Source organism: Flavobacterium branchiicola (assembly GCF_018383905.1).
Classification (GTDB): Bacteria; Bacteroidota; Bacteroidia; order Flavobacteriales; family Flavobacteriaceae; genus Flavobacterium; species Flavobacterium branchiicola.
Map to the genome: position 1 here is coordinate 288,358 of NZ_JAGYWA010000005.1, position 178,019 is coordinate 466,376.

The following is a 178,019-nucleotide window of genomic DNA, read 5'->3' on the forward strand; positions in this document are numbered from 1 at the left end:
ACCGTATTGTACATTAGATAGCCCGTAAATACGAGCAATACCATCTCCAACTTGAAGTACCGTTCCTACTTCCTCTAGCGTAGCACCAGATTCAAAACCTTCTACTTGCTTTCTTAATATTGCTGAAATTTCAGCAGGTTTGATTTCCGCCATCTTAATTTATAATTTAGACACTTTTATGTGTAATAAAACTAATTACTTAACTCTCTTTTTAATACTTGTAATCTGTTTGCAACAGAAGCGTTGTATTGATTATCTCCTATTCTCAAAATAAATCCTCCAATAATTGCAGGATCTACTATATTTTCAATTGTAATTTTTTTATCTGATAAAGTTGCAACTTTAGCCAAAACTTTAGCTTCTAATGCTGCGTCCATTGGAATTGCTGTTGTAACTTTTGCTACTTCAACACCATTGCTTTCATCAAATAATCTTTTGTATTCTATTGCAATAGCTTCTAGAATTTCAAATCTTTTGTTTTCAAATAATAAATGAAATAAACCTTTAGTTACTCCATTTACACTTGCAAAAACTTCTAAAAGAGCACTTTCTTTAACTTCAACTTTTGTAGTTGGGTTTTGAATAAATGTACTCAGTTCTATATTCGATTCAATTGCTTCAGCAATTGACTTCATATCGTTATTTACAGCTTCGGCAACACCTTTAGAGTTTGCTAAGTCCAGAATTGCTTTTGCATAACGAATTGCTGCTCTTGTACTTGCCATAATCTTAGTTTAACTTTACGTCACCTAACATTTTCTCTACTAATTTAGTTTGAGATTCTTTGTTAGATAATTCTTCTTTCAATAATTTTTCAGCGATGCTTAATGATAAAGTTGAAACCTGAGATTTCAATTCTGCCATTGCAGCATTTTTTTCACTTTCGATAGCAGCTTTAGCTTGCTCAATCATTTTTTGACCAGCTTCTTGTGCTTCGTTTTTAGAATCAGCAATCATTTTCTCTTTCATTTCGCGAGCTTCTTTTAACATCGCGTCACGTTCTGCACGAGCTTCATTCAAAATTCTTTGATTGTCTGCTTGTAAATTTTCCATTTCTCTCTTTGCATTTTCAGCAGAAAGTAATGCATTTTTAATACCTTCTTCTCTTGCAGTAATAGACTCCATAATTGGTTTCCATGCAAATTTTACTAAAAGCAAAATTAATACTAACAAGATCAAAGCTTGCCAAAAGAATAAACCGAATGAAAAATCGTTAATTAACTTATCCATTTTATAACTATATTAAATATTTAATTTCTTTTTAAAGTAACAACACCTTTAACCAACCGTCAAAGATGTTGTTATTTTTTTCTTTATTATTTTCCTAAGATCAAAGCAGCAAATGCTAAACCTTCTAATAAAGCCGCGATAATAATCATCGCAGTTTGGATTTTACCAGCAGCTTCTGGCTGACGAGCAATAGCGTCCATAGCAGATCCACCGATTTTACCTAAACCTAAACCTGCACCGATTACTACTAAACCAGCACCTACTAAAGTTGGAATTGTTCCCATAAGTATTTATATATATAAAATTAAACTTCTAAATTAAATAATTGCATTTTCTTCATCATGTCCGTGATCATCATGGTGGTGATCCTGAACTGCCATACCAATAAACAATGATGATAACATTGTAAAGATAAACGCTTGCAAGAATGCAACTAAAACTTCAATAACAGAGATAAACAATGTTAATCCAAAAGAGATTGGTAAATCTGCTGCTAAATTTTTTCCAACGAAAATCATTCCGATCAAACTCATAACTACTACGTGACCTGCAGTAATATTTGCGTACAAACGAATTAATAATGCGAATGGTTTTGTTAATGTTCCTAAAATTTCAATTGGAGCTAAAATAATTTTCATTGGAACCGGTACTCCTGGCATCCAGAAAATGTGTCCCCAATAATCTTTGTTTGCACTAAATTGTGTAATGATGAAAGTAAATGCTGCTAAACAAACAGTAATAGCAATATTTCCTGTTACGTTAATTCCAAGTGGAGTCATTCCTAATAAGTTCAAAATCCACACAAAGAAAAATACTGTCAAAAGGTACCCCATATATTTACGGTATTTTTTCTCTCCAATATTTGGAACAGCAATTTCGTCTCTGATGAAAATAATAAGTGGTTCTAAAACTCTTCCAAATCCAGTTGGGATTGGTCCTTTTTTATATGATCTTGCTAAACCAGTAAACATAAAGAATAATAGTACTGAAACAAGAAGCATTGCAAAAACATTTTTTGTAATAGAAAAGTCTAAAGGCTTTTCATTTTCAGGATGACCGTGCTCATTAAAAGTAATTGTTCCGGCTGCATCTGTTTTGTAGATTTTACCGTGAACCAATTTGTAGAAGTTTCCATCAACTTCTGCAACTGCTTCACCGTGGTGTAATTTTGAAGAAGAGAAAATTTTCAAACCTCCGTCAATTAAAATAACTGGTAATGGAAAACCATAGTTTTTATTTTCCTTTTCATCTGAAAAGAAAATGAAGTCATGAGAATCTTGTAAGTGGTGATCAATAAAAGCATCCACTTTTGCTTTTGGATCAAGAGCTGCATGCTCTCCTTCCGCTGGAGCGTTATGTGAAATTACTTTCTCTTCATGAACTGTTTCAGTTTGAACATGCGTTGAATCATTCTCTGAGTTTGCAAAACCCATAATTGGCAGAGAAGCTACAAAAGCTGCAAGAATAAAGCTGAGTGGTTTGTTTGAAATCACCATATCGTGGAAAATCTTATTTTTTTACGTTTCTAAAATTTGGTGCAAAGGTACATTTTTTATTAATATTCAAAAGGATATGAAAAATTATTTTTGAACCTTGTTTTAAAGAATCCTTATTTTAACGCTTTTCATTTAATAATCGGACAGTTAAAAGCGTCTCAAATAACAAAAACAAAATAAATGTTATAAAAAAACTGACTTTTTCAACAGCCACTGTTTCGGACTTGTTTTCTAAAATTGGTCTCAAAATTAAATATCCTAATAACATTTGAGTAAATGTTCCGAATAAGAAAGCCATTCCGACGATTTCAAAATTCTTCTTTTTTACTATTAATAATATTAGGTATAATAAGGCAGATAATCCGAAAAAAATTAAATATAGAAATTCGATACTATAATAAAAATTCCGGGCATTGATATCTAAAGCAAAAAAAGCACCTTTATGCAAGATACAGGCAGATAAGGCAAAAATGAATAACGATAAAACAGGTTTGTAATTTTTTGAAAGCATATGAGATAATTTTATGCAAAGATGCAACTTTTATCTAAAGCTCCCAGAAATGAAAAAATTACTTATTAATATCGTTAACCTGGCGTATAACATTATATAATGCAAGGCCAACACCGGCCATTACAAAAATTGTATTATAATAAACTTTTGGGCTTGGATGATTCTCATCAAGCCAGGTGCCGAAATAAGAGAATAAAAAGATAATAACTCCCATTTGAAAGGGAATATTAATGAGCGCAAGCCATTTATTCCTTTTATTATTTTTCGGTTCCTTTTCCATCTTCTAACATTATTACCTGATTAGAATTGGTTAACATAGTACAGGTTGCTGTAAAATCTGCCCCCGGCTCTATCGAAAGTTTTCCAACCGCTACATCTCCATGAATACGTGCTGTAGCCTTTATATTAAGGACTTCTAAAACTTTTAATTTCCCTTGAAATTCTCCCTCAATATCAGCATTATGACAAATTATCTCCCCTTTTATAATGCCCGAAGCTCCAATTACCAGTTTTCCCTGTGAAGTGAAATTACCTATTAATTCTCCATCCAATCTAAAATCGGCTTTTGAAACAATATCTCCAACAATTGAAGTTCCTTCAACAATTCTGTTGGTTTTTCCTAAAAGTTCTGTACCGTTTTTTTTAACTTTATCAAACATTATTTATGGGGTTTTGGGGGCTAAATATGCATCAAGATTTTTCTTAATTTGTATTACCTTATAATTATCACTTGATATAATAACCGAAGGATTCGAGATTTTATATTTTTTATCATCTCTAAAAACACCTGAAAGATCTCTGGCATAAGCTTCAGATTTTAAACCATGAATAACTACAAAACTCTCTGTTTTATTGTATTTGTCAATAGAAGTTGTTAATCTTTCAAAATTTTCAACCAATAAAAAGACTCTGATCGCCTCTTGAATTTTTTTAATTGATTTAGTATCATTATTGGCAACCGGATATAGAATTTTCCAATTTTTTCCATCAACTGCCGTAAAATCAAGCTTTTCTAATTCAGGAATTTGTTTTTCTAAAATTTCACGAGCATTTTTACCTTCTTCACTATTCGGGTAATTATCAGCTACATTTTCCAATCCTTTTTTATAAGCCGCCAAACCATATACTTTTCCTAATGTACTCGCTTTCAATAACTCATATTTAGAAATAATATCTTCACCAGAATACTGATTAATCAAGTTATCTATATTATTTAAGACTTCATCAAACTGTTCATTCTCAAATAATTTATACCATTTTTGATATTCTTTATCTGCAGAGGCCAAATCTTCTGTATTCGTATTGTTTAAAATAAGAGCATATCTTGAGTTTGGATAATTTGTTGTTATATCCGATTTTATACTTTCTGCCTTTGCCGGATTTGTAATCTGATAAATTTTATACAAATTATACATTGAAGGTAAAATCAATTTCTCTTCAGGATTATTGCGTAATAATTGCTCCAATTTATCACTTGCTAAGTTATACTCTTTAAACTTTTCTTTATAAATAAGTCCTAATTGATAATAGGCAAAATTGCGTTCTTTACCAATACTATCCATTGCAATCTGGCTTGTTGGGAGTTGTTTTTCGTAAAAAGCGGTTGTATATTTTTCAACTACAACAGAATCTTTCAATGCATTTATAGAATCCTGACGTAAATTTAAAGAATCTTTTAAAGTTGGGTTGATCGTTGATTTTGAAGAAACAATTCTCCAATTACCAGCCAAAGATCTATTACCCCACATTTTTCTAAATTGCAGTTTCCCGTACGCAACTGTACTTGGATTGTAGAAATAAAATGTGCTCGCAGCATCATTTCCTGACGGCGGATTAAGCGCACCTGGCGGCATTATATCACTTTTTCCAAGCGATTGTGGGTTTACAGCTACTGGTGCATTACCTGAAGTTGTATTGCGCTCAATGTTTTCAAGTTTCTCTTTTTCTTTTTCTTCAGAAATTCGTTTTGCTTCGTCTTTCTGTTTAAGGTCAGCTATGTAATTTTCAAAATAAATTCTTCTTTCTTCGTCAGACAAACCTTTTACCCTAATTATGCTATCGTTGCGTTTGGCAATTCCTTCATATTTAATTACGTTGTCTAAGTTTTTTCTGTTTTTTTCAATAAATGCAAACTCTCTGGTTTTCGGGTCCAGTTTTACCAATGTACTGTCATAATATTTAGCAGCCATTGTATAATCTGTATTTTTAAAATACATATTCCCAATATTTCGATAAGTAGACGCTACTAAATAAGGATCTTTAGATTTTTGGTGTAATGATCTGTTATAAAACTCAAATGCATTATCCTGCTCTTTATTTTTATCGAAAAAAACAGCTATTTCATAAAAAAGGATATCATAATAAGGTCGGTTTTCACGATCGTTAACCAGTTTGTTGTACGTTTCAACAAACATATCGTGGTTTCCATTTTCATAATCAAACATCTGTGCTTTTTTGGCATACGCCTGCATCATATATTTTCGATCCATTTTTCGATTCATATCGATTACGGCATTATAAAAATATATGGCGCTGTCTCTTGCTCCAACTTCCTGGTACAATTGTCCTAAAATAAAACGGTATCTGGCGCGCTGGTCATTTATTTTTGTGAATTTTTCTGCAATTCTAAGTTTTGCAACTGCGCTGTCTCTTTGTTCTAAATTTAAAAAAGCTTCTGCTAATAAAGCATTTGCATCCGAAAAAGTCTGCTTATCCAGATCGGTCTTTTTTAATAATAGGTTAATATTTTTTACAACAATGGCATCATTTCCTAAACGCATATTGGTTTTTTCGCGCCATATTTTTGCTGTATAAATATTACTGCTGTTAGGATATTTGTATAAGATGTAATTGAATGCTTCAAGGGCAGGAATAAAACGCTGATCATAATATCTGGCTTTTCCAAGCATTAGGTACGCCTCATCTATTTGATAGTTTTTTTCTCGTCCTCCAATATTCATGGAGTGTTTCTGAATTGCTTTTGTTGCTTTGGTCTCCGCTAATTCAAAATCAGGATTTTTTGTTTTTTCTCCTTGTGAAAAATTTTCATCAAATTGCATTTTTTCAATTGGAAGCAGTTTCCAGAAATTATCCTGGTTATTGGCCTGAATAGATTTTAAACCTTTATCTAATCCTATTCCTCCATTGTACAAAATATTATATTTTGTACTTAAAGCATGGGAATTTCTGGACAAAAAGGTGTTTTTCTTGGTAGAACATGCTATCAAAAAGATCGAAAAAACAAGAAAAAAACTATATATACGAGTATTCTTTTTCAATAGAACAGATTTTAAAGCATAAACTTCTAAAAAACAATTTTAGTATAATGACTTGTAAAAATACGCTTCTTTTTGAAATATAGAAATTTAAACTGCAAAAAACGATTCCAGTTCTTGTAAGGTTTCTTTTGAGGTTTGAATATCTTTTACAATTTCGCCTTTATTAAGCGCCACAATTCGATCGCAAACCTCTACAGTGTGTTGTAAATCATGACTTGAAACCAAAATTGTAACGTTTGGATCATCAGCCAGTTCTTTAATAATTTTCTTTAATCGACTTACAGTCGTTGGGTCTAAATTGGCAAAAGGTTCATCTAATATTACAACTTGCGGATTTCCTATTAATGTTGCAATAATCCCAACTTTCTTCTGATTTCCTTTAGATAAATCGCGCAAATACTTTTTGTTGTTTAAAATTTCACCATTAAAAAACTCTTCATATTTTGCTAATAATACATCAATATCAGCTTTATTCTGATGACGTAAATCTCCAATAAAATAGAAATATTCTTCTGGAGTTAAATATCCTATAAGAAAGCTTTCGTCTAAGAACGAACCTGTAAAAGATTTCCAGTTTTCGCTAGTATTTACCTCAATATCATGACTTTTAATATTCCCGGTTGTGGGCTGAATCAGATCTAAAAGCAAACTGAAAAAAGTTGTTTTTCCCGCTCCGTTATTTCCCACTAATCCAAAACTTTGCCCTTTTGGAATTTCAAGATCATTAATATTTAAAACCGTTGTTTCGTTATATTTTTTTGAAAGTTGATTTACTACTATCATAATAATTTTAGATTTTTATTTTTTGATTAATTTTCTAATTGACACATTGGCTAATTATCTAATTAATTCTTTTGTTTATAAGCACTTATCGTACGATATTTTTCTCTTTTGTATATTTTTTCGATTAATGAAAAAACTTTGTCTTTAAAAACAAAACCTAAAACACCCGCTACTGCAACCAATGCAAGCCCAAGGTTTTTATTGTCAAAATAAAGACCAATTCCATAAAGTGCCAATGGAAGGAAAATTTTTGGAAGCGATAACAACATTGCATTGACATTGAATGCTTTTTTATCGCCAAAAGCTCCTCCGGCGTTACTTAAATCGATAGGAGTTTTTGTAAACGCTCCGCCCAAAAGAACTAAATGAGAATTAACGCCAATATTGTAAATTGCTCCAACAACGATCGTTAGATAAACTTCCCATCCATAAAAAAGATAAAACGAAGCCAAAATTGTTGAAATAAGTGTACCTATCACAATCAGCCACCATTTTGAAGTAATATATCCACGATACGGAATATTCTGCGTCATCATAAGCTGGTAATAAGAACTGTCCCAGCTTGGTACAAACTGACCAAAGACAAACAAAAATCCACCAGAAACGAATATTCCGGCAAAAATTTGCATCGCGACCGGCTGGTGTGTATTTCCAAAAAAGATAAGTCCGTAAAACAAGAAAACAATACTCATTACAACTGTCGTTTTTGATCGTTTATTTCTCTTAATTAATTTGATATCGTTTTTAAGAAAAGTTCCCAAAGTCCCGAATTGATTCAGCCACGACAAGTTTTCTGTTGCTGCAATATCCTGTTTTACAGAAAGTCCGGCATCTAAAAACAAATTGTTTTTTAAGTATTTAAAGCTAAAAACATACAATCCAATTAACACAAAAACCGGAATTAAAAATAACCCTTTACTTTCATAAAGTCCATGAAAAAATGGAGTCGAAAAAGCTGTAATATCAAATAACTTATAATATTGCGCAGCTCCAAAAGCAATAGCAAATGCAACAAAAACAACAAACAATTTATCGATATTGCTTAAAATAATATTCAAAAAGTTGTTGATATATATCAAAGCAAAAATGGCCAAAAACCAAAAGATAATTCCAACAACATCATATCCTTCTAAAAGAAGCACAATTGAAAAAGGAATAAAGAAAAGTCCATGAATCCAATTAAAAAAAGACAACATTGTTTTTCCCAAAGAAAAATGTACAATGGTTGGCTTTTTAAAAGGTAAAATCAATAATGATTTAATATTTAAAACCGGTATTGATTGCAATAACAATCTAATTACTAAATCAAGGACAAAATAATAGATTAAAAATTTGTTGACTGTTAAAAGTGGTTCAAGTTTCATATCTTTTAAGATATAAAATGCGCCAACACCCATTCCGATAAAAATTAATGAAAAATATAGTGCAATGAAACCAATTAAAATCTTCATTGCCAAATTTTTACCAAACGATGCAGATCTTGAAAAGGCCTTCCATTCGAGATAAATAAACTTCTTAATCATGGTTGTTTTGGTTGTTATTTTCTAGTAAGAGACCAAATGTAGGAAAACGTTACAAAAAAAGTTAAAAAAAATATTTAAGTAAGTGTGAATTACTAAGTGTTTGCTATTTTTGCAAAAAAAATAAACTATGCCTTCATTCTTAAAACTTATAATTAAAGAGGTAAAACGCGAAACTGCTGCTGCTGTTTCGGTACTTTTTAATGTTCCGGAAGAACTTAAATCTGACTATAAATTTATAGCTGGTCAATATATAAATTTAAAATTAACTCTTGATAATCAGGAAATTCGTCGTGCTTATTCTATTTGTTCTTCACCAGAAAGCGGTGAATTAAGAATTGCTGTAAAAGCCGTAAAAAACGGTTTGTTCTCTCAATTTGCAAATACAAAATTAAAAGCCGGAGATGTTCTTGAAGTAGGTCATCCGGAAGGTAAATTTACTTTTGAACCAGATCCTGAAAGACAGAGAAACTATGCCGCTTTTGTTGCGGGAAGCGGAATTACGCCTGTTCTCTCTATCTTGAAATCGGTTTTAAAAAATGAACCAAAAAGCTCATTTGTATTAGTTTACGGAAATAAAACTCCGGAAGAAACTATTTTTCACCAGGAATTGCACGATTTACAATTGCAATATGTTGGTCGCTTTTTTGTACATTATGTCTACAGCCAGACTAAAGCCGAAAATGCTTTATTTGGAAGAATTGACAAATCGGCTGTGAATTTTGTTTTAAATAACAAACACAAAGAACTTCAATTTGATAAGTTTTACTTGTGTGGTCCGGAAGAAATGATCAACACTGTTTCTAATATTCTGAAAGAGAAAAATGTAAAAGAATCTGCAATTAAATTTGAACTTTTTACTTCTTCTACTCAGGAAAATGAAATTCACGGATCTCAGGAAGGACATACAAAAATTACAATTTTGGTTGATGACGAAGAGACTACTTTTGAAATGTCTAAAAAACAAACTATTCTTGATGCAGCACTAAAACAAGGTGTTGACGCTCCGTATTCTTGTCAGGGCGGAATCTGCAGCAGCTGTTTAGGACGTGTTACAAAAGGAAGTGCAGAAATGACAAAAAATTCTATTCTAACCGATGGTGAAATTGCTGAAGGCTTAATTTTAACTTGCCAGGCACACCCAACATCAGAAACTATTTATGTTGATTACGACGACGTGTAATCCTTAAATTCCAAATATTTAAAATTCCAAATTCCAACTTTAAAACTGGAGTTTGGAATTTTTTTTATTTTTGAGATCTTTTGCCAAAGTTTAAAATTTTAAATTAAGATGAAATCAATTCGAGAAATATTTAGAAATAAACAATCGCTTTTGGAAGAAACAGAAGTGATGCAGCTTGTTGATTATTGTTCAGAATTACAAGATGAAATTGTGGAACTCAAATTTCAAAAAACAGATAATAAAGAACTTGCGATGCTTGATATGCTCAAAGAAGTTATAAAAGGTTGTGAAGCTCTGGAAAAAGAGCAAATGGAACATGAGCGATTTGGTTATGATGCTCCAGATTATCAGCACACAATCTCCAATCTTAAAAACTATATTTATAGCCGATGTAAGGATGAAAAAATATGGTTATAACACTAAAATATCTCAATAAAAAAAATCCAAATTCCAACTTTAAAGCAGGGATTTGGATTTTTTTTGTTTGATAATTAAAGATAAGTCATTATTATGGTGAAAAGATTCTATTATATTTGAAATTACAATAAAATAGATTTTTAGCTAAAATTTTGCTGAATTTTTATTATATTAGTGGTGAAATGAAAGTAATCGCAATTTCATAGTTTTGTTCTGGATCTATAGAACTAAATCAAATTTGTCACACATTTAAACCCTAAATATTATGACAATGCATCACATCCTTCGTTTATCATTTATAGCACTTTTTGTAATAACTTCTTTTGTTTGTGTGTATTTTATAATTAAAAAACACAGAAATAAAAAAGGTCCAAAATTACTTAACAAAGAAAAATATACTGCAACAGCAAGCGGGAAAATGACTGAAATAGCACTTTCCGACAAAAATATTTTTAATATCTGGCCGTATATCAGTAAATTAAAAAGTGCTAAAATATTGTCACATAAAATCAAAGAATCACAATTGGTGCATAAGGTCTATAGAAATTCAACCGCCGATTTTGAACACATTTTACTGTCTACAGAAAAAGAAAATCATTTTGTTGTAATTGTAGCTGACAGAAACAAAAAGAAAACAGTTGGGTATTTTCTATATGATTTAAATGGCTTATATGCTTAACAGTATCTTCTGAACAATTTTCTTTGGAGATATAGTTCTCATTGCATCTTCATAACCTTCAACAATCTTGTTTCCGTAAACAGATGTTGGTAGTTTAGGATATTCATTTCTATCTGATGTTAATGCATTATCTAAACTCTGATTAAATGGCAAGAATCCGGCATAAGGATGCGTAGCGCCCCAAAGTGTAATTACTTTTACTCCCAGCATTGCTGCAATGTGTGCATTTCCGGAATCCATAGAAAGCATGACATCCAGATTGCTTATTAGTTTTAATTCCTGCTGAAATTTGATTTTTCCAGCTACATTGATTACATTTTTATATGGTGCTGAAAGAGAATCTAAAATTTCAATTTCTTTTTTTCCGCCACCAAAAAGTAAAACGGTATGATCTTTATTTTCAGCCAGTTTTGTAATTACTTCCTGCATTAAATCTATAGGATATACTTTAGAATCGTACTGTGCAAAAGGTGCTATACCAATTAATTTTTGATAATTCTCTCCAATTAAATCTGTAATTTCTGCACTTAAAACGGCCTTTTTAGGAAATTCTGGATTAGATAAATCTAAAGAAAAACCAAGTTCTTGAAACACTTTTACATGTCGTTCAAACATAGTTGGCAATTGTTGGAAAATCTTATTTTCGGCACGGGTTAATTCTTTTTTTCCTTCACGACCTTTATCAACCGTTGCTCTTTTTTTTCCGCTTAAAGCGAAAAGTAAACTCACAACTTTAGATCGCAAAACATTATGAAGATCTGCAAAAGCATCAATTTCAAGTGTTTTTAAATCTTTGTATAATCGTAAAAGTCCGGGAAAACCTTTATGTCTTTCTTTTTCATCAAAAGCAAAAAATTCCAGATTCGGAATTCCATCAAAAAAAGGTTTAAAAAAAGGACGCGAAACAACTGTAAGTTTCACGCTTGGATACTGTTTTACAAAAGCTCGTAAAACAGGAACCGTCATGGCGACATCTCCCATTGCGGATAGTCTCATGACGGCTATGTGTTTTATTTTGGTGGACAAGTCTGCCAAATTATTTTTTATTTTGATATAATACCGGGTTCAATTCATCATCATTGTACATTTTCATTTGTTTGTACACTTTCATGAATTTGTCACCATTTTCGATATCAGTAAGTAAATCATCAATTGCTGTAGATAAGTCACTTCTTTGTTCTAAAAGTACATTTAATTTTTCCTGACATTTATCTCTGTGCTCTTGTGAAGCCTCAGCACGTGTAGCTTCTTCGTGCATGTGATAAATTTTTAACGCCAAAATAGACAATCTGTCAAATGCCCATGCAGGACTTTCAGAATTGATTTTTGCACCATCTTTTACTTTTACATTACTGTATTTTTGTAAAAAATAACTATCGATATATTCTACCATATCAGTACGTTCCTGATTTGAGGCATCGATTCTTCTTTTTAAAGTTAAAGCTGCAACCGGATCAATTTGCGGGTCACGAATAATATCCTCAAAATGCCATTGAACAGTATCGATCCAGTTTTTTAGATATAATAAATGCTCAAATTTATCCTTCGGATAAGGATTGTTTATTGGCTGATCAACATTATCAAACTGGTGATAATCTTTGATGCTTTGTTCGAAAACAGAATATGCTAATTTTGAAAACATGTCTTTAATTATTAGAGAGACAAAGATACTTTTTATACTTTTATACTGCGAAAAAAAGAAAGTATTTTTCGTTTTTAAACTTTTATTCGTTAATAAATTAAATCTTTAATATGAAAATTCATTATTTATCAGAAAAAAACAGCGTTTTAAATCATTTTCTGGGACAAATCAGGAATGTTAATGTTCAGAACGACAGCATGCGTTTTAGAAGAAATATTGAACGTATTGGAGAAATTATGGCTTATGAATTAAGTAAAATTTTACCTTATAAAGATGTTGAAATTCAGACTCCGCTAGGCATAAAAAGAACAACAGAAATTGAGAGTGATTTAGTATTATGCCCAATCTTAAGAGCCGGATTACCATTACATAATGGTTTTTTAAATTATTTCGATCATGCCGAAAACAGTTTTGTTTCGGCCTGCAGATTTCATCCAAACAATGATGATGAGTTTGAAATTTTAGTTGAATATCAGGCAATTTCGGATTTAAATAATAAAACTGTTTTATTACTTGACCCTATGTTGGCAACTGGCCAATCGATTGTAGCTGTTCATAAAAAGTTAATTGAAAATGCTACTCCAAACGAGATTCATATTGTAGTTATTATCGCTGCTCCAGAAGGAGTTGCTTATCTTGAAAAACACCTTCCGGATAATTGTCATTTATGGGTTGCCGCTTTAGACGAAAAACTAAATGAGAAAAATTACATCGTTCCGGGTTTGGGCGATGCCGGAGATCTTGCTTACGGCAGTAAATTATAATTGAGAAAAATAGGTAAATAAACTGCAGCAAATAAGTACATAGAATACAATCTCGTTGTTTAGTTTTTGCTGCACATATTCTACATGACTTGCCGCCATAATGGTTAAAGGCGTTATACTAAACAATAGTAAATCGTTGCTTTTATTTGGTGAAAGAATAAAAACAAAAGCTGCTATAAAAAAACAGGCTACCACTTTTTTGTATGAAGTATGTACAATTTGTGGCCTGTTTGATAGTGTTGTTAACATTGACACTACAAAAAATAAAGCAACTGCTACATAAATTGAAAGCGCACCATTTTCGTAATTATTTTTAAAATAATCTATATTTAAATCGATTACTGCTCTTTTTTCGAAGAATTCTATAGCATTAAAATGAAAGATAAGTGATACCAATAAAAAGATTATTGCTACAGCTAAAAGGGCTATAAATGGTAAAACCCAGTTTCTATAATCACGCGAAACGTGAAAAACAATCGAGATAAATACCAAAATTAGGAATAGAATACACCAAAATTGAAATAAAGAAGCTACTAAAATCCAAAAAGAAGCATCAAATATTTTTTCTTTTGAAGCTTTTAAGGACTGCAGAGAAATCAATCTTCGAAGTGCCAATAATAGAAAAAAGTTGGCATACAAAACGTTTGGATCATTAAATATTGTGGGGAAAAACAATATAAACAACAAGTAGAAAAATATCGAATATCCGTTGTCTTTACTGAGCCCGTTCTTTTTTACAATGAAATTAACCAGAAAAAAAGAAGCTAGTAAAAAGCAAAGTAAACTCACTTTTTGGAATGCCAAAAAAGGAACCGTTATCCAGGATGGTTCCTGAATTTGATAGAGAAAAAAGAAAACCAGTATTAAAATTACAACCAAAGAATAATTTAATGGCGTAGATTTTTTAAAAACACTTGTTATCATAAGGATATTTTATACTTTTGTGATTGTAAATATAATACTTGTTTAAAAGGAAAAACCAACAAGTTGAAAAAGATTCTTTATTTGAATTTTACTTCAATGCGTTAAAACAATAATAACATATAATTTTATAAATTATGACAGCTTTTTTTGAAGGAATACAATACTTATTCGTTAACATTTTGTTTGCTCCTCTTGACTTTTTACGTCATTTGGAATTAATTACATGGTTTGGTGCAAACACTATCAACTGGATTTTCATGACCATCTGTGCATGTGCAATCGTTTATTGGATTAAACAATTACGCATTTTTGATGACGCCGGAACAGAAAACCAAGATACTACAGCTCATTCATTTTTAAAATAAAAAACCAAACCCTTTAATTAAAAAGGGCTTGTGCATTTATTTTTTAGATTAAATCGAAGCCGATATCTTTTCTAAAATACATCTTATCAAAGCTTAGTTTATCTATGTTTTGGTAAGATTTTTTTATGGCCTCCTGGAAATTATCTCCGTATGATGTTACTGCAATTACACGTCCTCCATTAGTAACGACATTTTCGCCATCTAATTTTGTTCCTGCGTGAAAAACAATAGAATCTGTAATATTTTCTAAACCTGTAATTACTTTTCCTTTTTCGAAATCTTCAGGATATCCGCCAGAAACCACCATAACAGTTGTTGCACTTCTTGGATCAACCTCTAAATTAAAGTCTCCTAATTTCTGATCTGCAACAGACAAAAACAATTCAACTAAATCTGATTTTAATCTCGGAACCACAACTTCAGTTTCCGGATCTCCCATTCTTACGTTGTACTCAATAACGATTGGCTCATTTTTTACGTTGATCAAACCAATAAATACAAAACCTTTATATTCGATTCCGTCTTTTTGAAAACCTTCGATTGTTGGTTTTACGATTCGTGTTTCAATTTTTTCCATTAAAACAGCATCAACATAAGGAACTGGAGAAACTGCTCCCATTCCGCCTGTATTTAATCCTGTATCACCTTCACCAATACGTTTGTAATCTTTTGCTGTTGGAAGAATTTTATAATTTTTTCCATCCGTTAAAACAAAACAGCTTAATTCTATTCCGTCCAAAAATTCTTCGATAACCACTTTTGAACTCGCTGCTCCAAATTTTGAGTGAACCAACATGTTTCTTAATTCCGTTTTAGCTTCTTCAAGATCCTGAATAATCAAAACTCCTTTTCCTGCTGCTAATCCGTCTGCTTTTAAAACGTATGGAGGTTGTAAGGTTTCTAAGAACTCACATCCTTTTTCAACTGTTTCAGCAGTAAAACTGTCATAAGCTGCAGTTGGAATGTTGTGTTTCATCAAGAATTCTTTTGCAAATTCTTTACTTCCTTCTAATTGCGCTCCAAGTTTTGATGGCCCAATAACTGGGATATTTTTTAAGCTTTCGTCATTTTTAAAATAATCGTAAATACCTTTCACCAACGGATCTTCAGGCCCTACGACTACTAAACTTATATTTTCTTTAAGTACTAAAGCTTTTACGGCTTCAAAATCTGTCGCAGATATTGCTACATTTTCAGCAATTGCAGCAGTTCCTGCATTTCCAGGTACTACAAAAAGTTTTTCGCAAAGCGGACTCTGAGTCATTTTCCATGCAAAAGCATGTTCTCTTCCTCCTGATCCCAATAATAAAATTGTCATGGTGTTGTTGTATTTAGTTGTGGTGCAAAAATACTTGCTTTTGCACGTAAAAAATAATTAAATCTTTAAAAAGTTGTTGGTTCTATACTGTTAGTAATTCCTAAACATTATTTTTGATGAAAATTATTCTTAAAAATGATTCGCCTTTTTGATCTTACACTTCAACTAAACGGTTTTCCAATAAAGAAAGCTAAAGCAGAATTTGATAAAATTACTGCTATTCCAGAGGAAAATTTTGACGCCTATATTGAGCAGAAGAAAATCGAAATCGTCAATTATCATTTAAACAATAATAATTTTTACAAAGAATTAGCAAACATCAATTCTTATAAAAACTGGTCTGATCTACCAGTATTAAACAAAAGAAATCTACAAAAACCTCTTATTGAGAGACTCTCAAAGGGATTTTCTCAAAAAAATGTCTATATAAATAAAACTTCGGGTTCAAGCGGAGATCCAATGGTTTTTGCGAAAGATAAATTTGCACATGCTATAACGTGGGCAGATAATATACATCGATTTTCATGGCATAATATTGATTTCAACTTTTCTTTCCAAGCCAGATTCTATGGTATGCCCTTGAGTTTTTTAGAAAACAAAAAGCTCCGTCTTAAAGATTTTTTAAGCCATCGTTATCGTTTCAATATATTTGATTTATCGGATAAAAAATTAGAAATAATTTTAGAAAAATTTCAAAAAAGTAAATTTGATTATATAAACGGCTACACAACAAACATTGTTTTAATGGCTAAATATTTGAAGAAGAAAAATAAAGTACTAACCGAAATTTGTCCTACTTTAAAATCTTGTGTTGTTACCTCTGAGATGCTTTTTGAAGACGACAGGGTTTTACTCGAAAAACATTTAGGAGTTCCGGTTATCAATGAATATGGATCATCTGAAATAGGATTAATTGCTTTTGAAAATTCTAAAGGAGAATGGCAAGTTAACTCTGATACTCTTTTTGTTGAAATTGTAGACGAAAATGATCAACCCGTTCCTCTTGGGCAAGAAGGCCGAATTCTTATCACCAATTTATATAATAAAGCACATCCGTTCATTAGATATGAAGTTGGTGATTATGGTATTTTAGATGAAAAGAGTACCCCTAAAAAGCCGATTCTTAAAAAATTAATTGGAAGAAACAATGATGTAGCCATATTACCAAGTGGTAAAAAATCACCAGGTATGACTTTTTATTCGATTACCAAAAAACTCTTTGGAGACGATGGAAATGTCAAAGAATTTATAATAAAACAGACCAAAACAGACACTTTTGAAATTGAATATACCAGTGAAAATGAACTTAGTAATTTTGAAATTGATAAAATAGAAAAAGTGTTTTCAACTTATTTAGAACCTAATTTAAAGTATATTTTTATTCGAAAAGACAAATTAGAAAGAAGCAAAAGCGGGAAATTAAAGCAATTTACATCTTACTTTTAATATAAATAAAATCTTACATTTGTTTTTTTTAATTAAAAACTTATGGACGATCATTCTTTACTTTCTGAAGAAACAATTTCTAATAAAATATATTTTATTCGTGGACAAAAAGTAATGCTTGATCGTGATTTGGCCACACTTTATGGTGTTGAAACAAGAATTCTAAAACAAGCTGTTAAAAGGAATATATCACGATTTCCCGAAGACTTTATGTTTGAACTTAATAGATCCGAATTCGAAAATTGGAAATCACAAATTGTGATTTCCAATTCTGAAAAAATGGGTTTGAGGCATCTACCTACTGCATTCACTGAACATGGCGTTTTAATGCTTTCAAGTGTCTTAAAAAGTGATAAAGCCACTCAAACTAATATTCAAATTATGAGAATTTTCACGAAAGTGAGACAAATGCTTTTGGACACAACTGAAATTAAAATTGATATTCTTCAGATTCAGAAGAAGTTAGAGAATCATGATAAAAATATAGAATTGGTATTTTCTTATTTGGATGAATTAACTGAGAAGAAAGAAAATGAAACCGAAAGAATAAAAATTGGGTATAAAAAGTAATTTTTTAAGGTCGCAAATTGCGGCCTTAAAAAACTTGAAGTCACAATTTGTGACCTCAAGTTTCTATAAATATTCAAAAGTTGGAGGTCGCAAATTGTGAACTCCAACTTTTAAGCCTTCATTGTATATCAAGTTCAAAAAAATAAAATTTAAAACATTAAGAAAATATTCTAAACTATCTAAAATCCAATTTAAACTTTACATTTGCCGAAAGAAATCTGAAAGAAGTTTTTCCTTAAATTATTGAAACCAATCTATGAAAATTACGATAATTGCAGGTGCAAGACCAAATTTTATAAAAATAGCACCCATTATTAATGCAATAAAAGACAAACAAAATGAAGGTTTTGATATCTCATTTCGTTTAGTTCATACAGGTCAACATTATGACAAGAATTTAAGCGATACTTTTTTTGAAGAATTAAATATCCCTAAACCAAATATTAATCTCGAGGTAAAAAGTGGTTCTCAAGCAGAACAGACTGCAGCCATTATGATTGCTTTTGAAAAAGAATTAATTGAAAATCCAACTGATTTGGTTTTGGTTGTAGGAGATGTAAATTCGACGATGGCATGTTCTATAGTAGCAAAAAAATGCCATACAAAAGTGGCACATGTTGAAGCAGGAATTCGATCCGGAGATTTATCAATGCCTGAAGAAATTAATAGAATGCTAACGGATAGTATAACTGATTACTTTTTTACAACCTCCCCGTCGGCTTCAGAAAATTTACTAAAATTGGGCTCAGATCCTGAAAATGTTCACTTTGTGGGCAATGTCATGATCGACACTTTATATCAAAATATCAATAGAATTTCTGCTCCAGATTTTTGGAACGAACATCAATTAAAGGAGAAAAATTATATCATTTTAACTTTACATCGTCCTGCTAATGTTGATGAAGTATCTTCGCTAATAAAATTACTTCAAGGAATTGATTTATTAGTCAATGATAAAAAGATAATCTTCCCTATCCATCCAAGAACTCAAGCAATTTTGAGTGAAAGTCAAATTGAATTCAAAAATATCTCTTTTGTTTCTCCCCAGGGTTATTTAAACTTCATGTTTTTAATTAAAAATAGTTTTGCGGTCATTACAGACAGCGGGGGAATTTCTGAAGAGACTACCGTTTTGGGGATTCCATGTTTTACAATGCGTGATAATACAGAAAGACCTGAAACAGAAACTATTGGATCTAACACCATTGTAGGAACTTTATTAGAAAATTTAGAAAAAGTATTTGGTCAGTTTTTACAAAATGGACCTAGAAAAAGTGGTATCCCTGAATTATGGGACGGAAAAGCATCGGAAAGAATTATTTCAATTTTACTGGATAAAAAATAATGAGAAATGACATTTTAATTATATCTAATTATTATCCACCCGAAAAAGGTGCGGCAGCCAACCGAATTGAACAACTTGCACTGAAATTAAATCAAAATGGATATGAGGTTTCGGTAATTTCTCCTTTGCCCAACTATCCAAAAGGGGAATTATTTCCAGAGTATAAAGGGCGATTTTCTGTTACTGAAAAGATTAAAAATATTACTTTAAAACGACTATGGATTTATCCCAGCAATAGTCCTAACATTTTTAAAAGAATTATTTCAATCTTATCATTCTCGACCACTTTATTTTTTTATTTGCTGTTTGCCAAAACCCCTAAAAAAGTTATTGTACAATCACCTCCATTATTACTCTCATTTATTTCTGTTTCTGTACTTTGGCTCAAAAGAAAAACTATCATTTTAAATGTTTCCGATCTATGGCCAACAGCTGCCATTGAACTTGAAGTATTAAAGAAAAATAGTATTTCACATAAATTTTTACTCTTTATTGAGCGTTTTATTTATAAAAAATCAACTCATATTTTTGGTCAGTCAAACGAAATAATTACTCATATACATTCTATATTTCCTCAAAAAAAGTGCTTTTTATATCGTAATTATCCCGATCATTTTATTGAAGATTCTTTACAAGAAAAAGAGAATTCTAATGAACCCGTAAAATTATTCTACGCAGGATTACTGGGGGTTGCACAAGGTGTTTTTGAACTTATTCAACAATTAAATTTAGAAAATCTCAATGTAGAACTGCATGTTTTTGGAGATGGTGCTGAAAAAAATCAGATTGAAAAATATCTCCAACAAAACCCAAACAAAAAAATAATTTTCTATGGAATGTTAGAACGAAACATTCTACATGAAAAATTAAAAAATTTAGACATTGCACTTGTTCCGCTTAAAACCCGAATTTACGGTTCTGTACCTTCAAAAATATTTGAATACAGTGCTTTAGGCTTCCCTGTTCTTTATTTTGGAGGTGGCGAAGGAGAAAATATTGTTGAAGAAAACAAGTTAGGATGGGTCGTTCCTGTTGAAGATTTCAAAGCTTTGAATACGACTTTGTTACAAATTTCTGAACTGGGAAAAAATGATATTCAAAAGATGAAAAATACTATTTTAACTCACGCAAAAAATCATTTTAATCTCAACACACAAATAAAAGAACTAATTGAAAATAATGCTTTTTAATTGACGTAGAACAAATATCATTAGTCTTTCAGTCATTAAATATTGTTCTTAAAACTGAAATTAATATGCTTTTTGATCTCCTTTAAAAATATTTATTACTGTTTGAAAAATTATTTTCAGATCCAGAATCAGTGACCAGTTTTCGATATAAAAAACGTCAAATTTTATTCGGTTTATCATATCTCTTTCCATCTTAATTTCGCCTCTGAAACCACTTACCTGTGCCAATCCTGTAATCCCTGGCTTAACACAGTGACGCATCATGTATTTTTTTACTTTATTTCCGTACTCCTTGTTTTGTACCCACAGATGTGGCCTTGGCCCCACAACAGACATATCTCCTAGTAAAACATTAATAAATTGCGGCAATTCGTCGATGCTGGTTTTTCTCATAAATCTCCCAACAATTGTAACTCTCGGATCATCTTTTGAGGCTTCTTTTTCTGTTGTTTTATTAATCTTCATTGAACGGAATTTATAACATACAAATTCATTTTCATCCATTCCAGGTCTTCCTTGTTTAAAAAGCACAGGGCCTTTAGACTCTAATTTTATTAAAATTGCTAAAATTGGATATAGCCATGACAGCAAAAAAACTAGTATAAAAAAGGAAAAAACAATGTCAAAAAAACGTTTAAAAAACTTTATAGCTGGCTCATTCAGTAACGTTTGTTTTAATGAAAGTACCGGAAAAAAATCATAATAATCTATTCTTAGATTTTTGGAAAAAATCTCTTTTGTGTCGGGAATAAATTTAATTGTTTTGTTATTCTCATCGGCAAAATCAATCAGATCTTTCAAATAATTGTTGGATACCTCATTTAAAGAACAGTAGATTTCATCTACCTCATTTTCAACTATAAATGGTTTTAAATCTGATAATTTCCCAGTAATATTTTGATTCGTTTTTTTATCCGAAAAATATCCCAGGAAACGATATCCGTAATCTTTTCTTGTTTCAAAAAGATCTTTTAAACGAATTGCTTCGGGAGTAAAACCAATGATAACAGCATTTCTATAATTACTGCCTGTTAGTATTCGGTATTCTTTTAAATAAAAAAAGAGCGAAAACTTAAAAATAGTAATAAACAGAAGGATCAAAGAAATAAAAACAGCAATAGTTGTTTCACTAAAAATTGCTTCTCTCGAAAACGGAAAAAATGCAACTACGGTTAATAAAAACAAAATTCCTTGTTTCAGAATTTTAGATGCAATTTCGATTGGTGTTGTAAATCGATAAATAGCATAAAATTTTATGCTGTAAGCGATTAAACCCCAACTAACAATTTGATAAAAAAGCAATAAAAGAATATCTGAAACCAGCTCACTAAACAGCAAAAAACTTATTACAACAATAATTATCAGATCAATTAAAATACTAATTGGCCTGATATATTTGGAGTATCTTCCTATTTGAGATCTGGTCATAATTGCTTTTAATGCTAAAAAATAACCTTATTTTATGTAACTTGAGAAATCTTTATGCTCCTCTTTAGAAAGTTCTTCTTTAGAAAGTGATCTAAAATAATCGTACGTAATTTTCATTCCTTCAGAACGGTTTACTTTTGCTTCCCAACCTAACAATTCTTTAGCCTTTGTTGTATCCGGCTGACGCTGTAATGGATCATTTATTGGTAAAGGATGATAAACTACTTTTTGATTCGTTCCTGTAAGTTTTATAATTTCTTCGGCAAAATCTTTAATTGTTATTTCATCAGGATTTCCAATATTTACCGGATAAACATAATCTGAATGTAATAATCTATAAATTCCTTCCACCTGATCATCAACATAACAGAAAGAACGCGTTTGCATTCCGTCTCCAAAAATCGTTAAATCTTCCCCACGCAATGCCTGACCAATAAAAGCTGGAATAACACGACCATCATTTAGTCGCATTCTTGGTCCGTAAGTATTAAAAATACGCACAATTCTGGTTTCTACACCATGAAAAGTATGATACGCCATGGTTATAGATTCCTGAAAACGTTTTGCTTCATCATAAACGCCTCTTGGCCCAATTGTATTTACGTTTCCGTAGTATTCTTCGGTTTGAGGATGTACTAATGGATCTCCATATACTTCAGAAGTCGATGCAATTAAAATTCTGGCTTTTTTCACGCGTGCCAAACCTAATAAATTATGAGTTCCAAGTGATCCAACTTTTAAAGTCTGAATTGGAATTTTTAAATAATCTATAGGACTTGCAGGAGATGCAAAATGCAAAATATAATCTAAATCACCTGGAACATGAACAAATTTGGTAATATCATGATGATAAAACTCAAAATGTTCCAGTTTGAATAAATGCTCAATATTTTTAAGATCTCCTGTTATCAAATTATCCATTCCAATAACATAATAGCCTTCTTTGATAAAACGATCGCACAAATGTGATCCTAAAAAACCCGCTGCTCCGGTAATAAGTATTCTTTTCATAATGATTTTTTGACCTTTTGTTTTTGATAATCTCTGCAAATATGCACAAATGTAATAAAATATACGGCCTTTGAAATGACTAAAACTTGAAGTAAAAGAGAGATTTGTTTTTTATTTAATATTAATTGGTTTATTTTACTTTTACTGAACTAAATTTATCTGTTTTGAAAGTTGTACATGTTGTTGAAGCACTAGAAGGTGGCGTTTATACTTATTTTAAAGATCTTTCATGGTTCTTTGGAAGTGAAGAAATACGTAAAACTGTCGACACGACAATCATTTACAGTGGTCATCGAAACGGGGTAAATCCCGCAAAAGTACAGAAAGAATTTTCTACCGGAGTTCAATTACTGCATATAAGTATGGTTCGCGAAATTTCGCTGTTTAAGGATTTAAAATCACTTTATAAATTAAACCGTGAACTCAAAAAAATCAATCCGGATATTATTCATCTGCATTCTTCAAAAGCAGGAGTTTTGGGGAGAATAGCTGCTTTTGCCTTATTAAAAAAAAAGAAAGTTTTTTATACCCCTCACGGTTATGCCTTTTTAAGAACCGATATTTCAAAAGCATCACAAAACCTTTATTTCACAATTGAGAAGAGTTTTCAGCAAGTTTTTGGCGGAACAACCATTGCTTGTGGTGATACAGAATTTGAAATTGGTAAAAAAATCGGGGCTTCAAAACTCATTAGAAATGGGGTTGACATAACAGAAATACGTCAGTATTTTTTACCTCATCAAAACTCAAAACTTACAATTGGTATTTTGGGCAGAATTACTGCTGCAAGAAATCCCGAACTATTTAATGAAATTGCGCTTCGTTTTCCCAATTTCAATTTTATATGGATTGGAGATGGGGAGTTAAAACATCTTATTACAGCTCCAAATATTCAAATCACTGGTTGGATTTTAGATAAAAATGTCGTTTTAAATGCTTTAAATGAAATTGACATTTATCTTCAGACTTCTCTTTGGGAAGGATTACCAATTGCCGTTCTTGAAGCTATGGTTTTGGAAAAACCAGTAATTGCGACGAATATTGTGGGGAATAAAGACATTGTAATCCTAAATGAAACCGGATTTCTTTTTGATGATATAAGCGAGTTAGAAAATTATTTTGAAACTCTAAAAGATCCAAATACCAGAGTAACTTTTGGAGAAAAAGCATTCAAAAGATGCCAGGAATTATTCGATATCAATCAAAATTTTAAACAACTTCAGGAGCTGTATTTGGAATAGATTTCTTTTGCATCCAATAACTGGCAAAAATTGAAAACCATAATCCGCTGAAAGCAATGCCATCAAAACGAAGGAGAAAATCGTCTGTTAAGTTTGAGGCAAAAAAGATGAAAAAGAATGAAAATATAATCGCATTTTTAAGATCATAACCCAAATATCCAATCGTGAAGATATAAAACAAAGCCACTATAGGACCCAGAATTCCAAATTTTAGTAAAAAATCAAGAAACTGATTGTGCGTAGGAAGTTTGTATTTGGCTAAAAAATACTGATTAGTTTCGGCAAAATATTTATTTAATTCCGGTTTACTATCTGCTGCTCCAACACCAAAAGGAAGATTTTTTACCGACAATTCCCAAGCCGATTTCCAAATAGAAACTCTTGTTACCAGTGAATTATAAACCTTTATTTCTGGATGATCAATTTCATCTAATTTGCCCACTTTATCCATATAAGCAAATGTAGTCGAAGTATACTTCTCTTTCATATACGGATTTTTCTGAACGAAGAAAAACAACGTTACGCCCAGCAAAATCAAGGCAATTGTACTCGTTAAAATCATTTTTCTAATATTGATTCTAGCGCTGATTTCAAAAAATATCACAATTAAAAAACCTGCCAATACATTTAACAATGCCATTCTGGTATTCACAAAAAGAACAAAAAAGAAAGACAAAACAAAAACGGTAAGCCTAACTACCTTTAAGCCCAATTTTTCATTGTTCCTAAAGCTGTAAAAAACAAAATAAAGTGCACAAACGGATACAAATGCCAAATGCATATTTAAGGCCGGGGCATGAATACCAAGCGTTTCTGAGAATTTATATCCCATTTCAAACAAATCAATTCCGCTTAAATATTTCTGCATCAATTCGGGATAAACAACATTAAACCTGATGAAAAAAAATAATATTATTGCTGCGGTTACGGCAGAATAAGTCTGCAATAATTTAAAAAAATAGATACGCTGATAATTTCCAATAATAAAAACCGGAAACAATAACAAAGAAATATTCTTTTCAAGCGATTTAAATCCTTTGGAAAAAGAATCATTAGCCCAAAAAAGTAAAATTTCAAGTAAAAGTGGAGACGCAATACAAACCACTAAAATAAATGCTGTCTTGTCAAATTTTAATTTCCGAACAAAAATCAAATTAAAAACGCCAAATAAAATGATAAGCAATGTACATGGTTTTCTGAAAATCATGGTAACCGCTATCAGGCACAAGAAAATATGAAAAATTCTATTGAAGTTCTTTTCGGAAAGATTCATAATATAAAGCAAAATAAATTAAAGGAAAAACACCTATTTTGTGTCTTACAGCGGTTCCTAAATCCGGCTCAAAAACTCCTTGTACGATAAAAAAAGCAAAAATAATAAGCAGCACCAAAAGCTCTTTGGAGTATCTTTTTCTATTTGTCAGACATTTAGCAAAACGTACCAGTAAAATATAAAATAACAGCAGCTGCCAGATTATAAAAATAATAATTTGGGGAGATAGAATATGTTTTAAACCGTTTATTGGAATATTTACAGTAAAAAAGCCATAAAAGATACCTATCGTTTCTCCATACCATGTATTAGTTTCTATTGGTGAAATTATTATAGAATTGGCATCTGAAGAGCCAACCCGATCGCTGTTTACTACTTCCCTGCTAATCTCAGAAAGGTATTTCCCTTTTAAAACTCCATGGCTAAAGGATAAAAAAACAGCAATCAATAAACCATAAAATATGGTGGTTATGGTTTTGTTTTTAAAAGTCATTAAACTTAACAAATACATACCAACGCCAATAACAGGAATTAAAAGATAATAGGGTCTAAAAAACACTCCAAAAATTAATAATAAAAGTATAGAGTACCAGATCGTTTTCTTTAAAGAAATCTCTTGATTTATACACATAAAAACAATTGGTGAGACATATAAAAAAGTGATAAATTCCTTTGAAGGCATTGACATAAAAATGGCAATCATTAAGATTCCCATATAAACCAATACATTCTTAACGTTTATTTTTTCAAACTGATCCGGAATGCCGATTTTATATAAAATATACATTAAAACAGGAAACTGAATCAAGGCAATAATAGGAAATGGTAAATAACGCAGTCCTGAAATTTTGTATAGTAAAATTGAAAGTGGATAGCTACCAAAATAACCAATTTCATTTCCCTTATCGTAAGCTATAATAGCCGCATCATAAAAAAACTTAGGCGGTAAAATAAAAAAAGTAAGCACTGCAACAAGCAAATTTGCCGCTGCAATCAGTAAAAATGCTGCTTTACTTTTTTTTATTTTGGTGTTCATATTAAAACTCGCTTTTTAATGTAAAAAAATAAAGATTTTATCTTTTCTATATATAACAATAGCTGAAATGCAATTCCAAAAAAAAGCACTCAAAACGTACGCAATTGCACCGCCGGTCATTCCGTAAATTGGAATTAAAAATCGGTTTAAAAGAAAATTAATTACAACCGCAGCAACTAATATAATTTGAAAAATATGTTGTCTTCCGGTCATATTTAAATAAACGGGAGCAGAACCAAATAACGAACAAATTCCTTGTCCGATAATTAAAATTAAAAAGGCCTGCTGCGCCACAATATACTGATGTCCGAAAAAAGACAAAACCTGTTCTGAAAAAATACTGATTAAGAAAATTACCGGAAAGGTAATGTAGAAAATTAACCGGGAGCTGTTTCTCATAACTTTCTTTAATTCTGCCATATTTTGGCTCGAAAATAACTCCGCAATTTTTGCCGAAACAGTAATATTTACTGTCAAAATAATAACTGAAACAATGGTCATAATTTTTACTCCAACAGAATAAAATGCAACTGCTTCGTCGTTTCGGTATTTTTTTAAAAACATAATGTCAAAACACATTAATAAAAACATTGCCATTCCGCTTATTGCAATTGGATATGATTTTATAAAAATTTCCTTTTTAGAAAAAATTTCCGGTGTGCCTGCTTCCACTATTTTATTAAAATAAATGAAAACAAAAATTGAACTTAAAATTGCTAAAACAACAAATCCCAATAAAAAAACATCTACTAAATAAGTTTCTTTATGCCAATAAAATAAGACTATAGAACCTACAATAAGCGGAATATATTTTAAGATATTTCTAAATAACTCTGCGATATATAATTTATCTAAAGCTCTAAAAACTTCAGTATTAAAGAGTGATAATCCGTAGAAAAATAATGTTGCTGCACCTTTTAAAAGCAGGGTATAAACCTCATCATCTAAAAAATAGTTATTTATTGTTTTTTTATCAATACACAAAATGATAAGGAAAGCCAATATCGAAGCTATCAAAAGCATCATTACCATTTTACCATAAATTTTTTTGAGCTGTTCAAGTGCATTTTGGCTCGCCAAAAAACCTTTAAAATATAAAATAGACTGATCAAAACCAAGCATACAAATACATCCTGCAGCCAGTAAAAATGATCGTATAAAATCATATTGTCCAACCAATTTTGGAGTATAGTTTTTAGTTAAAAAAACGGTGAAACCAAACAATAAAAGAACGCCAAATATTCGCAGCAGCAAAGTGCTTAAACTTTGCTTTATAAATGGATTTTTTGAAACTCTTTCAAAGATTTTGTTCGTTTTCAAATGAATGTTATTTAACCTGCGATTTCAAAAGCTGTTTACGATAAAACTTTTTGAATAAATGAACTAAAACAAAAATTAAAAGAAAGAAAACCGGAAATAAAATTTTAAAATTCCCGTTTGTAATTTTCGTGTTATTAATGTTTAAAGTTGTATTAATTTCTTTAATCGCTTTATCATAATTCACCAGTTTTAATCTGTTTTTTCCCTGATCTGTTATTAAATACTGTTTTGTTTTAATAATGTCATTCAGCTGTGTATTTTCATTATAATAAACTAGCTTGTCATTTCTAGATCCGTTTTTTACCGTGTTCGAAAAGCCGTTTAAAACCTGGTCAATTTGATATATAATAGTATCATTTTGTACAATTTGCTGCTCCAGATTTTTGTAACCAATTTTTTGAAGCGCTTTAAAATATTCAGAGCTATTCAAATATTTCATCAAGGGTTCAACAATTTCTTTATCGTCTGTAATTTTGTTTGATACAAACGAAATAGTGTGAAAAGTATAGTTTTTACTCGTTACATTATCTTCCAAAACTTTGTTGACTTCACCAACTTCAGCCATTAATTTTATAAGCTCAAAATTTTGCTCTTTGTCTTCAATAAATTTGTAGACATCGGCAATTGGTTTTATTTCAATTTTTTTGATTGTTTTTGGGTGCTTTATTCCAACAACAGTCTTTAAGAAAACAGTATCACCTGAAATAATTTTAGAATCTATTAAATTAATTTTAGAATAAAGATAATCGACACTTCCAAAATTTGGAGTTACAATTACTTCATTTTGAAATGTTTTTTTACTAGAATCCAAATACCATCCTAATCCAGATCCAAGGATTATTAAAATTAAAACAATAATCCAGTTTCTAACAAAAAACTGGATTGAATTAAAAATAATTGAATTTATCCTGTCAAAAAAATTGCCGATACTTTTCGAAAGCTGGAAAATATCAATTTCCTGATCAGAATTATTCTGGGGTACTTTTGTACTCATTTATGAATTTATTTTACGTTGAAAATTTGTTCCAAAATTTTAATAGTAATCAAATAAGTTGGTTTAACACCAGTTGTTCCAAGTCCGCCGGAAGCCAGTGTACTTCCTGTTTCCAATGGATTATCTGATGCATAATACGCGTAACGAACTTTAATATCGTGCGGAACGCTTTTTCTAATTTTTGAAGCAGACTGAATCGCTTTTTGGTAATAAGAACCCTCCATTTCCAGACCAATTACACCCCAGGTTGATTCGTGAAAAAATTTCAGCAAATCTCTGTTTTGTAAAGACGTTCCTAGAACGGTAACCATTGCACCTTCAAAAACAGCAATGTCATTTCCTTCAAACATTGCCCCTGTTAATTCATTTTCGAAGAAGTAATTATCTGCCGTTCCTTCGTTGATATGTGCCGTTGGGATCATGATATCTCCCTTTCCACCTTCCAGAATTCCGGCTTTACCCATAATCGAAACTGATTTTACATTCAGTAACGTTTCTTTTTTAAATGGTTTTAAAAGTTCGTCGATTGTCTCATAAGCCTGCTCGCCAAAAGCATAATCCATTACAATAATGACCGGTTTTTCTTCGCCTACATTTGCGTTTGAAAATGCCGTTTTAGACCAGTCAATTTTAGCAGTATCAAAAATCTGAACGTCAATATTGGTTCCTGAACAATCCGGAAGCGAAATCATTCCGTTTTTCAGAGCTAAATCTTCAACCTGACTTCTGATTTCTTTTGATCCAGAACTACTTAATTCTTCATAAATAAAGAAATCTGTTTTGTTTTTATATTTTGATGTTAATAATGGCGTTGCAAAAAGCGAGTTCATTACACTGTGCATGTTGGCACTAATAACGTGAATTGGACGCTTTAAAAGATTATTCGCTTTTAAAACTTCCTTGATATTAGTTGCCCAGATTTCTCCGTGAATATGATGTCCCAGACGTTCACGCAAAACCGGACTAAATGTAATTGTACGTTTATTGTTTTCAACAATTTCTTCAATTGCCAATTTTCCTAACCAATAAATAACGTGCAGGAAACGATCTGGCGCATTTTCTGAACCAAAAGCGTCGTAAATATCCAAAACCTCTTCGAACGTTCTTCCTAAAATATTAGCTACATGCGAAATTGCTTTTTCTTTTTCGATTAAAGTCAATTTTTTAGTTTGCATTACAGCTTGCTCCAATTTCAGCCAGTCTCGAGAAACTTCACCTCCATCATCAACTAAAACTCTATTTTTAATTTTATGGGATTCTATGAAAATAAAAGTCAAATGCGTCAGAATATCATAAATGTCCGAACGTCCGCGTGTGATTTCTACATTCATTTGTTCCTCATCTATTCGGTAACAATTTCTTCTTCTTTTTGGAGGAACTATAGCTTGAAAATGCGATTTAGAATACCCTTCATCTGAAGTTAAATTGATAAATCTACATTGTTCAATTCCTATCGGAAGACGTTCTATTACGTATAAAAGTCCGTTTAGTTCTACTTTTTCTTCTGCAATATTCCCGTAAATTTCCGGACGTAATGCCAATAATGATTCTCTTAAACTGTCACCAGAAACTCCCATTGGTTTATAAAAACCACGGTTAAATAAATGGCGCATTGTTATGTACATTTTTTCGATAGCTGCAGATGATTCCTGCGCTCTTGATCTTGATATATGTTTGGTTTCTTTCATTCTGTTTTATTTTGTAAACTCAAATGTAAGCAAATACAAGGCATCCCATGTATCTACTACATTATTTTTATTTTGATTTATCTTCTCTTTTAAATTTATCCTTTGTCCAATTTTCTGGATTTGAAACAATGTAATCAGAAATTCTTTGATATTGATTATTGTCTCTAATGATATTATCGTAAAATAATTTTTGCCATTGATGCGGATATCCTAATCTATTGGCATGTTTAGTTACAGCAGATTTGTAGGATCCAACAATAGACGAAATGGTATTTTTTCCAATATTTTGAAAACGTTGCGAACCTGGGTTCGATGATAGAGACAGGACATGCCCTGTCTCTACACCATCAACGTCATTCATATTATTTACGTTTTCCAAATCAATATTATTCAATTGTTTATCAATAATCAAAATTCCGTGAATATGATTCGGCATAACCACAAAATCACCCAATTCAACATTATCATGGTGCATGGGAATTTGATGCCACAATAAATCGGCAATAATACCAACCTGTGATAAAACCATTTTATTATTTCGAATTTCTCCAAAATAATGTACTCTGTCTTGTGTACAAATTGTTATAAAATACGCTCCATTCCAACCATAATCCCACCATTGTGCTCTTATTGAAGAAATACGGTATTTATTTTGAAATTTTCCTTGACTCATTAATTTTCATTTACTTATCCGTCTAAATTCATTGGATAAATAACTGTTTAATCTTGGAAATATTATCTTTATTTTGTAAGATTATCCGCAATATCCCTATTATTCGACAATCTAGGAATTTTATTTTGTCCGCCTAATTTTCCTTGAGATTTCATGTATTCTTGAAAACCGTTTTTTGAAACTTTGGTTACAACTACTTTCTGTAACACATTTCCGGTAATTAAATCATCGTAATATATGTTTTGCTTTCGCATTGAATCGTCTATGGCTTCGGCGAAAGCCTGAAGATTTTCGGGCTCTTTTTCAAATTCTATCAGCCATTCATGATAGGGTAATCCGCTGGCTGGTGTGATTTGCGGCGCGACGGTAAATTCGTTTATTACTATATTGGTTTCGGAAGTTGCTTCTTTCATCGCGTTTTCGACTTCGTTGGCAATAACATGTTCTCCAAAAGCGGAAATATAATGTTTGATACGTCCTGAAACAATAACTCTGTGCGGAAATAAAGTAGTAAACTTAACCGTATCACCAATATTATAACGCCAAAGTCCGGCATTTGTAGAAACAATCAAGGCGTAATTAACTCCGATTTCTACTTCACCAATTGTATAACTTTTTGGATTTTCTTCAAAGAATTCATCGGCTTTAATGAATTCGTAGAAAATACCAGAATTCAGCAATAAAAGCATTCCTTTTTCTTTCTGTGAATCCTGATAAGCAAAAAATCCTTCAGAAGCTGGAAATAATTCGATACTATCTACCTTTTTGCCAATCATTTGTTCAAATTTGGCGCGATACGGTTCATAATTCACTCCACCATAAATAAACAGATTAAAGTTTTTGAATATTTCGCCAATCTTCTTCCCTCCGCTTTTTTCCTGTAAACGTTCAAAATACATCTGAACCCAGGAAGGAATTCCAGAAATCACCGACATATCTTCTGTGATCGTTTCGGCTACGATGGCATTTACTTTAGTATCCCAGTCTTCAATACAATTAGTTTCCCAGGATGGCATTCTGTTTTTCTGCAAATATTTGGGAACAAAATGTGCTACAATTCCAGAAAGTCTCCCAAAATTAATTCCGTGTTTTTCAGTCAAAATAGGACTTCCTTGCAAGAAAATCATTTTGCCATCGACAAAATCAGCCTTTCCCGTTTCATGAACATAATGTAAGATTGCATTTCTTGCAGCCTCAATATGATAAGGCATTGACTCTTTGGTAAGCGGAATATATTTTGCCCCCGAAGTTGTTCCGGATGTTTTGGCAAAATAAAGTGGTTTGCCTTTCCAGAGAATATTTTCTTCACCAATTTTAACCTTATCAACATACGGTTTTAAATCTTCATAATCGCGTACTGGAACATTATTTTGAAAATCGGCAATCGTTTTAATGGTACCAAAATGATGATCTTTTCCAAATTCTGTTTTGTTAGCATTTTTGATCAGGCTTTTAAAAACTTCCTGTTGGGTTTCAACCGGTTTACTCGACCAACCAAGTGTCTGAATGTATATTTTACGGGCAAACAATTTTGCCGCTATAGCTTTAATTGACATTTTTTGCGATATTATTTTTTGTCACTTTTCTTTTTCTTTGCCGTGCTTTCGCCCTGCTCCTTCTCTATTTTGGCAACTTCTTCTCTTAATTTCATTTCTTCTTCTGAGGCTTTCATATTAACTTCTGATGGCTCATCGACATCGGCTAAAATGGAATCTTTATTGAATTTTGCGTATTCTAGTTCCCCTTTCAAAACTTTCTGAACTCCTTTTATATAGGCTTCATTTTTCTTTAAAGCATTCTCGAGCGAATCTGATTTTATAGCCAGTTCTGTTGCGTTTCTTTTTAATTCTGATGACGAATAACCCGGAATAAATTCCCGTAGTGGTGTAAAAGCAATAATAAAAGTAGTAACTAAAATTAAAAATATTCCGCCTAAAGTAAATATTACAAAGACATTCATTAAAGTAAGTCTAAATGAAAAAATTTCCTCAAAAGTGTTTTCATTCAAAATTACCAATCTGTTTTTGATGAATAATTTCTTTCTAAAATCGAATTTTTTCTTCGCCATTTTGGTTGTTTGTACGAGCAAATATAGTGATTAATCGTATTGCTATTATTGGAGAAAAAACGACAAATAAGGTAATTTTATTATTTTATAAAATATTTAACGCTGTAATAAACAAATATTTTAATCCAAAAGCTCTAGTTGTTCGTATATTCTATATACCTTTGCGGTGAAAATGAAAATCAATTTGCTTCGGCATTAAATATACAATCATGGGAAGATTAGGTCTTACAGAAATCCTTGTAATAGTAGGTATTGTGATATTACTTTTTGGAGGTAAAAAAATTCCAGAATTAATGAAAGGTTTAGGAAGCGGAATTAAAGAATTCAAAAACGCTGCTAAAGACGATCAACCTGCGGCTAAAAAAGAAGAGGAAGAAACAAAATAATAGCCTTCAAAACTTATTAAAAAATCCCAAACTGCAAATTGTAGTTTGGGATTTTTTTATTTCTTTCTTTTTAAAATTTGGTATTTCAAAAATTGATTTTTCTAAAGTACCATTGTCAATTGAATTCTCTTTCTATCTTCATCAACCTCCGTAACCTTAACATCAACATGTTGGTGCAATTTCACTACTTCATTTACGTCACTTACAAAACCAGCTTTTAACTGTGAAATGTGAACCAATCCACTTTCTTTGATTCCGATGTCAACAAAACAACCAAAATTGGTAATGTTATTCACAATTCCCGGTAAAATCATTCCGGTTTTCAAATCTTTGATGGATTTTACATTCGCATCAAATTCAAAAACCTTAGCCGATTTTCTTGGGTCCAATCCAGGTTTTTCAAGCTCTTTAATGATATCCTTTAGCGTAAGTAAACCAATTTCAGGTGTAATATAGTTTTCGGCCTTAATAAGGGCTGTTTTCTCTTTATTTGCAATTAAGTCGTTTACTGAAAGTTTCAAATCTTTCGCCATCTTTTCTACAACCGGATAAGCCTCCGGATGTACTGCCGAATTATCCAACGGATTTTTAGCATTTGAAATTCTAATAAACGCCGCTCCTTGCTGATACGCTTTATCTCCTAAACGTGGCACTTTTTTCAGTTGTTTTCGGTCTTCAAAAGGACCATTTTCTGAACGGTATTGTACAATGTTTTCTGCCAGCTTCTCCCCGATTCCACTCACATAACTTAGTAAATGTTTACTTGCGGTATTGATATTGATTCCAACCGAGTTTACACAACGAATTACCGTATTATCCAATTCCTCTTTTAGTTTAGTCTGATCCACATCATGTTGATATTGTCCAACTCCAATTGCTTTTGGATCAATTTTTACCAATTCTGCCAACGGATCTGAAAGTCGTCTTCCGATAGAAACCGAACCACGAACCGTTACATCATAATTAGGAAATTCTTCTCTGGCAATTTTTGAAGCAGAATATACTGAAGCTCCAGCTTCAGAAACTATAAAAACTTGTATTGGTTTATCGAATGCGATTTTTTTGATGAAAAATTCAGTTTCGCGAGAAGCTGTCCCGTTTCCGATAGAAATCGCATCAATTTGATAAGCATTTACCATCGAACGGATTTTTTTTATCGCCATAGTTTCCTCGTTTTGAGGTGCGTGCGGATAAATAGTTTCGTTGTATAATAAATCGCCTTTTTCGTCCAGACAAACTACTTTACAACCACTTCTAAATCCTGGATCTATTGCAAGAATTCGTTTTTCACCCAACGGCGGAGCTAATAACAACTGCCCTAAATTATTGGCAAAAACCTGAATAGAATTGGCATCAGCTTTTGCTTTTGCTTCCTGTAAGGTTTCATTTCCAATTGCTGGATTCAATAAACGTTTGTAACTGTCTTCAATCGCTAGCTGTAAATGTGCTGTTGAATTATTTTGTTTTTTAATGATAATTTCGTCGATAACATCGTAAGCATCATCAATATCAACATCGATTTTCAGTTTAACAAAACCTTCATTTTCAGCACGAAGCATTGCTAATAATCGGTGCGAAGGCGCTTTTGTTAAATTTTCATCCCAATCAAAATACTGACTGAATTTTTGTGCTCCTTCTTCTTCCGCTTTCTTTTTTACAACTTTAGTTCCAATAGTTGCTTTTCGCTGATACAATCTACGAAGTTGTTTACGAACATAAATATTCTCATTGATCCATTCGGCAACAATATCTCTAGCTCCTTGAATAGCAGCTTCTTCATTAACTACATTTTCATTAATATACTGCGTCGAAATAAAATCAATATCCGAATCACTTTCAGCTATAATCAATTTTGCTAAAGGTTCTAATCCAAATTCGCGAGCTACATCAGCTCTTGTTTTTTTCTTCTTTTTATATGGAAGGTAAAAATCTTCAATTTCTTGTAAATCAAAACTATCTTCAATTTTTTTCTTCAATTCTGGCGTAAGTGCCTTTTGCTCTTCGATTGATTTTAAAACTGCTTCTTTACGTTTTATAAGTGTATCATATTCTTTTTGAAGCTTTGCAATCTGCTCGATTACAACTTCATCAAGATTTCCGGTTGTATCTTTTCGGTAACGCGAAATAAACGGAATCGTACAATCTTCTTCTAGTAATTTTACTGTATTCTGAATGTTGATTGCAGCTGTTTGAACAGTCTTTGAAATGAATTGAATGTTAGTCATTTTATTTTACTATTTAAAAAGATGTAAAAAATGCGAGATTTTACGAGAATCTCGTATTATTTACAATTTATAAGATTTTAGAATTTTATTAAACTGTTTAGATTTAATAAAATTGTGTTTTATTTTATTAACTTGTATTTTCTCTAAAAAACCTAAATTTTCAAGATTATTCAAATCTGTTCTAGCCGTAAAATTTGAAATTCCAAATCTATTTTCGATTTCTTTACTACTTAAAACTCTATCTGAATCTTCATTTAAGATTTTTAAAATTTGAGCTTGACGTTCATTAACATTTGGTATTTTAATAAATTTTGCAGCTTGAATTACTTCATTTTGTTTTCTACCTATATATTCCTTTAATGCAGTAAATGCTTTCTCCATTGTCTTTATATGATAGGTTATAAAATAAGTCAGATCATTTTGATCAATTTCTGAATATAAAAAAGCTTTTTCATATTGTACTTTTGTATCTTTTATAATCGTTGAAATTGTTAGATATTCCGTAAGCCAGTAACCATTCTTAAGCATATACCAATAAAATAATGCACGTGCTGTTCGTCCATTACCATCAGAAAAAGGATGTATCCAACCTATCATAAAATGAATTATAATTCCCTTAATAATTGGGTGAATAAAAGTTTTTTGTTCTTCATTAAAAAATAAACATAAATCACTAATCAGCTTTTGTAATTCTTCATTTTTTGGTGGTGTATGTACTACTTCGCTATTTGAATAATTTACTACATAAATATCATTATTCTCTCTATACTTACCTTCATCTTCAACATCTTCTAATGTATTATTAGATATAAGTTTATGAATGTATAAAAGATTCTCTGGTGTCAAATTATCATTTTTGTGTTGAACAATATATCTCATTGTGAGATAATTATTCATTATCATCTGTTCTGACTTATTTTTTGGTTTTCGTTCTTTTTGAATCATTTCTTTTGCAGCCTTTCTGGTAGTATTTGCACCTTCCATTTGACTACTAGAAATAGCTTCTTCCATTATTGAACTTATCAGAAATTTATTTTTATCAGTATCTGTTATACCAATATTACTTCCCAAATTTCCTCCAATATGTAAATCAAAGTGATGTAAAAGTCTAAGAATATAATCTGTTACATTAAAATTAAAAAAATACGTTCCAAATAAGATGTTTTGTTTGTTTAACGAACGTGATAATTTAACAACATTCCAATATTGTTCAGGCTCAATAGATTTTGCTTTATATTTAATTTTATCCCAATATAAATATTCATCATTGATTTCCTTTAATTCACCTGACAATGTAAGCTCAGTAAGCAAGTTTATAGTATTATTGTCATATTTCGATATAGGAGGACTTTCTAACATATAACTTTTTTATGCTAAATTAGTAAATAATGCGAGATTCTCGTAAAATCTCGCATTATTTACTAATTTAAATTTTTTTCGTCAAATTTTATTAATATTGATGACACTAAAATAATATATTTGTGAGATTTTTTTTAATAATTATGAGAATTTTATTACTTTATTTTTTAATTGTAAATTTCTTCGTTTTTATTCTTGCCGGATATGATAAATATCAAGCAAGAAAAAGTAAAAGAAGAATTCCCGAAAATACCCTGTTTTCTCTTGCCTTAATAGGAAGTACTCCAGGTTTATTAACAGCGATGTTATTATTTAAACATAAAACGAGTAAAACTTCTTTTATTGTGAAATTTGTAGTTATTCTAGTAATTCAGATTACACTTATAATTGCTTTTCTAAAGTATAAAAACTAGATATTAACATTGTTAATAACTCAAAAATAGCAGATTGTATAATAATAAAAAACATTGATATATAATAATTTAAATAAAAAACCGAACAAATTAAAAAATCTGCCCGGTGTGTTTATTAATAAGTGCGAAGCACTGAATTTTTTTGCTATTTATGCACAAGCAATTTTATTCACTCTGTTTTGGTGTCTTCCACCTTCAAAAGCGGTATCTAAGAAAGTTTCAACGATTTCAACAGCTTGATGAATTGATGTAAATCTCGCCGGAATACTCACAATATTTGCATCATTGTGTAAACGTGTTAAATACGCGATTTCTTTAGTCCAGCATAAACCAGCTCTAACTTTTGGGTGTTTATTAACAGTCATTGCAATACCGTTACCGCTTCCGCAGATTACGATTCCAAAATCAGCTTTTCCTTCCGATACATCATTCGCAACCGGATGTCCAAAATCAGGATAATCTACAGAAGCATCTGTATCTGTACCATAATTAGTTACTTCATATCCTCTTGCTTGCAACATTTCAACAATTGCTTTTTTATATTCTGGACCAGCGTGATCGTTTCCTATTGAAATTTTCATTTTTAATACTATTTAGTTGTGTTCTGCAAATTTACTTAATAAATAGATGTTTGCCACGAATTGCACTAATTTTCACAAATTTTTTTCTTTTTGAACGCTATATCAACAACTCAATTATAATTAGAATACATTCGTAAAATTTGTGGTATAAAATTATCATTCTATAACTATCTTTATTTCAAATATTTAACAGTTATCAACAATATTAATAACTCTATAACTCTCTCACAATCAATAAATAATAAACAGAATATTTGTTAAAATTTTGCAGTGTTAATAGCAGTTCGTAATTCGTTGATATTCAATTAACTTTAAGTTAACAGAAAATGTTAATAAGTTCGAAAAGAAAATAAGAAGTTTTTTTTGGTTGTTTCAAAAAATTACCTAATCCAAAACTGTAATTTAATATGCAAGAAAAGTTTCGTGAATTTTTGGAAAAGTTATCAATATCAAAAATGCAATTTTCAACAGAAATCAACATATCAACTTATCTACAAAATGAATTCATTTTTGGTTGTTAACCGTTGTTAATTAAAATCCAAAAAGTCTTAAGAATTAAACTTTTAACCCAAAATAACTATGTTGATAACTCCCAATAACTAAGAGAAACTTCATTTCAATACTTTTAAAAATAAATTTATTCGACATATTAACACACTATAATAACCAACAAATTTTTTTAAATTTTTAAAAATCTTTTTTGTTGTATTTAATATATGTTGAAAACTAAAAAAGTTGAAAAGGAAAAAAAATTTAATTTGAATTGACTTTTGAATTGAATTGAGTTTGTTTTGAATTTTTGTTTCAGACGATTTTGAGAGGATTGTTGAGATTGTCCAGAATTTCCTGAACTTGTTCGAAATCGTCCGGATGAATTTTAAGACGGATGCCACCCAGTGCTGCAGAATACATTGGGGCGACTGAAAGTGTCATTTCGTTTTCAAAAAAATAAGGGATTCCTTCCTGTTCCAATAAGTGTTTCAGGACAACAGTTTCGTGCTGATAATTGAATATTGCAATGGTTTTAAAGCTTTCCATAAAGGTCTTTTTGTAAATGTACGAAAAGTTATAATTTTAATAATTCTAATTGTTAAAATCTATATTCTGATATCTTATTTGTAATTTTAAACCTTATAAGAAAAGATATATGAGTAAGAAAATTAGAAAGCCGATAAAAAAAGAGAAAGATTTCTCTAGTAAGATAGTAAAAATTTTATCGCAAAGTGCTAATAAAGCATTCAATTATAAACAAATAGCAGCAAAGTTAGAACTTGATGATACAAAAAGCAGAAACCAGATTATAAAAGATTTAAAAATTCTGGCTGCTTCAAAAAAAATAATAGAAACAGAACCTGGTAAGTATTTAGTTAAAGCAGAAAGTCAGGATTACTACGAAGGAACGATAGATATGACGAGCAGAAAAACGGCCTATTTTATTTGTCCTGATTTTGCAGAAGATGTTTTTATCCCGACCAATAATTTAAATCGTGCATTAGATAAAGACAAAGTAAAAGTTTATGTTTATAACCGAAGAAAAGGTAAAAGACCTGAAGGTGAGGTTATTGAAGTTATAGAAAGAGATAAAACAGAATTTGTTGGAGTTATTGACATTCAGGCCAATTTTGCTTTTGTTTCCACTGCAAATCCTAAAATGTATACTGATATTTTTATTCCAAAGGATAAAATAGGAGAGGCAGAAAATGGTGATGTTGTTTTAGTTAAGATTGAAGACTGGCCAAAGAGAGCTGATAGTCCGTTTGGATCAGTAATTCGAGTTTTAGGAAAACCTGGAGAACATAATACGGAGATTCATGCTATTTTAGCTGAATACGGTTTACCAGCTGATTTTCCGGTTGAAGTTGAAGTGTATGCACAAAAAATAGATACTTCGATTCAGGAATCTGAGATTGCAAAACGTCGTGATATGCGTGATACACTTACGTTTACGATAGATCCAAAAGACGCAAAAGATTTTGATGATGCCTTGTCTTTCAAAAAATTAGAGAACGGAAATTATGAAATAGGAATTCATATTGCCGATGTTTCGTACTATCTTGAAGAAGGAACAATTCTGGATGATGAAGCCTATCAAAGAGCAACTTCGGTTTATTTGGTAGATAGAGTAGTGCCAATGCTTCCGGAAGTTTTATCTAATTTTGCATGTTCGTTACGTCCAAATGAGGAAAAATATACTTTCTCTGCTGTTTTTGAAATTTCGAAAGATGCAAAAGTTATTAACCAATGGTTTGGAAGAACAGTAATTTATTCTGATCAGCGTTTTGCTTACGAAGAAGCTCAGTATATCATTGAAACAAAAGATAATATTATTCCGGTTGATGTTTCAATTACCGGAGTATCTTATGTTGTTTCAGATGAAATTACTCAGGCGACTTTAAAATTAGATGAATTAGCAAAGATTTTAAGAAAGAAAAGAATGCAAAATGGTGCTATTTCTTTTGATAAAGTTGAAGTTAAATTTAATTTGGATGAAGAAGGAGAACCAGAAGGAGTATATTTTAAAGTTTCTAAAGATGCCAATCATCTTATTGAAGAATTCATGCTTTTAGCCAATAGAAAAGTGGCGGAATACATTGGAAAACAAAAGAAAACATTTGTTTACAGGATTCACGATGAACCAAATGAAGATAAATTAATTGCGATGCAAACTGTAATTGCTAAATTTGGTTACAAGATAGATTTTAGAAATAAAGGTGATATTTCGAAATCATTAAACGCTTTAATGGAAGAAGTTAATGGTAAGAAAGAACAAAATCTTATTGATACTCTTGCGATTAGAAGTATGAGTAAAGCCAAATATTCGACTGATAATATTGGTCATTATGGTTTAGCTTTTGATTATTACAGTCACTTTACATCGCCAATTCGTCGTTATCCTGACGTAATGGTACATCGTTTGTTGCAATATTATTTAGATAATGGCGCTTCTGTAGATGAAGAAACTTATGAAACGAAGTGTTTACATTGTTCAAACATGGAAAGTTTAGCTACAAATGCTGAACGTGACAGTATTAAATACATGCAGGTTAAATACATGCAGGATCACCAGGATGAAGAATTCCTTGGTGTTATTTCAGGAGTTACTGAATGGGGAATTTATGTTGAAATCGTTTCAAATAAATGTGAAGGAATGGTGAGAATCAGAGAGATAAAAGATGATTACTATACTTTCGATGAAAAACAATATGCATTGGTTGGAGCAACTTCTAACAGTTTATTGCAATTAGGAGATGAGATTTATGTTAAAGTAAAAAATGCTGATCTAGTTAAAAAACAACTTGATTTTCATTTTTTACGAAGAGCTGAATAAGTGTTAATTAAAAAAATAGAAGTATGAAAAAGTTAATTATAGGAGCGGCAATTTTATTTGTACAAATGTCTTTTGGTCAGGTAGTCAAAGAATTAGGAGATTTCGATACCGTTAAAGTATTTGATAAACTAAGTGTAAAAGTAGTTCAGGCAAATGAAAATAAAATTGTGATAAAAGGAGCAAGGGAGGCAGAAGTTGAAGCTGTTAATAAAAATGGTATTTTGAAATTAAGAATGCCTTTTCCTAAACTTTTATCAGGAAACGATCTAAGTATTACTTTGTATTATAAACATATAGAGCTTATAGATGTTAACGAAGGCGCAACTGTAACAAGTAATGAAGCTATCAAAGCAACTTCGTTTAAAGTAAGTGCACAGGAAGGCGGAGTTATTAATGTTGATTTAGATGTTGATAAGTTAAAAGTGAGCTCAGTTTCAGGAGGTTCTATTACTTTGACAGGTAAAGCTGAAAATCAGGTTGCAAGTTTAGGTGCAGGTGGTTATTTGTTAGCAAGTAAATTAAACACGTCTCAGACTACTGTTAGCGTTTCTGCGGGCGGAAAAGCAGATGTGAATGCATCAACCCTTGTCGATGCAAAAGTGAGCGCAGGAGGCTCTATTTACATTTATGGGAAACCGAAGCAAATAAATCAGAAAACAGTTTTTGGAGGTAAAATAGAAGAAGTAAAATAACAAATCGTATTTAATGATAAATGATATTCTGGCTGGACTGCCATGGGGACTCGTTCTTAGCTTTATGGTAGGTCCGGTATTTTTTGTTTTATTAGAAACCAGTATTACAAAAGGTTTCAGATCTGCAATTGTTTTTGATTTAGGAGTAGTGCTAGGAGACATTTTTTTTATAGCTATTGCTTATTTAGGAAGTTACAGATTGATTTCAAGTTTAAAAGATGATCCGGCTCTTTTTATTTTTGGCGGAATAATTATGCTTTCTTACGGTATTATTTCCTTTATAAAACTTAAGAAAGAAGAAAAAATAAACGATGAAGAAATTGATCGTGATATCTTAAAAAGAAACTATGGAAGTTTATTCGTAAAAGGATTTTTACTGAATGTTATTAATATTGGTGTTCTTGGTTTCTGGCTTGCTGTAATTATTTCTGTAGGACCAAAATTAGAAATGCAGACACCAAGAATGATGACATTTTTTACTGCCGTAATTATTACTTATTTGTTAGTTGATTGCATTAAAATTGTTTTAGCCAAACAATTAAAAACCAAAATGACACCAACCAATATTCTTAAAATTAAAAAAGGAATTAGCGTTGTTTTAATGGTTTTCGGATTTGCTTTAGTAATTCAAGGCTGGTTTCCAAAAGAAAAACAAATGGTTAAAAATGCTTTTGAAAAGATTGAAAAGTAGTTGTTAATAACTCAAAATTATAAAATTAAACCTCTGAATTTCAGAGGTTTTTTTGTGTTTATAAGTGTGGTGAAATAACAAACCCGACAGGTTTTTAAAACCTGTCGGGTTTACTTTTGTAATAAAAAATTAAGCATAAAAACCTCTAAAGTAATTTAGAGGTTTTGAGGTATCGTTCGGATTCGAACCAATATTTTTAATTAATTTTTTCTAAAAATTAGACATAAAAAAAAGAGATACATTTCTGTATCTCTTCTTGAGGCATCGTCCGGATTCGAACCGGAGTAGGAGCTTTTGCAGAGCCCAGCCTAGCCGCTCGGCCACGACGCCATTACTTGAACGGATGGCAAAAGTAACTAAAATCTTTAAATTTCAAAAGTTTCGAATGAAGTATTTTAAAAAAATACAATTTTAATTGTGGTAATTACTTTCTAATTTCCGTCATTTTTATTGTAACTGATTCTACATCACCACCAATAGGAGGATTTATTTTAGAAACCCAAACTGTTGTTTTTTCTACACTTTCTATCTCTGCAAGCACACGATTATTGATTCTTTTAGCAACATGCTCTAATAAATGGGAACGAATTGCCATTTCTTCAGCAATAATTTTGTTCAAATGAACATAATCAACAGTATCCAAAAGGTGATCTGTTTGTGCTGATTTCTGTAAATTGGTTTTGATTTTAAGATCTACTGTATAATCAGATCCTATTTTTCCTTCTTCAATTAAACATCCGTGGTAAGAAAAAGTACGGACATTTTTTAGTTTTATAACTCCCATTTTTTGTATTATAATTTAATTCTTGTAGTGTTTGGATCTTGATAATTGGATGTTACAGCTTGTATAGAAACAATTTTTTCGTCTTCATTGACTGTAAAATGAATTGTGTAAGGGAATTTTTTTAAAGGTAACGTACGAACAATGTTGTATTTTTCCTCAAAAAAAGGCAATTTTTTTAATGTAAGAGCATAGTTTTTAAACTCTTTATAAAATAATTTGCCCAAGCCTTTTCTTATAGATTCATAATAAAAAGCTGTTTCATCTACTTCTAATTTTGCTCTTGGAAGAATTACGGTTTTATAATTTTCTTCTAAAGCCATTTTTTATCTAACTCTTTTAAAGCATCCTCTAGAGGAATATAATCTTCTGGTTTAGCATTTTTTATGCGATCTAAAACCATTTCTTGTTGCCATAAAGGAATTTCATTCGCTGTATTTTCATTTATAGAAACGTCAGGAATATGTTTGAAAAAACTAACAAAAGTTTCGTAAAAATCGTCTGGAATTGTAACAGTTAATTGTCTCATAATTCTGAATATTTGTACAAAAGTACTAAATATATTAATTTCAGGTACAACGTTTAACGTTTCAGATTTACTGATAAGTTTCCAAAGAAAACCATAAACTATAAACCGTAAACTATAAACTTTTTTATCTTTGCTAAAATTACTATAAAATAATGGCATCAGAAGAGAAATCACTCAATTTTATCGAACAAATCATAGAGGAAGACGTAAAATCAGGTCTTTCAAATACTAAACTTCGCTTTCGTTTTCCACCAGAACCTAATGGTTATTTACACATTGGGCACGCAAGTTCTATTGCGTTAAATTTTGGTTTAGGAATTGATTATCAATCTCCTGTAAATTTACGTTTTGATGATACAAACCCTGAAAAAGAAGAACAAGAATTTGTTGATGCTATTAAAAAAGATGTAGAATGGTTAGGATATACCTGGGCAGAAGAACGTTATGCTTCAGATTATTTCCAACAATTATATGATTGGGCAGTTTTATTAATTAAAAAAGATAAAGCGTATGTTGATAGCCAATCATCAGAAGATATGGCGATTCAAAAAGGAACTCCGTCAACAACTGGAACAGATAGTCCGTACAGAAATCGTTCCGTTGAAGAAAATCTTGATTTATTCGAAAGAATGAAAAACGGTGAATTTGAAGCTGGTACACATATTCTTCGTGCAAAAATTGACATGAAATCAACCAACATGTTAATGCGTGATCCTATCATGTACAGGATTTTACATAAACATCACCATAGAACTGGAGATGCCTGGAAAATCTATCCAATGTACGATTGGGCACATGGGCAAAGTGATTATTTAGAACAAATTTCACACTCATTTTGTACTCTAGAATTTTTACCTCACCGCGAATTATACGATTGGTTTTTAGACCAAATTTTTGATGATAATAAACTACGTCCAAAGCAAAGAGAATTTGCAAGACGTAACTTATCACATACTGTTGTTAGTAAAAGAAAATTACAACAACTGGTTAAAGAAAAGCATGTTAACGGTTGGGATGATCCAAGAATGTCAACAATTTCTGGATTAAGAAGACGTGGTTACACCGCTGCTTCATTACGTAATTTTGCAAATACAATTGGTATTGCAAAACGTGATAATTTGATTAATGTATCAGTTTTAGAATTTTGTATTCGTGAAGATTTGAACAAAATTGCACCTCGTGTAATGGCGGTTTTAGATCCTGTGAAAGTGGTAATTACAAATTATCCAGAAGGAAAAGAAGAATGGTTAGAAGCTGAAAATAATCAGGAAGATGAAAACGCAGGATTCAGAAAAGTACCTTTTTCACGTGAATTATACATTGAAAGAGAAGACTTTTTAGAAGAAGCTCCAGCTAAATATTTCCGTTTGACTTTAGGAAAAGAAGTACGTCTTAAAAATGCTTATATCATTAAAGGAGAATCTGTTATAAAAGATGCTGAAGGCAATATAACTGAAATTCATGTTACGTATGATACTGATTCTTTAAGCGGAAGCGGAACAGAAGCAAGCCAAAGAAAAGTATCTGGAACTTTGCATTGGGTTTCTATTCAACATGCAGTTGAAGCAGAAGTTCGTTTGTACGATCGTTTGTTTACAGATGAAGCTCCAGACAGTTATAAGGACAAAAATTTCTTGGATTTTGTAAATCCAAATTCGTTAGAAATTGTGACTGGATATGTTGAACCAAGTTTATCAACAGCTCAAAACGAAGATAAATTTCAGTTTCAACGTTTAGGATATTTTACTGTTGATAAAGACTCAACTGCTTCAAAATTAGTATTTAACAAAACTGTTGGATTGAAAGATGCTTGGGAAGAAAAGGGAAAAAAAGAAGAAAATAGCCTTAATAATTCTTTGAAAGATATTAACAAATATTTTAAAGTTGAAACTAAAGCGGAACGTATTGCAATTGAAAGTGCAATAGGAGAGAACATCGCAACTATTTCTAGTTTCTCTTTGATTCAGAATTCATTAAAGAAGAATATCAACAATAATAAGGCTTCATTATTGTTTTCTCAGTTTATTTTGAAGTATTCAAACTGGAAGTCTACAGATTTTGAACAAGAAGATATTAAGAAATTATATTCAATGTCTTTAAAAAGTGAATCGACTTATGTAAGATCAAAAGCACTTTTAAATTTGAGAGATTTAGAAAATGAAAGTTTCAGAAATCAATTTGATGATGAAATTTTAAAATTATATTCAAATCCGCCAAAAAATGCTTCAGAGAGAGAAATTGAAATTCTTTCGGAAATGGTAAAGAAGTAATATCAGATAAATTTATTAAAAGCGCTTTTATAAGCGCTTTTTTTTATTATATAATATGTCTATTATTTTTAAATATTTTATAGATTTTTTAAATAAAAAACAGCTTTCATAAATTGATTTTAAAAGAGAAAAAAAATATGTTGGATAACTTATTCCTATTTTAAAAGTTGATTTATTAAAAGTCTTTATTTCAATTTTACTCTTTTTTTCCTTGATTTTAGGCTAATTTTTAGAAAATGAAAATTTTGTACCTAAAATAGTCTTTTTGCCAGGTTTTTTGATTATAGATTTTAGTGATGATAAAAAAATATTTTTATAATAATTGGTTATTATTTACTTTATTGATGGTTTTAAAATTTTAAATTGTTTTTATTTATTAAAAATAACCTCTATATATTGATTTTAAGCTATTTTTTTTACTAGGTCGATAGATTATTCATTTTTTGAATTATTGTTTAAATAGCGTCTTTATTTAACTTTTTACTGTCGTTTTTGTTAGTTTAACGGGTTATTAACATACAATTGTTTATAAATCAGTACTTTTATGACTATACCAAAAGTCAGAGATGATTTTATAAAAATTAATTTTTCCGAAGAGATTCTAAATTGAATTAGGCCAAAGTTTAAAAATGTAGATTTTTGTTTTGGTGTTTACTTCAAAATTGAATTCTTGAGAAGACAATTTTATGTTCTAATTTTTATTGTGATTTAGTTTTGATAATATTTCGCGTAAAAGGTATTTTTCAGAATTAGTTCAGAATTACAAAATTCCATAATGAGATTCTTAGGTTGCTAATTTTTATATTTCAATCTGATCAGTTTTAATTTTTAATTTAAATCTAATTATCATGAAAGTATTATATTTTACGCTAGCCTTATTATTTGCAAATATTGCAATTTCTCAAACACATCAAATTACAAAACACAATGGTGAACAACTTGATGTTAATTTTATAAAAAGTGAAAATGATTTAATTTATTATTCATTTGACGGAAGTTCGGAAGAACAAAAAATTAGCAAATATGCTGTTTCACAAATAACAAATAAGCAAACGAATCAAACTCAAAAAATTTCTGATAAAATAATAGTTGATTCAAATGACGATTACAAAATGGTAACTGTTTTACCACAAGAAAAGACAATAGGTTTAAAACAAGTTGCTAATTTTTCTGGTGTTTCTACAAAGACAAAAGGGGAGCCGCCAATTGCAAATCAAAAGCAAACTGCAATGAGAATAAAAAGTAAATCGGCTTCAAATGGTTATCCGTTTGTTAGCATAATCGAAAAATCAGATGGTAAATATGAAGCTGTAGCTTATGTGTATTAATTGTATTGTTAATTTTTTGTAAATATCATTTAACCAATATTTTATAATTTAAAAAAAGAGTACCTTTATTAATCATTTAAATTTAATTATTATGTCAAAGAACTTAAATACTGCTGCTGCTATATTAGCTGCTGCTGCTGCAGGTGCAGCGATAGGAATTTTGTTTGCTCCAGATAAAGGATCAAAAACTCGTGCAAAATTGAAAGAAGGTATTGACGATGCAAAACATAATTTGCAGGATTCACTTTCAGCAGGTTCTGAAGTTCTTCGTGAAAAATTCAAGAGCGCAAAACATAATATGGATGGAACTTATGAAGAATTACTTTCTAATATGAGTTACAAGACAGAGGAAGTAATTACTTTTTTAGAATCTAAGTTGGCAGATTTAAAAGCTCAAAACGCTAAACTTCAGAAATAAGAATACCGAAGCACAAAGCTTGTTTTGATTTTGAGGTTGTATTTGGTTTATTTTATTTAATTTTAAAATGAACAAAATACAGTTTTTTAATCAACTTGTTTTGTGCTTCTTTTTTAAAATAAATTTTGGAATTATGGCTTTTGAAGAATTAAAAGAAAATACTGAAAACATTCAGGATCAGGCTAAAGAGTATATAGACAGTCATTTAGCGTATTATAAACTTTGGGGTTTTAAAGTTGCGATGAAATCAACAACTTTAATATTTAAGTTTACTTTGATTTTATTATGCTTTAGTATGGTTTTACTTTTCGGATCTTTTGCTGCAGCTTATGCTTTTGGTACCTTGTTTGAAAGTACAGCTTTGGGATTTTTGGCAGTAGGAGGGATCTATTTATTTTTTACAATTATACTTTTCTTTGTAAAAGATAAGTTTGTTGAAGGTCCAATTTTGGAGAAATTTTCGGAAATCTTTTTTAACGATTAAGGAATTATGGAAAAGAAAAAATACTCATCGTACGCAGAATTAGATAGAGATCTGGAAATTTTGAAGTTAGAAAAAGAGATCAATTATCAAAAATTAGTTTTAAGTTTTCAGAGAACTAAAGAAAGTATTACACCACAAAAAATTGTAAATGGCTTTATTTCATCTTATACAGATTACTTTTCAAACTCATATGTAAAAATTATCCAGTCAGTTTTACCGTATATTATTGGTTGGTTTATGAATAAAAAAAGAGGCAATTAAGCCTCTTTTTTCTTTTATATATTATTGTATTTCCGGTTGAATATCATCTTCATAACCAGATTGAGGATGGTTCGGTTTATGTTTTTCTACTTTTTTATTGGTCTTTTTCATCATCTCACCAACTTGGTTTGAAGCAGTAAATGAAGCAACCATATTATTCAGCATGTCGCTTCCGGCTTGTGGAGAATTTGGAAGAAGAATTAAGTTTGAATTTGCATCAGCTCCAATTGCTTGTAGTGTATCATAATGTTGTGTAACAACAATCAAGGCAGAAGCTTCCTGAGAATTAATCCCAACATTGTTTAAAACTTCAACACTTTCTACTAAACCTCTTGCAATTTCACGACGTTGATCTGCAATACCTTGTCCTTGTAAACGTTTACTTTCAGCCTCAGCTTTTGCTTTTGCAACGATTCTGATTCTTGAACTTTCAGCTTCAAATTCAGCAGCCGTTTTCTCTCTGTCTGCAGCATTAATTCTGTTCATTGCATTTTTTACCTGGATATCAGGATCAATATCAGTAACCAAAGTATTGATAATATCATATCCATAAGTAGACATTGCTTCGTTTAATTCACGTTTTACTGCAACAGCAATATCATCTTTTCTTTCAAAAACATCATCTAGTTTTAGTTTTGGTACTTCGGCGCGAACAACATCAAATACATAAGAAGTGATTTGATCATGTGGATATTCTAGTTTATAAAAAGCTTCATATACTTTTTCCTGAATTACTTTAAACTGAACTGAAACTTTCATTTTAATAAAAACGTTGTCTCTAGTTTTAGTTTCAATGATGACATCCAACTGCTGAATTTTAAGATTTACACGTCCGGCCAATCTGTCAACCAACGGAATTTTAAGTTGTAATCCCGAATTTCTAACACTTTGAAATTTCCCAAATCTCTCGATTATTACAGATGATTGTTGTTTTACTGTAAAGAAAGACGACAGTAAAATAAATAATCCGAAGACTATTATAATAATAAATGCTGTACCCATGGTAATATTAATTTAGTTTTTATGATCTGGTAAATTACGAAAATTCTTCTAAAATAAAATTATTAGATATTAAAAAAACGCTAAGAACATTTTTTAGATGTTGCTTAGCGTTTGTTTTTTTGAACCATTAAGGTCATTTAGAAAATTAAGGTAAAAGTTTTGTCAAGACAATTAAGCTTTATGAACCTTTTTTTTTCTATTAAGTTGAGCTTGATAAACTTAATATCTTAATGGTAAAGTATTTTATAAAGTTGAAATTGCTTTCTGAATTCTCGAAATAGTTTCTTCTTTTCCGATGATTTCAACAATATCAAATAGGTGAGGACCTTTTAGAGCTCCAACCAAACTTAAGCGGAAAGGTTGCATTACTTTACCCATACCAATTTCATTTTTAGTCAACCAGTCTTTTACGATTGCTTCAATATTTGCTGAATCAAAACCTTCAATATATTCAAGAGTAGAAATCAGTTCCTGCATTAAAGCTGGAGTTTCTTCTTTCCAGTTTTTGCTTGCTTTTTCATCATACGACGTTGGCGCCTGAAAAAAGAAATCAGTTAAATCCCAAAAGTCAGAAACAAAATTAGCACGTTCTTTAATCAAAGAAACGATTCTTGTAACATCATATTTAGAAATATCAACACCTTTTTCTTCTAAAATAGGAGAGAAGTCTTTCGCTAAATCTGCATCATTTTGTTTGATAAGATATTGGTGATTGAACCATTTATTTTTCTCAGGATCAAATTTTGCTCCTGCTTTATGAACTCGGTTTAAGTCAAAAGCTTCTACCAATTCTTCAAGAGAATATAATTCTTTTTCAGTTCCATCATTCCAGCCTAACAAAGCAAGGAAATTTACAACCGCTTCCGGGAAAAATCCTTTCTCTCTGTAACCAGATGAGATTCCTTCTTCCGTTTTCCATTCTAAAGGAAACACAGGAAATCCTAATTTATCACCATCTCTTTTAGATAATTTTCCATTTCCAATTGGTTTCAATATCAAAGGCAAATGTGCAAATTCGGGAGCATCCCAACCAAAAGCTCTGTACAATAAAACGTGAAGAGGCATAGAAGGCAACCATTCTTCACCACGAATTACATGTGAAGTTTCCATCAAATGATCATCAACAATATTAGCTAAATGATACGTTGGCATTCCATCACTTTTAAAAAGAACTTTATCATCAAGTAAGCTTGTTTCAAATTTTACATCACCACGAATGATATCTTTTAAATGTAAAGTTTCATCAACCGGAGTTTTAAAACGTATCACATAATGTTCTCCATTGGCAATTCTTTTAGCAACTTCTTCAGCAGAAATTACCAAAGAGGTATCTAGCTTTTCACGAATTGTATGGTTGTAAATAAAAGTTTTTCCATCCGCTTCTTGTTCTTTTCTCAAAGCATCAAGAGCTTCAGGAGTATCAAAAGCATAATAAGCCCAACCGGAATTGATCAATTCGTCAGCATATTTTTGGTATAAGTCTTTACGATCGCTTTGTCTGTATGGACCAAATTTCTCATTTTTTCCAACAGTTTCTTCTGGTGAAATTCCTAACCATTCTAAAGCTTCCATAATGTAAGCTTCTGCACCAGGAACAAAACGAGTCTGATCTGTATCTTCAATTCTTAGATAGAAAACACCGTTATGTTTTTTTGCAAATAAATAATTAAATAGGGCAGTACGAACTCCGCCAATATGTAATGGTCCTGTTGGACTTGGTGCAAAACGCACCCGAACTTGCTTTGACATTTTGTATATATTTTGTTGCAAAGATACAACTCTGAATTAGAAAATTAGAAAATGAGTTTAATGAGATAATGTCTTAACCATAGCTTCATTGACTAATTTTCTAATTGATCATTTTCTAATTATAATTAGTACTTTTATGGGTTACAATCAAAAGAGATTTTATTTTGAAAACATCATCGGCAATATATCAAAAGTTAGAAGGGTTTATTAAAAAGTATTATACAAATGAATTGATAAAAGGAGCACTTCTTTTTATTGGTTTTGGGTTATTGTATTTTCTATTCACGCTTTTTGTTGAGTATTTTCTATGGTTAAAACCTGCAGGAAGAACCCTTTTATTTTGGTTATTTATTGGAGTAGAAGTATTCCTGTTGTTTCGATTTATCTTGTTTCCGATTTTTAAATTGTTAAAACTTCAAAAAGGAATTGATTATAATCAGGCTTCGGCAATTATTGGAAATCATTTTACAGAAGTAAGTGATAAACTAACGAACTTTTTGCAGCTTTCTTCAAATGAAAATTCAAGTGAAAGTTCAGAATTAATGTTAGCTTCAATAGAGCAAAAAGCTAATTCTTTGCAACCAATCCCTTTTGGAAACGCAATTAATTTTAATACTAATAAGAAGTATTTGCCATTAGCAATTATTCCGATTTTACTTTTTGCTGTGTTTTATATTTCGGGAAACAGTACAGTAATATCTCAAAGTTTTAATAGAGTAGTACATTTTAATGCTTCATTTTTACCGCCGGCTCCATTCAAATTTGTAGTTTTAAATGGTAATCTTCAAACAGAACAAAACAAAGATTTTGTTGTAAAAGTAGAAACCGATGGAAAGGTAGTTCCAGAAAATGTCATGATTCATATTGGTAGCGAAAGTTATTTTATGGAATCTTCTCAGCCAGGAAAGTTTGAATTTAAAATTGAGAAGCCAGTTAGTAATGTTGCTTTTTCTTTTGAAGGCAATGCAGTTTCATCTGATGAATATGAATTAAAAGTTATTACAGTTCCATCAATTGCCAACTTTGAAATGGTTCTGAATTTCCCGGCATACTTAAAAAAGAAATCGGAAACAATTCAGGGAACAGGAAATGGTATCGTTCCAGAGGGAACTACAGTGACCTGGAAAATGAATACACAATCAACACAAGAGATTGTCTGGAAGGATGAGAATGCAGTTTTAAGATTTACAAAAGCTGAAAATGAGTTTAAACTGGTAAAAAATATCAGTCAAAATACAGAATATCAAATTCTTACTTCAAATAATAAGGTCAAAAACTATGAAAAATTAGATTATCAGCTGTCTGTTATCAAAGATCAGCATCCAACAATCACAGTTTCTCCAGCACCGGATAGTTTAAAGCTGGATAAAAATTATGTTTTAGGAAGAATGGGTGATGACTATGGTTTATCAAAATTGCAGATTGTTTATTACGAAAGAGGTAAACCTCAAACAGCAAAGCGCGGAACTATTCCGGTAAAGCAAGCTGTGTTTGATCAGTTCGTTTTTAATTTCCCAAGTAATCTTGCTGTAGAAGAAGGAGTATCTTATGAATACTATTTTGAAGTTTTTGATAACGATGCGCCTCATCATTTTAAGAGTACAAAGTCTTCTGTGTTTTCAGACAGAGTTTCTACTGCCGATGAGATTCAGGATGCAGAATTGCAACAACAAAATCAGAATATAAATAGTCTGGAAAAATCATTAAAGAATCAGACCAAGCAGATTTCTGAAATGGATAAGATTCAGAATACCGGAAAAGAAAAAGATAATTTAGAATTTAAAGATCAGCAGAAGATCAATGATTTTATCAAACGTCAAAAACAACAAGACGAAATAATGAAACAGTTTGCTGAAAAGATGAATAAGAATTTAGATAAATTCAAAGACGAGAAGAACGATAAAACTGCTGAAGATTTACAAAAACGTTTAGATAATGCAGAAAAGGATTTAGAGAAAAATCAAAAATTATTAGATGAATTAAAGAACTTAAACGATAAATTAAATAACGAAGATTTGTTTGATAAGATGGAAAAGTTCAAACAAATCAGTAAAAACCAATCTCGTAATTTAGAACAATTAGTTGAATTGACCAAGCGTTTTTATGTTTCTAAGAAGGCAGAACAGGTTGCTGAAAAGTTGAATAAACTTTCAGATCAGCAAGAACAGTTATCAAATAAAGAGAAAGAAAACACGAAAGAAAAGCAAGATGATATTAATAAGTCTTTTGATAAAATACAGGAAGACTTAAAAGATTTGAAAGAAGAAAATAAAACATTGAAAGCTCCTTTGGAGATTACGCAGGATGCTTCAAAAGAAAAAGACCTTGATAATGATTTGCAAAAAGCTTCAGAAGAGTTAGAGAAAAAGAATACTTCTTCGGCTAAACAAAAACAGAAAAGTGCTGCTCAGAAAATGAAGAGTATGGCAAAGCAAATGGAGTCGAGTATGGATGGTGGAGAACAGGAACAATTAGAAGAAGATGTTGCAATGCTTCGTCAGGTTTTGGATAATCTTCTTGCATATTCTTTATCTCAGGAAGATGTAATGAAACAATTTAAATCAATGAAATTAGGTTCATCTGCTTATACTAAGAATATAAAAATCCAGCAGAATTTAAAACAACAGTTCAAACATGTTGATGATAGTTTGTTTGCATTGTCATTAAGAAATCCAAAAGTAGCAGAAGATGTAACGAAGGAAATTGGAAACGTGCAATACAATATAGATAAAGCAATTGAAACTTTGACCGATGTTCAGATTCCAAAAGGAGTTTCGCACCAGCAGTACGCCACTTCATCTGCAAATAAGCTGGCCGACTTTTTAAGTGATTTATTAAACAACATGCAAATGTCTATGTCTAAACCGGGATCTGGAAAACCAAAACCGGGTGATGGACAAGGAATGCAATTACCTGATATTATACAAAAGCAAAAAGGTTTAGCTGATAAAATGAAGGAAGGAATGAAAGAAGGTAATAAACCCGGAGATAGTCAACAAGGTCAAGGAAGCGAAAGTAAGCAAGGTCAGGGTAAAGATGGACAAGGTAAAAACGGTCAGGGCAAAGAAGGACAAGGAAACAAAAACGGAGGAAAAGGAAATGATGGAAAAGACGGAAATGATGGAGAAGGAGATGCTGAAAAGATTATGGAGATTTATAAAGAACAAGTAAAACTTCGTGAAGCATTACAAAATGAATTAGCTAAAAAAGGTTTAGACGGACAAGGTAAATCTGTTATTGATCAAATGAAACAATCCGAAAAGCAACTTTTAAATAAAGGATTTAAGAACGAGAACCTTCAGAGAATTTTAAATATTCAACAAGAATTACTAAAATTAAACAACGCAGTTCAGCAACAAGGTCAGGATACGAAACGTCAATCTGAAACAAATAAGACTGAATTTTCTAATAGAACAAATGCTTTACCAAGCTCATTATTAGAATATTTAAATAGTGTAGAAATTTTAAACAGACAATCGTTACCTTTGCGCTCAAATTTTAACCAAAAGGTTCAAGAATATTTTAATACAAAATGATCAATTTTAATTACGAAACAGATTTTAATTTAGATAACGAAGAAGCCTTTTCTGATTGGTTGAGTGCTGTAATTGTTTCTGAAAACAAAAACGAAGGAGAGATAAATTATATTTTTTGTGATGATGAATATCTTCATAAGATTAATGTAGAGTATCTGGATCACGACACACTAACAGATATTATCAGTTTTGATTATACAGTTGGGAATGAATTAAACGGAGATATATTTGTTTCTGTAGAAAGAGTTGAAGATAACGCAAAGGATTTTAATGTTTCTTTTGAAGAAGAATTAAAACGTGTATTAGCTCACGGTATATTACATTACTGTGGATACAAAGATAAATCAGATGCAGATGCGGATTTAATGCGTTCTAAAGAAGATGAAAAAATAGCAATGTTTCACGTGGAACGCTAATTAAACATCTATTAAAAGTTTAAAATATATGTTCCACGTGAAACGTTTAAGATTTTAAATCTAATAAAATGTTTCACGTGGAACATGTGAGTTTAGTTGATATTAGAAATTACTAAATTTTGTTCCACGTGAAACAAAATTTTAAAAGTTAAGATTTATAAAGTGTTTCACGTGGAACGTTTGTTTTAGATCGTGATTATAAATGTAGTTTTTATTTTGAATGGTTTTGAGTAGACTGTCGATGTGTTCCACGTGGAACTTTAATCGGTTTGATTAATTTGAAATTTGAAACCTGAAATAGAATTGAAGTTCCACGTGGAACAAAAGAAGAAAAAGTTAATTCTGAGAATCGCCTTAAACGGTTTGCAGAGAATAATAAAACAAAATGTTTTTAGAAGAATACGATGTTATAGTGGTTGGAGCCGGCCATGCTGGTTCAGAGGCCGCGGCAGCGGCCGCAAATTTAGGTTCTAAAACTTTGCTGGTTACAATGAGTTTGCAGAACATTGCACAAATGTCTTGTAACCCTGCAATGGGAGGAATTGCAAAAGGACAGATTGTTCGTGAGATTGATGCACTCGGAGGATACTCCGGAATTGTTTCAGATAAAACGGCGATTCAATTTAAGATGTTGAATAAATCGAAAGGTCCTGCAATGTGGTCGCCAAGAGTTCAAAGTGATCGAATGCGTTTTGCTGAAGAATGGAGAATGATGTTGGAGGGAACTCCAAATTTGGATTTCTATCAAGAAATGGTGAAAGGTTTAATTATTGAGAACGGAAAGATAAAAGGAATCAGAACTTCGCTTGGAATTGAAATTCGATCGAAATCTGTTGTTTTGACAAACGGAACTTTTTTGAATGGTTTGATTCATATTGGAGACAAACAGTTCGGTGGAGGAAGAGCTGGTGAAAGTGCTGCAACAGGAATTACCGAAGATTTAGTTTTGGCAGGTTTTGAAGCAGGAAGAATGAAAACGGGAACACCACCAAGAGTTGATGGACGTTCTTTGGATTATTCTAAAATGAACGAAGAAAAGGGAGATGCAAAACCGGATAAGTTTTCTTATTCTGATTTGACAACTCCTTTAACGCATCAGAGATCTTGCCACATGACATACACGTCTTTGGATGTTCATGATATTTTGAGATCTGGTTTTGATCGTTCGCCAATGTTCAACGGTCGTATAAAAAGTATCGGTCCAAGATATTGTCCTTCGATAGAAGATAAGATTAATCGTTTTGCTGATAAAGAGCGTCACCAGTTATTTGTTGAACCGGAAGGTTGGAATACTTGTGAAGTTTATGTAAACGGATTTTCGACTTCTCTTCCGGAGGATATTCAGTTTAAAGCATTACGTACTGTTGCCGGTTTTGAGAATGTGAAATTCTTCCGTCCGGGTTATGCAATAGAATATGATTATTTCCCACCGACACAATTAAAACATACTTTGGAAACAAAGCTTGTTGAAGGTTTATATTTTGCCGGACAGATTAACGGAACAACAGGATATGAGGAAGCAGCATCTCAAGGTTTGATGGCCGGAATAAACGCGCATTTAAAAGTGCATGAAAAAGCGCCTTTGATTTTAAAACGAGATGAAGCATACATTGGAGTGTTGATCGATGACTTGATTACGAAAGGAACAGAAGAACCTTATCGTATGTTTACATCAAGAGCAGAGTATAGAACATTGTTGCGTCAGGATAATGCCGATTTCAGATTAACGCCAATGTCGCACGAAATTGGTTTAGCTTCAGAAAAGCGCTTACGCAGAATGGAGCAAAAATTAAACGAGTCTGAAAAGATGGTTGCGTTCTTTAGAGAAACGAGTGTTTCAGTTGCAGAGACCAATCCAATTTTGGAAGCGAAAGAAACTGCTCCGATTACACAAGGCGATAAAATGTTTAAAGTGTTTTCGCGTCCGCAGATTGATTTGGATGATATGCTGAAATTTGAAAAAGTAAAAGAGTATATCGAATCAAATGATGTGGATCAGGAAATTTTAGAGCAAGCAGAGATTCAAGTGAAATATTCAGGATATATTGAGAAGGAAAGAAATAATGCGGATAAACTAACTCGTTTAGAAGAAGTGAAAATTCCGGAGAATTTCGATTATAACAAAATCAAATCAATGTCGATTGAAGCAAAACAAAAACTAGGTAAAATTCGCCCGGTTACAATTTCGCAAGCTTCAAGAATAAGCGGAGTATCACCAAGTGATATTTCCGTGCTTTTGATTTATATGGGAAGATAACTTATACTTGTTTATTTTGTTTCAAGTTTCAAGTTTCAAGTTTCAAGTTTTGATTGAGATGTGAAACCTGAAACTTTAAACTTGAAACAAAAAGCAAATTGTTCCACGTGAAACTATTTTGAAATTTGTATTATGAAGATTATTCAAAAAGATAAATTATCTGTAGAAGAAAAAGAAGTTTTACGAGAACTTTGGAATAAGGAATATTCAGTAAAATTGATATATAAAACTACTGAAGATTTTGATTTTTATTTAAAGGGACTTTTAAATATAAATCATTATTTGTTGGTTGATGATTCAAATCAGGTCAATGGCTGGATTTATACTTTTTTGAGAGAAGAAGAAATTTGGTTCGGATTAATTCTGGATCATAAAATTCAAGGCAAAGGGAATGGTTCTGTTTTGCTCAATGAAATAAAAAGTAAAAATACAAGTTTGAATGGTTGGGTGACCGATCATGAAAATGAGATAAAACAAGACGGAACATTTTATAAATCTCCGATGCAGTTTTATCTTAAAAATGGTTTTGCAATTATTCCGGAAATTAGAATTGAAAACGAAAAATTGTCGGCCGTAAAAATAAATTGGAAACAATAAAAGAAAAATATAAATATTAAAAACAGAAACCCTAAAAGCAATTATTTTGCTTTTAGGGTTTGCTATGAAATTAAACCAAAATACCTGTAATTAAAAAATGGACGTTTTAAACAAAAAACATTTTCTGACTGTAAAAGATCATTCAGTTTCTAAAGAAATTTTTGAATTGTATTATGATGAAAATCTGGATATGCTAATTACATCTCCACAACCGGATTTAGAAAATCTTGGAAGATATTATGAAAGCGAAGATTATATTTCGCACACAGACAACAAACGTTCATTGTTTGAAAAAGCATATCACTTTGTAAAAAATATTGCTTTAAAAAATAAACTGAATTTGATTAATTCAGAACAAACCAAAAAGGGTAAAATTTTAGACATTGGTGCCGGAACAGGAGATTTTTTATTAACAGCAAAAAATAACGGTTGGGAAACTGTTGGAGTAGAACCAAGCGAACGAGCAAAAAATATCGCCAAGGAAAAAGGAATTTCATTTGTTGAAGAAATCAGTGAACTTGAAAATAATTCTTTCGACGTAATTACGATGTGGCACGTTTTGGAACACGTTCCAAATTTAGAATTTCAAATTCAGGAATTGAAGCGTTTATTAAAGCCAACTGGAACATTAATTGTTGCGGTTCCAAATTTTAAATCTTTTGATGCAAAACATTACGGAGAATTTTGGGCAGCTTTTGATGTGCCAATTCATTTTTGGCATTTTTCAAAAAAAGCAATTAAATCACTTTTTGAAAAAGTTGATATGAAACTGGAAAAAGTATTGCCAATGAAATTTGATTCATTTTACGTTAGTTTATTATCTGAAAAATACAAAAGCGGAAAAATGAATTTCATCAGCGCATTTTTTATCGGTTTAAGATCAAATTTAAAAGCGGCAAGTACAAAAGAGTATTCGTCGCACATTTATGTCCTAAAAAACAAGTAAAACGCAAAGTAAGCGCATTTAAAGCACTTTTTTGTAGTAATTGAGGGTTTGTGTTGTCTTTTTAGAGAAGATTGCTTTAAAAAAGGCTGTGAAAGTCACTTTTAATAGTGATATTTTATAGTAAAAACACCCTCCATAAATAAAAACAATATTGAAAAAACAGTGTGAAATTTCGAAATTTTACGCTGTTTTTTTGTTTTTAAATTTTAGCTGAAAAAAATTGAAGATAAATTGAAATGCAAATTTTTTAGCATTTTTTAAAACGACGAAATTTTAAATTTTTATCAAATTTTGAAAATTGCAAAATTAAAAGGGTAAATTATGTTCATTCTTTTTTTTGATCACTTCAAAATTTAAAGTTTCGACCACAAAAAGATTTCGTTGGAGATTTTAATGCTAGAAAACGGTTAAAACTTAAAATAAGCGTATTTAAAGCAAGTTTTGAGTAGTAACGAGGGTTTGTGTTGTCTTTTTTTAGAAAACCGCTTAAAAAAAAGCTATGAAAGCCACTTTTAATAGTGAGATTTTATGGTTTAATTTTAGTCGATAAATAAAACTAATATCATAAAATTTGGGCATTTTTTAAACTTTATGTTGGTGCTATTTATTTTTTTATATTTTTGTCTTCAATACTTAAAAAAATTAGAAATTTAGAAAATGAAAAAAGCATTAGTAATTATCGCACTTTCAATTTCGGTTGTTTCGTGTAATAAAGCAACAGAAGTTAAGGAAGTAAAAACAGCTTACGTAGATACTTCGGTTTTAATGAAAGAGTACACCGAAGCGAAAGACCTTGAGGCTAAATACAAAGCTCAGGCTGAGGAAAAAGGAAGACAACTGCAAGCTGAAATTACTCGTTTTAAACAAGACGCTGCTAATTTTCAAAGCCAGGCGCAGGCAAATGGTCAGCAATGGGCACAACAAAGAGGTGCTGAGTTACAAAAAAGAGAGCAACAATTAGGATATGCTCAACAAGCTTTATCTCAGCAATTACAACAAGAAAGTGGTACAGAAATGGATTCTCTTGTAAGTGGAGTTAAAAAATTCATTAAAGAATACGGTAAGAAAAACGGTTACGCTTACATCTACGGAACTGGTGATGCTGCAACGATTTTGTACGCAGAAGACAAATTTGATATTACAAAAGATATCATTAAAGCTTTGAATGAAAAATATCAGGCTGCTCCAAAAACAGAAGCTAAACCAGCTGTAAAAGAGGAAGCTAAAAAATAAACTGCCCAAAAAACTAACTATTTTAAAAACCTAAATCTCATAAGGATTTAGGTTTTTTCTTTTATAAAAATGCGCTAATTTTAGCATTTAATAAACGCCTAATGCAAAACGTTTCAGAAGCTGCAGCTTACACTTTACAATTCATAAATCAAACGCAAAAATCAATATTTCTTACCGGTAAAGCGGGTACAGGAAAGACTACTTTATTGCGCGAAATAATCGCTACAACCCATAAAAGTACTGTTGTAGTAGCTCCAACGGGTATTGCGGCGTTAAATGCAGGAGGAGTTACGATTCATTCTATGTTTCAGTTGCCATTTTCGGCTTTTATTCCAACCTATCAGGAAAGTTCTCAGTTTACCGAAACCGTAAAATTTGAGAATAAAGAATCACTTCGCAGGCATTTTAAAATGAATAATGTAAAGCGAAATGTGATTCGAAGTATGGAATTACTGATTATTGATGAAGTCAGTATGCTTCGCGCTGATTTACTGGATGCTATAGATTTTATGATGCAGACTGTTCGTAGAAGCACCCAGCCTTTCGGTGGCGTTCAGGTACTTTTTATTGGAGATTTACTGCAATTACCACCGGTAATTCGGGATGAAGAATGGCGAACTTTGCGTAATTATTACAAAGGGAAATTCTTTTTTCATTCGCATGTAATGCAGCAGAATCCGCCTTTGTATATTGAATTATCTAAAATTTATCGTCAGAGCGATGATGTTTTTATATCTGTTTTAAACAATCTTCGTAACAACCAGATTACCAAAGAAGATGTTCAGGTTTTAAATCAATATGTAAAACCGGATTTTGATTTAAAACTGAATCCCGGATTTATAACGTTGACAACACATAATGCAAAAGCAGATGCAATCAACGAACAAGCAATCAATGATTTATCAGGAAATGAATATGCTTTTCAGCCTTTTGTTGTTGGTGATTTTCCAGAGAAAATTTTTCCTGTTGAAGAAAATCTAAAACTTAAAGTTGGTGCGCAGGTCATGTTTGTAAAGAACGATCTCTCTTTTGAAAAGCGTTATTTTAACGGAAAAATGGGGGTTATAAAATCACTTTCGCCCGAAGAAATTTTTGTTCATTTTCCGGAAGAGAACAAAACAATCGAAGTAGAAAAGTACGAATGGAAAAACATTCGCTACAAGGTAAATGAACAGACAAAAGAGATAGAAGAAGAAGTTTTAGGAACATTTGCACATTATCCGCTCAAGCTCGCGTGGGCAATAACGGTTCATAAAAGTCAGGGTTTAACTTTTGAGAAAGCTGCGCTCGATGTATCGCAAGTTTTTCTGCCCGGACAGGCATATGTTGCACTTTCACGTTTAACGTCCTTAAACGGGCTTATTTTGCTTTCTCCGATACAAATGAACGGACTTTCGAACGATCAGGATGTAATGGATTATGCTTTGAATAAAGCCACCGAAGAAGTTTTGAAAAATTCGCTGCATTTTGAAACCAAGAATTTTATTCATAACTATTTGGTTAACAGTTTTAACTGGACAGATCTTGCGCAAGAATGGCGCAATCATCGTTTTAGTTATAATGAAAATGCAACTGGTTCAGAAAAAGGTAAACATGCGGTCTGGGCTCACAAGCGACTGGAGATTATTGACGGACTTGTAGATCCGTCGCAAAAATTCATTCAACAGCTTAATAAAATCTTTAGTAAAGAGGCTGTTGATTTATATTTTGTTCAGGAAAGAGTAGAGGCAGCCTATGATTATTTCTTCAAGCCAATGGATAAACTGGTTTCGGATCTTTTGAGTAAAATGGCTGAAATTCAGAAATTTAAAAAAGTTAAAGAGTTTTACGAAGAACTGACATTTTTGGATGATATACAAACTAAAGCAGTTTTGCGTCTGATGAAAGCAAAACTGCTGATTGAAATTGTGGTTTCACATGAAACAATCTGCAAAGAAAAATTAACGTCTCCGGCCATCAAGAATTATAAAACTGATAAAGTTTCAAAAATTCGCGAAGAGCATAAAATGACCAATACAGACATTTTTCAGGTTGATGAACCCGTAACACGGTATACAGCTAAAAAAGTTGATAAAACAGCTCAAAAAGGCCCAAAAAAGACGACTGTAGAAGAGACGCACGATCTCTGGTTAGAAAAAAATTCTGTTGAGGATATTGCACGCATCAGAAAACTGACGGTACAAACTGTAGAAATGCATTTGATAAAACTTATTCAGGCTAGAAAAGTAGATATTGCAGAGGTGCTTCCAGATGACAAAATTCTGGCGCTTCGTGATGCTTTCGAGTTTTATCAGGAGGAATCTCTAAACGGATTAAAAGAAAAACATGGAGATGAATTTACCTGGGATGAACTTAAAATGTTCAAGGCCAGTATAAATTAGTTTTTCAGATTTTGTAACTTAGTGTTTTCATTTTCAATATACTATAAAAACATTATGTAAAATAGAAATTTTATGAGAAAGCTAATTTATTCCCTGTTTGTTGTTTTTTGTTTCAGCAATAGTTTTTGTCAGGACTTGAAACCGGAGTACAAAACGATCATCGAAACTTTTATTAATACTATTAAAACGGATAACAAAGAAGCACTCGGTGAGATGGTTTCTTATCCGCTCAAAAGAGAATATCCAATTCCCGATATTAATGATAAGGCAGATTTTATAAAACGATATTCTGAGGTATTTGACACTACATTAAAAAATGAAATTGTAAAATCTGATCCTTTAAAAAACTGGTCAGATATGGGGTGGCGCGGCTTAATGCTTAATCAGGGTGATATTTGGCTGGATATTGATGGAAAACTGATCGCAGTAAATTATCAGTCAAAATTTGAAAATGATCTTAAGAGCAAACTCAATGCCGATCAGAAGAAAAAGTTGGACCCAAGTATTGCCTTTTTTCAAAGTCCAATTTGTGTGTTAGAAACGTCCAAATTTAAAATCAGAATTGATAATTTGGGGAACAATAATTACCGTTATGCATCCTGGTCGATTAAAAAGGAAATGACTGAAAAGCCTGATTTAGTGATAAATGGTGGTGAACTTGTGGTCGAAGGGTCTGGCGGAAATCATCAGTATGAATTTAAAAAAGATAATTACTTGTACGAATGCGCGATCATCGTTTTAGGCGAAAAGAATTCTCCATCTGCAAGGTTAGTTATTTATCAATCCAAGAAAGTAATTCTTTCACAAGATGCGAAAATTGTTTCACGATAAACAAAAAAACCTATTCAGATGAATAGGTTTTTTGTTATTATGATTGTCTACTTATCTTTTCGAGTTTCTTCTGCTGGTCAATTTTTTTAAGTTTAAGTTTCTGAATTTCAAGTTCGTTTTCTTTTAACTTTATTTGTTGTTTCTGGGCATCTTCGACAGAAAGTGTACTGGTGGTAATTCTGTTTGAAACCTTTTGATTCTGAGCTTCTAATTTTTCAATTTTTTTGCTCGTTTTTTCAATATCTTTTTGAGCGCTTTTTAAATCCTTTTGATATTTTTCTGTTTTGTTTTGCTCTTTTTTAAGCCTTTTTTGTTCATCTTCGAGTTTTTTAAGATAATCCTGTGATGATTTCATGCTTTCAGTATCAGATTTTGATAAAGCGATTTGCTGAGCCCGCTCTGGAGTCATTGCTTGTTGAGAGAATGTAAAATTTGAGACTAAAATTAGTACTAAAGTGAAAAGTAATTTTGCTATGCATTTCATTGTTTTGTTCTTTAAAGATTTAGAACAAAAATAGATATGGGTTTATAAAACAAGGGTTGGATTAGGTTTTTTTAAGGACAGAATAAGTCACAAAAAAACCTATTCTTTACGAATAGGTTTTTTGTTTTTTATAAATTTTCTACAAGAATCCAGGCTTCTGGATTTTCGCCTCTCTGTATTTCTTTTTGTGCTTTTTCAGCTTCAGACATTGTTGCATAACTTCCGTATAACACCGGAAATAATCCATGTTTGTTTTCAGGCAGCATTCGGGCTTCATAACCATCTTTTATCAATTGGTTATAAGCTTTTCTTGCATTTTGTTCGCTTCTGTATGCACCAGCCATAATGTGATAGGACATTACTTTAGTTTCTGCAACGGCTACTTTCGCTGAATCAACTGATAAAGTTACAGCCGGCAAAGGATTCTGAATAAAGAAAGTGGCTTCCTGAATTTTGTTTTGTACTTTTTTCTGAACAGCACTTTCAACAATTAAAGTTTTAGTGTTAATTTGATTTTGGTATAATGGATAACCAATGCTTCCTGTAATTCCAAGACCAAGAATAAAAATTGCAGCGTATTTTAAGAAAGAATTTGACGATTTTCCTTCTTCATCGCCATACAAATCGATTGGTTCTCTTTCTGAAATTGCTTCGATTGTTTTCTCGAAAATTTCCTTTTTAAGCATCGGAGAAACAAACGGACTTAACCCGAACGAAGTTGCTAAATAATTGATTTGATCGTTAGGAGTGAATATGATATTTTTCTCCGAATTAAAACGAATTTCACCAATTCCCTTTAGAAAAATAGTACCGTTTTCTTCCAGAGTTTTCTTCCAGTTAGCCACTTCAAAAGCAATAGCACTTACAGCAAAACCATAAGAAGTTTTTTCTGCATTTGCGATATGGTTAGCCAACAAGCCATCATTATTTTTTAAATGACTGTTGAAAGAAATCATTTTTTTCGGTGGAAAAAAAGAATTGGTGCTTTCATTCAGCTGTGCCGACTGAATTTCTGTTAAGAATGCTCCAAATCCTGGAACCGTTACACACTGATAACGATACAATAACTGTCCGATGTAGGTTTCAATTTTCATAGTAACAAAGTTAGCTAATGAATATAGTTATCAAAATTTTATTCACAATTTTTATTAACAATTGATCTTTTTTTATATACAATTAGTTTCCAGAAGTTTAGTATTTATGTTATTAGTTTTTCAAGATTAATGGCTACTAAATATTATCTATTTATTAAGAAATTACTTTATTTTTAGCATATTTGCAGTTCTGAAATAAAACTTTTTTCTATTCTATTTTACATAATATTTTAAGCCAATGTCAGATCAGGAATTATACTATTTATTAGCACTACTAAAAGTGGATGGAGTCGGGGATATTATGGCCAAAAAGTTATTAACTCAATGCGGAACTGCTGAGGCGGTTTTTAAAGCAAAATCAAATCAAATTGCTGCTATAGATGGAGTTGGTACTGTTTTATTAAAGAATTTAAAAGATAAAACGATTTTTGAGAAGGCAAGTCTTGAATTAGAATTTATTAAAGCTGATGGATTAAAAGTCTCTTTTTTTCAGGATCAGAATTATCCGGATCGTCTTAAACATTGCATAGATTCGCCTGTTTTGCTTTTTTCATCGGGAAATATCGATTTGAAAAATAGAAAGATTATTAGTATAGTAGGCACACGACAAATAACATCTTATGGAACTGAGTTTTGTCGAAAATTTATTGAAGATCTCGCGCCCCTTGATCCGGTTATTGTTAGTGGATTTGCTTATGGAGTTGATATTGTGGCACATCAGTTGGCAATAGAAAATAATTTGCAAACTATTGGTGTTCTGGCACATGGACTAAATCAGATTTATCCCAAAACGCACAAAAAATATGTAGCAAAAATGGAAGAAAACGGCGGTTTTATTACCGAGTTTTGGAGTTCTTCAAATCCGGATAAGGAAAATTTTGTTCGAAGAAACCGCATTGTAGCGGGAATGAGTGAGGCAACTATTGTAATCGAATCTGCAGATAAAGGAGGATCACTTATTACCGCAAATTTGGCCAATGATTATAATCGGGATGTATTTGCCGTTCCTGGCCGCGTTACAGATCGCTACAGTCAGGGTTGTAATGACTTGATTAAAACACAAAAAGCAAGTGCCTTAACAAGCGCCGCAGATCTTATTTATGTTTTAAACTGGGATATTAATAATAAGCCGAAACCTATTCAGAGACAACTCTTTATCGAGCTTGAAGCTGATGAACAAAAGATTTATGATTTTCTGCTAAAAAACGGAAAAGAGATGATGGATATCATTGCACTTGAATGTGATTTGCCCATTTTTAGAATTTCGGGAACCCTTGTAAATATGGAGCTTAAAGGAGTTATACGTCCATTGCCCGGTAAAATATTTGAAGCTGTTTAATTAAAATAAATGACCAGTAATTTTACTTATGAGATTTTAAAATTGCTACAAAAAACAAAAGTAAAGAGAGTACTGAAGTAACTAAACTAGCGATAAAATTTTCGAAAGACATTAAAGCTAAAGTAATGATAATGAGTTCAAAATGTGCTAAAGAAATGTAGAAACTGGTTTTTCGTTTCAGAAGAAAAATTATTAAATAGCCAAGGATAAAAATAATTTGAGAGAAAGAAAAAATGAGAGAAATTAGTACCTGATTATTAATTGAATAAGCCCAACCAACTGTTTTATTTATTCCGTAAGATTCCATATTTCCAAATAAATAGGCTAATGTAAACCCAAGCGCAAAAAGCACTGTGAGCAGAAGAAACATATATTCGGTGAATATTTTTTTCATGTAGCAATCTGAATGAAAGGTAGTTACATAGTTATTAATTCTTTCGGTTTTTAGAAATTTGATGTTTTTTTAAATAAAAAACCCGGCAGATTTTTGATTTTCTGCCGGGTTTAGTATCGTTTTTACTTTTCAAATCCAAGAACATTTCTAACTTTTGCTAAAGTTGCGTCGGCAACAACAGATGCCTTTGCTGCGCCTTTTTTTAGTAAAGTATCCACTTCTTCAAGATTGTTGATATAGTAATTATATTTCTCTCTTTCTGTTTTAAATTTTTCAGTAATTAATTCAAAAAGAGCTTGTTTTGCATGTCCATAACCATAATTTCCGCCTAAGTAAAGAGCTCTCATTTCGGCAATCTGAACTTCAGTTGCCAATAAAGAATAAATTGCAAAAGCGTTACAAGTGTCTGGATTTTTAGGATCTTCAAGAGGAGTACTATCAGTTTCAATGCTCATAACCTGCTTACGTAAAGTTTTATCATCCAGGAAAATATTGATGATATTATTGGCAGATTTACTCATTTTCCCTCCGTTTGTTCCCGGAATTAGCATGATATCTTCACGAACTTTTACTTCGGGTATTACAAATGTTTCCCCCATCTGGTGATTGAAACGAGATGCAACATCACGAGTAATTTCTAAATGCTGCATTTGATCTTTTCCAACAGGAACAAATTCTGCATTATAAAGTAAAATATCAGCCGCCATTAACATCGGATAAGTAAAAAGTCCGGCATTTACATCATCAAGACGATCGGCTTTATCTTTGAAAGAGTGAGCCAACGTTAAACGCTGAAATGGAAAAAAACAACTTAAATACCAGGTTAATTCTGCCGTTTGAGCCACATCAGATTGTCTGTAAAAGGTAACTTTATCAGGATTTAAACCACACGCAAGCCATGCAGCTGCAGTACTATACGTGTTTTCTCTTAATGTTTTACCATCTTTAATTTGTGTGATCGAATGTAAATCTGCAATAAACAAAAATGATTCGTTTGCGGGATTATTCGATAATTCAATTGCAGGGATAATTGCTCCCAGTAAATTGCCTAAGTGTGGCGTTCCTGTACTCTGAACACCAGTAAGTATTTTTGCCATTCTAGTTTTTTTCTTAGCTGCAAAGGTCGTGAAGTTTTTTATAACCGCAAAGGGCACTAAGTTTTAAGCGCAAAGTAAAGTGAAGTTTTTTTATTGTGCTGGTATTACGCAGAGTTCGAAGAGTTTTTCTCGCAAAGTACGCTAAGTTTTAAGTTTTTTGAGGTCTCAAAGAGTTTGTCTATAAGTTGTTTGCGACTCTTCTAATGCCGTTTTTGAGAAGTGCTTCGTTAAAATTTATTAATAGTCCAAGTTTATAATTTCCCAATCGTAAGTAGGTTAATGTTTGAGCTAAATGATTTACGGTTAAAGATTCAACTGCTTTAATTTCGATTATAAATTTGTTTTCAACCAATAAATCAATACGATAACTGGAGTCTAATTTGATTTCCTCAAAAATTAAGGGTATTGATTTTTCTTTTTCAACTTGAAGACCACGTTGCTTAATTTTGTAAAACAAACATTCTTTGTAGACATTCTCCAATAATCCGGGGCCAATTGTTTTATGTATTTGGATAGCGAGACCAATTATTATGGTTGATATTTCATTTTCGTTCATAATAGAAATTTATAAATTAACGAGTTTTTACTTATAAATATAATTAATATTACCCGAAGATTGTGTATGTTTTGTCGTAAAGTTTTGGATATAAAAAAATTAGGGAAAAAACAGTAGTCAAAGCTCTGTGAACTTATGCTTTTGCATTTTCTCAAAAAACTTAGCGTGCTTTGCGAGAAAAACTCTGTGAACTCTGCGAAATAAAAAAGAACAGAATTACTTTTTGACATTAAAATAGTAACAAAATATTCATTTCTCTTTATTACTTTTGAAACTATGAAAATATTAAAGATTGCTTTTTGGGTTTTATGGCGGGTTTGGTTTTATGTTTTAATGGCCATTCCGATATTGATTATGCTGCCGTTTTTGCTAATTTCTATTGCGTCGGAAAGGGGATATCCCTATTTTTTCAAAATGGCCCGCATTTGGGCTAAATTTATCCTTTTCGGCATGGGGTTTTACTACACAGTGAAGCGCGAACAAAAGCTTATTAAAAATAAAAGCTATATGATTGTCGCAAACCATACTTCGATGACAGATATTATGCTGATGCTGGCTGTTGTTCGAAATCCTTTTGTTTTTGTTGGAAAAAAAGAACTGGTAAAGATTCCGTTATTTGGATTTTTCTACAAAAGAACCTGCATTTTGGTTGACAGAAACTCTTCAAAAAGTAAAAATGAAGTTTTCAAAAGAGCACAAAGCCGTTTGAATCAAGGTTTAAGTATTTGTATTTTTCCTGAAGGAGGAGTGCCGGATGATGAATCGGTTTTGCTGGATGAGTTTAAAGATGGCGCTTTCAGATTGGCAATTGAACATCAAATTCCAATTGTTCCGATTGTTTTTGCCGATAACAAAGAGCGTTTCTCGTATACTTTTTTAAGCGGAAGTCCCGGTAAAATGCGTGTTAGAATCCTGCCTTTTGTAGAAACTGCTCATCTCACAAACGATAACAGAAAAGAACTTAAAGATCAGGTTAGACAGAAAATTTATAACGGATTGTTAGCGTTTGGAAAAGAAGATCTCAAGGAAGAATCCTTAATAATAAAACCCGGCAAAATTTAATCTGTCGGGTTTTTTTTGAATTAAAATAACCCCTTATTTATATTCAAAATTTTTATCTGTGTATTATTTTTTCTGAAATAAAACGTAATACTTTTTTAAACTTTAGTCTTGTTTTTTTTCGGTTTTTATTCACCAGCAATTCTATTTTCTCTTTCATGGTTAAAATATTATTTGGTTGATAATAAAGAGTTTAATTATTTAAACTCAAGTTAACGTCACATAATATACAGAGAGTAAAAAATGAAAATGGTTGCGTTGAAAACCTGATTTTGTTTGAAAAAAAATTAAAAAAATCCGTTAGCCCTTGAAAACTAACGGATTTTAATTAAATAACAAACCAAATTTATTCTAAAAAAAACCGCGAATGCTACTCCAAACAAATCGCATTTCTTTAATAGATGAATGCTTTTTAAAATGGTTGCGTGTTTTTTTTACTTTTTTTCAATAAAAAACCCGATTAGATTTTAAAGTCCAATCGGGTTGTGATAAAAATACTGTAAAATACAGATTTATATAGTTTTAAGCATTTGCTAGTTCTTTGATGTGTGCTTTAATTTTAACTTCTAATTCATCAGCTAATTCCGGATTATCTTTAATTAAAGATTTAACCGCATCACGTCCTTGTCCTAATTTTGTATCTCCGTAGCTAAACCAAGATCCTGCTTTTTTAACGATTTCAAATTCAACTGCTAAGTCAAGAATTTCACCTGTTTTAGAAACTCCTTCTCCGTACATAATATCAAATTCTGCCGTTTTAAAAGGTGGTGCTACTTTGTTTTTTACGATCTTAACTTTAGTTCTGTTTCCGATAACATTTTCTCCGTCTTTAATTTGAGAAGAACGACGAATATCTAAACGAACAGATGCATAAAATTTCAATGCGTTACCTCCGGTTGTAGTTTCAGGATTTCCGAACATTACACCAATTTTCTCTCTCAACTGGTTGATGAAGAAAACAGTACAGTTTGTTTTACTAATTGTTCCTGTTAATTTTCTTAATGCCTGAGACATCAAACGAGCGTGAAGACCCATTTTAGAATCTCCCATTTCTCCTTCAATTTCACTTTTTGGAGTTAAAGCTGCAACAGAGTCAATTACCACAATGTCGATAGCTCCAGAACGAATTAAATTCTCGGCAATTTCTAAAGCCTGCTCACCATTGTCTGGTTGAGAAATAATCAGGTTTTCGATATCTACGCCTAATTTTTCAGCATAATTTCTGTCGAAAGCGTGTTCAGCATCAATAAAGGCAGCAATTCCGCCTGCTTTTTGAGCTTCGGCAATAGCATGCAGGGTTAATGTAGTCTTACCAGACGATTCTGGCCCGTATATTTCAATAATTCTTCCTTTTGGATATCCGTTTACCCCTAGAGCTAAATCAACACCAAGAGAGCCAGAAGAAATCGTTTCTACCTCCACAATGGCTCTGTCGCCCATTTTCATTACGGTTCCTTTTCCGTAGGTTTTGTCAAGTTTATCAAGCGTTAATTGTAACGCTTTTAATTTGGCTTCTTTGTCTGAACTCATCTTTTCTTAATTATCTAGATTGTTTTTTTATCTTCACTTGAATTGGTAAAAATACTTCTTTTTTTGAAGTTTCATCATTTGTAATTGTTCCAAATTGTCACAATTTTCATTATAAAAACAAAGCCTTTAATTCTGTTGCATCAGAAGGTTTCATTTTTCCTGCAAGTACTAAACTTAGCTGTTTACGACGCAAGGCTGCTTCAAAACGCTGAATTTCTAATTCCGTTTGCGGTATAATTGCGGGCACTTCTACAGGTGTTCCGCTATCATCTACTGCTACAAATGTATATATAGCTTCGTTGGCTTTGGTTCTGCTTCCTGATTCGCGGTCTTCTACCCAAACATCAATGAAAACTTCCATAGAACTTTTAAAAGATCTGGAAACCTTTGCTTCTATTGTTACTACGGCTCCAAGAGGAATTGCTCTGTTGAAAGCAACGTGGTTTACAGAAGCTGTCACTACAATTCGGCGCGAATGTCTGCGGGCTGCAATACTTGCTGCACGATCCATACGGGCTAATAATTCACCACCGAAAAGATTGTTTAATGGATTTGTTTCACTTGGTAAAACTAAATCTGTAAGTATAGTTACTGATTCTGAAGGATGTTTTGGATTCATTTTTTTGATACTAAATTTTGTTTTTGCAACAGATTTAAAAGTATTAATATCTGTGGCTTATTTTTTAAATTGAAGTTGATTAATTCAACCAGTAAACTGCCATAACAGCAGGAATAAAATAGATAACGATGGTTCTTGCGCCATCATAATCTTTTACTAATCGTTGTCCAAAAAGCATCATTAATAAACTGATGCATGAAAAAATAGCACCGTAAAAACCAAATTCACGACCGCTGTTTGTTAATAGTTGAATAGCTCCGACAACAGATAAAATTCCGGAAATTAACTCCAGAATGAGCAAGTGCAAAAGAGCTAGCGGAACCTGATTTTTTAATGGTGTTTTGGCAAAATGTTCTTTTAGCCAGGTTACATTATCTTTCCAGTAAAAAATCTTTTCATAGCCTGATTGTAAAAATGTTAAGGCTAAAAAGACTAATAAAAAAATGGAGGCAACATTATTCATTTTAGGTTATTTTTTATGAATTAAACGTGTTAGTTTTATAGATAAATCGGTAAGAATTATTTTTGCATTTCCGTTTCTTTCAATGTGGTACATAGCATCCGAAAGTTCCTTAAAAATTTCGTGAATGTTATTTCCATTTACAAAAGGCGCAAAATTTTCAAGTTTAAATTTGTCCACCTTTGGTTCAATATAAACCAGACCTGGAGCCTGATAATTGAGTAGAAGTGCCTGTCTGAACATTTCGATACAAAACTGAATGAATTTTTTCTGGCTTTCACGTCCAAGCGCAGCGATTTCTTCGCTCCACGAAATTAAATCCTGAATGGCTGCGGCATTTCCTTTTGCTCTAAAAGCGGCTCTTACCCAATTGACAAACCATTGCTCAAAAGGATATTCTGAATCATCTTCTTTTAACAAATGCAAAGCTTTGCTGAAATTTCCCTGTGCCTGATGCGCAATTTTTTTGGCTAGATTCGCATCGATATTTTCTCTTGAAACCAGTGCTTCAGCAATTACTTTCTCGGGAAGTCCGTTAAAGTGAATTACCTGACAACGAGAACGTATGGTTTGAATAATATCTTCTTCGTTTTCAGAAATTAATATAAAAATGGTTTTGTCTGAAGGTTCTTCAAGTAGTTTAAGCAACTTGTTTGAAGCGGCGATATTCATTTTATCTGCCATCCAGATAATCATGATTTTGTAACCACCTTCGTAAGATTTTAAGGCAAGAGATTTTAAAACTTCCTGGGCATCTTCAACCCTGATTTCGCCTTGTTTATTCTGAACGCCTAAAACTTTATACCAGTCAAATAATCCGCCGTAAGGCATTTCTTGTATAAAGGCTCGCCAATCCTGAATAAAATCTAAACTTTTGGGTTTAGTTTTTACATCTTCGGTGGTAACGGTAGGGTAAATAAAATGCAAATCGGGATGCGAAATGTTTTGAAATTTCAAATTACAGGAATGATTTCCGTTTTCATTTTCATCTCCGGTATTTCCGCATAAAATGTACTGGGCGTAAGCAATTGCGGTTAATAAAGTTCCGCTTCCTTCTGGCCCAATGAATAATTGCGCATGTGGAATTCTGCCTGAAGCTGCACTTTTTGTCAAGTGGCTTTTGATGTAATCCTGACCTAAAATTTCTGAAAATTGCATGAAGCAAAGATAGAAGAAAATGGTCGAGTCAAAAATTTTAGAGGGAAAGTTTGTAAGAGGCTTTTTATTTCTGAGAAATTGAAATTTTTTGCTGCAAATCTTTCACTTTGTCAACGGATTTTTGTTAATAAATGCTTCAACCTGAGGAGATATTAAGACTTTTTTGTTAATATTTTTTTTCAAAAAGCGACCAACGTACGTTTTTTTTGGTTATTAATGTAAAAACAAATATATTTTTAATAGCTTTTGTCTTACAGTAGTTCTTGGACTAATTTTAACAAAAACGTCGTTAAAACGCACATTTTCTCGACATAAGACCATTTTTTAAGTTTTTCTTAAGCTTTTTTTTTGAAAAAAGAAATCATTAAAGTTGCAATTTAAGTTAATTTATATATTTTTGTTTTCATCAACAACCAATTATAATTACAGAATCTATGAAAGGGAAAATTATTCTATTAAGTACACTTTTTTTCTTGACAACTGGTGCTGTTTCGGCCCAGGCAAAAAATGCTCCAAGAAGCATTATTAGTACGACGGCTCTTATTCGCAAATACCATGATCAAAAAGAATTGAGTGGTATGCAAAAAGGTGAACTTTTGGAATTATACATTGAGCGTATTAAAGTTTTGGTGAAAACCCTTCCTTACATTGCTTTGGTTACTAAACCGGGTGTTACTATGGCCGACTTAGGTATTCCGGACGATAGTGAACACAAAAAAGTATTGGATGCACAGGCTGTTGGAACAACAACTTTCTTAGATACTACAGTTGATTTTCAGAGAAAAATGATGCCTTATTCTGATAAGGGTAATTTGATCGCTGCAATTTTATTTTACGAGAGTACATTGAAATCATTACACGAGTTCAACGATTTGAACGAAATGTAATTAATAACTATAATTTTTAAAACTTTTTTGAAGGTGTTTACGTAGATGATTTAGATTTTACAAAAACAATGTTTTAGAAAAGCTAATAAAATCAACTCGTTCCCGATGTATCTGATGATTCAGAAAAACCGGGATGAGTTTTTATCATTTACGCATACCCAAATTTATTATTAACCTAATAACACCCCTTTATCATGAAAAAAATTACTCAAATGATCTGCGTCCTTTTGACCGTTACAAGTATGAGTGCTCAGCAAGAAAAAGGAATTATGGGCTACACCAATTGGTTAAACAACTGGACCGAATTTAAGCCTAACAAAGTAGAGTATGGAGAAGCAAACCAAATTTTAGCAGGAAATATTTCTGTTAATACCAAATTGCTGAAAAGGAATATTTATGTTTTGCAAGGAAACGTATATGTTACAAATAATGCCGTTTTAACAATTGAACCAGGTACATTAATCATTGGTGATTTTGAATCAAAAGGAACATTGGTAGTTACAAAAGGTGCACAAATTGTTGCAGATGGTTTAGAGACAGATCCAATCGTATTTACTTCAAACCGCAGCCAGAAAAAAGCTGGAGACTGGGGTGGAATTGTTCTTCTTGGAGATGCTCCAATCAATAAATTCGGAAACGTTGGTTCTTATAACTTAGATCTTGATCCTACACTTACTACTTACGGTGGTGACAATGCTGCAGGAAATTCAGGAATTTTAAGATTTGTAAGAATAGAGTTTGCTGGAAAAAAAGTAAAAGGTGTTGATACTTTCAACGGACTTACAGTAGCTGGTGTTGGTAGTAAAACAATCCTTGACAATGTAATGGTAAGCTACTCTGGTGGTGACTCATTTGCTTTCTTTGGTGGTGATGTAAATGCTTCTAAATTAGTTTCTTACAAGTCAATCAATGATGATTATAAATTTACTCAGGGAGTTCAGTGTCGTTTATTTAACTCTTTAGCAGTAAGATCATCTTACTTATCTAGTAACAAAGACGGTTCTCGTTGTATGGAGGTAAAATCTTACGAAAAGAAAAACGAAACAGACTTTACTAAAAAACAAACTCTTGTTGTTGCAACAAATATTACAATGCTAAATGACAGTGATAACATTAAAGCTGATATTCAGGCAGGTTTAGTTAAAGAAGCAATTTATGTTGCTGAAACAGCTTCTCTTGAAATGAAGCGTACTGTAATCTCTGGGTTTAATCCTGCTGTATTATTAGACAGTAAAACTGAGATTAATGATGCCAACCTTAAAAAAATCAAATTTGAAGAAATGTATTTCAACCTATGTAACGGAAATATCTTTACAGAATACAATTCAAACAATGAAGATTTAGAGAGCTGGTACGGTAATAGCGTGTTTTTTAACGTGATGTCTCAAAGTGATAACAAAGAAACATTCATTGATATTTACAATGCTAAAAAGCCTGATTTCAGATTACAATTAGGAAAAATTACAGCGTCTAGCGGAAACAAATAGATTATTTCGATTTTTATTTCAGCGTAAATTTTATTAATAAAGTCCCCAGACACAATTTATGTCAGTCTCGTACAGGACCAAATAAAGATCAGAACATAATGGCCCCAACTATAAAAAAATATTTTATTTATATTATATTTTTGGTTTCGCCTATAGCAATAAATGCACAGAATTCAACAGGAAAAACAGTAGTTTCTCCAGATTCTTTATGCAAAGCAATGGCGTTTAGCAACAACCAAAATAACAATTCAGCTGGTGTTTCTATCAGCAAATTAGATCATTCTAATCAGCCTATAGTAGGGCTATCCACCCCCGAGGATAGCCTTATTATCGCGCCTGGTGATAAGAATCTATCTACAGAGTGTAACGAAAACAAATTACTTTCTGCAACGTATTCTGTTCTTGCAAAAGACATTATCGAGAATTACAAGTATGATTTTTCGGAAACATTTATTGATATTTTGTTTTTTGAGAATATAGATTTAGCAAGAACACGCACTATATGATTCAGAAAACTACTTTGTCTTTTTCTAAAATTTTATTTCTATTTGGTATAATTCTGTTTACTAAATCGAGCCTGCACGCGCAAACAAAATCAATTAGCCCTCAACAATTAGGCTTTGACAGAATTTGTGCAGGCCCGGATGGAAACGATTATAGCGCTACTTTTACCTATGCAGGATTTCCGGCAGGAACAGTATTTGTTGTCGAACTTTCGACCAATAATTTTACAACTATTGTTACCACAAATACAATTAGTGTTTCTGATCCGGCTGCGAATCAAAAAACGATTAACTTTTCTGTTCCTACAGATTTAGCCGGATCAGATAGTTATAGTCTTAGAGTTTCAACTACTGGTTTTTCAAGTCCTAAGTTTGTTTCTTTTGGATTAAAAACGTCTTTCCCTATCTATTACAGAGCACATAACAATCAATACACTATTAATAATTTTAATGGTACAGCTACTTTTTGTGCTGGTGGTAGTTATTTGTTAAGTATCGATGCTGATTCAACAACCCCGTTAAATGATTCTCCTTTAAAGTTTAAGTTTTTAACTTATAACTGGTTTAAAGATAATGGACCTGTAACGCCTCCAACCCTTGTGGCTGGAGCGACAGGATCAACCTATGCTGTAACTGCAGAAGGAGTTTATTACGCAGAAACAAATTATGGTACTTGTACATCAGAGTCATATTCAAACCGTGTTACGGTTAGCTCTTCGGCTTCTGGTTCTGCAGTTACCATCAACTCAAATTTAGGAAACCCATTTTGTTCTACAGGTTCAGGAACTATTTTAACAGCTACAGACGGTAATAAGTTCTTGTGGAAAAAAGATGGTGTAAATTTCCCTGGTGGAACAACACGCAGTATTACAACAAATGAGGCTGGAATTTATACAGTAGAAGTAGATTTTGGTGGTTGTGTATCTTCTGGTTCAATTGATTTAAAAAGTAATAGTTTTTCAGCTAGTATAGATGTCCCGGATACTAGTTCGATAGACGAAGGAGAAACGATTAATGTTTCTATAACTACAGATGCTGTTAGCCCGACTTTTGAATGGTTTTTAAACGGAAATGCCATTGCTGGCGCCAACGGCAATTCATATGTGGTAGCCGTACCAGGTAATTATAAGGCAAAAGTTTCTCAGTCAACAGGTTGTTCAAGTTCTAAAGAATTTGATTTTAAAGTTACCGGACCGGCGCAGCCAACATCAGTAATTCAAAACATTGTCAAGTTAAGCGGCCAGCATCCATATTGGAACATTCCGGACGTTTACAAGAACGAAAACACCAAAGTAATAATATTAAGCTCCAATGGCGATAAAGTTCTAGATGTTGTCAATTATCAAGGTGATTGGCCACAAAATGCAATTGATTTTAAAAATGTAAATCCAGTATATTACTATGTCATTCAAGCAGACACAGGTGAAAAAAAAGGATCAATAACTGTGATAAAATAATATGAAGAAAATCCTACTATTCATAACTTTATTTTACGGTTTTTCAAATGTACTCTATTCCCAGGATAAAACTGAGAATGGAGTTGTTTCGTTTTCATTACCTATAAGAAATTCATTAAAGTTTAATCGATATTTAATTAACCCTGCATTTAGTTTTGTGAGAGAAACTAACGCTTATGCAAGTTTCTATAACAAAAGACAATGGGTACAATTTGAAAATGCGCCACAAACGTATTTGGTAAATTACTCCGGTCGTTTTAGAGAAAATGAAGCATTCGCATTTGGTTTATTTCAGCAGAATTATGGTTTAATGACTGTTTTTGGCGGAATCGGGAATTTTGCTCACAACATTGTTTTGCAGGAAGACAGTAATTTAACTTTTGGTATGAACGTCGGAATCTACCAAAGTGGTCTTAACAAAGGAAAAATTGTATCTGATGATGTTGAAATTTTGAATGGAGATTATCCTTCAAATACTTTACTTACTGTTAATCCAGGTATCAATTACGGAACTACGTTTCTTGATTTTGGATTATCGGTTAACAATTTAATTCTTTACAATTTTGGTTCAGGTGTAGTAAAAGAAGATCCGGAAAGAGCGATCGAATTACACGCAATGTATACAGGATATATTGATACTTATGGTTTCTTTGACAGAAGTAAATTTTCCGGTATTATAAAAACGGAAATCAAAAAAGATAAAACAGTTATTTCCGGACTAGGTATGCTAACGTTACAACAAGGAGTTTGGGCGCAGGCAGGTTACAATACTTTATACGGAGTTTCAGCAGGTTTAGGGGTTAATATTTCACCTAGCATTGCAATTGAATATAATTATGAAAGAGGAATGGGCAATTTTGCAAACATGGGACCTTCTCATGAATTTGCAATTGCTTACCGATTTAAAAATAGAAATTACTATTACGGAGATGAAGAAGAAGGTTCTATAATAGATCCATCGAGACCAAAACCGGTACCAGCAAAACCAAAATCGGCTGCTACGCAAGTTGACAGAACTGAGATCGCAGAAAAGAACAGACTTGCTGCAGAAGCAAAAGCGGTAGCCGATGCAGAAGCAAAACAAGCACGATTAGCAGCTGCTGAAAAAGTTAAGGCAGATGCCGAAGCTGCGAGATTAAAATTATTGGCAGACAATAAAGCAAAAGCGGATGCTGCCGAAGCTCAAAAATTAAAATTAGCTGCAGATTCAAAAGCAACAGTTGATGCTGCTGAAGCACAAAAATTAAAACTAGCTGCAGATGCAAAAGCAAAAGCAGATGCTGCTGCTGCTGCAAGAACACAAACAGCGACAACAAACAGAGCAGTTGGTGCAGAACAAAAAACGCAAGCACAATTAGCTGCAGATAAAGTAAGAGCAGATGCTGAGGCACGCAGAATAAAATTAGCTGCCGATAATAAAGCAAGGGTTGATGCTGCGGCGGCTGCAAGAGCACAAGCAATTGCAAACAAACCGACAGCAACAGCAGAACAAAAAGCACAAGCACAATTAGCGGCTGATAAAGTTAAAGCCGATGCTGAGGCGCAAAAATTAAAACTAGCTGCAGATGCAAAAGCAAAAGCCGATGCTGAAGCAACAAAAGCACAAGTAGCTGCAAATAAACCAGCAGCAGCACCACAAAAAACACAAGCACAATTAGCAGCAGAAAAAGCGAAAGCCGATGCTGAAGCATTAAGAGTTAAGTTAGCTGCAGATGCAAAAGCAAAAGCAGATGCTGCCGAAGCGAAGAGAAAAGCAGATGTAAAAGCAAAAGCTGAAGCTGCCGATTTACAGTCAATTTTAGCTGCTGATGCAAAAGCAAAAGCAGACTCAGATGCTTATCAGGCTAAACTTGCTGCTGAAGCTAAATTAAAAGCCGCTGAGACCGCAAAAACGAAAGCGAATATAGATGCGGCCAACAAAGCAAAATTAGCTGCTGACGCGAAAGCTAAAGCGGCAGAAGAAGCTGCATTAAAAGAAAAATTAGCTGCTGATGCAAAAACAAAAGCAGATGCAGAAGCAAGACAAGCTCTTATCGCTGCAGAAGCATTAAAATCAAAACAAGCCGCTGAAGCAAAAGTTAAAGCAGAAGAAGATGCACGTCAGGCTAAACTTGCTGCCGATGCAAAAGCCAAAGTAGATGCAGAAGCATTACAAGCAAAACTAGTTGCCGATGCTAAAGCTAAAGCTGATGCGGAAGCACTTAAGATAAAACAAGCTGCAGAGGCAAAAGCAAAAGCTGATGAAGATGCAATTCAGGCAAAATTAGCTGCCGATGCAAAAGCCAAAGCCGATGCAGAAGCATTACAAGCAAAACTGGTTGCTGATGCAAAAGCAAAAGCTGATGCTCAAGCATTACAGGCTAAGCAAGTTGCAGACGCAAAAGTAAAAGCAGAAGAAGATGCACGTCAGGCTAAACTTGTTGCTGATGCGAAAGCAAAAGCCGATGCAGAAGCATTGCAAGCAAAATTAGCTGCTGATGCCAAAGCCAAAGCAGATGCAGAAGCGCTTAAAGTAAAAGAAGTACAGGAAGCAAAAGCAAAAGTGGAAGAAGAAGCTCGTCAGGCTAAATTAGCAGCCGATGCAAAAGCTAAAGCAGATGCTGAAGCATTACAAGCAAAATTAGCTGCAGATGCGAAAGCAAAAGCGGATATGGAAGCATTACAAGCAAAACTAATTGCAGATGCAAGAGTTAAAGCTGATGCAGAAGCAACTGCAAAAGCAAAAGCCGATGCCGAAGCGAAACAATTACAGTTAGCTGAAGAAGCACGTCAGGCGAAATTAGAAGCTGATACAAAAGCTAAAGCGGATGCAGCAGCATTACAAGCAAAATTAGCAGCCGATGCAAAAGCAAAAGCAGATGCGGAAGCACTTAAAATAAAAGAAGCTCAGGAAGCAAAAGCAAAAGCAGATGAAGAAGTTCGTCAGGCGAAATTAGCTGCAGATGCAAAAGCAAAAGCTGACGCAGAAGCATTACAAGCGAAATTAGCTGCCGATGCAAAAGCTAAAGCCGATGCGGAAGCACTTAAAATAAAAGAAGCTCAGGAAGTAAAAGCAAAAGCAGATGAAGAAGTTCGTCAGGCGAAATTAGCTGCGGATGCTAAAGCCAAAGCTGACGCAGAAGCATTACAAGCAAAATTAGCTGCCGATACAAAAGCAAAAGCTGATGCAGAAGCACTTAAAATAAAAGAAGCTCAGGAAGCAAAAGCTAAAGTTGAAGAAGAAGCTCGTCAGGCGAAATTAGCTTCAGACGCAAAAGCAAAAGCGGACGCAGAAGCATTACAAGCAAAACTTGCAGCTGATGCAAAAGCAAAAGCAGATATGCAGGCATTACAAGCACAATTACTTGCAGATGCAAAAGTGAAAGCCGATGCTGAAGCTACTGCAAAAGCAAAAGCCGATGCTGAAGCAAGAGAATTACAATTAGCTGAAGAAGCTCGTCAGGCAAAATTAGCCGCCGATGCAAAAGCCAAAGCAGACGCAGAAGCATTACAGGCTAAACAAGTAGCGGATGCAAAAGCCAAAGCAGATGCTGTAGCATTGCAAGCAAAACTAGCAGCCGATGCAAAAGCCAAAGCAGATGCAGAAGCATTACAAGCAAAACTTGCAGCTGATGCAAAAGCTAAGGCAGATGCTGTAGCATTGCAGGCAAAATTAGCAGCAGACGCAAAAGCGAAAGCCGACGCAGAAGCATTACAAGCGAAACAAGCAGCTGAAGAAAAAGCAAAAGCGGATGCAGAAGCAGTACAAGCAAAATTAGCAGCTGATGCAAAAGCCAAAGCAGATGCTGTAGCATTGCAAGCTAAACTAGCAGCCGATGCAAAAGCAAAAGCGGATGCAGAAGCATTACAAGCTAAACAAGCTGCAGATGCTAAAGTAAAAGCAGATGAAGAAGCTCGTCAGGCTAAATTGAATGCCGATGCAAAAGCAAAAGCAGATGCAGAAGCATTACAGGCGAGACTTGCAGAAGAAGCAGAATTAAAAGCAAAATTAGCAGCTGATGCTGCTGCGGTTGCCGCAGCAAAAGTAGCTTCAACGCCAAAAGACGATACAGCAAAAGCAATAGATAATTTAACACTATCTATAGAAAGTGCAAGTAAAACGCAAAAAGATTTATTGGCACAGTTTAATACAACTGTAGCTAGTAAACAAAGAGATTTGAATGACTTGAAGGAAGAGAATGATTTAAGTGAAAAAGGAATCTACAAAGAACCAAAACCATTTAAAAGTGTTGCTGCAGAAAACAGTCAGTTAGAAGCTTTAAAAGCACAACTTGCAGAGGCGAACAAAAATCAAAAAGATGAAATTGCCCGATTGACAAACCTGTATAATGACAGACTTAAAAAAGTTCCTAATAAAAATGATGCATTAAACAGAGCGTATCTTGAAAAGATAAACGAATTGAAAGCTGCTCAGTTGAAAATGGAAGAAGACAGTGCAACGTTACTTTCGAATTTAGAGCGTATTAAAACGGAAACTGAAATCGAGAAAAAACGTAGAATTAAACGTGCTGCTTACGAAAACGATCAGGGAAGATACAATCAGGATATTGCAGCCCTTAAACGTATTAAGGAAACTACAAAATTGAGTAGTACACCACTTACAGCAAGAGATTTTGATTTTGGAGAAGACCAGTCAAATATGCAGATTATCAAGAACATTAAAAATTCTGAAAATGGATATTACATGATTGTTGCAGTTCATAATAGTATTGAGAAAAGAGATCAATTCCTGACAAAAGCCGTTGCGGCAGGACGTTCAGATATTAATTTCTTTTACAATGTAACAACAAGTAAATATTATATCTACTACGAAAAATTCGATGGTTTGCAGGAAGCAACAAAAGCATTGGAGGCAAAAGGGAATAAGCCATACAATAGTAAAATGGCCATCGTAAAAGTGGAGAATTAATAGAATATATATTTAGAAAGCTCGTCCTTCTTAATTTTTGAGAAGGACATTTATAATAAAAGTTTTAGAACGCTCTAGTTTGTTTTTTAATGCCCCTTAGAAAACAAGCGAAAAGCCCAAAACAAAAAGAAGACTATGAAAAAACCTACTATTTTTAAAGCATTAATTGCAGTCGTATTTTTATTGTTAAGTTTATCTTCCTATTCTCAGGTAAGAGAAGGTTTCAAAACAGAATATAGCGCCAGTTTAAATGGAGATATTTTGGTGATTGGAAACAACATCTTAAACAGAGATGAAAATAAAAGAAACCAGCGTGCAAATGATGCCTTCGACGATGTAAGTAAGGTGAACGACAATTTCGAAATGAAATATATCGATATTGACGGCGATGGCAACACCTTTAATTCAAGTTCTGCGACACTAGTAATTCCCCAGGCTAGTCGAACTTGTTACGAGATTGTATACGCTGCTTTGTATTGGGCAGGAACCTATCAGGGTGCCGACCGTAGCAAAATTGCTAATGTGAAATTAAAAACACCTAAAGCTGGTGCAGCCTACAAGCCCTTAACAGGTACAATCATTTATGATGAAGGAAAACCCGGAGTGACCAATGTATATGCTTCAAAACCATACGCGTGTTTTAAAGAAATTACAGATGAAGTTAAAGATGCTAAAGACGGTGTTTATACCGTAGCAGATATAATGACTTCTGAAGGAAAAGTGACACCAGGAGGTAATTCAGGTGGATGGTCTATTTTTGTAGTTTATAAAGATCCGTTATTACCAAACAAGTTTATCACAAGTTTTAATGGTTTTGGTATTATCAGAGCGAGTGATCCACCGTTGGTGATTCCTGTTTCTGGTTTTAGAACGAATCCGTTTGGAGATGTAAATGCAAAACTGGCTTTTGCTGCGTTAGAAGGTGATGCTTCTTTAAAAGGAGACGGACTTAGTATACAAGGTGCTAAATCTGCAACAGCAGGTAATATTTCTTCACTGGTAAGACCAATTGCACCAGGTACTCCAGGTACACCAAACTTTTTTAATAGTACAATTACCGATGGTGATGTTATTTTGGCGGGTCGTACCCCTGGGAGTATAAACACTTTGGGTTATGATACCGGTGTAGTAAAAATTGACAATACAGGTAATACGATTATACAGAATAATGAAACAGATGCTAATCTTACGATTAACACTTCTCAGGATTCTTATTATATGTTTTTTACTGCCTTATCAGTAGAAATTATTGCGCCAAAAATTGTATTGCGCAAAAATGTACTGGATACAAATGATAAAAATATCGGCGCTCAATCAGTAAATCTGGATCAGGAACTTCGATATGAACTTAAGTTTAAGAATGAAGGAAATGATAGTGCTAAAGGTTTTACAATTACCGATGTTCTCCCACAAAATGTAATTTTTAATGGGCTTTCAGACATCATGGTGATGGATAAAAATATTACCGCAAGCTATGATGCTGCTACCAGAACACTTTTGTTTACAGTACCAGACTATATGGTAGTTTCTAAACAAGCTGGTGGTAGTGAGTATACCATTAAATTTAAAGTTCGTGTTGTAAAAGATTGTAATGAACTAGTTGATGCTTGTTCTAACGAGATTAAAAATACGGCAGTTTCTAAATATTTTGGGGTTTTAAATACAACCAAAGAAGGATTTGGAGAGGGTAGTTATTCAACAATATCTGAGTGTAATGTTGGAGAACCTACATCAACCAATTTCTTAGTAGGTATAGACAAATGTTTATTTAGCAGAGATGTTTCTTTATGTGGTACTGCTGTTTTAACAGCTGCGTTGGGTTATACTACTTATGTATGGAAAGACCAAAACGGTGTTATTTTCGGTGGTAATAACAGACAGGTTACTGTAAATAAAGAAGGAGTCTATACCGTTGAGAATAGCGGTGCTGTAAATTGTAAACCAATTAAGCAGACTTTTAATGTAACGGACTACCTTAAAGGAACAATCAAAAATCCGATAAAAGGAGATAATATTGATCCTGCAACAGGAGAAGCTTATGGTTGCGTTAGGGATAAGAAACCTTTCCCAAAAATTTTCTTATGTGGTTTAAACGATAAGAGATTTATTGACACTAAAATTGTTGGTGCAACAAGTATTACATGGCAGGAAACAAAAGATGTACCGCCGGCAAGTGATCCTAATCCGGATAGCTGTCCTTACGAGGGAGCTACAAACTGGACTACTTTAGCAACCGGACCTACATATACTGTTGACAAAGCAGGTGTATTTAGACTTTTGGTTAATTACGGTAACACTTGTGTGGTAATGCATTATTTTAATGTTTACCAAAACTTGCTTGATCCAAAAGCTGAAAAACAAGATATAATTTGTGATACAAAAGGACAAATTAGAGTTACAAACCCGCCAGAAAATTCAGGATATGTTTATAGTCTTGACGGTATTAATTACCAACCTGAAAGTACTTTTAATAATGTTGCTGAGGGAAGTTACAAAGTTCAGATTAGACAATCTGAATTAATAAACGGTGTAATTTCTACATGTCCGTTTTTTGTAGATGTAGATGTTGAAAAGCTTGATTTAGTTACAAAACTAGAAGTTACAAATCCTATTTGTACAGGTGATTTAGGTACTATCAAAGCTAATATTGAAAATGTTCCTGGTGATTATAAATTTATCCTTAGAAAAAAAGGAAGTACAGTTGAGATTGAAAACACTGGATTCATAAAAAATAATTATAAAGTATTCACGGGTGTTGAACCAGGTTTTAAGTATGAAGTTTTGATGTCTACGACTCACAATGGTTGTGCCGAGACTAAAGAAATAGAAGTATTTGATTACCGTTTAACAGCTAGTGCTAAACTTACTAAAAACCTTTCTGCATGTGGTGACGGACAAATTACCGTAACTGTGACTGGAGGAACTCCAAGACCAGGACCACCACCATATTATATGTACTATGTAAATGGTAATCCGGATTATTTTACAACTCCTGATATTCCTGTAACACTTGCAACTCTTCCTGCAGATGGAAAATACAATATTGTTGTAGTAGACGATAAAGGTTGTAAGGTTACTATACCTACAATCACTGTAGTTCCTATAGCAAAACCAACTATTACAGTTACTCCAAGTGAGGTTTTCTGTTATGGTGCAAATAGCGGAAACATCAAAGTAGATGTTACTCCGGCAGATTCTGGTTATACCGTTTCTTATAGCATCGATGGTGTTAATTTTAACTCAATTTCACCAATTACCAATTTAACTCCTGGAGATTATTCTTTAATAGTTAAATATTCTTATGACAATGTAGAGTGCGTTGATCCGGCAAGACCTGTTACGATCAAAGGCCCAGCTTTCCCGTTAACAGCTTCTGCAGGGGTTTCTGAACTGGCAGGTTGTGGATTGCCAGGATTTGAATATCAGGGTAAAGTTAGAATTACTAATCCACAAGGTGGAACACCTTTTTATAAATATAGTTTCGACGGTCAAAAAACTTGGATTGATGAAAATGAAGCTTATGTTAATCCGGGAACACATACTTTATATATAAAAGATAGTAAAGATTGTATTTATGCAATGTCGGGTGTTGTTTTAGATCCTAAACCAGCCGACCCTACAATAGCACTTGATCCAACCGTTTATAATTGTAACGGAACAGGAAAAACTACTGCAACTGTTACTAATAGCGGTGGTAAAAATTATACTTACGAGTACTATATTGATGGTAAACCAAATACACCAATTACAAATAATGTATTTGATAATGTAATTACAGGTTCTCACACAATATCTGTAAAATATAAGTTAGTCTCTGTTCCAACGTATAGTAATTTATTACGTGAAGATTTCGGAACAGATTTATTTACTTACACAGCCACTTCATCTCCAGATGGATCTTCGCCTGGTATTAATCCTGCTTTTTGTTGGGAGCGACAAATAGAGGCTACGAAATGTAATGCTGATAGATTATTTGCTAATGGTGAATATACAGTTACGAGTAGTTTACGAAATAATCCTTATCACGGGTGGCAGAATCCAATTGATCATACTAGTAATAGTAGAACTGGTGGTAGGTATTTAGCAGTTGATGCGGGTACTGCAATTCCAAATAACGCAGTTCTTTATAGAAAAACAATTAAAGATATTATTCCGGGGCAGCCTATTCAGGTTAAATTCTTTGCTACGAATTTATTGAAAGTAGGGAATCCACAACCAGATGCTTCTTTGACAGTTGAATTACAAAATGCTGCAGGAGTACCATTATCATCACAATCTACCGGAAAAATACCTAAAACTAATGGTTGGGTAGAATACAACAGAACAATTGATCCGGGCAGCAACTCAACTTTAGATTTTGTATTGCGATTGGAAATTTCTCAAGTAGACGGAATCGATTTTGCTGTTGATGATATAGAAGTATATCAATTACCTAAATCATGTGTTACGGAGAAAAAATTCGATATTATTATTGATAGTAATAAAGCGTTTAAACCTTCAGAGCCTTTAGTTGATGATGCAACTTGTAGCGATAAAAACGACGGAAAAATTACCTTAACAGTAGAAAATTTTGATACTGTAAATGGTTATAAATATTCGATTGATAATGGTGTAACATGGAATACAGCTACTGTTTCTCCATTTACTATTTCTGGATTAGGAAAAGGAATCTACAATGTTATTATTAAAAATGACGATGCAGGTTTATGTTCAAGCAGTTTCAGTAAAGAAATAAAAGCGCCGTTGACTCTTACAACAACAGCTAGTATTACGACGCCTCCAACTTGTAAAAAAGGAGCGTCAATTACAGCAATCCCAGGTGGAGGAACACCTAAATACCAATACGAACTACGTTTGGCAGATGGTATTACACCATACCGAGCTTTCCAGGATTTAGCTACATTTGACGATGTACCTGACGGAACTTATACGGTAGTAGTACGTGATAAATCAACTTGTTCTTCTACGGCTTCAGATGTTGTAACGGTTACTTCACCTGTTAAGCCAACAATCGAATTGGATGTAACATCAGACTTATGTTATGATGTAGCAAACAAAGCGACTTTAATTGTTAAAGTAAATGGAGGAAAAGCTCCATTTAATTACAGTCTGGATGGTCAACCATCTCAAAAAACTAATACATTTATAAATGTTGCACCTGGTACGCATTCAATTACAGTAATTGATGCTAATCTATGTGAGGCAGATGCTATTACAGGAATTCAAATTGGAAAACCAATAGTAGTAAATACAAAAGTTACTAAACCTATTGATTGTACAGGAACGCCTGACGCTGAAATTACAGTTACTGCAACAGAGGGAATTGCTCCATATACTTATGAAGTTTCTACTGATGGCGGAACTACTTTTAACCCAATGTTAACTAATGTTTACAAAACACAAACAGTAGGAAGCTATATCTTTAAAGTTACAGATTCAAAAGGATGTTCTGCTACAGGTACAGCAGTTAATGTTGTTACTAAATTAGAGCCAACAGGTTCAATAGTAAGCCAAACAAATCCAAAATGTAATAATGATGCAAACGGACAATTTACAGTTTCAGGATCAGGTGGTTCAGGAGCTCCATATGAGTTTAGTTTTGACGGAGGTGGTTTTAGTACAACTTCAACATATTCTAATTTAGATGCTTTCGTAGGTGCTGTAAACAGTAAAAAGTATACATATCAGGTAAAAGACAGTAAAGGTTGTTTGTCACCGGTTTATGATGTTATTTTAAACAACCCTACAAAAGTAGAAGCTTCGGCTACATTCCCAGCCAATACAAATTGTAGCAGTACAGTTATCATTACATCAAAAGGTGATGGTGGTTCTGGTACTTATACTTACAGTTTTGGCGGAAGCACAACTTATACTGGCGTAAATACATTAACAGTAACCCTTAAAGCTACTACACAGGATATTACTTATTCTGTAAAAGATGCACAAGGTTGTATTGATACAGATAAAATTACAGTTCCGGCATTTAATGCGCCAACAAAAATTAATTTCTCTGTACCGGCAGCAATTACTTGTAACTTAACATCAACAAGTATTACATTGACTACTACTGGAGGTATTGCTCCATACAAATATGAAATTACAGCAGGACCGGTTACCGGAAACAATACTACTGGTATATTTACTGGTTTAACTCCTGGAAGCTATTCATTTAAAGTAACAGACGCAAATGGTTGTTCTATTACAGATACTAAAACCATAAATGGTGCCACTACAATTTCTGCTTCAGGCTCAAAAACTGATGAATTATGTGTGGGTGACAAAAATGGTACAGCAACGTTTACAGTTAATGGTGTAAGTAGTACAGGTAATTTCACATACACTTTAACACCAAATGCTGGAACACCAAGTCTTACAGGAAACGTAGTAACTTATACTGGTTTACCTTCAGGAACTTATAATTTTGAAGCTATAGACAAAACAACAGGTTGTAAAACAGATTCTGAAAAAGTAGTTATTGATGCTGCAACAGCTATCGATTTTACTGTTACAGCTTCAAAAATTAACTGTTCAACTACAGTTTCAACATTAGATATTACTGGAATAACTGGTGGAAGACCTGGATATGAATATGCATACGCAGCGAGTCCGTCTACAGTTCCAACAACAGCTTACGGTACAACTTTAAAAGTAGACACGGCAATTTTAACAACTTCAATTGATGTTTATGTTAAGGATTTAAACAATTGTTTTAAAAAGAAAACAGTTACTGTTTTAGCAGAAGACGCTCCTAAAATTGATCCTGTTGCAACACAATGTTATACTGGTACCCCAATTTCAGTAACTATTACTGGTACATATGTGGGAACAGCTACATTTAGTAAAGACGGAGTTAACTATGGTACATCTAATACTTTTAATTTAACACCTGGTACTTATACATTATCTTTAAAAGACGGTTTTGGTTGTCCTGCCTCAATTTCTTATACAGTTGCAGAAAAATTAACAATCACTCCTGAAGTTGTAGAAGATATTGCATGTACACCAAACACAACAATTAAATTAACTTCTGCTGGAGGTACAGGAACACACACTTATGCGGTGTCGTTCAATAATGGTACTTATACAACAACTACAAGTCCATATACTGCGACAGTAGCAGGAAATTATAAATTTAAAGTAACAGATTCTGCTAATCCTGCTTGTAGTGCAGAAACTGCTGTAATACCAGTTACTTTAAAACCAACTGTTTTAACTATTAAAGTAGATAAAACACACGTAAAATGTAATGGAGGTTCTACAGGTACTATTTTAGTAACGCCAACTTCTGGTAAAGCTCCATATACATATACTATTACAAGACAAGGTACACCAGCAACTGTATATACAGTGAATAACCCTTCAGGAGTAACTGAGGGAGTTTATGACATTGTAGTTAAAGACGCTATTGGTTGTGAGGTTACAGATCAGGTAACTATTACTGAGCCAACGAAATTAGTTGTTACGGCAAATGCTAATCCGTTTACTTGTGATGTTACTAATACAAAACAAGGAACATCAGTTATCATTGATTTACCAAATACAGGAACTGCTCCATATACCTACAGTTTTAATGGAGGATCGTTTACAGGTGTAAATACTTTACCAGTTACTGATAATGGTGCAGACCAAATTATTAAGTATGCTGTAATGGATGCTAACGGTTGTACTGCGTCAGGTCAATTAACAATAAACAAACTTGATCCGCCAAAAATTACAAAAGTAGATGTAACTCCAATTTATTGTAATCCAGCAACTAGTCAGACTAGTACTGCGACAATTTCATTATCTAGAGCAATTTTACCAACAGATTCATTTGTAATTGTTGCTGGACCAGTAGTTAATACAACTGGTGCAACAACAGGTGTTTTCACCGGACTTACAGCAGGTAACTATACTTTTAGAGTTATTGCAGGTAATAAATGTTATGATGACTTCTTTAAAAATATACCTCCGGTAGATCCGTTTACTGCGATAGCGACAAAACTAAACGATGTGTATTGTTTTGCTACTCCAAAAGAAACTACAGGAAATATCAGATATAATGTAGGTGGATTTAAAACAACATACAGCTATACCGTAAATGGTGGAACAGCTGTAACAGGTCAGACAGCAGCTATTTTTACATTGCCAAATCTTGGAGAAGGTAAATATGATGTTGTATTTACAGATGAAACAACATTATGTATTATTTCAACTTCAATTACAATTACGCAGCCAACAGATGCTTTAACATTAACGGTTGATTCTAATAAAAATGCAAACTGTAAAGTTTCTACAGCGACTGTTACAGTTAGCGCGACAGGAGGTACACCAGATTACAAGTACGCTTTTGTACAAAATAACGTAACTCCTTTAGATACAGATTATAAAGGATTAACAACGGTTAGTCTAAATCCGGCGATCACTACAGATTGGGATGTATGGGTTAAAGACAGCAAAGATTGTACTTACAAAGTAGATCTTAAAATTGCTATGGATACTAAACCAACAGTTACGGTTAAAGTACCAAATCAATGTACTGCATCAGGAAATACATTCCAGATCGTAGCTACAGGAGCAGATGGAGTAGCACCATACACGTATTCAATTAGTACAGGTGCTGCACCAAGTCCGGCAGATACATTTACAGTATCAGCGGGTACTTATACTATCACGGTTACAGATGCTAATGGTTGTACAGGAACTATTCCGGTTACGGTTTACGATGCTCTTGCAGTGCGTGCAGATCTTGATAAAGATTTAACTTGTACGGCTCTTGCACCGACAGATGCTACAATTACTGTAAAAGTTGTTTCTGGAGGAAAAGCCGGATTCAGCTATAAAGTAAAATTTAACGGAGGTGCTTATTCTGCAACAGGAACAGCTTTCGCCGGAACATCATTCCCTTATACAACTTCTGCAGCTGGTACTTATCAATTTGAAATTACAGATGCAAATGGTTGTACAAAAGAAACTGCTGTAATTACAGTTTCTACGCCAGATACAGTAACTGCTTCTGCAACACCAAAAAATCCTACTTGTAATGGTGATACAGATGGTTCTGTAACGCTTAAAGGACTTACAGGAGTTGGACCGTTTAAATATATTTTTAACGGAAGCGCTTTGTCAGACCAAACTGTTTATGGTGGTTTAGCAGCTGGAACTTATTCTTACACTGTAAGAGATGCTAAAGGCTGTGAAATTATCGGTACTGTAACATTATTACAACCAGCTAAAATTGATCCGATTATAAAGCCATGGGGAATTACATGTAGTAGTACACAACCAGGTAGTATTGACGTATCGTTAAGCACTTCTTCAGGTGGTACTGCTCCGTTTATTTATCATTTGTATGATAATAACATGAAAGAAATTGGGAGTTATACTGCCAATACAACAGCAGATGCAAATGCAGTTCATAATTTCCCAGCTTTACCTTTTGGAGATTACTACCTTAACATTGTAGATGCAAATGGTTGTAAGTTTGAGAGTAATGCAATAAGAATTGAGCCTCTTCCGTATTTGAAATTTAATGCACAAACTATTGGAGCAAATTGTACCGATGGTGTTTCTGTTAAATTAGAAGTTACAGGTGGTACTGCGCCATTCATATATTCAATTTATGGTATTGGTACTACATCAGGTTCTACAACTGCTACTGATTATACATTTATTAAATTAGATCAAAATACAAAATACACTTTCTTAGTAGTAGATAGTGGTGGATGTCCATCTTATTTAGATTATACCACAGGTAAAATTTCAGATGTTACCGTTACTGCTACAACAAAAAATGTAACTTGTTTTAATGCTGCAAATGGGGAAGTAACATTCTCTGTAAAACAGCCGGGTGCAGGTGTTACTAACGTTTATTATGAGCTTAGAGATAATCTGACAAATAAACCATTTATTCCGGGTATTGATGGTACAACTTTACCGGCATCTCCGTTTGATGGTACAATTACCAATTTAAAACCAGGTAACTATACACTTTATATTAAAGAGATAGGTGGAACAATGTGTTCAACAACGACGATCTTCAGAATCACAGAGCCAGCTTCTGAGCTTACTGCTGATTTTGATGGTATAGTAAACGCTAATTGCCGTAGTAATGCTTTTGTAACTATCAAGGCAAAAGGTGGTACAGGTCCTTATACTTATGCTGCAGCACTTGCACCTACAGTGCCAAATCCTGGTGCTTTAGACACAAGTAATGTATTGGAGCTTCCTTATGATGCTGCAACAAGCAATAACTTTAACATCATCGTTAAAGATGCAAACGGATGTACGTATCCTTTAACTTTAGTGATTACAAAAGACGAAAGCCCAATTATCGGTTTATCAGTGGCAAACAAATGTGCTGCTGAGGATAATTATGGAATTGTGGTAGCGCTAAACAATGTAGGAGTAACTCCATATGCTATAAAAGTGGATAGTGGTGATTTTGTAACTTATACAGGAACATTCCCTTATACTATTACAGGATTACATTCAGGAGATCATACAGTTACAATTAAAGATAAAAACGATTGTACAGATACTAAAACAATCAAAATTGATGCTCCGCTATTAGTAGTTCCAGAGATCATAACGCATCCTGATTGTGGTACAAGCAACGGAGAAATTTTACTAAAACCATCTGGAGGTTCAGGAAGTTATGCTTATAATATATTTCCACCAGATCCAAGTATAGTAATTACAGGAAATAGCATTACAGGTTTAAAATATGGTAAATATACCGTAACAATGAGCGATGTTAACAATGTAGGTTGTTCAACTACAGCAGACTTTGAATTGAAAGAAGCAACACCAGTAACTTTTGATGCTGTTGTAACTCATCCTCTTTGTAAAACTGATGCCAACGGAACTATAACAGTAAACCTATTACCAGGTAATGACGAACCAACATATACGTATGTTATTACATCAGCGACTGCGACACCGCTTCCTATTGGAATTACACAAGCAGACAATGTGTTCTCTAATATTCCGGATGGAAAATATACTATTACAGTAACTTCTGGTAAAAAATGTTTTACATCTCACACTTATGATGTTATTGAACCAGCAGTTGCTTTAGGAGCAAGTGTAGTGTTTAAAGATTTTGGATGTACTACAGGTTCTACACCAGATCAGGCAGTAGTAACAGTAACTGGTACAGGTGGAACAGGTCCTTATGCATATAATTTTGACGGAAGTGATATATACACTAATGTTAATAGTATATCGGTTAGTGCCAGCGCTTCAGCGCAAACAGTTAACTATTATGTAATAGATAAAAATGGCTGTAAATTCTCAGGTACTCAGAATATTGCTGGATTCATACCATTAGATGATATTAAATTTGATGTAACAACAGCACCAACGTGTCCGTTAAAAGAAACTACTATTACATTAACAGTAGTTGGAGGATATGCAATTTCGAAATACGAAATGATTTCTCCGGTTTACAAGGATAACGGAACTTCTGCAGTATTTGCAAACTTAACAGCAGGTAACTACATGTTTAAAGTTACAGATGCACGTAATTGTTCTATTGAGAGACCTTATAAAATTGAACCTCTTAATCCAATTGACATTGTTAAAACTTCTTCACTTAATGTGAGTTGTAACACAGCAAACGGAACAGATAACAATGGAGAAGCTACATTTACAGTGTCAAGTTTCAGCGCAAGCGGAAATTATGATGTTGTTGTAACAAGTACACCGGCAGCATTGCCATACAATACGCCAACAATTGCAACAGGTGTTACAGCAGATGTTATCACTGTAACAGGATTGGTACAAGGAACGTATACAGTAACAGTAACAGACAAAACTACATTATGCTCAAAAGGCGATAATGTCACTATTACTATGCCGGCAGCAATTGATTTTACACCAAATGCTACGACAGTATATTGTTCTCAACAAGATTCTCAAATTACCGTTACAGGTATAACAGGAGGTACACCAAATTATAAATATGCAGTAGTTAAAGCAGGAGATCCAAAACCAACAACTTTTGGAGATATTAGTGTACCAGTTACAGTAGCGACAGCTTTAACTGATTTAGATTGGGATGTTTATGTACAAGATGCAAATGGTTGCGTTTCGTTAGCGAAAACAGTATCGGCACAATACGATGCAGCACCAGTTCTTAATGTACCGGCTCAACAATGTTTTAAAGGTACAGATATCACAATTGATTTTGCTGATGCTTTAATCTCTACAACGTACAATGGTAATAAAACATTTACAGTAAATGGTTTAGCAACAGGAAGCAGCATCACATTTAAAGATGCTGGAAAATATACAATCGTTCTTACAGACGATCATGGTTGTTCAGCTACAATCGATTATATTATTGAAAAAGAATTAACGGTAAGCGCAACAATCAAAAAAGAATTGTTCTGTACAGGTGCAGTAGATGCAATAATTGATGTTGAAATAAAAGGTGGTAAAGGATCCTACCAATATCAAATGTACTATAATGGTGCTGTGTCAGGTGGTGTAACAAATACCGCTGGTGATTTTAGTGTATCAGTTAGTTTAGCTGGAGATTATCATTTCGAAATTACTGATAGTAATTCACCAGTATGTCCGGCAGTGAGTTTGCCGGTTACAGTTGAAGCTCCGGTAATACCAAAATTAACGCCATCACAAATCAACGTGAAATGTTTTACTGATAGTAATGGAGAATTAACAGTGGTACCTAGCGATGGTGTTGCACCATACACATTTACAATTACAGGTCCAGTTAACCATACAGGTGACACAAGCGGAACTTATACAGGTTTAAAAGCTGGTTTTTATGATGTAACAGCAACAGATGCTAAAGGATGTTCTAATACAGTTAATATAGAAATTACGGAGCCTAAAGAACTTACTGCTGATGCTGCATTCCCGCCAAATACTACTTGTAGTATTGCAACGGTAATTACCGTAACAGGTCACGATGGTACACCAACAGGTATAGGAACCGGATATTATTATAACTTTAATAATACAGGTTATGATACCGTAAATACATTTACTGTAAATGACGATGATAACGGTACAGTTCAAACAGTTTGGTATACTGTTAAAGATAAAAATGGTTGTGAAACAGCTCCACAATCAATAGTTGTTCAACCATTAAACAAACCATCTGCTCTATCATTCGCAGCAACAGCAGTTACATGTGCAGCGGCTACAAGCGATGTTACAGTGACGGCTACAAATGGTGTAGGAGCGTTAGAGTTTAAGATTATCGAAATTAATGGAGTTACAGGTACATATACTGCGATTTCAACAACAGGAAATGCAGTTCCGGCTGTATTTACAGGATTATTACCTGGTGACTATAAATTTATGGTAACAGATAGTAATGGTTGTTCTTATACTGATTCATTTACAGTAAAAGATGTAGTTAAAATCCAGACAACTGGTCAGGCTACAGATAAAACTTGTGTTTACACAGATGATGGAACAGCAACATTTACTGTTTCTGATTTCGAAGGAACGTACACATATACAATTACTAAAAACACTGGTACGCCTTCGGCTCCAGTTACAACATCTCTTACTGAAATTGTTTTAACAAACTTAACAATAGGAGATTATAAAATTAGTGTTGTAGATGATGCTACACAATGTCCATCAGAATTTACGGTGACTGTAAAAGACCCAATTGCGGTAACAGTTACAGAAGAAGGAAATGTTAATGCAAATTGTACGACTTTCGCAACTGTTACAGTTGCTGGTCATGGAGGAATAGCAGATTATACCTATTCATTTGTTCCTGCAGGGGCTCCTTATGGTACATTTACAGATGAGGCAACAAGAAAATTAAATCCGGCAACAGCAGCATGGTATGTTTATGCTATGGATCAAAAAGGATGTATTTCTGCTCCTATAACAGTAAACATTACAACAGATCCGTTACCAGCAGGATTTACTGCAACGGTAACAACACAATGTGCTGATGCTTTAGGTAATTACGAAATTGTAGTTACTCCTGGTACAGGAATGGGACCATTTACTTATAGTATTGGTGGTGGATTCCAGTCAGAATTAGAATTCATTGTAAAAGCACCTGGAACTTACGATTTAGTAGTTAAAGATAAATTTGGTTGTCCATTTACATTTACTGCAGCGGTAACAATTTTACAACCAGTAGATTTAGTTATTGATAGTAAAGTATTGCCAACTTGTAAAGATGGTGACGGAGAAGTAACAGTAACTGCAACAGGAGGAACTGGAAACTTTAGCTACACTATTGATGGAGGTATAACAGTTACAACAACACCGGCAGTATTTGATAAGCTAACAGCTGGTTCACATACAATTATAGTGACCGATTTAGGAGCTAATAACTGTACGGACAAAGTGACGTTTGAATTAAAAGCTGCAACTGAAATTACAGGATTTAAAGTAGTTGCTACTAATGTTTCATGTTTTAATGGTAACGACGGAACTATTACGGCAAGTTTAGATCCAACAAGTGATGGAGTAAACGATAACCCGATTTACATGTACAGTATTGATGGCGGAACACCTCAGGATGATCCTGTATTTAAAGGATTAATAGCTGGAGATTACATTGTAAGTGTAATTTCAGGAAGAGGTTGTACTGATGATTTCCCGGTTAAAATTACACAACCAGATCTTATTGTAGTTCCAACTCCAGATGTGGTTCAATATCTATGTACTACTGATAATGTAAGCAACTTTGCAACTATTACAGTAAATGGTGTAACCGGTGGTACAAAAGATTATACTTACACATTTATCAAAGCCGGAACACCAACTCCTGTGTACGTAGGACCTAGAAATTTCTATACAGAAACAGATTATGCTGGTGGAACTTATACTATAACCGTTACTGATCGTAATAACTGTTCAGGTGCTGCTGTTGGAACATTCACGATTGATCCATTTATTGCGATGGATAAAGTAGTAATCGATGTAAACCAACACATAACTTGTGCAGTTAAAGAAAACATTACAGTAACTGTAAAATCAAAAGCAGGTGTTAATGTACCGGGTACATTCAAGTACACACTTACAGGAATTAACGGAACTGTATATGGACCGATTGATACCACCGATGGAATCTTTACAGGTTTAGAAATTGGTAATTATTTAGTTACAGTTTTAAATACAGTAACAGGATGTACAATTCAGAATGTTCATTTCATCTCTGATCCAAATACATTTGAGATCCAAGCCGTTCCTGTTGCAAGTAAAATTTGTTATGGAACTAGTGATGGTAAAGTAGTATTAACTTTTGTTGATAATCAACTTAATCCGAGCAATGACGCAGGAGCATTCGATTATACAATTACAGGGGTTACGGCTACTGGTCCGGTTACGCTTACAGGATCAACAACAGATGCAGGTCCATTTGAAATTGGAAGCCTTAAAGCGGGGACATACAATGTTATTGCTAAATTAAAAGGAACACCAACATGTGAAGTAACAACTGTATTTACAATTGACCAACCAACAGCAGAGCTTATAGTGACAAAAACACAATCAGAAATTACTTGTCTTGCAGGTAATAACGATGGAGTAATTGTAGCTTCAGCAACTGGAGGATGGCCAGGTCAATACTTATACCAATTAGTAGATGCTACTACTAATGCTGAAGTTAGACCATACAGCGCTTCACCAGTATTTGACAAATTAATGGCTGGAAACTATAAAGTGAATGTTATAGATGGTTTCGGTTGTATAGCCTCTGTTAATGCAAGTTTAGTTAATCCAACACCAATTAGTATTACAATTAGTGCTACACCAATGCTTACTTGTTTCGACAACGAAGACGGAGTACTAACAATCAATACAATCAATGGTGGTTCAGGAAACTATATCTATACACTACACGGTGTATTGGTAGACGGAACTGTAATTACAGCTAAATCACAAGGAGCAAAACAGTTTACAGATCTTAAAGCAGGAACATATTATATTACTGTAAATGATAGCTGGACTTGTACAAACGATTCTAACAAAGTAACTATTGCAGAGCCAGCATTGGTAAAAGCAACGGTGGAAATTTTCTCAACAGAAACTTGTAAAAATCCACCGGTTATTATATTGAGAGCTTCAGGCGGAACACCACCTTATACGTATAGTGCTGATGGAATTAACAACTTAGGAACATTTGCTTCATTTACTACTATTACATTGCCGGTGACAAATGCTAAAACAGAATACAAGTATTTTGTACAAGACTCAAAAGGATGTAAGAGCTATGTGTCTAACACTACAGAATTCTTACCAGTTCCTGAGTTAGGATTCGAGCGTGAAAGCAAAATTGATATTAGATGTAAAGGAGGTTCTACAGGATCTATTACTGTACTTGCAAAAGGAGGTTTAGGAAACTATATCTATACGTTACAAAATGGTGCAGGAGTAAATATCACTCCGGCTCCGGTACAAACGACGCCAGGTTCATTTACAAATTTACCTATCGGTGACTACATTGTAAAAGTAACAAGCTTAGATTGTTCTGTGCCATCAATGTTATTCAAGTTAACAGAACCAAATGCTCCATTAGAAGCAACAGCAGTTCCAACTGATTTAACTTGTAACGGATTCAATAATGGTAAAATAACAGTAAACGCTAAAGGCGGAACAGGAATTTATAAATACGCTATTGAGCCGGAATTTAGACAGTTCTTTGATAAAAACGTATTCGAAAACCTTAAACCAGGATTCTATGATATCTTAGTTCAGGATGAAAACGAATGTTATATCTTCCTTAAAGATGTTGAAGTAAAAGAACCAGGATTGCTTATTGCAACCGAAATTCCAAACTCAATGATCCCAGAGGTATGTGTTGGAGACAAAAACGGTGCATTCAGTATTGAAATCACTGGAGGAACAGCTCCTTATACAGAAAGTCTGGATAACGATAAAGGACCTTACCTTCCGGTAACAGGAAACACAAGAGACTATACAGGTCTTACAGGAGGTATGCATACCGTTTACATTATCGACAGTAAAGGATGTACTAGCGAAGTAGTAATCGATATGCCATTACCGGTAGTACTTGATCCAACTGCTGAAGTAAATTATGACTGTGTTGACAATAAAGCGGCAAACAGAGTTACAATTACGGTAGACGAAAGCATTACAGACCTTTCAGAGGTAGATTACCAATTGGATGGTACAGGTGCTTTCCAGACAAGTAACATCTTCATCAATGTTGCTCCGGGTAATCACTTCGTAGTGGCGAGACATACAAACGGTTGTGAAGTGCCAACGGCAAGTTTCAACATCATTGGATATGAGAAATTAGTATTATCATTATCTGAAGAAAAAGGAGTTTGGAATGTTATTACAGCTACAGCAGTAGGTGGAGGTGGTGACTATATGTACAGTATTGATGGCGGAAGCTTCACTACAGAAAATAAATTTAAAATTTACAAAACAGGTACATATACAATCACAGTAAGAGACAAAAACGGATGTACAGATACTAAAGAATATTTCATTAAGTATGTAGACGTTTGTCTTGACAATTACTTTACTCCAAACGGAGATGGTGTTTACGATACTTGGGGACCTGGTTGTACAAATATTTACAACAACCTTGAATTCTCAATCTTCGACAGATACGGTCGTGTAATTGCTAAATATCACTATGGTCAAAAATGGGACGGAAGATACAATGGAGAGGAATTACCTTCTGGTGATTACTGGTATGTTCTTAAACTAAATGATGAGAATGATGGAAGAGAGTTTGTTGGACATTTCACTTTATACAGATAACAGATTAGAGCCCCAAATTATGTTATCTAAAAAATTTATTACAATGAAAAAGTTTATTTTATCCTTAGTACTCATGGCTGTAACAACAAGTTACAGCCAAGAGCTAAACCTACCGGTATTTACGCAGTATTTAGCTGATAACCCTTTTGTACTTTCACCTGCTTATGCAGGTATTGGAGACAATCTTAGAATTCGTGCAAATGGACTTACACAATGGGTTGGGATTAAAGACGCACCCGAAAACCAGTCGTTATATGCTGATTTCAGGATTTTAGATCGTTCGGGAGTTGGACTTTCTGTTTATAATGATAAAAACGGATACACAAGACAAACAGGTGCCAAGATATCTTTTGCGCACCACCTTATTTTGAATTATTATTCAAAGCAATACCTGTCTTTTGGTATTTCGTATAACTTCAATAGTTTTAGAATCGATGTTGATGAATTCAATAATACAATAGAACATCCTATTCTGGATCCGTCGGTTACAGATAATCGTTATACAGCAAATAACAACTTTGACATTAGTGCTTTGTACCGAAACAAGAACTTCTATTTAAGTTTCAATGCCAATAACGTATTAAAGAAAAACACTGATAAATACCGTGGAGTTGAGCCTAACTTGCTTTCCAATTATCAGGTTTACACCGGAATTGTTTTAACTGATGGTGAAAACAGACGTATCGAGTACGAACCATCTGTTTACTACCAGTACTTTGCCAGTGATAAACGTTCTACAACCGATTTCAACTTCAAATACAGACGTTACAATCGTTACGAAGATTATTATTGGATTGGAGTTTCGTACCGTTTCTTAAACGATCAATTTCCAAAACCATTATCAGTTGGGCCAATGGCTGGTTTCATGAAATCCAGATTTTACTTCGGATATTCTTATCAGGTTATGTTCAACGATCTTGGAAACTACAATACAGGTACTCATTCAGTAACTATAGGTTTTGATTTCTTGCAGTCAATAAGTAATTGTCCTTGTACGCAGAGTCCGGTTCACGACTAATCAAGATGCAAAACCATTTTTAAAGGCAAATAAGCCCTTATCATAAAGCGAGTCGCAACATTATGTGTTTTTACCGCAATAATTTGAAATAAACTGGCAATAACATTAAATTTGAATACTATCAATTGTACCTTCAAAACGATAGCGATCAAATTCGATTTATGAAAGCAAAATTTTCACTTTATGCGAAACATATAGTACTGTGCCTCGCTTTTTTATTTTTGCCGTATGCCTTCACATCGACAAATACTATTTTTTCGTTGCCGCATTTGTACACCAATGCACACGATCGTATTTACTTCTTTATCTATTTTACGCTCCTTTGCTTTTTCTATTTTAACTATTACTACTTAATTCCTAAGTTATATTTCACAGATAAAAAGCTCGTTTACTATGGCATCATCGCCATTTTTCTATTATTTTTTCTTTGGATTTCTACCGTTCTGGATCATCCAAGCCGAAACTTTTTAGACTTTAGAGACCAGCCCGTTCATTTTACAAATATGCATCGAATATCTCCCGATGGTTTTCGCCCGCCGCCACAAATGGAAAGAGAAATGCCATTTGAATTTAAAGGAGGCCCGCCAACACAATACAGTCATACAACTTTGGTTTATTTAATCGGAGTTATTTCAAGTTTGCTTTTTGCCATTTCCGGCAGACTTCAAAGTGTAGAAGAAGAAAAAGTAAAATCGGAACTCGCATTTTTAAAAGCCCAGATAAATCCCCATTTCTTGTTTAATACCTTAAACAGTATTTATGCTTTGGCTTTAAAAAAAGACAATAAAACACCCGATGCTGTAATTCAGCTTTCAGAATTAATGCGGTACATCATGACCAATTCAAATGATGAAGTTATTGATTTACCCAAGGAAATAAATTACATCAATAATTTTATTTCACTCCAAAAAACACGTTTAGGGAATACCGTAATTGTAGATTATAAAGTAACCGGAAATAGTTTTGGAAAACAAATCACACCGCTTATTTTGATATCGTTCATAGAAAATGCCTTTAAGTATGGTGTAAATCCCGATCAGACTTCAGAAATTTGTATTAGTATTGATATCAAAGAAGATCAGCTCATTTTATGGGTTTCCAATAAAAAAATCGACTCAGTTTATTCAGAATCCGGAATTGGACTCCAAAATACGATCAAGCGACTAAAATTAGTATATCCCAATAGACATCAGCTTAAAATTATTGACACTCCGGATAAATACACCGTAAACTTATCTATAAAACTGGCATGATAAAAGCAATTGCATTAGATGACGAGCCATTGGCATTAGAAATTCTTCAGAATTTATGTGATACGATCGATTACATAGAACTGACCAGAACCTTCACGAAATCTGATGAAGCCTTTAAGTACCTCAAAAAATATCCCGTCGATTTATTGTTTTTAGACATCAATATGCCATCGATTTCCGGTTTAGATTTTTATAAAAAGCTGCCAGTTAAAACCATGGTTATCTTTACAACCGCACATTCAGAATTTGCTGTTGAAGGTTTTACACTCAGCGCAACCGATTATCTTTTAAAACCCATTTCGCTAGCCCGTTTTCAGCAGGCAGTAGAAAAAGCATCTTTACAATTAAAATTACTGAGCCAGAACATTGAGCAGCAATACCTTTTTATTCGTGCCGATTACAGTTTGATTAAAATCCTGTTTTCTGACATTTTATATATTGAAGGCTTAGACGATTATCTTAAAATTCATATTCAGAATCAAAAGACTGTTGTGGCAAGAATGACCTTAAAAGCCATACTTCAGAAATTACCAGAAACAGAATTTATTCGCGTGCATCGCTCGTTTATTATTCCCGTTTCTAAGATTGAGAAAATCAGGAACAAAGTGATCTTCATTGACAATGCCGAAATCCCGATTAGTGCAAGTTATGAAGAAGCCTTTTTTTCAATTTTAGATCAAAAACAAAATCAACAAAAATAAAATTTTTACTACAAAACAAACTTTTTCTTTCGTTCACCGCATAAATTTTAGCCTTTACCTCAAACTTTTCTGAACGCTGTAATTTCTAATAATTTTACTTGAAAATAACTGTTAATCATTCAATTGAAATAACATTTAAATCAAAAAGAAATGAAAAGAAAAGAGTTTTTAAGAGGTTTGGGTTTAGTAGGAATTGGCTCTTTGGCCATCCCGATTATTAATTCCTGCAGCAAGGACAATGATTCTTCAGACACTTCTACAGATACAGGTTCGGGTTCAGGATCTGGTTCCGGTTCTTCATCTGGTGATTGTTCCGTAACGCCGTCAGAAACCGCCGGACCTTTCCCGACAATTACACCATCTTCACTGGTAAAATCAAATATTGTAATGGACAGAACAGGTGTTGGTTTTACGATCAACATTACAATCAAAAATACAAAAGCAAATTGCGAAGTTTTAAAAGACGCTATTGTAGATATTTGGCATTGCGATAAAGACGGCTATTATTCAGAATACGGAGGAACCGGAATGCAATCTGTAAATTATACTTCTGTACACTTTTTAAGAGGCAGACAAACCACAGATACAAATGGTTTAGTAACCTTTACCTCCATTTTTCCTGGTTGGTATTCCGGCAGAGCAACGCATATTCATGTACACATTTATAATGCAAGCGGAACCTCATTATTAGTAACCCAAATTGCTTTTCCCGAAGGTTCAAATAGCGCAGTAGCTTTAGTAAACGCATCTTCAGCAAACGGATATACTAAAGGATTAAGTGGTTATACTTATAATACATCCGATAATGTATTCTCAGATTCGACAACAAATGAAATGGCAACCGTTACCGGAAACATAACCGAAGGCTTCGTTTTGGCACACACCATAAACGTGGCAAGTTAGATTTAAACAACACAAAATGATAGCGCAAATTCCAGCTCAGATCTATAAGTCAGATACACGAGGTATTTTCCATTCAGAAAAGCACAATTGTTTCGCGACTTTTAATTTTGAACATTACCATGATTTATTCAGAACAGCTTTCGGAAGTTTAAAAGTTTTAAACGAAGTAATATTGGCGCCCCAACAAGCAATCACAAGAGAAATTAGTGCAAATACAAATGTGATTATTTTACCGCTGTTTGGCGGTGTTGAGTATAAAGATAATAATGGTAATGAGGAATTTTTGCGCTTAGAGCAAATTAGGGTTATGGCTGCCGATGATGATTTGTCTATTGAAGTTTTTAATCCGTATGAAAGTGAAAATATCAGTTATCTCGAAATTAATTTCCAGATGGGAAAGCAATATTTTAAAAATTACTTTCAACAATATGAATTTGATTTCCATTCGCGAAATAAACTAAACAACTTATTCGAAATCGAAAAAGCAATTGGTTTTATTGGCGTTTACGACGGAAGAAAAGAAGATTCTTATACATTGAAAAATCCGGAGAATGGCGTCTTCGTTTTCATAATTCATGGTGCTTTTGAAGTCGAAAATCGATTATTGGAAGCCAAAGACGGTTTAGCGCTCAAAAAAACAGAAGCCATAGAATGGGAAGCACTATCTGAAAACGCCGTTTTGTTAGTAATAGAAGTTCCATTAAAAGATGAAAATTAAAAACATTAAACTGGCTTATCGAATTGTCCTTGACAACACATCAACATTTTTATGGGATAAATATGTGTTTGAAGATACTTTCAAAGAATATCAAATGCAAAGTCAGCAATTTAATTCAGTTGCCAATCCAAAAAATACGTTCAGAGAATTATTAGCCGAAAATGAAAAAGCCCAACAATTGCATTTCTTAACCGGAATTGCCGCAAACAGTTATGTAGAAGAGCTTAAAGGTAATTTTCACAGAGTTACCGATGTTTTGGGCAATAATTATTTTCCGTTTATCAATTATCAGCTCGATATTATCAATACAGACAGTACAGATATTTCGAAACATCGAATCGGTATCACATTTTATTCTCCTTTGCTAACGTATTTCGGAATCGTTGAAGGAAATTACCTTGTTTCGAAAAATAGCGATGATACCAATGAATATGAAACGCTTATGTTTCCTGTACAAAAGAATTTGTCTATCTGCTATATCCAAAAAGAGTAGCGAGACATAAAAACCAAAAACAAAAATAATTCGTTTCATTTTTGCCTTTTCTGTCAGTCTGTAGGCAGGAAAGGTTTTTTTGTAATAAGAAGCCTGACCAAATTGAGAGCAGAAATTGTGTTTAATATTTAATAAACCAATTTATTTGTGAAATTATAACGTTTTCGTTGTTTTAGTTAACGATTTTTTGTTTTTTTCGAATTTATTACATCAGTAAAAGGTCTATATTTGTTGTTCTTTCTAAAAAATTAAAAAAAACTATCAAATGAAAACTTTAAACGATTTCGATTTCAAAAATAAAAAAGCAATAATCCGTGTTGATTTTAATGTGCCTTTAGATGAAAATTTCAATGTAACGGATGCAACACGTATTGAAGCAGCTAAACCAACTATTGACGCTATTTTAGCGCAAGGCGGAAGCGTAATTTTAATGTCGCATTTAGGAAGACCAAAAGGCGCTGAAGAAAAATACTCTTTAAAACATATTTTAAAAACAGCTTCAGAAATTTTGGGTGTTCAGGTTAAATTTGCTGAAAACTGTGTAGGTGAAGCTGCTCAGACTGCTGCAAAAGATTTAAAACCAGGTGAAGTTTTATTATTGGAAAATTTACGTTTTCACGCAGAAGAAGAAGCTGGAGATGTTGCTTTTGCAAAAGAATTAGCTTCATTAGGAGATATTTATGTAAATGATGCTTTTGGAACTGCACACAGAGCGCACGCTTCTACAACTATTATCGCACAATTTTTTCCAAATGATAAATGTTTCGGAACATTATTGGCTAAAGAAATTGACAGTTTAAACAAAGTACTTAAAAACAGCGAAAAACCGGTTACTGCTGTTCTTGGAGGATCTAAAGTTTCTTCTAAAATCACCGTTATCGAAAATATATTAGATAAAGTAGACCATATGATTATTGGTGGAGGAATGACTTTTACTTTCGTTAAAGCACTAGGTGGTAAAGTTGGAGATTCAATCTGTGAAGACGATAAACAAGAGTTAGCACTTGAAATTTTAAGATTAGCAAAAGAAAAAGGAGTTCAGATTCATATTCCGGTAGACGTAGTTGCTGCTGATGATTTCTCAAATACAGCAAACACACAAATTGTAGACGTAACAGCTATTCCTGACGGATGGCAAGGTCTTGATGCAGGTCCTAAATCTTTAGAAAACTTCAAAAAGGTAATTTTAGAATCTAAAACTATTTTATGGAACGGTCCTTTAGGCGTTTTTGAAATGGAAACTTTCTCTAAAGGAACAATTGCATTAGGTGATTATATCGCTGAATCTACTAAAAACGGTGCTTTTTCTCTAGTTGGAGGAGGAGATTCTGTTGCAGCTGTAAAACAGTTCGGATTTGAAGACAAAATGAGCTATGTTTCTACTGGTGGCGGGGCAATGCTGGAAATGTTAGAAGGCAAAACACTACCGGGAATAAAGGCAATTTTATAACAGAATAGGACAATTAACATTTTTTTACCTATATTTAAGCCCTAAACTTTTTAAGTTTGCAGAAATATAGAGACTATAATTGTCTGAATTATAGAATTTTAAATTAATGTTATATGATTATAAAGAAAATATCCATCTTAGCTACTGCACTTTTTTCGGCAACTATGTTTGCACAGGAAAGTGCAGTTGCAAAGCTGGAAATTAACCCCGAAGTAAAATTATCGTATTTAGATTCTGTTAAAAGTACTTTCAAAAAAAACGAGATGGCTGCAAAAGCAGACAGTCTTTGGATGAAAGAATTAACCAGCCTTGATATTTACGACGATTTATCAAAAGACATCCAAACCATAAATAAGGATGTTACGGTTGATGAAGAATTGCCAACAGAGTTGTTAAAGCAACGTTTACAGGCAATGAACGAAAAGTCACCTTTTAATATTGAATACAATCAAGGATTAGAAAATATCATAAAGTCATTCCTTAAAAATCGGAAAAAATCGTTTTCCAGATTAATGGCTTTATCAGAATACTACTTCCCGATCTTCGAAGAGTCTTTCGCAAGACACAATATTCCTTTAGAAATAAAATATTTAGCCGTTGTTGAATCCGCTTTAAACCCTAAAGCAGTTTCTAAAATGGGCGCAACCGGTCTTTGGCAATTCATGTACGGAACCGGAAAACAATACGCACTTAAAATTGACTCGTATATTGACGAACGTAGTGATCCTATGAAAGCTACAGCAGCTGCGAGTGAATACATGACCAAAATGTTTGATGTTTTTGGTGATTGGGAACTTGTTTTAGCTTCTTACAATTCAGGCCCAGGAAACGTAACAAAAGCAATTCGTCGTTCTGGCGGACAAACAAAATACTGGGATATTCGTAATTTCCTTCCAAAAGAAACACAAGGATATGTACCAGCTTTCTTAGCAACAATGTATCTTTTTGAGTACCATAAAGAACACGGAATAAATCCGGAAAGAGCTGTGGTTAAAAACTTTGAAACCGACACACTGAACATTAAAAGAGAAATGACATTCAAGCAAATCGCAGATTTGTTAGACATGCCGCAATCTCAAATTCAGCTTTTAAATCCATCTTATAAGTTAAATGTAGTTCCTTATTATCAGGGAGAGCAACATGCTTTACGTTTGCCAAAAGATAAAATAGCAACATTTGTTTCTAATGAAGATAAGATTTATGACTATGTTGCGTATCAATCTACAATAAAGTCTATACCAGCAAGACTGGCAATGAAAATTGCTCCAAAGGTTAGACCTCAGGTTCAGTCGGAAAAGGCGATAAACACCGATTTGCAACTGTATAAAGTGAAAAAAGGAGATAACTTAGGCGCAATTGCAGATAAATACAATGTTAATGTTTCGGATATTAAAAAATGGAACAATCTTAAATCTAATGCCGTTGCATTAGGAAGAACATTAAAAATTAAATCTGATGTAGACCCGGTTAAAGCTTCAAAAGAGATAAAATCAATTCCTGCTGTAGAGAAAAAATCTGAAGAAGCAATTGCAAGTACAGATGATAAAGACAAAAACGCAGGTCAGCCTCAGGAGTATGTTGTAGCTGCTGGAGATAATTTAGGCAGCATTGCTAAAAAATTCGGTACGACTATTGCGGAGTTAAAAGAATTAAATAATTTAACGTCTAATAATATCGGTTTAGGAAAAACAATAGTGATTTCTAAAGATGTTCCGGAAATTCAAGAAACTTCAACAGCTAATACAGCTATTGCATCAAATGCTTCAATTGATTCTTTCAAGAAAAGTGCAACATCTGCAAAAAGCATCAGCGAAGATTATTACGTTAAAAAAGGAGATTCTTTATACAGCATTTCAAAAAAATATCCTGGAGTTACGATTTCGGATATTAAAAAATGGAATGGTATAAAAGATGGAGATATTAAACCCGGAATGAAACTTAAAATAAACGGATAGTAAAAAAAACATCTAAATTTGGGTTTTATTTCATAAATTAAAAAAATGAATAAAACCCATTTTTTGTTTCTAATAATACCGTTTTTGCTTTTATCATGTCTAAAAACCGATAAGCAACCACAGCCTGTATCAGGAAAAACCAATACGATTTCGATAATTATCGATGATCAGTTGTGGTACGGAGAAGTTGGCGACAGTATTCGTAATAAATTTGCCTCGCCCGTTTTGGGACTTACTCAGGAGGAACCACTTTTTACAATAAATCAATATCCTGCCAAATTACTCGAAGGCTTCGTGACCGATAGCCGAAGCATTATTATTGTAAAAAAAGCAGCAACAGAAAAGTTCGAATACATTCGAAGTAAAAACCTTCCGCACAATACCTTTCGCATTTACGCAAAATCAGTAGAAGATATAATTTGCAGTCTCGAATTAAATTCGGCTCAGATTATCAAGATGATTAGAGACTCGGAGATTCAAAAAATTCAGGAGGACAATAGTAAATCATTACTGCATCCTGCAATTATCAAGAATAAATTTCACATTAATATTCAGATTCCGGTTGGTTATGAATATATGCTGCATAAAAAGAATTTTATCTGGCTTAAAAAAGACATCATCAGCGGAAACACCAGTTTACTTATTTACCAGATTCCGCTTCATAACTTTAAAAAAAATAACGTAGTCTCAGACATTATCAAAATGCGTGATTCTGTTGGTTATTATATCAAAGGCAGAGAACCCAATACCCGTATGATTACAGGCGAAGCTTATGCCCCTTATTTCTCTACGATACTTTTAGACGGAAAGAAAACCTATGAAACAAAAGGAACTTGGGAACTCAAGAACGATTTTATGGCAGGCCCTTTTATTAATTATGCTATTGTAGATGAAAAATACAATAGAATACTGGTGATTGAAGGTTTCTGTTATTCGCCTTCCAATCAGGAACGCGATTTAATGCTGGATCTTGAAGCGATTATTAAATCGGTTAAGATAGATAAAAGATAGTTTTATTTGTTTCAAGTTTCAGGTTTCAGGTTTTTTGCGTTGTTTGATTATTGATGTCTTTCTTAGCGGCAGTTGTTCTAACTTGAAACGTGAAACCTGAAACTTGGAATCTAAAACAAATGCCTTTATAATTTTTCTTACTTTTGTTTATAACAAACATAAAAACAAATAGTTATGAAAAAGTTAACCGCAACATTAGTAATTTTAGTATTGTGTTTTATTTCTTGTAAAAAAGAAGAAAAGACCGAAGTTGTTACAACAAAAGATTCAGATAGTATAAAAACAGAAGAGCCGGTTGCAGAAATACCTGTAGATTCTGCCACACAAGCCAAAGCATGGCAAGCTTATGCCACTCCCGGAGAACCGCACAAATTATTAGCAGATGAAGTAGGAACATGGAATTGCGACATGACTTTTTGGTACGAACCAAATGCAAAACCAGAAAAAGCATCTTCGGTTGCTACGGTAAAAATGCTTCTTGGCGGACGTTATCAGGAAACAGATTATAAAGGAACTATTATGGGCGCCCCTTTTGAAGGAAAAGGAACAGTCGCTTACAACAACGCAAGTAAGGAATATACCAACACATTTATCGATAACATGGGAACCGGAATGATGGTGGGCATGGGAACTTATAATGAGGCCAACAAAACAATGGAACTGAAAGGCGATGTTGTAAACCCAATAACAGGAAAAAAATCACCATATCGTGAAGTATATACGATTGTTGATCCAACCACACGAAAATTGGAAATGTACGATACAAAAAATGGTGCCGAATATAAAAGCATGGAAATTATCATGAAAAAGAAATAATTTTTAAAGGCTCAAAGTAGCAGAGGTTCAAAGGGACAAAGTTTCTCTTCGCTTTTGTCTTCCTGAAGAAGGCAAGATCACAAAATCACCCGATTGCAATTTGTAGTCGGGTTTTTTATTTGGATTCAGCATTTTTTATACCCAGAAAATAAAAAGTTAACTTTGCGACTTAGTGCCTTTGTGGCGAAACTTTAGTTAGAATGGAATTAAAATGGAAAATAAAGCCTTTTGAGGCATTAACTGTTCATGAGTTATACGATTTGCTTAAAGTAAGAAGTGAGATCTTTGTAGTGGAGCAAAACTGCGTTTATTTAGATCTTGATGGTAAAGACAAGAAAGCATTGCACTTACTTGGCGAATATGATGGTAAAATTGTAGCTTATTCCCGCTTATTTGATGCCGGAATCAGTTTTGATAATGCCTCAATTGGAAGAGTAACAGTTCATGCAGATTATCGCGATAGAAAATGGGGACATGATTTAATGCGTGAAGCCATTGCTGGAATAAAAGCAAATTTTGGAAAAGATAAAATTACAATTGGCGCACAGTTGTATTTAAAAAAGTTCTACGAAAGCCACGGTTTTGTTCAGTCAAGCGAGATGTACCTTGAAGACGATATCGAGCATATTGAGATGATAAGAGGATAATAATACTAATCGTAAAACCCGACAGGTTTTTAAAACCTGTCGGGTTTGCTCATCAAGTTTTGTCATTTCGACGTAAGGAGAAATCACACTAGAAACTCGACAAAGATTGGCGATCCTCTTTACGGAATCCCGCGTGCGATTCCTCGTTCCTCGGAATGACAAGTTTGCGTGAAAAATGGTAGTATGAAATTATACGCAATCTTGTCATCCTGACGAAGGAAGGATCTCCGCAAGTAGCTCCACAAAGTAAATCAAAAGCAGTTTCCGCTTAGTTTTGTCATTTCGACGAAGGAGAAATCTCACTAGAAACTCGACAAAGATTGGCGATTCACTTTACGGAAATTCTTATGTGATTTCTCCTTACGTCGAAATGACAAAACTGAGTGTGTAATTCGCTGCGGAAAAACTTTTCAGGATTGCTTGTGGTGAAGCTTTAAGTGTTTGCTATCTCTCAAGTTTCTCTACAATATTGTCATTTCGAAGTAAGGAGAAATCCTCGCAAGTAACTCCTCACAACTAAATTAATTCTTAACAGCAACTTTGTTGCAATAAATATTTTTAAAGCTGTAATAAGTTAAATTACAAGAGAATACCAGTATTTCTTAAAGTAATACTTTATGTCACTTTGCTATGTTTTAGGATTTAAAGCTTTAAATTTTGGTAATCAAAAACTCTACACGGCGATCAAAATTATCTCCCCTTCCCAGCGGATATTTATTGCCACAACCCTGATATGACATTCGGTTTTTAGAAACTTTTTTCGAGCTCAAATAATTGAAAACAGTTTTGGCGCGATTCCAGGAAAGTCTTCTTTCGTTGGTGTCTTTGTCGATTCCGTCGCTGTAAATTTCGGGAGTGCAACATACGTGACCGCGAATCTCAAATTTTAGATTCTTTTGCGTTTGCAGTTTAGTGGCAATTTTATCAAGTTCTTTTTTTGAAGACGGAGTTAGCTTTGCGCTTCCAATATCAAATAAGATGCTTTCGAGATAGATTTTATCGCCAACTTTCAGATTATCTTTAAACGAAGTGTAAATGCCTTTTCCAAAACTGTTACGTTTTACCACGATCAAATCAACCCGACGATTTTTGGTTCTCGTTTCGTGAAGATTTTCTACAGTGTCGGGTTTTACGACTATGCGGCCTTTACCTTCCAGAATGACTATTTTGGTTTCATTGAATCCGGCAGAAACCAATAGATTCTGAATCGTATTGGCGCGATTATTAGATAACGCATAGTTATACTCATCGTTACCACGATCATCGCAGTAGCCATAAATTTGTATCGACTCTACTTTTGTAGTGTCAATAGATTTAATAAAATTAGTTACAATTTCGGTTTGTTTGGGAGTCAGATCATATTTGTCAAACTCAAAATAAATGGTTTCAATGGGTTTTTGTTGTGCCGATAAATTGTAAATAATAAACAGAAATAAGGGTAAACAAATTTTCATTTCTTTTTTTACATTTTTAAAATCGTTTTGTACTCAGTTTGATTATTTAAAACGTTGACTGCTTTTTTAATTTCTGAATTGTTTTTGATATAAAATTGATATAAACCTTCCTGATACTGATATCTTTTGATTAACTCTTCCTGAATCAGATTTCGGATTTCTTTTTGATTTTTGTCTAATAAAGTGTTTTCGCTCTTTTCTAAAGCCGCAAGTAACTGCTGATATTCCGGAGCGATTGTTTCGTCTATTTTTTCGTTTTTAGCTGCGTTAAGCGTGTTTTTTAATGCAATCTCGGTCTCTGTATCAAAACTGATTTTATTTGTTTTTAAATACTGCTTAAAACTCGTGTAATCGGCATCACTTACCACAGGGATTTTATCTCCAAGATTTGGGTTTTTGTAATAATACGTCGTGGCATAATCAAAAATACCATCGTTTTTTAGCAATGCTGTCGTAATTGGACTCATTTTGGTTTCGTCTAGTTCAATATCCGGCAAAACGCCACCACCGTCATAAACGGTTCTTCCTTTTCTGGTTTTAAACGCATTAAAGTTTTTAGCATCTGTTTTTTGAGCCACTCCATTTTTATCTTTATGAGCATAATCCAAAGCCTGAATACAACGACCAGAAGGAGTATAGTAGCGGGAAATTGTAACTTTCAGTTGAGTTCCGTAAGTTAAATCAACAGAACGTTGCACCAGACCTTTACCAAAACTACGGCTTCCTAAAATTACGGCACGATCAAGATCCTGCAAAGCTCCCGATACAATTTCGGAGGCAGAGGCACTTCTTCCATTTACTAAAATGGCCAGCGGAATTTGAGTGTCAACTGGTTCTTTGTTTGTTTTGTAAGTGTTATTATGTTTTTCGATTCTTGATTTTGTAGTTACAATAACCTCATTCTTCGGAACAAATAAATTACAGATATCAATAGCCTCATTCAACAATCCACCCGGATTTCCTCTTAAATCAAGAACGATTTGTGTTGCTCCATCTGCTTTTAGTTTTTCTAAAGCTTCTTTAACTTCACTAGATGCTTTACGACTAAAATGTGCTAAAACAATATAACCAGTTTTATCATCGATTTTTCCGTAAAACGGAACAGATTTAATATCAACTTCATCCAAAATCAATTCAGTTGTCATTGTTTTTCCCTGACGAAGGTATTTTATCGCAATTTTGGTATTTTTAGTTCCCTTTAGTAATTGCGAAGCATCATCTTTAAAATCGGCAATTAAAACATCACCAATCTGTATGATTTCGTCTCCGGCTTTTAATCCGGCTTTGTCGGCAGGATAGTTTTTGTACGGTTCGCGAACAATTAATCTGTCTTTCTTCCTGGCGATCATAGCACCAATTCCGGTATATTCGCCCGTATTGTTGATTTTGAAATTAACAACATCCTGCTCATTAAAATAAACCGTATAAGGATCCAGACTTCCTAACATGCTCTTAATGGCTTTGTCCATTAAATCGCCCGGATTAGTTTCGTCTACATAATTTGTATTGACCGCTTTAAACAGCGTTGTGAAAATTTCTATTTGCTTGGCAATTTCAAAAAAATCGTCTTTGAAACTAGTTCCAATAAATAAAAACCCTGCCGCAACAGTGGGTACAATGAATCTCTTTTTTAAATATGGATACATGATTATTCTTTTTTTCTTCTTTTTAATCTTTTTCTAATAAAATACGCAAATACGACAAATAAAACTATAAACGGCCAGGAACTTAACAATGAAAGCAATAAATCGGATAAAGTGTAGAATCCAGATTTAGTAGCATTCCAAAGTTTAGAACCGTATGAAATTTTAATGCCTTCTTTTTCGGGTATTGTTTTATAAAACTCAATAGTAATTGTACTCTCAGAAACACGGCTTTCCAAATATTTTAATTGCCCTTCTTTGGATTCAATTTCTTCACGAATAGCAGAAATTTGTTCTTCGATTTCTAAAATTTCACTTACTTTATTGGCTTTCTTTAAAATTTCGAGATAGCGTTCTTCGAGTTTTTTCTTTGTTTTTAATCGGGAAGTTAAATCGATAAATTCTTCTGTAACATCATGTGCTGATATATTTTTAACTTCAAAATAAGAAATACCTTTAGAAACATCATTTATAAAACGATCAAAATTCTGGCTTGGTACTTTTATCGTAAGATTTCTAAAAAGAGTTCCAAAATCTTTTCCTTCAGAATCATTTATAATTCGAGCTTTATTATTTGTAACCGCTTTTTGAATTTGATTAAAAGAGTTTTCTAAATTATCGGTTTCAAATTTTAAAGTCGCTTCTTTAATTATTTTTTGCTCGATTTGCTCTTTGAATTTCGGAGGTGACGGTGGTTCTGGAGAAGAAGGATCAGGTTTTTTGTCATAAGCAACGTTTTCTACTTTTGCAGGCATTTGAATAGAAGAAACAACAATATTATCTTCGTTTGAAGCTCCAGTTTTATTACAGCCAGAAAGAACTAAGACAAAAACAACTAAAAAGAGAAGATGTCGCATAAAGTTTCAATTTAGAGCTAAAACTACAATTTTTTTATAATTTTCTATCTAATTTGAGAAACAAAGTTGTGTTTGAGAAAACTAAGACTCTTTTTTAGTTTCAGAATCTGGAGTTTTGTTTACTTGCAGTAAAAATTTTTCAAATAACTGAATCGTTTTGGTATTGATTTCTTCGTAAGATAAACGGTCTTTACTTTGGTAAAAAAACATTATAGAATAAGAACCTTCTGCGTTATTCCAAAGTATATGTTTGTTAAGTCTGTAGGTTTCTCTCAAGACTCTTTTGAAGTAATTTCGGTCTACGGCTTTCTTGAAATATTTCTTAGAAACCGAAACACCAAGTTTGATTTTTTCTCCCGAATTATCTTCCTCCTGACGATAAACCAGACGAAGTGGATATTTTGATACCGATTTTCCTTCAGAAAACAGTAATCCAATCGTTGTTTTGCTTTTTAAGCGTTCGTTTTTTGGGTAAGTAAAGTTCATTTAATTCAGAAAAAATTTGCAAATTCTGTGGCAAAGGTACAATTAAACGATAAAAACCGTTATTGTTTTCAATTTTTATACGGCTAAAAATTAATTTATTACTTTTGGCAATTAATTTTTTAAGCATGCAAAAGATAATTTCGTATCCCATATCCGTTATTTATTATTTATGTTTTGGATTGTGTTTGGTGGTTTTTCATCCAATACAATGGATTTGCTTAAATGTTTTTGGTTATCAGGCACACAAAAAAAGTGTTGATTATCTGAATTTTTGGCTTTTAAGATGTACTAATCTTGTTGGAACTACTTATAAAGTCACTGGAGTAGATGATATTCCGAAAGGAGTTCCAATTATTTTTGTCGCAAATCATCAAAGTATGTACGATATCGTGACAATGATTTGGTACTTTAGACGTTTTCATTGTAAATTTGTGAGTAAGAAAGAGTTAGGAAGCGGAATTCCGAGTGTTTCTTTTAATCTGAAACATGGCGGATCTGTGCTTATTGACCGTAAAGACCCTAAACAAGCTATCCCGGTAATTAAAGGCTTGTCTGAATATATCGAAAAAAATACCAGATCTGCGGTTATTTTTCCTGAAGGAACACGTAGCAAAACTGGAAAACCGAAAGAATTTGCACAAAGCGGTTTAAAAATCCTTTGCAAATATGCGCCCTCAGCTTATGTTGTTCCGGTTAGTATAAACAATTCCTGGAAAATGGTGCGCTATGGTATGTTTCCGGTTGGTTTAGGAAATCACCTGACTTTTACAGCACACAAAGCTATGGCTGTAAAAGATTATGATTTTGCCGATTTGATGGCTTTAACAGAAAAGGCTGTGGTAGAAGGAGTAAACGAGTATAAATAGATTTAATTTTTAGTTGATCTAAAATTTAAATCCCAAATCTAAAATAAGTAATGTCTATAAAAAACATTAGATTAGAAGTGATGCAGTTTTTGGAAAAAAACGTTGACAGCTTCGTTGAACAGTATTTAATTCCAGTGGAAAAAATTTGGCAGCCGTCAGACTTTTTGCCTAATTCTGAAGGAGATAACTTCTTTGAAGAGGTAAAAGAATTACGCGAAATTGCTAAAGAATTACCATACGATTTCTGGGTTACGCTTGTTGGTGATACTATCACTGAGGAAGCTTTGCCTACATACGAATCATGGTTAATGGATGTGGAAGGTATAAACCAAGTGGAAAACGGTGGCAATGGATGGTCTAAATGGATCAGACAATGGACCGGAGAAGAAAACCGCCACGGAGATCTTTTAAATAAATACTTGTATTTGTCTGGTCGTGTGAACATGCGTGAAATCGAAATGACAACACAGCATTTAATCAACGACGGTTTTGATATTGGAACTGGATCTGATCCGTACAAAAACTTTGTATATACCAGTTTTCAGGAATTAGCAACTTATGTGTCGCACAACAGAGTAGCTCAAATGGCTAAGAAGTTTGGTGACAATAAATTGTCTAAAATGTGTAAAATGATTGCAGGTGACGAAATGCGTCATCATCATGCTTATAGCGAATTTGTTACCAGAATTTTTCAGGTAGATCCAAGCGAAATGATGTTGGCTTTTCAATACATGATGAAGCAAAAAATCGTTATGCCAGCTCACTTTTTAAGAGAATCTGGACAAAAAATAAGTACTGCATTTGAGCAATTCTCTGATTCTGCACAACGTATCGGTGTTTATACAGCAAATGATTATGTTGATATCATGCAGAAATTAATCACCAAATGGGAAATTGATAAAATCTCTAATTTGACTGATGAAGCAGAAAAAGCACGTGATTATTTAATGAAATTGCCGGCTCGTATGGCAAAAGTATCTGAAAGATTAGTAATTCCGCAGGAATCACACATCTTTAAATGGGTTGAACCAGCGAGACTATAAATTTTAGATTGCAGATTTTAGATTTAAAATTGATTTTTGTAATTAATATTGATATTGAAATTTTTGTTGATTGTTGAGGTTTCAAAACTTTGACAATCAACATTTTTATTTAAAAGAATACTATTTCTTAACAGTAAATACCACGGAACAATTATGAGTAATCCTGCTTTAATACATAAAACAATCTCTTTTGTAAAAGAAAAACTAAATGATGCCGAAGGCGGACACGATTGGTTTCATATTGAGAGAGTTTATAAAAATGCACTTTTAATTGCAAACGATACCAATTGTGATTTGGTTGTGGTACAGTTAGGCGCATTGCTTCATGATATTGCCGACAGTAAATTCCATAATGGCGATGAAGCTATAGGGCCAAAGACAGCCCGTGCGTTTTTAGAAGCCGAAAATGTTTCTGAGGATACAATCCAGCATGTAGTCAATATCATTGAAAATATCTCTTTTAAAGGCGGAAATTTTGAAAAGAAGTTCTCTTCTGTCGAATTAGATATTGTGCAGGATGCCGATCGCCTAGATGCGATAGGAGCAATTGGAGTGGCAAGAGCCTTCAATTATGGCGGATTTAAAAACAGAGCATTATACGATCCGGAAATTGCTCCCATGACAAATATGACAAAAGAGGAGTACAAAAAGAATAATGCCCCGACAATAAATCATTTTTACGAAAAGCTTTTACTCTTAAAAGATAAAATGAATACAGAAAAGGGTAAAGAAATCGCTGCAGAAAGACATCGTTTTATGGAATTATTTCTTGCTCAGTTTTATGCCGAGTGGGAAGGGGTGAAGTAAATTTTTATTAAAAATTTAGCTGATATATTTATACATCATATAGAAATAAGTAATTGTCGCAGCGCATAAAAAACCTAATGTAAACCACAGTAATCGGGCAACTCTGTTGTCTCTTATTATTTCCATTCTATCTTCTTGTGTCATTTTAGATAAGTTTTAGAAATCAAAAGTAACGACAGAAAATATACAAACAGGTCATTTTAGGCTTTTAAAATAGCAGAATAAGACATTTTTATACCTTCAAACAAAAAAGCTTCAGATAGATTTTAATTTCTATCTGAAGCTTTTTTACTTTGCAGCTATGAACCTTTGCTTCTTTGTTTCTATCTTTTTAAGAACATCCACAATCAGTTCCGTTACCGCAGTCTTTTTTCTTTTTGGATTTCCAGAAGAATTTTTTGATCAAAAAAGCAACTGCAAATCCTAATATAGCAAAGGCAATAATTTCCTGTATCATAACTTTTTATTTTAAGAATTGATAGGCTAATAATGCTGTAAAGTAAGCCAGACCACTCATAAACACAAGTTGCATTGCCGGCCATTTCCAGGAATTAGTCTCTTTTTTAGTGATTGCCAGTGTACTGGCACATTGCATGGCAAAAGCATAAAACAGCAATAAGGATATTCCCGTTGCAAAATTGAATACTTTTTGCCCATTTTCAGGATGAATTTCCTGCTGCATTTTACTTTTTATGGTTGCTTCGTTGTCACTGTCACCAACACTATAAATTGTGGCAAGCGTTCCAACAAAAACTTCGCGGGCAGCAAACGAACTAATTAACGCAATCCCGATTTTCCAATCGTAACCCAAAGGCGCAATTGCAGGTTCGATTGCTCTTCCCATTAAACCGATATATGAATTCTCTAATTTTTGAGAAGCCACTTCGTTTTCAAACTGAGCTTCATCAATTTTGGTGTCTGCGAATCTTTCTTTTACAATAGTTTCCGCCTCATTAAAATCTTTTCCCGGACCATAAGAAGCTAAGAACCATAAGATAACAGAAATCGCTAAAATGATTTTACCCGCACCAACCACGAATGCTTTGGTTTTCTCGACAACATTGATTCCCACATTTTTAAAAAGGGGTAATTTATAACTTGGCATTTCGACCACGAAATACGTTTTTGAGTCCAATTTTAAAACCTTATTTAAAATATAAGCCGATATAATTGCTGTAGCAAATCCTAAAACATAAAGAAACATCAATGTTAATCCCTGAAGATTTAAAATTCCAAAAACACGTGTACTCGGAATTACCAACGAAATGATAATGGCGTAAACAGGTAATCTTGCTGAACAAGTTGTGAATGGCGTTACCAAGATCGTAATAAGGCGTTCTTTCCAGTTTTCAATATTTCGGGTTGCCATAATTGCCGGAATTGCACAGGCAGTCCCCGAAATTAAAGGCACAACACTTTTACCCGAAAGCCCAAATTTGCGCATAATTTTATCCATCAGGAAAACAACACGGCTCATATAACCGCTTTCCTCCAGAATGGAAATAAACAAAAACAAAAAGGCAATTTGCGGAATAAAGATTATGACACCACCAATTCCCGGAATAATTCCCTGCGAAAGCAAATCGGTCAAAATACCACTTGGTAATTCTGCTGCTGCCCAAGCGCTTAAGGATGCGAAAGTGCTGTCAATAAAATCCATTGGAATTGTTGACCAGCTAAATATCGACTGGAATATTAAGAATAAAATAGCAAAGAAAATAACGTAACCCCAAACTTTGTGCGTTAAAACACGATCCAGTTTAGCGCGAATGTCTTTTGCCATCGAAGCATCGACTTTTAAACCTTCTTTAAGAACCTCATTGATAAACTGATAACGTTTAATAGTTTCCTTTTGCTGTAATCGTTTTAATTCTGAATGCGATTTGGTAAAAGTACTTCTGATTTCATTTCGGTCTAAATTCGAGAAATTAACGTCTTGTGTAATAACAAGCCATAATTTATATAAAAGCTGATTCGGAAAAGCATGTTGCAACTTTTCAAAATACGGTTCATCAATTACTGAAGCATTTAAGCAAGGTTCATGCGGAATCGTTTTATAAGAAACAATAAGGTTTTTTAATTCTTCAATTCCCAAACCTTTACGTGAACTTACAAGAGCTATTTTAGTTTTTAGTTTTTCTTCTAAATACGGAATGTCCAATGTAATTCCTTTACGCTCCATACGATCAGACATATTGATTACCAGAATTGTCGGAATTTCAAGGTCTTTTATTTGAGTGTAAATCAGCAGGTTTCTTTTCAGATTTTCAACATCTGTTACTACAACTGCTACGTCTGGATATAATTTGTCGTTTTTGTTTAGTAAAAGTTCAATTACCACACTTTCGTCCATTGAACTGGCGTTCAAACTATACGTTCCGGGTAAATCCAGAATGTTGGCTTTAATGTTATGAGGTAATTTACAAAAGCCCATTTTTTTCTCCACCGTAATGCCGGGATAATTCCCAACCTGTTGATTTAAACCGGTAAGCTGATTAAATACAGAAGTTTTTCCGGTGTTCGGATTCCCAATCAGGGCAACGTTAATATTCTGAATGCTCATTACAAATTGGTTTTGATAAGTTCAACTTCAATTTCACGAGCAGTTTCTATACGAATAGCGACATGCGAACCGTTTATGTCTAAATATAAAGGATCTCCAAAAGGAGCAATTTGAAGTAATTCGACCAAGCTGCCCGGCAAACAACCCATTTCTAATAACTTTAGAGGAATAAGATCGATATCAAAATCTTTGATAATGGCTTTTTCGCCTTTTTTCAGAGTGTGAATTGTATTTTGCAAGCTTATTTAGATTGAATTTAGATTGCAAAAATAGACAATTATTCTTTATTTCAAGGCATTTAACACCTTTGAAAATGCTAAATCTTTCTAAAAATAAGGGATTTTACTCTTTACACAAGAAATCGATGTCTTCCAAAAGACGTTTGATTTCTTCTTTGTTTGTTCCGTCATAAAAACCACGAACACGTCTTTTTTGATCTACCAGAACAAAATTCTCAGTATGAACCATATCATATAATTGATCCGGACGACCTAACTTAACCGCCAGATAAGATTTTCTGGCCATGGTATAAATGTCTTTTTTATCGCCGGTAACCAAATTCCACTTACTGTCAACAACGCCATATTTTACGGCATAAGCTTTAAGTACAGAAACGCTGTCAACTTCCGGGAAAACAGTGTGTGAAAGCAACATCACTTTTGGATTGTTTAAGACTGCTTTTTGAACATCAACCAGATTGGTAGACATTTTTGGACAGATAGATCCGCAGGTTGTAAAAAAGAAATCGGCAACATAGATTTTTCCTTCGTAATTTTTTTGAGTAATGGTATCGCCATTTTGATTAACAAACGAAAAATCGGCAATAGTGTGATATTTACTTTTGTATTGAACCGTACTGTCAACCAATTCCGGATTTACATCGGCAGGATTATAAATTGGTAATGTTTTTTGTGGCTTTAATGCAGAATAAAATAAAGATATAGTAACAACCGAAAAGACAATTAAAACAATAAAGAATTTGCGGTATTTATAAAGAAGCGATTTCATAAAAATAATTTGGCGCAAAAATACGAAAAGAGCATTTTAAAAGTCGCAATTTTAATGCTTTTTAACAAGTTAGATTTTTTATTAATCTCGCAAAGTTGCAGAGTCGCAAAGTTTTTTATTTAAGTTAAAGATCGCTGATCTTTAAATCATTCTATTGATAAACTTAAAACGCAAAGCTTAGAAAATTTAAGTTTTGCGACTCTGCGACTTTGCGAGATTAAAAAATCAACGAAATGAAAATTCCTTTAAACTTTTGGTTTTCGGATGGATTTATTAACCAGATATATTCCGGACAAGGTTACAATACTGCCTATAATAATAGCCTGCGTGAGCATTTCTCCAAAAATAAGCGAACCTAAAATCATAGCTACAATTGGATTGATGTATACATAAATGCTGCTGATTTCTGTTGGAAGATGTTGCAACGTATAAATGAAGGCAATAAAAGTAAGTACAGAACCGATAATTACCAGATAAGCAATTGCCCACCAGGAAACGCTTGGTATTTTATCTAAAGAAATGTTCATACCCAAAGGTTCTGTAATGCCGTAAAGTATAAAACTCGAGATAAGCATTTGAAGTCCTAAACTAAAATACGGATTAAAACTTGCTGCTTTTTTCTTTGTATGTAATATTCCGAAAGCCCATGTAATGGTTGAAACAATAGTTAACAGAATTCCGAATTGAAAATCGGGTTTAAAAAACTCTGTTAAATGATCCATGAAAATAATACAGATTCCGCCAAAACTGATTAAAATTCCGGTTAGTGCCAGTTTTGCTACTCTTTCGCCTTTAAAGAAATTAATCATAATAATCCATACAGGAAATATAGCGCTGATAATAGCGCCCAATCCCGAGCTGATGTATTTAACTCCCCAGGTACTTAAACCATTGCTGCACACAAAATTTAAAAAGGTAAGAATCAGGATTGTTCCCCATTGTTTTCCTTTTGGCCAAGGTTCTTTTTTTAAAACGAAATAGGCAACATACAATATTCCTCCAAAAAACTGACGAATCGTGGCTAATTGAAGTGCCGGCATATGTTTTACACCTTCTTTTGAGGCAAGCCAGGTCGTTCCCCAGGCAAAACTTACCCAACATAATGCGAGAATTGGAAATCCAATAGCTTCAATTTTTCCTGAAAAGGCATTCTGAATTTTTGCTTTCATCCTGATTTAAATTCGATTAGCAAATATTCCAAAAACAATTTTATTTATTGTAAGAAAAGTAAAAGTTAATTCATGAAAAGATTTAATGATTTCTATTAATCGGGTGTAATAAAAATACTTCTTTTTGTCTATTAGAAAAATTTTAACATATAATATCAAAATTTAACAATAAGTTTGTATTCGCACTAAAAACTTAAATAATAATGAAAAGACAACTAAGCAAACCATTGTTTTGTGCTTTTTCGGTAATGTTTTCATTAACTGCCGTTAATGCTCAGGATACAACTTCAAAAGAACCGGGTATAAATGTTTCTTACATGGATACTAAAATTAGTCCGACTCAGGATTTTTTTAAATATGTAAACGGAGCCTGGCTAAATAAAACGGAAATCCCGAGTGACAGAACAACCTGGGGAAGTTTTAATGAGTTAATTAAAAGAACAGACAAAGATGTAATGGCTGTTTTGAAGGAAGCTTCGAAAAACCCAAGTTACAAATCGAATACAGATCAGGGAAAAGCGATTAATTTATTCAATACTTATCTGGATTCTGTTGGAAGAAATAAAAGAGGGATTGAGCCTTTAAAACCTTATTTGAAAAAAATCGACGCAATTAAAAATGTTACTGATGTTCAGAAATATTTAGTCGAAATGGAGAAAGAAGGCGGTTCTGGATTTTTTGGAATTTACATCGGAGCTGACGACAAAAACAGTTCTAAAAATTCTGTAAACCTTGCTCCAAGTCAACTTGGACTTTCAGATAAAGATTATTACGTTTCTGATGAAAAAGATTCTAAAGAAAAGCGTGCTAAATATGAATTGCATGTAGCAAGAATGCTTCAGTTTATTGGAGAATCGCCAGAAAAAGCAAAACAAAGTGCTGCTGAAATTTTAGCTTTAGAAACAGAATTGTCTAAACCAAGATTAAACAGAGTTGAAAGAAGAGACAGCCGTTTACAATACAACCCAATGACAGTTGCTGATATTCAAAAGTTGACTCCAGCGATAAAATGGAACGATTATTTTACAGGTTTAGGAATTACGAAATTAGATACTGTAATCGTTTCTGAACCTAAATACATGACTGCTTTGGAAACTGTTTTTAAAGAAAACAAAGTTGCACAATGGAAAGAATATTTAAAATGGGATTTGTTAAACAGCGTTGCCAGCAAATTGACAACAGAAATTGATAATGCAAATTTTGATTTTTACAGCAAAACATTAAGAGGTGCAATTAAACAGCTTCCTGCTGAAGAAAGAGCGCTAAATGTGGTTAATGGATCAGTTGGTGAGGCTCTTGGGAAACTTTATGTAGAAAAAGTTTTTCCTGCTGAAGCTAAAAACAAGGCAGTTGATATGATTCATAATGTTATTACGGCGTACCAAAACCGTATTAATAATTTAAGCTGGATGTCTAAAGAAACGAAGGTAAAAGCAATTGAAAAACTTAATAAAATTACAATTAAGGTTGGATACCCAGATAAATGGAAAGATTATTCTGCTCTTGAAATTAAAAGTGTTGCAGAGGGAGGAAGTTACATTGAAAATGTTAAAAACATATCGAGATGGAATTTTAAGAAAAGCATAGATAAATTGTCCAAACCAGTTGATAAAACAGAGTGGCACATGTCTCCACAAACTGTAAATGCTTATTACAATCCATCTTACAACGAGATTGTTTTCCCGGCAGCAATCTTACAGCCTCCTTTTTACAATTATCAGGCAGATGAAGCTGTAAATTACGGTGGAATTGGTGCAGTAATTGGACATGAGATTTCACATGGTTTTGATGATTCTGGTGCACGTTATAATGCCGAGGGAAATCTTGTTGACTGGTGGACAGAAGATGATTTAAAACAATTTACAGAACTTGGAACTAAATTAGCAGATCAGTATAGTGCTTTAGAGCCATTACCTGGAATTCATGTAGATGGTAAATTTACTTTGGGTGAAAATATTGGTGATTTAGGCGGAATCAACGCTGCTTTTGATGGTTTACAATTGTACCTGAAAGCACACGGACGTCCGGCATTAATTGACGGATTTACTCCGGAACAAAGATTCTTTATTTCCTGGGCTACCGTATGGAGAACTAAAACAAGAGATGAGGCACTTAAAAATCAAGTAAAAACAGATCCGCATTCTCCGGGAATGTACAGAGCATATGTTCCAATTCAGAACGTTGATGCTTTTTACGACGCTTTCGCAATCAAGAAAGGGGATAAAATGTATATTGAGCCAGAAAAACGAGTTAAAATCTGGTAGACTTATATTAAAAACGGCGCTTATTAAGCGCCGTTTTCATTTTTATTCAATAGCGATATAAATATCAACTTCAGCATTTTCAGGGTTGTTGGCTTTTTCTCCATAAACTTCAAAATCAGTTGTAAAAGATCTTTTTAAATCTGAATTCCAAATTTTTATCCATTCATCAAAAACGATTCCGTCAGAAAGTCTCCCATTTACAATATATCTTTCGTAAGAGGTTTGTTCAATTACTTTTCCTGTCATTCCTTCCGGAATATCATTTAAACTTTTTACGGCACATCCAATAATCGTTGTGTAAGGTTTGGTATGATCTTTTTCATAATCAGTATAAAGGCAAATGATATCTTGAGAAGTTTTATTGGGAATTTTTTCTGCAATTGCTTCCGTTATAAAAGTATTCCAAAGTACTGGAATGTCTTGTCCTGATTGTCCGTTTTCATTTGTTGTTCTAACCGAAATACCAATTACATTGAATTTTTGAGTATACATTTCTTTAAATTTATGATTAATGAATCAAAGTTAAAATGAACTGGTGACAATGGTATGTCAGTAGTTCGTAAAGATTTTAAAATTTAAGGCATAAAAAATGGCGCAAATCTGCACCATTTTTATTTGAGTAATATAAATTAGTCAATTATTTCAAATTACTGTAAATATATGCTTCAATTGCTTTTAATTCATCATCAGACATTGCCTGAGTTATTGGCAGATTGGTTTTCATTACCGAAAACTGACTTGGGTCTACAATTGGTTCAGCATTTCCTTTTAAGAAAGTAACAATATCACCCTTTTTGTCTTTGTATGTTTTCCCGATTTCTTTAATGCTTGGTCCAATAACTTTTTGATCCGGCTGATGACAGGAAACACAGTTTCCGCTTCCTTCAAAAATTTCCTTTCCTAAATCTTCCGGTGTTTTGGCTTTCGCTGATTCACCTTCAGAAGAATCAGTTGTAATTTCAGTTGCTTTTCCAAAAGGTTCCTGACTTTCTTTTTTACAAGATGCAAAAGCTAAAACTGCTGCTAAGAATACTATTTTTTTCATTTTATCTATTTAAAATTACAGCAGCTTCTTTTGCAAAATAAGTAGAGATAATACTCGCTCCCGCACGCTTAATGCAATAAAGTTGCTCTATCATAATTTTGTCATGATCTAACCATCCTCTTTCTGCTGCGGCCTTTACCATAGCGTACTCACCAGATACCTGATAAACTGCAACTGGCACATGAACGGCATTTTTTACCTCACGAACAATGTCTAAATAAGCCATTCCCGGTTTTACCATAACGATATCTGCACCCTCTTCAACATCTAATAATGCTTCGCGAATTCCTTCAATTCTGTTGGCATAATCCATTTGATAGGTCTTCTTATCTTTTGGGATATTTTGAGAATCTACCGGAGCAGAATCTAAAGCATCACGAAATGGTCCGTAAAACGCAGAAGCATATTTTGCGCTGTAACTCATAATACCAACATTATGGTGTCCGTTTTCTTCCAATGCTTTTCTAATAGCCAAAACCCTTCCGTCCATCATATCACTTGGTGCCACAAAATCAGCTCCAGCTTCAGCATGACTTAAACTCATTCTTGTTAAAGCATCAACAGTTGCGTCGTTTATTAATTGACCATTTTCAATGATTCCATCGTGACCATAAATCGAATACGGATCTAAAGCTACATCTGGCATTACAATCATTTCCGGAACAGCATCTTTAATTGCGCGGATAGTTTGTTGCATTAAACCATCTTTATTCCAGGCTTCAACACCTTTATTATCTTTTAGACTGTCGCTTACTTTTACGTAGATATTAACGGCCTTAATTCCTAAATCCCAAGCTTCTTTTACTTCTTTAATCGTATTGTCTAATGAATGACGATAAATTCCCGGCATTGACGGTATAGCAACTTTTACGTCTTTTCCTTCGGCAACAAACATAGGAAGCATAAAATCCTGCGGACTTAAGCTGGTTTCGCGAACTAAAGATCGAATAGATTCGTTGGTTCTTAAACGACGGTTTCTCTGTAATGGGAACATAATATTTTAAATTTTAATTTTTTATACGGAAGATTATAGCGTTTTAGCGGGCTCTATAATCCTATTTTATCATTTACTTTATCATAAACTTGTTTCACTTTTTTTGGCGGATCAAATCGATATCCTACAGAAAGTTTTAAAGTAGCAATATTGTCATTTAATCTCGGGTCAACTTTATCATCCTGAAGAAAACTTACTGAATTAAGAGTCGCAAAACCAAAGAAACGATCATTATTATAAGCTAACTTTAAATTGAAATCTGCCTGATACAAAGCTGAGGTATCTCCGTCAACATCATTAATTCCGGCACCAAATGCAAGTCCGGCACCAATTAGAACCCTGTCGCTAATGACAAAGTTGTAAAAATAAGAAGGAGCCAATGTAAAAACATAAATATCACCGGGTGATGAATTTGGAGTGTTTAAGTCCAGATTGGTATAATAGAAAGAAAAAGTCGGAATAAAACTTCCGGAACTTTTTGTTTGCCACTCATTTTGACTTACCAGTGTTTTAAAAGAGAATTTATCATTGAAAACATAAGCCGTAGATCCCCCAATTTTTGTGGTGCGCATATGCGGCAGTTGAACAGTAAAATTATCATCACTTACATAAAATCCTTTTTGATTGATAAAAGTGAACGACTGAATCCATTTCTTGTAATAAAAACGGGTATTGAAATTGAAATGCTTTGAATTGGAATCGCCTTTGTTTTTTCCTAGAAATTTAGGAGCAAAACCAACAGTAACATCAATGATTTTATAGTTTAGATTAAAACCAATCTGTTCTCTTCTGTTCGGAATTAGGTTAAGATATATTTTAGGCTCCTGATTGTCTGAAGCAATCTGAAAACTATTTGAAGTGTCCAGATAATAAACACTGGCGGTAATTTTATCGCTATAAGATTTAAAATACGGATTCTGCAAAGTATCGTTTTGAGCAAAACACCCAAAAATACTGGCAAAAAATAATATGTAAATCAACTTTAGATCCATTCGCGCGGATTTTCTAATACGTTTATCAGTTTTTCTTCTTCGCTTCCAGCTTCCGCGTGATGATCGTAAACCCATTGTACGTGCGGAGGAAGACTCATTAAAATACTTTCAATTCTTCCGTTGGTTTTTAAACCGAATAAAGTTCCCTTGTCATGGACCAGATTGAACTCAACATAACGGCCACGGCGAATTTCCTGCCAGGTTCTTTGTTCCGGTGCATAAGGGAGATTTTTTCTTCTTTCCACAATCGGTACATAAGCTTCAAGGAAACTATTTCCAACTTCGGTTACAAAATCGTACCAGTTTTCCATAGACATTTGCTCATTTGCTTTGCAATAATCAAAGAACAAACCACCAAGTCCGCGGGCTTCATTTCGGTGTGCATTCCAAAAATAAGAATCACATTGTTTTTTATATTTTGGATAAAATTCCGGATTGTGTTTATCGCAAGCCGTTTTACAAGTTTGATGAAAGTGGATTCCATCTTCTTCAAACAAATAATAAGGTGTTAAATCTTGTCCGCCGCCAAACCATTGTTGGATTATATTTCCTGATTCGTCGTACATTTCGAAATATCGCCAATTGGCGTGCACAGTAGGAACCATTGGGTTTTTCGGATGAAGAACCAAACTTAATCCACAGGCAAAGAAATCGGCTTCACCAACATTGAACATCTTTTGCATTGTTTCCGGAAGTTTTCCGTGAACAGCTGAAATGTTTACACCGCCTTTTTCGAAAACTGCACCATTTTCAATAACACGTGTTCTTCCACCACCGCCTTCAGGGCGTTTCCACAAATCCTGACGGAATTTTGCAGTTCCGTCAACCGCTTCTAGTCCCGCACAGATTTGATCTTGTAATTGTTGTATGTAGGCGTAAAATTTATCTTTCATAATTTTGTTTTTCATTTTCAGGCAGACTATCATAATATTTGAATGCAATATTCATATCAAATACTATTGTAGTATCTTTCTTAAAGATCTTTATAAATCTTGAATTTGCTTTTTTTGATATTGAATCACCTATTTCAGCTTTTTCCCAAATAATCGAACCAAATATTTTGCTTGAATCCTTTAATGTAAATTTAGGGGACATATGGTTATCTTTATCTAAATATTTTTTTACAATTAATCCAGAAAATTTTTCACCAAACATCCTTCTATATGCGTCTTTACTCATTTTTGCTTCGTTTGAAAAATAGGAACAGGTGCTAACAAATATTGAAAAAAAGAGCATAATAAAAAAACCTTGATATATTGGGCTTAATTTTTCAAATTTAAAATCAAGAACGGCTGTTAAAATATTTTCAAATGACGACATTGATTTTTATTTCATGATTAAATATTCTGATTTAAGCAAACCGAAATAAACAGTATTTTCCAAAGTACCGTCACCATTTCTAAATTCGTCTCTTAAAATTCCTTCTTGTTTAAAATTGTGTTTTAATGCAACACGCTGACTGGCGAAGTTTATTTCAGATGTACAGATAAAAACCTTGTTCATCATTAATTCATTAAAGCAAAAATCAAGCGCATGAGCAACTAGTTTTGATGTAATTCCTTTGCCTTGGTAATCTTCATCAGTAAAATAACCGAGCTCACATTTAGAAATGCGATAATGGATTGATTTTATGCATAAATAACCAATCAAATTATTGGTTTGGACATCTCGTGCATAAAAATGAAAACCTTCTTTCTTTTCCTCTTTTTCAAGGCTGACTGAAATGAAGTTTTCTGCTTTTTCTAAAGAATCAGAATTAACTAATGTTACGGGAAAAGTTTTCTCGATATGATTTATATTCTTATCAATTAGTTTGTAGAACTCTTCTGGAAGAATATTTTCAATGCGTTCTGTTTTCCAATCCGTAAAACTCATTTCTATTTGTTTTTTAGTGAAGTAATCTTAGTATTTATCCCAAAAGAGAAAACTTTGCTTTCTTGCTGGATATATTGATAAATGGCTAAAACTTTATTTTTCAAATTATAATCGGATTTTGAAAATTCTAATAAAATATCTCCGAATTGTTCCAATTGTTCCCAATCAAAGTTAAGAGGAATTAGTCTTGTGATAAAATCTTCATTAGAATTATCAACTAAATCCCCAATATTTAAACCAAATTCTTTTAATTGATTTTCAATTTCTGCCTTTTGCAAAGCATTTAAGGGATAAGGGACAAAAACAAGTGTTCGTAACGTTTTGAGAACGTTATCGATTCTAATTTTTTCTTCGTCTCTTAAACCTTTGTTGAGCATAATTGTTTTTTTTCGTTTTCCTGCAAGGTTTTCAAAACCTTTTAGGTATCAATTGGTTGCTGTATTTAGAGAATTTTCTTATTTAGATCTACAAGGTTTTGAAAACCTTGCAGGACGAAACGAGATCATTCAAAAGTATAAGTTTCATTTAAAAAATCATTCTTTTGATTATGACAAAAGATAAAGTTTTCAATGTCGCCAAATAAATTTATAATTTCTTCTCTTTCTATTTTTGTTTCTTTATCCGACAAATACGCGTGATAAGATGAAAACCTGAAACTTCTGAAATCTAAATCAAAATGATATTTAGGATTCAAATGAACATAAATGATCAGTCGTTTTAAATAAGTTTCGTCATTTAGTTTTATTCTTTTGAAATGCTTTTCGAATAAACTTCCTGTTCTATTGATCTGTTTGTTGAATGCTTTTGCATACGAATTAAATAAATTTGAAAATGCCTGAGTAACTTCTTTTTCTTCAACATTCAAACGAATAACCAAATGAAAGTGATTGTTCATTAAACAATTAGGCAAAAATTGAAATTTTATTTTCTGCATATTTGGCTAATTGTTTTAAGAAATAGAGCTTATTTGAATCATTTTCAAAAATAGTTGTTCCGTTAATTCCTCGATTATAAATATGATAATAACAATCCTTTTCTAAAACTTCTAACTTCATATTGCAATTCTGTTACGCAGGTCCTGCAAGGCTTTTAAAACCTTGTAGGTCTTCATCATCATAATTAAACTTCGCAAATTTATACCTACAAGGTTTTAAAAACCTTGCAGGAACGCAAAATATGTTTTAATTCCCGTATTCCTTCACAGCGTCAATAAACGCTTTTGCGTGATCTACAGGGATATGTGGTAAAATTCCGTGACCTAAATTTACAATATATTTGTCTTTTCCGAAATCGTCGATCATTTCGTGAACCATTTTCTTAATAGTCGGAATTGGAGAAAGTAATCTTGACGGATCAAAATTTCCTTGTAACGTAATGTTTCCACCAGACAAGTAACGCGCATTTCTTGCCGAACAAGTCCAGTCAACTCCTAATGCAGACGCGCGGCTTTTACCCATGTCGCCAAGAGCAAACCAACATCCTTTTCCGAAAACAATAACCGGAGTAATATCCGCTAAAGCGTCAACAATCTGGTTGATGTATTTCCATGAAAATTCCTGATAATCAACAGGAGAAAGCATTCCTCCCCAAGAATCAAAAATCTGAACAGCATTTACTCCAGATTTTACTTTTTCTTTTAAATATAGAATAGTTGTATCAGTGATTTTTTGTAATAAAGTATGGGCTGCAGCCGGGTTTGAAAAACAGAATCCTTTTGCAATATCAAAACTTTTAGAACCTTTTCCTTCAACCGCATAACAGAAAATTGTCCAAGGTGAACCTGCAAAACCAATTAACGGAACTTCGTCGTTCAACATTTCCTTTGTCAATTTTACTGCGTCAAAAACGTAACCTAAAGTTTCATTCACATCTGGAACAAATACTTTGTGAACATCTGCCAAAGAACGAATAGGATTTGGAATGATCGGACCTAAATTGTCTTTCAATTCTACGTGAATTCCCATTGCGCGTGGCACAACCAGAATATCTGAGAATAAAATTGCAGCATCTGGAGCAATTCTGCGAATTGGCTGAACGGTGATTTCAGCAGCTAATTCCGGAGTTTCGCAACGTGTGAAAAAATCATATTTGTCGCGCAGTTCTCTAAATTCAGGTAAATATCTTCCTGCCTGACGCATCATCCATACCGGCGGACGTTGAACTGTTTCTCCTTTTAATGCTCTTAAAAATAGGTCGTTTTTTAACATCTCTTATTTTCTTTATCCTGCAAGGTTTTCAAAACCTTGTAGGTGTTGTTGTTGATTAATATAGATACCTACAAGGTTTTGAAAACCTTGCAGGAAATCTCGTTTGTTATTTATATTCGTGTATTACATCTTCGATCACGTCTTCAATTGTTGGCTGATCTGCTACGATGATGTTTTTGGTAATTTTTGATAAAGCTTCTGCGGTTGTGTCGCCAATACAGAAACAGATTTCTTTTTTGATTGTATTATCTTTTAGATAACTCTTAACACCAGACGGGCTGAAGAATAACAACGCTTCCGGGTTTGCTTTTATTTTCTGAGGCTGTAAAGAGGTATTATAAACTTCAATTTCGTTGAATTTTATTCCCGCTTCTTTCAAAGCATCCGGCAAAGTATCTCTTCTTAAATTTCCACTGAAAAAAGTAAAGCTTTCATTCGCATAAATTAAAGTGATAATTTCAGCCAAATCAGAAGCGTAACCTGTGTAAGCCACAACATTAAAACCATTATCGCTTAATAGCGTTTTGGTTTTAAGTCCAACGCAATACACGTTTTTTTTCTTTAATTCTTCTGACTTTGGATCGGATAAAACACTATGAACAGCATTTTGACTTGTAAATATCAGACTTTCGTTGAGGTCTTTTAATTCAAAAGGTTTGTTTTCGGTTTTGATAAAATCAGCTTCGATTAATTCAACTCCGTATTTCATCAACTCTTGTTTATGAAGAGGAGATAATATTTTAGTAGATAATATTTGAATCGATTTTGCCATTATTTTTTCAGGGATTCTTTAATTTTCTGCATTAATTCAGTTCCGCCATTATTCAAAATCTCCTGAGCTGAGTTGAAGCCTAGTTTTTTCCATTCTGAAATGTCAACTGTTTTGTTGACTTCCAGTTTTTGTTTTCCGTCAATAGATAGTAAAACACCTTGAAAATGTAAAGTATCTTCATCTTCATTATACGTTACCAAAGCTCCGATTGGCGCTGTACATCCGCCTTCGAGCGTTCTTAAAAATTGACGTTCGATATGTGTACAAATTTCAGTTTCAATATCATTAAGCTGAGAAAGTGCATCTAATGTGTAATTATCATTTTCCATTGCCACAACCAACATGGCTCCTTGTGCCGGCGCCGGAATCATCCAATCTAAATTGATAAAATTCTCGGGTTTCAAGTTGATTCTTTCCAAACCAGCCGCTGCAAAAACAGCTCCGTCCCAGTCGTTATCTTTTAACTTTTGCATACGCGTATTTACGTTTCCGCGTAAGTCAACTACTGTATGATTTGGATATTTGTTAAACCATTGTGCCTGGCGACGCAAACTTCCGGTTGCGATGGTACTTGGATTGGTAAAATCAGGATTTCCTTTATGGACTAAAATATCTAAAACATTGGCTCTTTCTAAAACCGCAGCCTGAACAATACCTTTTGGTAAAGCTGTTGGAACATCTTTCATAGAATGCACGGCAATATCAATATCGCCATTGATCATTGCAATGTCTAAAGTTTTAGTGAAAATTCCCGTAATGCCGAGTTCGTAAAGAGGTTTGTCCAGAATAATATCACCTTGAGATTTTACGGCAACAATTGAGGTTTTATAGCCTAAATCGTTTAGTTTTTTTTCTACCGTGTGTGCTTGCCAAAGTGCTAATTCGCTATCGCGAGTTCCTATTCTGATTGTTTTTTCAGCCATGTTTAGTTTTTTGAACCATATAAGTTATATAAGTAAATTTAAGCAGTTTGGGTAAAACAGAATTTTAAATAAACTGAGATAACTTGGTTTTATTTTTGAGCCATATAAGTTATACAAGTAATTTAAGAGGTTTGGGTAAAACACAGTTTTTAAATGAACTTATATAACTTATATAGTTTAAATTTTGATTTAAGATGCTTTTATTTTGAAGACTTTTTCGATCCATTCGATGCTTTCATCGACCATGGTGCTGTCGTCTTTTAAATGATTTGCGAAATGTGTAGTGATTTTTTGAATGATTCTATTACTGATGATTTCAGCTTGTTCTTCATTAAAATCGGCGATTTTTTTACTTTGGAAATCCAATTCCGAAGCTTTGATCGCGTTTAGTTTTTCTTTTAAGGCGTTGATTGTCGGAGCAAATTTTCTGCCTTTCATCCAGATAACAAATTCTTCTTTGATTTCTTCAATGATTCCTTCTGCTGCCGGAATGTGTAATTTTCTGTTTTCCAAAGTTTCATCTGTCAATTGAGACAAATAATCCATATGAATTAAAGTTACACCTTCTAATTCCTCGACATTCTCATGAACGTTTTTCGGAATAGATAAATCCAGAATCAATAAAGGTTTTTTAAGATTTAAAATTGCTTTGTCAACCGTTGGGTTTTGCGCGCCCGTTGCAACAACTACAACATCGGCCTTTTGAAGTTCCAAATGTAATTCAGAGTAATCTTTAACAATCAAATTTAATTTTCCTGCTAATTTCTCTGCTTTATCTTTAGTACGGTTTATTAAAGTAATGTGTTCGTTTTTAGTATGTTTTACTAAATTTTCGCACGTATTTCTTCCGATTTTTCCAGTTCCGAAAAGCAAAATGTTTTTATTGCTGATATCTTCTACATTTTTAAGAATGTATTGTACCGATGCAAAAGAAACCGAAGTAGCACCAGAGCTAATTTCAGTTTCGTTTTTAATTCTTTTACTTGCCTGAATTACCGCATTTACCAATCTTTCCATAAAAGTATTGGCCAATCCTAAAGATTTTGAATGTGCAAAGCTGGTTTTGATTTGAGATATAATTTCGAAATCACCTAAGATCTGACTATCTAATCCTGTTCCAACACGAAACAAATGATTAATAGCTTCCTGATTTTTGTAAACGAAACCAACTCTTTGAAATGCGTCAACAGATCCGTTACTGTTATCGCAAATCAATTTTATTAATTGAAATGGGTGTTCTGCAAAACCGTAAATTTCGGTTCTGTTGCAGGTTGAAGTTACAATTAAACTTTCTATTCCATCGTTTTTAGCTTGTTCAAGCAAACGCGTTTTTGCAGTTGCATCCAAACTAAATTGACCTCTGACCTCAGCATCAGCTTTTTTATAACTCAGACCAACTGAGTAAAAATAAAGGTGTTTCGGTACATTATTGTTTTCCATAAAATTCACTTCATATAAAGTGCTACAAAATTATTACTATAGTGTTTATAAAAGTAACGCTAAAAGTACTTTTTATATCGCTGTATGTTTTTTTGAACCTAAATAGGTGTTTTTGAGCAAAAAGAACTACTTTTGTAGCAAAATCAACTCATTTCGAGTGATTTGTTTAGAGTGATTCTAAATAAGATTGGAGGTTTGTTTTGATTTTCTTTTCAAAAAAATATCGCTATGAGTTCTCAGGAAATTATAAAAATTGAAGACGACTTTACGCTAATCCGTTTTCAAAATGACAGTTTAGAGTCTTTTTCTGCCCAGCATGAAATAGGTACTGGTCTGATACAGTTTCACTTCGGGATAAAAGGAAATGCAAAATTCTTGTTCAATCAGGGTAGTTATGCTTTAGATTTGAAAGAAGAAAAATCATTGCTTTTATACAATCCGCAGAAAGAATTACCGCTTAATTTAGAACTTGCCCCAAACTCATGGGTCATTTCTGTAATTGTTTCCATCAAGAAATTTCACGCGTTGTTTTCTGCCGAAGCCGATTATATTACCTTTTTAAGTCCTGATAATAAAGATAAAAAGTATTATAACGAAGGAAATATCAGTCCGTCGATGGCAATTGTGCTCAGTCAGTTGTTTCATTATAACCTTCATCCGTCTATAAAAAATCTTTATTATAAAGGAAAAGGATACGAATTGTTGAGTTTGTATTTCAACAGAACCGAAGATCCAAATGCAGAACAATGTCCGTTTTTAATAGATGAAGACAACGTTTTAAAAATCAGAAAAGCCAAAGAAATTATCATCGCCAATATGGCTGAACCGCCAGGGTTACAAGAGCTGGCAGATGAAATTGGTTTGAATTTGAAAAAACTAAAAATGGGTTTCAAACAAATTTATGGCGATACGGTTTATGGATTTCTTTTTGATTATAAAATGGATTTTGCCCGAAAACTATTAGACAGCGGTTCGTATAATGTAAACGAAGTAGGACTGAAAATTGGTTACAGTACCGGAAGTCACTTTATTGCAGCATTCAAGAAAAAGTTTGCAACAACTCCAAAAAAATATTTGATGTCGATTAATGCGAATGTTTAAAATTTTTTTGCCACTAATTTCACGAATTTACACTAATTAATATCTGCTAAATCTGCGGGAGAAATTGATTTTAGATATTCAACAATAATAAAAAAGTAACAATTATCATATTTCAAAAAAGAAGCAAGTTCTACTTTTGACGAAATTTTTAAAAACAAATAAAAGCTTAAAGCCTAGCGCTTAAAGTCTAAAGCAAAAAAAACAATAATGAAAGGCGTATTATTAGTAAACTTAGGATCTCCGGAAAGTCCAACTCCAAAAGACGTAAAACCATATTTAGACGAATTTTTAATGGATAAATATGTAATTGACGTTCCATATTTATTAAGAGCATTGTTAGTTCGCGGAATTATTCTAAGAAAAAGACCAGAAGAATCTGCACACGCTTACGCGAAAATCTGGTGGGAAGAAGGTTCTCCATTAGTAGTTCTTTCAGAAAGAATGCAGAAAAAAGTTCAGCCTTTAGTAAATGTTCCCGTTTCTTTGGCAATGCGTTACGGAAGCATGACAATCGAAAAAGGACTTCAGGAATTAAGCGATAAAGGAGTTACAGACGTAATGCTTTTTCCATTATATCCACAATATGCAATGGCTTCTACTTTGACCATTTTGGTTAAAGCCGAAGAAGTTCGCAAGAAGAAATTCCCTCACATGAAATTTACAGATGTGCCGGCATTTTACAATAAACCGGATTACATCAAGAATTTAGCAGACTCAATCCAGAAACATTTAGTTGGATTTGATTACGATCATTTATTATTCTCCTACCACGGAATCCCGGAGCGTCATATTCGCAAAACAGATGTGACAAAATCACATTGTAAAATTGACGGTTCATGTTGTAATACGCCGTCTCCGGCGCACGAATTCTGTTATCGTCACCAATGTTACGAAACAACAAAACAAGTCATTAAATTATTAGGACTTCCGGAAGATAAATACAGCTTAACTTTCCAATCTCGTTTAGCGGGAGATAAATGGTTAGAACCATACACGGATGTTGAAATTGATAACATGCCGGCAAAAGGAATCAAGAAATTGGCAGTTGTTACTCCGGCTTTTGTTTCGGATTGTTTAGAAACTTTAGAGGAAATTGCAATGCGTGCCAAAGAAGATTTTGAAGCAAATGGAGGAGAAGAGTTCTTAGCAATTCCGTGTTTAAATGACGACGACGAATGGTGTCAGACGGTAAGTAACTGGATTAACGACTGGTCTAAATAATAGTAATTGTTACAATACATAATAAAATGAAAAAAATTTCGGTTCTGTTTCTTGCTCTAATAATTTTGAGCGGGTGTAAAAAAAGAGACACTTTTGAAAATAACACCTTCCTTGATAAAACTTTCAATTGGGAAATGAGTATTCCCGATGATTATGAAAAAGTTGATGTGAAAGAAAAAGGAGAGGTTAAAGGAGATTCAGCTATAGTTAAAAAAGAACGTTCTATTGTTGCTTTTAAGAGAGATAAAACCAATTATTTTTCAGCAAATTATGAAGATTATTCGGGAGATATTCGATCAACCGACTTGAAGATGAGATTGAAAGATTTTCTTCTTTTAAAGAATGTTGGTCAGGTTTATCCAAAAGGTAAATTGGGAGATTATGCGGTAAGTACTGAAAGTATTTCCGGTCTGGAGTTTAGAAAATCTACTATTGCAATAACTGAAGACGGAAAAACAGTCGCAACATTAGTTCTTTTTTCAAGAACTTTTATAGATAAAATCTTTATCGCATCGATAGTATATGAAAACGAAGAGTACGGTAAAGAAATGATTGATCTTTTTAAGAAATCTACATTTAAATAATAAATGGAATATTATAACTATCTAAAATCGCTGCATCTTATTTTTGTGATTACCTGGTTTGCAGGTTTGTTTTACATTGTGCGTTTGTTTGTATATCAAATAGAAGCAAATGAAAAACCATCTCCCGAAAAGGAGATTCTGCAGGCACAATACAAAATAATGACCTATCGTTTGTGGTATATCATAACGTGGCCATCGGCAGTTTTGGCAAGTGTTTTTGCTTTCTGGATGCTTTTTTTTACCGATTTAGGAAACGCCTGGCTGAAAATGCCGTGGATGCATGTAAAATTGTGTTTTGTTTTCCTGTTGTATTTATATCACGGAAAATGTCATCAGATTTTTAAACAATTGCAAAATGATGAGGTAAAATATTCGAATAATTTTATGCGTTTATGGAATGAAGGCGCAACGATTATTTTGTTTGCCGTTGTTTTTTTAGTAGTTTTAAAAAATGCCATCAACTGGATCTATGGCGTAATCGGGATTATTTTATTCTCGGTTTTAATTATGCTGGGATTCCGGTTTTATAAACGAATCCGAGAAAAAAAATAGTTTTTTTAGTTTCAGGTTTCAAGTTTCAAGTTGCCTATTGCAACGTAACCTGAAGCTTGAAACCTGAAACAAATCAAGCAAAACAAAAATGCTAAACAACTTCAAAATGTCAATGCTTTCGCTTCGTACCAGGATTTTCCTGTCGATGATTGTATTGATTGTTGTAGCCTCTTTTTTATTAGCTTCAATTTCGATTATTCAGTTTAAAACCGAGGCTAAAGAATACCATCAGGAACGTTTAGAACGAAAAGAAAATGCAGTAAAAGAACATATCAATTACGTTCTTTCTACTACCACTTATCCGCTGAAAACCCAAAATCTTGATTTAATCTTCAAAGATAAAATCCACGAATTAGCGCAGATTCATAAGATCGAAATCAATATTTACAGTCTTGACGGTAAATTACTAAAATCGTCAAAAGAATCTTTTGCGGTCGATAAAGCGCCGCCGCCCATTCCGGAATATATCCTGAAATTGGTTCGATCTTCAATCGAAAAACGTTTTGTAGATATTAAAACTATCGATGGAATCAAAAACAGATCTTCCTATAGTTTAATAAAAGATGAAAAATTCAAACCACTCGGAATTCTAAATTTACCTTATTTAGAAGACGATGGATATTATGATAATGAGTTAAATACCTTTTTAATTCGTTTAAGTCAGGTCTATTCCTTTATGCTGATAGTGGCTTTTGGACTAGCTTATTTTCTTTCGACCTATATTACAAAATCACTAAAAACGATTTCTGAAAGACTGGAAGAAACCAATTTAGATCAGAAAAACGAAAAAATCGTTATTGAGGCGACCAGTAAAGAAGTTAACTTTCTGATCAAAGCTTATAACGGAATGGTGGATAAATTGGAAACCAGTGCCATTAAACTTGCTCAAAGTGAACGTGAAGAGGCCTGGCGAGAAATGGCAAAGCAAGTAGCACATGAAATTAAAAATCCGCTTACGCCAATGCGATTAACGGTGCAGAGTTTTCAACGAAAGTTTGACCCGAATGATCCGGAAGTAAAGCAAAAAATGAACGATTACTCCGAAACTTTAATACAGCAAATTGATACCATGACCGCTGTAGCTTCGGCATTTTCAAACTTTGCTTCTATGCCGGCACAACAAAACGAGACCTTAAACGTGGTTTCGGTTGTTGAACTTGCGTTAGATATTTTTAATGAAGATTATATTGTTTTTGAAAGTGACGAAGAAGAAATTATTTCAAAAATGGATAGAACACAGCTGATCCGTGTGATTACCAATCTGGTTAAAAATGCGACTCAGGCAATTCCGGAAAGTCAGTTTCAAAAATCTATTCTGGTAACGGTGAAACGAAGAAATGATCATGTAGAAATTGCAGTAAAAGACAACGGAATTGGAATTGAGAAACAAGATACCGACCGAATTTTTGAACCAAAATTTACTACCAAAACCAGTGGAATGGGTCTTGGTCTCGGAATTATTAAAAACATTATAGAAAATTACAAAGGAACAATTACCTTTGAGTCAACTTACGGAAAAGGAACCACTTTTAGAGTTTCTCTACCCATCACCAACTCATAAATATTAGTGTCATGAATTACGAAAATATTTTAATTGCTATTGAAGAGAAAATAGCAACTATTACTATCAACAGACCTGCAAAATTAAACGCTTTAAACAAAGAGACGATTAGCGACCTGAGTAAAGCGATCAAATTATTGGGTAAAAATGATGATGTTCGTGTTATTATTTTAACTGGAAGCGGAGAAAAAGCATTTGTAGCTGGAGCTGATATTTCGGAATTTGCTAATTATACGATTATTGAGGGCGCACAATTGGCCGCCGAAGGTCAGGAATCTTTATTTGATTTCATCGAAAATCTTAAAAAACCTGTTATTGCAGCTGTCAATGGTTTTGCTTTGGGCGGTGGTTTAGAATTGGCAATGGCTTGTCATTTTAGAGTAGCTTCAGACAATGCAAAAATGGGACTTCCGGAAGTAACTTTGGGATTGATTCCTGGTTATGGAGGAACACAGCGTTTGCCTCAGTTAGTGGGTAAAGGCAAAGCAATGGAAATGATTATGACTGCTGCTATGATTTCTGCTGATGAAGCAAAACAATACGGATTGGTAAATTATGTTGTTCCTCAAGCTGAACTTCTTGATTTTACAAACGGAATCGCTCAGAAAATTATAAAAAATGCTCCATTTGCTATAGCAAAAGCAATTAAAGCAATAAATGCCAATTTTGAAGATGGTAAAAACGGTTTCGATACTGAAATCAAATCATTTGGTAAATGCTTCGGAACTCAGGATTTTAAAGAAGGAACAACTGCCTTTTTAGAAAAACGAAAAGCAGAATTTACAGGAAAATAGTTATTTCACAGAGTCACACGAAGAAAGCACAGAGCTTAACAAAGAATTTAAACCTTTGTACCTTTGTCTCTCAGAACCTTAGAACCTAAAAGAAAAAAAATGTACGAACCAATATTTGCCCTTTTTTGTGAACGAGTTAGAGAAAGTATCCAGGCCGGAACTTTCGCAAAGCTTACTTTGGCAAAGACAATGGGCGACACAGAGATTAAAAATATCTATTTTAGACTGGTATTGAATGAGGATGATACTTGTTCTATATCATTGACAACCCGTTACAAAACCGAAGAGATTGAAAGTATTCATACTTTAGAAGAAGCCTTACTGGTTTTAGGAACTTATATTAAGAATCCATTTTTAACGGCTTTACTTTTTACAACGGATAATGACATTACCTTCAAAGTAAATAAAAAGAACGCGGGAAGTATTATCGAGCAGCCTCCAACGTTTAAAAATGCTTCACCGGTAATGTTGGAGATGATTGAAAAAGGAATTGTTTAAATAATGTTTTTAAGAGTTCATATCTCTATATAACTGCCTTGTCAGGCTGAGCGAAGTCGAAGCCACGTTTGCTGAATCACTTTGCGGGACTTCGACTTCGCTCAGTCTGACAAAAAATAAAACTTTTGCAGTTCTGTATGTTTCTGTGAAAAATCTTCGCGAATCTCTGTGAAATAAGTCTTCTAAACCAGCTTTACAAACAAATTAGAGGCAATTTTATTCGAAATAGATAATTCCCTTTCATTGACTTTAATTTTTACCGATAAATCGAAAGATTCTTTAGAAAGAAATTGGATTTTAGAGCCTAAAGCAATTTCCTGTTTATCCAGATATTTCAAAAATTCAGAGGAAGTATCTTTTACACCAACACAAACTCCTGTCTGATTTTCCTCTAATTCCGATAAAAGCTGTTTCTCGATTTTTACGATACGACCGTTTGCGTCCGGAATTGGATCACCATGTGGGTCTTCTGTCGGATTTCCCAGAAAATCATCCAGACGATTAATCAATTGCTCCGATTTGATGTGTTCTAATTGTTCCGCAATATCATGAACCTCATCCCAGCTGAAGTTTAATTTCTCTACTAAAAATACTTCCCATAAACGATGTTTTCTAACAATCATTTTGGCGGCTAATTTTCCGTTTTCGGTTAAGGAAACCCCTTGGTATTTTTTATAATTCACCAAATCTTTTTCCGCCAGCTTTTTAAGCATATCAGTAACCGATGAAGCTTTGGTTTCCATCATTTCTGCAATGGCATTGGTGCTCACTTCAGTTTCTAAAGCAGCAGTTAAGTGATATATCGATTTTAAGTAGTTTTCTTCTGAAAAAGTCATTCTTTTTAAGGTTCTAAGGTTTTAAGGGGCTGAGGTTCTAAGGTTTTTTTTAAAGTTTTGAAGAAACCTTAGAACCTTAGCAACTCAGTGCCTTAGCACCTTTTATTTAACAATCAACAAAGGTATCGAAATTTTATGTCTTAATTTGTCTACGGTTGTGCCAAAAAGAATGTCTTTTAAACCAGTGTGGCCGTGGGTTCCCATTACCAAAACATCAAAATTACCGGCATTGATGATTTTTGGTATTGTTGTATTGGGTTTTCCAAAACCAAGTTCAGTTTCTATTTTAAACCCTTTTTGAGTCAGCATCTCCTGATATTCCAGAAGCAATTTCTCGTCTATCGTAGTTTCGTGATCGTGCGTTTCGGTGCCATACATTAAAGCGCCAACCGTTTCAACAATGTGAATCAGGGTGTATTGCGTTTCCATTCCACCCAATTCGAAAGCATGATTAAGTGCAGCTTCATCAGCATTAGAAAAATCAACAGAAATGGCAATATTCTTAACAGTCTGACTTGCTTTTGCTGTAAATTGAAGGTTTAAATTGTGTGGCGAATGATTCGTTATTTTCGATTTGGCTTTTGCTATGAAAGGTTTAAAAACAATGTATAACAATAATGCTAAGAATCCGAAAGCTAATGGAACTACAGTTAGCCATATAACAGTTGGATTGCTTGAAGCTTCAAGCCATGAAGTGATTTCGTCGTAAACCAATTTTGCATTCAACGACACAATAATTAGGGCAATTATCCAGGAAACAATCTGAGTGGTTGTCGTAATATGAAAACCTTTCATTTTTGATTTGTCGCTCACAAAGTGAATAAGCGGAATAATGGCAAAACCTAGCTGAAGACTTAGTATTACCTGACTTAAGATTAGTAGTTTTCCAGTCACGCTTTCGCCATAAATATAAATTACGATTAAAGCCGGTACAATGGCGATTAAACGGGTTATAATACGACGCACCCACGGCTGAATACGTAAATGCAAATAACCTTCCATTACGATTTGTCCTGCAAGCGTTCCGGTTACTGTCGAACTTTGTCCTGCGGCAATCAAAGCAACGGCAAAAAGAATTGGCGCCCATTTGGTTCCCAATAAAGGTTCAAGAAACTGATGTGCATCCTGAATTTCGGCAACCTCAAACATTCCGTTTTTATGGAAAGTTGCTGCAGCAAGAATCAGAATTGCTGCATTTACAAAAAAAGCTAGATTTAAAGCAATTGTCGAATCGATGAGGTTATATTTTAGAGCCTGTTTGATTCCAGCCGGTGTTCGGTCGAATTTTCGGGTTTGCACTAAAGAAGAGTGCAGGTAAAGATTGTGGGGCATTACTGTCGCACCAATTATACCAATAGCAATATATAAAGCGGCTGAATTTGGAATTGAAGGCACAAGTCCGCCAATTATTTTATGGATTTCGGGTTCAGCAAAAATCATTTCAAAAATGAACGAAAAACCAATAATTGCGACTAATACAATAATAAAGGCTTCCATTTTTCGAATTCCTTTGTTGATTAGAAATAACAACAGAAAAGTATCCAAAACGGTGATCAGAACGCCTTCAAGCAGCGGAATTCCAAATAAAAGATTGATTCCGATTGCCATTCCAAGAACTTCGGCCAAATCACATGCGGCAATGGCAATTTCGGCCAAAAAGTATAAAATGTAATTGATATATTTTGAGTAGGTTTCTCTCGATGCCTGAGCAAGGTCACGTTGTGTTACAATTCCCAAACGGGCACTTAAACTCTGCAAAAGCAAAGCCATCAGATTACTCATTAGCAAAACCCAGACAAGTGTATAGCCAAATTGACTACCACCGGCAATATCTGTCGCCCAGTTTCCGGGATCCATATATCCAACGCTTACTAAGTATGCCGGGCCTAAAAAGGCTAAAATTTTCCTGAATCCTGTTTTTTTATGCTCTGTGGCTACCGATTGGTTTACCTCTTCTAAAGATTTGGTCATTGCTAAAATATTGATTTTCCAAATATATAGAAAAATTATATTCGCTCAACAATATTTTTAGACAAGTCTAAAACTTAAATGTTAGAATTTAAACAATTCGGACATAAACCTGATAAAGTAAAATTGATCTCTTTTATTTTGTAATTGTGCGGCATAATATAACTTGGTTTTACATTCTCCAGACAAGTTATTTCATGGCAGTTTTCACAGCTAAAATGAGCGTGATTATGTATGTGCACACGTTGATGAGAATGATTGCATTTTGCATATTTTACCGTGCCGTCAAGATTAGATATTTTGTGAATGATATCATCGTTTAATAAACGGTCAAGGATTCTGTAAATGGTAACGCGGTCACACAAATCGTTTATTTGTTTTTGAATTTCGGCGTGAGACAAGGCGGTCTTAGATTTCTCAAAAATCTCTAAAACGGCTGTCTTTGCTGCGGTGTTGCGTGCTATTTTCATTTTATTAAATTAAAAAATTTTAACGCAACAATGTTGCGATTTTGTTTTTATATGTATATTTGCAACAATATTGCATTAAACAAATGTACAGAAAATGAAGAAAACCACGACATCTTTTTACGATATTTTAGGAGTTTCAAGTGCAACCATTTGTTTGGTTCATTGTTTGATTTTTCCGCTCTTAACAATTCTTCCCTTCGGGATAATTCATAACCCCGTAATAGATTTGCTTTTTGCTTTAATTGGGTTATTTGCGGTAATCAAAATTATAAAAAAATCGTCTCTTTTAGTCTCGTCCATTTTGATTGTTTCAATGAGTTTGATTTGGATAAGCGTTTTGAGCGATCTCTTTTTTGAGATTCATCTGGACTTAATTTATTTTGGAGGAACCGGAATGATCATCGGACATTTGATAAACTACAAGGTACATAAAAAACAGCATCATTAAAAAAGTTTATTATGAATAAAAGTAATTTCGAAGTGATTATCATTGGCGGCAGTTACAGCGGTCTGTCCGCGGCAATGAGTTTAGGACGTTCTTTGCGTCAGGTTTTGGTTATCGACAGCGGTTTGCCATGTAACAGGCAAACCCCGTATTCTCATAATTTTATAACACAAGACGGTGAAAAGCCCGCTGCCATTTCGGCGAAAGCCAAACTTCAGGTGGATCTTTACGAAACGGTTCAATTTTATAACGGACTTGCTGTAGAAGCTGTTAAAGTTAAAAATGGTTTTGAAGTTAAAACCGAATCCGGTGCTGTGTTTGCTTCAAGAAAAATATTATTCGCAACCGGAGTAAAAGATCTCTTTCCGGAAATTCAGGGATTTGCCGATTGTTGGGGTATTTCGGTTTTGCATTGCCCTTATTGTCATGGTTATGAAGTGAAAAATGAAAAGACAGCCATTATTGCCAATGGAGAAATGGGATTTGAATATGCAAAACTAATTTCAAACTGGACCAAAGATTTGAGATTATGCACCAATGGAAAATCAGAATTGACTTTGGAACAAACCGAAACTTTGAAAAGTCATGGTGTTTTGATTTTAGAAGAGGAAATCGATTCGTTTGAACATAGCGACGGATATATTTCGAATATTGTTTTTAGAAATAGAGAAAAGATTGAGGTTAAAGCTGCTTATGCAAAACCTCCCTTAGAACAACATTGTGAATTACCCGCAATTTTGGGTTGCGAACTTAATGAACACGGATTACTTAAAGTCGATTTTATGCAAAAGACAAGTATCTCGGGTATCTATGCCAGCGGAGATTGTAGTACTCAAATGCGTTCTGTGGCTTTGGCGGTTTCTTCTGGCTCTTTTGCCGGAGCAGTTATTAATAAGGAACTCATTGATGAGGATTTTAAGTAAGCCTATGAAAATCGCTCGCAAAGGCGCGAAGTCGTCATGTTTTATAAAAAAGCTTTGCGACTTCGCGTCTTTGCGAGATTAAACAAATGCTTTGGATTCTTAAAAATAAAAATCTAACATATTGAAATCATTCAGTTTGAAAATTTTTCTTGCAGAATAATTATTTATCAAATTTAATTTTTAGTTTTGTCTAAAAATTATTTTAATAAAATGAAACATTTATTTTTGATTATATTAATACTTGCTGTAAAGAACTCTTATTCACAAAATATATCGGGTAAAGTATATGCAGATATTCCTCCGGCACAGGAAATTAATGTGGTGTTGTTAAATACAAACTTTAAAACACAAACTGATTCGCTTGGTTTTTATCAATTCAGCAATATTCCGAATGGCTCGTATAAAATTGAAGTTACGTCGACAGGATTTAAACCGGTGATTAAAAGAATTTCAATTTTAGAAAATCAAAATTTAAATCTGGATTTTGAATTAAATGAAGATAAAAACGAGCTAAACGAAGTAGTAGTTTCAGGGACTTTAAAACCAGTTAAAAGATTAGAAAGTGCCGTTCCGGTTGAGGTTTACTCTCCGGTTTTTTTTAAAAAAAATCCAACCCCAAGCATTTATGATGCGCTTCAAAATATAAATGGCGTTCGGCCACAGCTTAATTGTGGTGTTTGTAATACGGGAGATATTCATATAAACGGACTGGAAGGTCCCTATACTTTGGTTTTGATTGACGGAATGCCAATTGTAAGCAGTCTTTCAACAGTTTACGGATTATCCGGAATTCCGAATTCTCTGGTGGAGCGAATCGAAATCGTAAAAGGTCCTGCTTCTTCTCTTTACGGAAGTGAAGCGGTTGGAGGTCTGATTAACATTATCACTAAAAACCCAACAAATGCGCCCGTATTTTCTGCGGATGTTTTTACAACAACTTATCTTGAAACCAATGTTGATTTGGGAATGAAATTTAACCCAACCAAAAAATCAACAACACTTTTAGGAATTAATTATTTCAATTATAATCAGGTAATCGACAAAGACCATGATAATTTTACAGATGTAACACTTTCTGATCGAATTTCGATATTCAATAAATGGAGTTTCCAAAGAAATAATAATCGCCTTTTTACAATCGCAGCACGCGGAATGTATGAAGACCGTTGGGGCGGAGATGTTCGCTGGGAAAAAAAGTACCGTGGTGGCGATGAAATTTATGGCGAAAGTATTTATACCAAAAGAGCTGAATTAATTGGAAGCTATCAATTGCCTTTTGAGGAAAAACTGATGCTTTCGTTTTCAGGAAATGTGCATTATCAGGACAGCCGATACGGAACAACATCTTATATCGCCAATCAGAAAATTGGTTTTTTGCAATTGACCTGGGATAAAAAAATAGGAAGAAATGATTTATTGGCAGGAATTGCAAGCCGGTATTCTTATTATGATGACAATACAACGGCGACCAAAGAAGCTGAAAGTACCTGGCTTCCCGGAATTTTTGTACAGGACGAAATTACATTTTCTCCAAAAAGTCAGGTTTTGTTAGGAATGCGCTACGATTACAATTCAATTCATGGCTCTATCTTTACTCCAAGATTTGCTTTTCGATTTAAAGCCAGTGAAAACACCATTTTTAGATTAAATGCAGGAACCGGATTTAGGGTTGTGAATTTATTTACCGAAGATCATGCTGCTTTAACAGGTTCAAGAGATGTTGTAATAGCAAATAATTTAAAACCGGAACAATCTGTAAATGTGAATTTAAATTATATTCAGAAAATTAATTTCGGTAACGGAACCTTTATGGGTATCGAAACAACCGCTTTTTATACGCGATTTAGCAATAAAATCATTTCAGACTATGAAAGTGACCCAAATAAGATTATTTATGATAATATCGACGGATATGCACTTAGTCAGGGAATAAGCACCAATATAGATCTTAATTTTCCATCGGGGCTTAAGTTTATTGTTGGCGCAACCGTTTTGGATAATAAAAATGTTCAGAATGGCATTTCTGAGCGACCTTTCTTAACAGAGAATTTTACCGCAACCTGGAGTGTTTCTTATAAAATTCAGCCTTGGGATTTATCAGTAGATTATACCGGAAATGTGTACAGCCCAATGGATTTGCCTTTACTAAGCGAAACAGATCCGAGAAGTCCTAAATCGCCTTGGTATAGTATTCAGAATATTCAGTTTACTTATTCAGGCTGGAAAAATTTTGAAGTGTACGGCGGTATCAAAAATTTGCTGAACTTTACACCAATGCAAAAAAATCCGTTTTTGATTTCGAGAACAAATGATCCGTTTGATAAAAATGTGCAATACGATTCGGCTGGAAAAGTAGTAGTTACGCCTGATAATCCATATGGTTTGACTTTTGATACGACTTACGTGTACGGACAAAACCAGACAATTCGTGGCTTTTTTGGATTGCGATATACTTTTAGATAATTTTTTTCAACACATAGAAACATAGTTTAATTTTGTGTAAAAAGGCGTTTCACTTGCATCAATGCACATAGCTATGTGTGGAAGCTAGCTTCTTCTTTTATCTTTTTTGTAGAAAGAAAAAATCTATGTTTCTATGTGTTTAATTAATATTAGCCACAGATTAAAGAATTAAAAAGATTTTATTTTGTCAGGCTGAGCGGAGTCGAAGCCCCGTTCCAATTGGAGCGCCCTTCGACTCCGCTCAGGGTGACAAACGAAGTAAAAAATCCTTTTATCCCGATAACTATCGGGAGTGGCAAAAAGACAAAAAAATGAAAAAGCTATTTCTATTTCTACTTTTCTTCGGAATAACTTCAACAGGATTCTGCCAGTTAAAAAACAGAACCTTTGAAGAAGTAGATAGCTTGCAGCACATTCAAAAGCGAAAAATAATTATTTTCATTCATACCGATTGGTGTCAGTTTTGTCAACATATGAAAGCGACAACTTTCAAAAATCAGGAAATTATCAATAAGCTAAATTCAAATTTCTATTTTATTGATTTTAATGCTGAAGAGAAAAGAGAAATTACGTTTAATAACCGAACATTTAAATATCAGCCTTCAGGAAATGATGTGGGTGTTCATGAACTGGCCTTGCAACTCGGAACAAATAACAAACAGCTTATTTATCCGGCTCTGTGTGTTTTGAATGAAAAAAATGAAATCGTTTTTCAGTCCAGCAGCGATTTAAGCGTAAGCGATTTTATAATTCTTTTAGGAAAACTGGAAAAATAAAATTGCTTATTTTTGAGAATGAATTCTTCGCAAATTAAACATTTCGATTACATATTTACAGGAACTGGCCTCGCTTCTTTGATGACAGTTTATAAAATGGTTTTATCTGGGAAATTTTTAGGAAAGTCTATTGTACTACTTGATCAGGATTCGAAAAAAACAAACGACAGAACCTGGTGCTTTTGGGATAAAAGTGAAAATGTCTGGGATTCGATTGTTTCAAAAAAATGGGATTTGGCTTTGTTTGCCAATAACGATTTTAATCGTAATTTAACGTTGAAGCCTTATCAATACTACCAAATAAAGGGAATTGACTTTTATAATTTTATTTTTGAAGAAATTTCAAAACACCCGAATATTGTTTTTCTAAATGAAAAAGTAACCGATATTAACGAACTTGAAACGCATGTTTTTGTTGGTACAGAAGAAAATCGATACAGCTGCAATTATTTATTCAATAGTATTTATACAAAGGCTTTTGCCGAAGGACAAACCAAATTTCCGGTTTTGAAACAGCATTTTACCGGCTGGTTTGTAAAAACTGAAACCGAAGTTTTTAATCCGGAAGAAGTTACTTTTATGGATTTTTCGGTAGAACAAAAAGGAAATACAAGATTTATGTATGTGCTGCCAGTTTCAAAAACAGAAGCTTTAGTTGAATATACTTTGTTCTCAGAGAAATTACTTTCAAAAGAAGAATACGAAAATGAGATTCAGATTTATCTGGAGAAACTCGGCGTAAGCCAATATCAGATTTTAGAAAAAGAGCAGGGCAGTATTCCAATGACTTGTTATCCGTTTTGGGAGAAAAATACCAAACGTGTACTTAATATTGGTACGGCAGGCGGATGGACCAAGGCAAGTACGGGCTATACTTTTAAAAATTCAGATAAGAAATCTTCAGAATTGGTAAAGTTTCTTCAGAAAGAAGGGATTCAAATGAAGGACTTTCATAAAAAAAACAGGTTTTGGTTTTATGATTTACTGCTTTTAGATATTCTGTATCGCCATAATGAATTGGGCAGTTCTATTTTTTCTTCCTTATTCAGAAAAGGGAGTCCAAAACTAATCTTCAGGTTTTTGGATGAAGAAACTACTTTGGCAGAAGATTTTCAAGTGATTCTGAAATGCCCTAAAGTACCTTTCATAAAATCCTTATTTCGAGTGTTGTTCAAATAAATGTTTATTTCACTTGGTTTTTCGTGATTTTGGAAATCTTCAGATTAAAATCTGGTTGCTATTTTTTTATCGTAAAAAATAGTTCATAATATAAAAACTCTGGCTTATTATTCTGTTTTAACGACTTTTACAGGTAGTTAAAAGACTTTGTTGAAATTAAATTTGCACTTGGTAAATAATTTGCAAGTTTATGGGAATTACAAAGCGTTTAAAATTTGATATAGAAACAGAAGCATTAGGGAAAATCTGTAAGGCGCTTGGACATCCTACGCGTATTCAGATTATGACTTTATTGTGGAAAAGGGATAATAGAACCTGTGGTGAAATTGTTGATTTGATTCCGTTGGCACAATCGACAATATCCAAGCATTTATTGGAATTGAAAAAAGCAAGTCTGGTAAATATAAAAAACGAAGGAAAAAAAGTGATTTATTCTATAGAAGCTGATAATATACAAGTGCTTAAGAAATATTTTTCAAGTTTTCTTTCTACAATTGATCTGCCAGAGAAAAGTAAGTCAACTGTTATGGGAACTAAAAAATGGATAGGGAGAAACAGCCATTTAAAACAATACAATTATCAATTCCCAGACAGAAAAATCAAAAATTTGGTAGTTTAAATTCTACATGAGATGACACATCTTCATTTTGCATAAAAAAAATAGTATTGAACTATAACAAAACTTTATACTTCAAATTAAGTTGTTGCGGGTAATCTTTGTAACTTTGCAGTTCAAAAGTAAAATTTAAAAAATAAAAATATGTATCCACAAGAAATGGTAAAACCAATGGAGGCTGAATTAACATCTGCTGGTTTTCAAGATTTACATAGTGCTGAAGCTGTTGATAATGCTATCAAAGCTGAAGGTACCACTTTAGTAGTTGTGAACTCTGTTTGCGGGTGCGCTGCAAGAAATGCACGTCCGGGAGCAAAAATGAGTTTAGAAGGAGCTAAAAAACCAGATCATTTAATCACCGTTTTCGCTGGTGTTGACAAAGAAGCTGTTGATGCTGCAAGACAACATATGTTTCCTTTTCCTCCATCATCGCCAAGTATGGCTTTGTTCAAAAACGGAGAATTGGTTCACATGTTAGAGCGTCACCATATCGAAGGTCGTCCTGCTGAAATGATCGCTGAGAATTTGCAAGACGCGTTTAACGAATATTGTTAATTTTTGAGGAACAAAGGCTCAGAGTTACAAAGCGACAAAGCAAAAAAAAAGCACTATTTTAAATAGTGCTTTTTTTTATAATTAGTTTTTAAAACCTTTGTCGCTTTGTAACTCTGAGCCTTTGCCCCTTAAAATTAAAGATTCCATCCCCCGCCAAGTGCTTTATACAATTCAACCATAGAACTTAGTTGTCTTTCTGTTAATTGCGCCAGACTTAATTGTGCGTTAAATAAATTTGTTTCTACATCCAGAACTTCTAAGTAAGAAACATAACCGCTATCATATCTTTCATACGATAATTTATAGTTTATTTGTGCAGCCTGAACTTGTCTGTTGCGGGCTTTCCATTCTTCCTTATAGGTTTTTATATTCTGAATAGACTGTTCAACTTCAGATACAGCGGTGATATACGTTTTTTGATAGTTAAACTTGGATTGTTCTGCTATTTGTCTGTTTATTTCTACTCTTCTTTTGTTTTTTCCAAAAGCAAATATTGGACCCGCAATTCCGGCAGATGCATTTTGAAGATAGGAGCTTCCCAAAAATAGGTTGCTCAAATCAGCACTGGCAAAACCTGCAATTGCAGCTAAGTTTAAAGAGGGAAAACGCATTGCTTGTGCAACACCAATTCTTTCATTTGCGGCTTTATAACTTAATTCTGCAGCTTTTACATCAGGTCTGTTTTCAAGTAATGCCGATGGGATAGATAAAGGAATTTCACTTACAATTTGCAATTCGGTATTGCTTTTTCCTCTTGGAATTTCAAGAGGAAGTTGTCCCGTTAGCAACGCAATTGTATTCTCCTGATAGGTTATTTGTCTTTGAATGTTTGGAATTGCAGCTTCTGCAATAGCAACTTGTTGTTCAATTTGCACTTTATCTACTTCAGAGATATAACCACTTACAAACCTTTGATTTATTATTTCATAGTATTTCTCTCTGGTCTTAAGCGTTTGCTTTGTTATTTCCAATTGATCATCAAGATTTCGCATCTGAAAATAAGCAACGGCGATACTACTCACAATTTCTGAAAGTACCACTTTTCGGGCTTCTTCGGTAGCGAGAAGTTCGTTTTGTACCGCATTATTTTCGTGACGGAATTTCCCCCAAAAATCAAGTTCCCAGGACATACTCGCTCCGGCGTTTGATGGGGTTAAGTTCTTTTTGTTGCTGTTTATTGTCGCTCCGTATTGAAAAGTAGGAAACAAATCGGCTTTGGTGTAACCTAATTCCGCACGAAGCTGATCGATTCTCGAAACAGCAATTTTAAGATCATAATTGTTTTCCAGTCCTTTTTTAATCAGGTCTTTTAAGATGTCATCATTAAACAAATCAAACCATTTTAGGTTAGTGACCGACGCCAGACTGTCTAAGTTTCTTTCATTTTTATAAGATTCTGATTTTTGTTGTTCCGGTTTAGCATATTTAGGACCCACCATACAACCAATTGGTAATAGTGCGAGTATAAATAAAACCACGATTATTTTATATCTCTTACTCATGGTCTGTAGAATTTGATTCGACATTATTTCCTTCAGTTACGATTGTGTCATCTTTCTTTTTTCCGATATTTTCAATCATTACAAATAAGCCAGGTACGATTAATACACCCAAAACTGTGGCGATTAACATACCACTAAATACCGCCATTCCCATTACGATACGTGCTTGCGATCCTGCACCAGTAGCGGTTAATAACGGAACCACTCCAAGAATAAATGCAAAGGCAGTCATAAGAATCGGACGGAAACGAAGTTTTGCCGCAACCATTGCCGATTCATATAGAGGTTTACCTTTTTCATATTCTTCTTTGGCAAACTCTACGATAAGAATAGCATTTTTGGCAACCAGTCCAATTAATAAAACGAGCCCAATTTGCGCAAATACATTGTTGACATAGGCATCACTTCCAAATCTTGCTAAGAGTAGCCCTAAAAAGGCCCCAAATACAGCAAAAGGAGCACCGAGTAAAACGCTGAAAGGTAATTTCCAGCTTTCATATTGCGCAGCAAGAATTAAGAATACAAATACAAGTGCCATTATAAAAACAGAACTACCTCCCGGAGAATGTTTTTCCTGATAAGAGAGGTTGATGTAATCGTAACTCATATCTGCAGGCAAAGTCTGTTTGGCAACTTCTTCTAGTGCAGTTAAGGCCTGGGCACTACTATAACCATCATTTGGACTTCCGCCTATTTCGGCAGATCGGAATAAATTTAGACGATTGGTAAAATCAGGACCTGCGACTTTTGTTGCCGTAACCAGTGTTGATATAGGCACCATGTCACCTTGATTATTTTTTATATAAATCAGGTTTAGATCTTCCGGACTTACACGATTAACGGCTTCTCCTTGCAAATAAACTTTGTATTGACGTCCAAAGCGGTTAAAATCATTTACATAGGTTCCTCCCAAAAATGCACCAAGCGCTTCGGTGACTTTAGAAACGGGAATGCCTAGTTTCATGGCTTTATCATTATCAATATCTAATTTAATTTGTGGGGTACCGGCATTAAACGTAGTGTAAATTCGTTTTATTTCCGGACGTTGTTGTGCGGCAGCGATAAAGGCTTGTGTTTGTTCAGCCAGATATTGTGCCGTATTACCGCCTCTGTCCTGTAACATCAAACTAAAACCGGCAGATGCACCAAGACCCTGAATGGCTGGAGGACCAAATGAGAAACAAGTTGCCGTAGTAATTTGAGTTGCAAGCTTTTTATTAAATCGATCTACAAATTGCTTAGCCGTTTCTGCGCGGTCTTCCCAAGGTTTTAATGAGATAAAAACAAAAGCATTATTTGGCTGATAGGAGTTAGTAAGCATACTAAATCCATTTATTGTCGTATAAGAGAGAATAGATTTTTCTTCTTTCAGGAAGCTATCTACTTTTCTGGAAATTTCATCGGTACGTTGTAATGAAGATGCTGGTGGTAAAGCAATATTTACCAAAACATATCCCTGATCTTCTTCTGGAATAAATCCTAAAGGAATTTTTTTACCTAATAAAACAATGGCAACAATTACAACTGCAAGCAAAAGAACAATTCGAATTGCTTTTTTTGCAAAGAATGTCGCTCCACTAATATATTTTCCGGTAACTTTTTCAAAAATTCGGTTAAATCCGGCAAAAAACTTCGCCAGCCATCCTGTTTGTTCCTCAATGGGTTTGGTTGGTTTTAAGAGCATGGCGCAGAGCGCGGGACTTAAAGACAATGCCGAAAATGCCGAGAAGGCGACCGAGACGGCAATGGTTATGGCAAATTGCTGATAAAAACGACCTGTAATTCCGGGAGTCATCGCAACAGGAATAAATACCGCACACAAAATTAAGGCTATGGCAATTACAGGACCCGATACTTCCCGCATGGCCTGAATTGTTGCTTCTTTTGGCGTTTTTCCGTGTTCTATGTGATGAATTACGGCTTCAACAACCACAATGGCATCATCTACCACAATACCAATTGCAAGAACTAAACCTAGTAAAGACAATGTATTGATTGAAAATCCTAATAATGGAAATACGGCTATAGTTCCCACCAACGAAACCGGAACAGTAATTAAAGGAATTAAAGTAGCACGCCAGTTTTGAAGAAAAATGAACACTACTAAAATAACAAGCAAAATAGCTTCAAAAAGGGTGTGCACAATATCATCAACTCCTGCGGTAATGGCCAGAGTGGTGTCTAGTGATTCCTGGTATACGATGTCTTGTGGAAATTTTTCGCCAAGCTGCTTCATGGTGCTTTTTGCTGTTTCGGCTACATCAAGTGCATTACTACCCGGCATTTGATAGATGGCCACAACAGCACTTGGCGAACTGTTTCTGCGCGCTGTAGAACTATAGTTTTCCGTTCCTAATTCAATACGGGCAATATCATCCAGTAAAACCTGGGCTCCGTCTTGTTTACTTCTAACTACGATATTTCCAAATTCTTTTTCAGTAACTAAACGATCCTGTAATGTTACTCCATAAGTAAATTCAGTTTCAGGAGGTGCCGGCTCTGCACCAAACTTTCCTCCCGGGCTAATCATGTTTTGAGCGTTCAGCGCATTTTTAACATCGTCTACTGTTACGCCCAGTTTACTCATCATATCTGCTTTTAACCAAATACGCATTGAGTAATCACTTCCTCCAAATAGTGTAACCTCACCAACTCCTTTTATACGGGCTAATTGATCTACAATATTGATACTCGCATAGTTATTCAAAAATTTAGCATCATATTTTGGATTGGTTGATGTAACCGTGAATAACATCATTGGAAATGATAGTGATTTTTTTACCACTACACCCTGTTGTTTTACACTTGAAGGCATAAATGGAGCCGATTGGTTTTGCCTGTTTTGCGTAAGCATGTTGGCATTGTCCAGATTGGTTCCCACATCAAAAGTTACTTCGATAGTACAAGCTCCATCAGAGGTATTGATGGACTTCATATATAGCATGTTTTCAACACCATTTACTTTTTGCTCAATAGGAGTTGCAACTGCCTGTTCAACATTTAGTGCATTTGCTCCTGTAAAAGTTGTAGTAATTTTTACTACGGGCGGATTGATATCCGGATACTGTGAAATTGGTGTTTTTTGTAATGCCAGTAATCCAAGTATTACAATAATAATACTGATTACAATAGCAACGATCGGTCTTCGGACGAAAAATTCTCCCATAATACTATGTTATCTAGATTATTTAGTTGCTACAGTTTCATTGTCACCCAATTGCCATTGCACAATTTTGGGTGTAATAACACTTCCATTTTTCAATAATGAAGTACCTCCCATGGCTATCTTATCTCCTGCTTTTAAACCTTCTTCGATAATATAACCGTTTTTAACAGTTGGGCCAGGTTTTACAATTTTCATACTTACTTTGTTGTCATTGCCTACAACATAGACCTGAAAGATTCCCTGAAGTTCAATTACAGCTCGCTGCGGAATTACGATTGCATCTTTGCGAATGTCTGTTAGTAATGCAATTTTTGCGTATTGCCCCGGACGAAGTAATTTATCCGGATTCGGAAATGCCGCTTCAAATGTTATTGCACCTGTTGAAGGATCTATTTGTCTGTCAGTAAAACTCACTTTTCCTGTTTGAGGATAGATTGAGCCATCTGATAATTTTAATGATACCGATGCTCCGGAGCCTTTTAACGCCGAATTTGGTTTTTGGAATTCTCTGTAAAGTTTTAGAAATTCCTGCTCGCTCATTGTAAAACGAACTCTCACATCTCCTAAATCAGAAATAGTATTAAGAATAGAGATCGCACCCGGGCGAACATAATCGCCAACTCTCACTTTTGAAATTCCGATTAATCCGGAAATTGGAGCAATAATCTGGCAGTAACCCAATTCGATTTTTGCATTTTGTACCGATGCATCCGAAGCTTTAATCTGTGCAATAGAAGCACTATAAGCAGATTTTGCCGAAATAAGTTCTCGTTGGCTGACTGCATTCATTTTGGCTAGTGGCGTTATCATATCCAAATCTGATTTGGTTTTAGATAAACGCGCCTGTGATTCTGCAGCTGCACCTTCTGCTTCGTTAAGTTTTGCTCTGTAAGGTAATGGATCGATAGTGTACAATAATTGCCCTTTGGTGACGAAGCTACCTTCTTTAAAGTTCAGGCTTTCGATAATGCCGTCGACTCGGGGATTTATTTGTATATCAGATTGACCAAAAGTTTGCCCAGTATACTCAGATTCTATTCTTACATCTTGCTGCAATACGGTAGTGACTGAAATTTCTAAAGGCTTAGGTTCCGGTGGTGTTTCTTTTTTACAAGAAAACATCAAAAAAAGTAAGAAAATTGCTGGGGAGTAAATTTTGTTCATTTTTAATTTTTTATTAAATTATGTTTAAACTCAACTGACTAAAAACCAAATAAATCCTAAGCTAAGTTAACATTTTTTTAATTAAATTTTTAAATATTATTTCCATTTTGGTTTTTTTTCTAAATTTATATTCATTTGATATTCAATAGTTAAAAAATCGACGAAACGCCATAAAATAACGGTAAAATGCATTATTTGTAGGAATGAATATTTTAAAAAGAGCGCATATTAATTTTAAACAAGTTTAATTATGTCGAAAAAGGATAAAAAAAAGGGACATGACTTGGATGCAGGTCCCGGTAATTTAAAATCACTTAATAAAAAAGAACTCCTGCACAGGGCTAAGAAATTCTCTGAACAATATTGTATTGGAGACGATAAAGAATTCACCCTCAAAGGCAGGCCAACTTTAGATTCATCAGATGAAAAAAAATCGGTTGTAAAAAAGACACTGGAAATGGGGGTAAAGGCATTGGCTGCCATGCAAGACACGCTTTATGCCCAGGATAAATGGTCTGTTCTTCTTATTTTTCAGGCCATGGATGCTGCCGGAAAAGATGGTGCGATTAAACATGTTATGTCTGGTATAAATCCGCAGGGCTGTCAGGTTTCCTCTTTTAAAAGTCCAAGTTCAGAAGAGCTGGATCACGATTATTTATGGCGCTGTCAAAAACACTTGCCGGAAAGAGGACGTATAGGGATTTTCAATCGATCGTATTATGAAGAAGTTTTGGTAGTGCGGGTTCATGAACAAATACTAAGAGGTCAAAAAATTCCTGAAAAATTGGTGACCAAGGATATTTGGGAAAATCGGTTTGAAGATATTCGCAATTTCGAAAAATACCTGAACAGAAACGGAACAATTGTAATTAAGTTTTTTTTGAATCTTTCTAAAGACGAACAAAAGAAAAGATTTATAGAACGTGTTGATAATCCGGACAAAAACTGGAAATTCAGTGCCGCTGATGCTAAAGAAAGAGGATATTGGGACGACTATATGTTTGCTTACGAAGAGCTAATTAAAAACACATCAACCAAAAAATCGCCGTGGTATGTTATTCCTGCCGATGATAAGTATCATGCGCGAATTGCAATTGCTTCGGCAGTAATTCATGCTCTAGACGAAATGGATTTAGAATATCCGAAAGTTAGTGAAGAAAAAATTGCTGAATTAAACGCAGTAAAGCAGGCGCTATTAGATGAAGATAATTAATTTTTGAATGAGATTAATTATTCAAAATAGGTTTGAAACTAAAGGGAATTAACCAAATGCACAACCAGTTTTAAATTATGGCTTCTAAACTTTTACCAGTTACAGACTGGATTAAAGAATATAATATTAAAAGCTTTAAGAGCGATTCTTTAGCCGGATTAACTCTCGCTGCATACGGAATTCCGGTTTCTCTGGCTTATGCTACTCTGGCGGGATTACCTCCTCAATATGGAATCTACGGTTATCTTATTGGAGGGATATTTTATGCTGCACTGGGAACCTGTAAACAATTGGCAATTGGTCCAACGTCGGCAATTTCATTATTAGTCGGAACCACCATTGCCGGTATGGCTCATGGTAATCTACAACGTTGGTGTGAAATAGCATCGCTTACCGCATTGGTCTTTGCCGTTATGGCGATAATAGCTTATTTGCTGAGGTTGAGTGGTATTATTAATTTTATCAGCGAAACCGTTTTGGTAGGATTCAAAGCTGGAGCCGCAATAACAATTGGTTTAACTCAATTGCCCAAATTGTTTGGAGTACAAGGAGGTGGAAATAATTTTATTGAACGTATTGTCACTATTTTTCAGCAAATTCCAGAAATGAATACTATCGTTTTTATTTTTGGTATAAGTGCTATCATATTATTAATTGTTGGTGAAAAAATGGCACCCGGGCGACCAATAGCAATTCTAATAGTTATTTTGTCAATTATACTCATTTCGACAACATCATTAGCACATTGCGGATTTAAAACTGTCGGAGTCCTTCCAACAGGACTTCCTAAACTTTACTTACCTTCAATAAAGATTCGTGATGTAGATGGTGTATTGCCTCTTGCAATGGCCTGTTTTTTATTGTCTTATATCGAAAGCATTTCTGCAGGAAGAACATTAGCACAAAAAAATGGCTATGTTATTGATCCACGTCAGGAATTGCTGGCTTTGGGAATCGCTAATGCAGCCGTGGCGCTTGGACAAGGTTATCCAGTTGCGGGTGGACTTTCACAATCGGCAGTAAACGACACGGCAGGCGCTAAAACGCCGTTATCTCTTTTATTTTGCTCGGCAGCTATTGCCATTTGTCTGTTGTTTTTATCAGGATACATTCAAAATTTGCCAACTGTAATTTTAGCATCGATTGTTTTGGTTGCCATAAGAGGACTTTTTGATATAAAGGAAATGAAATATCTCTATAAAATAAACAAACAAGAATTTAGCGTTGCGATGATTGCTCTTGTTGGTGTACTTATTTGGGGAATTTTAGCAGGTGTTTTGGTGGCTGCGATGGTAACTTTGTTATTGCTATTAAAAGCTGCTTCAAAACCCAATGTCGCTTTTTTAGGCAGAATTCATGGTACCCGAATTTATACCGACATGGCAAGACATCCGGATAATGAAAAAATTGAGAACGTATTAATTGTCAGAATAGAATCTTCTATATATTATTTTAATGTTGAATATATTAAAGAAAAGATTCTGGAAAAAATTTACCTCGAACAAGATTCTATAAAAACAGTTATACTGGATCTTAATTCTTCTCCGCGAATTGACATTGCCGGAGCCAGATTTTTAAAGCAATTGTTTGTTGATTTAAAGGCCAGGAATATTAATCTAAATATTGCCGAAGCCCGCGCAGAAGTTCGAGACAGTCTTCGCTCAGAAAATCTGGAAACTCTTTTTGGGCATATCAGTCGCTCTGTTTCGGTTGATGATTTAGTAGTTCGCGCCATTCAAAATAAGCAATAAAAAGATAACTGTTTTGTAGCGATGAAATTTACGTTGTTGAGGTTATATAATCCTCATCGGTTTTTTAAGAGTTGTTAAAAAAATCAGATAATTAGCTCAATACAATTTTTAATCTCAAAATAAACCCTAAATTTGCCGCAGATTTTAGAGAAAATCTAAAAAATATACATTCTTAACTTAAAACTGTTTATAGCATGCAACTGTATAACACTTTGAGCGCAGAAGAAAGAGCCATCATGATTGATGATGCAGGTCAACAACGTCTTACGTTGTCTTTCTATGCGTATGCCAAAATTCAAGATCCCAAAAAATTTCGCGATGATTTATTTGTAGCCTGGAATGCACTCGATGCGTTAGGTCGAATTTATGTTGCCAACGAAGGAATAAATGCTCAAATGAGTGTTCCTGCCGAAAATTTTGAAGCTTTCAGAGAAACGCTGGAAGTATATGATTTTATGAAAGGCTTACGATTGAATGTCGCTGTAGAACATGATGATCACTCGTTTTTAAAATTGACGATTAAAGTAAGACACAAAATTGTTGCCGATGGTTTAAACGACGATACTTTTGATGTTACCAATATTGGCGTTCACCTGAAAGCCAAAGAATTCAACGAAATCCTTGATGATCCAAATACAATTGTAGTAGATTTTAGAAATCACTACGAAAGTGAAGTTGGACATTTTAAAAATGCAATTACTCCAGACGTTGAAACTTTCAGAGAAAGTTTGCCAATCATCAACGAACAACTTCAAAATCATAAAGAAGATAAAAATCTGGTTATGTATTGTACCGGAGGAATTCGTTGCGAAAAAGCAAGTGCTTACTTCAAACACCAAGGTTTCAAAAATGTGTTTCAATTAGAAGGTGGAATCATCAACTATGCAAAACAATTGAAAGAAGAAGGTTTAGAAAGCAAATTCATTGGAAAAAATTTCGTGTTTGATAACCGCTTAGGCGAAAGAATTACAGACGATATTATTTCGCAATGCCACCAATGCGGAAAACCTTGTGATAATCACACCAACTGCGAGAATGATGGCTGTCATTTATTGTTTATTCAATGCGACGAATGTAAAGCTGCGATGGACAATTGCTGTTCTACAGAATGTCTGGATATTATTCACATGCCATTGGTAGATCAAGTTCGATTAAGAACAGGTCAGCAAGTTGGAAATAAAGTATTCAGAAAAGGAAAATCTGAAAATTTAAAATTCAAACATTCAGGCGACTTGCCGGAAACTGCTTTGGCAACTGCACAAAAAACAGCAGATATTCGTCAGAAAATAAAAGTAAAGAAAGTACTTCTTGGAAAAGCAGAACATTATTATGTAAAAGCACAAGTGGGACAATTTACTGTTGAAAACCACGAATTAAACGTCGGTGATAAAATCCTTATTTCTGGTCCAACAACCGGTGATCAGGAATTGGTTATGGATAAATTCATTGTTGACGGCGCAGAAACTCAATCTGCTAAAATTGGTGATAAAGTTACTTTTGAAGTTCCATTTAGAATTAGATTGTCAGATAAAGTGTATAAAATTGTAAATTAGCGGCTTTATTAAAACGCTAATTTACAATGTCACATTCTTTTACCAAATTGTGGATTCACGCCATTTGGGCAACCAAAAATCGTAAGGAATTAATTGATTATTCAATTGAGAAAAACGTATACGATTATATTTACAATGAATTAATTGATTTTGACTGCCCAGTTAGAATCATTAATGGAATGCCTGACCATATACATGTTTTATTTTTATTGAATCCTCAAAAATCTATCGCAGATGTAATTCGTCAAGCGAAAGGAGGTTCTTCTCATTCTATAAATGGAGAAAATTTAATTCCTGAAAAATTCGCTTGGCAAACCGGGTATGCGGCTTTCGCAGTAAGCGAATCTCAGCTTGATGGTGTTTATAATTATATAAAAAATCAAAAACAGCATCATCTCAAAAAGAATGGACAGCAGGAATTTGATGAATTTGTAAAACTGCATGGGTTTGAAAATTCAATCGATCTCAAGAGATAAAAAAATACCACAATTTATATAGAACATTGCCCACGGTTTCAACCGTGGGTACACAATGTAAATCCTCAACGTTACATAACAATACGTTTCCCACGGTTGAAACCGTGGGAAACGTTTGATAAAGATTGCGTAACGATTGTTAGGCATTGCCCACGGTTTCAACCGTGGGTACACAATGAGAATCCTCAACGTTACGTAATAATACGTTTCCCACGGTTTCAACCGTGGGTACATAATGTGAATCCACAACGTTACGTAATAATACGTTTCCCACGGTTGAAACCGTGGGCTATGTATGATAAAGATTGCGCAATGATGTATGCATTGCCCGCGGTTTCAACCGTGGGTACACAATGAGAATCTTCAACGTTACATAACAATACGTTTCCCACGGTTGAAAACCGTGGGCTATATTAATAAAATACACTTCCACGAATAATTTTTAAAATATTTAGACCATGATAAAAATCATAGGAATCTAATCTATGCCATATTATTTTTGCCAATTGTTAGACGACTAGATTCGAAAAATATATCATTGGAATAATAAATTAAAAATGACTACTACCAACAAAATCGAACTTATGGCGCCCGCGGGGAACTTTGAGTCGCTTCAGGCTGCCTTAGACAATGGTTGTGATTCTGTATACTTTGGAGTTGAGCAACTCAATATGCGTGCAAGATCGACGGTTAATTTTACTATCGAAGATTTAAAAGAAATCGCGAATCGTTGCGAAGCCAAAAATGTTCGAAGCTATCTTACTTTAAACACCATTATTTACGATCACGATTTATCGGTTGTAAAGACATTATTGAATAAAGCTAAAGAAGCAAATATTACAGCCGTAATTGCATCAGACCAAGCTGTAATTGCCATGGCAAGATCAATTGCGATGGAAGTTCATATTTCAACCCAACTGAATGTTACCAATATCGAGACCATAAAATTCTACAGTTTATTTGCAGACACTATGGTTTTGAGTCGCGAATTGAGTCTGCGCCAGGTAAAGAATATTACAGCTCAAATTGAGAAAGAGCAGATAAAAGGTCCCAACGGAAATTTAGTTGAAATCGAAATTTTCGGGCATGGTGCACTATGTATGGCGGTTTCAGGAAAATGTTATTTGAGTCTGCATTCTCATAATTCATCTGCAAATCGCGGTGCTTGCAAACAAAACTGCCGAAAAAAGTATACCGTTATCGATCAGGAAACAGGTTTCGAAATCGAATTGGATAACGAATACATGATGTCGCCAAAAGATTTATGTACGTTGGATTTCTTAGATCAAGTAATAGATTCTGGAATCCAGGTTTTAAAAATCGAAGGCCGCGGACGTGCACCTGAATATGTTGCAACAGTTATTAAAACGTATCGTGAAGCGATTGATGCTTATTACAATGGCACTTTTTCAAAAGAGAAAACAATAGTTTGGATGGAAGCTTTGAATACCGTTTACAATCGAGGTTTCTGGTCAGGATATTATTTAGGTCAGGAATTAGGAGAGTGGAGTGATATTCCGGGTTCGGCGGCAACACAAAAAAAGGTTTATGTTGGTAGAGGAACACATTATTTTCCAAAAGCAGAAGTCGGACAATTTAAAATTGAAGCTTACGATATAAAAGTCGGAGATAAAATTTTGGTTACCGGACCAAGTACAGGAGCGCAGGAAATGATTATTGATCAAATGCTTGTAAACGATCTTGAAGCCGAAAAAGCAACAAAAGGTGACGATTGTACTCTTAAACTGCCATTCAGAATCAGAATGTCGGACAAATTATATAAAATTGTTGAAGCGTAATGGTTATCATCACTCTACAAAGAGATAAATGCATTGGCTGTAATTATTGCGTTGAAATGGATCCGGTGCATTTTCAAATGTCAAAAAAAGATGGAAAATCGGTATTACTTCATTCGCAGAATGCCAAAGGATTTTTTACGTTAAAATCTCCAAATCATGCGATTGTAGAAAGTTGTGAACTGGCTGCGAAAGCTTGTCCGGTAAAAATTATTACGGTTAAGGAAACGTAGAAATGTATAAAAAAAAAGCCCACAAAAAAGAAAGAATTTAGAACTTATATTACTGATTGCCTAAAGAGGTCGGTTTTGAAGATCTTTTGTATGTTACAACCGTTTTTGTATCCCAGGAAATAACAAGAACATCGTCTTTCGGGTTTTTAATTACTCCAATATGTACTTTTTCAGGCGTATGTACCAAAATCGTGTCATTTTTATATTCGCAATCATAGACAGCGCCAGTTTTATCATTGCTGAAATACTTCGAATTGAATTCTATTTTATTGAAATTTCCTTTTATTTTAGATTCCCATTTTCCATAAAAATCAGATAGAATTAAAGGTTTTGTTACTTCTCCAAAAGTTAAATTCAAAGAGTTTTCCCGTAAAAATTCGTTTAGCTTTACAGATGAATTTTGGTTTATTTTTTCAAAGAATGTCTTTTTGTTATATGTTTTAATGGTTTTTCTGGTAGTGTCAAGTACTGAAATTTTGAAGTTTTCAGGAAACCCGATTTGTTTGTCATAATAAGTTAAAGGCAATTCAACAGTAGCTGATTGGTGAATGTCCAGAACTAATGGTTCTATCACACTTTTCTTTTTAATAGTGTTCCATTGTTCGTTTATTGAGTTGATTATGCTAATGGAGTCTGTTTTGTTAAAAACATATCTTTTGTCATCTTTGTTGATTTCTTTATACATTTCTATTGTCTGTAAAATCCCTTGTTTTTTATATACATCAATTTCTTTTTCAGAGAATTTAAAATCAATCAGAACGATTAACTTTTGATTGGTTTCATTATTTAAAACCAATTGTATATTTTCCTTCACATCTTCAAACCTTGGTTTTTGCGTAGTAGCAATAAAAGAGAAACAGGAAATTAGTAAAATTAAGGATAGAAAAATGGGATTTAGTTTTAAAACAGAATGTTCTTTTTTGAGCGATCGAAATGAAATAAAAACACTTATAAGAGCTATATTATCGGAGAAATCGACGACTCTGTAAGTTTCCGTAAAATCGACAAAAGCATCTGAGAAATGGCTTTTCCAAAAGATAAAAAACAGAACGATGCCTAAATGAATTTCTTTCGTTTTTTTGGGAAAAAGAACACTCCAAAAGAAAGGAAAAGCAAACAAACCGGCAAAATCAGACAATTTTCCTGTAATGAAATTATGAAAAGCGGTTTTAAAAAACCAATCGTTAAGGATAAGAATAGTCAGGGAAAAAAGAAAAATGGGTTTTCCTAAACGGTTTAAGTTTCTTGTCATGTAATTCTGAAAACTTTGGTTTAAATAAATTCAAAATAAAGATTGCTCTTGGTCATTATTCAATTTTGATGCCCTAATTACAGATTTTATTCAATTTTAAAAGCAAATTTTTATTAAAGGCAATTGGCATCAAACTATCTTCTGCAGTATTGTATTCATAAAGTTCTTTTTTAGAAGGGTCAAAAGTATATCGCGCAATTGTAGGCATTCGGTCAGGATAGGTTTCATGAAGATTTAAATCATAAGTTTCAGAATAATCCAATGCTTTGTCGATTTTAGGATTAGGACTTCCTTCAACTGTAATTCCAATAGAAGTACCGCCATTTTTTACAACAGCTTCATATAAGCCTTTTGTGCCTTCGATATAAGAAGGTGAGGTTGTCAGGATTTCTAAAACAACATCAATACAAGCTATCGAATCCCTTGATTTTTCAGTTTGCACTGATTTGGTAGTATCTTTTGCAATGGCTTTTTTAGTAATAGAAGTTTTCGGACTTTTAATGGTTTCTTTTTCCTGACAGGAAGTTAGTACCAAAACTATTATTGTTATTATCAGAAAGTGTTTTTTATTCATTTTTAGTTTTTCGATTTTTCATTAGTGGTGTAATCAAATTTAAAACCAAAGAAACGTAAATAAATTCATATGAAAAATAAATTTGTTTAAAGGAATTGGAATTTATGGTATTGGAGGCACATGGCCTTATTTCTATCGATTTCAGGAATATTAACTTTAAAAGCAAAGCTTTTTTTTATTTAACAACCCTTTAGAACTAATCCATAAATAGCAAAATAAAAAAAATACTATCTTTACCGATCAAACGTTTATGAACTTAAGTTGCATTTTTGCGACACTACATATATAATTATGGCATGTACAAGTTGTTCAACCTCAGATGGTGGCGCACCAAAAGGTTGTAAAAATAATGGGACTTGCGGCACCGATAGCTGCAATAAATTGACGGTTTTTGACTGGCTTTCTAACATGAGTCCGTCTAATGGAGAGGCGATTTTTGATTGTGTTGAGGTTCGTTTTAAGAACGGACGTAAGGAATTTTTTAGAAATTCAGAAAAATTAACTTTAAGTATTGGTGATATTGTAGCAACTGTTGCTTCACCAGGACATGATATTGGAATTGTTACACTTACAGGAGAATTGGTTAAAATTCAAATGAAGAAAAAAGGGGTTAATCCTGAAAGTAACGAAGTACCAAAGATTTACAGAAAAGCATCTCAAAAAGATATCGATATTTGGTCTGTGGCACGTGATCGCGAAGAACCAATGAAAGTTCGTGCGCGTGAATTGGCGATTCAGCATAAATTAGAAATGAAAATTTCTGATATTGAATTTCAGGGAGACGGATCAAAAGCTACGTTTTATTATACAGCAAATGACAGAGTCGATTTTAGACTTTTGATTAAAGATTTTGCGAAAGAATTCAGTACCAGAGTAGAGATGAAACAAGTTGGTTTCCGTCAGGAAGCAGCTCGTTTAGGTGGAATCGGTTCTTGCGGACGTGAACTTTGCTGTTCGACCTGGTTAACAGATTTTAGAAGTGTAAATACGTCAGCAGCTCGTTATCAGCAATTATCACTGAATCCGCAAAAATTAGCCGGACAATGTGGTAAGTTAAAATGTTGTCTGAACTATGAGTTAGATACTTACATGGATGCATTGAAAGATTTTCCGGATTATGATACTAAATTAGTAACAGAAAAAGGAGACGCTGTTTGCCAAAAGCAAGATATTTTTAAAGGATTAATGTGGTTTGCATATACCAATAATTTCGCAAACTGGCATGTTTTGAAAATTGATCAGGTAAAAGAAATCATTGCTGAAAACAAACAGAAAAATAAAGTTTCATCTTTAGAAGATTTTGCAATTGAAGTTACATCTGAGCCGGAAAAAGACTTTAATAATGCAATGGGTCAGGAGAGTTTAACTCGTTTTGATCAGCCAAAAAGAAAGAAAAAACCAAACCGTAAACGTAAGCCAACTGCTGAAAATGCTACGGTTGCAGCTGCACCACAAAAACCACAGCAAGCAAATAACAACAATAATAAACCAGCTGGGGGGAATCCGAATAAATCAAATAAACCGCACAATAAAAATCATTCGAATAAAGGAAACAAACCAAATGAAAATAAGTCGAATGATAATAAACCCGCAGAGCCTAGAAAACCAATAATTATTACTAAAAATGAGAATAAGAAATAACGTAATTCTTCTTTTGGCCGCAATACTTCTTTTTTCGTGTGATAAAAAACGAGTATTTGATGAGTATAAATCGGTGGGAAGTGCGTGGAATAAAGATAGTGTAGTAACCTTTGATCTGCCGGTTTTAGATTCTACAAAAAAGTACAATTTATTTGTAAATTTGAGAGATAATAACAATTATCCGTTCAATAATTTGTTTTTGATTGTTGCTATTGAAACACCAAGCGGCTTTACAAAAGTGGATACTTTAGAATATCAAATGGCAAATCCTGACGGAACTTTGTTAGGAAATGGTTTTTCAGACATTAAAGAAAGCAAGCTTTATTATAAAGAAGATGTGAAATTTAGAGGAAAATATAAAGTTCACATCAAACAAGCCGTTAGAGAATCGGGTAAAATTCCTGGGGTTCAGGCTTTAGAAGGTATTACAGACGTTGGTTTTAGAATAGAACAAAAAGATTAGAAAATAGTTATGGCTGCTAAGAAAAACAATCAATCAAATAGCGTTAAAGATATTAATTACTACAAAAAGAAATTCTGGCGGGTTTTTGCCTATACCTTACTGGGTATTTTAGCTTTCTTTTTATTTGCCTCTTGGGGATTATTCGGTTCAATGCCGTCTTTTGAAGATCTAGAAAATCCGGACTCTAATCTGGCTACCGAAATTATATCTTCGGATGGAGTTGTAATTGGTAAATATTTCAAAACCAATAGGTCACAACTTAAATATTCTGACTTACCAAAAAATCTGGTAGATGCTTTAGTTGCAACGGAAGATGCACGTTTTTATGAACATTCAGGAATTGATGGTCGTGGTACTTTACGTGCTGCTTTTTCTTTAGGAACCAATGGAGGAGCAAGTACATTAACACAGCAATTGGCAAAACAATTATTTCATCGCGGAGGTTCTAATTTTTTACCCTTTAGAATAGTTCAAAAAATAAAAGAGTGGATTATTGCGATACGTTTGGAAAGACAATATACCAAAAATGAGATTTTAGCGATGTACTGCAATGTGTATGATTTTGGAAATTATGCTGTTGGGGTAAGTTCGGCATCTCAGACCTATTTTTCCAAAGAACCAAAAGATTTAACCATTGACGAGTCAGCAATTTTAGTTGGAATGTTTAACAATTCATCTCTTTATAACCCGCTACGTAATCCTGTTGGAGTAAAAAATCGTCGTGATGTTGTACTGGGGCAAATGGTTAAAGCCAAGATGATTACACAATCTGAAAAAGAGAAATATCAGGCATTACCGATAGCTTTAAAATTTAAACTGGAAAGCCACCGTGAAGGAACAGCAACTTATTTTAGAGAGTATCTTCGTGATTACATGAAAAAATGGGTAGCTGAAAATAAAAAACCAGATGGTTCTGATTATGATATCTACAAAGATGGTTTGAAAATTTATACTACTATCGATTCAAGAATGCAATTGTATGCAGAGGAAGCAGTTTCGGAACATATGAAAAATCTGCAACAGCAATTTTTTATTGAAATGAAAACCAATAAAAACGCTCCTTTCGTAAACATCACACAAGCAGAGACTGATCGTATCATGATGCAGGCAATGAAGAATTCTGTTCGTTGGGCTCAGATGAAAGAAATGGATAAGAGCGAAGATGATATTATTGCTTCATTCAAAGTAAAAACAAAAATGCGAATATTCACCTGGAAAGGAGAGCGTGATACAACAATGACACCGCTTGATTCTATTCGTTATTACAAACACTTTTTGCAATCAGGTTTAATGGCAATGGAGCCTCAAACCGGAAATATCAAAGCGTGGGTTGGTGGAATCAATTACAAATATTTTCAATACGATCACGTAGGCCAGGGAGCAAGACAAGTTGGTTCTACATTTAAGCCATTTGTTTACGCAACGGCTATCGAACAATTGAATATGTCTCCTTGTGATTCTATTCTGGATGGACCTTTTATGATTCATAAAGGACGTCATCACGTGACAGAAGATTGGGAGCCAAGAAACTCAGACAACAGATACCGTGGAATGGTAACTTTAAAACAAGGTTTGGCGAATTCTATCAATACCGTTTCGGCTAAATTAATTGACAGAACTGGTCCTGAAGCTGTTGTTGAATTGACTAAAAAATTAGGTGTAAAAACAGAAATTCCAGTTCAGCCTTCAATCGCATTAGGAGCTGTTGATATTACAGTTGAAGATATGGTTGCAGCATATAGTACATTTGCTAATCAGGGAGTTTATGTAAAACCTCAGTTTTTGAGCCGTATAGAAAATAAAAGTGGAGAGGTTATTTATGAGCCAATCCCTGAATCTCATGACGTTTTAAATAAAGACATCGCTTTTGCGGTAATTAAATTGCTGGAAGGTGTAACTGAAACAGGATCTGGAGCACGTTTACGTACACAAGGTGGAGGAAGTGGAGATAACCGTTGGACAGGATATCCATATATGTTCAAAAACCCAATTGCCGGTAAAACAGGAACAACACAAAATCAGTCTGATGGTTGGTTTATGGGAATGGTTCCAAATTTAGTAACCGGAGTTTGGGTAGGTTGCGAAGACCGTTCGGCACGTTTCAAAAGTTTAACTTACGGACAAGGTGCTACGGCAGCTTTACCGGTTTGGGCTTACTTTATGAAAAAATGTTATGCAGATGAAAATCTTCAGATTTCAAAATCAGAGTTTGAGCGTCCGGCTAATCTTTCTATAAAAGTAGATTGTTACCAAAGACCGGCAGTTGTAAAAGATACAACGCAAACAGAACAAAATACAGACGAGTTCGAACTATAAGTTTTAGCTTTTTTAAAATAGAAAATATCCTTTTGCACCATCTTAAACAGAGATGATTACAAAAGGATATTTTTTTTTGCTTTATTGCCTTTTTTATTTTTTACGAAATCGTTATAAATTAATCTAAAAATCTTATTTTTATCAAAAATATACAGTAATAAAGACCCTTTGTTATGATAACAAAAAAAGTTAATAATGTTCAGGAAGCAATAGAAGGAATTACAAGCGGAATGACCATCATGTTTGGTGGTTTTGGTTTGTGCGGAATTCCAGAGAATACTATTGCAGCTTTGGTAAATTCATCAACTTCAGATTTAACTTGTATTTCGAATAATGCAGGAGTTGATGATTTTGGTTTGGGATTGCTTCTTCAGAAAAAACAAATCAAAAAAATGATTTCTTCCTATGTTGGGGAAAATGCTGAATTCGAACGTCAAATGCTTTCAGGAGAATTAGATGTTGAGCTGACTCCGCAGGGAACTTTGGCAGAACGTTGTCGTGCAGCTCAGGCCGGAATTCCTGCTTTCTTTACTCCGGCAGGTTATGGAACCGAAGTTGCAGAAGGAAAAGAAGTGCGCGAATTCAACGGGAAGATGCATATTATGGAAGAAGCTTTTAAGGCCGATTTTGCGATTGTAAAAGCCTGGAAAGGTGACGAAGCAGGAAATCTGATTTTCAAAGGAACAGCCAGAAACTTTAATGCATGTATGGCAGGTGCTGGAAAAATCACAATTGCTGAAGTAGAAGAATTGGTTCCTGTTGGGACATTGGATCCAAATCAGATTCATATTCCGGGAATTATGGTGCAACGTATCTTTCAGGGAGAAAAATTTGAGAAGAGAATTGAGCAACGTACAGTAAGACAGAGAGCTTAATTAGAGAATTGAGATAATGAGGCAATTAGATAATGTTTTGCAGTACGTTTGAATTATCTAATTATCAAATTAACGAATTGACACATTAGATAATTGAGATAATGAGGTAATTAGATAATGCTTTAGATTGCGTTTAGAAATTATCTAATTATCAAATTAACGAATTGACACATTAAATAATTGAGATAATGAGGCAATTAGATAATGCTTTGCAGTACGTTTGAATTATCTAATTATCAAATTGACTAATTGACACATTTAAATAATGACAAAGTTTTTTTATGCCGCTCTAATTTCATGTTTGTCATTGCAGACTTTTGCTCAGACAACAAATGAACTTCGACAAGAACTGAGTAAGATCATTGCAGATAAAAATGCAACAGTCGGGATTTCTGTAAAAAGTATTGAAGATAAAGATACTTTAAGTATAAACGGAAATTTAAAAGCTCCTTTAATGAGTGTCTTTAAATTTCATATTGCTTTGGCTGTTTTAAGTCAAGTCGACGAAGGTAAGCTTTCACTAACGCAAGAGATCTTGATCAAAAAGAAAGATTTGCATGAAGATACCTGGAGTCCGATGAGAGAAGAATATCCGGAGGGAAATATAAAACTGACATTAGATAAAGTGTTGCGTTATACGGTTTCGCATAGCGATAATAATGGATGTGATATTTTGATCAAGTTGGTTGGCGGAACGAAAGTAGTACAGCAATTTATAAATAAACAAGGAATCAAGGACTTCGTTATTAAGGTAAACGAAGAGCAGATGAAAAGCTGGAAAAATTTATATATAAACACAACCACTCCGTTGGCAACAACAGAATTGTTGGAGAAATTCTATAAAGGAGAGATTTTAAAAGAAGCAACAACAAAGTATTTGTATCAGATAATGGTAGAAACATCAAGAGGTCTTACCTGGATGAAGGCGGGACTTCCTGAAAATACGGAACTGGCGCACAGAACGGGGATTTCGGGAACAAATGATGATAATTTGAGAGTTGCGATGAACGATGTAGGTATAGTAAAACTTCCAAATGGAAAGCATTTTATCTTATCTGTTTATTTAAAAAACATAACCGAAAAGAAAGAAGATACCGAAAAAATAATCGCAGATATTACAAAAGCGGTCTGGGATTATTTTACCAAAAAAGACAGAACCAATTAGATAATTAGAAAATGTGATAATTAGATAATTTATAGAGATTGCGCAAAGTAGGCATTATCTAATTATCTAATTTCCAAATTGACACATTAGAACGTATGTTAACAAAAGAAGATATTGCAAAACGAATTGCGAAAGAAGTAAAAGACAGGTATTTTGTAAACTTAGGAATTGGTATTCCGACCTTGGTTGCAAATTATGTGCGTGAAGATATTGCTGTTGAATTTCAAAGTGAAAATGGTGTTTTGGGTATGGGACCATTTCCTTTTGCAGGAGAAGAAGATGCCGATATTATCAACGCGGGAAAACAAACTATTACAACGCTTCCGGGAGCAAGTTTCTTTGATTCGGCTTTTAGTTTCGGAATGATTCGTAGCCAAAAAGTTGATTTAACCATTTTGGGCGCTATGGAAGTTTCTGAAAACGGAGATATCGCCAACTGGAAAATTCCGGGCAAAATGGTTAAGGGAATGGGAGGAGCAATGGATTTAGTAGCTTCTGCCGAAAATATTATCGTGGCGATGATGCATGTAAACAAAGCAGGAGAATCTAAGATCCTAAAAAAATGCAGTTTGCCATTAACAGGCGTTGGTTGCGTTAAAAAGGTGGTAACAGAGCTTGCAGTACTCGAAGTGACAAAAAATGGTTTTAAGCTCTTAGAACGAGCGCCAGGTGTTTCTGTTGAGCATATCATTGCATCGACCGAAGCAGAATTAATTATTGAAGGAGATATTCCGGAAATGGATATTAGATAATTTTAGAATTACCTATAAAAATATAATGAGGCCAGCTTTTAAAAGAGCTGGCCTTTTTTTGTAGGAATAATTTAGATGTAATTAATTTTCGGTGAGCTACCGTTACAATGAGTTTTGAAGCTTTGTTTTTGCTGTAATGTATTATATTTCAATAATATAATTAGTTTTTGGTTTGTTTTTGTGAGAATTTTATATTGTTTGTTAAATAAAAATGATATTAACACAAAAAATGTTGCATTTCATCGATTAACGGCATATTTCATCGATTATCTAACATAAATAAAATACTTTTATCACGAAATAGAGTATTTACTTACATTAAATATTTTATTTGTAATCATTTAACCAAACTTAAATACCACATTATTATGGAAAAAAAATTACCAAAAATTATGGCAGCTTCTGTTGTTATTCTTACATTTTCTGTAGCTGGATTTGCCCAAAACACTGATAAAAGGGTAAGTCAGAAAAACGTATCAGAAAACGGACAACCAAGTTTAATTACATTTAGTGACAAGTCTACTTACAAAGGATCGGACTTTAATACTGTTTTTAAAGAACAATTGGGCTTAAAGGATAATCAGAGTTTTGCACGAGTAAAAACAGATTCTGATAAAGAGGGATTTGTACATGAAAAATTTCAATTGTATGAGCAAGGAATCAAAGTAGAATTTGCAAATTATACTTTACATTCAAAAGCAGGGAAGTTAGTTTCGATGAATGGAGAATTTTATGCTCTTGAAAATGTAAAAACAACGCCCAAATTATCTAGCCAGGCTGCCTTTGCTAAAGCAATTGCATATACCGGTGCAAAACAATATTTATGGGAAAGCCCGGAAGATGCCGCTGCAATGGATTACGAAAAACCAAAAGGGGAATTGGTTTTACTGCCTGCAATGGAAGAACAGGGAGAGGACAGAAAATCTGATAAAGTAAGATTGGCTTATAAATTTGATATTTATGCAACTTATCCATTAAGCAGAGGTGATCTTTACATTGATGCACAAACCGGAGAAGCTTTGTTTTATAATGCAACTATTAAACACCTTGGTGAAAATAGTCATGGAAGATCAATTTCGGCTACAGCCAAAGATCAGAACAATAGTTTAGCTTCTAAAAAAAGTATGGTTGCCGCAAATGCAGCAACTCGTTATAGCGGAACACAAACTATTCAGACTACTTTAAGCGGATCTTCTTATATTTTATCTGATACAAGTCGCGGAAACGGGATTCAAACTTATAACTCGGCAAGAACTGCAACATATCCAACAACTAATTTTACAGATGCCGATAATAACTGGACAGCTGCTGAATATAATAATACTAATAAAGACAATGGTGCATTAGATGCACATTGGGGGGCTGAAATGACTTATGATTATTGGTCAGCAGTACACGGAAGAAATAGTTTTGATAATGCAGGAGCAAAAATCAAAAGCTATGTTCACTACAATTTAGTAGCAGCCGGATATCCAAATAATAATAATGCATTCTGGAATGGAAGTGTTATGACCTACGGTGACGGAACAGGAACAGGAGGATTTGATATTTTAACAGCAATGGACGTTGCAGGTCATGAAATTGGTCATGCCGTGTGTACCTATACCGCAAATCTTGCATATCAAAAAGAATCTGGAGCAATGAATGAAGCTTTCTCTGATATTTGGGGAGCTTGTATAGAATATCGTGCTGCACCAACAAAATCAACTTGGTTGGTTGGGGAAGATATTGAAAGAAGAAGTGGTCATCTTGCTCTACGCTCTATGAGTGATCCTAATTCAGAAGGACAGCCAGATACTTATGGTGGAACGTATTGGGTAAACGTAAATTGTACGCCAACAAATAATAACGACCAATGTGGTGTTCATACCAACTCTGGAGTTTTAAATCATTGGTTTTATATTTTATCTGTGGGTAAATCAGGAACAAACGATATTGGAAGTGTTTATAACGTAACAGGTATCACTATTGATAAAGCTGCAAAAATTGCTTACCGTTTAGAGAGCGTTTATTTAACAGCAAATTCAACTTATGCAAATGCAAGAACTTCAGGAATACAATCTGCAATAGATTTATACGGTGCAGGTTCTGCTGAAGTTATCGCAACGACAAATGCATTTTATGCAGTAGGTGTAGGTGCAGCTTACGCAGGATCAGGAGATACTGTTGCGCCATCGGCTCCAACAAGTCTTGCTGCTTCAGGAACTACCGGAACTACTACTAATTTGGCATGGACAGCTTCTACAGATAACGTGGCAGTTACAGGTTATGACATTTATCAAGGTACAACATTAAAAGGATCATCTACAACAACAACCTATACAGTTACGGGTTTAACTGCTTTAACAGCTTATACTTTTACAGTTAAAGCTAAAGATGCTGCAGGAAATGTTTCGGCTGCAAGTAATGCTGTAAATGTTACTACAACTTCAGCTTCTGTAGCATATTGTACATCTCAGGCAAACAGCACCGCAGATGAAAGAATCGGTAAAGTGGTTTTTGGAACAATCAATAATACATCGACAGGTACAGCAGGTTACGAAAACTATACGGCACTTTCTACAAATGCAAGCAGAGGAACTGCTTACACCATTACCATTACTCCAAGTTGGACTTCTACTGTTTATAGTGAAGGATATGCTGTTTTTATAGATTACAACCAAGATGGTGATTTTGCAGATTCAGGTGAGACCGTTTGGACAAAAGCAACTTCAAAAACAACTCCGGTAACAGGAACAATAACAATTCCGGCAACTGCAGCTCTTGGAACAACCAGAGTTAGAGTTTCTATGAAATACAACGGAATCCCAACATCTTGCGAGGCTTTTTCTTATGGACAAGTAGAAGATTATTCTATCAACATAACAGCTTCGGGAGCGATTGCTAGTGAAGAAATCAATACTGGTTTACTTGAAACTACAGAAACATCAAGTTTTGCATTGTATCCAAATCCGGTTGAAGATGAACTAAACGTTTCATTTTTGAATAGTACAGGATATACATTCAGAATCACAAACACATTGGGTCAGCAAATTAGTTCAGGACAACTTTCAGGAAGCCCAATTAACGTTAGTGCATTAAACACTGGAGTTTATATCATCGAATTGAATAATGGCGGTAAAAGAGTCGTTAAGAAATTCGTAAAGAAATAAGATATTTTGATTGTTAGTAAGGCTTTGAGGATTAAATACAGATCTTTTATGAGCAAAGAAAAACCGCCTGTATGGGCGGTTTTTTATTGATATGTCTCGTCCTGAAAAAAGTTGACTATAATAGATGTAATTATGTCAACAGAAAGAAAACATTCTAAAAATCCATTGCCTCCCCAAACTTTCAGTGAGGTCTTTAAAAGGAAGGTCGTAAAAGAATTT

152 protein-coding genes and 1 tRNA gene (1 of these 153 running past the window's edge) are annotated in these 178,019 nt (G+C 33.6%); 78 read left to right on the plus strand and 75 right to left on the minus strand.

What is annotated here, in order from left to right:
• From atpA to KHA98_RS14460, 10 genes are all read right to left on the minus strand, one after another.
• Nucleotides 1-153, minus strand: partial view of a F0F1 ATP synthase subunit alpha gene (atpA, locus tag KHA98_RS14415; RefSeq protein WP_213258625.1) — the start only. 1,425 nt of this gene lie to the left of the window's left edge; the window shows 153 of its 1,578 coding nt (coding positions 1-153); the start codon lies at nucleotides 151-153; its stop codon lies beyond the left edge, outside the window.
• Nucleotides 154-191: 38 nt separating this feature from the next.
• A complete protein-coding gene (gene atpH / locus KHA98_RS14420) occupies nucleotides 192-725 on the minus strand; it encodes an ATP synthase F1 subunit delta (RefSeq protein ID WP_213258626.1) in 534 nt (177 codons plus the stop codon).
• Nucleotides 726-729: 4 nt separating this feature from the next.
• On the minus strand, nucleotides 730-1,230 hold the full coding sequence (locus KHA98_RS14425) for a F0F1 ATP synthase subunit B (protein ID WP_026727280.1): 501 nt from the start codon (nucleotides 1,228-1,230) through the stop codon (nucleotides 730-732).
• 86 nt (nucleotides 1,231-1,316) lie between these two features.
• Nucleotides 1,317-1,514, minus strand: coding sequence for an ATP synthase F0 subunit C (gene atpE / locus KHA98_RS14430; protein ID WP_008465835.1), 198 nt, complete (start codon nucleotides 1,512-1,514; stop codon nucleotides 1,317-1,319).
• Nucleotides 1,515-1,547: 33 nt separating this feature from the next.
• Nucleotides 1,548-2,726, minus strand: coding sequence for a F0F1 ATP synthase subunit A (gene atpB, locus KHA98_RS14435; RefSeq protein WP_213258627.1), 1,179 nt, complete (start codon nucleotides 2,724-2,726; stop codon nucleotides 1,548-1,550).
• 569 nt (nucleotides 2,727-3,295) lie between these two features.
• Nucleotides 3,296-3,517 (minus strand): AtpZ/AtpI family protein, encoded by a 222-nt coding sequence (locus KHA98_RS14440; RefSeq protein WP_213258628.1) that lies wholly within the window; start codon nucleotides 3,515-3,517, stop codon nucleotides 3,296-3,298.
• Nucleotides 3,495-3,896 carry a bactofilin family protein gene (locus KHA98_RS14445; RefSeq protein ID WP_213258629.1) on the minus strand — a complete coding sequence of 134 codons (402 nt, stop codon included), beginning with the start codon at nucleotides 3,894-3,896 and terminating at the stop codon, nucleotides 3,495-3,497. Before KHA98_RS14445 ends, KHA98_RS14440 begins: the two co-directional genes overlap by 23 nt.
• A gap of 3 nt (nucleotides 3,897-3,899) precedes the next feature.
• Nucleotides 3,900-6,515, minus strand: a complete 2,616-nt coding sequence (porW, locus tag KHA98_RS14450; protein WP_213258630.1) for a type IX secretion system periplasmic lipoprotein PorW/SprE — start codon at nucleotides 6,513-6,515, stop codon at nucleotides 3,900-3,902.
• A gap of 87 nt (nucleotides 6,516-6,602) precedes the next feature.
• Nucleotides 6,603-7,298 carry an ABC transporter ATP-binding protein gene (locus KHA98_RS14455; protein ID WP_213258631.1) on the minus strand — a complete coding sequence of 232 codons (696 nt, stop codon included), beginning with the start codon at nucleotides 7,296-7,298 and terminating at the stop codon, nucleotides 6,603-6,605.
• A gap of 62 nt (nucleotides 7,299-7,360) precedes the next feature.
• Nucleotides 7,361-8,821: a DUF5687 family protein gene (locus tag KHA98_RS14460; RefSeq protein WP_213258632.1), complete on the minus strand. Its 1,461-nt coding sequence runs from the start codon at nucleotides 8,819-8,821 to the stop codon at nucleotides 7,361-7,363.
• Between the two features lie 127 nt (nucleotides 8,822-8,948).
• Between KHA98_RS14460 and KHA98_RS14465 the strand changes: the two genes are divergently transcribed.
• The 3 genes from KHA98_RS14465 to KHA98_RS14475 all read left to right on the plus strand — a co-directional run bounded on the left by KHA98_RS14465 (nucleotide 8,949) and on the right by KHA98_RS14475 (nucleotide 11,097).
• Nucleotides 8,949-10,001: a 2Fe-2S iron-sulfur cluster-binding protein gene (locus tag KHA98_RS14465; RefSeq protein ID WP_213258633.1), complete on the plus strand. Its 1,053-nt coding sequence runs from the start codon at nucleotides 8,949-8,951 to the stop codon at nucleotides 9,999-10,001.
• A gap of 108 nt (nucleotides 10,002-10,109) precedes the next feature.
• Nucleotides 10,110-10,418 carry a hypothetical protein gene (locus tag KHA98_RS14470; RefSeq protein ID WP_213258634.1) on the plus strand — a complete coding sequence of 103 codons (309 nt, stop codon included), beginning with the start codon at nucleotides 10,110-10,112 and terminating at the stop codon, nucleotides 10,416-10,418.
• 271 nt (nucleotides 10,419-10,689) lie between these two features.
• Nucleotides 10,690-11,097, plus strand: a complete 408-nt coding sequence (locus KHA98_RS14475) for a hypothetical protein (protein ID WP_246522348.1) — start codon at nucleotides 10,690-10,692, stop codon at nucleotides 11,095-11,097.
• On the opposite strand, the gene KHA98_RS14480 is transcribed toward KHA98_RS14475, so the two are convergent.
• On the minus strand, nucleotides 11,086-12,093 hold the full coding sequence (locus KHA98_RS14480) for a glycosyltransferase family 9 protein (protein WP_213258636.1): 1,008 nt from the start codon (nucleotides 12,091-12,093) through the stop codon (nucleotides 11,086-11,088). The two genes, KHA98_RS14475 and KHA98_RS14480, sit on opposite strands and share 12 nt — an antisense overlap.
• Nucleotides 12,094-12,133: 40 nt before the next feature.
• Nucleotides 12,134-12,739, minus strand: coding sequence for a DUF4254 domain-containing protein (locus tag KHA98_RS14485; RefSeq protein WP_213258637.1), 606 nt, complete (start codon nucleotides 12,737-12,739; stop codon nucleotides 12,134-12,136).
• A 110-nt stretch (nucleotides 12,740-12,849) separates the two neighbouring features.
• Here KHA98_RS14485 and upp point away from each other — a divergent pair, with 110 nt between their 5' ends.
• Nucleotides 12,850-13,503, plus strand: a complete 654-nt coding sequence (gene upp / locus KHA98_RS14490) for a uracil phosphoribosyltransferase (protein WP_213258638.1) — start codon at nucleotides 12,850-12,852, stop codon at nucleotides 13,501-13,503.
• Here upp and KHA98_RS14495 read toward each other — a convergent pair.
• The gene (locus KHA98_RS14495; protein WP_213258639.1) at nucleotides 13,498-14,427 is read right to left on the minus strand and encodes a DUF6427 family protein; all 930 of its coding nucleotides are present in this window, start codon (nucleotides 14,425-14,427) and stop codon (nucleotides 13,498-13,500) included. The two genes, upp and KHA98_RS14495, sit on opposite strands and share 6 nt — an antisense overlap.
• Nucleotides 14,428-14,561: 134 nt before the next feature.
• On the opposite strand from KHA98_RS14495, the gene KHA98_RS14500 reads away from it, so the two are divergent.
• Nucleotides 14,562-14,792, plus strand: a complete 231-nt coding sequence (locus tag KHA98_RS14500; protein ID WP_089354137.1) for a DUF6341 family protein — start codon at nucleotides 14,562-14,564, stop codon at nucleotides 14,790-14,792.
• A gap of 43 nt (nucleotides 14,793-14,835) precedes the next feature.
• Here KHA98_RS14500 and purD read toward each other — a convergent pair whose 3' ends face one another.
• Nucleotides 14,836-16,110 (minus strand): phosphoribosylamine--glycine ligase, encoded by a 1,275-nt coding sequence (gene purD / locus KHA98_RS14505; protein ID WP_213258640.1) that lies wholly within the window; start codon nucleotides 16,108-16,110, stop codon nucleotides 14,836-14,838.
• 135 nt (nucleotides 16,111-16,245) lie between these two features.
• Between purD and KHA98_RS14510 the strand changes: the two genes are divergently transcribed.
• The 4 genes from KHA98_RS14510 (at nucleotide 16,246) to KHA98_RS14525 (ending at nucleotide 20,661) form a co-directional block, all read left to right on the plus strand.
• Entirely contained in the window at nucleotides 16,246-17,556 is a 1,311-nt protein-coding gene (locus KHA98_RS14510; RefSeq protein ID WP_213258641.1) for a phenylacetate--CoA ligase family protein, read from the plus strand.
• Nucleotides 17,557-17,598: 42 nt separating this feature from the next.
• Nucleotides 17,599-18,126 carry an ORF6N domain-containing protein gene (locus tag KHA98_RS14515; RefSeq protein WP_213258642.1) on the plus strand — a complete coding sequence of 176 codons (528 nt, stop codon included), beginning with the start codon at nucleotides 17,599-17,601 and terminating at the stop codon, nucleotides 18,124-18,126.
• 256 nt (nucleotides 18,127-18,382) lie between these two features.
• Nucleotides 18,383-19,471, plus strand: a complete 1,089-nt coding sequence (gene wecB / locus KHA98_RS14520) for a non-hydrolyzing UDP-N-acetylglucosamine 2-epimerase (RefSeq protein ID WP_213258643.1) — start codon at nucleotides 18,383-18,385, stop codon at nucleotides 19,469-19,471.
• Nucleotides 19,471-20,661: a glycosyltransferase family 4 protein gene (locus KHA98_RS14525; protein ID WP_213258644.1), complete on the plus strand. Its 1,191-nt coding sequence runs from the start codon at nucleotides 19,471-19,473 to the stop codon at nucleotides 20,659-20,661. The genes wecB and KHA98_RS14525 overlap by 1 nt, the downstream gene beginning before the upstream one ends.
• A gap of 60 nt (nucleotides 20,662-20,721) precedes the next feature.
• Here the strand turns inward: KHA98_RS14525 and KHA98_RS14530 are convergent, their stop codons facing one another.
• Both KHA98_RS14530 and KHA98_RS14535 read right to left on the minus strand, forming a co-directional pair.
• Complete coding sequence (locus KHA98_RS14530; protein WP_213258645.1) at nucleotides 20,722-22,089, minus strand: undecaprenyl-phosphate glucose phosphotransferase; 1,368 nt, start codon at nucleotides 22,087-22,089, stop codon at nucleotides 20,722-20,724.
• A gap of 27 nt (nucleotides 22,090-22,116) precedes the next feature.
• Nucleotides 22,117-23,100, minus strand: a complete 984-nt coding sequence (locus tag KHA98_RS14535) for a UDP-glucuronic acid decarboxylase family protein (protein ID WP_213258646.1) — start codon at nucleotides 23,098-23,100, stop codon at nucleotides 22,117-22,119.
• Nucleotides 23,101-23,264: 164 nt separating this feature from the next.
• On the opposite strand from KHA98_RS14535, the gene KHA98_RS14540 reads away from it, so the two are divergent.
• Complete coding sequence (locus tag KHA98_RS14540; RefSeq protein WP_213258647.1) at nucleotides 23,265-24,341, plus strand: glycosyltransferase; 1,077 nt, start codon at nucleotides 23,265-23,267, stop codon at nucleotides 24,339-24,341.
• Here KHA98_RS14540 and KHA98_RS14545 read toward each other — a convergent pair.
• The 8 genes from KHA98_RS14545 to KHA98_RS14580 form a co-directional block, all read right to left on the minus strand.
• Nucleotides 24,310-25,548, minus strand: coding sequence for an O-antigen ligase family protein (locus KHA98_RS14545; RefSeq protein ID WP_246522349.1), 1,239 nt, complete (start codon nucleotides 25,546-25,548; stop codon nucleotides 24,310-24,312). The two genes, KHA98_RS14540 and KHA98_RS14545, sit on opposite strands and share 32 nt — an antisense overlap.
• Before the next feature lie 37 nt (nucleotides 25,549-25,585).
• Entirely contained in the window at nucleotides 25,586-26,650 is a 1,065-nt protein-coding gene (locus KHA98_RS14550) for a hypothetical protein (RefSeq protein WP_213258649.1), read from the minus strand.
• A gap of 15 nt (nucleotides 26,651-26,665) precedes the next feature.
• Nucleotides 26,666-27,970, minus strand: coding sequence for an oligosaccharide flippase family protein (locus tag KHA98_RS14555; RefSeq protein WP_246522350.1), 1,305 nt, complete (start codon nucleotides 27,968-27,970; stop codon nucleotides 26,666-26,668).
• A 7-nt stretch (nucleotides 27,971-27,977) separates the two neighbouring features.
• Nucleotides 27,978-28,964, minus strand: a complete 987-nt coding sequence (locus KHA98_RS14560; protein ID WP_213258650.1) for a hypothetical protein — start codon at nucleotides 28,962-28,964, stop codon at nucleotides 27,978-27,980.
• 8 nt (nucleotides 28,965-28,972) lie between these two features.
• Nucleotides 28,973-30,652 carry a DUF6909 family protein gene (locus KHA98_RS14565; protein WP_213258651.1) on the minus strand — a complete coding sequence of 560 codons (1,680 nt, stop codon included), beginning with the start codon at nucleotides 30,650-30,652 and terminating at the stop codon, nucleotides 28,973-28,975.
• Between the two features lie 67 nt (nucleotides 30,653-30,719).
• Nucleotides 30,720-31,325, minus strand: a complete 606-nt coding sequence (locus KHA98_RS14570; RefSeq protein ID WP_213258652.1) for a transposase — start codon at nucleotides 31,323-31,325, stop codon at nucleotides 30,720-30,722.
• A gap of 68 nt (nucleotides 31,326-31,393) precedes the next feature.
• Complete coding sequence (locus KHA98_RS14575; RefSeq protein WP_213258653.1) at nucleotides 31,394-32,881, minus strand: GH3 auxin-responsive promoter family protein; 1,488 nt, start codon at nucleotides 32,879-32,881, stop codon at nucleotides 31,394-31,396.
• Between the two features lie 11 nt (nucleotides 32,882-32,892).
• Entirely contained in the window at nucleotides 32,893-33,393 is a 501-nt protein-coding gene (locus tag KHA98_RS14580) for a peptidase (protein ID WP_213258654.1), read from the minus strand.
• A gap of 209 nt (nucleotides 33,394-33,602) precedes the next feature.
• Between KHA98_RS14580 and KHA98_RS14585 the strand changes: the two genes are divergently transcribed.
• Nucleotides 33,603-33,779, plus strand: a complete 177-nt coding sequence (locus tag KHA98_RS14585) for a Sec-independent protein translocase subunit TatA/TatB (protein ID WP_213258655.1) — start codon at nucleotides 33,603-33,605, stop codon at nucleotides 33,777-33,779.
• 101 nt (nucleotides 33,780-33,880) lie between these two features.
• Here the strand turns inward: KHA98_RS14585 and KHA98_RS14590 are convergent, their stop codons facing one another.
• Nucleotides 33,881-36,004 carry a Tex family protein gene (locus tag KHA98_RS14590; RefSeq protein WP_213258656.1) on the minus strand — a complete coding sequence of 708 codons (2,124 nt, stop codon included), beginning with the start codon at nucleotides 36,002-36,004 and terminating at the stop codon, nucleotides 33,881-33,883.
• Nucleotides 36,005-36,064: 60 nt separating this feature from the next.
• A complete protein-coding gene (locus tag KHA98_RS14595) occupies nucleotides 36,065-37,363 on the minus strand; it encodes a Fic family protein (protein ID WP_213258657.1) in 1,299 nt (432 codons plus the stop codon).
• Between the two features lie 143 nt (nucleotides 37,364-37,506).
• Here KHA98_RS14595 and KHA98_RS14600 point away from each other — a divergent pair, with 143 nt between their 5' ends.
• Complete coding sequence (locus KHA98_RS14600; RefSeq protein ID WP_213258658.1) at nucleotides 37,507-37,776, plus strand: DUF1294 domain-containing protein; 270 nt, start codon at nucleotides 37,507-37,509, stop codon at nucleotides 37,774-37,776.
• A gap of 149 nt (nucleotides 37,777-37,925) precedes the next feature.
• Here KHA98_RS14600 and rpiB read toward each other — a convergent pair whose 3' ends face one another.
• Together rpiB and KHA98_RS14610 are read right to left on the minus strand one after the other, a co-directional pair.
• Nucleotides 37,926-38,357 (minus strand): ribose 5-phosphate isomerase B, encoded by a 432-nt coding sequence (gene rpiB, locus KHA98_RS14605; RefSeq protein WP_213258659.1) that lies wholly within the window; start codon nucleotides 38,355-38,357, stop codon nucleotides 37,926-37,928.
• 804 nt (nucleotides 38,358-39,161) lie between these two features.
• On the minus strand, nucleotides 39,162-39,395 hold the full coding sequence (locus KHA98_RS14610) for a putative signal transducing protein (protein ID WP_213258660.1): 234 nt from the start codon (nucleotides 39,393-39,395) through the stop codon (nucleotides 39,162-39,164).
• Nucleotides 39,396-39,504: 109 nt separating this feature from the next.
• Here KHA98_RS14610 and rnr point away from each other — a divergent pair, with 109 nt between their 5' ends.
• The 3 genes from rnr to KHA98_RS14625 are packed head-to-tail and all read left to right on the plus strand — an operon-like array spanning nucleotide 39,505 to nucleotide 43,068.
• On the plus strand, nucleotides 39,505-41,685 hold the full coding sequence (rnr, locus tag KHA98_RS14615) for a ribonuclease R (protein WP_213258661.1): 2,181 nt from the start codon (nucleotides 39,505-39,507) through the stop codon (nucleotides 41,683-41,685).
• A gap of 23 nt (nucleotides 41,686-41,708) precedes the next feature.
• On the plus strand, nucleotides 41,709-42,377 hold the full coding sequence (locus KHA98_RS14620; RefSeq protein WP_213258662.1) for a head GIN domain-containing protein: 669 nt from the start codon (nucleotides 41,709-41,711) through the stop codon (nucleotides 42,375-42,377).
• Nucleotides 42,378-42,390: 13 nt separating this feature from the next.
• A complete protein-coding gene (locus tag KHA98_RS14625; RefSeq protein WP_213258663.1) occupies nucleotides 42,391-43,068 on the plus strand; it encodes a LysE family translocator in 678 nt (225 codons plus the stop codon).
• Between the two features lie 259 nt (nucleotides 43,069-43,327).
• On the opposite strand, the gene KHA98_RS14630 is transcribed toward KHA98_RS14625, so the two are convergent.
• The 4 genes from KHA98_RS14630 to KHA98_RS14645 form a co-directional block, all read right to left on the minus strand.
• Nucleotides 43,328-43,398, minus strand: a tRNA-Cys gene (locus KHA98_RS14630).
• A 94-nt stretch (nucleotides 43,399-43,492) separates the two neighbouring features.
• On the minus strand, nucleotides 43,493-43,852 hold the full coding sequence (gene folB / locus KHA98_RS14635) for a dihydroneopterin aldolase (RefSeq protein WP_213258664.1): 360 nt from the start codon (nucleotides 43,850-43,852) through the stop codon (nucleotides 43,493-43,495).
• Between the two features lie 8 nt (nucleotides 43,853-43,860).
• On the minus strand, nucleotides 43,861-44,172 hold the full coding sequence (locus tag KHA98_RS14640) for a hypothetical protein (RefSeq protein WP_213258665.1): 312 nt from the start codon (nucleotides 44,170-44,172) through the stop codon (nucleotides 43,861-43,863).
• Nucleotides 44,163-44,378: a hypothetical protein gene (locus KHA98_RS14645; protein WP_213258666.1), complete on the minus strand. Its 216-nt coding sequence runs from the start codon at nucleotides 44,376-44,378 to the stop codon at nucleotides 44,163-44,165. Before KHA98_RS14645 ends, KHA98_RS14640 begins: the two co-directional genes overlap by 10 nt.
• Nucleotides 44,379-44,530: 152 nt before the next feature.
• On the opposite strand from KHA98_RS14645, the gene KHA98_RS14650 reads away from it, so the two are divergent.
• The 5 genes from KHA98_RS14650 to KHA98_RS14670 all read left to right on the plus strand — a co-directional run bounded on the left by KHA98_RS14650 (nucleotide 44,531) and on the right by KHA98_RS14670 (nucleotide 49,139).
• Nucleotides 44,531-46,648, plus strand: a complete 2,118-nt coding sequence (locus KHA98_RS14650) for a glutamine--tRNA ligase/YqeY domain fusion protein (protein ID WP_213258667.1) — start codon at nucleotides 44,531-44,533, stop codon at nucleotides 46,646-46,648.
• A gap of 848 nt (nucleotides 46,649-47,496) precedes the next feature.
• Nucleotides 47,497-47,976 (plus strand): hypothetical protein, encoded by a 480-nt coding sequence (locus tag KHA98_RS14655; RefSeq protein WP_213258668.1) that lies wholly within the window; start codon nucleotides 47,497-47,499, stop codon nucleotides 47,974-47,976.
• Between the two features lie 91 nt (nucleotides 47,977-48,067).
• Nucleotides 48,068-48,394: a YtxH domain-containing protein gene (locus KHA98_RS14660; protein WP_213258669.1), complete on the plus strand. Its 327-nt coding sequence runs from the start codon at nucleotides 48,068-48,070 to the stop codon at nucleotides 48,392-48,394.
• Between the two features lie 133 nt (nucleotides 48,395-48,527).
• On the plus strand, nucleotides 48,528-48,878 hold the full coding sequence (locus KHA98_RS14665) for a competence protein (protein WP_213258670.1): 351 nt from the start codon (nucleotides 48,528-48,530) through the stop codon (nucleotides 48,876-48,878).
• Nucleotides 48,879-48,884: 6 nt separating this feature from the next.
• Nucleotides 48,885-49,139 (plus strand): DUF6327 family protein, encoded by a 255-nt coding sequence (locus tag KHA98_RS14670; RefSeq protein WP_213258671.1) that lies wholly within the window; start codon nucleotides 48,885-48,887, stop codon nucleotides 49,137-49,139.
• A 21-nt stretch (nucleotides 49,140-49,160) separates the two neighbouring features.
• Here the strand turns inward: KHA98_RS14670 and KHA98_RS14675 are convergent, their stop codons facing one another.
• Both KHA98_RS14675 and gltX read right to left on the minus strand, forming a co-directional pair.
• Complete coding sequence (locus KHA98_RS14675) at nucleotides 49,161-50,141, minus strand: SPFH domain-containing protein (protein ID WP_213258672.1); 981 nt, start codon at nucleotides 50,139-50,141, stop codon at nucleotides 49,161-49,163.
• A 243-nt stretch (nucleotides 50,142-50,384) separates the two neighbouring features.
• On the minus strand, nucleotides 50,385-51,890 hold the full coding sequence (gene gltX, locus KHA98_RS14680) for a glutamate--tRNA ligase (RefSeq protein ID WP_213258673.1): 1,506 nt from the start codon (nucleotides 51,888-51,890) through the stop codon (nucleotides 50,385-50,387).
• Nucleotides 51,891-52,054: 164 nt separating this feature from the next.
• Between gltX and KHA98_RS14685 the strand changes: the two genes are divergently transcribed.
• The 8 genes from KHA98_RS14685 to KHA98_RS14720 all read left to right on the plus strand — a co-directional run bounded on the left by KHA98_RS14685 (nucleotide 52,055) and on the right by KHA98_RS14720 (nucleotide 64,087).
• Nucleotides 52,055-55,426 carry a DUF4175 family protein gene (locus KHA98_RS14685; protein ID WP_213258674.1) on the plus strand — a complete coding sequence of 1,124 codons (3,372 nt, stop codon included), beginning with the start codon at nucleotides 52,055-52,057 and terminating at the stop codon, nucleotides 55,424-55,426.
• Nucleotides 55,423-55,842, plus strand: a complete 420-nt coding sequence (ybeY, locus tag KHA98_RS14690) for an rRNA maturation RNase YbeY (protein WP_213258675.1) — start codon at nucleotides 55,423-55,425, stop codon at nucleotides 55,840-55,842. Before KHA98_RS14685 ends, ybeY begins: the two co-directional genes overlap by 4 nt.
• Before the next feature lie 385 nt (nucleotides 55,843-56,227).
• Nucleotides 56,228-58,099, plus strand: coding sequence for a tRNA uridine-5-carboxymethylaminomethyl(34) synthesis enzyme MnmG (gene mnmG / locus KHA98_RS14695; RefSeq protein ID WP_213258676.1), 1,872 nt, complete (start codon nucleotides 56,228-56,230; stop codon nucleotides 58,097-58,099).
• Between the two features lie 132 nt (nucleotides 58,100-58,231).
• Nucleotides 58,232-58,696 (plus strand): hypothetical protein, encoded by a 465-nt coding sequence (locus KHA98_RS14700; protein WP_213258677.1) that lies wholly within the window; start codon nucleotides 58,232-58,234, stop codon nucleotides 58,694-58,696.
• Between the two features lie 97 nt (nucleotides 58,697-58,793).
• Nucleotides 58,794-59,642, plus strand: coding sequence for a class I SAM-dependent methyltransferase (locus KHA98_RS14705; RefSeq protein ID WP_213258678.1), 849 nt, complete (start codon nucleotides 58,794-58,796; stop codon nucleotides 59,640-59,642).
• 657 nt (nucleotides 59,643-60,299) lie between these two features.
• A complete protein-coding gene (locus KHA98_RS14710) occupies nucleotides 60,300-60,875 on the plus strand; it encodes an OmpH family outer membrane protein (protein ID WP_213258679.1) in 576 nt (191 codons plus the stop codon).
• Nucleotides 60,876-60,976: 101 nt separating this feature from the next.
• The gene (locus tag KHA98_RS14715) at nucleotides 60,977-63,256 is read left to right on the plus strand and encodes a helix-turn-helix domain-containing protein (RefSeq protein WP_213258680.1); all 2,280 of its coding nucleotides are present in this window, start codon (nucleotides 60,977-60,979) and stop codon (nucleotides 63,254-63,256) included.
• A gap of 72 nt (nucleotides 63,257-63,328) precedes the next feature.
• A complete protein-coding gene (locus KHA98_RS14720; RefSeq protein WP_213258681.1) occupies nucleotides 63,329-64,087 on the plus strand; it encodes a hypothetical protein in 759 nt (252 codons plus the stop codon).
• 37 nt (nucleotides 64,088-64,124) lie between these two features.
• Here KHA98_RS14720 and KHA98_RS14725 read toward each other — a convergent pair whose 3' ends face one another.
• Together KHA98_RS14725 and KHA98_RS14730 are read right to left on the minus strand one after the other, a co-directional pair.
• Nucleotides 64,125-64,571: a hypothetical protein gene (locus KHA98_RS14725; protein ID WP_213258682.1), complete on the minus strand. Its 447-nt coding sequence runs from the start codon at nucleotides 64,569-64,571 to the stop codon at nucleotides 64,125-64,127.
• A gap of 128 nt (nucleotides 64,572-64,699) precedes the next feature.
• Nucleotides 64,700-65,665, minus strand: coding sequence for an HU domain-containing protein (locus KHA98_RS14730; protein ID WP_213258683.1), 966 nt, complete (start codon nucleotides 65,663-65,665; stop codon nucleotides 64,700-64,702).
• 238 nt (nucleotides 65,666-65,903) lie between these two features.
• Here KHA98_RS14730 and dprA point away from each other — a divergent pair, with 238 nt between their 5' ends.
• Nucleotides 65,904-67,004 carry a DNA-processing protein DprA gene (gene dprA, locus KHA98_RS14735; protein WP_213258684.1) on the plus strand — a complete coding sequence of 367 codons (1,101 nt, stop codon included), beginning with the start codon at nucleotides 65,904-65,906 and terminating at the stop codon, nucleotides 67,002-67,004.
• 22 nt (nucleotides 67,005-67,026) lie between these two features.
• Here dprA and KHA98_RS14740 read toward each other — a convergent pair whose 3' ends face one another.
• From KHA98_RS14740 to KHA98_RS14750, 3 genes are all read right to left on the minus strand, one after another.
• Nucleotides 67,027-67,398 (minus strand): hypothetical protein, encoded by a 372-nt coding sequence (locus KHA98_RS14740; RefSeq protein WP_213258685.1) that lies wholly within the window; start codon nucleotides 67,396-67,398, stop codon nucleotides 67,027-67,029.
• A 122-nt stretch (nucleotides 67,399-67,520) separates the two neighbouring features.
• Nucleotides 67,521-68,495 carry a tryptophan--tRNA ligase gene (gene trpS, locus KHA98_RS14745; protein WP_213258686.1) on the minus strand — a complete coding sequence of 325 codons (975 nt, stop codon included), beginning with the start codon at nucleotides 68,493-68,495 and terminating at the stop codon, nucleotides 67,521-67,523.
• 178 nt (nucleotides 68,496-68,673) lie between these two features.
• Nucleotides 68,674-69,051, minus strand: coding sequence for a GxxExxY protein (locus tag KHA98_RS14750; protein WP_213258687.1), 378 nt, complete (start codon nucleotides 69,049-69,051; stop codon nucleotides 68,674-68,676).
• A gap of 276 nt (nucleotides 69,052-69,327) precedes the next feature.
• On the opposite strand from KHA98_RS14750, the gene KHA98_RS14755 reads away from it, so the two are divergent.
• Entirely contained in the window at nucleotides 69,328-70,113 is a 786-nt protein-coding gene (locus tag KHA98_RS14755) for a lysophospholipid acyltransferase family protein (RefSeq protein WP_213258688.1), read from the plus strand.
• Nucleotides 70,114-70,632: 519 nt separating this feature from the next.
• Here KHA98_RS14755 and recA read toward each other — a convergent pair.
• The 4 genes from recA to KHA98_RS14775 form a co-directional block, all read right to left on the minus strand.
• Complete coding sequence (gene recA, locus KHA98_RS14760) at nucleotides 70,633-71,640, minus strand: recombinase RecA (protein WP_213258689.1); 1,008 nt, start codon at nucleotides 71,638-71,640, stop codon at nucleotides 70,633-70,635.
• A gap of 109 nt (nucleotides 71,641-71,749) precedes the next feature.
• Entirely contained in the window at nucleotides 71,750-72,259 is a 510-nt protein-coding gene (locus tag KHA98_RS14765) for an acyl-CoA thioesterase (RefSeq protein ID WP_213258690.1), read from the minus strand.
• A 79-nt stretch (nucleotides 72,260-72,338) separates the two neighbouring features.
• On the minus strand, nucleotides 72,339-72,722 hold the full coding sequence (locus tag KHA98_RS14770) for a DoxX family protein (protein ID WP_213258691.1): 384 nt from the start codon (nucleotides 72,720-72,722) through the stop codon (nucleotides 72,339-72,341).
• A 6-nt stretch (nucleotides 72,723-72,728) separates the two neighbouring features.
• The gene (locus tag KHA98_RS14775) at nucleotides 72,729-73,877 is read right to left on the minus strand and encodes a DNA polymerase III subunit (protein WP_213258692.1); all 1,149 of its coding nucleotides are present in this window, start codon (nucleotides 73,875-73,877) and stop codon (nucleotides 72,729-72,731) included.
• 434 nt (nucleotides 73,878-74,311) lie between these two features.
• Here KHA98_RS14775 and KHA98_RS14780 point away from each other — a divergent pair, with 434 nt between their 5' ends.
• From KHA98_RS14780 to KHA98_RS14860, 17 genes are all read left to right on the plus strand, one after another.
• Nucleotides 74,312-74,764: a hypothetical protein gene (locus tag KHA98_RS14780; protein ID WP_213258693.1), complete on the plus strand. Its 453-nt coding sequence runs from the start codon at nucleotides 74,312-74,314 to the stop codon at nucleotides 74,762-74,764.
• Between the two features lie 194 nt (nucleotides 74,765-74,958).
• Nucleotides 74,959-76,251 carry a hypothetical protein gene (locus tag KHA98_RS14785; protein ID WP_213258694.1) on the plus strand — a complete coding sequence of 431 codons (1,293 nt, stop codon included), beginning with the start codon at nucleotides 74,959-74,961 and terminating at the stop codon, nucleotides 76,249-76,251.
• A 98-nt stretch (nucleotides 76,252-76,349) separates the two neighbouring features.
• Nucleotides 76,350-76,757, plus strand: coding sequence for a hypothetical protein (locus KHA98_RS14790; RefSeq protein WP_213258695.1), 408 nt, complete (start codon nucleotides 76,350-76,352; stop codon nucleotides 76,755-76,757).
• A complete protein-coding gene (sprC, locus tag KHA98_RS14795; protein ID WP_213258696.1) occupies nucleotides 76,754-78,211 on the plus strand; it encodes a gliding motility protein SprC in 1,458 nt (485 codons plus the stop codon). Before KHA98_RS14790 ends, sprC begins: the two co-directional genes overlap by 4 nt.
• Before the next feature lies 1 nt (nucleotide 78,212).
• Nucleotides 78,213-83,120: a PorP/SprF family type IX secretion system membrane protein gene (locus tag KHA98_RS14800; RefSeq protein WP_213258697.1), complete on the plus strand. Its 4,908-nt coding sequence runs from the start codon at nucleotides 78,213-78,215 to the stop codon at nucleotides 83,118-83,120.
• 135 nt (nucleotides 83,121-83,255) lie between these two features.
• Nucleotides 83,256-100,841, plus strand: a complete 17,586-nt coding sequence (locus KHA98_RS14805) for a T9SS type B sorting domain-containing protein (RefSeq protein WP_213258698.1) — start codon at nucleotides 83,256-83,258, stop codon at nucleotides 100,839-100,841.
• Between the two features lie 43 nt (nucleotides 100,842-100,884).
• A complete protein-coding gene (locus tag KHA98_RS14810) occupies nucleotides 100,885-101,859 on the plus strand; it encodes a PorP/SprF family type IX secretion system membrane protein (RefSeq protein ID WP_246522352.1) in 975 nt (324 codons plus the stop codon).
• A 161-nt stretch (nucleotides 101,860-102,020) separates the two neighbouring features.
• Nucleotides 102,021-103,112, plus strand: coding sequence for a sensor histidine kinase (locus tag KHA98_RS14815; RefSeq protein ID WP_213258700.1), 1,092 nt, complete (start codon nucleotides 102,021-102,023; stop codon nucleotides 103,110-103,112).
• Nucleotides 103,109-103,813, plus strand: coding sequence for a LytR/AlgR family response regulator transcription factor (locus tag KHA98_RS14820; RefSeq protein WP_213258701.1), 705 nt, complete (start codon nucleotides 103,109-103,111; stop codon nucleotides 103,811-103,813). Before KHA98_RS14815 ends, KHA98_RS14820 begins: the two co-directional genes overlap by 4 nt.
• A 150-nt stretch (nucleotides 103,814-103,963) precedes the next feature.
• Nucleotides 103,964-104,716, plus strand: a complete 753-nt coding sequence (locus KHA98_RS14825) for a dioxygenase family protein (protein WP_213258702.1) — start codon at nucleotides 103,964-103,966, stop codon at nucleotides 104,714-104,716.
• 16 nt (nucleotides 104,717-104,732) lie between these two features.
• A complete protein-coding gene (locus tag KHA98_RS14830; protein ID WP_213258703.1) occupies nucleotides 104,733-105,434 on the plus strand; it encodes a pirin family protein in 702 nt (233 codons plus the stop codon).
• Nucleotides 105,424-105,927 (plus strand): hypothetical protein, encoded by a 504-nt coding sequence (locus KHA98_RS14835; protein ID WP_213258704.1) that lies wholly within the window; start codon nucleotides 105,424-105,426, stop codon nucleotides 105,925-105,927. Before KHA98_RS14830 ends, KHA98_RS14835 begins: the two co-directional genes overlap by 11 nt.
• A 265-nt stretch (nucleotides 105,928-106,192) precedes the next feature.
• Nucleotides 106,193-107,377, plus strand: a complete 1,185-nt coding sequence (locus KHA98_RS14840) for a phosphoglycerate kinase (protein ID WP_213258705.1) — start codon at nucleotides 106,193-106,195, stop codon at nucleotides 107,375-107,377.
• 113 nt (nucleotides 107,378-107,490) lie between these two features.
• Entirely contained in the window at nucleotides 107,491-109,332 is a 1,842-nt protein-coding gene (locus KHA98_RS14845) for a LysM peptidoglycan-binding domain-containing protein (protein WP_213258706.1), read from the plus strand.
• Between the two features lie 45 nt (nucleotides 109,333-109,377).
• Nucleotides 109,378-110,343: a DUF4837 family protein gene (locus KHA98_RS14850; protein WP_213258707.1), complete on the plus strand. Its 966-nt coding sequence runs from the start codon at nucleotides 109,378-109,380 to the stop codon at nucleotides 110,341-110,343.
• 174 nt (nucleotides 110,344-110,517) lie between these two features.
• Nucleotides 110,518-111,159: a DUF1579 domain-containing protein gene (locus KHA98_RS14855; RefSeq protein ID WP_213258708.1), complete on the plus strand. Its 642-nt coding sequence runs from the start codon at nucleotides 110,518-110,520 to the stop codon at nucleotides 111,157-111,159.
• Between the two features lie 200 nt (nucleotides 111,160-111,359).
• A complete protein-coding gene (locus KHA98_RS14860; RefSeq protein WP_213258709.1) occupies nucleotides 111,360-111,806 on the plus strand; it encodes a GNAT family N-acetyltransferase in 447 nt (148 codons plus the stop codon).
• 650 nt (nucleotides 111,807-112,456) lie between these two features.
• Here the strand turns inward: KHA98_RS14860 and KHA98_RS14865 are convergent.
• From KHA98_RS14865 to rnpA, 4 genes are all read right to left on the minus strand, one after another.
• Complete coding sequence (locus tag KHA98_RS14865) at nucleotides 112,457-113,260, minus strand: OmpA family protein (RefSeq protein ID WP_213258710.1); 804 nt, start codon at nucleotides 113,258-113,260, stop codon at nucleotides 112,457-112,459.
• An 8-nt stretch (nucleotides 113,261-113,268) separates the two neighbouring features.
• Entirely contained in the window at nucleotides 113,269-114,906 is a 1,638-nt protein-coding gene (locus KHA98_RS14870; protein ID WP_213258711.1) for a S41 family peptidase, read from the minus strand.
• 2 nt (nucleotides 114,907-114,908) lie between these two features.
• Nucleotides 114,909-115,760, minus strand: a complete 852-nt coding sequence (locus KHA98_RS14875) for a DUF4349 domain-containing protein (RefSeq protein ID WP_213258712.1) — start codon at nucleotides 115,758-115,760, stop codon at nucleotides 114,909-114,911.
• Between the two features lie 81 nt (nucleotides 115,761-115,841).
• Nucleotides 115,842-116,246, minus strand: coding sequence for a ribonuclease P protein component (gene rnpA / locus KHA98_RS14880; protein WP_213258713.1), 405 nt, complete (start codon nucleotides 116,244-116,246; stop codon nucleotides 115,842-115,844).
• Nucleotides 116,247-116,371: 125 nt separating this feature from the next.
• Here rnpA and KHA98_RS14885 point away from each other — a divergent pair, with 125 nt between their 5' ends.
• From KHA98_RS14885 to KHA98_RS14895, 3 genes are all read left to right on the plus strand, one after another.
• Nucleotides 116,372-117,112 carry a lysophospholipid acyltransferase family protein gene (locus tag KHA98_RS14885; protein ID WP_213258714.1) on the plus strand — a complete coding sequence of 247 codons (741 nt, stop codon included), beginning with the start codon at nucleotides 116,372-116,374 and terminating at the stop codon, nucleotides 117,110-117,112.
• 50 nt (nucleotides 117,113-117,162) lie between these two features.
• On the plus strand, nucleotides 117,163-118,155 hold the full coding sequence (locus KHA98_RS14890) for an acyl-ACP desaturase (RefSeq protein ID WP_213258715.1): 993 nt from the start codon (nucleotides 117,163-117,165) through the stop codon (nucleotides 118,153-118,155).
• Nucleotides 118,156-118,308: 153 nt separating this feature from the next.
• Nucleotides 118,309-118,962 carry an HD domain-containing protein gene (locus tag KHA98_RS14895; RefSeq protein WP_213258716.1) on the plus strand — a complete coding sequence of 218 codons (654 nt, stop codon included), beginning with the start codon at nucleotides 118,309-118,311 and terminating at the stop codon, nucleotides 118,960-118,962.
• A 15-nt stretch (nucleotides 118,963-118,977) separates the two neighbouring features.
• On the opposite strand, the gene KHA98_RS23020 is transcribed toward KHA98_RS14895, so the two are convergent.
• From KHA98_RS23020 to KHA98_RS14920, 6 genes are all read right to left on the minus strand, one after another.
• Nucleotides 118,978-119,106, minus strand: a complete 129-nt coding sequence (locus KHA98_RS23020) for a hypothetical protein (RefSeq protein ID WP_262898993.1) — start codon at nucleotides 119,104-119,106, stop codon at nucleotides 118,978-118,980.
• A gap of 187 nt (nucleotides 119,107-119,293) precedes the next feature.
• Nucleotides 119,294-119,419 (minus strand): FeoB-associated Cys-rich membrane protein, encoded by a 126-nt coding sequence (locus KHA98_RS14900; RefSeq protein WP_144336753.1) that lies wholly within the window; start codon nucleotides 119,417-119,419, stop codon nucleotides 119,294-119,296.
• A gap of 6 nt (nucleotides 119,420-119,425) precedes the next feature.
• On the minus strand, nucleotides 119,426-121,525 hold the full coding sequence (gene feoB / locus KHA98_RS14905; RefSeq protein WP_213258717.1) for a ferrous iron transport protein B: 2,100 nt from the start codon (nucleotides 121,523-121,525) through the stop codon (nucleotides 119,426-119,428).
• Nucleotides 121,525-121,764 (minus strand): FeoA family protein, encoded by a 240-nt coding sequence (locus KHA98_RS14910; RefSeq protein ID WP_026982352.1) that lies wholly within the window; start codon nucleotides 121,762-121,764, stop codon nucleotides 121,525-121,527. Before KHA98_RS14910 ends, feoB begins: the two co-directional genes overlap by 1 nt.
• A gap of 103 nt (nucleotides 121,765-121,867) precedes the next feature.
• Nucleotides 121,868-122,533, minus strand: coding sequence for an SCO family protein (locus KHA98_RS14915; protein WP_213258718.1), 666 nt, complete (start codon nucleotides 122,531-122,533; stop codon nucleotides 121,868-121,870).
• A gap of 245 nt (nucleotides 122,534-122,778) precedes the next feature.
• The gene (locus KHA98_RS14920; protein ID WP_213258719.1) at nucleotides 122,779-123,702 is read right to left on the minus strand and encodes a DMT family transporter; all 924 of its coding nucleotides are present in this window, start codon (nucleotides 123,700-123,702) and stop codon (nucleotides 122,779-122,781) included.
• A 203-nt stretch (nucleotides 123,703-123,905) separates the two neighbouring features.
• On the opposite strand from KHA98_RS14920, the gene KHA98_RS14925 reads away from it, so the two are divergent.
• On the plus strand, nucleotides 123,906-125,966 hold the full coding sequence (locus KHA98_RS14925; protein ID WP_213258720.1) for a M13 family metallopeptidase: 2,061 nt from the start codon (nucleotides 123,906-123,908) through the stop codon (nucleotides 125,964-125,966).
• Nucleotides 125,967-126,008: 42 nt separating this feature from the next.
• Here KHA98_RS14925 and KHA98_RS14930 read toward each other — a convergent pair whose 3' ends face one another.
• The 14 genes from KHA98_RS14930 to hemA all read right to left on the minus strand — a co-directional run bounded on the left by KHA98_RS14930 (nucleotide 126,009) and on the right by hemA (nucleotide 136,214).
• Nucleotides 126,009-126,458, minus strand: coding sequence for a GyrI-like domain-containing protein (locus KHA98_RS14930; RefSeq protein ID WP_213258721.1), 450 nt, complete (start codon nucleotides 126,456-126,458; stop codon nucleotides 126,009-126,011).
• Between the two features lie 145 nt (nucleotides 126,459-126,603).
• Nucleotides 126,604-127,011 (minus strand): c-type cytochrome, encoded by a 408-nt coding sequence (locus tag KHA98_RS14935; RefSeq protein ID WP_213258722.1) that lies wholly within the window; start codon nucleotides 127,009-127,011, stop codon nucleotides 126,604-126,606.
• A 1-nt stretch (nucleotide 127,012) separates the two neighbouring features.
• Nucleotides 127,013-128,005 (minus strand): porphobilinogen synthase, encoded by a 993-nt coding sequence (gene hemB / locus KHA98_RS14940; RefSeq protein ID WP_213258723.1) that lies wholly within the window; start codon nucleotides 128,003-128,005, stop codon nucleotides 127,013-127,015.
• Between the two features lie 53 nt (nucleotides 128,006-128,058).
• The gene (locus KHA98_RS14945) at nucleotides 128,059-128,997 is read right to left on the minus strand and encodes a DUF4421 family protein (protein WP_213258724.1); all 939 of its coding nucleotides are present in this window, start codon (nucleotides 128,995-128,997) and stop codon (nucleotides 128,059-128,061) included.
• Nucleotides 128,988-129,890, minus strand: a complete 903-nt coding sequence (gene hemF, locus KHA98_RS14950) for an oxygen-dependent coproporphyrinogen oxidase (protein WP_213258725.1) — start codon at nucleotides 129,888-129,890, stop codon at nucleotides 128,988-128,990. The genes KHA98_RS14945 and hemF overlap by 10 nt, the downstream gene beginning before the upstream one ends.
• Nucleotides 129,880-130,317 (minus strand): hypothetical protein, encoded by a 438-nt coding sequence (locus KHA98_RS14955; protein WP_213258726.1) that lies wholly within the window; start codon nucleotides 130,315-130,317, stop codon nucleotides 129,880-129,882. The genes hemF and KHA98_RS14955 overlap by 11 nt, the downstream gene beginning before the upstream one ends.
• Before the next feature lie 6 nt (nucleotides 130,318-130,323).
• The gene (locus KHA98_RS14960) at nucleotides 130,324-130,872 is read right to left on the minus strand and encodes a GNAT family N-acetyltransferase (protein WP_213258727.1); all 549 of its coding nucleotides are present in this window, start codon (nucleotides 130,870-130,872) and stop codon (nucleotides 130,324-130,326) included.
• A gap of 2 nt (nucleotides 130,873-130,874) precedes the next feature.
• The gene (locus KHA98_RS14965) at nucleotides 130,875-131,249 is read right to left on the minus strand and encodes a hypothetical protein (protein WP_213258728.1); all 375 of its coding nucleotides are present in this window, start codon (nucleotides 131,247-131,249) and stop codon (nucleotides 130,875-130,877) included.
• A gap of 125 nt (nucleotides 131,250-131,374) precedes the next feature.
• A complete protein-coding gene (locus KHA98_RS14970; RefSeq protein WP_246522354.1) occupies nucleotides 131,375-131,767 on the minus strand; it encodes a hypothetical protein in 393 nt (130 codons plus the stop codon).
• A gap of 7 nt (nucleotides 131,768-131,774) precedes the next feature.
• Nucleotides 131,775-131,927: a hypothetical protein gene (locus KHA98_RS22925; RefSeq protein WP_246522356.1), complete on the minus strand. Its 153-nt coding sequence runs from the start codon at nucleotides 131,925-131,927 to the stop codon at nucleotides 131,775-131,777.
• A gap of 126 nt (nucleotides 131,928-132,053) precedes the next feature.
• The gene (gene hemE, locus KHA98_RS14975; RefSeq protein WP_213258729.1) at nucleotides 132,054-133,079 is read right to left on the minus strand and encodes a uroporphyrinogen decarboxylase; all 1,026 of its coding nucleotides are present in this window, start codon (nucleotides 133,077-133,079) and stop codon (nucleotides 132,054-132,056) included.
• Between the two features lie 106 nt (nucleotides 133,080-133,185).
• On the minus strand, nucleotides 133,186-133,851 hold the full coding sequence (locus KHA98_RS14980; RefSeq protein WP_213258730.1) for a uroporphyrinogen-III synthase: 666 nt from the start codon (nucleotides 133,849-133,851) through the stop codon (nucleotides 133,186-133,188).
• Nucleotides 133,851-134,774 carry a hydroxymethylbilane synthase gene (hemC, locus tag KHA98_RS14985; RefSeq protein ID WP_213258731.1) on the minus strand — a complete coding sequence of 308 codons (924 nt, stop codon included), beginning with the start codon at nucleotides 134,772-134,774 and terminating at the stop codon, nucleotides 133,851-133,853. Before hemC ends, KHA98_RS14980 begins: the two co-directional genes overlap by 1 nt.
• Nucleotides 134,775-134,963: 189 nt before the next feature.
• Nucleotides 134,964-136,214, minus strand: coding sequence for a glutamyl-tRNA reductase (gene hemA / locus KHA98_RS14990; protein WP_213258732.1), 1,251 nt, complete (start codon nucleotides 136,212-136,214; stop codon nucleotides 134,964-134,966).
• Nucleotides 136,215-136,442: 228 nt separating this feature from the next.
• Between hemA and KHA98_RS14995 the strand changes: the two genes are divergently transcribed.
• The 7 genes from KHA98_RS14995 (at nucleotide 136,443) to KHA98_RS15025 (ending at nucleotide 142,525) form a co-directional block, all read left to right on the plus strand.
• Entirely contained in the window at nucleotides 136,443-137,315 is an 873-nt protein-coding gene (locus tag KHA98_RS14995) for a helix-turn-helix domain-containing protein (RefSeq protein ID WP_213258733.1), read from the plus strand.
• 207 nt (nucleotides 137,316-137,522) lie between these two features.
• Nucleotides 137,523-138,536 (plus strand): ferrochelatase, encoded by a 1,014-nt coding sequence (gene hemH, locus KHA98_RS15000; protein ID WP_213258734.1) that lies wholly within the window; start codon nucleotides 137,523-137,525, stop codon nucleotides 138,534-138,536.
• A 26-nt stretch (nucleotides 138,537-138,562) separates the two neighbouring features.
• The gene (locus KHA98_RS15005; RefSeq protein ID WP_213258735.1) at nucleotides 138,563-139,120 is read left to right on the plus strand and encodes a hypothetical protein; all 558 of its coding nucleotides are present in this window, start codon (nucleotides 138,563-138,565) and stop codon (nucleotides 139,118-139,120) included.
• Between the two features lie 3 nt (nucleotides 139,121-139,123).
• Nucleotides 139,124-139,672: a CopD family protein gene (locus KHA98_RS15010; RefSeq protein ID WP_213258736.1), complete on the plus strand. Its 549-nt coding sequence runs from the start codon at nucleotides 139,124-139,126 to the stop codon at nucleotides 139,670-139,672.
• A 145-nt stretch (nucleotides 139,673-139,817) separates the two neighbouring features.
• Complete coding sequence (locus KHA98_RS15015; RefSeq protein ID WP_213258776.1) at nucleotides 139,818-141,233, plus strand: sensor histidine kinase; 1,416 nt, start codon at nucleotides 139,818-139,820, stop codon at nucleotides 141,231-141,233.
• 11 nt (nucleotides 141,234-141,244) lie between these two features.
• Nucleotides 141,245-142,027 carry an enoyl-CoA hydratase/isomerase family protein gene (locus KHA98_RS15020; protein WP_213258737.1) on the plus strand — a complete coding sequence of 261 codons (783 nt, stop codon included), beginning with the start codon at nucleotides 141,245-141,247 and terminating at the stop codon, nucleotides 142,025-142,027.
• Between the two features lie 99 nt (nucleotides 142,028-142,126).
• Nucleotides 142,127-142,525, plus strand: coding sequence for a hypothetical protein (locus KHA98_RS15025; RefSeq protein ID WP_213258738.1), 399 nt, complete (start codon nucleotides 142,127-142,129; stop codon nucleotides 142,523-142,525).
• Between the two features lie 182 nt (nucleotides 142,526-142,707).
• Here KHA98_RS15025 and KHA98_RS15030 read toward each other — a convergent pair whose 3' ends face one another.
• The 3 genes from KHA98_RS15030 to KHA98_RS15040 all read right to left on the minus strand — a co-directional run bounded on the left by KHA98_RS15030 (nucleotide 142,708) and on the right by KHA98_RS15040 (nucleotide 145,799).
• Nucleotides 142,708-143,361: a metal-dependent transcriptional regulator gene (locus tag KHA98_RS15030; RefSeq protein ID WP_213258739.1), complete on the minus strand. Its 654-nt coding sequence runs from the start codon at nucleotides 143,359-143,361 to the stop codon at nucleotides 142,708-142,710.
• Between the two features lie 102 nt (nucleotides 143,362-143,463).
• Entirely contained in the window at nucleotides 143,464-145,332 is a 1,869-nt protein-coding gene (locus tag KHA98_RS15035) for an Nramp family divalent metal transporter (RefSeq protein WP_213258740.1), read from the minus strand.
• A gap of 74 nt (nucleotides 145,333-145,406) precedes the next feature.
• A complete protein-coding gene (locus tag KHA98_RS15040; RefSeq protein WP_213258741.1) occupies nucleotides 145,407-145,799 on the minus strand; it encodes a Fur family transcriptional regulator in 393 nt (130 codons plus the stop codon).
• 94 nt (nucleotides 145,800-145,893) lie between these two features.
• On the opposite strand from KHA98_RS15040, the gene KHA98_RS15045 reads away from it, so the two are divergent.
• From KHA98_RS15045 to KHA98_RS15075, 7 genes are all read left to right on the plus strand, one after another.
• Complete coding sequence (locus KHA98_RS15045) at nucleotides 145,894-146,247, plus strand: MerC domain-containing protein (RefSeq protein WP_213258742.1); 354 nt, start codon at nucleotides 145,894-145,896, stop codon at nucleotides 146,245-146,247.
• Between the two features lie 11 nt (nucleotides 146,248-146,258).
• Complete coding sequence (locus KHA98_RS15050) at nucleotides 146,259-147,167, plus strand: NAD(P)/FAD-dependent oxidoreductase (protein ID WP_213258743.1); 909 nt, start codon at nucleotides 146,259-146,261, stop codon at nucleotides 147,165-147,167.
• Between the two features lie 210 nt (nucleotides 147,168-147,377).
• Nucleotides 147,378-149,630 (plus strand): TonB-dependent receptor, encoded by a 2,253-nt coding sequence (locus KHA98_RS15055; RefSeq protein WP_213258744.1) that lies wholly within the window; start codon nucleotides 147,378-147,380, stop codon nucleotides 149,628-149,630.
• Nucleotides 149,631-149,941: 311 nt separating this feature from the next.
• A complete protein-coding gene (locus KHA98_RS15060; RefSeq protein ID WP_213258745.1) occupies nucleotides 149,942-150,406 on the plus strand; it encodes a thioredoxin family protein in 465 nt (154 codons plus the stop codon).
• An 18-nt stretch (nucleotides 150,407-150,424) separates the two neighbouring features.
• The gene (locus KHA98_RS15065) at nucleotides 150,425-151,585 is read left to right on the plus strand and encodes a lycopene cyclase family protein (protein WP_213258746.1); all 1,161 of its coding nucleotides are present in this window, start codon (nucleotides 150,425-150,427) and stop codon (nucleotides 151,583-151,585) included.
• 190 nt (nucleotides 151,586-151,775) lie between these two features.
• The gene (locus KHA98_RS15070; protein WP_213258747.1) at nucleotides 151,776-152,204 is read left to right on the plus strand and encodes an ArsR/SmtB family transcription factor; all 429 of its coding nucleotides are present in this window, start codon (nucleotides 151,776-151,778) and stop codon (nucleotides 152,202-152,204) included.
• A gap of 141 nt (nucleotides 152,205-152,345) precedes the next feature.
• Nucleotides 152,346-152,756, plus strand: coding sequence for a BrxA/BrxB family bacilliredoxin (locus KHA98_RS15075; RefSeq protein WP_213258748.1), 411 nt, complete (start codon nucleotides 152,346-152,348; stop codon nucleotides 152,754-152,756).
• 134 nt (nucleotides 152,757-152,890) lie between these two features.
• On the opposite strand, the gene KHA98_RS15080 is transcribed toward KHA98_RS15075, so the two are convergent.
• Genes KHA98_RS15080 through KHA98_RS15090 form a run of 3 tightly spaced genes read right to left on the minus strand, consistent with a single transcriptional unit; the run spans nucleotide 152,891 to nucleotide 158,588 of the window.
• The gene (locus KHA98_RS15080; RefSeq protein WP_213258749.1) at nucleotides 152,891-154,258 is read right to left on the minus strand and encodes an efflux transporter outer membrane subunit; all 1,368 of its coding nucleotides are present in this window, start codon (nucleotides 154,256-154,258) and stop codon (nucleotides 152,891-152,893) included.
• Nucleotides 154,251-157,424, minus strand: coding sequence for an efflux RND transporter permease subunit (locus KHA98_RS15085; protein WP_213258750.1), 3,174 nt, complete (start codon nucleotides 157,422-157,424; stop codon nucleotides 154,251-154,253). The genes KHA98_RS15080 and KHA98_RS15085 overlap by 8 nt, the downstream gene beginning before the upstream one ends.
• Before the next feature lie 18 nt (nucleotides 157,425-157,442).
• Nucleotides 157,443-158,588, minus strand: a complete 1,146-nt coding sequence (locus KHA98_RS15090; protein WP_213258751.1) for an efflux RND transporter periplasmic adaptor subunit — start codon at nucleotides 158,586-158,588, stop codon at nucleotides 157,443-157,445.
• A gap of 250 nt (nucleotides 158,589-158,838) precedes the next feature.
• Between KHA98_RS15090 and KHA98_RS15095 the strand changes: the two genes are divergently transcribed.
• The 6 genes from KHA98_RS15095 to KHA98_RS15120 all read left to right on the plus strand — a co-directional run bounded on the left by KHA98_RS15095 (nucleotide 158,839) and on the right by KHA98_RS15120 (nucleotide 165,610).
• Nucleotides 158,839-159,801: a polyphosphate kinase 2 family protein gene (locus KHA98_RS15095; RefSeq protein WP_213258752.1), complete on the plus strand. Its 963-nt coding sequence runs from the start codon at nucleotides 158,839-158,841 to the stop codon at nucleotides 159,799-159,801.
• A 77-nt stretch (nucleotides 159,802-159,878) separates the two neighbouring features.
• The gene (locus KHA98_RS15100; protein WP_213258753.1) at nucleotides 159,879-161,552 is read left to right on the plus strand and encodes a SulP family inorganic anion transporter; all 1,674 of its coding nucleotides are present in this window, start codon (nucleotides 159,879-159,881) and stop codon (nucleotides 161,550-161,552) included.
• Between the two features lie 194 nt (nucleotides 161,553-161,746).
• Complete coding sequence (trhO, locus tag KHA98_RS15105) at nucleotides 161,747-163,105, plus strand: oxygen-dependent tRNA uridine(34) hydroxylase TrhO (protein ID WP_213258754.1); 1,359 nt, start codon at nucleotides 161,747-161,749, stop codon at nucleotides 163,103-163,105.
• A gap of 26 nt (nucleotides 163,106-163,131) precedes the next feature.
• The gene (gene tnpA / locus KHA98_RS15110; protein ID WP_213258755.1) at nucleotides 163,132-163,581 is read left to right on the plus strand and encodes an IS200/IS605 family transposase; all 450 of its coding nucleotides are present in this window, start codon (nucleotides 163,132-163,134) and stop codon (nucleotides 163,579-163,581) included.
• A gap of 557 nt (nucleotides 163,582-164,138) precedes the next feature.
• The gene (locus KHA98_RS15115) at nucleotides 164,139-165,380 is read left to right on the plus strand and encodes a peptidase U32 family protein (protein ID WP_213258756.1); all 1,242 of its coding nucleotides are present in this window, start codon (nucleotides 164,139-164,141) and stop codon (nucleotides 165,378-165,380) included.
• Nucleotides 165,380-165,610, plus strand: a complete 231-nt coding sequence (locus KHA98_RS15120) for a ferredoxin (protein WP_039118414.1) — start codon at nucleotides 165,380-165,382, stop codon at nucleotides 165,608-165,610. The genes KHA98_RS15115 and KHA98_RS15120 overlap by 1 nt, the downstream gene beginning before the upstream one ends.
• A gap of 49 nt (nucleotides 165,611-165,659) precedes the next feature.
• Here the strand turns inward: KHA98_RS15120 and KHA98_RS15125 are convergent, their stop codons facing one another.
• Together KHA98_RS15125 and KHA98_RS15130 are read right to left on the minus strand one after the other, a co-directional pair.
• Nucleotides 165,660-166,862 (minus strand): hypothetical protein, encoded by a 1,203-nt coding sequence (locus KHA98_RS15125; RefSeq protein ID WP_213258757.1) that lies wholly within the window; start codon nucleotides 166,860-166,862, stop codon nucleotides 165,660-165,662.
• A gap of 73 nt (nucleotides 166,863-166,935) precedes the next feature.
• Nucleotides 166,936-167,436, minus strand: a complete 501-nt coding sequence (locus KHA98_RS15130) for a hypothetical protein (RefSeq protein WP_213258758.1) — start codon at nucleotides 167,434-167,436, stop codon at nucleotides 166,936-166,938.
• A 291-nt stretch (nucleotides 167,437-167,727) separates the two neighbouring features.
• Here KHA98_RS15130 and KHA98_RS15135 point away from each other — a divergent pair, with 291 nt between their 5' ends.
• The 7 genes from KHA98_RS15135 to KHA98_RS15165 all read left to right on the plus strand — a co-directional run bounded on the left by KHA98_RS15135 (nucleotide 167,728) and on the right by KHA98_RS15165 (nucleotide 177,800).
• On the plus strand, nucleotides 167,728-169,077 hold the full coding sequence (locus tag KHA98_RS15135) for a PSP1 domain-containing protein (RefSeq protein WP_213258759.1): 1,350 nt from the start codon (nucleotides 167,728-167,730) through the stop codon (nucleotides 169,075-169,077).
• Nucleotides 169,061-169,540 carry a gliding motility lipoprotein GldH gene (locus KHA98_RS15140; RefSeq protein ID WP_213258760.1) on the plus strand — a complete coding sequence of 160 codons (480 nt, stop codon included), beginning with the start codon at nucleotides 169,061-169,063 and terminating at the stop codon, nucleotides 169,538-169,540. Before KHA98_RS15135 ends, KHA98_RS15140 begins: the two co-directional genes overlap by 17 nt.
• 9 nt (nucleotides 169,541-169,549) lie before the next feature.
• Nucleotides 169,550-171,856 carry a penicillin-binding protein 1A gene (locus tag KHA98_RS15145; protein WP_213258761.1) on the plus strand — a complete coding sequence of 769 codons (2,307 nt, stop codon included), beginning with the start codon at nucleotides 169,550-169,552 and terminating at the stop codon, nucleotides 171,854-171,856.
• A gap of 173 nt (nucleotides 171,857-172,029) precedes the next feature.
• Nucleotides 172,030-172,731, plus strand: coding sequence for a CoA transferase subunit A (locus KHA98_RS15150; protein ID WP_213258762.1), 702 nt, complete (start codon nucleotides 172,030-172,032; stop codon nucleotides 172,729-172,731).
• 265 nt (nucleotides 172,732-172,996) lie between these two features.
• Entirely contained in the window at nucleotides 172,997-173,896 is a 900-nt protein-coding gene (bla, locus tag KHA98_RS15155; RefSeq protein ID WP_213258763.1) for a class A beta-lactamase, subclass A2, read from the plus strand.
• Between the two features lie 95 nt (nucleotides 173,897-173,991).
• A complete protein-coding gene (locus KHA98_RS15160) occupies nucleotides 173,992-174,648 on the plus strand; it encodes a 3-oxoacid CoA-transferase subunit B (protein WP_213258764.1) in 657 nt (218 codons plus the stop codon).
• Between the two features lie 368 nt (nucleotides 174,649-175,016).
• Entirely contained in the window at nucleotides 175,017-177,800 is a 2,784-nt protein-coding gene (locus KHA98_RS15165; protein WP_213258765.1) for a M4 family metallopeptidase, read from the plus strand.
• Nucleotides 177,801-178,019 lie beyond the last annotated feature (219 nt).

Coding starts and splice junctions, on each gene's coding strand:
- hemH (WP_213258734.1), top strand. CDS start 137,523: ATGAAAGGCGTATTATTAGTAAACTTAGGATCTCCGGAAAGTCCAACT.
- KHA98_RS14770 (WP_213258691.1), bottom strand. CDS start 72,722: ATGAATAATGTTGCCTCCATTTTTTTATTAGTCTTTTTAGCCTTAACA.
- KHA98_RS14570 (WP_213258652.1), bottom strand. CDS start 31,325: ATGAGTCAAGGAAAATTTCAAAATAAATACCGTATTTCTTCAATAAGA.
- KHA98_RS15120 (WP_039118414.1), top strand. CDS start 165,380: ATGGTTATCATCACTCTACAAAGAGATAAATGCATTGGCTGTAATTAT.
- KHA98_RS15125 (WP_213258757.1), bottom strand. CDS start 166,862: ATGACAAGAAACTTAAACCGTTTAGGAAAACCCATTTTTCTTTTTTCC.
- KHA98_RS14820 (WP_213258701.1), top strand. CDS start 103,109: ATGATAAAAGCAATTGCATTAGATGACGAGCCATTGGCATTAGAAATT.
- KHA98_RS15075 (WP_213258748.1), top strand. CDS start 152,346: ATGTATCCACAAGAAATGGTAAAACCAATGGAGGCTGAATTAACATCT.
- KHA98_RS14455 (WP_213258631.1), bottom strand. CDS start 7,298: ATGATAGTAGTAAATCAACTTTCAAAAAAATATAACGAAACAACGGTT.
- KHA98_RS14825 (WP_213258702.1), top strand. CDS start 103,964: ATGAAAAGAAAAGAGTTTTTAAGAGGTTTGGGTTTAGTAGGAATTGGC.
- KHA98_RS15030 (WP_213258739.1), bottom strand. CDS start 143,361: ATGACTTTTTCAGAAGAAAACTACTTAAAATCGATATATCACTTAACT.
- KHA98_RS15085 (WP_213258750.1), bottom strand. CDS start 157,424: ATGGGAGAATTTTTCGTCCGAAGACCGATCGTTGCTATTGTAATCAGT.
- KHA98_RS14960 (WP_213258727.1), bottom strand. CDS start 130,872: ATGAGTTTTACGGATTGGAAAACAGAACGCATTGAAAATATTCTTCCA.
- KHA98_RS14815 (WP_213258700.1), top strand. CDS start 102,021: ATGAAAGCAAAATTTTCACTTTATGCGAAACATATAGTACTGTGCCTC.
- atpE (WP_008465835.1), bottom strand. CDS start 1,514: ATGGGAACAATTCCAACTTTAGTAGGTGCTGGTTTAGTAGTAATCGGT.
- KHA98_RS15015 (WP_213258776.1), top strand. CDS start 139,818: ATGATTGTATTGATTGTTGTAGCCTCTTTTTTATTAGCTTCAATTTCG.
- KHA98_RS14620 (WP_213258662.1), top strand. CDS start 41,709: ATGAAAAAGTTAATTATAGGAGCGGCAATTTTATTTGTACAAATGTCT.
- gltX (WP_213258673.1), bottom strand. CDS start 51,890: ATGTCAAAGCAAGTTCGGGTGCGTTTTGCACCAAGTCCAACAGGACCA.
- KHA98_RS14890 (WP_213258715.1), top strand. CDS start 117,163: ATGTCTATAAAAAACATTAGATTAGAAGTGATGCAGTTTTTGGAAAAA.
- KHA98_RS14530 (WP_213258645.1), bottom strand. CDS start 22,089: ATGACCAGATCTCAAATAGGAAGATACTCCAAATATATCAGGCCAATT.
- KHA98_RS14445 (WP_213258629.1), bottom strand. CDS start 3,896: ATGTTTGATAAAGTTAAAAAAAACGGTACAGAACTTTTAGGAAAAACC.
- KHA98_RS14855 (WP_213258708.1), top strand. CDS start 110,518: ATGAAAAAGTTAACCGCAACATTAGTAATTTTAGTATTGTGTTTTATT.
- KHA98_RS14875 (WP_213258712.1), bottom strand. CDS start 115,760: ATGCGACATCTTCTCTTTTTAGTTGTTTTTGTCTTAGTTCTTTCTGGC.
- KHA98_RS14730 (WP_213258683.1), bottom strand. CDS start 65,665: ATGAAAATTGAAACCTACATCGGACAGTTATTGTATCGTTATCAGTGT.
- KHA98_RS14495 (WP_213258639.1), bottom strand. CDS start 14,427: ATGATAACAAGTGTTTTTAAAAAATCTACGCCATTAAATTATTCTTTG.
- KHA98_RS15140 (WP_213258760.1), top strand. CDS start 169,061: ATGAGAATAAGAAATAACGTAATTCTTCTTTTGGCCGCAATACTTCTT.
- KHA98_RS15145 (WP_213258761.1), top strand. CDS start 169,550: ATGGCTGCTAAGAAAAACAATCAATCAAATAGCGTTAAAGATATTAAT.
- KHA98_RS14545 (WP_246522349.1), bottom strand. CDS start 25,548: ATGATTTTCAGAAAACCATGTACATTGCTTATCATTTTATTTGGCGTT.
- recA (WP_213258689.1), bottom strand. CDS start 71,640: ATGAGTTCAGACAAAGAAGCCAAATTAAAAGCGTTACAATTAACGCTT.
- ybeY (WP_213258675.1), top strand. CDS start 55,423: ATGATCAATTTTAATTACGAAACAGATTTTAATTTAGATAACGAAGAA.
- KHA98_RS14935 (WP_213258722.1), bottom strand. CDS start 127,011: ATGAAAAAAATAGTATTCTTAGCAGCAGTTTTAGCTTTTGCATCTTGT.
- KHA98_RS14775 (WP_213258692.1), bottom strand. CDS start 73,877: ATGCAATTTTCAGAAATTTTAGGTCAGGATTACATCAAAAGCCACTTG.
- KHA98_RS14915 (WP_213258718.1), bottom strand. CDS start 122,533: ATGAAATCGCTTCTTTATAAATACCGCAAATTCTTTATTGTTTTAATT.
- KHA98_RS15165 (WP_213258765.1), top strand. CDS start 175,017: ATGGAAAAAAAATTACCAAAAATTATGGCAGCTTCTGTTGTTATTCTT.
- folB (WP_213258664.1), bottom strand. CDS start 43,852: ATGGGAGTTATAAAACTAAAAAATGTCCGTACTTTTTCTTACCACGGA.
- KHA98_RS14575 (WP_213258653.1), bottom strand. CDS start 32,881: ATGTCAATTAAAGCTATAGCGGCAAAATTGTTTGCCCGTAAAATATAC.
- sprC (WP_213258696.1), top strand. CDS start 76,754: ATGATTCAGAAAACTACTTTGTCTTTTTCTAAAATTTTATTTCTATTT.
- KHA98_RS14840 (WP_213258705.1), top strand. CDS start 106,193: ATGAAAACTTTAAACGATTTCGATTTCAAAAATAAAAAAGCAATAATC.
- KHA98_RS14580 (WP_213258654.1), bottom strand. CDS start 33,393: ATGGCGAAGAAAAAATTCGATTTTAGAAAGAAATTATTCATCAAAAAC.
- tnpA (WP_213258755.1), top strand. CDS start 163,132: ATGTCACATTCTTTTACCAAATTGTGGATTCACGCCATTTGGGCAACC.
- bla (WP_213258763.1), top strand. CDS start 172,997: ATGACAAAGTTTTTTTATGCCGCTCTAATTTCATGTTTGTCATTGCAG.
- KHA98_RS14525 (WP_213258644.1), top strand. CDS start 19,471: ATGAGAAATGACATTTTAATTATATCTAATTATTATCCACCCGAAAAA.
- KHA98_RS15020 (WP_213258737.1), top strand. CDS start 141,245: ATGAATTACGAAAATATTTTAATTGCTATTGAAGAGAAAATAGCAACT.
- KHA98_RS14515 (WP_213258642.1), top strand. CDS start 17,599: ATGGACGATCATTCTTTACTTTCTGAAGAAACAATTTCTAATAAAATA.
- KHA98_RS14725 (WP_213258682.1), bottom strand. CDS start 64,571: ATGAAATGCATAGCAAAATTACTTTTCACTTTAGTACTAATTTTAGTC.
- KHA98_RS14790 (WP_213258695.1), top strand. CDS start 76,350: ATGGCCCCAACTATAAAAAAATATTTTATTTATATTATATTTTTGGTT.
- KHA98_RS14830 (WP_213258703.1), top strand. CDS start 104,733: ATGATAGCGCAAATTCCAGCTCAGATCTATAAGTCAGATACACGAGGT.
- KHA98_RS14955 (WP_213258726.1), bottom strand. CDS start 130,317: ATGTCGTCATTTGAAAATATTTTAACAGCCGTTCTTGATTTTAAATTT.
- KHA98_RS14920 (WP_213258719.1), bottom strand. CDS start 123,702: ATGAAAGCAAAAATTCAGAATGCCTTTTCAGGAAAAATTGAAGCTATT.
- KHA98_RS14465 (WP_213258633.1), top strand. CDS start 8,949: ATGCCTTCATTCTTAAAACTTATAATTAAAGAGGTAAAACGCGAAACT.
- KHA98_RS15035 (WP_213258740.1), bottom strand. CDS start 145,332: ATGACCAAATCTTTAGAAGAGGTAAACCAATCGGTAGCCACAGAGCAT.
- KHA98_RS15115 (WP_213258756.1), top strand. CDS start 164,139: ATGACTACTACCAACAAAATCGAACTTATGGCGCCCGCGGGGAACTTT.
- KHA98_RS15060 (WP_213258745.1), top strand. CDS start 149,942: ATGAAAAAGCTATTTCTATTTCTACTTTTCTTCGGAATAACTTCAACA.
- KHA98_RS14560 (WP_213258650.1), bottom strand. CDS start 28,964: ATGAGTACAAAAGTACCCCAGAATAATTCTGATCAGGAAATTGATATT.
- KHA98_RS14780 (WP_213258693.1), top strand. CDS start 74,312: ATGAAAGGGAAAATTATTCTATTAAGTACACTTTTTTTCTTGACAACT.
- rnpA (WP_213258713.1), bottom strand. CDS start 116,246: ATGAACTTTACTTACCCAAAAAACGAACGCTTAAAAAGCAAAACAACG.
- trhO (WP_213258754.1), top strand. CDS start 161,747: ATGCAACTGTATAACACTTTGAGCGCAGAAGAAAGAGCCATCATGATT.
- KHA98_RS15100 (WP_213258753.1), top strand. CDS start 159,879: ATGGCTTCTAAACTTTTACCAGTTACAGACTGGATTAAAGAATATAAT.
- dprA (WP_213258684.1), top strand. CDS start 65,904: ATGTCAGATCAGGAATTATACTATTTATTAGCACTACTAAAAGTGGAT.
- wecB (WP_213258643.1), top strand. CDS start 18,383: ATGAAAATTACGATAATTGCAGGTGCAAGACCAAATTTTATAAAAATA.
- KHA98_RS14785 (WP_213258694.1), top strand. CDS start 74,959: ATGAAAAAAATTACTCAAATGATCTGCGTCCTTTTGACCGTTACAAGT.
- KHA98_RS14440 (WP_213258628.1), bottom strand. CDS start 3,517: ATGGAAAAGGAACCGAAAAATAATAAAAGGAATAAATGGCTTGCGCTC.
- mnmG (WP_213258676.1), top strand. CDS start 56,228: ATGTTTTTAGAAGAATACGATGTTATAGTGGTTGGAGCCGGCCATGCT.
- KHA98_RS14660 (WP_213258669.1), top strand. CDS start 48,068: ATGTCAAAGAACTTAAATACTGCTGCTGCTATATTAGCTGCTGCTGCT.
- KHA98_RS15095 (WP_213258752.1), top strand. CDS start 158,839: ATGTCGAAAAAGGATAAAAAAAAGGGACATGACTTGGATGCAGGTCCC.
- KHA98_RS14870 (WP_213258711.1), bottom strand. CDS start 114,906: ATGTATCCATATTTAAAAAAGAGATTCATTGTACCCACTGTTGCGGCA.
- KHA98_RS14705 (WP_213258678.1), top strand. CDS start 58,794: ATGGACGTTTTAAACAAAAAACATTTTCTGACTGTAAAAGATCATTCA.
- atpB (WP_213258627.1), bottom strand. CDS start 2,726: ATGGTGATTTCAAACAAACCACTCAGCTTTATTCTTGCAGCTTTTGTA.
- KHA98_RS15070 (WP_213258747.1), top strand. CDS start 151,776: ATGGGAATTACAAAGCGTTTAAAATTTGATATAGAAACAGAAGCATTA.
- KHA98_RS14710 (WP_213258679.1), top strand. CDS start 60,300: ATGAAAAAAGCATTAGTAATTATCGCACTTTCAATTTCGGTTGTTTCG.
- KHA98_RS15090 (WP_213258751.1), bottom strand. CDS start 158,588: ATGAACAAAATTTACTCCCCAGCAATTTTCTTACTTTTTTTGATGTTT.
- KHA98_RS14835 (WP_213258704.1), top strand. CDS start 105,424: ATGAAAATTAAAAACATTAAACTGGCTTATCGAATTGTCCTTGACAAC.
- hemA (WP_213258732.1), bottom strand. CDS start 136,214: ATGGAAAACAATAATGTACCGAAACACCTTTATTTTTACTCAGTTGGT.
- KHA98_RS15045 (WP_213258742.1), top strand. CDS start 145,894: ATGAAGAAAACCACGACATCTTTTTACGATATTTTAGGAGTTTCAAGT.
- KHA98_RS14860 (WP_213258709.1), top strand. CDS start 111,360: ATGGAATTAAAATGGAAAATAAAGCCTTTTGAGGCATTAACTGTTCAT.
- KHA98_RS14535 (WP_213258646.1), bottom strand. CDS start 23,100: ATGAAAAGAATACTTATTACCGGAGCAGCGGGTTTTTTAGGATCACAT.
- KHA98_RS14945 (WP_213258724.1), bottom strand. CDS start 128,997: ATGGATCTAAAGTTGATTTACATATTATTTTTTGCCAGTATTTTTGGG.
- KHA98_RS15040 (WP_213258741.1), bottom strand. CDS start 145,799: ATGAAAATAGCACGCAACACCGCAGCAAAGACAGCCGTTTTAGAGATT.
- KHA98_RS14590 (WP_213258656.1), bottom strand. CDS start 36,004: ATGACTAACATTCAATTCATTTCAAAGACTGTTCAAACAGCTGCAATC.
- KHA98_RS14980 (WP_213258730.1), bottom strand. CDS start 133,851: ATGGCAAAATCGATTCAAATATTATCTACTAAAATATTATCTCCTCTT.
- KHA98_RS15160 (WP_213258764.1), top strand. CDS start 173,992: ATGTTAACAAAAGAAGATATTGCAAAACGAATTGCGAAAGAAGTAAAA.
- KHA98_RS14865 (WP_213258710.1), bottom strand. CDS start 113,260: ATGAAAATTTGTTTACCCTTATTTCTGTTTATTATTTACAATTTATCG.
- KHA98_RS14750 (WP_213258687.1), bottom strand. CDS start 69,051: ATGAACGAAAATGAAATATCAACCATAATAATTGGTCTCGCTATCCAA.
- upp (WP_213258638.1), top strand. CDS start 12,850: ATGAAAATTCATTATTTATCAGAAAAAAACAGCGTTTTAAATCATTTT.
- KHA98_RS14485 (WP_213258637.1), bottom strand. CDS start 12,739: ATGTTTTCAAAATTAGCATATTCTGTTTTCGAACAAAGCATCAAAGAT.
- trpS (WP_213258686.1), bottom strand. CDS start 68,495: ATGGCAAAAATACTTACTGGTGTTCAGAGTACAGGAACGCCACACTTA.
- KHA98_RS14595 (WP_213258657.1), bottom strand. CDS start 37,363: ATGTTAGAAAGTCCTCCTATATCGAAATATGACAATAATACTATAAAC.
- KHA98_RS14610 (WP_213258660.1), bottom strand. CDS start 39,395: ATGGAAAGCTTTAAAACCATTGCAATATTCAATTATCAGCACGAAACT.
- rnr (WP_213258661.1), top strand. CDS start 39,505: ATGAGTAAGAAAATTAGAAAGCCGATAAAAAAAGAGAAAGATTTCTCT.
- KHA98_RS15150 (WP_213258762.1), top strand. CDS start 172,030: ATGATAACAAAAAAAGTTAATAATGTTCAGGAAGCAATAGAAGGAATT.
- KHA98_RS15135 (WP_213258759.1), top strand. CDS start 167,728: ATGGCATGTACAAGTTGTTCAACCTCAGATGGTGGCGCACCAAAAGGT.
- KHA98_RS14740 (WP_213258685.1), bottom strand. CDS start 67,398: ATGAAAAAAATATTCACCGAATATATGTTTCTTCTGCTCACAGTGCTT.
- KHA98_RS14970 (WP_246522354.1), bottom strand. CDS start 131,767: ATGAACAATCACTTTCATTTGGTTATTCGTTTGAATGTTGAAGAAAAA.
- KHA98_RS14640 (WP_213258665.1), bottom strand. CDS start 44,172: ATGGCTTTAGAAGAAAATTATAAAACCGTAATTCTTCCAAGAGCAAAA.
- KHA98_RS15050 (WP_213258743.1), top strand. CDS start 146,259: ATGAATAAAAGTAATTTCGAAGTGATTATCATTGGCGGCAGTTACAGC.
- KHA98_RS14965 (WP_213258728.1), bottom strand. CDS start 131,249: ATGCTCAACAAAGGTTTAAGAGACGAAGAAAAAATTAGAATCGATAAC.
- KHA98_RS14930 (WP_213258721.1), bottom strand. CDS start 126,458: ATGTATACTCAAAAATTCAATGTAATTGGTATTTCGGTTAGAACAACA.
- KHA98_RS14810 (WP_246522352.1), top strand. CDS start 100,885: ATGAAAAAGTTTATTTTATCCTTAGTACTCATGGCTGTAACAACAAGT.
- KHA98_RS15005 (WP_213258735.1), top strand. CDS start 138,563: ATGAAAAAAATTTCGGTTCTGTTTCTTGCTCTAATAATTTTGAGCGGG.
- KHA98_RS14510 (WP_213258641.1), top strand. CDS start 16,246: ATGATTCGCCTTTTTGATCTTACACTTCAACTAAACGGTTTTCCAATA.
- KHA98_RS15055 (WP_213258744.1), top strand. CDS start 147,378: ATGAAACATTTATTTTTGATTATATTAATACTTGCTGTAAAGAACTCT.
- rpiB (WP_213258659.1), bottom strand. CDS start 38,357: ATGAAAATTTCAATAGGAAACGATCACGCTGGTCCAGAATATAAAAAA.
- KHA98_RS14470 (WP_213258634.1), top strand. CDS start 10,110: ATGAAATCAATTCGAGAAATATTTAGAAATAAACAATCGCTTTTGGAA.
- KHA98_RS14995 (WP_213258733.1), top strand. CDS start 136,443: ATGAGTTCTCAGGAAATTATAAAAATTGAAGACGACTTTACGCTAATC.
- KHA98_RS14655 (WP_213258668.1), top strand. CDS start 47,497: ATGAAAGTATTATATTTTACGCTAGCCTTATTATTTGCAAATATTGCA.
- KHA98_RS22925 (WP_246522356.1), bottom strand. CDS start 131,927: ATGAAGTTAGAAGTTTTAGAAAAGGATTGTTATTATCATATTTATAAT.
- KHA98_RS14585 (WP_213258655.1), top strand. CDS start 33,603: ATGGGAAGATTAGGTCTTACAGAAATCCTTGTAATAGTAGGTATTGTG.
- KHA98_RS14550 (WP_213258649.1), bottom strand. CDS start 26,650: ATGAACACCAAAATAAAAAAAAGTAAAGCAGCATTTTTACTGATTGCA.
- KHA98_RS14885 (WP_213258714.1), top strand. CDS start 116,372: ATGCAAAAGATAATTTCGTATCCCATATCCGTTATTTATTATTTATGT.
- KHA98_RS14460 (WP_213258632.1), bottom strand. CDS start 8,821: ATGATTAAGAAGTTTATTTATCTCGAATGGAAGGCCTTTTCAAGATCT.
- KHA98_RS15130 (WP_213258758.1), bottom strand. CDS start 167,436: ATGAATAAAAAACACTTTCTGATAATAACAATAATAGTTTTGGTACTA.
- KHA98_RS14715 (WP_213258680.1), top strand. CDS start 60,977: ATGCAAAACGTTTCAGAAGCTGCAGCTTACACTTTACAATTCATAAAT.
- feoB (WP_213258717.1), bottom strand. CDS start 121,525: ATGAGCATTCAGAATATTAACGTTGCCCTGATTGGGAATCCGAACACC.
- KHA98_RS14925 (WP_213258720.1), top strand. CDS start 123,906: ATGAAAAGACAACTAAGCAAACCATTGTTTTGTGCTTTTTCGGTAATG.
- KHA98_RS14720 (WP_213258681.1), top strand. CDS start 63,329: ATGAGAAAGCTAATTTATTCCCTGTTTGTTGTTTTTTGTTTCAGCAAT.
- KHA98_RS14845 (WP_213258706.1), top strand. CDS start 107,491: ATGATTATAAAGAAAATATCCATCTTAGCTACTGCACTTTTTTCGGCA.
- KHA98_RS14675 (WP_213258672.1), bottom strand. CDS start 50,141: ATGGGTACAGCATTTATTATTATAATAGTCTTCGGATTATTTATTTTA.
- KHA98_RS14670 (WP_213258671.1), top strand. CDS start 48,885: ATGGAAAAGAAAAAATACTCATCGTACGCAGAATTAGATAGAGATCTG.
- KHA98_RS14755 (WP_213258688.1), top strand. CDS start 69,328: ATGAAAATATTAAAGATTGCTTTTTGGGTTTTATGGCGGGTTTGGTTT.
- KHA98_RS14850 (WP_213258707.1), top strand. CDS start 109,378: ATGAATAAAACCCATTTTTTGTTTCTAATAATACCGTTTTTGCTTTTA.
- KHA98_RS23020 (WP_262898993.1), bottom strand. CDS start 119,106: ATGACACAAGAAGATAGAATGGAAATAATAAGAGACAACAGAGTTGCC.
- KHA98_RS14480 (WP_213258636.1), bottom strand. CDS start 12,093: ATGAGACTATCCGCAATGGGAGATGTCGCCATGACGGTTCCTGTTTTA.
- KHA98_RS14425 (WP_026727280.1), bottom strand. CDS start 1,230: ATGGATAAGTTAATTAACGATTTTTCATTCGGTTTATTCTTTTGGCAA.
- KHA98_RS15025 (WP_213258738.1), top strand. CDS start 142,127: ATGTACGAACCAATATTTGCCCTTTTTTGTGAACGAGTTAGAGAAAGT.
- KHA98_RS14900 (WP_144336753.1), bottom strand. CDS start 119,419: ATGATACAGGAAATTATTGCCTTTGCTATATTAGGATTTGCAGTTGCT.
- KHA98_RS14895 (WP_213258716.1), top strand. CDS start 118,309: ATGAGTAATCCTGCTTTAATACATAAAACAATCTCTTTTGTAAAAGAA.
- hemE (WP_213258729.1), bottom strand. CDS start 133,079: ATGTTAAAAAACGACCTATTTTTAAGAGCATTAAAAGGAGAAACAGTT.
- KHA98_RS14650 (WP_213258667.1), top strand. CDS start 44,531: ATGGCATCAGAAGAGAAATCACTCAATTTTATCGAACAAATCATAGAG.
- KHA98_RS14500 (WP_089354137.1), top strand. CDS start 14,562: ATGACAGCTTTTTTTGAAGGAATACAATACTTATTCGTTAACATTTTG.
- KHA98_RS14700 (WP_213258677.1), top strand. CDS start 58,232: ATGAAGATTATTCAAAAAGATAAATTATCTGTAGAAGAAAAAGAAGTT.
- KHA98_RS14765 (WP_213258690.1), bottom strand. CDS start 72,259: ATGAATCCAAAACATCCTTCAGAATCAGTAACTATACTTACAGATTTA.
- hemF (WP_213258725.1), bottom strand. CDS start 129,890: ATGAAAGATAAATTTTACGCCTACATACAACAATTACAAGATCAAATC.
- KHA98_RS14665 (WP_213258670.1), top strand. CDS start 48,528: ATGGCTTTTGAAGAATTAAAAGAAAATACTGAAAACATTCAGGATCAG.
- KHA98_RS14625 (WP_213258663.1), top strand. CDS start 42,391: ATGATAAATGATATTCTGGCTGGACTGCCATGGGGACTCGTTCTTAGC.
- KHA98_RS14805 (WP_213258698.1), top strand. CDS start 83,256: ATGAAAAAACCTACTATTTTTAAAGCATTAATTGCAGTCGTATTTTTA.
- KHA98_RS14645 (WP_213258666.1), bottom strand. CDS start 44,378: ATGAGACAATTAACTGTTACAATTCCAGACGATTTTTACGAAACTTTT.
- hemB (WP_213258723.1), bottom strand. CDS start 128,005: ATGTTCCCATTACAGAGAAACCGTCGTTTAAGAACCAACGAATCTATT.
- KHA98_RS14475 (WP_246522348.1), top strand. CDS start 10,690: ATGCATCACATCCTTCGTTTATCATTTATAGCACTTTTTGTAATAACT.
- KHA98_RS14600 (WP_213258658.1), top strand. CDS start 37,507: ATGAGAATTTTATTACTTTATTTTTTAATTGTAAATTTCTTCGTTTTT.
- atpH (WP_213258626.1), bottom strand. CDS start 725: ATGGCAAGTACAAGAGCAGCAATTCGTTATGCAAAAGCAATTCTGGAC.
- KHA98_RS14800 (WP_213258697.1), top strand. CDS start 78,213: ATGAAGAAAATCCTACTATTCATAACTTTATTTTACGGTTTTTCAAAT.
- hemC (WP_213258731.1), bottom strand. CDS start 134,774: ATGGCTGAAAAAACAATCAGAATAGGAACTCGCGATAGCGAATTAGCA.
- KHA98_RS15010 (WP_213258736.1), top strand. CDS start 139,124: ATGGAATATTATAACTATCTAAAATCGCTGCATCTTATTTTTGTGATT.
- purD (WP_213258640.1), bottom strand. CDS start 16,110: ATGACAATTTTATTATTGGGATCAGGAGGAAGAGAACATGCTTTTGCA.
- KHA98_RS15065 (WP_213258746.1), top strand. CDS start 150,425: ATGAATTCTTCGCAAATTAAACATTTCGATTACATATTTACAGGAACT.
- KHA98_RS14565 (WP_213258651.1), bottom strand. CDS start 30,652: ATGAAAGAAACCAAACATATATCAAGATCAAGAGCGCAGGAATCATCT.
- KHA98_RS15080 (WP_213258749.1), bottom strand. CDS start 154,258: ATGAGTAAGAGATATAAAATAATCGTGGTTTTATTTATACTCGCACTA.